At 71.1% G+C, this 223,986-nt stretch carries 228 protein-coding genes, 4 tRNA genes and 5 pseudogenes (1 of these 237 cut by a window edge); 149 read left to right on the top strand and 88 right to left on the bottom strand.

Features of this window, described 5'->3' with window-relative positions; translation table 11 throughout:
- Nucleotides 1–196: 196 nt before the first annotated feature.
- Both NQO67_RS21075 and NQO67_RS21070 read left to right on the top strand, forming a co-directional pair.
- Nucleotides 197–427 (top strand): hypothetical protein, encoded by a 231-nt coding sequence (locus tag NQO67_RS21075; protein ID WP_255951641.1) that lies wholly within the window; start codon nt 197–199, stop codon nt 425–427.
- Between the two features lie 64 nt (nt 428–491).
- The gene (locus tag NQO67_RS21070) at nt 492–1,235 is read left to right on the top strand and encodes a DUF1990 family protein (RefSeq protein WP_255951640.1); all 744 of its coding nucleotides are present in this window, start codon (nt 492–494) and stop codon (nt 1,233–1,235) included.
- A gap of 297 nt (nt 1,236–1,532) precedes the next feature.
- On the opposite strand, the gene NQO67_RS21065 is transcribed toward NQO67_RS21070, so the two are convergent.
- The 4 genes from NQO67_RS21065 to NQO67_RS21050 form a co-directional block, all read right to left on the bottom strand.
- On the bottom strand, nt 1,533–2,318 hold the full coding sequence (locus NQO67_RS21065; RefSeq protein WP_255951639.1) for a DUF1990 family protein: 786 nt from the start codon (nt 2,316–2,318) through the stop codon (nt 1,533–1,535).
- Nucleotides 2,315–3,712 (bottom strand): sensor histidine kinase, encoded by a 1,398-nt coding sequence (locus NQO67_RS21060; RefSeq protein WP_374119043.1) that lies wholly within the window; start codon nt 3,710–3,712, stop codon nt 2,315–2,317. Before NQO67_RS21060 ends, NQO67_RS21065 begins: the two co-directional genes overlap by 4 nt.
- Before the next feature lie 91 nt (nt 3,713–3,803).
- A complete protein-coding gene (locus NQO67_RS21055; RefSeq protein ID WP_255951637.1) occupies nt 3,804–4,523 on the bottom strand; it encodes an ABC transporter permease in 720 nt (239 codons plus the stop codon).
- Nucleotides 4,523–5,533 (bottom strand): ABC transporter ATP-binding protein, encoded by a 1,011-nt coding sequence (locus tag NQO67_RS21050; RefSeq protein ID WP_255951661.1) that lies wholly within the window; start codon nt 5,531–5,533, stop codon nt 4,523–4,525. The genes NQO67_RS21055 and NQO67_RS21050 overlap by 1 nt, the downstream gene beginning before the upstream one ends.
- Nucleotides 5,534–6,171: 638 nt before the next feature.
- Between NQO67_RS21050 and proP the strand changes: the two genes are divergently transcribed.
- Both proP and NQO67_RS21040 read left to right on the top strand, forming a co-directional pair.
- The gene (gene proP / locus NQO67_RS21045) at nt 6,172–7,560 is read left to right on the top strand and encodes a glycine betaine/L-proline transporter ProP (RefSeq protein WP_255951636.1); all 1,389 of its coding nucleotides are present in this window, start codon (nt 6,172–6,174) and stop codon (nt 7,558–7,560) included.
- 255 nt (nt 7,561–7,815) lie between these two features.
- Nucleotides 7,816–8,487 carry an O-methyltransferase gene (locus NQO67_RS21040; protein ID WP_255951635.1) on the top strand — a complete coding sequence of 224 codons (672 nt, stop codon included), beginning with the start codon at nt 7,816–7,818 and terminating at the stop codon, nt 8,485–8,487.
- A gap of 117 nt (nt 8,488–8,604) precedes the next feature.
- On the opposite strand, the gene NQO67_RS21035 is transcribed toward NQO67_RS21040, so the two are convergent.
- Entirely contained in the window at nt 8,605–8,997 is a 393-nt protein-coding gene (locus NQO67_RS21035; protein ID WP_255951634.1) for an FHA domain-containing protein, read from the bottom strand.
- A 254-nt stretch (nt 8,998–9,251) separates the two neighbouring features.
- Between NQO67_RS21035 and NQO67_RS21030 the strand changes: the two genes are divergently transcribed.
- A complete protein-coding gene (locus tag NQO67_RS21030; RefSeq protein WP_255951633.1) occupies nt 9,252–9,656 on the top strand; it encodes a DnaJ family domain-containing protein in 405 nt (134 codons plus the stop codon).
- Nucleotides 9,657–9,775: 119 nt separating this feature from the next.
- Entirely contained in the window at nt 9,776–10,402 is a 627-nt protein-coding gene (locus tag NQO67_RS21025; protein ID WP_255951632.1) for a dihydrofolate reductase family protein, read from the top strand.
- Nucleotides 10,403–10,483: 81 nt separating this feature from the next.
- On the opposite strand, the gene NQO67_RS21020 is transcribed toward NQO67_RS21025, so the two are convergent.
- Nucleotides 10,484–12,754 (bottom strand): MFS transporter, encoded by a 2,271-nt coding sequence (locus NQO67_RS21020; RefSeq protein WP_255951631.1) that lies wholly within the window; start codon nt 12,752–12,754, stop codon nt 10,484–10,486.
- A gap of 755 nt (nt 12,755–13,509) precedes the next feature.
- Between NQO67_RS21020 and NQO67_RS21015 the strand changes: the two genes are divergently transcribed.
- On the top strand, nt 13,510–15,018 hold the full coding sequence (locus NQO67_RS21015) for a peptidoglycan-binding domain-containing protein (protein ID WP_255951630.1): 1,509 nt from the start codon (nt 13,510–13,512) through the stop codon (nt 15,016–15,018).
- A 246-nt stretch (nt 15,019–15,264) separates the two neighbouring features.
- On the opposite strand, the gene NQO67_RS21010 is transcribed toward NQO67_RS21015, so the two are convergent.
- Nucleotides 15,265–15,930, bottom strand: a complete 666-nt coding sequence (locus NQO67_RS21010; RefSeq protein ID WP_255951629.1) for an HAD-IA family hydrolase — start codon at nt 15,928–15,930, stop codon at nt 15,265–15,267.
- Nucleotides 15,931–16,287: 357 nt separating this feature from the next.
- Nucleotides 16,288–16,875, bottom strand: coding sequence for a TMEM165/GDT1 family protein (locus NQO67_RS21005; RefSeq protein WP_255951628.1), 588 nt, complete (start codon nt 16,873–16,875; stop codon nt 16,288–16,290).
- 643 nt (nt 16,876–17,518) lie between these two features.
- Between NQO67_RS21005 and NQO67_RS21000 the strand changes: the two genes are divergently transcribed.
- Nucleotides 17,519–18,190, top strand: coding sequence for an HNH endonuclease family protein (locus NQO67_RS21000; protein WP_255951627.1), 672 nt, complete (start codon nt 17,519–17,521; stop codon nt 18,188–18,190).
- Nucleotides 18,191–18,343: 153 nt separating this feature from the next.
- On the opposite strand, the gene NQO67_RS20995 is transcribed toward NQO67_RS21000, so the two are convergent.
- Nucleotides 18,344–18,976, bottom strand: a complete 633-nt coding sequence (locus tag NQO67_RS20995) for a superoxide dismutase family protein (RefSeq protein ID WP_255951626.1) — start codon at nt 18,974–18,976, stop codon at nt 18,344–18,346.
- 481 nt (nt 18,977–19,457) lie between these two features.
- Between NQO67_RS20995 and NQO67_RS20990 the strand changes: the two genes are divergently transcribed.
- The gene (locus NQO67_RS20990; RefSeq protein ID WP_255951625.1) at nt 19,458–20,072 is read left to right on the top strand and encodes a DedA family protein; all 615 of its coding nucleotides are present in this window, start codon (nt 19,458–19,460) and stop codon (nt 20,070–20,072) included.
- A 161-nt stretch (nt 20,073–20,233) separates the two neighbouring features.
- Here NQO67_RS20990 and NQO67_RS20985 read toward each other — a convergent pair whose 3' ends face one another.
- Nucleotides 20,234–20,473 carry a DUF2277 domain-containing protein gene (locus NQO67_RS20985; protein ID WP_255951624.1) on the bottom strand — a complete coding sequence of 80 codons (240 nt, stop codon included), beginning with the start codon at nt 20,471–20,473 and terminating at the stop codon, nt 20,234–20,236.
- Nucleotides 20,474–20,709: 236 nt separating this feature from the next.
- Here NQO67_RS20985 and NQO67_RS20980 point away from each other — a divergent pair, with 236 nt between their 5' ends.
- The 5 genes from NQO67_RS20980 to NQO67_RS20960 all read left to right on the top strand — a co-directional run bounded on the left by NQO67_RS20980 (nt 20,710) and on the right by NQO67_RS20960 (nt 25,619).
- Nucleotides 20,710–21,069, top strand: coding sequence for a DUF8825 domain-containing protein (locus tag NQO67_RS20980; protein ID WP_255951623.1), 360 nt, complete (start codon nt 20,710–20,712; stop codon nt 21,067–21,069).
- Between the two features lie 497 nt (nt 21,070–21,566).
- The gene (locus NQO67_RS20975; RefSeq protein ID WP_255951622.1) at nt 21,567–22,232 is read left to right on the top strand and encodes a DUF4956 domain-containing protein; all 666 of its coding nucleotides are present in this window, start codon (nt 21,567–21,569) and stop codon (nt 22,230–22,232) included.
- Entirely contained in the window at nt 22,229–23,011 is a 783-nt protein-coding gene (locus NQO67_RS20970; RefSeq protein ID WP_255951621.1) for a polyphosphate polymerase domain-containing protein, read from the top strand. Before NQO67_RS20975 ends, NQO67_RS20970 begins: the two co-directional genes overlap by 4 nt.
- A gap of 300 nt (nt 23,012–23,311) precedes the next feature.
- Nucleotides 23,312–25,027, top strand: a complete 1,716-nt coding sequence (locus NQO67_RS20965) for a CotH kinase family protein (protein ID WP_255951620.1) — start codon at nt 23,312–23,314, stop codon at nt 25,025–25,027.
- Between the two features lie 202 nt (nt 25,028–25,229).
- Nucleotides 25,230–25,619 carry a M48 family metalloprotease gene (locus tag NQO67_RS20960; protein ID WP_255951619.1) on the top strand — a complete coding sequence of 130 codons (390 nt, stop codon included), beginning with the start codon at nt 25,230–25,232 and terminating at the stop codon, nt 25,617–25,619.
- Between the two features lie 79 nt (nt 25,620–25,698).
- Here NQO67_RS20960 and NQO67_RS20955 read toward each other — a convergent pair whose 3' ends face one another.
- The 4 genes from NQO67_RS20955 to NQO67_RS20940 form a co-directional block, all read right to left on the bottom strand.
- Nucleotides 25,699–25,872, bottom strand: coding sequence for a hypothetical protein (locus tag NQO67_RS20955; protein WP_255951618.1), 174 nt, complete (start codon nt 25,870–25,872; stop codon nt 25,699–25,701).
- 145 nt (nt 25,873–26,017) lie between these two features.
- On the bottom strand, nt 26,018–27,082 hold the full coding sequence (locus NQO67_RS20950; RefSeq protein WP_255951617.1) for an HNH endonuclease: 1,065 nt from the start codon (nt 27,080–27,082) through the stop codon (nt 26,018–26,020).
- A 376-nt stretch (nt 27,083–27,458) separates the two neighbouring features.
- Nucleotides 27,459–28,709, bottom strand: a complete 1,251-nt coding sequence (locus NQO67_RS20945; RefSeq protein WP_255951615.1) for a site-specific integrase — start codon at nt 28,707–28,709, stop codon at nt 27,459–27,461.
- A 333-nt stretch (nt 28,710–29,042) separates the two neighbouring features.
- On the bottom strand, nt 29,043–29,573 hold the full coding sequence (locus NQO67_RS20940; protein WP_255951614.1) for a helix-turn-helix domain-containing protein: 531 nt from the start codon (nt 29,571–29,573) through the stop codon (nt 29,043–29,045).
- Nucleotides 29,574–29,672: 99 nt separating this feature from the next.
- Here NQO67_RS20940 and NQO67_RS20935 point away from each other — a divergent pair, with 99 nt between their 5' ends.
- From NQO67_RS20935 to NQO67_RS20810, 26 genes are all read left to right on the top strand, one after another.
- Entirely contained in the window at nt 29,673–29,999 is a 327-nt protein-coding gene (locus tag NQO67_RS20935; RefSeq protein WP_255951613.1) for a helix-turn-helix domain-containing protein, read from the top strand.
- On the top strand, nt 29,996–30,283 hold the full coding sequence (locus NQO67_RS20930; protein ID WP_255951612.1) for a hypothetical protein: 288 nt from the start codon (nt 29,996–29,998) through the stop codon (nt 30,281–30,283). Before NQO67_RS20935 ends, NQO67_RS20930 begins: the two co-directional genes overlap by 4 nt.
- 91 nt (nt 30,284–30,374) lie before the next feature.
- Nucleotides 30,375–30,680: a hypothetical protein gene (locus NQO67_RS20925; RefSeq protein ID WP_255951611.1), complete on the top strand. Its 306-nt coding sequence runs from the start codon at nt 30,375–30,377 to the stop codon at nt 30,678–30,680.
- Nucleotides 30,677–31,264, top strand: a complete 588-nt coding sequence (locus NQO67_RS20920; RefSeq protein WP_255951610.1) for a hypothetical protein — start codon at nt 30,677–30,679, stop codon at nt 31,262–31,264. Before NQO67_RS20925 ends, NQO67_RS20920 begins: the two co-directional genes overlap by 4 nt.
- Nucleotides 31,261–31,473, top strand: coding sequence for a hypothetical protein (locus tag NQO67_RS20915; RefSeq protein WP_255951609.1), 213 nt, complete (start codon nt 31,261–31,263; stop codon nt 31,471–31,473). The genes NQO67_RS20920 and NQO67_RS20915 overlap by 4 nt, the downstream gene beginning before the upstream one ends.
- On the top strand, nt 31,470–32,084 hold the full coding sequence (locus tag NQO67_RS20910) for a hypothetical protein (protein WP_255951608.1): 615 nt from the start codon (nt 31,470–31,472) through the stop codon (nt 32,082–32,084). The genes NQO67_RS20915 and NQO67_RS20910 overlap by 4 nt, the downstream gene beginning before the upstream one ends.
- A complete protein-coding gene (locus NQO67_RS20905) occupies nt 32,081–32,317 on the top strand; it encodes a hypothetical protein (protein ID WP_255951607.1) in 237 nt (78 codons plus the stop codon). Before NQO67_RS20910 ends, NQO67_RS20905 begins: the two co-directional genes overlap by 4 nt.
- Complete coding sequence (locus NQO67_RS20900) at nt 32,314–32,841, top strand: hypothetical protein (RefSeq protein WP_255951604.1); 528 nt, start codon at nt 32,314–32,316, stop codon at nt 32,839–32,841. Before NQO67_RS20905 ends, NQO67_RS20900 begins: the two co-directional genes overlap by 4 nt.
- On the top strand, nt 32,834–33,115 hold the full coding sequence (locus NQO67_RS20895; RefSeq protein ID WP_255951603.1) for a hypothetical protein: 282 nt from the start codon (nt 32,834–32,836) through the stop codon (nt 33,113–33,115). Before NQO67_RS20900 ends, NQO67_RS20895 begins: the two co-directional genes overlap by 8 nt.
- 105 nt (nt 33,116–33,220) lie before the next feature.
- Nucleotides 33,221–33,439: a hypothetical protein gene (locus tag NQO67_RS20890; RefSeq protein WP_255951602.1), complete on the top strand. Its 219-nt coding sequence runs from the start codon at nt 33,221–33,223 to the stop codon at nt 33,437–33,439.
- Complete coding sequence (locus NQO67_RS20885; protein WP_255951601.1) at nt 33,439–34,356, top strand: PD-(D/E)XK nuclease-like domain-containing protein; 918 nt, start codon at nt 33,439–33,441, stop codon at nt 34,354–34,356. The genes NQO67_RS20890 and NQO67_RS20885 overlap by 1 nt, the downstream gene beginning before the upstream one ends.
- Nucleotides 34,353–35,024 (top strand): hypothetical protein, encoded by a 672-nt coding sequence (locus NQO67_RS20880; protein ID WP_255951600.1) that lies wholly within the window; start codon nt 34,353–34,355, stop codon nt 35,022–35,024. Before NQO67_RS20885 ends, NQO67_RS20880 begins: the two co-directional genes overlap by 4 nt.
- Nucleotides 35,021–35,371 carry a hypothetical protein gene (locus NQO67_RS20875; RefSeq protein WP_255951599.1) on the top strand — a complete coding sequence of 117 codons (351 nt, stop codon included), beginning with the start codon at nt 35,021–35,023 and terminating at the stop codon, nt 35,369–35,371. The genes NQO67_RS20880 and NQO67_RS20875 overlap by 4 nt, the downstream gene beginning before the upstream one ends.
- The gene (locus NQO67_RS20870) at nt 35,368–35,532 is read left to right on the top strand and encodes a hypothetical protein (RefSeq protein ID WP_255951598.1); all 165 of its coding nucleotides are present in this window, start codon (nt 35,368–35,370) and stop codon (nt 35,530–35,532) included. Before NQO67_RS20875 ends, NQO67_RS20870 begins: the two co-directional genes overlap by 4 nt.
- Complete coding sequence (locus tag NQO67_RS20865; protein WP_255951597.1) at nt 35,529–36,395, top strand: hypothetical protein; 867 nt, start codon at nt 35,529–35,531, stop codon at nt 36,393–36,395. Before NQO67_RS20870 ends, NQO67_RS20865 begins: the two co-directional genes overlap by 4 nt.
- Before the next feature lie 750 nt (nt 36,396–37,145).
- On the top strand, nt 37,146–37,424 hold the full coding sequence (locus NQO67_RS20860) for a hypothetical protein (protein ID WP_255951596.1): 279 nt from the start codon (nt 37,146–37,148) through the stop codon (nt 37,422–37,424).
- Nucleotides 37,424–38,755 carry a DnaB-like helicase N-terminal domain-containing protein gene (locus NQO67_RS20855; RefSeq protein WP_255951595.1) on the top strand — a complete coding sequence of 444 codons (1,332 nt, stop codon included), beginning with the start codon at nt 37,424–37,426 and terminating at the stop codon, nt 38,753–38,755. Before NQO67_RS20860 ends, NQO67_RS20855 begins: the two co-directional genes overlap by 1 nt.
- Nucleotides 38,752–39,507, top strand: coding sequence for a PDDEXK family nuclease (locus NQO67_RS20850; protein ID WP_255951594.1), 756 nt, complete (start codon nt 38,752–38,754; stop codon nt 39,505–39,507). Before NQO67_RS20855 ends, NQO67_RS20850 begins: the two co-directional genes overlap by 4 nt.
- A 10-nt stretch (nt 39,508–39,517) precedes the next feature.
- Entirely contained in the window at nt 39,518–39,985 is a 468-nt protein-coding gene (locus tag NQO67_RS20845) for a hypothetical protein (RefSeq protein ID WP_255951593.1), read from the top strand.
- Nucleotides 39,986–40,049: 64 nt separating this feature from the next.
- Nucleotides 40,050–40,457: a hypothetical protein gene (locus NQO67_RS20840; RefSeq protein ID WP_255951592.1), complete on the top strand. Its 408-nt coding sequence runs from the start codon at nt 40,050–40,052 to the stop codon at nt 40,455–40,457.
- Nucleotides 40,457–41,248 (top strand): DUF4326 domain-containing protein, encoded by a 792-nt coding sequence (locus NQO67_RS20835; RefSeq protein WP_255951591.1) that lies wholly within the window; start codon nt 40,457–40,459, stop codon nt 41,246–41,248. Before NQO67_RS20840 ends, NQO67_RS20835 begins: the two co-directional genes overlap by 1 nt.
- Entirely contained in the window at nt 41,245–41,895 is a 651-nt protein-coding gene (locus NQO67_RS20830) for a hypothetical protein (RefSeq protein WP_255951590.1), read from the top strand. The genes NQO67_RS20835 and NQO67_RS20830 overlap by 4 nt, the downstream gene beginning before the upstream one ends.
- Complete coding sequence (locus tag NQO67_RS20825; RefSeq protein WP_255951589.1) at nt 41,895–42,287, top strand: hypothetical protein; 393 nt, start codon at nt 41,895–41,897, stop codon at nt 42,285–42,287. The genes NQO67_RS20830 and NQO67_RS20825 overlap by 1 nt, the downstream gene beginning before the upstream one ends.
- Before the next feature lie 49 nt (nt 42,288–42,336).
- On the top strand, nt 42,337–42,525 hold the full coding sequence (locus NQO67_RS20820) for a hypothetical protein (protein ID WP_255951588.1): 189 nt from the start codon (nt 42,337–42,339) through the stop codon (nt 42,523–42,525).
- The gene (locus tag NQO67_RS20815) at nt 42,522–43,277 is read left to right on the top strand and encodes a helix-turn-helix domain-containing protein (RefSeq protein ID WP_255951587.1); all 756 of its coding nucleotides are present in this window, start codon (nt 42,522–42,524) and stop codon (nt 43,275–43,277) included. Before NQO67_RS20820 ends, NQO67_RS20815 begins: the two co-directional genes overlap by 4 nt.
- Nucleotides 43,278–43,342: 65 nt before the next feature.
- Nucleotides 43,343–43,978 (top strand): hypothetical protein, encoded by a 636-nt coding sequence (locus NQO67_RS20810; RefSeq protein WP_255951586.1) that lies wholly within the window; start codon nt 43,343–43,345, stop codon nt 43,976–43,978.
- 804 nt (nt 43,979–44,782) lie between these two features.
- On the opposite strand, the gene NQO67_RS20805 is transcribed toward NQO67_RS20810, so the two are convergent.
- From NQO67_RS20805 to NQO67_RS20795, 3 genes are all read right to left on the bottom strand, one after another.
- Nucleotides 44,783–45,016, bottom strand: coding sequence for a hypothetical protein (locus NQO67_RS20805; RefSeq protein WP_255951585.1), 234 nt, complete (start codon nt 45,014–45,016; stop codon nt 44,783–44,785).
- A 378-nt stretch (nt 45,017–45,394) separates the two neighbouring features.
- Nucleotides 45,395–45,787 (bottom strand): NUDIX hydrolase, encoded by a 393-nt coding sequence (locus NQO67_RS20800; protein WP_255951584.1) that lies wholly within the window; start codon nt 45,785–45,787, stop codon nt 45,395–45,397.
- Nucleotides 45,784–47,271: a peptide deformylase gene (locus NQO67_RS20795; protein ID WP_255951583.1), complete on the bottom strand. Its 1,488-nt coding sequence runs from the start codon at nt 47,269–47,271 to the stop codon at nt 45,784–45,786. The genes NQO67_RS20800 and NQO67_RS20795 overlap by 4 nt, the downstream gene beginning before the upstream one ends.
- A gap of 525 nt (nt 47,272–47,796) precedes the next feature.
- Between NQO67_RS20795 and NQO67_RS20790 the strand changes: the two genes are divergently transcribed.
- The 48 genes and pseudogenes from NQO67_RS20790 to NQO67_RS20555 all read left to right on the top strand — a co-directional run bounded on the left by NQO67_RS20790 (nt 47,797) and on the right by NQO67_RS20555 (nt 78,832).
- Nucleotides 47,797–48,111, top strand: coding sequence for a hypothetical protein (locus NQO67_RS20790; protein ID WP_255951582.1), 315 nt, complete (start codon nt 47,797–47,799; stop codon nt 48,109–48,111).
- Nucleotides 48,108–48,482, top strand: coding sequence for a hypothetical protein (locus NQO67_RS20785; protein WP_255951581.1), 375 nt, complete (start codon nt 48,108–48,110; stop codon nt 48,480–48,482). The genes NQO67_RS20790 and NQO67_RS20785 overlap by 4 nt, the downstream gene beginning before the upstream one ends.
- The gene (locus NQO67_RS20780) at nt 48,482–48,700 is read left to right on the top strand and encodes a hypothetical protein (RefSeq protein WP_255951580.1); all 219 of its coding nucleotides are present in this window, start codon (nt 48,482–48,484) and stop codon (nt 48,698–48,700) included. Before NQO67_RS20785 ends, NQO67_RS20780 begins: the two co-directional genes overlap by 1 nt.
- Complete coding sequence (locus tag NQO67_RS20775; RefSeq protein ID WP_255951579.1) at nt 48,700–48,954, top strand: hypothetical protein; 255 nt, start codon at nt 48,700–48,702, stop codon at nt 48,952–48,954. The genes NQO67_RS20780 and NQO67_RS20775 overlap by 1 nt, the downstream gene beginning before the upstream one ends.
- Nucleotides 48,951–49,118: a hypothetical protein gene (locus tag NQO67_RS20770; protein ID WP_255951578.1), complete on the top strand. Its 168-nt coding sequence runs from the start codon at nt 48,951–48,953 to the stop codon at nt 49,116–49,118. The genes NQO67_RS20775 and NQO67_RS20770 overlap by 4 nt, the downstream gene beginning before the upstream one ends.
- A gap of 94 nt (nt 49,119–49,212) precedes the next feature.
- Nucleotides 49,213–49,389, top strand: coding sequence for a hypothetical protein (locus NQO67_RS20765; RefSeq protein ID WP_255951577.1), 177 nt, complete (start codon nt 49,213–49,215; stop codon nt 49,387–49,389).
- A 75-nt stretch (nt 49,390–49,464) separates the two neighbouring features.
- Nucleotides 49,465–49,644 (top strand): hypothetical protein, encoded by a 180-nt coding sequence (locus NQO67_RS20760; RefSeq protein ID WP_255951576.1) that lies wholly within the window; start codon nt 49,465–49,467, stop codon nt 49,642–49,644.
- Between the two features lie 37 nt (nt 49,645–49,681).
- The gene (locus NQO67_RS20755; RefSeq protein ID WP_255951575.1) at nt 49,682–49,882 is read left to right on the top strand and encodes a hypothetical protein; all 201 of its coding nucleotides are present in this window, start codon (nt 49,682–49,684) and stop codon (nt 49,880–49,882) included.
- A gap of 96 nt (nt 49,883–49,978) precedes the next feature.
- The gene (locus tag NQO67_RS20750; RefSeq protein WP_255951574.1) at nt 49,979–51,286 is read left to right on the top strand and encodes a hypothetical protein; all 1,308 of its coding nucleotides are present in this window, start codon (nt 49,979–49,981) and stop codon (nt 51,284–51,286) included.
- Nucleotides 51,287–51,319: 33 nt separating this feature from the next.
- Nucleotides 51,320–51,898 (top strand): hypothetical protein, encoded by a 579-nt coding sequence (locus NQO67_RS20745; protein ID WP_255951573.1) that lies wholly within the window; start codon nt 51,320–51,322, stop codon nt 51,896–51,898.
- A 36-nt stretch (nt 51,899–51,934) separates the two neighbouring features.
- Nucleotides 51,935–54,199, top strand: coding sequence for a hypothetical protein (locus NQO67_RS20740; protein ID WP_255951572.1), 2,265 nt, complete (start codon nt 51,935–51,937; stop codon nt 54,197–54,199).
- A gap of 202 nt (nt 54,200–54,401) precedes the next feature.
- Complete coding sequence (locus NQO67_RS20735) at nt 54,402–54,641, top strand: hypothetical protein (protein ID WP_255951571.1); 240 nt, start codon at nt 54,402–54,404, stop codon at nt 54,639–54,641.
- A 19-nt stretch (nt 54,642–54,660) separates the two neighbouring features.
- Nucleotides 54,661–55,077, top strand: a complete 417-nt coding sequence (locus NQO67_RS20730) for a hypothetical protein (protein WP_255951570.1) — start codon at nt 54,661–54,663, stop codon at nt 55,075–55,077.
- The gene (locus NQO67_RS20725; protein WP_255951569.1) at nt 55,077–55,304 is read left to right on the top strand and encodes a hypothetical protein; all 228 of its coding nucleotides are present in this window, start codon (nt 55,077–55,079) and stop codon (nt 55,302–55,304) included. Before NQO67_RS20730 ends, NQO67_RS20725 begins: the two co-directional genes overlap by 1 nt.
- Before the next feature lie 17 nt (nt 55,305–55,321).
- Nucleotides 55,322–55,513 carry a hypothetical protein gene (locus NQO67_RS20720; protein ID WP_255951568.1) on the top strand — a complete coding sequence of 64 codons (192 nt, stop codon included), beginning with the start codon at nt 55,322–55,324 and terminating at the stop codon, nt 55,511–55,513.
- Between the two features lie 86 nt (nt 55,514–55,599).
- On the top strand, nt 55,600–56,088 hold the full coding sequence (locus tag NQO67_RS20715) for a hypothetical protein (protein ID WP_255951567.1): 489 nt from the start codon (nt 55,600–55,602) through the stop codon (nt 56,086–56,088).
- Nucleotides 56,085–56,552 (top strand): hypothetical protein, encoded by a 468-nt coding sequence (locus tag NQO67_RS20710; protein WP_255951566.1) that lies wholly within the window; start codon nt 56,085–56,087, stop codon nt 56,550–56,552. Before NQO67_RS20715 ends, NQO67_RS20710 begins: the two co-directional genes overlap by 4 nt.
- Nucleotides 56,549–56,917, top strand: a complete 369-nt coding sequence (locus tag NQO67_RS20705) for a ParB N-terminal domain-containing protein (RefSeq protein ID WP_255951565.1) — start codon at nt 56,549–56,551, stop codon at nt 56,915–56,917. Before NQO67_RS20710 ends, NQO67_RS20705 begins: the two co-directional genes overlap by 4 nt.
- Before the next feature lie 10 nt (nt 56,918–56,927).
- On the top strand, nt 56,928–57,170 hold the full coding sequence (locus NQO67_RS20700; protein WP_255951564.1) for a hypothetical protein: 243 nt from the start codon (nt 56,928–56,930) through the stop codon (nt 57,168–57,170).
- The gene (locus tag NQO67_RS20695) at nt 57,170–57,478 is read left to right on the top strand and encodes a DUF7739 domain-containing protein (protein ID WP_255951563.1); all 309 of its coding nucleotides are present in this window, start codon (nt 57,170–57,172) and stop codon (nt 57,476–57,478) included. The genes NQO67_RS20700 and NQO67_RS20695 overlap by 1 nt, the downstream gene beginning before the upstream one ends.
- A gap of 2 nt (nt 57,479–57,480) precedes the next feature.
- Entirely contained in the window at nt 57,481–57,693 is a 213-nt protein-coding gene (locus tag NQO67_RS20690; RefSeq protein ID WP_255951562.1) for a hypothetical protein, read from the top strand.
- Between the two features lie 2 nt (nt 57,694–57,695).
- Complete coding sequence (locus tag NQO67_RS20685; protein ID WP_255951559.1) at nt 57,696–57,893, top strand: hypothetical protein; 198 nt, start codon at nt 57,696–57,698, stop codon at nt 57,891–57,893.
- Nucleotides 57,894–58,047: 154 nt separating this feature from the next.
- Nucleotides 58,048–58,275: a DNA-binding protein gene (locus NQO67_RS20680; protein ID WP_255951558.1), complete on the top strand. Its 228-nt coding sequence runs from the start codon at nt 58,048–58,050 to the stop codon at nt 58,273–58,275.
- 26 nt (nt 58,276–58,301) lie between these two features.
- The gene (locus NQO67_RS20675; RefSeq protein ID WP_255951557.1) at nt 58,302–58,607 is read left to right on the top strand and encodes a hypothetical protein; all 306 of its coding nucleotides are present in this window, start codon (nt 58,302–58,304) and stop codon (nt 58,605–58,607) included.
- 66 nt (nt 58,608–58,673) lie between these two features.
- Nucleotides 58,674–58,898 (top strand): HNH endonuclease, encoded by a 225-nt coding sequence (locus tag NQO67_RS20670; RefSeq protein WP_255951660.1) that lies wholly within the window; start codon nt 58,674–58,676, stop codon nt 58,896–58,898.
- 33 nt (nt 58,899–58,931) lie between these two features.
- Complete coding sequence (locus NQO67_RS20665) at nt 58,932–59,207, top strand: DUF4873 domain-containing protein (RefSeq protein ID WP_255951556.1); 276 nt, start codon at nt 58,932–58,934, stop codon at nt 59,205–59,207.
- A gap of 32 nt (nt 59,208–59,239) precedes the next feature.
- A complete protein-coding gene (locus NQO67_RS20660; RefSeq protein ID WP_255951555.1) occupies nt 59,240–59,683 on the top strand; it encodes an ATP-binding protein in 444 nt (147 codons plus the stop codon).
- A 246-nt stretch (nt 59,684–59,929) separates the two neighbouring features.
- Entirely contained in the window at nt 59,930–60,217 is a 288-nt protein-coding gene (locus NQO67_RS20655) for a hypothetical protein (protein ID WP_255951554.1), read from the top strand.
- Entirely contained in the window at nt 60,153–61,739 is a 1,587-nt protein-coding gene (locus tag NQO67_RS20650; RefSeq protein WP_255951553.1) for a terminase large subunit domain-containing protein, read from the top strand. Before NQO67_RS20655 ends, NQO67_RS20650 begins: the two co-directional genes overlap by 65 nt.
- Entirely contained in the window at nt 61,736–61,909 is a 174-nt protein-coding gene (locus NQO67_RS20645) for a hypothetical protein (protein WP_255951552.1), read from the top strand. Before NQO67_RS20650 ends, NQO67_RS20645 begins: the two co-directional genes overlap by 4 nt.
- Complete coding sequence (locus NQO67_RS20640; RefSeq protein ID WP_255951551.1) at nt 61,906–63,297, top strand: phage portal protein; 1,392 nt, start codon at nt 61,906–61,908, stop codon at nt 63,295–63,297. The genes NQO67_RS20645 and NQO67_RS20640 overlap by 4 nt, the downstream gene beginning before the upstream one ends.
- On the top strand, nt 63,297–64,292 hold the full coding sequence (locus NQO67_RS20635) for an HK97 family phage prohead protease (protein ID WP_255951550.1): 996 nt from the start codon (nt 63,297–63,299) through the stop codon (nt 64,290–64,292). The genes NQO67_RS20640 and NQO67_RS20635 overlap by 1 nt, the downstream gene beginning before the upstream one ends.
- Nucleotides 64,292–65,788 carry a phage major capsid protein gene (locus tag NQO67_RS20630; RefSeq protein ID WP_255951549.1) on the top strand — a complete coding sequence of 499 codons (1,497 nt, stop codon included), beginning with the start codon at nt 64,292–64,294 and terminating at the stop codon, nt 65,786–65,788. Before NQO67_RS20635 ends, NQO67_RS20630 begins: the two co-directional genes overlap by 1 nt.
- A 71-nt stretch (nt 65,789–65,859) precedes the next feature.
- The gene (locus NQO67_RS20625) at nt 65,860–66,141 is read left to right on the top strand and encodes a hypothetical protein (RefSeq protein ID WP_255951548.1); all 282 of its coding nucleotides are present in this window, start codon (nt 65,860–65,862) and stop codon (nt 66,139–66,141) included.
- A 9-nt stretch (nt 66,142–66,150) separates the two neighbouring features.
- On the top strand, nt 66,151–66,966 hold the full coding sequence (locus tag NQO67_RS20620) for a head-tail connector protein (RefSeq protein ID WP_255951547.1): 816 nt from the start codon (nt 66,151–66,153) through the stop codon (nt 66,964–66,966).
- A gap of 11 nt (nt 66,967–66,977) precedes the next feature.
- Nucleotides 66,978–67,418: a hypothetical protein gene (locus NQO67_RS20615; RefSeq protein ID WP_255951546.1), complete on the top strand. Its 441-nt coding sequence runs from the start codon at nt 66,978–66,980 to the stop codon at nt 67,416–67,418.
- 174 nt (nt 67,419–67,592) lie between these two features.
- Nucleotides 67,593–68,084, top strand: coding sequence for a phage tail tube protein (locus NQO67_RS20610; protein ID WP_255951545.1), 492 nt, complete (start codon nt 67,593–67,595; stop codon nt 68,082–68,084).
- A 3-nt stretch (nt 68,085–68,087) separates the two neighbouring features.
- Nucleotides 68,088–68,594, top strand: coding sequence for a hypothetical protein (locus tag NQO67_RS20605; RefSeq protein WP_255951544.1), 507 nt, complete (start codon nt 68,088–68,090; stop codon nt 68,592–68,594).
- A 7-nt stretch (nt 68,595–68,601) separates the two neighbouring features.
- A complete protein-coding gene (locus NQO67_RS20600) occupies nt 68,602–69,045 on the top strand; it encodes a hypothetical protein (RefSeq protein WP_255951543.1) in 444 nt (147 codons plus the stop codon).
- A gap of 135 nt (nt 69,046–69,180) precedes the next feature.
- On the top strand, nt 69,181–72,006 hold the full coding sequence (locus tag NQO67_RS20595; protein ID WP_255951542.1) for a hypothetical protein: 2,826 nt from the start codon (nt 69,181–69,183) through the stop codon (nt 72,004–72,006).
- Nucleotides 72,007–72,981, top strand: a complete 975-nt coding sequence (locus NQO67_RS20590; protein ID WP_255951541.1) for a phage tail family protein — start codon at nt 72,007–72,009, stop codon at nt 72,979–72,981. It abuts the gene before it with no gap.
- On the top strand, nt 72,978–74,162 hold the full coding sequence (locus tag NQO67_RS20585; RefSeq protein ID WP_255951540.1) for a siphovirus ReqiPepy6 Gp37-like family protein: 1,185 nt from the start codon (nt 72,978–72,980) through the stop codon (nt 74,160–74,162). The genes NQO67_RS20590 and NQO67_RS20585 overlap by 4 nt, the downstream gene beginning before the upstream one ends.
- Nucleotides 74,162–75,100 (top strand): hypothetical protein, encoded by a 939-nt coding sequence (locus NQO67_RS20580; RefSeq protein ID WP_255951539.1) that lies wholly within the window; start codon nt 74,162–74,164, stop codon nt 75,098–75,100. The genes NQO67_RS20585 and NQO67_RS20580 overlap by 1 nt, the downstream gene beginning before the upstream one ends.
- Complete coding sequence (locus NQO67_RS20575) at nt 75,100–76,710, top strand: SGNH/GDSL hydrolase family protein (RefSeq protein ID WP_255951538.1); 1,611 nt, start codon at nt 75,100–75,102, stop codon at nt 76,708–76,710. The genes NQO67_RS20580 and NQO67_RS20575 overlap by 1 nt, the downstream gene beginning before the upstream one ends.
- Before the next feature lie 57 nt (nt 76,711–76,767).
- A pseudogene (locus tag NQO67_RS20570) lies at nt 76,768–77,322 on the top strand (GH25 family lysozyme); the annotation flags it as partial.
- 365 nt (nt 77,323–77,687) lie between these two features.
- On the top strand, nt 77,688–77,897 hold the full coding sequence (locus tag NQO67_RS20565; RefSeq protein ID WP_255951537.1) for a holin: 210 nt from the start codon (nt 77,688–77,690) through the stop codon (nt 77,895–77,897).
- Between the two features lie 3 nt (nt 77,898–77,900).
- Entirely contained in the window at nt 77,901–78,215 is a 315-nt protein-coding gene (locus NQO67_RS20560; protein ID WP_255951536.1) for a hypothetical protein, read from the top strand.
- Nucleotides 78,212–78,832, top strand: a complete 621-nt coding sequence (locus NQO67_RS20555) for a collagen-like domain-containing protein (RefSeq protein ID WP_255951535.1) — start codon at nt 78,212–78,214, stop codon at nt 78,830–78,832. The genes NQO67_RS20560 and NQO67_RS20555 overlap by 4 nt, the downstream gene beginning before the upstream one ends.
- A gap of 61 nt (nt 78,833–78,893) precedes the next feature.
- Here the strand turns inward: NQO67_RS20555 and NQO67_RS20550 are convergent, their stop codons facing one another.
- Entirely contained in the window at nt 78,894–79,253 is a 360-nt protein-coding gene (locus NQO67_RS20550) for a hypothetical protein (protein ID WP_255951534.1), read from the bottom strand.
- Between the two features lie 300 nt (nt 79,254–79,553).
- Here NQO67_RS20550 and NQO67_RS20545 point away from each other — a divergent pair, with 300 nt between their 5' ends.
- Complete coding sequence (locus NQO67_RS20545; protein ID WP_255951533.1) at nt 79,554–80,366, top strand: recombinase family protein; 813 nt, start codon at nt 79,554–79,556, stop codon at nt 80,364–80,366.
- 251 nt (nt 80,367–80,617) lie between these two features.
- Entirely contained in the window at nt 80,618–80,785 is a 168-nt protein-coding gene (locus NQO67_RS20540; protein ID WP_255951532.1) for a hypothetical protein, read from the top strand.
- 60 nt (nt 80,786–80,845) lie between these two features.
- On the opposite strand, the gene NQO67_RS20535 is transcribed toward NQO67_RS20540, so the two are convergent.
- The 6 genes from NQO67_RS20535 to NQO67_RS20510 all read right to left on the bottom strand — a co-directional run bounded on the left by NQO67_RS20535 (nt 80,846) and on the right by NQO67_RS20510 (nt 83,094).
- The gene (locus NQO67_RS20535) at nt 80,846–81,175 is read right to left on the bottom strand and encodes a DUF6233 domain-containing protein (protein ID WP_255951531.1); all 330 of its coding nucleotides are present in this window, start codon (nt 81,173–81,175) and stop codon (nt 80,846–80,848) included.
- A 133-nt stretch (nt 81,176–81,308) separates the two neighbouring features.
- Nucleotides 81,309–81,512 carry a hypothetical protein gene (locus NQO67_RS20530; protein ID WP_255951530.1) on the bottom strand — a complete coding sequence of 68 codons (204 nt, stop codon included), beginning with the start codon at nt 81,510–81,512 and terminating at the stop codon, nt 81,309–81,311.
- 9 nt (nt 81,513–81,521) lie between these two features.
- Nucleotides 81,522–81,692, bottom strand: a complete 171-nt coding sequence (locus tag NQO67_RS20525; protein ID WP_255951529.1) for a hypothetical protein — start codon at nt 81,690–81,692, stop codon at nt 81,522–81,524.
- 40 nt (nt 81,693–81,732) lie between these two features.
- A complete protein-coding gene (locus tag NQO67_RS20520) occupies nt 81,733–81,972 on the bottom strand; it encodes a winged helix-turn-helix domain-containing protein (RefSeq protein ID WP_255951528.1) in 240 nt (79 codons plus the stop codon).
- Nucleotides 81,973–82,353: 381 nt separating this feature from the next.
- Nucleotides 82,354–82,605 carry a helix-turn-helix domain-containing protein gene (locus tag NQO67_RS20515; RefSeq protein WP_255951527.1) on the bottom strand — a complete coding sequence of 84 codons (252 nt, stop codon included), beginning with the start codon at nt 82,603–82,605 and terminating at the stop codon, nt 82,354–82,356.
- 417 nt (nt 82,606–83,022) lie between these two features.
- Nucleotides 83,023–83,094: transfer RNA gene (locus NQO67_RS20510), tRNA-Val, on the bottom strand.
- 277 nt (nt 83,095–83,371) lie between these two features.
- Here NQO67_RS20510 and NQO67_RS20505 point away from each other — a divergent pair.
- The 6 genes from NQO67_RS20505 to NQO67_RS20480 all read left to right on the top strand — a co-directional run bounded on the left by NQO67_RS20505 (nt 83,372) and on the right by NQO67_RS20480 (nt 89,888).
- A complete protein-coding gene (locus tag NQO67_RS20505) occupies nt 83,372–84,130 on the top strand; it encodes a DUF4097 family beta strand repeat-containing protein (protein ID WP_255951526.1) in 759 nt (252 codons plus the stop codon).
- 82 nt (nt 84,131–84,212) lie between these two features.
- Nucleotides 84,213–85,754 carry a coiled-coil domain-containing protein gene (locus tag NQO67_RS20500; protein WP_374119038.1) on the top strand — a complete coding sequence of 514 codons (1,542 nt, stop codon included), beginning with the start codon at nt 84,213–84,215 and terminating at the stop codon, nt 85,752–85,754.
- Between the two features lie 704 nt (nt 85,755–86,458).
- A complete protein-coding gene (gene dgoD / locus NQO67_RS20495; RefSeq protein WP_255951525.1) occupies nt 86,459–87,604 on the top strand; it encodes a galactonate dehydratase in 1,146 nt (381 codons plus the stop codon).
- Nucleotides 87,605–87,837: 233 nt separating this feature from the next.
- The gene (locus tag NQO67_RS20490) at nt 87,838–88,458 is read left to right on the top strand and encodes a bifunctional 4-hydroxy-2-oxoglutarate aldolase/2-dehydro-3-deoxy-phosphogluconate aldolase (protein ID WP_255951524.1); all 621 of its coding nucleotides are present in this window, start codon (nt 87,838–87,840) and stop codon (nt 88,456–88,458) included.
- Complete coding sequence (locus NQO67_RS20485) at nt 88,455–89,537, top strand: sugar kinase (protein ID WP_255951523.1); 1,083 nt, start codon at nt 88,455–88,457, stop codon at nt 89,535–89,537. Before NQO67_RS20490 ends, NQO67_RS20485 begins: the two co-directional genes overlap by 4 nt.
- Before the next feature lie 135 nt (nt 89,538–89,672).
- Nucleotides 89,673–89,888: an FmdB family zinc ribbon protein gene (locus NQO67_RS20480; protein ID WP_255951521.1), complete on the top strand. Its 216-nt coding sequence runs from the start codon at nt 89,673–89,675 to the stop codon at nt 89,886–89,888.
- 66 nt (nt 89,889–89,954) lie between these two features.
- Here NQO67_RS20480 and NQO67_RS20475 read toward each other — a convergent pair whose 3' ends face one another.
- From NQO67_RS20475 to NQO67_RS20460, 4 genes are all read right to left on the bottom strand, one after another.
- Nucleotides 89,955–90,641: an O-methyltransferase gene (locus NQO67_RS20475; protein ID WP_255951520.1), complete on the bottom strand. Its 687-nt coding sequence runs from the start codon at nt 90,639–90,641 to the stop codon at nt 89,955–89,957.
- An 86-nt stretch (nt 90,642–90,727) separates the two neighbouring features.
- A complete protein-coding gene (locus NQO67_RS20470) occupies nt 90,728–91,663 on the bottom strand; it encodes an HAD family hydrolase (protein WP_255951519.1) in 936 nt (311 codons plus the stop codon).
- A complete protein-coding gene (locus NQO67_RS20465) occupies nt 91,660–94,464 on the bottom strand; it encodes a phosphoribosyltransferase (RefSeq protein ID WP_255951518.1) in 2,805 nt (934 codons plus the stop codon). The genes NQO67_RS20470 and NQO67_RS20465 overlap by 4 nt, the downstream gene beginning before the upstream one ends.
- Nucleotides 94,465–94,504: 40 nt before the next feature.
- Nucleotides 94,505–95,686, bottom strand: coding sequence for an HpcH/HpaI aldolase/citrate lyase family protein (locus NQO67_RS20460; protein ID WP_255951517.1), 1,182 nt, complete (start codon nt 95,684–95,686; stop codon nt 94,505–94,507).
- Nucleotides 95,687–95,949: 263 nt separating this feature from the next.
- Here NQO67_RS20460 and NQO67_RS20455 point away from each other — a divergent pair, with 263 nt between their 5' ends.
- Nucleotides 95,950–96,834, top strand: a complete 885-nt coding sequence (locus NQO67_RS20455; RefSeq protein WP_255951515.1) for a TerD family protein — start codon at nt 95,950–95,952, stop codon at nt 96,832–96,834.
- Nucleotides 96,835–96,837: 3 nt separating this feature from the next.
- Here NQO67_RS20455 and NQO67_RS20450 read toward each other — a convergent pair whose 3' ends face one another.
- The 7 genes from NQO67_RS20450 to NQO67_RS20420 all read right to left on the bottom strand — a co-directional run bounded on the left by NQO67_RS20450 (nt 96,838) and on the right by NQO67_RS20420 (nt 101,800).
- Nucleotides 96,838–97,575, bottom strand: coding sequence for a TerD family protein (locus NQO67_RS20450; protein WP_255951514.1), 738 nt, complete (start codon nt 97,573–97,575; stop codon nt 96,838–96,840).
- 208 nt (nt 97,576–97,783) lie between these two features.
- Complete coding sequence (locus NQO67_RS20445) at nt 97,784–98,932, bottom strand: DUF475 domain-containing protein (RefSeq protein WP_255951513.1); 1,149 nt, start codon at nt 98,930–98,932, stop codon at nt 97,784–97,786.
- A gap of 70 nt (nt 98,933–99,002) precedes the next feature.
- On the bottom strand, nt 99,003–99,578 hold the full coding sequence (locus NQO67_RS20440; RefSeq protein ID WP_255951512.1) for a TerD family protein: 576 nt from the start codon (nt 99,576–99,578) through the stop codon (nt 99,003–99,005).
- A gap of 255 nt (nt 99,579–99,833) precedes the next feature.
- Nucleotides 99,834–100,409 carry a TerD family protein gene (locus NQO67_RS20435; RefSeq protein ID WP_255951511.1) on the bottom strand — a complete coding sequence of 192 codons (576 nt, stop codon included), beginning with the start codon at nt 100,407–100,409 and terminating at the stop codon, nt 99,834–99,836.
- A gap of 114 nt (nt 100,410–100,523) precedes the next feature.
- Nucleotides 100,524–100,982, bottom strand: coding sequence for a peroxiredoxin (locus NQO67_RS20430; RefSeq protein WP_255951510.1), 459 nt, complete (start codon nt 100,980–100,982; stop codon nt 100,524–100,526).
- Between the two features lie 42 nt (nt 100,983–101,024).
- Entirely contained in the window at nt 101,025–101,222 is a 198-nt protein-coding gene (locus NQO67_RS20425; protein ID WP_255951509.1) for a hypothetical protein, read from the bottom strand.
- Nucleotides 101,223–101,362: 140 nt separating this feature from the next.
- Nucleotides 101,363–101,800 carry a DUF3052 domain-containing protein gene (locus tag NQO67_RS20420; protein WP_255951508.1) on the bottom strand — a complete coding sequence of 146 codons (438 nt, stop codon included), beginning with the start codon at nt 101,798–101,800 and terminating at the stop codon, nt 101,363–101,365.
- An 868-nt stretch (nt 101,801–102,668) separates the two neighbouring features.
- Between NQO67_RS20420 and aceE the strand changes: the two genes are divergently transcribed.
- Nucleotides 102,669–105,416 carry a pyruvate dehydrogenase (acetyl-transferring), homodimeric type gene (gene aceE / locus NQO67_RS20415; protein WP_255951507.1) on the top strand — a complete coding sequence of 916 codons (2,748 nt, stop codon included), beginning with the start codon at nt 102,669–102,671 and terminating at the stop codon, nt 105,414–105,416.
- 368 nt (nt 105,417–105,784) lie between these two features.
- On the opposite strand, the gene NQO67_RS20410 is transcribed toward aceE, so the two are convergent.
- Both NQO67_RS20410 and NQO67_RS20405 read right to left on the bottom strand, forming a co-directional pair.
- Nucleotides 105,785–106,156 (bottom strand): peptidase inhibitor family I36 protein, encoded by a 372-nt coding sequence (locus NQO67_RS20410; RefSeq protein ID WP_308295682.1) that lies wholly within the window; start codon nt 106,154–106,156, stop codon nt 105,785–105,787.
- A gap of 365 nt (nt 106,157–106,521) precedes the next feature.
- Nucleotides 106,522–108,150, bottom strand: a complete 1,629-nt coding sequence (locus NQO67_RS20405) for an MFS transporter (RefSeq protein WP_255951506.1) — start codon at nt 108,148–108,150, stop codon at nt 106,522–106,524.
- 259 nt (nt 108,151–108,409) lie between these two features.
- On the opposite strand from NQO67_RS20405, the gene NQO67_RS20400 reads away from it, so the two are divergent.
- The 3 genes from NQO67_RS20400 (at nt 108,410) to NQO67_RS20390 (ending at nt 111,508) form a co-directional block, all read left to right on the top strand.
- A complete protein-coding gene (locus NQO67_RS20400) occupies nt 108,410–109,093 on the top strand; it encodes a TetR family transcriptional regulator (RefSeq protein ID WP_255951657.1) in 684 nt (227 codons plus the stop codon).
- A 251-nt stretch (nt 109,094–109,344) separates the two neighbouring features.
- Nucleotides 109,345–110,556, top strand: coding sequence for an alpha/beta hydrolase (locus tag NQO67_RS20395; protein ID WP_255951505.1), 1,212 nt, complete (start codon nt 109,345–109,347; stop codon nt 110,554–110,556).
- Nucleotides 110,557–110,632: 76 nt separating this feature from the next.
- Nucleotides 110,633–111,508, top strand: coding sequence for a DUF4429 domain-containing protein (locus NQO67_RS20390; RefSeq protein ID WP_255951504.1), 876 nt, complete (start codon nt 110,633–110,635; stop codon nt 111,506–111,508).
- Nucleotides 111,509–111,550: 42 nt separating this feature from the next.
- Here NQO67_RS20390 and NQO67_RS20385 read toward each other — a convergent pair whose 3' ends face one another.
- Nucleotides 111,551–112,576, bottom strand: coding sequence for an aldo/keto reductase (locus NQO67_RS20385; protein WP_255951503.1), 1,026 nt, complete (start codon nt 112,574–112,576; stop codon nt 111,551–111,553).
- 6 nt (nt 112,577–112,582) lie between these two features.
- Complete coding sequence (locus tag NQO67_RS20380; protein WP_255951502.1) at nt 112,583–113,065, bottom strand: MerR family transcriptional regulator; 483 nt, start codon at nt 113,063–113,065, stop codon at nt 112,583–112,585.
- A 101-nt stretch (nt 113,066–113,166) separates the two neighbouring features.
- Here NQO67_RS20380 and NQO67_RS20375 point away from each other — a divergent pair, with 101 nt between their 5' ends.
- Together NQO67_RS20375 and NQO67_RS20370 are read left to right on the top strand one after the other, a co-directional pair.
- Nucleotides 113,167–113,685, top strand: a complete 519-nt coding sequence (locus NQO67_RS20375; protein ID WP_255951501.1) for a GNAT family N-acetyltransferase — start codon at nt 113,167–113,169, stop codon at nt 113,683–113,685.
- Nucleotides 113,686–114,299: 614 nt separating this feature from the next.
- Nucleotides 114,300–115,124: a serine hydrolase domain-containing protein gene (locus NQO67_RS20370; RefSeq protein ID WP_255951500.1), complete on the top strand. Its 825-nt coding sequence runs from the start codon at nt 114,300–114,302 to the stop codon at nt 115,122–115,124.
- 94 nt (nt 115,125–115,218) lie between these two features.
- Here the strand turns inward: NQO67_RS20370 and NQO67_RS20365 are convergent, their stop codons facing one another.
- A complete protein-coding gene (locus NQO67_RS20365) occupies nt 115,219–115,875 on the bottom strand; it encodes a pirin family protein (RefSeq protein ID WP_255951656.1) in 657 nt (218 codons plus the stop codon).
- A gap of 62 nt (nt 115,876–115,937) precedes the next feature.
- On the opposite strand from NQO67_RS20365, the gene NQO67_RS20360 reads away from it, so the two are divergent.
- From NQO67_RS20360 to NQO67_RS20340, 5 genes are all read left to right on the top strand, one after another.
- A complete protein-coding gene (locus tag NQO67_RS20360; RefSeq protein WP_255951499.1) occupies nt 115,938–117,188 on the top strand; it encodes a PucR family transcriptional regulator in 1,251 nt (416 codons plus the stop codon).
- Between the two features lie 89 nt (nt 117,189–117,277).
- Nucleotides 117,278–118,303 (top strand): ACP S-malonyltransferase, encoded by a 1,026-nt coding sequence (locus NQO67_RS20355; protein ID WP_255951498.1) that lies wholly within the window; start codon nt 117,278–117,280, stop codon nt 118,301–118,303.
- A 16-nt stretch (nt 118,304–118,319) separates the two neighbouring features.
- Nucleotides 118,320–119,327, top strand: coding sequence for a ketoacyl-ACP synthase III (locus NQO67_RS20350; protein ID WP_255951497.1), 1,008 nt, complete (start codon nt 118,320–118,322; stop codon nt 119,325–119,327).
- A gap of 120 nt (nt 119,328–119,447) precedes the next feature.
- On the top strand, nt 119,448–119,696 hold the full coding sequence (locus tag NQO67_RS20345) for an acyl carrier protein (RefSeq protein WP_255951496.1): 249 nt from the start codon (nt 119,448–119,450) through the stop codon (nt 119,694–119,696).
- Nucleotides 119,697–119,783: 87 nt separating this feature from the next.
- Complete coding sequence (locus NQO67_RS20340; protein ID WP_255951495.1) at nt 119,784–121,055, top strand: beta-ketoacyl-[acyl-carrier-protein] synthase family protein; 1,272 nt, start codon at nt 119,784–119,786, stop codon at nt 121,053–121,055.
- Nucleotides 121,056–121,315: 260 nt separating this feature from the next.
- On the opposite strand, the gene NQO67_RS20335 is transcribed toward NQO67_RS20340, so the two are convergent.
- A complete protein-coding gene (locus NQO67_RS20335) occupies nt 121,316–121,810 on the bottom strand; it encodes a DUF3145 domain-containing protein (protein WP_255951494.1) in 495 nt (164 codons plus the stop codon).
- Nucleotides 121,811–122,339: 529 nt separating this feature from the next.
- Here NQO67_RS20335 and NQO67_RS20330 point away from each other — a divergent pair.
- Complete coding sequence (locus NQO67_RS20330; RefSeq protein ID WP_255951493.1) at nt 122,340–123,236, top strand: SGNH/GDSL hydrolase family protein; 897 nt, start codon at nt 122,340–122,342, stop codon at nt 123,234–123,236.
- Between the two features lie 42 nt (nt 123,237–123,278).
- Nucleotides 123,279–124,262 (top strand): aldose epimerase family protein, encoded by a 984-nt coding sequence (locus NQO67_RS20325; protein WP_255951492.1) that lies wholly within the window; start codon nt 123,279–123,281, stop codon nt 124,260–124,262.
- 13 nt (nt 124,263–124,275) lie between these two features.
- On the opposite strand, the gene NQO67_RS20320 is transcribed toward NQO67_RS20325, so the two are convergent.
- Entirely contained in the window at nt 124,276–125,253 is a 978-nt protein-coding gene (locus NQO67_RS20320) for a hypothetical protein (protein ID WP_255951491.1), read from the bottom strand.
- A 205-nt stretch (nt 125,254–125,458) separates the two neighbouring features.
- Complete coding sequence (locus NQO67_RS20315; RefSeq protein WP_255951490.1) at nt 125,459–128,263, bottom strand: beta-glucosidase; 2,805 nt, start codon at nt 128,261–128,263, stop codon at nt 125,459–125,461.
- Nucleotides 128,264–128,478: 215 nt separating this feature from the next.
- On the opposite strand from NQO67_RS20315, the gene NQO67_RS20310 reads away from it, so the two are divergent.
- Nucleotides 128,479–129,111, top strand: coding sequence for a TetR/AcrR family transcriptional regulator (locus tag NQO67_RS20310; RefSeq protein WP_255951489.1), 633 nt, complete (start codon nt 128,479–128,481; stop codon nt 129,109–129,111).
- Nucleotides 129,112–129,186: 75 nt separating this feature from the next.
- Here the strand turns inward: NQO67_RS20310 and NQO67_RS20305 are convergent, their stop codons facing one another.
- The 5 genes from NQO67_RS20305 to NQO67_RS20285 all read right to left on the bottom strand — a co-directional run bounded on the left by NQO67_RS20305 (nt 129,187) and on the right by NQO67_RS20285 (nt 136,243).
- Entirely contained in the window at nt 129,187–130,002 is an 816-nt protein-coding gene (locus NQO67_RS20305; RefSeq protein ID WP_255951488.1) for an NAD(P)-dependent oxidoreductase, read from the bottom strand.
- Between the two features lie 75 nt (nt 130,003–130,077).
- Nucleotides 130,078–131,442: a protein kinase domain-containing protein gene (locus NQO67_RS20300; protein ID WP_255951487.1), complete on the bottom strand. Its 1,365-nt coding sequence runs from the start codon at nt 131,440–131,442 to the stop codon at nt 130,078–130,080.
- Complete coding sequence (locus tag NQO67_RS20295; RefSeq protein ID WP_255951486.1) at nt 131,439–132,314, bottom strand: tetratricopeptide repeat protein; 876 nt, start codon at nt 132,312–132,314, stop codon at nt 131,439–131,441. The genes NQO67_RS20300 and NQO67_RS20295 overlap by 4 nt, the downstream gene beginning before the upstream one ends.
- Nucleotides 132,298–135,636 carry a WD40 repeat domain-containing serine/threonine-protein kinase gene (locus NQO67_RS20290; RefSeq protein WP_255951485.1) on the bottom strand — a complete coding sequence of 1,113 codons (3,339 nt, stop codon included), beginning with the start codon at nt 135,634–135,636 and terminating at the stop codon, nt 132,298–132,300. The genes NQO67_RS20295 and NQO67_RS20290 overlap by 17 nt, the downstream gene beginning before the upstream one ends.
- 1 nt (nt 135,637) lies before the next feature.
- A complete protein-coding gene (locus tag NQO67_RS20285) occupies nt 135,638–136,243 on the bottom strand; it encodes a hypothetical protein (protein WP_255951484.1) in 606 nt (201 codons plus the stop codon).
- Nucleotides 136,244–136,932: 689 nt separating this feature from the next.
- Here NQO67_RS20285 and NQO67_RS20280 point away from each other — a divergent pair.
- From NQO67_RS20280 to NQO67_RS20270, 3 genes are all read left to right on the top strand, one after another.
- Nucleotides 136,933–137,910 carry a TauD/TfdA dioxygenase family protein gene (locus NQO67_RS20280; protein WP_255951483.1) on the top strand — a complete coding sequence of 326 codons (978 nt, stop codon included), beginning with the start codon at nt 136,933–136,935 and terminating at the stop codon, nt 137,908–137,910.
- A gap of 115 nt (nt 137,911–138,025) precedes the next feature.
- A complete protein-coding gene (locus tag NQO67_RS20275) occupies nt 138,026–139,090 on the top strand; it encodes a hypothetical protein (protein ID WP_255951482.1) in 1,065 nt (354 codons plus the stop codon).
- A gap of 42 nt (nt 139,091–139,132) precedes the next feature.
- A complete protein-coding gene (locus NQO67_RS20270) occupies nt 139,133–139,783 on the top strand; it encodes a peptide deformylase (RefSeq protein WP_255951481.1) in 651 nt (216 codons plus the stop codon).
- Here the strand turns inward: NQO67_RS20270 and NQO67_RS20265 are convergent.
- The gene (locus tag NQO67_RS20265; protein WP_255951480.1) at nt 139,761–140,588 is read right to left on the bottom strand and encodes an EI24 domain-containing protein; all 828 of its coding nucleotides are present in this window, start codon (nt 140,586–140,588) and stop codon (nt 139,761–139,763) included. The two genes, NQO67_RS20270 and NQO67_RS20265, sit on opposite strands and share 23 nt — an antisense overlap.
- Nucleotides 140,589–140,763: 175 nt before the next feature.
- Here NQO67_RS20265 and NQO67_RS20260 point away from each other — a divergent pair, with 175 nt between their 5' ends.
- Nucleotides 140,764–141,927: a serine hydrolase domain-containing protein gene (locus tag NQO67_RS20260; protein ID WP_255951479.1), complete on the top strand. Its 1,164-nt coding sequence runs from the start codon at nt 140,764–140,766 to the stop codon at nt 141,925–141,927.
- Nucleotides 141,928–142,013: 86 nt separating this feature from the next.
- Here NQO67_RS20260 and NQO67_RS20255 read toward each other — a convergent pair whose 3' ends face one another.
- Nucleotides 142,014–143,084, bottom strand: a complete 1,071-nt coding sequence (locus NQO67_RS20255; protein ID WP_255951478.1) for an NADP-dependent oxidoreductase — start codon at nt 143,082–143,084, stop codon at nt 142,014–142,016.
- 159 nt (nt 143,085–143,243) lie between these two features.
- Between NQO67_RS20255 and NQO67_RS20250 the strand changes: the two genes are divergently transcribed.
- Nucleotides 143,244–143,744 (top strand): MarR family winged helix-turn-helix transcriptional regulator, encoded by a 501-nt coding sequence (locus NQO67_RS20250; protein WP_255951477.1) that lies wholly within the window; start codon nt 143,244–143,246, stop codon nt 143,742–143,744.
- Between the two features lie 93 nt (nt 143,745–143,837).
- Here NQO67_RS20250 and NQO67_RS20245 read toward each other — a convergent pair whose 3' ends face one another.
- The gene (locus NQO67_RS20245; RefSeq protein WP_255951476.1) at nt 143,838–144,515 is read right to left on the bottom strand and encodes an SCO2400 family protein; all 678 of its coding nucleotides are present in this window, start codon (nt 144,513–144,515) and stop codon (nt 143,838–143,840) included.
- Nucleotides 144,516–144,926: 411 nt separating this feature from the next.
- Here NQO67_RS20245 and NQO67_RS20240 point away from each other — a divergent pair, with 411 nt between their 5' ends.
- The 8 genes from NQO67_RS20240 to arfA all read left to right on the top strand — a co-directional run bounded on the left by NQO67_RS20240 (nt 144,927) and on the right by arfA (nt 155,482).
- Nucleotides 144,927–146,120 (top strand): mandelate racemase/muconate lactonizing enzyme family protein, encoded by a 1,194-nt coding sequence (locus NQO67_RS20240; RefSeq protein ID WP_255951475.1) that lies wholly within the window; start codon nt 144,927–144,929, stop codon nt 146,118–146,120.
- Complete coding sequence (locus NQO67_RS20235) at nt 146,117–147,238, top strand: zinc-dependent alcohol dehydrogenase (RefSeq protein ID WP_255951474.1); 1,122 nt, start codon at nt 146,117–146,119, stop codon at nt 147,236–147,238. Before NQO67_RS20240 ends, NQO67_RS20235 begins: the two co-directional genes overlap by 4 nt.
- Nucleotides 147,239–147,392: 154 nt before the next feature.
- Complete coding sequence (locus tag NQO67_RS20230; RefSeq protein WP_255951473.1) at nt 147,393–148,373, top strand: hypothetical protein; 981 nt, start codon at nt 147,393–147,395, stop codon at nt 148,371–148,373.
- Between the two features lie 54 nt (nt 148,374–148,427).
- A complete protein-coding gene (gene chvE / locus NQO67_RS20225) occupies nt 148,428–149,537 on the top strand; it encodes a multiple monosaccharide ABC transporter substrate-binding protein (protein WP_255951472.1) in 1,110 nt (369 codons plus the stop codon).
- A 156-nt stretch (nt 149,538–149,693) separates the two neighbouring features.
- Complete coding sequence (gene mmsA, locus NQO67_RS20220) at nt 149,694–151,244, top strand: multiple monosaccharide ABC transporter ATP-binding protein (RefSeq protein WP_255951471.1); 1,551 nt, start codon at nt 149,694–149,696, stop codon at nt 151,242–151,244.
- Nucleotides 151,241–152,497: a multiple monosaccharide ABC transporter permease gene (gene mmsB, locus NQO67_RS20215; RefSeq protein ID WP_255951470.1), complete on the top strand. Its 1,257-nt coding sequence runs from the start codon at nt 151,241–151,243 to the stop codon at nt 152,495–152,497. Before mmsA ends, mmsB begins: the two co-directional genes overlap by 4 nt.
- Before the next feature lie 242 nt (nt 152,498–152,739).
- Nucleotides 152,740–153,948, top strand: coding sequence for an aldose epimerase family protein (locus NQO67_RS20210; protein ID WP_255951469.1), 1,209 nt, complete (start codon nt 152,740–152,742; stop codon nt 153,946–153,948).
- Entirely contained in the window at nt 153,941–155,482 is a 1,542-nt protein-coding gene (gene arfA / locus NQO67_RS20205; RefSeq protein WP_255951468.1) for an arabinosylfuranosidase ArfA, read from the top strand. Before NQO67_RS20210 ends, arfA begins: the two co-directional genes overlap by 8 nt.
- Nucleotides 155,483–155,833: 351 nt before the next feature.
- On the opposite strand, the gene NQO67_RS20200 is transcribed toward arfA, so the two are convergent.
- Nucleotides 155,834–156,733 (bottom strand): SMP-30/gluconolactonase/LRE family protein, encoded by a 900-nt coding sequence (locus NQO67_RS20200; RefSeq protein ID WP_255951467.1) that lies wholly within the window; start codon nt 156,731–156,733, stop codon nt 155,834–155,836.
- A gap of 4 nt (nt 156,734–156,737) precedes the next feature.
- Nucleotides 156,738–157,508: an IclR family transcriptional regulator gene (locus NQO67_RS20195; protein ID WP_255951466.1), complete on the bottom strand. Its 771-nt coding sequence runs from the start codon at nt 157,506–157,508 to the stop codon at nt 156,738–156,740.
- Between the two features lie 139 nt (nt 157,509–157,647).
- Here NQO67_RS20195 and NQO67_RS20190 point away from each other — a divergent pair, with 139 nt between their 5' ends.
- Both NQO67_RS20190 and NQO67_RS20185 read left to right on the top strand, forming a co-directional pair.
- Entirely contained in the window at nt 157,648–158,244 is a 597-nt protein-coding gene (locus NQO67_RS20190) for a hypothetical protein (protein WP_255951465.1), read from the top strand.
- A gap of 105 nt (nt 158,245–158,349) precedes the next feature.
- The gene (locus NQO67_RS20185) at nt 158,350–158,799 is read left to right on the top strand and encodes a hypothetical protein (RefSeq protein ID WP_255951464.1); all 450 of its coding nucleotides are present in this window, start codon (nt 158,350–158,352) and stop codon (nt 158,797–158,799) included.
- A gap of 19 nt (nt 158,800–158,818) precedes the next feature.
- On the opposite strand, the gene NQO67_RS44300 is transcribed toward NQO67_RS20185, so the two are convergent.
- The 3 genes from NQO67_RS44300 to NQO67_RS20170 form a co-directional block, all read right to left on the bottom strand.
- The gene (locus NQO67_RS44300; protein WP_255951463.1) at nt 158,819–160,396 is read right to left on the bottom strand and encodes a substrate-binding domain-containing protein; all 1,578 of its coding nucleotides are present in this window, start codon (nt 160,394–160,396) and stop codon (nt 158,819–158,821) included.
- A complete protein-coding gene (locus NQO67_RS20175; RefSeq protein ID WP_255951462.1) occupies nt 160,393–160,860 on the bottom strand; it encodes a hypothetical protein in 468 nt (155 codons plus the stop codon). Before NQO67_RS20175 ends, NQO67_RS44300 begins: the two co-directional genes overlap by 4 nt.
- Before the next feature lie 91 nt (nt 160,861–160,951).
- Nucleotides 160,952–161,902 carry an ATP-grasp domain-containing protein gene (locus NQO67_RS20170; RefSeq protein WP_255951461.1) on the bottom strand — a complete coding sequence of 317 codons (951 nt, stop codon included), beginning with the start codon at nt 161,900–161,902 and terminating at the stop codon, nt 160,952–160,954.
- A 471-nt stretch (nt 161,903–162,373) separates the two neighbouring features.
- Between NQO67_RS20170 and NQO67_RS20165 the strand changes: the two genes are divergently transcribed.
- On the top strand, nt 162,374–163,573 hold the full coding sequence (locus NQO67_RS20165; protein WP_255951655.1) for a MerR family transcriptional regulator: 1,200 nt from the start codon (nt 162,374–162,376) through the stop codon (nt 163,571–163,573).
- Between the two features lie 36 nt (nt 163,574–163,609).
- Here the strand turns inward: NQO67_RS20165 and NQO67_RS20160 are convergent, their stop codons facing one another.
- Together NQO67_RS20160 and NQO67_RS20155 are read right to left on the bottom strand one after the other, a co-directional pair.
- The gene (locus tag NQO67_RS20160) at nt 163,610–164,041 is read right to left on the bottom strand and encodes a cupin domain-containing protein (RefSeq protein ID WP_255951460.1); all 432 of its coding nucleotides are present in this window, start codon (nt 164,039–164,041) and stop codon (nt 163,610–163,612) included.
- 31 nt (nt 164,042–164,072) lie between these two features.
- Nucleotides 164,073–165,314: pseudogene (locus NQO67_RS20155) on the bottom strand (RNA-guided endonuclease InsQ/TnpB family protein); the annotation flags it as partial.
- Between the two features lie 27 nt (nt 165,315–165,341).
- Here NQO67_RS20155 and tnpA point away from each other — a divergent pair.
- From tnpA to NQO67_RS20140, 3 genes and pseudogenes are all read left to right on the top strand, one after another.
- Nucleotides 165,342–165,840, top strand: a pseudogene (gene tnpA, locus NQO67_RS20150) (IS200/IS605 family transposase).
- Between the two features lie 285 nt (nt 165,841–166,125).
- Complete coding sequence (locus NQO67_RS20145) at nt 166,126–167,625, top strand: acyl-CoA synthetase (RefSeq protein WP_255951459.1); 1,500 nt, start codon at nt 166,126–166,128, stop codon at nt 167,623–167,625.
- Between the two features lie 260 nt (nt 167,626–167,885).
- Nucleotides 167,886–169,121 carry a hypothetical protein gene (locus NQO67_RS20140; RefSeq protein ID WP_255951458.1) on the top strand — a complete coding sequence of 412 codons (1,236 nt, stop codon included), beginning with the start codon at nt 167,886–167,888 and terminating at the stop codon, nt 169,119–169,121.
- A 66-nt stretch (nt 169,122–169,187) separates the two neighbouring features.
- On the opposite strand, the gene NQO67_RS20135 is transcribed toward NQO67_RS20140, so the two are convergent.
- Nucleotides 169,188–170,477: an MFS transporter gene (locus NQO67_RS20135; protein WP_255951654.1), complete on the bottom strand. Its 1,290-nt coding sequence runs from the start codon at nt 170,475–170,477 to the stop codon at nt 169,188–169,190.
- 504 nt (nt 170,478–170,981) lie between these two features.
- Here NQO67_RS20135 and NQO67_RS20130 point away from each other — a divergent pair.
- Entirely contained in the window at nt 170,982–172,022 is a 1,041-nt protein-coding gene (locus NQO67_RS20130) for a rod shape-determining protein (RefSeq protein ID WP_255951653.1), read from the top strand.
- A 148-nt stretch (nt 172,023–172,170) separates the two neighbouring features.
- Entirely contained in the window at nt 172,171–173,241 is a 1,071-nt protein-coding gene (locus NQO67_RS20125; RefSeq protein WP_255951457.1) for an ArsR/SmtB family transcription factor, read from the top strand.
- Nucleotides 173,242–173,394: 153 nt separating this feature from the next.
- Here the strand turns inward: NQO67_RS20125 and NQO67_RS20120 are convergent.
- A pseudogene (locus tag NQO67_RS20120) lies at nt 173,395–174,002 on the bottom strand (aldo/keto reductase); the annotation flags it as partial.
- Between the two features lie 175 nt (nt 174,003–174,177).
- On the opposite strand from NQO67_RS20120, the gene qcrB reads away from it, so the two are divergent.
- A complete protein-coding gene (gene qcrB, locus NQO67_RS20115) occupies nt 174,178–175,845 on the top strand; it encodes a cytochrome bc1 complex cytochrome b subunit (RefSeq protein ID WP_255951456.1) in 1,668 nt (555 codons plus the stop codon).
- Between the two features lie 47 nt (nt 175,846–175,892).
- On the opposite strand, the gene ctaF is transcribed toward qcrB, so the two are convergent.
- Together ctaF and ctaD are read right to left on the bottom strand one after the other, a co-directional pair.
- Nucleotides 175,893–176,282, bottom strand: coding sequence for an aa3-type cytochrome oxidase subunit IV (ctaF, locus tag NQO67_RS20110; protein WP_255951455.1), 390 nt, complete (start codon nt 176,280–176,282; stop codon nt 175,893–175,895).
- On the bottom strand, nt 176,279–178,015 hold the full coding sequence (gene ctaD, locus NQO67_RS20105; protein WP_255951454.1) for an aa3-type cytochrome oxidase subunit I: 1,737 nt from the start codon (nt 178,013–178,015) through the stop codon (nt 176,279–176,281). The genes ctaF and ctaD overlap by 4 nt, the downstream gene beginning before the upstream one ends.
- A 330-nt stretch (nt 178,016–178,345) precedes the next feature.
- Here ctaD and NQO67_RS20100 point away from each other — a divergent pair, with 330 nt between their 5' ends.
- Nucleotides 178,346–178,558: a DUF5133 domain-containing protein gene (locus NQO67_RS20100; protein WP_255951652.1), complete on the top strand. Its 213-nt coding sequence runs from the start codon at nt 178,346–178,348 to the stop codon at nt 178,556–178,558.
- A 461-nt stretch (nt 178,559–179,019) separates the two neighbouring features.
- Here NQO67_RS20100 and NQO67_RS20095 read toward each other — a convergent pair whose 3' ends face one another.
- From NQO67_RS20095 to NQO67_RS20045, 11 genes and pseudogenes are all read right to left on the bottom strand, one after another.
- Nucleotides 179,020–181,221 carry a catalase gene (locus NQO67_RS20095; RefSeq protein ID WP_255951453.1) on the bottom strand — a complete coding sequence of 734 codons (2,202 nt, stop codon included), beginning with the start codon at nt 181,219–181,221 and terminating at the stop codon, nt 179,020–179,022.
- A 250-nt stretch (nt 181,222–181,471) separates the two neighbouring features.
- Nucleotides 181,472–181,750 (bottom strand): gas vesicle protein K, encoded by a 279-nt coding sequence (locus NQO67_RS20090; protein WP_255951452.1) that lies wholly within the window; start codon nt 181,748–181,750, stop codon nt 181,472–181,474.
- 131 nt (nt 181,751–181,881) lie between these two features.
- Nucleotides 181,882–182,079 (bottom strand): gas vesicle protein, encoded by a 198-nt coding sequence (locus NQO67_RS20085; RefSeq protein ID WP_255951451.1) that lies wholly within the window; start codon nt 182,077–182,079, stop codon nt 181,882–181,884.
- The gene (locus tag NQO67_RS20080) at nt 182,076–182,927 is read right to left on the bottom strand and encodes a GvpL/GvpF family gas vesicle protein (protein ID WP_255951450.1); all 852 of its coding nucleotides are present in this window, start codon (nt 182,925–182,927) and stop codon (nt 182,076–182,078) included. Before NQO67_RS20080 ends, NQO67_RS20085 begins: the two co-directional genes overlap by 4 nt.
- Entirely contained in the window at nt 182,924–183,346 is a 423-nt protein-coding gene (locus tag NQO67_RS20075; RefSeq protein ID WP_255951449.1) for a gas vesicle protein, read from the bottom strand. Before NQO67_RS20075 ends, NQO67_RS20080 begins: the two co-directional genes overlap by 4 nt.
- Nucleotides 183,343–184,647, bottom strand: a complete 1,305-nt coding sequence (locus NQO67_RS20070) for an SRPBCC family protein (RefSeq protein ID WP_374119042.1) — start codon at nt 184,645–184,647, stop codon at nt 183,343–183,345. The genes NQO67_RS20075 and NQO67_RS20070 overlap by 4 nt, the downstream gene beginning before the upstream one ends.
- Before the next feature lie 2 nt (nt 184,648–184,649).
- On the bottom strand, nt 184,650–185,354 hold the full coding sequence (locus NQO67_RS20065; RefSeq protein WP_255951447.1) for a DNA primase: 705 nt from the start codon (nt 185,352–185,354) through the stop codon (nt 184,650–184,652).
- 154 nt (nt 185,355–185,508) lie between these two features.
- Nucleotides 185,509–185,724: pseudogene (locus tag NQO67_RS20060) on the bottom strand (gas vesicle protein GvpG); the annotation flags it as partial.
- 3 nt (nt 185,725–185,727) lie between these two features.
- A complete protein-coding gene (locus NQO67_RS20055; protein WP_255951446.1) occupies nt 185,728–186,510 on the bottom strand; it encodes a GvpL/GvpF family gas vesicle protein in 783 nt (260 codons plus the stop codon).
- Nucleotides 186,511–186,517: 7 nt separating this feature from the next.
- Nucleotides 186,518–186,982, bottom strand: a complete 465-nt coding sequence (locus NQO67_RS20050) for a gas vesicle structural protein GvpA (protein WP_255951445.1) — start codon at nt 186,980–186,982, stop codon at nt 186,518–186,520.
- Nucleotides 186,983–187,354: 372 nt separating this feature from the next.
- Nucleotides 187,355–187,690, bottom strand: a complete 336-nt coding sequence (locus NQO67_RS20045; protein ID WP_255951444.1) for a gas vesicle protein GvpO — start codon at nt 187,688–187,690, stop codon at nt 187,355–187,357.
- Nucleotides 187,691–188,304: 614 nt separating this feature from the next.
- Between NQO67_RS20045 and NQO67_RS20040 the strand changes: the two genes are divergently transcribed.
- The 5 genes from NQO67_RS20040 to NQO67_RS20020 all read left to right on the top strand — a co-directional run bounded on the left by NQO67_RS20040 (nt 188,305) and on the right by NQO67_RS20020 (nt 194,797).
- Entirely contained in the window at nt 188,305–189,606 is a 1,302-nt protein-coding gene (locus NQO67_RS20040; RefSeq protein ID WP_255951443.1) for a hypothetical protein, read from the top strand.
- Nucleotides 189,603–190,199, top strand: a complete 597-nt coding sequence (locus NQO67_RS20035; RefSeq protein ID WP_255951442.1) for a nucleotide exchange factor GrpE — start codon at nt 189,603–189,605, stop codon at nt 190,197–190,199. The genes NQO67_RS20040 and NQO67_RS20035 overlap by 4 nt, the downstream gene beginning before the upstream one ends.
- A 55-nt stretch (nt 190,200–190,254) precedes the next feature.
- Entirely contained in the window at nt 190,255–192,750 is a 2,496-nt protein-coding gene (locus NQO67_RS20030; RefSeq protein ID WP_255951441.1) for an Hsp70 family protein, read from the top strand.
- Nucleotides 192,751–192,781: 31 nt separating this feature from the next.
- Nucleotides 192,782–193,849 carry a tetratricopeptide repeat protein gene (locus NQO67_RS20025; RefSeq protein WP_255951440.1) on the top strand — a complete coding sequence of 356 codons (1,068 nt, stop codon included), beginning with the start codon at nt 192,782–192,784 and terminating at the stop codon, nt 193,847–193,849.
- Between the two features lie 135 nt (nt 193,850–193,984).
- A complete protein-coding gene (locus tag NQO67_RS20020; RefSeq protein ID WP_255951439.1) occupies nt 193,985–194,797 on the top strand; it encodes an SAM-dependent methyltransferase in 813 nt (270 codons plus the stop codon).
- A gap of 290 nt (nt 194,798–195,087) precedes the next feature.
- Here the strand turns inward: NQO67_RS20020 and NQO67_RS20015 are convergent, their stop codons facing one another.
- From NQO67_RS20015 to NQO67_RS20000, 4 genes are all read right to left on the bottom strand, one after another.
- Nucleotides 195,088–196,107 (bottom strand): DnaJ C-terminal domain-containing protein, encoded by a 1,020-nt coding sequence (locus NQO67_RS20015; RefSeq protein ID WP_255951438.1) that lies wholly within the window; start codon nt 196,105–196,107, stop codon nt 195,088–195,090.
- Between the two features lie 200 nt (nt 196,108–196,307).
- Entirely contained in the window at nt 196,308–197,525 is a 1,218-nt protein-coding gene (locus NQO67_RS20010; protein WP_255951437.1) for a caspase family protein, read from the bottom strand.
- 2 nt (nt 197,526–197,527) lie between these two features.
- Nucleotides 197,528–197,665 (bottom strand): hypothetical protein, encoded by a 138-nt coding sequence (locus NQO67_RS20005; RefSeq protein WP_255951436.1) that lies wholly within the window; start codon nt 197,663–197,665, stop codon nt 197,528–197,530.
- A gap of 68 nt (nt 197,666–197,733) precedes the next feature.
- A complete protein-coding gene (locus NQO67_RS20000; RefSeq protein ID WP_255951435.1) occupies nt 197,734–198,636 on the bottom strand; it encodes a chlorinating enzyme in 903 nt (300 codons plus the stop codon).
- A gap of 182 nt (nt 198,637–198,818) precedes the next feature.
- On the opposite strand from NQO67_RS20000, the gene NQO67_RS19995 reads away from it, so the two are divergent.
- Entirely contained in the window at nt 198,819–200,252 is a 1,434-nt protein-coding gene (locus NQO67_RS19995) for a glutamine synthetase family protein (protein WP_255951434.1), read from the top strand.
- A gap of 161 nt (nt 200,253–200,413) precedes the next feature.
- Here the strand turns inward: NQO67_RS19995 and NQO67_RS19990 are convergent.
- The 3 genes from NQO67_RS19990 to NQO67_RS19980 form a co-directional block, all read right to left on the bottom strand.
- Nucleotides 200,414–200,490, bottom strand: a tRNA-Ile gene (locus NQO67_RS19990).
- Between the two features lie 166 nt (nt 200,491–200,656).
- Nucleotides 200,657–200,729 (bottom strand) — tRNA-Asn (locus NQO67_RS19985).
- 5 nt (nt 200,730–200,734) lie between these two features.
- Nucleotides 200,735–200,807 (bottom strand) — tRNA-Asn (locus NQO67_RS19980).
- Between the two features lie 144 nt (nt 200,808–200,951).
- Here NQO67_RS19980 and NQO67_RS19975 point away from each other — a divergent pair.
- From NQO67_RS19975 to NQO67_RS19960, 4 genes are all read left to right on the top strand, one after another.
- Nucleotides 200,952–201,257 carry a YtxH domain-containing protein gene (locus tag NQO67_RS19975; RefSeq protein ID WP_255951433.1) on the top strand — a complete coding sequence of 102 codons (306 nt, stop codon included), beginning with the start codon at nt 200,952–200,954 and terminating at the stop codon, nt 201,255–201,257.
- Between the two features lie 303 nt (nt 201,258–201,560).
- Nucleotides 201,561–203,024 carry a xylulokinase gene (locus NQO67_RS19970; protein WP_255951431.1) on the top strand — a complete coding sequence of 488 codons (1,464 nt, stop codon included), beginning with the start codon at nt 201,561–201,563 and terminating at the stop codon, nt 203,022–203,024.
- 406 nt (nt 203,025–203,430) lie between these two features.
- On the top strand, nt 203,431–205,167 hold the full coding sequence (locus NQO67_RS19965) for an ABC transporter ATP-binding protein (protein WP_255951430.1): 1,737 nt from the start codon (nt 203,431–203,433) through the stop codon (nt 205,165–205,167).
- Nucleotides 205,167–207,098: an ABC transporter ATP-binding protein gene (locus NQO67_RS19960; protein ID WP_255951429.1), complete on the top strand. Its 1,932-nt coding sequence runs from the start codon at nt 205,167–205,169 to the stop codon at nt 207,096–207,098. The genes NQO67_RS19965 and NQO67_RS19960 overlap by 1 nt, the downstream gene beginning before the upstream one ends.
- Before the next feature lie 92 nt (nt 207,099–207,190).
- Here NQO67_RS19960 and NQO67_RS19955 read toward each other — a convergent pair whose 3' ends face one another.
- Together NQO67_RS19955 and NQO67_RS19950 are read right to left on the bottom strand one after the other, a co-directional pair.
- On the bottom strand, nt 207,191–208,072 hold the full coding sequence (locus NQO67_RS19955; protein WP_255951428.1) for an ABC-2 transporter permease: 882 nt from the start codon (nt 208,070–208,072) through the stop codon (nt 207,191–207,193).
- The gene (locus NQO67_RS19950; RefSeq protein WP_255951427.1) at nt 208,069–208,998 is read right to left on the bottom strand and encodes an ABC transporter ATP-binding protein; all 930 of its coding nucleotides are present in this window, start codon (nt 208,996–208,998) and stop codon (nt 208,069–208,071) included. Before NQO67_RS19950 ends, NQO67_RS19955 begins: the two co-directional genes overlap by 4 nt.
- Before the next feature lie 134 nt (nt 208,999–209,132).
- Between NQO67_RS19950 and NQO67_RS19945 the strand changes: the two genes are divergently transcribed.
- Together NQO67_RS19945 and NQO67_RS19940 are read left to right on the top strand one after the other, a co-directional pair.
- Nucleotides 209,133–210,443: a sensor histidine kinase gene (locus NQO67_RS19945; RefSeq protein WP_255951426.1), complete on the top strand. Its 1,311-nt coding sequence runs from the start codon at nt 209,133–209,135 to the stop codon at nt 210,441–210,443.
- A 14-nt stretch (nt 210,444–210,457) separates the two neighbouring features.
- The gene (locus NQO67_RS19940; RefSeq protein WP_255951651.1) at nt 210,458–211,192 is read left to right on the top strand and encodes a response regulator; all 735 of its coding nucleotides are present in this window, start codon (nt 210,458–210,460) and stop codon (nt 211,190–211,192) included.
- Nucleotides 211,193–211,211: 19 nt separating this feature from the next.
- Here the strand turns inward: NQO67_RS19940 and NQO67_RS19935 are convergent, their stop codons facing one another.
- From NQO67_RS19935 to NQO67_RS19915, 5 genes are all read right to left on the bottom strand, one after another.
- Entirely contained in the window at nt 211,212–212,576 is a 1,365-nt protein-coding gene (locus NQO67_RS19935; protein WP_255951425.1) for an RNA polymerase sigma factor, read from the bottom strand.
- A 172-nt stretch (nt 212,577–212,748) separates the two neighbouring features.
- Nucleotides 212,749–214,653 (bottom strand): DNA primase, encoded by a 1,905-nt coding sequence (gene dnaG / locus NQO67_RS19930; protein ID WP_255951424.1) that lies wholly within the window; start codon nt 214,651–214,653, stop codon nt 212,749–212,751.
- A gap of 282 nt (nt 214,654–214,935) precedes the next feature.
- A complete protein-coding gene (locus NQO67_RS19925) occupies nt 214,936–216,195 on the bottom strand; it encodes an NAD(P)/FAD-dependent oxidoreductase (protein WP_255951423.1) in 1,260 nt (419 codons plus the stop codon).
- A 162-nt stretch (nt 216,196–216,357) separates the two neighbouring features.
- Nucleotides 216,358–217,797, bottom strand: a complete 1,440-nt coding sequence (locus NQO67_RS19920) for a deoxyguanosinetriphosphate triphosphohydrolase (protein ID WP_255951422.1) — start codon at nt 217,795–217,797, stop codon at nt 216,358–216,360.
- Nucleotides 217,798–217,893: 96 nt separating this feature from the next.
- On the bottom strand, nt 217,894–218,799 hold the full coding sequence (locus tag NQO67_RS19915; RefSeq protein ID WP_255951421.1) for a sirohydrochlorin chelatase: 906 nt from the start codon (nt 218,797–218,799) through the stop codon (nt 217,894–217,896).
- Nucleotides 218,800–219,382: 583 nt separating this feature from the next.
- Here NQO67_RS19915 and NQO67_RS19910 point away from each other — a divergent pair.
- Nucleotides 219,383–219,994 (top strand): SanA/YdcF family protein, encoded by a 612-nt coding sequence (locus tag NQO67_RS19910; RefSeq protein WP_255951420.1) that lies wholly within the window; start codon nt 219,383–219,385, stop codon nt 219,992–219,994.
- Between the two features lie 475 nt (nt 219,995–220,469).
- Nucleotides 220,470–222,566: a molybdopterin oxidoreductase family protein gene (locus NQO67_RS19905; protein WP_374119040.1), complete on the top strand. Its 2,097-nt coding sequence runs from the start codon at nt 220,470–220,472 to the stop codon at nt 222,564–222,566.
- Nucleotides 222,567–222,569: 3 nt separating this feature from the next.
- Here NQO67_RS19905 and cutA read toward each other — a convergent pair whose 3' ends face one another.
- Nucleotides 222,570–222,899 (bottom strand): divalent-cation tolerance protein CutA, encoded by a 330-nt coding sequence (gene cutA, locus NQO67_RS19900; RefSeq protein WP_255951650.1) that lies wholly within the window; start codon nt 222,897–222,899, stop codon nt 222,570–222,572.
- Nucleotides 222,900–223,198: 299 nt separating this feature from the next.
- On the opposite strand from cutA, the gene NQO67_RS19895 reads away from it, so the two are divergent.
- A protein-coding gene (locus tag NQO67_RS19895) for a M4 family metallopeptidase (RefSeq protein WP_255951418.1) crosses the window boundary here: on the top strand, nt 223,199–223,986 show its 5' end (the start). The gene runs 865 nt beyond the window's last position; 788 of the gene's 1,653 nt are visible here — the first part of the coding sequence; it begins with the start codon at nt 223,199–223,201; the stop codon falls past the right edge of the window.

Raw genomic sequence — 223,986 nt, 5'->3', positions numbered from 1 at the left:
GCCTGCGCCGGGAGGCGTGCGGCTCGGTGGGCGAGCCTGCGCGTCCTGTGGTCAACTGTCGGGAGATGCGGCGGTTTGACCATCGGAGACCATCGGGGAAGACCGGGTCTTGTGTCCTCGTCCTCGTCCTCGTTCTCCGGTCCGAGCGTGCGGGCCGGTCGGGCGTGACCGCCGGTCGGGCGCGAGAGGAGCAGTGATGCGGAACGTCGGCGTGCCGGTGACGCGGATGCTGCACCGGGCCGGGCTGCGCAGCGGCCACATGCAGGTGGCGTCCCTGGCGTCGGTCGCCCTGTGCCTCGCCTTCTGGGCCCGCGCCAAGGGCTTCGACCAGGACGAACGCGGTAATGCCGAGCGCCGGGCGCTCTTCGTCGGCCTGTGGCCCCCGATGTTCTGGCTCATCGGGCAGTCCCTCACGGAGTGGGAATGACCGCCGGGCGTGCCCGGCGGTCCTGGTGTGCGCGGCGCGGGACGGTGCTCTGAGAGGGGGCTGTGTGCTGCGTGAGCGCCGGCTGTTCCGGCCGGAGGCCGCCGCCGCCCTGCGTGCGCTGGCGAACCGTGACGTCAACTACCGTCCGGTGGCCGAACCGGTACCGTCCTGGACCGCGCGCTGGTCCCTGGACGCGCTGCGCTGCACGGTCGGCCGCGAGCCGCCGGGCGAGCCCGTCGCGGGCGGCGCCTGGGAGATCGCCTGCCGCCTGGTGCGCGAGTACCAGTTCGCCGACCCGCGGATCGTCCGCACCCTGTACCGCCCTGGTGACCGGCTGCTCGGCCGCGACATGCTCCTCGAAGGACGCTTCCTGGGACTCCGCTTCGACCTCGGCGTGCGAGTGACGTCGGTGATCGACGAGACCCGGCGCCGCGGTGCTGCGGCCGAGCGGGTGTGGGGCTGGGGCTACCAGACCCTGGACGGTCACCTCGAGGAGGGGGAACTCCGCTACGAGGTCATCAAGCAGCTGGAGACCGGAACCGTCGAGTTCGTCATACAGGGCTATTCGCGGCGCGCCCCCATCGCCGATCCGATCGTCCGGTTCGGCTTCCACGCGTTCGGACGGCCGACCCAGCACCGCTTCTACCGGCTGGGCGGGCGGCGGCTGTACCGGATGGTCCAGGCGGAGCTGCGCGGCGTTCCCGCGCCGCCACCGGAGACGGTGCCGGGCGGGGAGGGGCTGGTGGTGGCCCCGAGCCCGTGGAGCGAGCGCGCTGAACTCGGCGTTGAGCGGCGCTCTCGGGCGTGATCTGGTGCTCTCGGGCATGAGTGTCGCTCTCGGGCATGAGCGCCACTCTCGTTTGGGATTCGGCCCGCTCTCAGACATGAGCATCGCTCTCGTATGAGATCGAAGCTCTCGTACATGAGCGCCACTCACACATGCAAGCACCGCTCCCAGACACGAGCACGGCTCCCGGGCATGAGCACCGCTCCCAGACACGAGCACGGCTCCCGGGCATGAGCGTCGCTCTCAGACACGAGCGCCACTCTCACATCGGGGACGGAGACGTGACCCACAGGAGGTGCGCCCCGGGCAAGCGCAGTCTCAGCAACCCGGAACACCGCCGCAGACCTCCTCGGGGACGGCCCGGGTGTCGATGGTGACCCCGTCTCGGACCCGTCCGCCGGCGATCCGGGCGGCCTTCAGGCAGAAGTGCACCCACATGTTGAGCTGCATCTCCTTGGCCATCCGCAGCCTGCTGTACAGCAGGTCAGCCCACCGGTCGCCGCCCCGGGACCACGCCTCGACCTCGAAGCGCAGGGTGCCGTCGTCCGCGGGCGCGGAACGGAACTCGATCTGCCCGGCCTCCAGGTGGCCCCGCAACGTGGCGAAGCGCAGGGAGGTCGGGTCGCGGTGCACCACACGTACCGGGCCGTCCCAAGGGCCGGGCATCTGCACCCGGTACTCGTCCCGCACCTGCGCGATCCCGGCGGTCCCGACCGTCTTGTGGAACCGGGCGGCGGAGGACGGTGCCGCCCGGTTGAAGTCGGCTACGACGGCGTCCATCAGTTCCGGCGCGGTCAGGTCGGCGTCCTCGATGCGCACGGAGAACCGGCGGTGGAACATGGGGCCGGAGCCGTCCGCCAGGAACTGGCTGCACGCATCCGTCAGGTCGGGCGGGATCCGTGGCGGCAGATCACGGCTGTCGCCCTCGGCCTCGCTGCGGTGCAGCGCCGTGACCCGCCACAGATAGCGCCACGTCACCAGCGCCATCCCGGCGGGAAAACGGAGCACGGTCCCCATGCGCCGCCTCGCCGGCGGGCGCTGCGGGCGCTGCGGGCGCCGCGAACGCTGCGAACGCAGCGGCTGCACGGAGTGCGGTGTGCTCACTTTTTCAGCATGACACCGCCGGCGCCGTCCCGCCCGGCCGTGCCGGCGGCGGACGCCGACTGTGCCGGCACCGATGAGCCGGCCGCGGATCGTGATGCGGCCCGGGACACGGACGCCGCCGCCCCCGCCCCCGCCCCCGCATCCGCAGTGTCAGCGGCACCGTCGGCGGATTCCACCGGCAGCTCGGCCGTCACCAGGAAGCCGCCGGCTGCGGCCGGGCCCGCCACCAGGGAGCCGCCCGCCGCGGCGAGCCGCTCCGTGAGGCCCTTCAGACCGGTACCGCCGATCGCGCGCACCGCCGCCCCGACCACCCCTCCCCCGTTGTCCCCACCGGCCGACTCGCCCCCGTGGCCCGCCCCGTCCCCGCCCCCGCCCGCGCCCTTGCCGTTGTCGGCGATCTGGAGCCGGACGCGTTCCGTGTCGCCGGTCACGGTGATCACGCAGCGGTCGGCGGCGCTGTAGCGGACCGCGTTCGTCACCGCCTCGCGCACCACCCAGCCGAGCAACGCCTCGTACTGTGCCGTGAGCGGCGGCCCCGACCGGTGGACGGCGGGCTCGATGTCCGCGGCCCGTAGCGCGGAGCAGGCCCGGTCGAGCTCGGTGCTGAGGCTGCCCTCGCGGTAGCCGGTGACGGCCTCGCGGATCTCGGTGAGCGCCTGGCGGCCGACGGATTCGATGTCGGCGAGCTGCCCGAGCGCCGCGTCGAGGTTGCGCGACGCGATCCGGCGGGCCGCCTCCGACTTGACCACGATCACGGAGAGCGTGTGGCCCAGCAGGTCGTGCAGGTCACGGGAGAACCGCAGCCGCTCCCGTTCCACCGCCGTGCGGGCCAGCTCCTCGCGGGTGGCCCGCAGTTCCTTGACCGTTTCGTGCAGGGCCAGGATCGCCGCGGTCACCATGCCCGAGATGAACGTCCCGTAGGCGATGCCCACCGCGTCCCAGCCCTCCTTGGCGCCGGCCGTCAGCCCCGCGAGCGTGGTGAGCCCCATCATGACGTAGCCGAGGCTGCGCCCGCGCAGGACCGCGCCGATGGCCAGCCCGAGCAGCGGGTAGAACATCAGCCAGCTGCCGCCGTAGCCGACCGCGAGCCCGCACGTGACCAGGCCCATGGCCACCAGCAGCCAGCGGGTGGACGGCGCCTGGCGCCGCTCCTTGTGGAAGGCCCGGGTGACCACCGTGATGTAGAGGGAGTTGAAGGCCAGCAGGCCCACGCCACCGATCCAGGGGTTGGGGGTCTCGCCCTGGATCAGGTTGGAGACCGACCCCATGCCCATCAGCAGCCACGGCAGCAGGGTGACCGCGTTCGGGCCGCGCATCTGCGCCTCCGCCTTCTGCCCCGGTGCACGGCGCTGCCACCACTGCCAACCGCCCGTCGCCAGATCCGGCGCGTCCATGCAGCCGGTGGCCTCGGTGCCGTTCTTCCTGGCCATGGTCGGTTCTCCAGTCGTTGAGCGGGGCTCGGTGGGGACGTGGCGGGGGGGTGGGTCACACGGTGCGGGCCGAGGCGCGGTAGGCCAGCACAGCGTACGAGCCGAAGGCCAGCAGCCACACGGCCAGAACGGCGACGGTGGCCAGGGCGGGCGGACCGCCGTCCGCTGCCGACTGGGCGAGCCGGGCGAACCGGTTCGTCGGCGTGTACGAGGACACCGCGCGCAGCCAGCCGGGGAACGCCTCCGTCGGGAACCAGAGGCCGCCCAGGACGGAGAGACCCAGGTTGCAGACGAGGTTCACCACGCCCGTGGTCTGGGCGGTCAGACGGTAGCCGTTGCCGATGCCGAGCAGGGTGAACGGGAAGGCACCGAGCCAGAGCAGCACGGTCACCGCCCCCCACTGCCACAGCTCGAGGCGTACGCCGTTGAGGAGACCGCCCGCCACGAGGACGGCGACGATCGCGGGCAACACGATCACCGAACCGGTCAGTGCCCGCCCGATCACCACGCTGCGGGGCACCATCGGCGTGGCCCTGAGCTGCCGCAGCCAGCCGATCGACTTGTCCTCGGCGACCCCGGTGCCGGTGCTCAGCGCCGCTCCGAGCGCCCCGTAAGCGGCCATGCCGATCATCGACGCGGTCTTCCACGCGTTGTCGACGTCGTCGCCGATGTTGGTGAACAGCAGGTACATCATGACCGGCAGGCCGATGCCGAAGATCACGAAGGCGGGTTCGCGGAGCGTTCTGCGCACTTCGAGGACGACGTAGTCGCGCATCAGACCGTCTCCTTCGTGGGGTCGACGGCGCCCGTCTCCGGGTCGGCATCGAGGGCTGCGGGGTGCTCGCGGCCCGAGGGGGCTGCGGGGGTCGTGGGAGCTGTGGCGGCTGCGGGGTCCTCGGCTGGTGCCGTGCTGTCGGCTGCGGTCGAGGTCAGCGCCAGGAAGGCGCTCTCCAGCGAGGCGGCGGTGACCTCCAGGCCGCGTATCGCGCCGCGGGCGGCCAGTGCGACCACCGTTGCGTCCGAGTCCGTGCAGCGCAGCCGGGCCCGGTCGCCGTGCACCTCGGCGGAGGCGACACCGGGCAGCGCGGCCAGCTCCGCAGCGGGGAATCCGGCGAGGTCGAACGTGACCACGTTGCCGCCGGCGGCCCTCTTCAGCTGGTCGGCGGTGCCGTCGGCGACGATGCGGCCGTGGTCGATGACGACGATCCGGTCGGCGTTGGCGTCGGCCTCGTCCAGGTAGTGGGTGGAGAACAGCACGGTGTGGCCGCGCTCCGCGTAGTCGCGCATGGACGCCCAGAAGGCCCGCCGTGCCGCCACGTCCAGGGCGGCCGTCGGCTCGTCGAGCACGATCAGCGCGGGGTTCCCGGCTAGTGCCACGGCGAACCTGACCCGCTGGACCTGCCCGCCCGACAGCCGGTCCACGCGCCGCCCGGCGAGGTCGCCGATGCCGGCGAGCCGCAGCGCCTCCTCGACCGGCATGGGCGCCGGGTACCGACGTCCCACGAAGCCGACCAGTTCGCGCACCGTGACGCGGGACACCGCACGCCCCTCCTGGAGCATCGCCCCGACCAGGCCGGCCTGCACGGCGCGCACCGGTTCCCGTCCGAAGAGGCGGACGGTGCCCGCGTCGGGCTCGTTCAGGCCGAGCAGCAGCGAGACGCTGGTGGACTTGCCCGCGCCGTTGCGGCCCAGCAGCGCGACGGTCTCGCCGCGCGCGATCTCCAGGTCGATTCCGTCCACGGCGCGCACCGCGCCGAACGTCTTGACCGCCCCGGCGAAGGACACGGCGTGCGCTGCGGCCGCCCGCTCCCCCGCGTGGTCCTCCGCGCGTCCCCCCGCGGCAGCCCCTGATGGTGTTGTCATGGCTCGACTGTAGAAACGGTGCGGGCCGGCCTGGAAGGCGCACATGTACGGATTCTCGTAGGACAAATGTCCTGGGTGCCGGCCCGTGCGCCGGCCAGGGTGCGCTCCCCGGCGACACACGGGCCGGGGTAACGGTGTGCGAGACGGCGGTGACGGTACGGTGCCGTGGTGACCGACGGTGATGACCGTAGGGGCCCGACGGCGGCACGGAAGCGTCGTGACCGCAGCGAGATGGATCACAGCCGGCCGCGCCGCCGGTTCGCGAGATCCACAGCGTCTGCACAGGTCAGCAGGGGCATAAGCGCATGCAGCCAGGCCCCGAGCACCATCCGTAATGCCCTCTTGGCCCGTATGGTCGTTATAAGGCTGCTCGGGTTCGGGTGGCCTTCGCCATGGCGTCAGCGTCGCCGTCCGTGGCGGCCGTGCCGTGCGAGCGCGCGGTGCCCTGATGTCGCCGCTTCGGCGTGCGACACCGGTGTGCCGCGGTGAAGGCCCCGGCACTGTCGTTGTCGTCGACCGAAAGGCAGGCGGGCAGACCCTTGGCTCATGCCATCAGCGCCATGTCCCCCCATTCTCCCGCTCCCTCCCCCCGTATCGCCGTACACGATGTCACCGTGACCGATCCCGCGCTGGTCAGGCGCGCGGTCAAGGCGGCCGCGCTCGGCAACGCGATGGAGTGGTTCGACTTCGGTGTCTACAGCTACATCGCGGTGACGCTGGGCAAGGTCTTCTTCCCGTCCAGCAGCCCGACGGCGCAGCTGCTGTCCACCTTCGGTGCGTTCGCCGCGGCCTTCCTGGTCCGCCCGGTCGGCGGCATGGTCTTCGGGCCGCTCGGTGACCGCATCGGACGCCAGCGCGTGCTCGCCATCACCATGATCATGATGGCCATCGGCACCTTCGCGATCGGCCTCATCCCGTCGTACCAGGTACTCGGCATGGGCGCCCCGGCGCTGCTGCTGCTCGCCCGGCTGGTGCAGGGCTTCTCGACGGGCGGTGAGTACGCGGGCGCGTCCACGTTCATCGCCGAGTACGCCCCGGACCGCCGGCGCGGCTTCCTCGGCAGCTGGCTGGAGTTCGGCACGCTCGCCGGGTACATCGGCGGCGCCGGCCTGGTCACCGCCCTGACGGCACTGCTGTCCGACGCGGACCTGGTCGGCTGGGGCTGGCGGATTCCGTTCCTGGTCGCAGGCCCGATCGGCATCGTCGGTCTGTATCTGCGGATGCGCCTGGAGGAGACGCCGGCGTTCGCTGCCGAGGTGAAGAAGGCCGAGCAGCGCCGCCCCAAGGTGCGGCTGCGCGAGATGATCACGGGTCAGTGGAAGGCGATGTTGCTCTGCATCGGCCTGGTGCTCGTCTTCAACGTCGCGGACTACATGCTGCTGTCGTACATGCCGAGCTACCTCACCAGCCAGCTGAAGTACGACGCGACCAGCGGTCTGCTGGTGGTGCTCGGCGTGATGGCGCTGATGATGGTCGTCCAGCCCTTCATGGGGGCGCTCACCGACCGCGTCGGGCGCCGCCCGGTGATCGCCGCCGGTTGCGTGGGCTTCCTCGTGCTGTCCATTCCGGCGCTGCTGCTGATCCGGCAGGGCGGCCTGCTCGCGATCGGGCTCGGCATGGGCGCGCTCGGCCTGCTGCTGGTCTGCTTCACCGCGTCGATGCCGGCCACGCTGCCCGCGCTGTTCCCCACCCGGGTGCGCTACGGCTCGCTCTCCATCGGCTTCAACGTCTCCGTGTCGCTGTTCGGCGGGACCACGCCGCTGGCGGTGACCGCGCTGATCGGCGTCACCGGCAACGTGATGATGCCCGCCTACTACCTGATGGCGGCGGCCGTCGTCGGCGGCATCGCGGTCTGGTTCATGACCGAGTCCGCCCGCCGCCCGCTGCCCGGGTCGGCCCCCGCGGTGGGCACCGAACGCGAGGCCGGGGAGCTGCGCGCCGCGGCCTGACGCGCTTTTCAAAGGCTCGGTTCGGCGCCCTTTCCAAAGGCTCGGTTCGCCTCCGGGCGCCTCAGCCGGTGTCCGGGTCCACCCCGTGCTCGACCCTCCTTCGTCGGGCGCTCCGCGCGGGGCGGACCCGGACACCGGCGCGCCCTTCGGCTCACTCGCCGCCTGCCGTTACCGGCGGGCGTGAGGGGCGTCGTCCGCGTTAGACTCGGCGCACGAAGTACTTAGGGTGTCTAAGTAGATGGGCGAAGCACACGCATGAGCGATCAGCAGCTGTGGAACGACGTCGACGACTACTTCTCCTCCCAGCTCATCCCGGCCGATGACGCGCTCGACGCCGCCCTGCGGGACAGCGACGCAGCAGGCCTGCCGCACATCGCCGTCGCCCCCAACCAGGGCAAACTCCTGCACCTGCTGGCCGTGACCCAAGGCGCACGCCGCATCCTGGAGATCGGCACGCTCGGCGGCTACAGCACCATCTGGCTGGCCCGCGCGCTCCCGGCCGACGGCCGCCTCATCACGCTGGAGTACGAGCCGCGGCATGCCGAGGTGGCACGCGGCAACCTGGCCCGGGCCGGCCTCGACAAGATCACCGAGGTGCGGACGGGCCCCGCGCTGGACTCGCTCGCCCAGCTGGCCGACGAGGGCGTGGAGCCGTTCGACCTCGTCTTCATCGACGCCGACAAGCCGAACAACCCGCACTATCTGGACTGGGCGCTACGGCTGACCCGCCCGGGCAGCCTGATCATCGGCGACAACGTGGTCCGGTCCGGCGCGGTCGCCGACCCGCACAGCGACAACCCGACCGTCCAGGGCATCCAGCGCTTCCTCGAGCTCATGGGCGAGCACCCGAAACTCGACGCCACGGCCGTGCAGACCGTCGGGGCCAAGGGCCACGACGGCTTCTCGCTGGCCCGGGTGCTGCCCTGACCGCCCCGGGCCGGGCGGCGTCCTGAGGGTGCGGCGGCAGCCTGCGCCGAGGAGACCGGGCGGGTCGAGGGCGGCCGCCGGGCAGGCCTCGGCCGTCGGGCAGGCCTCGGCCGTCGCTCAGGGCTCGTGGTAGAAGCCGACGTTCACCGTGCGGGCCCCGACGCGGTCATGGATGACCACCTCGCCGGTGCCGCCCGCCGGTATGGTCCAGGACCCGCCGTACGGCATGGGCACGCTGGCCCCGTCCGCGACCACCTGGACGTCGGACGACGGCTCGGCCTGCGAGCCACGCAGCCAGGTGACCGTCCAGCGGCCGTCGGGTCCGCAGCGGAACTCCAGGTGGACGCGCGAGACGAAGAGCCAGCCCTCGGGCGGCGACAGCCGGCAGACGTTCCGGTCCCGGCCCACGCACAGCACCGCGCCGGGCTCGCTCGGCGCATCGGCCATCAGCATGCCCGCTGTCGCGCCCGACTCCGCCTCGGACACCGAGGCCATGGTGAGCTCCAGCACGTGTGCTCCTTATGTTTCGTTGTCTCGTCGTTTTCGTAGTTCGACGCGTTATCGCGCCGCCGAATGATAGGTCGCCGGCCCGCGCCCGCGCCCCCCGAACAGGCCTTCCCGCGCGAGCGTGACACACCCCACAGCGACAGGCCGGCCGCCCACGGTGACGGGAGACCGCCGGCTACGGGAACGGGGGCGGGTGCGCCGGCTCCCCGGCACGACAGAGCCTCCCCCGGCACGCCGCTCCCTGGAACAATGGACGCATGACGGAGCGCAAACCCCCGCGGCTCAGCTTCGAGTCATGGGTCGACCGACAGATCCGCGAAGCAGAGGAACGCGGCGACTTCGCCCGCCTGGCAGGCGCGGGCAAGCCGCTGCCCAGCGACGTGGACACCGGCTACGACGAGTTGTGGTGGATCAAGCGGAAGATGGCCCAGGAGGGCCTGTCCGCCCTGCCTCCGACGCTGGTCCTGCGCAAGGAGGCCGAGGACGCCCTCGCCGCCGCCCATGCCGCACCGACCGAGGCCGCGGCCCGTCGCATCATCACGGCCGTGAACGAACGGATCCGCGAGGCCATGCTCAAACCGCTGCCCGGCCCGCCGTTGGGCCGCAAGCCGTACGACGTCGAGGCCGTGGCCCGCGAGTGGCGCGCCCGGCACAGCGCCTGACGACGGCCCGGACCTCCGGCACGCCAGTATCCGCATCGACTCCAGTACAGGTACAGGTACAGGTACCGGAGTCAGCGTCGGCACTCGGTATCGGCCACCACGTGAGGGAAGTTGCAGCAATGGATCGTTTGATCGCGGACATCTCCATGTCGCTCGACGGCTATGTCACCGGGCCGGACGTGGGCCCCCTGCACCCGCTGGGCGTGGGCGGCGAGCAGCTGCACCAGTGGCTCTACGACCTGGCCGGCTGGCGGCGCGCGCACGGCCTGACCGGCGGCGACGAGGGCCCCGAGTCCGACAGCCTGGAGGAAGCCTTCCAGCAGGCCGGCGCGTACGTGATGGGCCACGGCATGTACCTGTCGGGCAGCGGTCCGTGGGGGGACACGCCACCGTTCCGCAAGCCGGTGTTCGTGCTCACGCACACCGCGAAGGAGCCGGACGTGCGCAGCGGCACCACGTTCACGTTCGTCACCGACGGTCTGGACGGCGCGCTCGCACGGGCCCGGGAGGCGGCGGAGAACGGCGACGTGGCGCTGGCGGGCGGCGCCCAGATCATCCAGCAGGCGGTGGTGGCCGGGGTGTTGGACGAGCTGCGACTGCACATCGTCCCGGTGCTGCTCGGCAGCGGCACCCGCCTCTTCAGCCGGATCGGTCACGAGCACATCGCCTGGCAGACCAGCCGCGTGAACGGCGCCTCCGGCGTCGTCCACCTGACCCTGCACCCCCCGAAGCGGGACTCGGCGTAGCCGGCCGCCGAGCCACCGGCACCTGGCAGGCGGGTGCGCCGGAGCGCTGGTACGCCGGGGCGCCGGAGCGCACCCGGGCGCTCACACCACCGACCGGCGCTCAGCGCCCGTGGGCATCGCGTCCCTGGGCCACTCCGCGTCCGATCCGCACATCTCGGCGCTCAGCTCGCGCACCAGCGGCCCCAGCTCGGTCGGCCGTTCCTTGCCCCACCAGTCCCCCAGCAGCTCGGCCAGGCACGCCTCACGGGCCTCGGCCAGCCGCAGCGCCACCTCCCGGCCGTGCGGCGTGAGCACCATCGGCATGCCCTTGCGGGTCGCAAGGCCGCGCCCCTCGATCTGCCGGGCCGCCGCGGTGATCGCCGGCAGCGGCACCGCATGGTGCTCGGGAAGGATCGCCGGGTCCACCGGCCCGTAGTGGTGGATGCGCAGCAGCAGCCAGCCCGACGCGGGCAGCAGGTCGCCGTAGCCCGCGTCCGTGGTGATCCGCCGGTAGATCTCGCGCCGGCCCTCGCGGGTGCCCAGCAGCGACAGCGACCGGACCGTCTCGTCGTAGGAGGAGCGCTGCACGGGGTTGCTGGCCAGCGTCTCGGTGGCGTCGGGTGCCGTCACGGTGTGCCGCAGCCGCTCCTCGTGCAGGAACCAGGCGAGGACGAAGGCGAGCAGCGCGACCGGGGCGGCGTAGAGGAAGACGTCGGTGATCGCGGTCGCGTAGGCGTGCAGCACGGGCGGGCGCAGCGCCGGCGGGAGCCGGGTGACGGCGCGCGGGTCGGCCTCGAGCGTGCCCGCGCTCAGGCCCGGCGGCAGCGTGCGCCCCGCGAGCGCCGAGGCCAGTTCGGAGCCGAGCCGGCTCGCGAAGAGGGCGCCGAAGACGGCGACGCCGAAGGACGCCCCGATGGAGCGGAAGAAGGTGGCGCCGGAGGTGGCGGCGCCCAGGTCCTCGTAGGAGACGGCGTTCTGCACGATCAGCACCAGCACCTGCATGACCAGGCCGAGGCCGAGGCCGAAGACGAAGAAGTAGACGCTGGTCAGCGCCGTGCCGGTGGACTCGTCGAGCTGGTGCAGGAGCAGCAGTCCGGCGGCGGTGACGCCGGTGCCGGCGACGGGGAAGACCTTCCAGCGCCCGGTGCGGCTGACGATCTGCCCGGAGACCGTGGACGACAGCAGCAGCCCGAACACCATCGGCAGCATGTGCACGCCCGACAGGGTCGGCGAGACGCCCCGTACCACCTGGAGGAACGTCGGCAGGTACGTCATCGCGCCGAACATCGCGAAGCCGATGACGAAGCTGATCACGGCGGCCAGGGTGAAGGTGCGCATTCGGAACAGCTTCAGTGGCAGCACCGGTTCGGCGGCCCGCCGCTCCACCGCCACGAACGCCGCCAGCAGCACCACGGCGGCCACCGCAAGAACGATGATCTGTGCGGAGCCCCAGGCCCACGTGGTGCCGCCGAGCGAGGCGAGCAGTACCAGGCAGGTGGCGACGGCGGCGATCAGGACGATGCCGGGATAGTCGACGGTGGGGCGCCTGACCCGGACGGGCAGATGCAGCATGGTGGCGATGACGGCGAGCGCGACGGCGCCGAAGGGCAGGTTGACGTAGAAGACCCAGCGCCAGCTGAGGTGCTGGGTGAACACCCCGCCGAGCAGGGGCCCGAGCACGCTGGTGGCGCCGAAGACGGCCCCGAAGAGGCCCTGGTAGCGGCCGCGTTCACGGGGTGGGACCAGGTCGCCCACGATCGCCATGGACAACACGATCAGCCCGCCGCCGCCCAGCCCCTGCACCGCACGGAACGTGATCAGCTCCGCCATGCTCTGGGCCACCCCGCACAGCGCGGAACCGATCAGGAAGATCAGGATCGCCAGCTGGTAGAGCCGTTTGCGGCCGTACTGGTCGCCGAGCTTGCCCCACAGCGGTGTGGCCGCGGTGGCCGCCAGCAGGTAGGCGGTCACCACCCAGGCGAGGTGGTCCAGGCCGCCGAGATCGCTGACGATGGTCGGCAGCGCGGTCGCCACGATGGTCTGGTCGAGCGCCGCGAGCAGGAGCCCCAGCAGCAGCGCGCTGATGGACGCGAGCAACTCGGTGCGGACCGGCCCGTGTCCCGGCTCCCTGGGCCGCTCCTCATGGCTGAGACCCGGCTCCCGCCCGGGCTCCCAGGGACCTTCGGCGGCGGAGACGGAGGTGTCACCGGCACCGGGTGGTGGGGCGCTCCGGCGGAACGAGGGCGCGTCGACACGGGTGGATCCGCCCGGCGCGCGCTCTGCATCGGGGACGCCCGGTGCACCCGGCGTACCCGAGACGCCGCGCCCCGCCTCGTCCCGGCGCCGGGGCACGCCGTCCTCGTCCTGAGCCATGGGTGCCACCTCCACCTCCTGAGGGCCCGGCGTGTCGCGGTCCCGCTCCCCGGGGCCCGCCGGCCCGGACCGCAAGCACGCTTCTTGCCTGAGTAACCCTTTGGCGGGCGGTGACTCCTCGCGCCTGTGCCGCATCGGCGCACCGGCTGACTGCCGAGGTCAGCGCGGAGTACGGCCGCCGCAGGCGGGCTCGCAAGGCCATGCGGGACAGGCCTCAGGAACCCCGTGCGAACCGTCCGAATCCTTGGTTACGGGCCGTCCCGACGGGATTACCACGGGGAGTACTACCGCCTATGCGGCCGGAGTTACGAGACCGTAGCCGCTACTCTCTGCATAATCTCTCGGGGCAGGTTTCAGGAGAGGGCCACATGGAGACCGGACAGCAGTGCCCGAAATGCGGCACGGAACGGACCCCCACGGGCACACTGGCGTGCTCATGTACCCGCCGACCGGCGAACCCGCCCTTCGGCATCCCCGGTCTCGAGTCGCGCGGCACGAGACCGCACACGACCGAGGACCGCGGCACGGGGGCACACAGGGAGCCGCACGGCGCGGACGTCCACGCGGACGTCACCGGCGCGGGCGCACGCGGCGGGCACGCGCCGGCTACGTCACGCGCGGCTGTTTCCGCCGTCGCAACCCGTACGCCTGGCGCATCGAGCGCCTCCGGCCGGGCGTCGGGCGTCTCCGTCACGTCCGCCTCGGTGGACGGTTCCGCCGCCCCGACCGACGCCACGAGATCTGGCATATCCGACGTGCTCGACACCTCCGACGCGTCGAACGACACGTCCGGCACGGCGGGCGCCACCGGCGCGCCGAACGAACGGGGCGGCTCGGGTGGCTCCGGCCGACGCGACTGGTTCGAAGCCAGGTCCGACCACCGGCAGGGCTCCGGCGCCTCCGGTGGGGCGGATGCCGATGCCCCGGACGACGACCGGCCGGACGCGGGTGGGCCGAGCAGGCCGAGCCGGCCGGGCGGGCCGGGCAGCTTCGAGGCGTCCGGTGAACCGGATGGCTCGGCCGGTGACACGGACGAGTTCGAGCCCCTCCATCTACGCCCCTACGTGTCCCTCCACGAGGCCGAGGCCCACGCGGAGCCGTCGCCGGGCCCGGACCCGTCGGCGTACGAATCCGGCGGGCTGCTGGGCCCGGACGGGCCGCTCAGCTGGAGCATCGACGACATCTGGGGACCTGACGAGTCCGCGGGGAAGAACGCGCACGACGACTCCCAGGACCCGTCCGGCGCCGGCGCGGACAGCACGTCCACCCCGGCGGGCCAGGGCGGGGCCGACGACGCCGGGACCGCCCCGTCGTCCGAGGCGGCACGGCCGACGGGGCCCGAGGCCGGGTCACGCCCCACCGCGCCCGAGGCCGCTGTGCCCAGCCCGGGCGGTGCGCACACCCGTCCCTTCGACCGGTTCGCGTTCGGCGCCGACGGCGGCGGCGAGGGCCTCAGCGCCCCCGCCAGGACCGGCGGGACCGGCGGAACCGACGAGACCGAGGCCATCAGCGGACTCGTGGGCCCGAGGGACGTGACGTTCACGCACGACGCGGAGGGCTACGACGACACGGCCGACGCCACCGACGCCGACACCGCCGACGCCGACGCCGACGCGAGGTCGAACCGGGCAGCCGCCGACGCTGACCCCCCGGAGGACGACCTCGAGACCTACGAGGAGTCGACGGCGCCACGCAGGCGACGGTTGGCCCTGCTGGTGGGTGCCGGGGTCGCGGTCGTCGCCGTGGTGACCCTGGCGGTCGGCGGCGTCTTCTCGCAGGACGAGCCGTCCCATGACGACGCCCTGCCCGGGACCGACGTCGGGACCAGCGCACCCGCCCAAGGGGAGGCGGCACCGTCGGAATCCGCCCCCGGCGACCGGGCACCGGCCACACCCGGAGCCCCCGCCGCCTCGGCCAACAGAACCGCGTCGGCGTCGCCCTCCGGCACCCCCAGCCACTCGGCGCCCCCGGCGGCCGAGGCCCCCACGGCCGGCGCCACCGGCACCGTGCAGCCGGCGCCCCCGGACGGCCCGGCCGGCCCGCCGGTGCTGCGCGTCGGCGACCAGGGCGCCGAGGTCAAGGAACTCCAGCTGCGGCTGCGGCAACTGCTGCTCTACCTGGGCTCGGCTGACGGGGTCTACGACTCCGGCATCGAGGACGTCATCAGCGGCTACCAACGCAACCGCGACATCAAGGGCGACGAGAAGGGCGTCTACGGCCCGGCGACCCGTCACCAGCTGGAGTCGGAGACGCGGGAGCCGTAGGCACGGGGCGTAGGGACCCGGGAGGCGTAGGTGCTGGGGGCGTAGGGACCCGGGAGGCGTGGGCGCTGGGGGCGCGTGAACCGTAAGGGCGCGCGCCGGGACGTCCTGCCGGCAGTGCGGAACGTCAGCCCGTCCGGGAAGCTCCGTCATCCCGGACGGAAAGCTCCGTCGCCCAGCCCGGCGCACGACCGCAACGCCCGCCACCGGACGCACGACCGCGACGCCCCGTCCGGGAGCGAAGCCGCGTCATCCCAGGTGAAGCCGGATCTCCCCGTCGGCGGCCGACTCGACCCGGAGTGCGGTGAGATCCGGCACCAGCGCCGTCGGCCGGTACGCGCCCGCCCGCGGCCCGACGCCGACCACCCGCATCCCGGCGGCGCGACCGGCCGCGACGCCCGCCTCCGAGTCCTCGAACACCACGCAGTCGGCCGGGTCGACACCCAGCTCGGCGGCGCCCTTGAGGAACCCCTCGGGGTCGGGCTTGCTCGCGCCCACGGACTCGGCGGTGATGCGCACCGGAGGCATCGTGAGACCGGCCGCGTCCATCCGCGTGGTGGACAGCGCCTCGTCGGCCGACGTCACCAGCGCGTGCGGCAACCCGGTCAGGGCCGCAAGGAACGCGGCGGCGCCCGGGATCTCCACCACTCCGTCGGTGTCGGCGACCTCCTCGGCGAGCAGCTGTGCGTTGTCCGCGACGTTCTGCTCCATCGGACGGTCGGGCAGCAGGATCGCCATGGACGCATGGCCCTGGCGACCGTGGACGACCTTCAGCACCTCGTCGGCGTCCATGCCGTGGCGCGCCGACCAGCGGCGCCAGCAGCGCTCGACGACGGCCTCCGAGTTGACGAGGGTGCCGTCCATGTCGAGCAGGATGGCGCGGGTGTTCAGGACGGTGGGCTGGGTGGCCGTCATCGTGCATGCTCCAGGGCTGGAGGGCAGGTGCGGGACGTGGGCCGAGGGCCGCGGAGAGGGCCCCGGGCCTCGGAGAACGTCCTAGGGGGTGCGTCCGGAGACACCCGGACGCACCCCGAGTCAAAGTGGTCCCGCCCGCCGGTCAGGGGAGACGGGCGCAACCACTTTGTTTGACAACGATACAAAACTCCCCGGGCTGCTTGCACCCCCCGGCCCGACACCCCCCCGCCCGACACCCCGCGCGCCGAGCGCCGGATGCCGCCCCCGGGTGCCGCGCACCGGACACCCGGCACCGCGCACCTGGCACCGGGCTCCGATGGACCCGGCGGTCCCCCGCCAAGGGCCGTTGCCCGATCGCTATCCGACCACCGCTTCGTACACGCTCCACGCACCCAGGACGCCCATCAGGGCCGCCGCGATCCTGGTGATGAGCCGGAGCGGTACCCGTTTCATCAGGGCCCGCCCGCCGACGATGCCGAGCCCCGCGACCGCCCACAACGCCAGCACGGCGCCGACGGCCACCGACAGGGGGGAGCCGTACCGGGCTGCGAGGTTCGCGGTCATGATCTGCGTCAGGTCACCGAACTCCGCGACCAGGATGAGCGTGAAGCCCGCCCCGGCCACCCTCCAGAAGCCCTGGTCACGCGGCTCACGAAGCCCTTCCTCCGCGTCGCCTTCGGCCTTTTGCAGGAGAAGCACGGCGGCCCCGATGAGAAACAGCGCACCGGTCACGGCGTGCACCACCCGGCCGGGCAGCAGGGTGAGCACGCTGCCCGCGGCCACGGCGAGCGCGACATGCACCGCGAAGGCGGCGGCCACGCCGACGAACACGTAGGAGGCCCGGTACCTGGTACCGAGCACGAGCCCTGCCAGCGCCGTCTTGTCGGGCAGCTCGGCGAGAAAGATGACGCCGAAGACAAGCGCCATCACACTGATGCTGATCACTGTTCCTCAATCGGTCGGGGCCACCCCGCCGAGAGTGTGGTGCGCGGTGCGAACAGCGACACTTCGGCTGGGCAGCGCGCTCGGCCGTAGCCGGCTATGGGTACGGCGCACTGCTTGCCGAAGGTCTCGCTGGCCGGCCGCGTGCTGCACGACCTGCCTCCGGGCGCCGGCTCAGACGAACTGAGCAGTGTGTCGACGGTCCCGGCGAAGAGCTACTCCCCTTCTGCACCGGCCATGCTACGTGACGCCTCCGACGGACCCGCGCAGGCCCGACGACCTGGCGCGCCTCCCGCCTCCGGATCGCATACGCACCGCGCGCAGACCGCGCGCAGACCGCAGCAGCAGACCGCACGGGACGGTGGGCGCGATCACCCCCGAACAGCAACGGTCGCCGCCTAACACCCCTTGCGCGTCAGGCAAATTGCACATCAGCGGATCTTCCGTCACCTTCCGCCCCATCGATGACTGATGTCGATCATTGTCGACCGTCAAAGATCACCAAACGATTGACGTGGATGTGACAGATGTCTTGATGTGACGTGCGCATGACGCAACTCTGTTACCTGGTGCCCGCCTTCCGGAAACCCCAGGGCGCCACCATGACCGGGCTCCAGGCCGCATCCCCCCACCCGAAGGAGTTCCCATGTCAGATGTCTACGCGCGTCGACGCCCTGCCGTCTCCCGCCGCCGACTGAGTGTGCTCGGCGCGCTCACCGCCTCGCTCACCGCCGTCACCCTGCTGAGCGGCCCGCCCGCCCAGGCCTCCCCGCCCGCCACCATCGCCGTCTCCACCGCCCACACGTACCTTTCCGAACTCACGGTCAAGACCGAGGGCTCCATGTCGGGCTACAGCCGCGACCTGTTCCCGCACTGGATCACCCAGTCGGGCACCTGCGACACCCGCGAGCAGGTGCTCAAGCGCGACGGCACCGGCGTCACGACGGGCTCCGACTGCTACCCCACCTCCGGCAGTTGGTACTCCGAGTACGACGGCGCGACCTGGACCTCACCCAGCGACGTCGACATCGACCACATCGTGCCGCTGGCCGAGGCCTGGACCTCCGGCGCCAGCAGCTGGACCACCGCCCAACGCCAGACCTTCGCCAACGACCTGACCCACCCCCAGCTGATCGCCGTCACCGACAACGTCAACCAGTCCAAGAGCGACCAGGACCCGGCCGAGTGGCTGCCGCCGCGCGCCGCCTACCACTGCCTGTACGCGCGCATGTGGATCCACATCAAGCACCTCTACAACCTCTCGATCGACTCCGCCGAGAAGACCGCGCTGGCGAACGTGCTCAACAGCGAGTGCTGAGCCGGACGACGAGCGACTGAGCGTGCCCTGGGCTGCCAATAGCCGGTGACCGGTAGCCGGTAGCCGGTAGCCGGTAGCCGGTAGCCGGTAGCCGGTAGCCCAGGGCACGGCAGCCGCCGGCAGCCGAGGAACCGGAGGACGGGCGGGGCGCCGTCAGCCTTTGCTCACCGCTCCGAACGGCACGGTGAAGCAGGCGACCGGTGCGCCCCCGGCGTCCGGCCGGTCCAGGATCACGACCGAGCCGGCCTGGCCGCTCCGGAAGTCCCAGGCGTGGTGGGCCTGCGCTTCCCCGGCACCCTGCGCATCAGCGGTGAAGTCCAGCCACACCTCGTTCTGCGCATTGACGTACGTGGGGTCGGTCGGTGACCGCAACGGATCGATCAGGTTCTGGTACGGGGCCCCGGCCGCCGCCGGGTCCGCACCGCACGGCTTGGTGTGCACACGGGCGCCGAAGTCGTGTCCGGGCCGCACCCCCGAGACGTGCAGCAGGACCGTCGTGCCCTGCCCGCTGTCGCTGCGCTGCTCCACCTCGATCCGCGCACCCGCCGGCACCGTGCTCGTGTCGTACGTCAGCGCGAGGGACGGCACGAAGGCCATCGGGGGCGAGAAGCGCGCGGCGGTGCGCACCTCGGAGTAGTTCACCTCGCCGGGCCCGCCCGTATCGCCCGCACCGACCGTTGCCGCGGTCGCCGCCGTTCCGCCGGCCGTACCGGCGCCGACCGCCGTCAACACGGCCACCGCCGCGACGCCGGCCAGCCGTCCTGCCACCCGTGCCACCATCGCCATCCCGTTCCTCGCCTCGGCCCGCGTTCCCGGGCTGCCCGCAACGTTGCGTGCTGTACCGGGTCGTGCGCGCGAGACTCGGTGCACCGCGTTCCCGTAGACGACCACGGAACTCCGACCCGGCGCGGCAGCCGCGCGGTCGTGTCCCGGCGACTCACGCGGATGCGTACCGGCGTGACGATGCACACAGGCGCGGTGCCGGATCCGGGCGTACAGCCGGCGCGACAAGCGGCGCACACGGAGCGCGTGGGGCGCGCGGAACAGCGCCATGCGCCAGGTGGCGAGCATGCCGCGCGACCGGCGCAAACGAGACTGAGCGCACGCGGAGGAACATGGGGTTCCGGTGTGGTTCTGGTGACATGATGATCACCTTGACCCCCTGGCCGCACCACACCGTTCCGAGCCGCGTACGCTGTAAAGCCGTCACTACGCCGCCTCGCTCCGCGCGACACAGCGGCACTGCCGCGGGGACGGGGGAAGTCGGGTGTTGGAGAGTCTCGGGTCATTGGCCGGGAGTCCATGGATCTATGCCGCGGTGGCCGTCTCCGTGCTCTTCGACGTGTTCCTGCCCGTCCTGCCGAGCGGCGTGCTGGTGGTCGCCGCTTCCACGGCCGCGGCCGGCGCCGGCGCCACCGCCGGCCAGGTACCGCACAGGGTGCCCGACATCCTGGTGCTGATCTGCTCCGCGGCCACCGCTTCCGTACTCGGCGATCTCGTCGCCTACCGCCTCGCCTGGCTGGGCGGGGAGCGCCTCGCTCGCACCATCGCACGGTCCCGGCGGCTCACCAGCGCCCAGGAGCAACTCGGCTCCGCGCTCTCCCGTGGCGGCGGCATCCTCGTGGTGATAGCGCGCTTCGCCCCGGCCGGCCGTTCGGTGGTCTCCCTCGGCGCCGGTGCGGCGCACCGCAAGGTGCGTGAGTTCCTGCCGTGGTCCGCAGTGGCGGGTGTGACGTGGGCGGCGTACAGCGTCGGCCTCGGCTACCTCGGCGGCCAGTGGCTCGGCACGTCCTGGCTCGCCGCGGGCGTGTCCGTACTGGCCCTCTTCGGCGCCGGCGCCGGCGCCGTGTACGTCGTACGCCGACCGTCACCCGTGGACTGATCCAGGGTCTCTCGTTCGGATCAAGCCGGCCTCGCGGGGTCCGGCACCCCATCCGTTCCCGTCGTCGTCGATCCCCCTGGGGCCCGGCGCGTTGCCGTCGGCCCCCCGGCGCCGTCAGCACCGGGGCCGTCAGCCCCCGGCGCTGTCAGCCCTTGATGCGGTCAGCTCCCGACACTCGACGCCGGCGCCTTCTGCCCCCGCACTTCCAGGTCGGCGAGCAGGTCCGCGGTGGCCTGGGCCACGGCGTCGACGGCGCGGTCGAACACCTCGCGATTGTGCGCGGCCGGGGCCCGGAAGCCGGACACCTTCCTGACGTACTGGAGCGCGGCGGCCCGTATCTCGTCCTCGGTGGCCTCTTCGGGCAGGACGGGCGGGCGGAGGGTCTTGATACTGCGGCACATGCTGCCAGTGTGACGCACGCCTCCCGGCACGTCACAAACGACCGCGCCCCGGGCAAGGACTCCGAGGAACCCCACACCCACACCCACACCCCCGCACCCGCACCCGCACCCGCACCCGCACCCGCACCCGCACCCGCAGCGTGTTCGCGGAAGCCGGCAGGGCGATCCGCAACATGCCCCGAGGACCCTCCGAAAGAAGCTCGCATCACAAAATCGAACAGGCGTAGCATTGCCGCGTGGCTGCGACTCATGACTTCCCGGGCGACCTCCTCGCAGGTCAGGAGGAGCTGCACCAGGTACGGGCCGAGTTGCTGGCCCTGCTGAAGCGGCTCCCGTGGTCGGTGGAGCCCGCCGACGGCTTCAGCGACGACAACGGTTGGCGCAAGGTGGAGCGCCCCGCCACCCCGGGCTGGACCCCGGACGAGCAGGCCCAGGTCGAGAAGCTACGCGAGCGGGAGCGCGAGCTCGCCGTGTTCGTCAGCTCCCACCGTTACTGGTTCGAGCTGCCCGCCGGGGACAGGGTCGACGCCCGGATGGCCCTCAAGCACACCCACGAGCCACCGCCGCGCTCCGCGTCCTCCACCACCAACACCTGAGGGCCGCTTTCCCGGATGCACCCCTGGAACCGGGGGTGGTTCGCGCACGCCTTCCGGGAGGCGACGCCGACCGCAACGAGGGCGATTTGCCGGCTACGCCCTATCAGTAGCCGCAAAACATCACTAACTGCCTTACATGCCGCCAACTGGTCAACTCTCCAGATGGCGCGATACCGCATCTCGACTTCCCGAACGGCTCACACACTCCGAAAAACTTTCGATACATGCAACTAAGGGAAGCTTCCAGACAGCACCCAATCTACGCGTGTGAGCTGGGAAGGTTCACCTTCAGCGGAGTCGACGCCGGCCAGCCTTCGAAGCGCTTCGCATCCATCTACCACGTAGTTTTCGAAAAATTACTGACGTCTTTTCGTGGCCAAAAATGGCAGGAAGCGAGTGGCGAACACTCAAGATCCATCTGTTCCATTTACCAAGGCGTTACCAGCAATCCACCCTCACTTCACTTACCACCCCCCACTTACCCGTAAGGAACTGAGATGTCCCGACTCGTGCTGTTTCTCAGCGATATCGCCGCGGTGAGTCTCCTGGTGTTCGGCCTCTACTTCCCGCGCCACCGCCGGCGGGACCTGGTCGTGGCCTATCTCGGGGTGAACGTGGGGGTGCTCGCGGTGGCCAGCTCGCTCAGCGGGAGTGGCGGCGGCGCGGGCATGGGGGTCGGGCTGGGGCTCTTCGGAGTGCTTTCCATCATCCGGCTGCGCTCGACCGAGCTGGACCAGCACGAGGTCGCCTACTACTTCTCGGCGCTGGCGCTCGGCCTCCTCGGCGCGCTGGACACCGGCGGTTTCTGGCGCTCGATCGGGCTCATGGCGCTGGTCCTGCTGGTTCTCGCGGTGGGCGACCACCCGCGGGTGCTGCGCAGTTACCGGCACCAGATCATGGTGCTGGACGAGGCGCTTCCCGATCACACCGCGCTGGTGGTCCACCTCGAACAGATCCTGGGCGCCCGGGTCCACTCGGTCATCGTCCAGCGGGTCGACCAGGTGAACGACACCACCGTGGTGGACGTCCGCTACCGCACCCTCCCCGGCGGCATCCGCGCCAAGGGCGGCGCGCCCTCCGCCTCCGACGCTCCGGACACCGACCCCACGAGCGCCGGCGCAAGAGGCGGCGCAGGCGCCGAAGCCGTGGCAGCGCGGCCGTGAAACTCCAGGAAGCGCCGGCCGGTGGGCCGGTCCACGACCTCGCGCCGATCTCCCTGGACGAACTCGTCTCCCTCGCACCGCTCCAGACCCGCGTCGACCGCAAGTACGTGCTCCCGCTCGACGCCGTGCGCACCCTGCTGACGCGGCTGCCGCACGACACCCGCGTCCTGGAGATCGACGGCGCCCGTGACTTCGCGTACCGGTCGCTGTACTTCGACACGCCCGACCTGGTCAGCTACCTGCTGACCGCCCGCAGAAGGCGGCGCAGGTTCAAGATCCGCACCCGGGTGTACGAGCAGTCGGGCGACTGCTGGTTGGAGGTGAAGACCCAAGGGGGACGCGGCAGCACCGTCAAGACGCGCCTCCCCTACGACCTCCGGGACCAGCGGACCCTCGCGCCGGCGCGCAGCTTCGTCGACGCCACGCTCGCCGAACAGGGCATCGGCGGAAGCGAGCGGTACGTCTTCGCCCCGACCCTCACCACCCGCTATCACCGCACCACCCTTCACCTGCCGGACACCAACAGCCGCGTCACCATCGACACCGGGCTGCTGTGGGACGACGGTGAACGCCGGTTGTCCCTGTCCGGCCTGGCGGTGGTGGAGACGAAGACCGGCTCCACGGCCTCGTACGCCGACCGGTTGCTCTGGCGCAGCCAGTACCGTCCGTGCCGTATCTCCAAGTACGCCACCGGTCTTGCCGCGCTCCGCCCCCACCTGCCCGCCACACCCTGGCGGCGCACCCTGCGCCGGGACTTCGCGTCCTCCCCCGGCGTCTGACGCCGGATCACAGGGCGGCAGGCCGGGCTGCGCCGGGGCCGCGGCGGCATGCGGCGTGCGGCGCCGCGCCATGACATGCGATGGCGTGCGTTGGCATGCGTTGGCATGCGTTGGCGTGCGATGGCGTCATGCGCATGAGTCCGATGCTCCGAAGCCCGGGCTCGGCGCCCCTGCTCAAGGCACCTGTCGCTCGGTACGAACCAGGACATGTCAGGGGCGGTCGGCGGTGTCGTGCCGGCGGCCGTCCGAATCTGCTCACGATTTGAGGTGCAAGCTGTTGTGCGCACACAACGCATACATGTGATCAGTCTGTTCGCCACGGTCGCCTTACTCCTTGCCGGCAGTACGGTCGCACAGGCGGCGAGCGACCAGCAGGCGACCACCGGCCACGCCCAAGCGGCGGGCTCCGGCCGGTCCGCGCAGGCCGGCGCCGCGACGCCGGTCGGCGTCTCGGACGCCGCCGCCAGACGCCAGCAGCAGCGGCTGGCGGACGACATGACCGGAGACATCACCTACTCGGTGCCGAGCGGCACCTTTCAGGGGTCGGTTTCGGTGTCCCTGAGCACCACGGTGAGCGGTGCGCAGATCCGGTACACCACCGACGGGCAGCCGCCGACCGCAAGTTCAACGGTGTACTCGTCGCCCCTGCAACTCACCGCCACCACACAGCTGCGCGCCCAGGCGTTCGTGGACGGCACCGCCTCCGGCGAGCCCGGCACGGCGCTGTACACGGCACGCTCCGTCGACGCCACCAGCGATCTGCCGCTGCTGGTGATGGACGCCTACGGCAAGGGCAAGCCCGACCGCGACTACGCCGATGTGTCCACCATGCTCATGGAACCGCAGGGCGGCTCCAGCTCGCTCGCCCAGACGCCGACGGTCGCGACCCGGGCCGGCTTCCACCTGCACGGGCAGTCCTCGGCGAACTTCGACAAGGCGCCGTACCGTCTGGAGCTGCGGGACAACGACGACGATGACGCCGACTATCCCCTGGCCGGGATGCCGGCCGACTCGGACTGGGTGCTGCGCGGGCCGTATCCGGACAAGACCCTGATCCGGGATGCCTTCGGCTACCAGCTCGGCCAGACCGTCGGCCTCAAGACTCCCCGGTACCGGTTCGTCGAGCTGTACCTGAACCTCGACGGCAGCCCCCTGAGCGCCGACGACTACCAGGGCGTGTACATGCTCGACGAGACGATCAAGAGGTCGTCGGACCGGCTCGACATCCAGAAGCTCAAGAAGACCGACCTCACCGAGCCGGCCATCACGGGCGGCTACATCATGAAGTTCAACGCGTACGCGGCCGAGGACCCGAAGCTGCCGTGCACCGGCGACCAGTCCACCTGCTGGAAGGACCTGGAGGTCGACGAGCCGGCGCCGGAGGACATCCAGTCGGCGCAGACCACCTGGCTGGCCCAGTACGTCCAGAAGTTCCACGACGCGCTGCACGGCTCCGACCCGTCCAACGCCAGCACCGGCTACCCCGCCTACATCGACGTCGACTCCTTCGTCGACATGATCATCGTCAACGAACTGAGCCGTGAGGGCGACGCCTACATCCGCAGCACGTACTTCTACAAGGACCGCGGCGGCAAGCTGGTGGCGGGCCCGCTGTGGGACTACGACCTGGGCTTCGACGCCGTCCCCGGCAGCAACTCGGTGAGTGGCTGGCAGTACAAGCCGTTCTTCCCCGGCTTCGCGACGACGGACTGGTTCCTGAAGCTCATGCAGGACCCGACGTTCAACCAACGGGTCGTCACCCGCTGGACCGAGCTACGCCAGGGCGCGTTGTCCGACACCCAGCTCAAGAACACGATCACCCAACTGTCCACGCCCCTGACCGCCGCCGCCCAGCGCAACTTCACGAAGTGGCCCATCCTCGACACCCAGATGGTGGGCGGGTTCCAGACCCAGACGACCGGGACCTGGGCGGAACAGATCCAGCTGATGCAGAACTGGATAACCCAGCGGGCGGCCTGGATCGACTCATCGGGCTGGCGGGTCGACGCCCAGTAGACCAGGCCCGATAGTCCCGTTTCCCCCCGTCCCCTCGTTCCCCCCGCTCACCCCGCTCACCCCGCTCACCCGTCAGCCCCGAGGCCCCCGACCGGACGCAGGAACCCGGCCGGGGGCCTCTGCGCTGGCGGCGCAGGCGGCGCTGGGGGCGCTGGCGAATTCCTGGTGTCAGACTGGGGTGCTGACCTAGGAGGTGGGCACGGTGGCCGACCGGGCCTTCGAGATCGTCATGGCGATCGTTTTCTGGTCCCTGTGCATCGGCGCGGCGTATGCGGCTTACCTGGTGTGGCGCGACGACGCACCCTTGTGGCTCACGCTGACACGTTCGTCGGACGAGGCGGTGCGACGCGGCCACCAGCGCGGCGTCGTTCCGTTCGCGGCCGCCTGGCTCCTGTTCGTCGGCTCGTTGACCGCGGAGCCCTTCGTGGGTCTGGGCGCCGGCGTCGCAGGCATCTTCGCCTTCATGGTGGGCCTGCTGTTGCACTTCCTCATCGTCTGGTTCAACCGCCCCCGATTCCTCGTTCCCCCGCACATGCGTGACGACGTCGGCGTACTCACGGCATGGTGGCGAGGGCGAGCGGGCCACGGCTGACGGCACTTCACCGAAAACGGCTCGGGCCACCGCGGACGTCTTCGCCGGCTCACGTCCGTGGTCTTCCTCCCGGCGGGTCCTAAGCCGCGACGACGAGATCCTCGCGGGTGGCCGCGGCCCAGTCCCGCAGCAGCGCCTGGTACTCGGCCCGTTGCTCATCGCTGAGGCGGCCACCCGAGCAGAGCAGGAGGCCACGGATCCGCTCGTTCAACTCAGTGGCGGACAGCGGGCGGGGCTCGAGTATCGGAGGCATGGGAGCAGACTAAGCCGAGACTCTGACAGACATCCTGAACGACGCGCCGATTCGCGGGTGGGGTACGTCACGATGATTCGGCACGTCGGCGACGAGCTGACGATCAACCACCGCCGTCACGCCGATGCAAGAAATAGATGTCAGTTCACGGGTTTGGGTCCCGCTCGTCAGCCGCGCCACGCGGTCGGGCCAGGGCCAGCGCTGCCCGCCTGTCCGCTGCGCGCTTCTGCTCTATCGAAGTCCGCAGCTCGCCGGGGGTCGGCCACGGCGCCCGCCGGTGGATCATGCGGTGGCAGTTGGCGCAAATGAGCGCGAGATCGCTGAGCTTGGTCCGTCCCTCGCCCGCTACATGGAGCGGAAGGACGTGATGGCATTCGATGTATCCGGCGCCGCGATCCCCGTAGACCGCTTCGAAGTCGAACCCACACGCCTCGCAAGCGAGCCGCCCGCCACGCTGGAGGACCGAAGTGATCTTCTTTGTACGCAGGCTCTTGTTCCGCTCGCGCGCCCGATGCCGGCGCATCAGGAGCCGCCCTTCAGGTGCGCTGAAGTCGTCGTCGAACTCCTCGTTCCCGCTCGGCGCGAGGTCCTGCAACTCGCCAGCGGCGATGCCCTGGCGGATGAGCCGTGCCACCTGTGCCATCTCGTCGGGACGGGCCAGGAACTCGTTCAGCACCTCGCGGTCGAGGGCCCCGCCGTTGGTGGGCTTGCCCTGGTAATCCGGGTGCCGGGTGGCGATGTCGTACGTCTTGCGAGCGACCCCGTTGGGGTTGCGGAACTTCTCATTGCGATCGGCTTCAGCATGGATGGGGAGCAACTGAAGCAGAGCCGACAGCTCAGTCACCCGGTTGTCCTCGGCGTCCAGGCCCTTCCAGCCGTTCTGCATCACGAGGTGGCAAGCCAGGATGATCTCGTCCCTGGCCCAATCTGGGTTCTTGATGGCCTTCACCTGGAACCCCGCTCGCTTCAACCAGGCTGCGGCGTGGTCCTTGCCTCCGCTGAACTCGTCCGCGCTGAGGGCTCGACCCTGGTCCCACTTATGCGCCACCCCGGCGATCGCCTTGGAGTCGTACTCCCGCCCCTCGTGCACCAGGACGTACGACCGCGCCTCTCCGAAGCGATACTTGGCCAGGAAGGCCTCCCGCCCCAACTCGTCATGCTCCACCAAGGCCTTGAGCACGGACGCGTGTGTGATGGCTCCTCTATGCATGGCGGAAGCGTATGGCTGACCGCTGTCACCCAAGCGACGGGAAGCGCTCAACTGATGCCGCAGAACGCCCCGTGGTAGAGGCCCTCAGATCTGGCGACGCCGCCGAGCGATCGGCTGCCGTCGCGAGGAGACGCCGTACGACCAGCGACGCGAAGTTGCTGAGCGCCGTGCGGCCGGTGCGGTGCGCCGAAGAAGTGGCAGCGATGCTTGGTCGACTCTGCCCCAAAGGCCCCCAGCCGTGCTCGGCTGGGGGCCTTTGCGCTGGTGGGCGCGGACGGTTTCGAACCGCCGACATCTGCCTTGTAAGGGCAGCGCTTTCGGTCCTCTGACCTGCGTGGGGGCGAAAATCCGAGGCTCTTAGGAGAGATTTAGGGGATCAGCCGGACGGCCAGATCGTCTCCCACCCGAGAGCCCCCATGGCGCCCTCGTACAGCTCCTGGAGCCCCTCCAAGCGTACCCGCCGCATCTCCGGAGTGGGGTGCTGATACACCGCCTTGATGCCCGGTCGTCGGTGTCCCGCCTGCTCGTACATCAGGGCCGGCTTCACCCCGATCTGATCCTGGTAGGTGTCATGCGTGTGCCGCAGGGCTCGCATCGTCAGCCCTGGCGCGATCGGCTCCCAAGCCTCCCGTGGCGCATGCCCCTTCGTCGCCGGCAGCGCCTTCCGACCGTCCGCGCACGGCCGCATAACCTGGCGCCCGAAGTTGTTCCGTCGCCAGTGCTTGGACACGCCACCGCGGGGCGTGAACAGGAACTCACGCTTGCAGTCTGCCGCGTACTTCTCCAGGAGTTCCGCCAGGAACACGGGCAGGTCGATGCGCCGCTTCGACTCCCGCGTCTTCACCGGCTCCAGGTCGAGCATCATGCCGAGCCGCTCCCCCGCTGGGCTCCGCTTCTGGTACTCGGCCACCTCCTCGACGACATCCAGGGTCGGGCAGGTGAAGTCCCGCTCGACACGGACGCCGAGCGACGACGGCCGCAGCGCGAGGCTCTCACCCCACCGCACGCCGGTGAAGGCGGTGGTGAGGATGTGCATGCCGTCGAGCGGCCCGGCGCGGCGGGCGAGGCGCAGCACGATCGCGGGGGGCGCCCACAGCTTCGTCTCATCCCGGTCATGCCGGGCCGCGCGCTGCTCGGAGGTCCGGGACCTGCGGCGCCCGAACAGAGGGTTCACCAGCAGCATCTGCTTGTCGACAGCGCCGGTGAGCATCTGCGACATGATCGTGAGGCACTGGGTGGCCGTCGAATCGTCGCACCCCAGGCTGCTGGCCCACTGCTCCGCATCGAACCAGGTGATCTGGTTGATCGGCACGTTCTCCCAGCGCGGCAGGATGTGAGCGTCCAGGCGGTTCCAGCGGGTGGTGACGGTGTAGCCGCGTGGCGACTTCGCCGCCATCCACTCCCGCGCCCACTGCCCGAACGGAGTACGCGCGAGCGCCGGGTCAGCCCACCGGCCGGCACGGATCGCCGCTTCCTGCTGCTCGCCGTAGTCCTCGGCGGTCTTCTTCGTGGGGAACCCAGGCTCGCTCCCCCACATCCCATCCGGCCGCTTGTAGCGGGCTCGCCACGTGAACTGCTTGGTCCGTTGGCCATTCCTGACCTTGTAGACCTTCTCCGCGTAGGCCATGGCGATCAGCCTGCCACGGCAAGCAGTGGTCTCGCGCAAGATTCCGCCGCGCCCAACCTCAGGGCGCCGACTCGTATCAGCGCGGTGTTCACGAGCTGCCGTCCGGGATCAGTTAACCGCCCGTTCTCGGTCAGAGCAGCGGAGACATAAGCCAGCGTGTGATGAGGTTGCCGGTCGACCCAGACCAGGACCGGAAGGCTCTCGGCGAGAAGTACATGGACACACATCGGCCACCCCCACTGTTCTCGGTGGCCCCCGTTGTCCAGCTCTGGTCATGCAACCACACATATGTGTCACATGTGGAGAGGTTGGCGCGAGTTACATAGCTCTGTGCTACATCTCGGCCGTTTTCGACGACTCAGCGTCAGTGGTCTCATCCAATTCCTGCAGCTGCGGCTGAGCCCGCCGCCACGCCTCCAGGCCCCGACGGATCTCTTCCGGGGTGGCCCCTGGGGTGCCCTTCACGACGACGACCATGCGCGCATCGCCTCCCAGCGGGATCACCGCGGTGTCGAGTAGCGAGCCCTCGGCAAGCTCGTCGGCGATGCGGAGCGGCAGGCCGGCGTCCGCGGCTACAGCCGGGATGTCGGCAGCCCGCGCAGGTTCGGCGGACGCCTGGGACGTCCGGAACGCCGGGTCTCCCCCGGCCAGCACACGGTCGACGCTGTCGTCCGTCCAGCCGACACGGCGGGCGTAGGCCCGGATCGTCTGGGACGGCTTCTTGCGCGAGTCGCCTCGCTCGATGGCCTGGACAGTCGAGCGGCTGGTGGCCAGCTCGGCAGCCAGCTCATCCTGCGGGAGTCCAAGGTGCTCAGTGCGGGCGGCCTGCAGTGCCATCCCGAGGCGCTTCCAGTCGCGGTCCATGGCTCACATCATGCCCTAGATATCTGCAACCCATAAGCCCGAATCTCGCGCTTTGACCTGCGCAAGAGGTCCAATTTCAAGCGTTCTGGGTTGCATCGGATGGCTGATATATGCCCTGAACACCCCTCTTGTCACTCAGTGCACGGCTTGAAAATCAAGCCTCAACGTAGTCGCACCGCTTGCCTTCGTAGCGAAACTGAGCTTAGATTTCGAGCTGTGAGACCGAACGGACCCGCAATACGGGCGATCCGCGAGGCTCGAAACATGAGCCTGCGCGCGCTTGAACAGCAGACCGGCTTGAACCGGGGCTACCTCTCCCGCCTGGAGAGGGGGCACATCCGCGAGCCGGACGACGGGCCGGTCCGGAAGGTCGCAACCGCACTCAGCGTCCCCACGGACGCAATCACCCACGAGGAGAAAACGTGACCGCCAAGGCCACGAAGGCGCCCCCCACCAAGGCGAAGGCCACGACTGGGGCGGCGACCAAGACCGGCAAGACCACCACGACCGACGAGGCAGAGCTGCGGCGCTACACCCCGGAGGAAGTCATCGAGCTCAAGCTCCTCCCCTACACGAGCGCCCGAGTCCTCAAGGAGAAGTGCTACCGGCGCCAGGTGATCCACCACCTCGACGGCCGCCGGATCACCTTCACCCTCGACGACATCCGTCGCGAGAACGCCCGGAACACCGTCGAGCCCATCGCCGCCTGAGCGGCGCGGGACCGCCCCGTAACCGCCAAGCCCGGGACGGCCCGCAGATCCACCCACACATCCACGATCACAGAGAGGTGGACCACCACCCATGATCTCATCCAGTCACCCGAACCCCCGCGAAGAGGCGAAGCGCCGAGTCCGCGCGAAGGTCGCCGCTGAGAAGGCGCTGCCCGCCAGCGAGCGCATCGCGAACGCCCTCCACGCCACCCACACGAACGCGGACGCTCAGGCACTCATCGCCGAGTTCCGTGCCGAGGTCGCGCAGGCCGTCCGCGAGGGCGCCGCCGGCATCGTCCGCTCCTACGCACCGCGCAACCCGACCGACGACGAGGGCAAGGCCGTCGCACACGCCCTGAACCTGGCCGCCAACGCGGTCGAGAGGGGGCACCGGTGACCGCCCCGCTGACGCCCGAGCGCGAGCAGGAGATCCGGACCCGCGCCGAGGCCGCCACCCCCGGCCCGTGGTGCACCGACCTTTGGGAGATCTACCAGGGCGCCGAGTACGAGCCCGGTCTCTCCTCTTGGGTCGGGGAGACCTGCCGAGCCGAGGACCCCGACGGTGCACGAGCAGACGCCGCGTTCATCGCCGGCGCCCGCGAGGATGTGCCCGCGCTGCTCGCCGAGATCGACCGGCTGCGAGCCCAGCGCCGCTACCTGATCGGCCAGCTCCAACGCAAGGACGCCAAGTCTGGCGAGGGAGACGCCGCGCTGAAGCGGTTCCTCGGCGGGCCGGACATCGAGGAGTCGCAGGGCCAGGCCGAGAACTATCCGCCCGCACTTCCGTGGGCCGTGCTGATGGACGACGAGGACCTGGCCGAATTCCTTGACGAGCTGAAGGACGCCGCCGACCGGTTCGGACCGCCCACGGAGACGCTCGCCGAGGTGGAAAAGGCGTGCGGCACGTGGCGGATGATCGCCGAGGCGCAGCACGCCCACAACACCGCGGTGGGCCCGGACACCGAGGAGGCGGCCCGATGACCTCCCCGACCCGCCCGGCGCCGGCCGTCACCCGGCAGGAACTGATCCGCCGCAAGCGTAGCTGCGACGTCCTCCTCGCCGCCCGAGAGGCCAGCCACAGCCCCTCCGACCGCATCGCCTACACGCTCGGCCTCGAACTCATCCGCCACCCCGAGCGCTGCTCCACCACCGACGACTACCCCGGCTGGACCCCCGGAGGGACGCGATGAACGACTACCCCGAGATCGCTGCCCGCTTCGCCCGCGACACCGCCAACCACGAGATGACCGTCCTGCACGACGAGGGCCTGTACCGGCACCTACGGTTCATGAACCCCCGGTCCAGCGAGTTCTGGTTCGAGCTGGTCACCTGGCCCGGCAGCCTCACCATCCGCGGCGACTACGGCGACCCGCACACGTTCAGCCGCCTGGACGACATGTTCAAGTTCTTCCGCGCGGACCGCCGGTGGGGCATCAACCCGCACTACTGGGCCGAGAAGCTGGGCCGGGACGGCGGACGCCGCTCGGTCAAGGAGTACTCGGAGAACCTGCTCCGCCAGCGCGTCATCGAGCAGTTCACCGAAGACGCCCGTTGGAACGGCGGCGTCCCGGCCGGCACCGGCAAGGCGCTCCGAACTTGGGTCCTTGACGAAGACCTCAGCGACGAACACCAGGCCCGCAACGTACTGGAGGCCTTTGCCCACCAGGGCTACGAGTTCAGCGACGTGTGGGAGTGGGACTTCCACGACTACAGGTCTGACTTCCTGTGGGCCTGCCACGCGATCCAGTGGGGCATCGGCCAGTACGACGCCGCGCGGAAGCCCGCGGAGGTCGCCGCGTGACTGCGATCCTCCCGGAGCAGCCCGCGGTCCTCGCGGACGTCCTCCGCGACCTCGCCGACGAGCCGCCGGAAACCCGGGCCGCCATAGGAGCCGGACTCATCCGCGCCCTGCGCCTGCCCCGCCACCAGGCCCCCGACGGGGCCACCGACGCCGACGACATCGCCTCCGTCGAAGCCGGGCTCACCGAGGGCTACGAGGCGTACTGCGCCCGCATCAGCAAGGAGACCAAGTGACCACCCTCCCGCACGCCCCGTACATCGAGGCCGTGATGGACGCTCTCACCACCGCCGGGCTGGAACCCGTCGAGTACTTCACCGACGACAGCGACACCCGCGGCAGTTACTGCTACCTCCGCGCCGTCCTCGAACTCGACCCCTCCGGCACCTACAGCCTCGACGACGATGAGATCCCGGCCGGCACCGCATGGCGGCACGGGCCGCTCCTCATCTGGGAGTGGCACACCGGCATCGAAGCCGAGGACGGTGAGCCGGACAAGGGCCCCTACTGGCAGTTCGCCAAGCGGCAGGCCGACGGCAGCAACGAGGTCCCGGTGGTCCTGCCGGTGTATGGATACGCGAGCCCCGCCGCCGTCGTCGAAGCCACGCGGCACGTCATCGACCGCCGCATCAAGGTCGACCCATTCGAGATCGGCGGGATCGACTGGAGCGGCGGAATCATCGGCGACTCGTGGGACCAGGCCGACGAACTCAACACCGCCTGCGAGGCCTGGGGCACCAAGGAGGCCAGCGATGCCTGAGCTGAAGGTCGAGATCGACGGCCAGCTGTACCCGCTGCGCGCCTGCTTCTGGGTCCTGTTCGACCCGGCCAACTGTGCGGTCGGATCCGAGCACGGCGACCTGGCTGTCGACTCCGAGCAGTCCCACCGCAACTTCACGCCCCGCCAGCGGGATCGCGACCGGCAGACCCGGCAGGGCTACCGCATCGAGCTCCTGACCAGGCAGCAGTGGGGCGAGCAGGCCAAGTCCTGCTTCTACGGCACCTGCACCCACCACAAGGCGCCCGCCGCCTGATCCCGCCGGGCCGGCGGTGACCCGCCCGCCGGCCCGGCGCACCACCCACCACCCCGACCGCGAACGCCGCGGCCACGGCACCCCCATGCCTGAAACGGAGCACCGATGCCCATCCGACTCGGCCGCTGGCACATCGAGGTCCACCGCCGCGGTCTGTGGATCACCCGAGAACCCGACCCGGACTGCCCGCACTGCCGGGGCGGACGACGGGCCTGGTGGATCGACAGCCCCTACGACGAGCCGTGCCCGTGCCTCAACCAACTCCGCACCTGGCGACTGCACCTCTGGCCACGCCGACCCATTCGAGAGGAGTACCCGTTCTGATGAGCCTCCTCGCCTGCGCCCGCTGCGGCGACACCGCCGGTCCGTTCACCCGAGACGGGCTGTGCGAGGACTGCGCCGACAAGCCGGTCATCCGCGACGGCATGTCGGCCGACGAGTACCACGCCGACCGCGGCTCGATCTCCTCGACCGGCCTGCGCGCGCTGCTGCCGCCTGGCTGTCCCGCCCAGTACCGGTACGACCGCGACCACCCGCGGCCGCCGAAGCGCGAGTTCGACCTTGGCAACGCCGCCCACGCCGAAGTCCTCGGCGAAGGCCACACGCTCGAAGTCGTCGACGCCGCGGACTGGAAAACACAGGCCGCCCGCGACAAGCGGGACGCCGCATACGCCGCCGGCCGGGTGCCGCTCCTCGCCCACGAGTACGAGCAGGTACAGGCGATGGCCGCCGCCATCCGCGGCCACCACCAGGCCGGGTCGCTGTTCGCAGGCGGCATCGCCGAGCGCTCCATCTTCTGGACCGACCCGGCCACCGGCGTCCGCTGCCGGTGCCGGCCCGACTACCTCAAGCAGCTGCCCAGACTGACCCTCTGCGTCGACTACAAGACCACCACCGACGCCAGCCCGGAAGCCGTCGCCAAGGCCATCCAGAAGTACGGCTACCACCAGCAAGACCCGCTCTACCTCGACGGCATCGAGGCCGCCGGCCTCGCGCCCCACGGCGCCCGGTTCGTCTTCGTGTTCCAGCAGAAGACCCCGCCCTACCTGGTCACCGTCCGCGAGCTCGACCAGCAGGAGCGCGACATCGGCCGCGCCAAGAACGAGCGCGCCCTGCGCATCTTCGCCGACTGCGTCGCGACCGACACGTGGCCCGACTGGACCGGGCCCGTCGACGACATCCCCTTCATCCACCTGCCCACCTGGGCAGCCATCCGCGAAGCGGAGGAGTATCTCCCGTGAACGAACTCGCCCTGCCCGACGAGCCCAACGACATCGCCACCACCGGTACCGAACCGGCCGCCCCGCCGATCCAGCAGCCCCAGGCCGGGCCGGAGTCCTCCGCACTGCTGCTGTGGGCGCAGGAAGCCCGCCAGGCTGCCGCCGTCGCCCAGTCCATCGCCCGCACCTCCTTCGCCGGTGCCCTGAAAGGCAAGCCCGAAGAGGTCACCGCGGTCATCCTCGCCGGCAACGAGCTCGGCCTGAAGCCCATGGCCGCCCTGAAGTCCATCGACGTCATCCAGGGCACTCCCGCGCTCCGGGCGCACGCGATGCGCGGCCTCGTGCAGGCCGCCGGGCACGAGATCGAGCTCGTCGACTCCGGGCCCGAGCACTGCGTCATGCGAGGCCGCCGGAAGGGCGCCGAGAACTGGCAGACCGTGCAGTGGAGCGTCGAGCGCGCCGCGCAGCTCGGGCTCACTGGCAAGGACCAGTGGAAGAAGCAGCCGCAGACCATGCTCGTCGCCCGTGCCACCGGCGAGCTGTGCCGCCTCATCGCCGCCGACGTCCTCCACGGCATGCCCTACGCCGCCGAGGAGATCGAGGGCACCGCCCACGCCGAGATCGTGCCCGACCGGGCCCGGCTGTCCGTCGCCGAGATCACTGCGAGCGGCGAGGACGGTGCGGCATGACCATCACGCCCGACGAAGCCCGCGAGCAGGCCAACCAGACCCTCGCTGCCCTCTACGCCAACGTCACCGACTGGGACACCGCCGTCCTCAACCAGGCCATCGACGCCATCGGAGGCGACGGCCGCCCCTTCTCCATGAACGACGTCCGCAACGTCCTCCCCGACATAGCTCACGGCGCCGCTGGCCTGTTCTTCCACTCGCTGATCCGCCGCCGCAACCCGGTTCAGCTGATCGTTGTCGGCGAGGAGCCGTCCACCGCGCCGAGTACCCACGGCAAGCCGATCAAGGTCTACAAGCTCGCGCCCAACCGGCTCGCCGCTGCGCGAGCAGAGCGGAGGGCCGCATGAGCGCCGGCACCGCGTACCTCGCCACCGCCATCACTGCCTCCGGCATCTGGGCCATACGCGCCGCCATCCGCGGCCACCACCGGCCCGGCGGCTGGGATCGCGACCGCGCCTACCCCACCGGACCCCGCACCGACACCGCCAGGAAGGAGAACCGAACGTGACCACCACCGCCCACACCCGGCCCGCCCACGGGACCACGGCACGCGGCTACGGCAGCCCCGGGCGTCACCCCCGATGCCACTGCACCCCGTGCCGCAAAGCCCGCAACCGGCACCAGAAGCAGCTCCGACTCAACCACGAACTCGGACGCAGCCCCTTCACCGACCCGGCGAAAGCACAGGCACATCTGCGGGAGCTCCACCAGACCATGGGTTGGGACACCCTCGCCGCCGCCACTGGAATCTGGTTCAGCAACCTCGTTCAGATCTACAACGGACAGCGCACGAAGATCCGGCACGAGACCGAGGCGAAGATCCTCGCCGTCGCCATTCCCACCAAGGGCGACCCCGGCCAGTACATCGACGCCACCGGCTCCACCAGGCGCCTCCAAGCCCTGGCATGCGCCGGGCACTCCTACGCCGCCATCTGCCAGGCCGCAGGCACCTGCACGAACCGCGTCATTTCCATCGCCAACGGCCGGCAGCCGACCATCCGCCGAGACCTCGCCGACCGCATCGCCGCCGCCTACGAGCGTCTCGCGTTCAATCCGGCGCCGAAGAACAAGCACACGACGCGCACCCGAAACGTGGCGCGCGCCAAGGGCTGGCGGGACCCCCAGTGGTGGGAGGACTACGGCCACATCGACGACCCGGCTTTCGACCCGGAGGCCGCGGACCGCGTCCTCAACTTCCACGAGCGGGCCAAGCTCCGACGCGAGGAGATCGAGCACCTCGCCTGGTGCGGCGACAGCCCGGAGCAGATCTTCACTCGCCTCGGAGGCGAGGTGTCCATCTCGACCGTGCGTCAGATCGTCCAGGAGTGGCGCACCGGCGTAAAGCGCGACCGGAAACAGGCCGCCGCATGACCGCCCCCGAGCCGCCGCGCCGGCCCGTCCCGCCCGTGCTGGAGCCCATCGTCCCAGGCGAAAGCGACGCCGGCCGGCCGCGGTGCCGGAAGAAGGCCCGGCTGTTTCCGGCCGGGTGGCGCTGCCCAGCCTGCGCGCCCCGCCAGCCGTCCCGCACCAGCACGCCAGCCACCCACTGACCACCAGCTGAGCAGGAAGAAGACAGCCGTGACCTTGGACGCCATGCACTGGGTGTGGAAGCACTCCCAGTCGAAGGGGAACCCGCGTATCGCCCTGCTCGCGGTGGCGGACGCGGTCCGTACCCCAGCGTGCGAAGTGCGGCTCAGCTACGCCGACTTCGTGGAGGCGCTGAATGCCTCTCGGTCGGTGGCGAAGGAAGCAGTCCGCAAGGCACTGGACTCAGGAGAGCTGGAACTGATGGAGGTCGGCAAGGGCACCCGCGCGTCCCTGTACCGGCTCCCAAAGGCCGTCGGGTACCTCCGCCCGGCGAAATCTAGTGGGCCGGAATCAGGCCCACTAGACCCCTCCATCCCCACCCCTAGTGGGCCGGAATCAGGCCCACTACCGGAAATCCATGATCACGCTAGTGGGCCGGAATCAGGCCCAGAGTGGGCCGGAATCCGGCCCTCTAGTGGGCCGGAATCCGGCCCACACTCCCCATTCCCAGTACCCAGCCAGCTAGAGAGGGTCGAAGAGCAAGCCAGCAGCGACAGCCGCTACCCGGACGAAGTCCTCCCCCTCGTCCACACCATGACCGCCAGCGGCCTCTCAGTCCGCTGGCCCTGGGAAGGCGACAGCTGGTTCCAGATCATCGCGATCATCCGCCGCAGCGGCATCGACGCCATGGTCGACCACGCCCACCGCGCAGCCGCCAACGCCCGCACCCCGGTCACCTCCGCGAAGTACTTCCTGCCCGGCTGGCGAGAGCTCCCGCCCAAGCCGCCCGAGGGGACCCCAGCGCGCAAGCCCACACCCCACCTGCGCGCAGTCGGCTCCTACCAGACCCCCGAAGACCGAGGGATCTTCTGATGACCATCGAACTCGACCCTGTACCCGACTACCCACCCGACAGCTTCGAGCGCACGCCACCCCAGGACGTCGGCGCCGAACAGTCCGTCCTCGGCGCGTGCATCCTCTCCGCCCGCGCCCGCACCGAGATCTTCGACATCCTCGACCCGGCCGCCTTCTACCAGCCCCGGCACGCCACGATCTACAACGCCATCGCCCGCATGCAGGCCGCCGGCGAAGCCATCGACCCGATCACCCTCAATAAGCACCTCGCCGACTCAGGTGAACTCGTCCACGTCGGCGGAATGCCCTACGTCTCCAGCCTGCCGAGCATGGTGCCCACCGCCGCCAACGGCGAGTACTACGCGGAGATCGTCCAGGACCGGGCCCTGCGTCGCGGCCTCATCGAGTTGGGCACCAGCGTCGCCCAGATGGGCTACAGCACCGACTGGGAGACCAGCGAACTCATCGAGCGCACCGTCACCATGGCGCGCGACCTGCGCGACCGCGGCATGGCCGCCGAGGACCTGCCCACCGAGGACATCCTCGACTTCGTCCAGCACGAGGACGTCTACGACTGGATCGTGCCCGGCCTCATTGAGCGTGGCGACCGGCTGATCCTCACTGCCTCCGAGGGCGGCGGCAAGTCGACCCTGCTGCGGCAGATGGCCGTCACGCTCACTGCAGGCCTGCACCCGTTCCGCACCTGGGAGTACATCGACCCTGTCCGTGTCCTCGTCCTCGACTGCGAGAACTCGGCGTCCTCGTCCCGCCGCAAGTATCGACCGCTCCTCGACTCCGCTGCTGCCGTCGAGCAGCCCGTGCGGCGCGGCATGTTCCACATCGAGTGCGAACCGTCTGGGCTGGACCTGACGAAGCCGAAGGACCGGGCGTGGATGATGCGCCGCGTCGAGAAGATCAAACCCGACGTGCTGATCATCGGGCCCGTGTACCGGCTCCACGCCGGCGACCCGAACAGCGAGGAACTGGCCCGCAAGGTCAGTGTGGTCATCGACGAGGCCCGCGCCACCGCCGGCTGTGCGGTCCTCATGGAAGCCCACAGCCCGCACCAGAACAGCTTCTCCACTCACCGGCCGCTGCGCCCGCTCGGCTCCAGCCTGTGGCTGCGCTGGCCCGAGTTCGGCTTCGGACTCCGCCCCGTCGAAGACGAGAAATCCGCCTCGAACGCCGACGGCTGCCGCGGCCGGCGCGTCGTCCCTTGGCGTGGGCAGCGCGACGAACGCGAGTGGCCCCACTTCCTCAAGGCCGGCGACAAGTGGCCCTGGGTGATCTACAAGCCCATCGACACCGACGACATCACCGGCTACTCGCAGACAGGAGCGATCTGGTGACCGAGTCGAACGACTGGCTGAGCTGGGTTGCCCAGTTCACGCAGGACTGCGCCGACCGCGAAGCGACCGTGAACCTGCGTGCAGCCCGCACCTCGGACGTGGAGCGCGACGACCAGACCACCATCGAAGCCCTGCCGACCGTCTACCGCGACACCCAGTTCAGGTCTCTCCTCGAAGCCTGCTGGGCAGCCACCCTGGACTCGCTGCACATCACCTGGGAGTACGAGCCTGAGACCTTCACCCTGCCGTCTGGCGTGAAGTACCTGCCGGACTTTCACCTGACCGAGATAGGCGTGTGGCTGGAGGTCAAAGGCCCCGGCATCCCGCGCGTCGAGAAGGCCTACGAGCTCGGCGAGATGCTCGCCTGCGACTGCCCGGCCCTGGCCTGCACGTGTCGGTGGCCCGGCGGCGAGATGGTCATCGTCGGTCACCCGCCGATGCCCATCAACCCGTGGCTCGACGAGGCCTATGGCCATTGGCCGAACAGGGCGAAGTCGAAGCTCGTCCGGAACCACGGCGGCTTCATCCGCTGGACGTCGACCCGGCGCCACAACTCGTGGATGACCCGTTGCTCCGGCTGCGGGCGCGCGACCTGGGTCGAAGGCCCGAGGCTCCGCCGCTGCCCGGCCTGCGGCGGCAACCCCGAGTCCCAGCTCTACCGCGCCTTCGAGAACCACTTCGAGTTCGTGCGGCTGCCCTGGCTATCCGGCAACGCCACGCAGCCCGACGACGAAGACGAAGCCGCCGCCTGAAAGGACCGTCATGTTGACCACCGCCACCGTCCGAGACCACGGCCACATCGACGAGGCCACCGCGACCCGCATCGCCGAACTGTGGAACGCGACCTACCCCACCATGCGGGCCGTCGCCACCGCCCGGATCAGCGCCTACCGCACCCAGGTCGCGGAGAAAGCCTGGGAGGTCGACCCTAACCATCCGCACGCCGACGATCTCCGCGCCTTTCTCCCCACCGAAGCCAAGACCCGGCGCCGCCTCAAGAACGCCGAAACCTTGCGCCGCGAACTCGGCCAGCTCGACCGGGGGACTCACCGCGCCTGCACCTTCAGCCCCGGAGGGTTCAGCGTCTTCTCCGCCTACGCCGCCGTCCGTCGCCTGCTGGCTGCCACGAGTCTCAATGACCACGGATTGGCAGCCGTGTACGGCCTGGCCGCGGCCCTCGCGGACGCCTCTGACGAGCTGATGGCCGCGCGGACCCAGCCCGCCGCATGAGTTGCCCCGGCGCCATGCACCCATCACCGCGGCACCACCGCCGCCTGAACCCGAAGGAGAACCCATGTCCTACCCCCAGCTGCTCACGCCCGAGGAGAAGCTCGCCGACGCGAAGGAGCGGCTCAACATCCCGACGATCGTCTGCATCTGCGGCTCGACGCGGTTCATGGCCGAGATGGCGGAAGCCGACCTTCGGGAGACCGCGGTGGGCCGGATCGTCGTCAAGCCCGGCTGCAACCTCAAGGACCCGCACCCGCTGTGGGACACCGAAGCGAAGGCCGACGCGCTGAAGGAGATGCTCGACCCGCTCCACAAGGCGAAGATCCGCATGGCCGACGAGGTGCTCGTCGTCGGCGACTACATCGGCACCTCGACCCGCTCCGAGATCGAGTACGCCCGCAGCCTCGGAATTCCGGTGCGGTTCACGCACTCCGAGGTCGACCCGGCGCTCACCGCAGGGGAGGCAGCGTGATGTCCACCCGTATCCAGCGCCGCCGCACCCGCGGCTGGCAGGCCCCGCTCGACGCCGAAGGCCGGAAGCCCAGGTACGTCGGCCGTGGCACGCCCTGGGGCAACTCTTGGGTCGTCGCCCGCACCACCGACGAAACCGGCTGGGCCGTCAACTGGGCCGGCACCACCACCGTCCCCGACGGACTCCGCGAGAGCATCCCCGCACGCGACCAGCGAGACGCTCACGCCCTCGCCGTCGAGCTGTACCAAACCTGGCTGTACGCCCAACCGCAGCACTTCCTCGACCAGGCGAAGCGCGAGTTGGCCGGTCGTGACCTCATGTGCTGGTGCCCCGAGGCACTGCCCTGCCACGCGGACGCCTTGCTGTGCCTGATCCAGCTTCACGGGAAGCGCGCAGCGACCGCCGACCCCTTCGAGGGGGACCCGTGGTCCAACGGACTCGGCGGATGCCGGCCGGGCACCTCCGAAGCCGACCCTGACCCGTTCGTTCCTCGCCAGCCCACGTCGGATGACTGGTTCGACAGCTTCTACGGCGTGGGCATCATCGACAACGAGGACGACGGGCCAATCGCCTTGACGGACGATCCGCGGCGGGCTATCGCCGCACTGCGTGCCTGCGGCCGTTTCTACGACTCCAGCCGGCTCGACTCGTGGTGGAAGAACTTCAACCCCGAGTTCAGCGTGCAACGGGTCTGGCTCCACATGGAGGACCGGTCCGACGGCGCCTGGCACTTCTATCACGACACCCGTGAGCACGACGCTGACGTGCCCGCCATCTGGATCAGCCTGTGACCAACAGCCCGGCCGTCCTGCACGGCTACACCCTCCGCGACCTTGATCAGCTCGTTCGCACCGGACTCCAGCGGAACCCCTGGTACGCGGCCTGTGACGCCGACGAGCGTTACGCCGCCGGCTGGCACGCCGCCGTCGAACTCCTCTACAGCGCCGAAGGACCGCCTGCTCCGCGCGACATCGTCCAGGCTGCGTGGCGGGCCGCCGACGATTGCACCCGCCGTGACATGCAGCACCGCGGCATCCCCCGTGCCCGCGGCGACAACTACACCGGCCGCGACGACGTGCCGCACTTCCACGCCTACTGGAACACGATCGCCAGACACACGGCCTCCCCCGAAGAGCCGGTAGTCGAGCGGCTCGCGCTCTCGCAGATCTGGCCCCGTCTCGCGCCTCGCTTCCAAGCTGCCCTGCTTGCGCTCGCCGCCCACGACGACTACCAGGCTGCCGCAGACGATCTCGGTCTGAGTCGGGCCACGTTCTACGCGCAGGTGCGGCACGCACGGAACGCAATTCTGGCCTTGTGGTGGGAGGGCGAAACCCCGCGCCGCGGCTGGCGCGACCGGCGCCGCACCACCGAACCGACCCAACAGCACACGATCTCCGCGCACCTGCGGAAGCGGCAGCGGGCGGGGGTGGCAGCGTGATGGACGAGGCGGCGGACATACAGCGGTTCGTGCTGCTGGAGACGCTGCGACTGGCCGTGCCCATGCACATGGTCGAGATGCGGCACTGGAGTCCAGCGGCCCTCAGCGCAGTCGCTGGCGACTCGGCCGAGACCGTCGGCTCCCATGGCGACGCGCTCCAGTTCGGCGGCAAGCACTGCGCGGAGGCCTTCAACGCGCTCGCCCGCGGCTTGGCCTCCACCGCGCTCACGGCCTGGGGCGGAGTGACATGGCAGGGCCTGCACTGGTGCACCGTCCCCGACTGCGTCGGCCCAGACGGCGACCATCCGAACCCGTTCCCGGAGCTGGTCAAACCCGCGCCCGCCCCGCGGCCGATCTTCGACCTGCATCTACCCGACCCCGAAGCCGCCTGACCCTCGACCGCCCCGGGGCGCGCCCAACCACCCACCGAATGGAGAAGCCATGACCGAGACCCCCGCGCCCGTGCTGCCCCGCCCGATGCGGGTGCTGCTGGCCCCGCAGACCGTCGTCCTGCTGCGCCTGTACCCGGGCGAGCGCTACGAGGACGTGTTGGCCCGGGCCATGCGGATGCTCGCCACCGCCGACGGGCTCGTCGACACGACCGGCAGGCCGAAGCGGAGGCAGTCGTGAGACACCGCATCCTCGAGGGCCCGCTGGCCCCGGAGCAGTTGGCTGCGCTGCGGCTGGCGGCGTCGGGCTACTCCAGCCGCCAGATCGCGGCCCGGCTCGGCGCGACAGAGTCCGCGATCCACCAGAGGCTCAACCAGATGGCCCGCACGGTCGGGGCCCGCTCCCGCGCGCACCTGGTCGCGATCGCCCTGTGCCGGGGGCTGATTCGGGCGGCCGACGTCGACTTGCCCGCGATAGGCGATATCGCCGCATTCGAGAGGCAGGGTGTTGTCGCTGCATCTGGCGACATCGCGCGACAGGGCTCACAAAGATGCTCACGTTCGCCTCTGAGCGCCTTTGAGGCGTCGCGAGTCCCCCAGGAGCATCAGGCGCCTGAACGGGCCTCAGGGGCCCGCGTAGCGCCTCTCGATGGCCCGGACGCTCCCGGCGCTGAGTCGGCCGCGCTCCGGCGGCGCGTCACCCAGGCCATCCGTGACACCCCAGCCCGATACCCCGACGACATCGCCGACGCCGTGGTGCGCGCCATCGGGCCGGAGCTCGCTGGCACCGCGGTGGCCCTCATCCGGCACCTGGAGGCCACGCTCGCCGCGATCCGCGAGTACGCCGAGACCACCGACGACGACGGCATCCGCACCCGCGAAACCGTCCTCCGCCTCCTCGACAGGCCAGCGCCCGCCGACGAGACCCCGGCCGAGACGGCCGCCGCCGACCGGCGCTACTGGACCACCCGCTACGACACCCCCACGGCCTGACCCCGGCGGCCCGCCCCGCCCGGGCCGCCACCCCAGCACCCGCACGCACCAGCAAGGAGCACGCCGTGACCGACGCCCTGACGCCCGCCTGCACCATCTGCCACCGCGCGCTGTGGCAGGACGAACTCGCCGCCTACGCCTGCCGCCTGTGCACCGAACGCATCGACCGCGACCTGCGGACGCTCGCCGGGCCCGAGGGTCTGTACGCCCGCCTGAGCCTCGTTCTCGCTCCCGGCCGGGGCGCCGACGGCCCGGCTGTCTCCGGGAGCCGCACCGCGCCGCTCCCGGTCCGGCTGGAGCCGCTGAGCCTCCAGGCCCGCGGGGGCGTCGTCACCGTGCTCCAGACATGGCTGATCGACTTCCATGAGCGGCTGGCCTACCGGCACCCGCGGTGGGAGGGCACCCTGCAGGGCCAGCTCGACCAGGCCGTCGCACGGCTGCGGGTTCTTCTGCCGTGGGCCGCCGAGCAGCACGAGGCCGTGGACGAGTTCGCTCGAGAGGTCGCCACGCTGCGGCGCCAGTGCGAGGGGCAGCTGTCCGGCGAGCCGGCGCCCCGCCGCGTCCCGGTGCAGTGCGGGTGCGGCCACGTCCTGCGGATCACCCTCGACACCACCGGGGCTCGCTGTCCGGGGTGCGAGACCCAATACGGGCATGCCGAGCTGCTCGAACTGCCACTCGCTGAAAGGCGCGCCGCGGCGTAGGCCCCCCGGGCAGGCCCGCGACGAATTCGATCGCGCCATCCTCGCCGCCTGCGAAGACCCCTACGGCGCCACCGAGCCCTACGGCATCGACGACGCTGTCACCCGCAGCCTCGCCGTCGCGCAGACTGTCGCAGTGCTCCTGATCAGCCAGGCACCACGCACCTCGGGTAGGATCCTCCATCACGCCCCGCATACGCGGGGGTAGCGCGGAGGTGCCGGCGGCATCGCCAAGTGCGCCGAGGCCGCCCCGCACACGCGGGGATTCTCAGACCGCAGGCATCCGAGACTGCGGCAGCGACGCGGCACGACTAAGTCCCCCGCACCGGACGACGGTGCGGGGGCGTGCGGCCAGCTCAAACGACCAGCGCAGCATCCGGCGGGAAGTCCTGATCGCATACCTGGCAGTAGCGCGCCTCCCTCCACGCTTGCAGCTTGGCTTGGGCGGACGAGTAGGACTGGTAGGCATGGAAACTGACTACTCCGGTAGCCACCAAGGCGAGCAGTCCAAAAAGGATCGATCCGTTTACCAGCAGTAGTAGTGCGACCGCCGCACACGCCACGGCTGGGATCCAATTCAGCGTTCCTTCCGGTGGCGGTGCCCATCTCGCCTTCGATTCCGAACCCGGAGCCAAGTTTTCCCAGTACCTACGAAGCGGCTGCGAAAGCTCCTTACATCGAGGGCATGCTTGCCCCATCTCCCACCCCCTCGGTAGACCGGACATCCTCCCGACGACAGTGGCCCGCCCGCACGGTGAACGCCACGAACCGGCCGGGAACATGCGGATCCCGGCCGGTTCGTGACAACTACAGTTCGGTGATCTCCAACTCGGCCGGCAGCGGCGGCAGGGTGATGTCGAGGAGGCGCGCGATGAGGTAGCGGGCGATCGTGTCCCGCGCGGCCTCGTCCCATCCGCTGGCCAGCCAGATCATGGTCTCGCTGGCCTCCCGTTTCAGCATGCCGATCACGCCTTCTCCGGGAGGCGCGATTCGGATCGTCACTCCCACCTTGGCCAGCAACTCCGGGAGCGGGGCGGACATGAGTATCGCGGCAGAGATCCGCGGAGGCCGTAATACGGGATGGCTACACTGCATACAGAGTCCTATTTCATCAGGGGGCTCAACTGGTTGCGAGCTGGTACCTCGCGGCCAAAGCGGCCGGGCAGCAGTAGTTGCCCGGCCGTTCTGTTGACCAGTGCAAACGACAGTGTAGATCACCCTTGGATCAGATGCCCGACACCCAAAAGACGGAACAGGATGCTGATCCTACAAACTGAACGACTACGGATAGGGAACCTCTAGCCGTTAATTGCTTAATCGGATTTACTGGCGTGAACAATTTGCTTGATGCGGCGTCAGAGTGCCGTGACATGACAGCGCCCCTGCACCCGACCGTCGGGGTGCAGGGGCGCTGTCATGTCACGCCAAGGTGTTGTCCAGGTACTCCTGCACCGGCCCGAACAGACCGTAGGGCACCTTCTCCGAGATCTCGGCGAGCGTGACCCAGGCGACGGCATCCACTTCGTCGGCGGCAGCGGCGTGCGCCTTGCCATCGATGACTCGACAGGCCGTGTAGTGCATCTCGCGGCCGGTCTTCGGGTGCACGCGTTGGCCGATCAGCGACACGGCCTCGACCTTGAGCCCGGTCTCTTCGCGTGTCTCCCGGACAGCTGCCTCCGCGACCGCCTCGCCGGGCTCCACCTTGCCCGCCGGGAATTGCCAGATCAGGTCACCCTCAGCGCGGGCGCGACGGATCAGTAGGACGCGGCCGGCGCGAACGATGACGGCTGCAGAGACTGCCGGCAACTTCACGAACGTCGGCTCTCGTAGCTCCACTGACTACCGGTGCCGCGGTACTCGGACACGGGGATCGGCTCGACGCCAGGCCGCATCTTGGCCCGGTACAGCAACCCATGCAGGTGGTCGACCTCGTGGGCGACGAGCCGTGCATGGCCGCGCTCGAAGATCGTGATCTGCTGGTGGCCGTCGATGTCGGTGTGCTCGACGCTGATGGCCAGCGGGCGCGGCACCATCCCGCGGACGTCGAAGAAAGACAGGCAGCCCTCATACTGCTCGTCGAAGTCGCCGGACTCCTCGATGATGCGCGGGTTGAACAGCGTGATGGCCTCACCCTCCGGTGTTCGGACGATGGCGGCGGCGCGGTTGATGCCGATCTGCGGGGCCGCGATGCCCATGCCCTTACCGAACGGGTGCTGGGTGGCGGCACGGTCCGCCGCGGAGTGGAGCTCGGCGACGACGCGGCGCGCGTCCTCGGCCTCGTCCGGGAGCGAGAACAAACGGGCCGGCGAAGTGAGAATCGGGTCGCCCTCCTGGACGATGCCGACGCTCTGCATTCTGGCGCTGGCCGTGTCAGCGGTAGGGGTCAGCGTGGTCTCCTTGGTCGATTGATGGCGGAATTTCCATTCGAGCCTATATCGGGCGTGAAGGGGTGGATCGTCCGTACTCCAGGAGAACACCCGGCGGTCGCCGGTCGTCGTCGCCTGGATCGGGTTCCGGAACGGGCCGCCCATGGCCGTCATCGTGGTCTCGGTGCCCCACACGGTCGGCGCGAGCTCGGCAGGGAAGTCGAGCGCGACGCTGAGCCGCTTCGTCGGCAGGCGGACCGCCCGCTGGAACCAGGTCCCCCACTTCTCGTCGCTGACGGTGTAGCTGTACTCCAGCCACGCCGACTCGCCGGGATACAGCGGGTACCGACCCTCGTCGTTCTCGAACAGCAACCAGAGTTCCTTGAACGCGTCGCGGTCGTAGCGCACCTGCCAGGTGATCGGCTCGTCGCCGACGCTGGCGCTCAGGTCGATCTCTTCCCACGTGAGCGGGTTGGCCCGGTAGAGCTGGTTCGACCGCTCCGGGTCGCCGGGGTGGCGGTCGACCGAAATCCGGATCAGGTACTGGGTGATCGGGTCGGCGCTGTCGTTGTAGATCCGCCGCCGCTGCGTCGCGCGGTACACGTGACCGTCGTAGTGCAGCGAGGTGTCCTCGTGCTCGACGATCAGGCTCGTCGTGTGCTGGTCCGCGGGTACGGAAGGCCGCGAGGGTGAGGCCTCCTGCCCCTCGGCCATCAGCTCTCGGAACGCTCGCCGGATGGCGCCGCCGGCCTGGAGTTGCGTGTCGGCTTCGGCGGCGAACTCCATGGAGGGGCGCTGCTGCCCGCTCTCGACCTTGGAGACGTAGGAGGGCGTGTATCCGACCGCCTTGGCCAGCGCCGTCTGCGAGAAGCCGCGCACGTCGCGCCAGCGTTTCAGCTCGGCGATGAACGCCGCCGCTGCGTCGGACATCGGGTTCCCCCTGTGATTGTGAGTGAGCTGTGAGTGACCACTGATCAGCCTGCCGTCACACCCAGGCCCCGCGGTCTCGTGGTCTCAGCGGCGGGAAGGGCCCGCCGCTGAGCGAGAGGGGGTGCCGGTGTCTACCTTCGCTGTTGACGCTGATTCCGATCTGAAGGACTTGGGGGGGCGTGTCGGGAGCTCGTCAGTCTCGTGTGTGAGCCACCGAAGGAACGCCAAGATGTGGCCGTTCATGTCGACGCCCAACACCTTGACGGCACGCTTTGCCAGCTCGTCCAGTTCCGGGTCGGGTCTGTACGTGCGGTTCGGGTTTCGGTGGACTCCATGGGGCATGGCGAAATACTCGCATGGTGGGTTGCCACCAGTCCATAGGCATGGCTATGGTGGTGGACGTCCACCAGGGAGTTGCCTTCCACCAGCTCTTTTGTGGGCTCAAGCAAAAGACCTCGCCTCGGGCTTCCACACACCGAGACGAGGCCTATTCACCGACCGCCTTGATGCGACCAAGGAGCCGGCATGAGTAATGCTGTCATGCGCGCCGTCGAGCGCGCCAACCATCACCCTTCTCCCGCCCGTCTGCTGTCGGCTCCGCTTCCGGAGCTCCTCGACGAGACCGGCGTCATCCTCTTCGACTCGTCGATCACCGACGCCGAGTTTTTCGGCGCGGTCGTGAAGGCGTCGGACGGGCAGATCGTCCTGTCGATGCCATCCGGTCGCGACGAGGTCGAGCGCGACACCGTGGCCCGCGCCCTGCTGGGTCAGGTCTTCGACGTGAATCTGCCGGCTCTGCCGGACAGCTTCGCCATGACGGAGCTGGCGGTGGCGGCATGACCGACACCATCTCCGCCGCGGACGTCGCCGCCCACGCCTCCGCGTCGCACGTCCGCCAGTCTGGCGACTTCCTGGTCGACTACGACCGCGGGCTCGGCGCTGGTGACCCGGTGCCGCTGGCCAAGGTGCCGGTCGACGCACGGGTCGACGTCACCGCCACGGTGACCGGCCTGAAGCGGTTCCCGGGCCGAGTCCGCATGGTCCTGTCGGACCGGAACGGCGCCACGGTGAGCGTCGTCGTCCCTGCCGACCACGTCGCCGGCCGGCATCCCGAGATCGGATCCCGGATCCGGCTCCGAGGTCACGTCACCCAGCAGACGCCGCAGATGCCGAAGGGCGTCGCCGGCTACGCGCTGAGGGTGGTGGCGTGATGGGGATCCGCAACGTATTGGCCCGGCACCTGACGCTCGCCGCTGAGATCACGGGCCGCCACGAGCTCACGGTCGACGTGGTTGAGGAAGCGGACGGCTACACCTTCGCTCGCTGTCACGGCTGCCAGGCGGCCGAGTCCAAGTGGCCGACCTGCAAGACGTGGGCTGCCGAGCACGCGGCTTCCTGCCGGGCACTGCCCGGGTCGGGGGGTGCGTGATGGCCACCCCGACCCCGTACCAGGGTGACAGTGACCCGTTCATGGACGTGGCTCTCGGCTGGGTCCGATCCCGTACCCGTATGGGATTCGCGCGGCAGGAGCAGCGCCGTGGTGAGCGGGCGGTGCGCTACCTGATGGAGGTCGCGCCGATGCGCTCGACCGACTTCAACGGCGAGTACCGGCGGACCGCTCGGCACGCGTTCGAGTCGGCAGCCGCGAAGACCCGCCAGCCGCGACTGCCGGAGGGGTGGTGACCGTGGACATCTTCCAGTGGTCGAAGCCCGCTCCCGTGGAGCCGGACCTGAAGCCGCGGCAGTCGGCGGTCATGGCTGAGCCGGCCACCGTCAAGGCCTGCCGCCTCGACTACGAGGACGCCCCCGACGTGCGGGCCCGCCTCGACAAGCAGCTCCACCACTAACCCCCGTTCCGCCGCGGTCGCGGCACCACCATCCCCCGCCACGCCGTGGCCGCGGCACCCCACGCCCACTTCACCCCTGAGAGGGGACCCCGTCATGCGCGAACAGACCCGTATCGCCTTCCTGAACGAATACCGGGCGGCCCGCAGCAGCGGCGATGCCCAGCGCGTCACCGACGTGCTGCTCGGCGCGGTCGAGTACGACGCCGCCCACACCGACGGGCCGCGGCTCATGGACGAGCTGCGCGGACTCGACACCCCCGCCGCGGCCTGACGGCTGCCCGCGGCGTCCGGCCCGGCCGGACGCCAAGGGGAGCCGGGACAGACCCGAACCAGAAAGGAACACCACATGGCCCGTCAGAGGCCCGAGGACATGTCGCGCCGGGAGTACGTGTGCCGGCGCATGCAGCAGGCCGGCAGGACGGTCGCTGGCGAGCGTGGCGGTCGGATCGCGAACCGGGTGTCCGGGGCGCTGGGGATCGGCCGGATCGAGACCTGCGACAACCCCGACTGCCCCGCATGCAACTGACCAGCACACCACCAGCAGAGATCGAGAGGAGGCCCTGATGGGCCAGTTCAAGGCAGGAGACCGAGTCGTCGTGGTCGACGGCGGCGACTTCCCCGGGACGGAGGGTCGCACCGGCACGGTCGTCGATGACGGCGCCCTGTCCGGCGGGCTGATGCCCGTGAAGGGCATCTTCGGCCGGGTCAAGGAGATCGTCCTTGGCTACCCCGGCTACTACGCCGAGCAGCTGCGGAAGGCCTGACCGGTAGCCCTCGGCGCGCGTCCCGCACGTGCGCCCTGGAGATCCGGCCAGCACCACCCCCACCCACCACCACCCACGCCAGGAAGGAGATAGTCCGTGACCACCACCTCCGTCGAGAAGGTCAACGGAACGCCGATGACCTCGCCCGAGCCCCGGTTCGACCCGGTGGCGCTGGCCGAGGCGGAGGCGATCCGCGAGCGCGCCGCCGCCGAGGCTCGTGCGCTGGAGCTCGAGGCGCAGGGCAAGGCAGACGCCGCGAAGATCACGGCCACCGAGGAGGCTGAGCGGCTGCGCATCGCCAACGTGCGCGCCCGCATGAAACTGGAGAAGGACCGCGTCTCCCACGACCGGTACGTGGCCGAGCAGAACCGGAAGACCGCCGAGGAGAACGCCGCCGCACGGAAAGCCGAGAAGGCGGAAGCCGAGGAGGCCGAGCAGGAAGCCGCAGCCGCCGCCGAGCAGCAGCGCAGCGAGAACCTCTGGAAGTGGGGCGCCCGAGGCATTTACATCGTCGGCCTGATCATCGCCGCCCCGGTGCAGTTCCTGCACTTTTGGGACAAGGCACGTCCGTTCCTCATTGCAGCGCCGGCGCTCCTCGAAGGCCTCGCCCTGGTCCTCGCGGCTGGCGCCGCCTGGGCTGTGGCCCACCGGCGAGACGTCCTGCCCTACCGGATCGGCATCATGTTCGGCGCCCTCATCGCCGCCGGCATCAACATGTACGGAGGCCTGTCCGACGAGCGGATCGGCTTCAACGCCGGCCTGATCGGCACCATCGCCTCCCTCGGCGGTCCGATCGTTCTCATGGCCTACGAGCACGGCATCGCCCAGAAGGCCGACGGTGTCCCCTCCTTCAGAGAGCGGCGGGCGGAGGAGAAGAAGCGGAAAGCCGAGGAGGCCCAGCAGGCGAAGGATGCGGCCGACAAGGCAGCTGCCGCAGCGAAGAAGAAGGCCGACGAGGACACGGCACGACTCCGGGCCGCGGAGGAGCAGGCACGCAAGGATGCGGACCGGAAGCAGGACCACCCGGAGGTGTGGGCGGTCGCCGATTCACTCCGTTCCGCGCGCGGCTCGCAGTACGTCACCGAGCAGATCTGGGCGGAAGCCTGGTACCGAGTCACCGGCTCCAAGGTGGTCGGCGTCGACCCCGCGCTGGAGTCCACGAGTCGCGCCGCACAGGCCCGCATGAAGGTCGCCACAGACGTTCCGATAATCGGTGACTTCTCGCTGGTCGAATCCCAAAAGGCCCCCCGCCCGAAGAGGGACCCGAACGCGGTCGACAAGCGCCGCTTCAACGGGGGGACGCCGCCCCGCCGCACCCCCGGCGACACCCCGCCATACAGCGCCGCTGCGAAGAAGCAGGCCGCCTTGGAGCAGGCCGCTTCCCCCGCCACGAACGAAGTCTGACCCACCCCACCTGCCCCCTCCTGGAGGACCCTCATGAACACGTCCAGCACTCGCCGTATCATCCAGCGGATCGCCCTCTCCGGCAGTGCCGCCATCGCTCTCCTCGGTGGCGCCGCCACGCTCGGCACCATCTCCGCGGAGCCCGCGCAAGCCGCCGAGGTCCAGGCCGCCGTCGACCGTGCGGCCGGCGCGACCGTCACCCTGCCCGACGGACGCACGATGCACATCCGCGGCATGGAGAACGCCAGCTATCGGGCCGACGCCAGCCAGCGCACCACCGTTGAGAATCTCGCCGCCGGCGGCAACGACAACCTGAACCTCGGTCCGGGCGCCGTCCCCGACTACAGCGGCGCCGGCCAGCAGATGGGCACCAACCCGCAGCAGTACCAGAACCAGGCCGGCGCTGGCGCGATCAGCATCACCGTCGCCATCGGCATCGGGCTGGCCGTCATCGCCGTCGCGTGGATCAGGAAGGGCACCGTGCGCGCCCTCAACGCGGTCGTCCTCATCGCACTCGGCGTCTACCTGGCTCCCACCGTCTTCGGCCCCATGATCACCAATCTGGGGGGCTCTCTCGGCAGCAGCCTCGGCAACATCTGGACCGGCCTCTAAGCCTCCACCCCAATTACGGAAGGAAGGACCCGGCCAGTGGCCACCGACCTGCACAAGCCTGACGCCTGCGACAACACCGAAGACGCGGCCGACAAGGGCACGACGAAGAGCACGGACGCCGGCAGTGAGCGGCTCGGCAAGGCGCGGGCCGCCTTCGCCCAGCAGCGCGAGAATGCCGGCGCCCGGGCCCGTGAATGGTTCGACACCAAAGACCTCCACGAGGGCGACATCCTTGACGAGGTCACCAAGACCCGGGCCCGGCAGCAGGCCACGCGCGAGACCGAGCTGGAGCGCGAGATCGCACGCCTCCACGCCCGCTTCTCCACCGCCAAGGCTCAGGCGAAGCACGCCGCCGAAGGCGAAGGTCCGGTCGACACCGGCCACCTCGCAGGTCTGGCCGGGCAGATCGCGGCGAAGGAAACGGAGCTCGGGCACCTGCGCGCACAGGCCGAGCGGCCCATCACTAACCGGGACCTGGTCAAGGCCCGAAACATGAAACGCGCCACCCGAGCCGGCATCGCCGCCGCTGGAAGCCTCGGAACGTTCGTCGCCGGCAGCCACGCCCTGACGATGGCCCTTCACGGCAACGTCACCATCCTCGGAGGCCTTGGGGTGGCCGCCGGCTACGGCTGGTATCTGATCTCCCGCCCTTTCGCGCCCGGCCAGCCTGTCCCCACACCTGCTCCCGCGCTGCCGGGGCAGCCCCTGGCCGCTCCGGTGAACATGGCGAAGACGACCGCGACGAGCGAGACCTCCGCTCCGGAGCCGCAGGTGCCGGTGCAGAGGGCGTTCGACGCGCCGCCCCCGCCAGCGCTCACAGCTGAGGAACTCGACCAGGCGCTGCGAAACATCGGCGAGGTCAAGCCGCACGAGCAGATCCAGATCCTCGCCGTCCCCCAGCGGGACGGGGACGGCAACACCACCGTCGTGTTCGACCTGCCTCCCCGCACTACCGTCGCCGAGCTGAAGAAGAAACTGCCCAAGCTCGCCGGCGCGCTCGGCCGCGACGTGTCCATGGTCGACATTGAGAAGGCAGGAACCGAGGTCCGCACGTCTCTGTGGCTCACCGACCGCGACCCGTTCGAGGACACCCGACCGTCCCCGCTCATCAAGACGCCCGCCCAGCTCGACGCTTGGAAGGATGGCGTCCCGGTTGCGTGGAACAAGCGCGGCGTCGCCATTCGCTTGGCCATCAACAACCAGTCCTACGTGATCGCTGGCATGACCCGCTCCGGGAAGGGGGTCGGAGCTTCCAATCTGGTGGTCGGCGCCGCGTTCGACCCGCGGATCAACCTTCGCATCGTGGCCGGCAAGAACAACGGCGAGTGGGACCCCTACGCCAAGGCGGGCGTGGCCAGCACGTACTTCAAGCCCAGTCCCGAGCGGCTCCTTGCCTTGCTGAAGTCGCTTCTGGCCGACAAGGACCGCCGGGAGCGCGATCTTGGGAAGCTCGGCAAGAGCAAGCTCGTGCCGGTCGCGATCGAGCAGATCGGCGGGGTGGAGGTGCTCGTCATCGACGAGTTGGCGACCTACACCCGCCCCGGGAAACCGCTGCGGGACGACATCCTCGAAGCGCTGATCGAGCTGTCCGCGGTCGCGGCTGGCGCGGGAATCCTGCTGGTGCTGATCACGCAGTACCCGGAGGTCGACGTCATCCCGCAGGCGCTCGCGATGAACTGCGGAGCCCGGTGGGCCATGCGTGTCGAGAACGCCACCCAGTCCAACGCCATCCTCGGTGCCGGGCAGTCCGGCGCCGGCCGGGACGCATCCAAGTTCGACCCGCCGCGGCCCGGCTTCGGCTGGTTGGTCAACCCGTTCGCTGGCGTCACTGACTTGGCCCGCTCCTTCGACCTCGACGAGGACGAGCGGGGTGAGATCACCATGCTGCTGGAGAAGGCCGCCAAGATCCGCGAGCGGGCGGGACGTCTCGCCTGGCAGTGGGAGGACCCGATCGAGAAGCACCTCCTCAACGCCACCGGCCTGTCGTCGGCCGCCGGCGGCCCGAAGCGGGACGGGGTGCCGGGACGGAACGTACTGCACCACACGAAGGAGCAGCAGTTTCAGATCGGCTGCTGTCGGCAGGCGTTGGTCGCCATGGATCGGCTTGGCCGCGATGTGGCGCAGCTCGATGAGATGGCGCGGATCATCGGCGCAATCACTGGCGAGGAGCTGGGCGAGCAGCTGCGTGCGGCAGGCGCCGGTGGCACTGTCAAGGTCACGATCCCGGGTCAGACGAACCGCGTGAACGGCTACCGCCGCACGGACATTGCCGACGCGCTCAGCCTCCTCGAAGGCAACTAACCATCTGCGTTTTGCACCCTTTGCCCCGGACAGCCACCCGGACAGAGTCCCTTTTACCCCGGACTGTCGCCCGGACGACACCCGGACGCGACCCGGGTCGCGTCCACCCCTCCCGTCCACCTGTCCGGGGTGCAGTCCGGGGCAAACCGCTACATGTCCATCCGAACAAACCGTCACAAAACAGGTTCAGAGGAGATCCCTCATGGCGAAGATCACCGCCCGCTACACGACCCCCGGAGGCGGCACTGTCACCCTCCACACGGGCGGCTTGCTGTCCGCACTGGCCGGACGTGGCGCCTGGTACGAGTGCACCGGCTGCCAGGCCCGGAACAACATCACCCGCTGGTCCAACAGGGCCCAGGCCGACCTCGTCGACTACGACGCCACCGAGCGCGCTGCCTCTGATCACGCGAACGTCTGCCGCCGCCACCCCACCACCTGACACCGAAAGGACGATCACCATGAGCCAGACCTGGCAGCCGAAGGACAGCAGGAAGTTCCAGAAGTGGGTTAAGCAGCAGACCCGCGGAGGCCGTCCGCTCACCGTGTACACGATCGAGCACCCCGACCGGCGCCTGGCCCCCTACGAGGACGCCCGGCTCTACACCAGCCATACCTTCGACTGGTCCAGCCCGATCACCGGCAACCCGATGACCGGGCACATGTCGGCCGAGTCCCTCTGCGCCGGCTTCGGGCCCGTCTACGAGGAAGCACCGGCGGGCGTCCGTCACATGGCTACCCCTGGCCCCCAGGTCGCCGGACCCGTCGATTCGCACGAGATCCACGACCTCGACGAGGCGGGGATCCGCGGCCTGGAGAAGTGGTCCAGGGACGCCGGCCGCGACCGGCGACGCCGCGGCTTCAGCCGCTTCCACTGATGGCTGCCGCCTTCAGTGGGACTGAGGACCCGCTGTACGACACCGAGCTGACCGTGCGCCACCTCGACGCCGACGCCGAGGAGACGTTCCGTCGCCGCCGCCTCTGGCCGCAGGGCCTCACGAAGTGGGACCTGCTCCAGGACGAATACGAGATCCGAACCATCAAGGGCCAGATCGTCCAGGGCGATCCCGTCACCGCCTGGACGCTCACACCCGTCACCCACTGATCAAGAAAGAGAAGGTCATGGAGACCAAGCACCAGTCCGTCCGCGACTACATCGCCGCCCGCGAGCGCGGCGACGACGAGATGTGCGAGCGCATCCAGCGCGAGGTCATCGCCCGCTACGAGACCCGCACCGCCGACAACAGCGAGCTCGTCGACCTCGGCCGGGCGATGGGGCAGTGGGACATGCCGGACGTCCTCGGCATCGCCTGACCAACCGGGGCGCCCCCTCCGCCTGGCAGCTCCAGGGGCGCCCCGGCCCTCCCTGCACGCCCGAAGACGCACGAGAGGACCCCTACGTGACCACGACCACCCTGCCTGCCGCAAGACGACGGCGGGCCACCCCAGCGCCGGACCTGGCCGCCCGACTCGCGGCCCGGGACGCCGACATGACCGTCCGGCTCCAGACCGCCGGACTCCAGCACGACGTCAACAGCCGCCACGCGGAGACGATCGTCGACTACGCCAACGTCGTCCGCCTCACCCCGACCGACCAGTCGACCACCCCCGTCGCGACCCTTCTCCAGCGGGCCCAACGCCGGATCATGCAGCCGGGCGGCTGGAGCCGCGACACCGTCACCGACGGCCGCGGCGGCATGTGCCCCATCGCCGCCATCCAGGCCGAGGCCCGCAGCCACCGCGAGGAAGGCGAAGCACGGCGCCTTCTTCGTCAGGCCCTCGGCGGCAGCCACAGCATCCCCGAGGCGAACCGGCGCCTCCGCGGACCCCAGCACGCCGCGCTCGTCCTCGGCCAGGCCGCCCAGCTCGCCGCCCGGGAGGGGCTGTGACCGACGTCCCCGCTCTCCGGGTCGAGTACCGCGGCGACGGCTGGCATGCCGTGCGGCCCGACGGGGCATCCAAACGGCTCGGCGGACTCCTCTTCGACGGCCCGTTCGAGTTCACCGGGAACCTGGTCCCCAGCCGCTGGATAGCGACAAGGAGGTGCAGCGGGCGCATCCACCTGCGCATCCTCCGCCACGGGGCTACGTGGCGGCCGGACCTGCCCTGCTGCGACTGCCGGACCGCGACCGCCCGGACCGAGTACTACATGGTCAACGACACCGTTTGGGCCGCCGCAGGCATGCCCGTCGGCGCCGGAATCCTCTGCATCGGCTGCCTGGAGCAGCGCCTCGGCCGCCAGCTCATCGCCACGGACTTCACCAACTGCCCCGCAAACGACCTGGCCGACCCGCGCAGGCCCCGCAGCAACCGCTTCATCGACCGGCTCAGCCGCACCGCGGTGGCGGCATGAGCAAATACCGCGGCGAGATGCCGGTGACGCTCCTCAACGACCAGCAGATCCGGCCCACCGAATACCGGCGTTGGCGCGACGCCCACCACCGATTCGCCGGACGGCAGCAGGACCGCGAGACCGTCGAGCAGTACAAGGCTGAGATCCAGGACGGCGGGCTCACGATCCCGATCACCCTCGGCATCGACGACCGTCACCACGACGTGTACGTCGGCGACGGGCACCACCGGGCGGTCGCCCTCATGCAGCTCGGCGCCGAGACGTTCCCTTTCCACTGGTACTGGATCCGCTCCTTCGGGGTGCGCATCGAGCACGAGCCCTTCCCCTACCACCTCCTCGGGCTGCCCCAGCCCACAACCCGCTGAAAGGAACACCATGTCCGACTACGCCAACCCCAAGACCCCGCTCACCGCCAGCGGGTACGCGTGGAGCGCCACCGCCGTCCGCCCGACAGGACACGGATCTAACCTCTCCCAGCAGATCGACGGCAGCTACACCCCGCCGCCCGGAGCCACCGTAGGCGTCCTGCTCACCGCGATCCGCGGTGTGTTCGCGAAGGAGTGGGGCATGCCCGCTACGTCCGTCACCATCGCCAAGTACTCGCTGCGGGAGAAGTGATGGGCTGGACCATCTCTCATCTCCCGGTCGGACAGGAACAGCGCTCCGGTAGCACCATCACCAACCTCGCGCAGCAGCTCGCCCACGTCCTTCCGGGGCGCGACTGGGCCGAGCTGGCGCCCGTTATCAACCGGCCCTTTGGTGATCCGTTCACCGTGCAGCCGGGTCAGGCCGGGCGCATCGCCGACCTCCTCGACCGCGCCGCCAGTCACCGGCTCATGCGCGGCGACTGGGCCAACCTCGCCCGCGCCCTCGCCGCCGCGGCCCGGAGCGCCAGCAGCGCCGGCCAGGCGTGGAGGTGGAGCTGACCATGGGAAAGGAACTCAGGCACGAGCCCTCGCGTCGGAGTCAGATCTGCGGCTACCAGATCCAAATTGGCGGCTGGGAGAACAGCGGCAACGTGTTCTGTGGCGAGCGCAAGGCCCCCGGCCTGTACTTCTGCCAGGAGCATCACGACTGGCTTGCCCTCGACGAGCCCGACGGCATCATCCGCATGGCCCCCGGCAACGTGAAGGGGCGGTAGCTGTGGCGAAGACGACCCGAACCGAGCCCGACCCGGCCGGGCAGATCTGCGGCGACCAGGTCGCCTACGGGATGCCCTGGAACGAGTACTGCGCCGAACCCAAAGCGCCTGGCAAGTACTTCTGCGCCGAACACGATCTGGAATCCCTGGAGGAATACGGCCGCCCAATCCGGCCACCCGGCGCCGCGAAAGGAGGGTGACCTACGCACCCGCTGCGAACCGAGCTGGGAGTAATCGCCTAAGTCGGACTTGACACGGACCACCGCCGAAGCGATGATCTGCTCAGATCAACGTACTGCGCTCTGAGGGCCACCCCGCCGGGTGGCCCTTCCGCATTCCACGGGGGAGGTGACCATGTCTCCTGCGCTCGCCACCGCGGCAGACGCCGCCTACTGGGCCGGTCGGCCCGTCGGCACCATCTGGCGGTGGGCCAGCGAAGGGCGCATCAGCCGGTACGGCCGCGGGAAGGGCGCCCGGTACGACGTGCGGCAGATACCCAAAGCGCGGCGCGACGAGGTGACGCGCGAACTCCTCGAAGCCGGGGCCGTGCCGCCGCTGCCCAACGGGGTGCGAGCCGCGTAGTCACAAGCTCATCACGCTGCTTACACATGACCTCCATGCGCGGGATGATGGCCGCCAACTGCGACGGAGGGGGAAACGTGGCCAGCTACAGCGACATACAGAAGGCTGTGCGAGTCGAGAAGCTCCGCATCTGGTTCGCCTGGATCTGCGGCAACGTCATCCTGCTGATCATCGCGCTCGCCACCCAGCACATCCACATCGTCAGCGTCATCACCCAGGTGCTGCTCGTCGCCGGGTTTCTCGCGCTCACCGTCGCGCTGTTCCGCATGACCGGTGCCCTCAACCGCAAGGCGCTCGCCGCCCGCCGCGAAGTCCTCGGCGACGACCTGTAGTCGGAGGTGGCGCCCGTGGCCGGCAACCCGCGCAACGGACGCCCGTACCGCAGGCTCTGCACTGCCATGCGCGCCTGCGGTGACCCGTGCTGGATCTGCGGCCACGACATCGACGCCACGCTCGATGCGCGGCATCCGTTGTCGTGGACTCTCGACCACGCCGTACCCATCAGCCGCGGCGGCAGCCTCCTTGACCCCGCCAACGCACGGTCGGCACACCGAGCGTGCAACAGCCGTAGGGGAAATCGCAGCACCACCGCGGTCCCGCAACGGACATCACGCAGATGGTGACCCGCCGCCCCGTATGTAGGCCAAGATGACGCTATGACGACATACGACGGGCCAGCCACGGCAATTGTCAGCGGGACCGAATACCCGGTCACAGCATCGCTCACCGTCACTACCGACGGCAGTCTCAAAGAATGGCACGGGACCATCACGGCACGAGACGAAGCAGCAGCCTGGGAGATCTACAACGACGACCACACCAAGCTGCGCATAGGCGATCACCGCGAGGGTGTGTTCCTCGCGGGCACTTTCAACGCCGATACCGCTGAGCTGCGCGTTCAAGGAAGTGGACCCGCACCCTTCGAGGCTTGACCACCTGACAGCCGCGAGGACGGTGACGCAACGTGCTCTACGTCGTCACCGGCCCGCCGGCCTCTGGGAAGTCATCGTGGATCGAGGCCCGGGCGAAGCCGCGGGACATCATCATCGACCTGGACCGGATCGCCCTCGCCCTCGCTGGGCCGGGCGCCCCGCAGTGGCACCACGGCGAGACCCTGCTCAAGGTCGCGCACCGCGCACGGTTCGCCGCCCTCGACGAAGCGCTCAAGCACCGTGACCAGGTCGACATCTACCTCATCCACACCCAGCCCAGCCCCAAGGCCCTGGCCAGGTACCAGCGGCACAAGGCACAGATCGTCACCGTCGACCCAGGACGAGAGATCGTCATGCAGCGCGTAGCGGACATGAGAGATCCCGGCATGGCGGCCGTGGCCACCCGGTGGTACCGGGCACGGGCCCGGCACGGGCAGGGCCACGCCTCGGCTGTCCAGTCGTCCCGTCGCTGGTGACCGAGCGACTCACGCGATCATCGATCCAACTTTGATCAACAATGCGAGCGAACACGCAGGTCACCGGCAGTCCCACCTCAGGAGGGGAGGGGGCACGAGGTCATCGAGAACGCCGACGAGTGGGCGACCCAAAAGCCCTTGTCGCCCGATTTTTTGCGCGGCCGATTTTGAAGAGCTATTCCAGCGAACTCGGTTCGACGACATTAGGGTCCGTCACTCTGCGTGGCATCACTCTGTGTAAGGGGCGTGGTGATCTTGGGCGCGGTCACCGGCGCGATCAACGCGGAGATCAATCAGCTTGGTGTCGAGTCCGTCTCGCCCGGCCTGGCCGAACTTGCTTCCAGTCTCGCCCGATCCGTTGACGAGGCCGACGCTCCGACCGCGCGCGCGGTCGCCGCTCGAGAACTGCGTGCCGTCATGGCTGACCTTCGCAAGCTCGCGCCTGTCCAGTCGAAGGGGGACGCGGTCGATGACATTGCTGAGCAGCGAGCGAAGCGCCGGGCCGCCGCCCGACAGCAGGCCGCTGGTGGCTGACGGTGACCATGTGTACGGCTGGCAGACGCCACCGATCCAGACCGCGCCGCCGTCGGTGTCCAGCGCCGGGCAGGAGGCCATCGACCTCGCCGCCAAAGCAGGGCTGACGCTGGACCCATGGCAGCAGCACGTGCTGCGTGTCGGCATGGGCGAGAAACCAGACGGCTCGTGGTCGTCGTTCGAGGTCGCCGTCAACGTGCCGAGACAGAACGGCAAGGGCGGCATCATCGAGGCTCGCGAGCTGTGGGGTCTGTTCATCGGCGGTGAGGAACTGATCCTCCACAGTGCGCACGAATTCAAGACGGCGAAAAACGCCTTCCGCCGGATCGAACGCCTCATCCGTGGATGCCCTGACCTGCATAAACGTGTCAAGCGGTACTGGCAGACCACAGGCGAGGAAAGCATCGAGCTGCACGACGGCCGCATGCTCCGATTCATCGCCCGCTCGAAGGGCTCCGGCCGTGGCTTCAGCGGACACTGCAACGTGATGGACGAGGACATGATCCTCGGCGACAACGAGATGGACGCGCTACTGCCCACGATGGCGGCCATCGATGACCCACAGATCTGGTACCTGGGGAGCGCCGGTATCGGCCCCCCGTCCGTGCAACTGGGGCGCTTGCGTCGACGGGCCCTTGCCGCGATCGAGGCGGGCACGCCTGACCTCTCACTGGCGTACTTCGAGTGGTCTGCCGCCCTGCACGTCAAGGAGTGCCCGATGGACTGCGACAGACACGACGATCCGGCTTCCGACGAGGCAGTGCTGAAGGCGAACCCAGCGGTCGGCTTCCGGCTGACCCTGGCGAAGGTCGCCAACGAGCGGGCCACGCTGAGCAAGGAGGGATACGCGCGGGAGCGGCTCGGCGTGGGTGAATACCCCTCCGACGAGGCTGACACGTGGCAGGTCATCGGCAGAGAAGCCTGGGAGGTGCTGGCGGACGGCGGTAGCCAGCCTGCGGACCCGGTGGCGTTCGCCATCGATGTCACGCCAGAGCGGAGTCACGCGAGCATCTGCGTGGCCGGGCAGTGCGGCGACGCGGTCCACGTGGAGGTCGTGGACAACCGGCCGGGCACGGACTGGGTGGTCAAGCGCGCCAGGGACCTGACGGAGAAGTGGGGTCCGCGCTGCTGGGTGGTCGACCCGGGGAGCCCGGCCGGTTCGCTGATCCGGGACCTGACGAAGGGCTTGCAGGTCGACCCGGAGGAAGAGGCCGACGAGGACGAGGAGCCGCGTCTCCTGGCGCCGATCGCGCAGATGAAGACGCGGGACGTCGTGCAGGCCGTCGGCCAGTTCTATGACGCGGTCGCAGCCGGGCAGGTCGTGCACTTGAACCAGGCGCCGCTCGCCACCGCGCTGGCTGGCGCGCGGAAGCGAGAGCTGGGGGACGCGTGGGCATGGGCTCGGCGCGGCGTCGGGGTGGACATCACGCCGCTGGTCGCGGCGACGAACGCCTGCTGGGGCCTCTCGGCGGAGGTCGAGGAGCCGGAGGAAGAAGTGGAACCGTGGGCCGAATTCGGATGACGCGTGCTGCTCGGGCGCGGGCGGGTGTCCTGACCGGCGGGGCGATGGCCGCGGTGGGCGCCGGCCTTGGCCTTGGCCTTGCGGTAGGGCTGGCCGTGGGCGGGGTGCTGCTGGTGGCGTACTGCCTGCTTCTGATGGACGTGAAGCTCGCTGACGGGGGTGGCCCGTGACGAGCCTGTGGCGGGCCATGCGCGGCCGTGCGCCGGCGGTGCGGGACATCAGCACTCTGGATGACTACGCGGCAGCGCTGCAGCAGTCGCTTGGGTACGGCGGTTTCTCCGCGCTGGGGATCACGCAGACGCAGCCGGGCCAGGCCTCGGAGAAGGCGCCTGGGAACTTGCCGGGGTACGCGCAGTTGTTCGCGATGAACCCGGTGATCTGGGCGTGCATGGTGGCCCGGCAGATGGTGTTTTCGGCGCCTCGGTTCATCTGGCAGCGCCTGAACAGCGGCACCCCGTCGGAGATGTTCGGGACGGCTGATCTGCGGCTTCTTGAGGTGCCATGGACGGGCGGGACGACGCAGGATCTGCTGTCGCGGGTGATCCAGGACGCCGACCTCGCAGGCAACAGCTACTGGACGCGGGACGGCGACGAGTTGGTGCGGTTGCGGCCGGACTGGGTGTCCATCGTGACGGAGCGCCGTTCGTTCCGAGGCGGGCACCTGGGGTGGCGGCGGCTGGGCTACGTCTACCAGGAGCCTGGCGAGGAGCCGGTGCCGCTGCTGGCGGATGAGGTGGCGCACTTCGCACCGGTGCCGGATCCGCTGGCGACGTACCGGGGCATGTCGTGGCTAACGCCGGTGGTCCGTGAGGCCCAGAACGACAACCTCATGGCGAGCCACAAGCGCCGGTTCTTCGAGAACGCGGCCACGCCGAACATGGTGGTCCGTCTCGCCCGCGAGGTGAGCCCGGAGGCGTTCGCCAAGTTCAAGGCCAAGATGGAGTCGGCGCACATGGGCGTGGAGAACGCCTACAAGACGCTGTACCTCGGCGGCGGCGCGGACGTCACGGTGACCGGGACCAACTTCCAGCAGATGGACTTCAGCGCAGTGCAGGGCGCCGGGGAAACGCGGATCGCCGCGGCGGCCGGCGTGCCGCCGGTCATCGTTGGTCTCAGCGAGGGGCTGAAGGCCGCGACGTACAGCAACTACGGGCAAGCCAGAAGGCGCTTCGCGGACGGCACCGTCCACCCGCTGTGGCAGAACGCCGCCGGCAGCTTCGGGCACCTGATCCGGCCGCCGGGCGGCGGCGTGTCAGGGGCGGTGCGGCTCTGGTACGACGCCCGGGATGTCCCGTTCCTTCGGGAAGACGCCAAGGATGCGGCGGAGATTCAGGGTGTGCAGTCCCGCACGATCCGCACGCTGGTGGATGCCGGGTACACGCCGGAGTCGGTGATGGCCGCGGTGACGGCCAGCGACTGGACGCTCCTTGTCCATACGGGTCTCTTCAGCGTTCAGCTTCAGGCGCCGGGCACCTCGGCGCCTCCGTCAGACGCCCGCGTGCGTGCGCTCGCCGCAGCGCTGGAGTCCGCGATCCGACCCATCGAGGGAGGGGCCTGATGCCCACCATGACCGCCGTGGCGCGGGACCTGGAGAGGTCCGCGCCGTTCCAGCTCCGGGCCGCCGAGGACGGTGGCGAGGGCGACGGCCGCACGCTGTCCGGTTACGCCGCCGTGTTCGGTCAGCCCACCGAGATCGATTCGTGGGAGGGGACGTTCACGGAGACGATCCGTAAGGGCGCGTTCCGAAAGACGATCCGTGAGAGTCAGCCGGTCATGCAGTTCGACCATGGCCGGCACCCGCTCATCGGCTCCATCCCCATTGGCTCGATCGTGGATCTCCGTGAGGACGACGAGGGCCTCTATATCGAGGGCCGGATCACGGACAACTGGCTGATGCAGCCGGTTCGGGACGCCATCGCCGAGAAGTCGATCACGGGTATGAGCTTCCGGTTCGAGGTCGTCCGCGAGCAGTGGACCGACGTCAACGGCAAGGTACTCAAGCCGGAGGAGATCGGCGAGCTGCTGTGGATGCCGGGCGACCGCGGGCCGCTCCAGCGCGAGTTGATCGAGCTGAAGTGCCGCGAGTTGGGGCCCGTGGTGTTCCCGGCATACGCGGGCACGAGCGTGTCCGTGCGGGCCCGTGAACAGGCCGCCGAGTTGGTCCGCGACGACGGGTTCACCCGCCGCATCCGGGCCTCCCTGGCCCGGTCCGCGGCGATGATGGCGCCGCAGGTGCCCGCTGATGAGGAGGAGCGCCGCGAGGTCGCCGCCGCGCTGCTCTACCCGACCGCGACCACCCCCGAGCCTGCCCCGGCCACTGCGCCGAGGCCGTCCGCGCCGCCCGCTACCGGGCACCCGGACACCGAACGCACGACCGGCGCGCCGCCCGAGCAGGGGCACCCGCCTACCCCGAGTACGACCGACGCGCCGCCCGCCGATGGGCACCCGTCGCCATCCCCGCGCACAGCCGCCCTCCGGGACCAGATCCGCGAGATCACCGGGCTCATGGGCGAGCGCCTGGCGCTCATCGACGAACAGAAGGAGAAGAGCTGATGCAGCTCTCCCACCAGCAGGCGGTGATCCGTCTCGAAGACATCAAGGCCGAACTGGAACGGCTCGGCGAGAAGCCGGAACTGGACGAAGCCGACGAGCAGCAGTTCGACGAGCTGACCCGCGAGTTCGCTGACGTTGACGCCCACCGGCGCCAGCTGGAGCGCACGGCCGCGCTGGCCCGGGTGCGCTCGGCCGTGAAGACCACCGAGCGCGGACCCGCAGCGACCCAGGTGCGTGGCGAGCGGGGCGTCTCCTACGGGTCGGACTCGTCCTACGACGCCGACCCGATTCTGAACCCGGACAGCGTGGAGGACCGCCGGTTCCGCAACCCGTGGGACCTCGGCGAGATGCGCACGTTCGACCGGTCGCCGGAGCAGGTCGGGAGCGAGCTGCGGTCCCGGGCGCTGTGCGCCGTTGAGAAAATGGCCGCTGCGACCGACGGCATCCGTAGCGCTGCGACGGACATCATCGAGCGCTGGGACGACAAGAAGGGCAGCATCAGCCGCCTGTGCCTGGCCACCTCCAGCCCCGAGTACCTGCGCGCGTGGTCGAAGCTGGCGGCCGGCAAGGGGCACATGGTCAGCCCGGAGGAACAGCGGGCCCTGGAGCGGGCCATGAGTCTCACGGACTCGGCCGGCGGCTACCTGGTGCCGTTCCAGCTCGACCCGACGGTCATCATCAGCTCGGACGGGTCCCGGAACCAGATCCGGCAGGTCGCCCGGTCGGTCGTGGCCACAGGTGATGTGTGGCACGGGGTGTCCGCTGGTGCGGTGTCGTGGCGGTGGGCCGCGGAGGGCACCGAGGCTGGGGACAACTCGCCGACGTTCGACCAGCCGACCGTGCCGGTCTACAAGGCCGACGGGTTCGTTCCGATCTCCATAGAAGCGATGGACGACGCCGAGAACGTCACCATGGAGGTCGGCCGGCTCCTCGCGTTCGGCAAGGACAGCCTGGAGGCGGAGGCGTTCATCAGCGGGACCGGCAGCGGTCAGCCCACGGGCATCGTCACCGCGCTCGCCGGCACCTCTTCCGAGATGTCGCCGGGCGCCGCGGAGACCTTCGCCGCCGGGGACGTGTACGCCATGGACGGCGACCTGCCGGCGCGGCACCGAGCGAACGCGTCGTGGCTGGCGAACCGGAGCATCTACAACCTGATCCGCCAGTTCGACACCAACGGTGGTGCGGATCTGTGGGAGCGGATCGGTGCGGACGTGCCGCCGAACCTCATCGGCCGGCCGGCGCTGGAGGCCGAGGCGATGGCGTCCGGGTTCAATGCCTCTGCGGATGGCGATGCCCGGGTGCTGGTGTACGGCGACTTCCAGAACTACGTGATCGCCGACCGGATCGGGATGACCGTCGAGTTCATCCCTCACCTCGTCGGTACCAACCGCAGGCCCACCGGTCAGCGTGGCTGGTACGCCTGGTACCGCGTCGGCGCCGACTCGGTGCTGGACGGCGCGTTCCGGATGCTCAACATCCACACGTCCGCCGTCTGATCACAGGCGCTGTACGAGGGCTCCGAGCCGTGATGCCGGGGCCCTCGGCATGCCCGGAGAGGAGAGATCTCATGGCACTGCGGTGCATCAAGGCGTTCAGCGCCTACGAAGGCGGGCGGCCGCGGGTGGTGCGCGACGGCCAACTGGTTGAGGAATCAGACCCGATCGTGGCAGGCCGGGAGGCCCACTTCGAGACGGTCGACGCGCACCTCGCACGCCGGCCGCGCGCCGTGGAGCAGGCGACGGCGGACCCGGGCGAGCCGCGGACCGTCACCTCGCCGGCCGAGCCCGACGAACCGGCCAGCGCTTCGGCGAAGGCGGCCGCGCGGCGCCCCCGCCGCAACAGCAAGTAGGGGTGAGCGGTGCCGTTCGATCTCGGCGCAACAGCGCGGCTTACGGCGACGTGCAAGGACCCCGACGGCGTCCTGACGACCGCGGACGCGGTCACCGTGACGGTGACGTTGCCGGACGGCACGACCGCCACCCCGGCCGCCAGCGAGACCAGTACGGGCCAGTACCAGGCCGACTACGTCACCACGGTGGCTGGCCGGCACACAGTCCGCTGGGTGTTCACGGGCCCGGCCGCCGCGTACACGGACGCCCTCGACGTCCGGGACGCCGCGGCGGCCGGCATCCTTTCGCTGGCCGACGCCAAGGCCCACTTGAACATCACGGCGAGCCGAGACAACGACGAGATCAAGTTCTGGCTCGGCGCGTCCACGCGGGCGGTGGAGTACTTCGTCGGCCCGGTCACCGTCCGGCCGGTCACCGAGGTACACCCAGTCCGGGAGGCTCGCGCGCTGGTGCTGCTCCAAGTCCCGGCCATCGAGCTGACGGCCGTGAACGCGGTGCAGGTCGGCGGCACCGGGTATGACATCCAGGCGCTGACGCTGGACGGATCCACAGGCCTGGTGGCCCGGGCTGATGGCGGCCCGCTCCGCGGACCGCTGCGCATCGCTTACACCGCGGGCCGGACCACGGTCCCGGAGAACATCACCGCGGCGGCACGGGTCATCCTTCAGCACTTGTGGCGAACGCAGCTCGCCGGCCGTGGCGGGCTCGCCGGTGGCGGCGACGACTTCAGCGTGACCGAGCCGATCCCGGGCTTGGGCTATGCGATCCCGAACCGTGCGGTGCAGCTGCTGGAGCCGGATCGACTTCCCCCGGGGGTGGCGTGATGGGGTCCCGTGTGCCCGAGGTGATCGATGCCCTGGTGGCGCTCGGCCAGCAGGACGTCGAGCTTGTGGACGTGGTCGTGACGGACGGCCCGGAGATCGGTGAGACGGGCGCTCAGGACTGGCTGCTCGTCGGCTTCGACGGCGACCCGGCCGGTGACTTCCTGGCGGCGCAGAGCGCCGGCGGCTGGTCTGACCTGAGCACCGGACGCGAGGAGCAGTTCCAGGTGACGATCGCCGCGATCGCCAGTCGTGGGGACGGCGACGTGCGCACTGCCCGGGTGCGGGCCTACGAGATCGGAGCGCGAGTCGAGAACTGGCTGCGTGCGGACCCGAGCATTGGCCTGCGGTCGCTGGAGGCCGCGATCGAGACGACCGCACTGGTGCAGGACCAGACGAACCAGGGCGTGCAGGCCCGGCTGCTGCTGACGGTGGCCGGCCGCGCATTCACGTGAGGGGGCTACTGCGGTGGTGCGGATGAGGCATGACGGGATTGAACAGGCGATCGAGGTTGAGGAGATTTCGGTGCCTGCCTACGAGCGAATGGGCTGGAAGGTCGCAGGCGACCAGCCAGCCGGTAGCGAGACGGCCGCGGCGAAGGGCCGTCGGCGGGTGAAGGGAGAGAACTGATGGCAACACCGATCCCGGCGTCGACGCGGTACTACCGCCGTGGCGTGACGAAGGTGCTGTGGGTGCCGACGATTGCGAACAAGCTGTCGCCGACCCGGACGGAGCTGGACGCTGGCACGGCGCTGGAGGGCGAGACCGGCGCCATGGCGGGCTGGCAGACGACCTCGGAGACGGTGGCCACACCCGCGCTCGGTTCGCGGTTCACGCCGGTGGTGGGCGGCGCCATCACCGCCGCGGACTCCAGCCTCACGTTCTGGGCGTCGAAGGACGCTGACGACGTGCGCACCGTGTTGGTGCGGGAGGCCGCGGGATTCGTGGTGTGGATGGATGAGGGTGACGTGGCAACCCAGACCATGGACGTCTACCCGGTGACGGTCACCTCCCAGGCCAAGGTCAGGGAGTTGGACTCCGCCGCGCAGATCATGGCGCAGTTCGCCATCACCAGCGAGCCGGCGGAGAACGTGACTATCCCGGCCGCGGCTGGGGGCTGAGCCGTGCCGCAGAGCGTGCAGATCCTGGGCACCGGCCAGCTGCTCACGCTCGCCGGGCGTCTCCGCGCCGCCGGCGGTGCGCGGCTGCGGGCGAACATGGCGCGCCGGGTGAGGAGGGCGGCTGAACCGCTCCAGCGCGATCTCCAGGAGGCGATCCGCAGCGTGGACCTGCCCGGCTCCGGCCGCCGGGTGCGAGGCGGCCCGTCGCCCACCGAGCGGCCGCTGCGGGCGACGCTCGCCGGAGGCATCCGCATCTCGGTGCGCACGACGAGCCCACCGGGTGCCCGGGTGTGGATGGACAAGAGCCGACTGCCAGCGGACCTGCGGAACATGCCCTGGGTGATCGAGAACGGCCGCGTCAGGCACCCGGTGTTCGGTAATCGGCGCCGCTGGGCGACGCAGTGGGCGCGGCCGGCGGGCTGGTGGTCGCGCACGGTGCAGGCCGGCATGCCGCGGATGAGAGCAGAGGTCGCACGCGTCCTCGACGATGTGCGCAGAGACCTGGAATGAGGAAGCAGTGATCGTTTCGTACCGCCGCGACGACGGCGAGGTGGAGCAGGTCTCCACCGAGGAGTTGTCGGCCATTGAGTCCGCGGACATCGAGCAGGCCCTGGGCGGGATGCTGTGGCGTGAGGTGGAGGACCGGCTGCGCGGCCAGGACCCCACCGCCATGCGCGCCGTGCTGTGGGCCGCCCGCCGCCGCGTCGACAAGAACCTCACGTTCGCCGACTTCGACCTGCCCGGGTGGCGGCGCCGGCTGACGTGCCGCATCGAGCGGGCAGAGATCGACGACATCCTGGACACTATCGTCGTCGAGGCACTCGGCAAGAGCGAGGACGCGGCCATCGAGTCGATGCTGCCGCACCTGCGCAAGCTCGCCAACGACCAGGCCGACGTCGACGCCGCCCTCGACGCCCTGGGAAAAGGCCACCTGGCCAAGCCGCGGGCCTCCGCGGCCTGATCCTCGAATACCGCTGGCTCCTGGCCCACTACCTGCACATCCGCCCGTGGGAGATCCAGCACATGACCGCGGCCGACCTCGAATCCGCCATCACGTGGATCACACGCCACGTGGCCGCACAGCAAGGAGGATGAGATGGCCGGCCGCGACACGCTGAACTTCGTGCTCCAGGGCCGCGATGCTCTGTCACGCGCTCTGGACTCTGCGGGGGACGCGGCGGAGCGGCTGCGGCGCCGCCTGAACGACTCTGCGAACGATTCGTCGCGCGCCCTGGCCGGATTCACCCGGGACGCCGACGGCCGGCTCAGGGATCTCCGTGGCCGGTTCGTGTCTGCGGAGGAGGCGGCCCGCCGGCTGCGCGAGGGCCTCGCCGACCTGCCGAGCCCTTTCGCGGAGGCCTCGGACAAGGCAAGAATTCTCGGTGAACGGCTGCGAGGATCGCTGATCTCCCTGGCTCCCGCTGCCATCCCTGCGGCGGCGGGCCTAGCCGGTGCCGCGCTTCAGGTTTCCGCGCAGCTCGGCGCCGCTGCGGTCGCGGCCGGCGCGTACAGTGCTGCTCTGGCTCCGCAGGTCGTCGCCATCAAGGCCGTGACCGACGCGCAGACGAAGTATCAGGATGCCGTTACCACGTCGGGGAAGACGTCGCAGGAGACGGCGCAAGCACAGTTGGCGGTGCAGCAGCAGCTTGCCGCACTGCCGCCCGCGACGCAGCGCGCGGCCGTCGCGGTGGGGCTGCTGCGGGACAACTTCAAGGGCTGGTCCGACAGCCTGAGCGGCGATGTGATGGGCCCGTTCACCAAGGGCGTCGGTATCGCCAACGCGCTGCTGCCGAGGACGACCACGCTGGCCAAGGGCGCGTCCGTACAGGTCGATCGGCTGGTGACGATGCTCGGCGGCGCCGTGCAAACACCCGGCTTCGATCGAGCCGCGGACAAGCTCAACGCATTCGCTGAGAAGTCCCTGCGGGGGGCAGTCGACGAGGTCGGGCGGTTCTTCGCCCGCCTGGACGCCGGCAAGGTCGGCGGCGGCCTCCAGCAGTTCCTCGACTACTGCCGGCAGAACGGGCCGGTCGTCGGGGAGACCCTGCGGCACGTCGGCGACGCGCTCCTCAACGTCCTCCAGGCCGGGTCCGATGTTGGGGTCGGCATGCTCCAGGTCATCAACGCCCTCAGCGGGGTTGTGGCCGCGGTCCCGCCGGACGCCATCGCGACCCTGTTGCAGCTGGCCGTCGCCATCAAGGCTGTGCGCCTGGCCGCTGTGGGCGGCTCGGCAGCGAAGGCAGCCCTGGCCGGGATCGCCACCCAGATTGCCGCCATGCGAGCGGCGTCGGTCGCTGCGCCTGGTGCTATCAGCAGCGTGACCGCAGCAATCGGTGGCCTGTCTCGGGGGGTCAAGGTGGCCGTGGCGGGCACGGGCATCGGACTGCTGCTGATTGCGCTGGGCGAGCTGTCCCAGCACAGCCGGAAGGCACCGCCGGACGTCGACAAGCTGACGACCTCGCTGGCTTCGTTCGCGAAGACCGGCAAGGCCTCGGGTGAGGCGGCCCGGGCTTTCGGCTCGAACCTCGACGACCTGTACGGCAAGGTGCGGTCCCTGACCGACCCGTCGACAGTCGACCAGGTGCAGCAGTTCCTCGTTGGCTGGACCGGGTGGGACTCCACGCCGGTGAAGGATGCCAAGGAGAACATCGATGCGATCGACAAGTCCTTGGCACAGCTGGTCTCCCAGGGCAAGGCCGACCTCGCCGCGGAGGCGCTGAAGAAGCTGACGGCCGAGTACGGCAAGGGCGGCCGGGACACCAAGGAGTTCACCAAACAGCTCAACGACTACCAGGACGCTCTTCAAGGCCAGGCCCTCGAGCAGCGCCTGGCCGCCGAGTCGATGGGCCTGTTCGGGGACCAGGCACAGAGGGTGCAGACGAAGCTCGACGCGCAGAAGAAGTCCGCGGACGGACTGCGACAGAGCATCCAGGCGCTGAACGACGTGAACCGCTCCGCACTGGGAGGGCAGATCGGTTTCGAGGCGGCGATCGACGCCGCAGGGAAGGCGGCTCGAGACAACGCGGGCGCGCTGAAGATGCACAACGGGCAGCTTGTACTCAACTCGGAGAAGTCCCGCAATGCGGCCAGCGCGCTCAACGACCTGGCAGGTAAGACTGATGAGGCGGCGGCAGCTGCACGGGACTCAGGCGCTTCGTGGTCGCGCGTGAACGGCATCTACGAGCGTGGAAGGCAGAAGCTGGTCGAGACCGCGCAGCAGATGGGGCTGACGCGGGCGCAGGCTAAGCGACTGGCGGACCAGATCCTCAGCACGCCGGACAAGACCGCGAAGCTGAAGGGTGACATTGCGGACCTGAAGGCGAAGATCAGCGACGCGAAGAAGCGGCTGGCGAACGCCCCATCCAGCAAGACGGCACACATCCGGGGCGAGATCGCCGACCTGGAACGCAAGCTGCGCACCGCACAGGCCAAGCTCGCCGCCATCAAGTCCAAAACCGTGACCATCACGGCCCAGATGATCTACACCGGGCCGAAGCACGGACCCTACGCGTCCGGCTACGAGTTCGGGCGTGCGTCCGGTGGGCCGGTCCTGCGGCGTGCCGCGGGCGGGTCACTGCCGGGGTTCCCCGGTGGCGGCATGCTGTACGGGCCGGGCACGGAGACCTCGGACAGCATCCCCCTGTTCGCGTCGGCGGGCGAGTACGTCGTCAAGGCCTCCTCGGTGCGCAAGTACGGGCTCAAGTTCATGGACTCCCTGAACGCCGGGAAGCTCCCGGTGGGCCGCTCCGCACCGGCTGCTGGCCGCCCGGCGGCGGTCGTGCAGCACGCCGGCGGCGCGGGTCAGTCGCAACCGCCGGTCACGTACAACGTGTACCCGCGCGCGTCCGTGATCAGCGTGGAGGATTTGCGGCTGATCCAGCGGCAGGAGGAAGCGCGGCAGCGCGTGGGGAGGGCACGATAGATGCCTCTGGTCACAACCGCGGTCACTCCACCCGAGCAGTCGGTCCCGCCTCCGATACTGGTGCCGGATCTCGGTGGCTATGCGGCGATCACCTATGTGGACCCGACCGGGCGCCGGTGGCCGATGACGGACACCTCAGCGCAGTGGTACGCGCTCGCCGAAGGCGTCTCCGGGCTCGGTGCGGCGCCGTACACGCTGACCTCGGACCCGCACCCGCGGGGCGGGTCCCGGCTGCGACACGTACAGCCGCAGGCCCGCTCGATCGTGTGGCCCGTGCTGGTCAAGGGCGACAACCACCAGCGGTTCACGAACAACTGGCGGTCGCTGGCGAGGGCATTCACCCGCACCCTTCGGCGCAGCCCGGACGGTGCGTTTCAGCCCGGGACGCTGGAGGTGGCCCGGCCGGACGGCGGTGTGCGCACGATCGCCGTCTACTACTCGGATGGCTGGGACGGCCGCGGCCAAGTCGCGACCGGCATCACCTGGGACTTCGCCGTCGTCACCCTGTGGGCCGAGGACCCGTACTGGGTGGATGCCGTCCCGGTGCGTGTGCACCGCGAGTCCGCGCAGCTCGTCGACTACCTGGTGCCCTACCCGTCGGTGTCCTCGTCGCAGGTGCTCGGCGACACCACGGTCACCAACCCGGGCGACGTCGACGTCTGGCCGACGTGGCAGATCACCGGACCCGCCAGCGCGATCACGTTCACCCGCAACGACACTGGCGAGTCCTTCACGCTCACCATGGCCGACACCCCGCACGGCGCCCTGCTCGCCGGAGAGACCGTCACCGTCAGCACGGACCCGCCGCGGGTGTTGTCCGGCACCGACGAGAACCTCATCGGCGGACTCGACTGGCCCAACGCCGTGCTGTGGCCCCTGCCGCCGGGTGAGACTCCGGTGACGTTTCAACTCGACGGCGCCGCGGCGGGATCGGCGGTCGACCTTACGTTCTACCCGAGGTACGAGACGGCATGACGATCCAGCTCCTCATCACCGACCGAAACCTGAACGTGCTCGGTGCGCCGCTCGACGCCTGGACCAAGGTGTCGTGCGACCTGAACTTCAACGCCCCTGCGTCCGGCTCCGTGACGCTGCCAGCGAGGCCGGAGTACATGGAGCTGCTCCAGCCCGGGAATCGACTGATGCTGATCCGCGACGGCTCCATCTGGTGCGCCGGCCCGCTGGAGGCACCGCAGTCCTACGCGTGGGACCTGGACAACAACACCGAACCGGGCACCATCACCGCGACATGGAGCGATGACCTCGCCCGCATCGCCGGATACCTCACCTACCCCGATCCCGCAGTCGACTTCGCATCGCAGACCACGAGTACGGACGTGAAGTGGCAGCGGGTGAGCACCAACGCAGAGACGATCATCCGCGAGCTGGTTGACGCGAACTGCGGTCCGTCAGCACTCGCCGCCCGGCAGATCGAGCGCCTGGTCCTCGATGACGTCGCTGGTGTCGGCACAGACCGCACTGTCAGCACGCGGCTCGAGCCGCTGCTCGATGCCTGCCGCACAGCAGCCTCTTGGAACCGGCTCGGTTTCAGGACCCGGCAGGTCGGTGACGAGATCCGGTTCGGGGTGTACGCACCCGCCGACCGCACAACGACCGCACGATTCTCTGCCGGGCTCGGGAACCTCCGCTCGGTGACGTTCGAGCTGTCAGCCCCGCTCGCCACCAGCGAGCTCGTACAGGGCGGCAACGATCCGTCCGAGCAGGCCGCCGAGGGAGACCCACCCAACGTGCGCGCCTACGTCGAGGTCGACTCCGGCGCCGCCGCGGACTGGTACCGCGTGGAGAAACTCCAAGACAAGACCGGCACCGCGGACGACTCCGACGGCGAACTCACCCAGGCCGGAACGCTCGCCCTCGGCGACGACAACCCGCAGGCGTCCCTCAGCACGGTGACCGTAGACACCCCCGACCTGCGCGCCGGCCGCGACTACAACCTCGGCGACCGCGTCACCGTGCAGCTGCCCACGGGACTGGAGATCGCCGACCTCGTGCAGACCATACGGCTCGAAGCCACCCCCGACACAGGCGAACTGGTCACCACCGTCGTCGGCAGCAGCGACCAGACCACCACCACAGCCACCGTCCGCGCAGTGCGTGACCTGGCCCGACGACTAGGACGACTGGAGGCGAGATAGTGGCACAGGACTCGTGGCCGAGCCCGACCCACAACGACCGCGCGGTCACCGACAGCGAATACGAGCGTGTCGCCGCCCGCTTCTCCGACGACGGCGCGTGGGGCGACCCGACCGACACGGCCATCGTCTCCGCCGGTACCGGCCTTCAGGTCGTCGTCCGTTCGGATGCCTGGGCCAACGTGCGCGGCCACGCATGGACCTCCGGCACCAGCGACGTCACCCTCACGATCGCCGAGAACGCTTCCGGTTCTGCGCGCACGGACTGGGTAGCCCTGCGCCTGGACCGCTCCACCTGGGACGTGGCCGCGGTCGTGAAGCAAGGCACCCCCGGATCCGGAGCCCCCTCGCTCACGCGGGAGGCCGGCGACACCGGAGTATGGGAAATCCCCCTCGCCCTAGTCGACATCACCTCGGGCGCGTCCACGGTCACGGTGCGGCCATACACGCAGTACATCGGCTCCCGGATCCGGCCATGCACATCAACCACCCGACCCGGGCCGCGCCTCGGCGAGGTCGACTTTGAGACCAACACCGGCCGCTGGGTCGGCTGGAACGGCAGCGCCTGGAAGACGCTCTGCGAGGACAGTGGCGAGATCGTTCTCACCGGATCTGCGGCGCCGTGGACCGTACAGACCGATTCCGTGCTGCACGTCCGCTCTGGTGTGGCTCACCTGCGCCTCGGCTCATTCACGCGCACCTCAGGCGGCACCCTCGACGGCTCTGACGACTCCCGGCTACCGATCAACGTGCCGACTGCCTACGTGCACCCGGACCGCGACCAGTACGCGATGGTCTACGTCACCGGCGTGCGCATCGGCCGCGTCACCATCCACCCCGCCAACGGCTCCCAGGCCGGACAGGTGTGGCTGACCCAACACCCCGACATCAGTGTCGGTCAGACCGTGAGCGGCTCCAACATCTCCTGGGTGGTGAGCTGATGGCCAGGCACCGGTTCGGCGGCGTCGCCGACTATGTCATCAGCCTCGGTACGGACAATGCGGCCACGCTCCAGCCCGGCGCGAGCGTCACCTGCTGGAACCTGCCGGTAGGTGGCACCCAGTACACGGACCTGACGCAGTCCGACGGGGCCACTGCCATCGAGGGCGGCATCCTCACCGCGGACAGCACCGGCGCGGTGCCCGAGTTCTACGGGCCCGACGGAATCCGCTCCCTCTACCTCGACGCCAATGACGGCTCCGGGCCGCGGCGCGCGACGGCCGCCATGGACCTGGACGCCGACCTGACCGCCATCCAGAACGCGGCCATCGCCAAGAGCGCGGTGACGACCGCGGGGGACCTGCTCGTCGCCACCGGAAGTGCTGCGGTGACCCGGCTCGCCGTCGGGACCGTGGGGCAGGTGCTCGCCCCAGACCCGGTGGCCGCCGGCGGCGTCAGGTGGGGCGCCGGCTGGCGCCGGCGAGACCTGCCGGACCCGCTGCTCGCCGAGACGCTCTCCAGCGAGGCGCCGACCATCACCCTGACCGGGCCGCAGGCCACCTCGAGCATCCCTTCGGCCCAGTCCCTCCTCGCGCCCGACACGGGCCCGTTCTTGTACCTCGGGGCCGGCGGCTTCCAGTACGGCTCGACCTTCCCCGACACGACGCTGTACCTGCCGACCAGCCGCTATCCGAACACCTACGCCTCCGGGCAGTCGAACTGGGCCGTCGAGTTTGCCACGGACGCGAGCCAGTTCGAGATCATGTTCAAGTACATCAGCACGGCGACCCGATACCGGTGCACCATCGACGGGCGGGCGCTGACCGACGTACCGCAGTCCACCGGCGCGGCGTCGGCCGGCAGCCGGTATGTGCTCAAGTTCGCGTTCGCCTCGGCCATGCCGCGGCGGATCCGCTTCGACTTCACCACGATGCCGTTCGGCGGCCTCTTCCTGCCACCGGGCGCGACGGCATGGAAGTCGACGGGCCGCGGCGGGCGACTCGCCGTCCTCGGCGACAGCATCACCGACGGCTCCGGGCAGAACACGGGCGCTGGCGTGGGCACGTGGCTGTATCGGGCCGCCCGGCTCCTCGGCTGCACGGACGCCTGGGATCAGGCCCGCGGTGGCACCGGCTACATCACCCCCGGCAGCTACGCCGTGCTCGGCGACCGGGTGGCCCTCGACGTCGTCCCGTACTCGATCGATCGGCTGATCGTGTGGGCCGGCTACAACGACTCCGGTGGTGACCAGGGCGCCATCGGCGCCGCCGCGGACAGCCTGTACGCCGCCGCGAAGACCGCGGTCGCGGTCGGCGGCGACATCTACGTCATCGGCTGCTGGGACCCCACCGGCGCCCCGACGAGCACCATCACCGCGACCAACACCACCATCAAGGCGTCCGCGCAGGCTGCCCGGCTGCCGTTCCTCGACCCTCTCTCCGGCGAGGTGTACACCGCGGACGGCACGCTCGTCGCCACACAAGGCGCCTGGATCACCAGCCAGAACAAGACCGGCTACATCGGCGCCGATGCGGTGCACCCGACGGACGCCGGACACGCCTACCTGGCCCGGCGCATCGTCGAGGCACTCAAGGCCCTGATGCCCGCGTGAGCCCCCTCTTCTCCTGCCCCGTGCCGCCCGGCCGGGGCCTTTCTCATCTGGAGCACCATGACCGTCAAGGGCATCGACGTCAGCGACTACCAGGGGAGCAGCTTCTCCACGAGCGGCCTGGGGTTCGTCATCGTCAAGGCCACCGAGGGCAGGACCTACATCAACCCGAAGCAGGCCGCGCAGCCCAGGCGGGCCCGGGACGCTGGTTGCGTGGTCGGCTTCTACCACTTCCTGTGGCCCGGCAACATCCAGGAGCAGGCCGAGTACTTCGTGGCGAAGTGCGCGTCGGCCAAGGGTGATCTGCTCGCGGTCGACTGGGAGAACACCTCGTCCGGCACCCGGGCGTCCGGCGCCGAGAAGGACGCGTTCATCCGCGCGGTGAAGGCCCTGCGGTCGGACCACCGCATGCTGCTGTACTGCAACCGCGACTTCTGGCTCAACCATGACACCACGAGCTACGCCGGCGACGGCCTGTGGATCGCCGACTACAACGGCCACCCCGGCCGGCCCGGCGTCCGCGCCGACTGGCTCATCCACCAGTACACCAGCGACCCAGTGGACACCAACACGGCCGAGTTCGTCTCTGCAACGGCCATGCACACGTGGGCGCGCGGACTCCTCAAGGACACCGAGCCGCCAGCGAAGGACAAGCCCACGGCTCCGGCCCGGCCGACAGTGGACCTCTCGAAGCTCGTGGTCGCGGCGAAGGCGGACCCCCGCGGCCGGCAGGGCCACCAGACCTACGCCGCTGGCGTCCGGCTCGTCGAGACCGCGCTCGTCGCTGAGGGCGTTCTCGGCAAGACGTACTCCTCAGACGGCTCGTTCGGCTCCGTCACCGTCGCCGCCTACGCGGCCTGGCAGCGGCGCCTCGGCTACAGCGGCCACGACGCCGATGGCATCCCCGGCAAGACCTCGCTCACCAAGCTCGGCGCGAAGCACGGCTTCACCGTCGTCGCCTGAACGGATCGGAGAACCCCATGGCTGTCATCGAGACCAAGGTGAAAGCGGCCACCGCGGCGTCGGCCGCCGTCGGCGTCGTCGTCGCCGTCCTGAACGCGGTCACGGCCGACGGGTCGCTGCTCGGGCCGCTGCCGACCTGGCTGCAGTCCGTCATCCTCGCCGTCGCCCCCGCGGTGCTCACGTTCCTCAGCGGCTGGCAGGCGAAGCACACCGTGCGAGGGGTCTGACCGATGTCTGACGAGCCGACCCTCGGCGAGCTGGCGAGGCGGTTCGAGGATCGGCTCGCAGACGTCCGTGAGGACATCCAGAACCTCGGCCTCCGCCTCGACTCCCGCGTCTCCCTGGAGCGCTACCAGCTGGAGCGGGAGGCCATGGGGAAAGAAGTCGCAACGCTCACTGAGCGCGTGAAAGGCCTCGAGGAGACCGCGCGCGAGAAAGAGCGGCTCCGCCAGGCCGACCGCCGGCTCATCTTCTCCGCGCTCATCGTGCCCGTGCTCATGGTCCTGCTCACCGTGTACCTCGAGGCGAAGGGAGCCTCATCGTGAGTTCCCCACGCCTCAACTCGGCTCGTCGAAGCGGCGACCTCGCGTTCGTCCTCGGCGTGCTGGCGGCGCTCGCGCTGCTCGCCTGGGTCGTCATCACGCTGCAGCAGCAAGCTGCGGACCTCCGCGACGCCAACGCCGCCCGGGACGCACTCGCACGCCAGGTGCAGCAGCTCGGCGGCAAGCCAGTCGCCGGGCCGCCAGGCTCCCGCGGCGAGCCGGGAAAGACCGTGACCGGGCCGCAGGGACCCGCTGGGCCGAAGGGCGACCAAGGTGAACCCGGGCCCGCCGGACCGACCGGGAAGCCGGGCAAGGCCGGCACGAACGGAAGCGACGGAGACGCCGGCTCGCCGGGCGCCGACGGGTCAGCTGGCCAACAGGGAGCCCAAGGCGAGCCCGGACCGGCCGGGCCACAGGGCGAGCAGGGCCCGAAGGGCGACACCGGCGATCGGGGGCCCGTCGGACCGGCCGGTCCGTCCTGCCCTGACGGCTACAGCCTCCAGGCGCCTGTGTGGGATCCGGACGCGCTCGTGTGCCGCCGCGGCGGCGCGCCGAGCAACAGCGGCAGCGGGAACACCCCGCAGGCGCTCGGACTCGATCCTCGCCGCCAGTACCCGTGACCGCACGACGAAGCCCCGCCCCCTGCTTCGGCAGGCGGGCGGGGCTCTTCGCTGTGTTCGGCTACTTCCCGAGCCACTTCCGCACGGTCATGCGGTCGACACCGGCCTGCCGGGCGAACCCGGCCTCCGTGGCGTCGCCTCGGCCGATGAGGGTGATGGCGGCCTGGCGCAGCCCGGCGAGAGCATTCGCCTCGGCGACGCTGGCGGCCAGTCGCTTGTCGGAGAGTTCGGCAACGACGCTGTCGGCGTCTTCCATCGCGAGGCGGTAGGCAGTGACGAGTTCCTCGCGCATCTCGTCCTGGTCGCCGTCACAGCGCTCCTCGATCTCGTCTGCCTGCTGGAGCAGTTCGTTGATCTGCTCGTCGGTGAGACCGTGGTCATCGCCGAGCCAGGCTTCGAGTTCGTAGCGCTGCATGCTCATGGTGGTCCCCTCCGAAGCGACCCTCGCTCCATCTGTAGAACACTCTACAGGTCTAATGTAGAGCTGTCTACAGGGGGGAGTCTCGGGCCTCCCGCCCCTTCGGGGCGAGGCCGACAGCCCCCCGACCCCCGATAACCCACACGTAGCGCAGGCGGGTTGGGCGGCGCGACCCTGGATAACATGCCGTATCTGGGGCGGTCGCCGCCCGCCTGGAAGGCCTCATCTCCCGACTGTGGAGGTGAGGCCTTCGTCTTGACCTGCACTGTCCCATCTATATCTATAACTGGGTACAATCGGGCTATGCAGAAGCCCAACTCACGTCTGCGACTGGTCATCTGCCGTCGCGTCTCCACCGCCGGTCAGGCCACCGACGGCTACGGTCTCGACGCTCAGGAACGGGACTGCCGCCGCTGGAACCGGGAGTCGCCCGAGGGGGGCTGCCGCATCGTCCACGTCGTCACCGACGAGGCCCTCACCGGCAAGTCCACGATCGACGAACGCGAAGGCCTCATGGAGGCCATGGAGTGGATCCGCGAGGGCCGAGCCGACGGCATCCTCTCCCCGAACCTCGATCGGCTCGCCCGCGAACTCACCGTCCAGGAAGCCGTCCTCTCCTACGTGTGGGCTCTCGGTGGTCGCGCTTTCACGGCCGACCACGGGGAGCACCTCGAAGACGACGAGACCGACCCCATGCGTACCGCCATGCGCCAGATGCGCGGCGTCTTCGCTCAGCTCGACCGCGGGCTCATCAGGAAGCGCCTCAGGGAAGGCCGTGAGACGAAGGGCGAGCTGGGCGGCTACGCCTACGGCGCCCCGCGGTACGGTCAGCGCGCAGAGGGCAAGGCCCTCGTTGCCGATGGCATCGAGGCGCGGAACCTGGAGCTGATGAAGCACTGGCGAGCCGAGGGTCTTGGAGTACGGGCCATCGCTCGGCGCGCGAATGAACAGGGGATCCCCTCGAAGCGGGGCGGCCTCTGGCATCCAAGCACCGTCGCGCGCCTACTCAACGACGAAGATCGCCTCAAGAACAACGAGAGCTCGGCTCGGCGCCGAGCCTGGAAGAAGGAACAGGACCGCCGGGCCCGCGCTGCGCGGATCCTCGGCCACCGTTGACCAGCGCACCAGGGAACGTTATGCGCTACGCCCGCCCCTTCGGGGGCGGGCTTTCGTGTGTCTGCGGCGCGGGCACAGCGGGCCGCTGCGCACTGCGCGCGAAGCCCTGACCATGGCTTGTCGGCTCGGCGGCTACGCGCCGTAGGATCACGCTCACGTCTTGACATATGTCAGACGCATATTCACGCCGGGCCCGGCGCCGTGGAAAGTGCGGGCCCGGCGACCCATCGAGAGGACAGATCGTGCTCAGTATGCAGGCCGCAGTTGCAGGCGGCCACGACCCAACGCCACGCCGCATCCTGTACGCCCTCGCCGCCGGCTACATCGCTGGGTACTGCGCCGCCGCCGACTCGGCGCAGTTAGTCCTCGCGGAGGCTGTCGCGGGCGCGCTCGCCTGGATGCTGCGGCCCAGGGCGTAGGGGGCGTCGGCGGGAGGTTGTCACGCGGCGGCCTCCCGCCGACCTTCAGCCGGCCGGGCGCTACCTCCCATGGAGACCCGTCTGTGGCTGGCACACCCCGCACGGCTCGATGTCCGGCTCCGCCAGTGCGATACGCGCTTCCTCGCGGCCGATGTAGCCGACCTGCGTTTCGAAGGTGTTGCAGCCGCCTCGATGCAGCAGCGCCGGCCGATCGCCGTGCTGGGGCTCCAGCTTCCATCGCCGCTCGGCGTGGGCCCGGTCTCGGCGCCGCTGCTCCTCGGCTTCCCGCGCCTCCTCCTGCTCGATCCACCGGTCAATCTGCCTTACCTGCTGGATTGCGACGCGGCGGGCGAAGTGCAGCATCTCCAGACGGCTCGGCGAATCGGTCATGTGTTCGAGTCTACGGCCGCAGCTCGCCGCTGGCAGCTCGCGTTGTCAGTGCCCCCGCGTACCGTGGACGTCATCTATCCGCGCATGCTGGCTGCTGCGCTCGCCCCGCCCGGAGCTTGGGCGGGGCACCCTTCTATGCGGGCTCCGGCTCCGGGTGCCGCACGGCGCGCTTCAGGGCCTGCTCCACGTCGTACCGGTTCTCCCCGAGTTCAGCCGCCACCACGGTGACGCGGGCCTGTACCGCCGCGGCGGTCTCCAGCGTGAGGGTGCCGGCCTGGATCTCCGTCCAGGCGGAACGTTCCAGCTCGATCAGGTCGTCAGGGAGTTCGATTGCCACGCCCGGATCTTAAGCGGCGGCGGCGACGTCCGCGCGCACGGCTGCGGCCCACTCCAGCAGCAGCGCCTGGTACTCGGCCCGCTGCTCACCGGACAGCCGGCCGCTGGACAGCAGCATCAGCGCACGGATCCGCTCGTTCAGCTCGGCGGCGGGCGGCCGGGACTCGGACATGGAGGACATGCCGGCAGCCTAGGGCCAGGGTCTGACAAACGCCTACGAGTTACCGGCCGTCAGTGGGCAGCGTCACGAAGGTGCCCTTGTTCGGCAGCGTCACCACGAGACCTCGATCCCGCAGTTCCCGCACGGCCCGGCGTGCGGTGCCCGCGGCCACCCCGTGTTGCGCACCGAGGTCTCGCTCGTTCGGCAGGCGCGTCCCGTGCGGCAGCCGACCCGAGCGGATCTCCTGCTCGATCTCGTCGGCGACCCGCACATACACGTAGCCGATGGGCGTTTCGTCCATGTTCCGGAACGTAGGGCGGCACTCTACACCCGGCACCCGTAGGTAGTCCCATAGGGCGATGTGGGGCGGCATAGGGCGGTATGGAGCGGTACCGTTTGAGCAGGGAAAACCCCCGCGGCCGTGCGACCGGCCCGGGGGCATGGACGACTGGGTGGAGTCGACATGACACAGGCTACGGAGCCCAGCGCTGTCGAGCCACAGCGCTGCTGCCGCTGCGGACACATCACCAGGGCGCCGATCCTCGTCGACGAGGTACACACGGCGGCCGGCGCCGGCGGCGGCGTATACGCCTGCCCCTCCTGCGCTCCGCAGTTCCTTCCGCGGCCGGGCCCGGCCGCTCTCAGCGCCCCGCCCGCCGATCAGGCGTACATCCCCCAGCGCTCAGCGGTGGGCGGGGCCTTCACCGACCAACTGCGCGAGGGGGACTCCGCAGGCGTCGGCGATGAGGATCAGGTCGTCGACGGTCGCCACTGAGGTGCCGTACTCGTACCGGTGGATGGTCTTGTGGTCGCGGCCGATGCGTTCGCCCAAGGCGACCTGAGACAGGTTCGCGTGGAGGCGGGCGGCGCGGATGCGGTCCCCGATGGCCCGGCGGCGGGCGAGCACCCAGTCGGGCAGCGGGTCGAGTGGCACCCGAGCACGCTGTAACGATCATGGCCGAGAGTCTTTACCCACCCAGGTAAACTTGCCGATCTTGGGGCAATCAAAATGCGGACTACACGATTGTGTGACGGGCGCTCATGACCGGGCGCTGGAAGGGTAGGGAGGTCTATACCCCCCACCAGAGCCGCCGAGGCGCGCACGCGGTTGGCCCCCGTGCGTCTCGGCGAAGCGTGGCCCCCTCCTGCAGTGAGGGGGCCACGCGCTTTCGCACCGCGACCTGCACTTTCGCAGGGATCTCGTAGGAGAGATTTAGGGGACAGGCTTCTGTAGCGGCAGTGTTTTTCCGCGTAGCGAGACCGTATCGAGCATGTAGCCCATCAGGGAAGCAGAAAGCCCCGGAAGCTCCCTGACCTGGGGCTTCCGGGGCTCCGTCACTGGTCAACCCGGTGGGCGCGGACGGTTTCGAACCGCCGACATCTGCCTTGTAAGGGCAGCGCTCTACCGCTGAGCTACGCGCCCGGGTGAGTCGACAGCCTACCGTGCCTTCGGGCCTGCCCGGCAATCCCGTATTGAGCCGCCGGGCGGGGGTTATCCCCCGTATGGATCCGGTAGCGGCCCGGATCCCGTGGCGGACCTGGGCTCCGTACGGTCTGAAGTGCCGGGTTCCGCGTCAGGACCGGACCCGTTTGTCTGACCTCACAGGGGGATCGTCATGACCGTTCACACCCGCCGTACGCGCCTGAGGCCCACCCGCGGTAGCCGTCTTCGTGGCGGCGTTCGTCCGCGCCTCCGTGCGGTGGCCGTGGCCGGTGCCGTGGCGGCCGTTGTCGCTCTGGCGGGCGGGTGCGGTGGGCGGGCGCAGGACGACGAGCATCCGGATCACCGGACCTTCGAGCTGCACGGCAAGACGCTGACCATCGACTCCAACGACTCCGCGCTGGAGCTGGTGCCGGTGGACGGGGACAAGGTGCAGGTCACCCGGTGGTTCACGGCGCGAGTGACGCTCGGTGACGACCCGACGACCACGTGGAGCTGGCAGGACGATCAGCTCACGCTGCGCGTGCACTGCTCCGGCCTGGTCACCTCGTGCTCGGCCAAGCACCGGGTGGAGGTACCGCGCGATGTCGCGGTGACCGTGCGCAATCAGGACGGTTCGGTGACGGCCAGCGGATTCCGCACGGCGCTGCGGCTCCATTCCGACGACGGCTCCCTCCACGTCGAGAACGCTTCCGGCCCTCTGGAGCTCACCAGCAAGGACGGCTCGATACACGCTGTCGGCCTCACCTCGCGACAGGTGCGTGCGGCCACGGACGACGGCTCGCTCGAGCTGGAGCTGAAGGAGGTGCCCGACCGGGTGGACACCCGGACCAAGGACGGCTCGACCACCATCACGCTCCCCCGGTCCAGCTCCGGCGGTGCCGCTGCCGCGTACCACGTCACCGCCGCGTCCGACGACGGCCACGTCACCGTCGACGTACCGCGTGACGCACACAGCCCGCACGTCGTCTCCGCCCACGCCGACGACGGCAAAGTAACGGTGCGGAATGCGAACTAACCTACCTGTGTGTTCGTCCTAACCGGTGGGACAATGGCACGGAGCCGACCGGTCAGGGCGCACGACAGCACGGGAGAGGGACGTGACGGCGACATCTTCGGAGCCGCATCCACCGCATGTGCCGGATGCACCGCGCGATCGTCGTCGTGTTCCGCGTCCCCCTGATCCTGTCGATCCGGGTGTCCCCGGCCGCCGCCTTCCGGAGGGTTCGCCCCGGGGGAGCGGTTCCGTCGGCCGTGGTCGGTCCGTCGCGCCCGGCAGGTCGGCTGCCGCGCAACGGTCCGGGCGCTCGCTCCGTGCCGCCGCTCGCGATGTGCTGACGCTGGTGGTGCTGCCCCTGCCGCTGATGGTGGCCGCGCTGCCCGCCGCCTTTGCCGGGGGCGGGACCAGGCGCTGGTTCGGCGGGCGGGCCGAGAGCCAGCGTGCCGAGGCGCAGGTCGCGAAGGACGCTGCGGCGGAAGCTTTCTACGAACTGGACACCGCCCAGCGCGACCTGCGGATCTCCATCGAAACGATCATTGCCGTGGATGACTCTCCGGAGGCGCGGCGGGTGGTGTCGGAGTTCGACGAGCTGGGCCGACGTATCGACGAGGCCAGCCACCGGTACATCACCGCGGTCGATGCGCACGATCTCGATCGGGACGACCTGGAGGCCTCGGCCGCGATGCGGGCGAGGACCGAGCTGACCCAGGCCCGTGACGAGCTGAGCCGTACCAAGCAGGACCTGGACCGGTTCGCGCAGCGGCTCGGGCCGCTGCTCGGCAAGGCCGAGACCCAGCTGGCACGGGTCGCCCCGAGCGTCGAGCGGGCCCGGCAGGCCCTGCTGGCGGCGAGCAACGCGCTCGACACGGCCCGGGCGTCCGGTCTGCGGGCTGACGAGCTCGCCACCCGGCTCGCCGCACTCGGACCCGAGCTGACCAAGCTGAACGAAGGCGCAGGGCGGCACGGCGTGCCGGAGACGCTGGAGCGCGCCGAGCGGGTGGCGCGTGACGCCGAATCCGTCCGCGCCCAGGCCGAGCGGCTGCCGCAGCAGGCGGCCGAGATCGATCACCGGCTGGTGTCGATGCGGACCCGTGCACAGGCACTGATGACGCGGACCGGGCAGGTCGACCCGGTGCTCAGCGAGCTGCGCAGGCGCTTCTCGGCGGCCTGCTGGCAGGACCTCCAGCATGTCCCGGAGAACGCCGCGCAGAGTGTGCGCCAGGCCGAGCAGAAGCTGAAGGAGGCCCAGGCGGCCCGTGACGCGCAGCGTTGGGCGGATGCCACGTCCCAGCTCGCCACGGCGCGTGCCCTGCTGAACACCACGGACGATGCCGTGTCCGCCGCCGGTGACCGGCTACGGCGTCTCAATGCGGTGGCGAAGGACCCGCAGGATGAGATCGACCGTACGCGGTTTGCGATCCGGGACGCGCAGCGGCTGGCCATGGCCGGGCGGCAGACCCCCGATCCCCGGCACGCCCGGCCGCTCGACGATTCGGTGGTCCGCCTGGATCAGGTGGTCGCCATGCTGGAGGAGGGCCGCCATCCCGATTACTGGCGCTTTCTGACGGAGACCGAGGCCATACGGGAGACGGTGGCCCAGGTCGTGGCGCAGATCCGGGAGGACCGCGGCGGGGGCACGTGACGCGGTGACGGTGCGCGCGGCAGGCCCGGCGCCGAGATGAGCAGCCGGTGCCTGGAGCTGCCTCGCCCCGGCCGGTCTTTCCGCCTTATTCGTGTATCGGTGTCGGTATCCGTGTGTCGGTGCCGGTGTCCGTGTGTCGGTGCCGGTGTCCGTGTGTCGGTGCCGGTGTCCGTGTGTCGGTGCCGGTGTCCGTGTTACCTGCTTATCGGCGTTACCTGCTATTTACCTGCTATCCGGGTATCGGGTGTTATCGGCGCTACCTGCTTGTCTAGGTATCGGTGTCACTTGGCTTTCGGGCCGTCGTGTCCCACCGCGGCCATACGGGCTGCCCCTCCGGCACGGCGCCCCGGCACCTACACCCTCCCCTGGCCTCCAGCTCCCGACTTCCGACTTCCGACTCCCGGCTCCCGGGCTCCGACCTCCGGCACCCGGGCACCCTTTCCGCCGGGCACGCACCATTCCGGAGTCGCCAGGTGCCGGCCTCCCCTCGTCTACGACACCCTCCATGTGATTAATTGGTAAATAACCAGAACATGAGCGAGCCTGGAACGGAACCGCATCCCACCTCCGACCCACTGGCATGCCCGGTACCGCCGCACCCGAGGCCGGGCACGGTGGCTGGCCGCGTCCGACCAGCCGAGGTGGGGCGCCGTCGATCTCCGATCAGTCGCCCGGTCCGTGTCCGTCAGGAAGGATCCCTTCAAGTGAAGATCACCCGCATCGAGACCTTCCTGGCCCCGCCCCGCTGGCTGTTCGCGCGTGTCGAGACGGATGACGGGGTCGTGGGCTGGGGCGAGCCCGTCGTCGAGGGCCGTGCGGAGCCGGTGCGGGCCGCGACGGAGGTGCTTGCCGAGTATCTCGTCGGGCAGGATCCGCTGCGGATCGAGGATCACTGGCAGGTGATGACCAAGGGCGGCTTCTATCGCGGCGGTCCTGTCCTGTCGTCTGCCGTCGCCGGTCTGGATCAGGCGCTGTGGGACATCAAGGGCAAGGTGTACGGGCAGCCGGTGTATCAGCTACTCGGTGGTCCGGTCCGGGACAGCATCCGCGCCTATGCCTGGGTCGGCGGTGACCAGCCGACGGAGATCCGTGAGGCGGTGGCCGCTCAGGTCGAGGCCGGGTTCACCGCCGTGAAGATGAACGGCAGTGGGCGGATGGCTCCGCTCGCCACGCGCGCCGATGTCCGTGAATGTCTCCTGCGTGCGGAAGCCGCCCGTGAGGTGCTGGGCGACACGCGGGACTTCGCGCTCGATTTCCACGGGCGCGTCTCTCCCGCCAATGCCCGCCGGATCCTGCCGCTGCTCGCCGACTACGCTCCTCTCTTCGTCGAGGAACCCGTCCTCTCCGACCATCTGCACTGCCTGCCTGATCTGGTCACCGCTTCGAACATTCCCCTCGCTCTCGGTGAACGCCTCTTCAGCCGGCGGGAGTTCCTCGCTCCGCTCCAGGCCGGGATCGCGGTGGTGCAACCGGATATCTCGCACGCCGGCGGGATCTCGGAGCTACGGCGCATCGCGGCGCTCGCCGAGGTGTACGGGGCGCAGATCGCGCCACACTGTCCGCTGGGTCCGGTCGCTCTGGCGGCCAGTCTGCAAGTGGCCTTCACCACTCCGAACTTCCTGATCCAGGAGCAGTCGATCGGGATCCACTACAACAAGGAAGCGGACCTGCTCGACTACGTCGCCGACGCCGAGCCGTTCCGCTTCGTGGCCGGTTCGCTGGTCCGCACCGAGCGGCCCGGTCTGGGCGTCGAGGTCGACGAGGCTGCGATCCGCGCGGCGGCCAGCAGGGGCCACACCTGGCGCAATCCGGTGTGGCGCCATGACGACGGCTCCTTCGCGGAGTGGTGATCGCCCACTCCCCCGCGACCCGCCGCCGGCCTTCCGGTCTTCCGGCCTCCCCGCCTCCCGGCCTCCCCCTTCCGTCCTCCCCGCCTCCCCCCTTCCGTCCTCCCCGCCTCCCGGCATCCCGGCCTCCTGGTCTCCTGGTCTCCTGGCTCTCGCGGCCGGATGTCCGGGTCCGCCACGTCCGTTTACCGGACCGACCCGTCCCTCGAAACTCACCCCAAGGAAGATGAAAGATCATGGACCTCATCACTGACCTGCGGCGCCTGCGGTTGGTCGGCATCGTCCGCGGCTCGGACCGGGATGCGTCCCTGCGGACCGTGCTGGCCCTGGTCGAAGCGGGAATCCCCCTGGTGGAGGTCTCCCTCAGCGGTGCCGACGCGCTGGACGTGATCCGACGCGCACGGATCGAGCTGGGCGACGACGTCTGGCTCGGCGCGGGCACCGTGCTCACCGCGGCGGACGCACGGCGGGCGGCGGAGGCCGGCGCCAACCTGATCGTGACGCCGGGCCTCGGCCCCGGGGTCGACGAAGCCGTGCGCCTCGGACTTCCGGTGCTGGCCGGAGCGCTGACGCCCACCGAGGTGATTGCCGCGGTCACGGCCGGGGCGGTGGGCGTGAAGATCTTCCCCGCGGCCACCGCGGGTGGGCCGTCCTACCTCAAGGCGCTCCAGGGGCCGTTTCCCGATGTGCCGTTCGTACCGGTCGGAGGAGTGGACGCGTCGGCCGCACGGGAGTACCTCTCCCTGGGGGCGACGGCCGTCGGTGTGGGCTCTCCGCTGGTCGGTGACGCCGCGGACGGTGGGGACCTCGACGCCCTACGTCGGCGCGCCGCGGAGTTCCTGGCGGTGTGCGGATGAGCGGGCGGCAGGCACCGGAGGCCGGCGCCGCCCCGGTCGCGGCGGGTGATGTCCTCACCTTCGGCGAGACCATGGTCGCCCTGCGCGGCAGCGGTCCGCTCAAACTCGGCGGAGCGATGCAGGTCTCCATCGCCGGGGCCGAGTCGAACGTGGCCATCGGCCTGGCCCGGCTCGGCCATGCCGTCCGCTGGGCCGGCGCGGTCGGCGACGACGAGGCCGGCGAACTGGTGCTGCGGACGCTGCGCGCCGAAGGCGTCGACGTGTCCGGTGCGTTGCACGATCCGCAGGCCCCGACCGGGCTGATCCTCTTCGAGCCCCGGCTGCCCGAGGTGACGCGGGTGCATTACTACCGCGCGGGTTCCGCGGGTTCCCGGCTCGCTCCGGACACCATCGAGCAGGCCTTCGCGCAGCGCGCCCCACGGGTGCTCCATCTGACCGGCATCACCCCGGCACTCAGCCCCTCCGCCCTGGCCGCGACCCGGCGCGCCCTGGAACTCGCGCGCGCCCATCGCTCCCTGATCTGCCTGGATGTCAATTTCCGCGCCCGGCTGTGGAGCGCCGAGGCGGCCGGTGCGGTGCTGCGCTCGTTCGTTCCCCATGTCGATGTGCTCATCGCCTCGGAGGACGAGCTGCCGTTGTGTCTGCCACCGGACGCACGTCACGCGCCTACGGAACCGGCAGCCGCCGGTGCGACGGCGGACAGCTCCGGCACCGGTCCGGGGAGCGGCACCCCCGGTGGGCTCGGCGAAGCCGCCGAACAGGCCGAGTTCCTTCTCGCTCAGGGGATCGACCAGGTCGTGGTCAAGCTGGGCGCCGACGGGGCGGTCTGCCACACCTCCCACGGCGCTGTCCGTCTCCCGGCCCGTTCGGTACGGGCGGTGGACACGGTCGGTGCCGGTGATGCCTTTGTCGCGGGCTATCTCTCCGGTCTCCTGGACGGCGAGGACACCACCGCGTGTCTCGACCGCGCCGTGACCACGGGCGCCTTCGCCGTCGCCTCCGCCGGCGACTGGGAGGGTGCCCCCACCCGCGCGGAACTGGGTCTCCTCGGCAGCACCCCGGGCACGGTCATCCGGTGACCGTGGACTCGCACGGCCCCGGTCACCGGCCCCCGTCGCCAGTCCCCGGTCACAAGTCCCCAGTCACCAGTCCCCGGTCCCCGGTCCCGCAAGTGGCCCTGCCCTGACCATGGCCCTGCCCGCTACCCTGGGCCCATGCCTCGCTACGAGTACCGGTGCCGCAGCTGCGGCGACACGTTTGAGTTGAGCCGTCCGATGGCCGAGTCCTCGGCCCCCGCCACCTGCCCGGCCGGTCATGACGACACCGTGAAGCTGCTGTCGACCGTGGCCGTCGGCGGTACCGCTGCTCCGGCGCCGAGCAGCGGGGGCGGTGCGGGCGGCGGCTGCTGCGGTGGGGGCTGCTGCGGCTGATCGACGGCCGTCCCGTCGCCGCCGGTGAATCGCCTACGAGGGGTGCCACCCTCCGGCGGCGGGTGCTTACTCCTTGCGGGCCAGCGTCAGCCCGGCCGCCAGCCCCAGCACCACCGCATCGACCCGCTCGTCGTCCACCACGGGCTCGTCGCCCGGCCTGTCCGGCTCACCGGTCCCGTTGAGTCCGTCCGGCGCGTCGGGTCCATCGGGTCCGTCGGGTCCGTCGGACTCGTGGAGGAACGCGTGGTCGACCACGAGCAGGCCACCCTGGCGGATGCGGGGCACCAGCGCTTCCCAGCACGCGGTGGTGCCGGCCCGGTCGGCGGCTATGTACGCCAGGTCGTAGAGGGGTGTGTCCGGTAGGTCGCGCAGTGTTTCCGCGACGGGACCGGTGCGCAGCTCGATGCGGTCCGCTACCCCGGCCTGCTGCCCGGCGACGCGGGCGCGTTCCGCACGCTCCTCTGAAACGTCGCAGGTCAGCAGGGTCCCGTCGGGTGGCAGTGCCGCTGCCATGGGCAGGATGGCCGCTTCCGTGATCGTCTCCGCCGCCACGATCCTGCGTGCCCCGGTCAGGCGCACCAGGAAGCCGAGCAACGGGCCGACTCCCTGAGCCGTCTCTCGGAGGGCGACCAGGGGAAGCGGTGTGTGCGTGACCTCGTCGAGCATGCGCTGCACCGGGTCGGGAGGCAGGCCTCGTCCCAGCGTGGGGCCTTGGAACCCATGGGGCGGCGAGGTCTTGTCGTCCTGGGTCATGGCCTTCCTCCTCACCCTCGTCCGAGACAGCGCAGGACCGTTGCCACTCTTGGTGAATACCCGGCACCTCCGCCAGCGATCCCGTGTCAGCGATCCGAGCCAGTAATCCGACGCCAGCGATCCGGCGTCAGCGATCCGACATCTGTCATCTGTGATCCGGCCGCACGCCGAGCCGGTGCAGCCGCGGCTGAGAAGCTCCTCAGGATCGCCTCGCCCGCAGTGACGCCGCGCTCGGGAAGCACGGTGAGCTGTGGCGCGTTCCAGCCGGTCTCCGCCAGCTCGCCGTGGCTCGGCCGCCAGGCCTGGTCCGCGGCGAGCAGCAGGTCGGAGTCGAGCAGGGAGTCACCGGCCGCGAGGAGCAGCTCGGCGCCGGTGCGCCGGGCGACCTCCCGCACGGCGGCGCTCTTCGTCAGGGGCTTCGGTACGGCGTAGACCTTGCGGCCCTGCAACGAGACCGTCCAGCCCCGCGGGTCCGCCCAGGCGGCGAGTTCCTTGATCCAATCCTGCGGAAGCCGTGCCCGTTCGACGACGAGATAGGCGAACAGGTCGTCGGCAACGCGTTCCTTGAGCAGCCAGGCGGGTTCGGCGACGCGCAGCAGGTGGGCACGGATCTCGTCGAGCGGTGCGGACTCCTCGGCGATCCTGGCGTCGACCTGCCGCCGCCAGACTTGGTCCGCGACCCCGTCGACGAGCAGCTGTCCCCCGTTGGCGCAGATCGCGAACCGTGGAGCGGGGCCGGGGAGGTGGATGCGGGCGTACTGCTGACATGTGCGGGTCGTGGTGGGCACGAAGACGGCGGCGGTACCGAGCTCCGCGAGCAGGGCGGCCGCGTCCTCGGTCATGTACGACAGCGGCGCGCCCTCGTACACCTCGACGCAGAGCAGTCGCGGCGCATCGACGTCGGGCATGCGCAGGTCCAGGGCGGCGGCCGAGTAGATCAGGGTGCGGTCGAGGTCGCTGGCGACGAGGGTGGTGCGGCCAGCGGGCACGACGGGTCCGGTGTGCCGCGCGGGAGACGTCATGAGCCGGCCACCGTCCGGCCGTCGGCACCGGTGGCGCCGCGAGTGAAACGGGGGTGGATCAGACCGACGCAGTTGTAAGGGAGGTCGTCGACGTCCTCGACCGGGACGCCTCGTTGCTCCGCGAGCAGCCGCACATGATCGAGGTCGGCGCCGGCCCCGGTACGGGCCAGGACCTTCCAGGGCACGCGGCGCAGCAGGACCCGAGTGGCCTCACCCACGCCCGGCTTGACGAGGTTCACGTCATGGATGCCGTACGTTTCGCTGATCCGCTCGACGGCGGCCCAGCCGTCCCAGGTGGGGGCTCGTTCGGTGGACAGCACCTCCTTGACCTGGGCGTCCACCGCGTCGGCGGCGTCGTCGAAGTGCGCGGATACGGTGTCCAGAAAGGCCTGGGACACATCCGCGTCCGCCAGCTCCCGGTAGTACTTGGCGCCGTGGAAGTCCCCCGGTCCGACCAGGTCGGCGCGGAGCACGGTGCGCGAGACAAGGCCGGAGACGGTCGAGTTCAGGCAGGCCGAGGGGATGAGGAAGTCCTCCCTGGTGCCATAGGTACGCACGCAGGAACCGGGATCCGCGAGGACCGCGATGTCCGGCTCGAACCTGATCCCTTCGGCCCGCTCGAACTCCGCCAGGGCCTGGGCGAGTTCGCGGGTGATGGCGCCCTTGCCGGTCCAGCCGTCGACGAAGACGACATCGGCCGGATCATGGTGGGCCGCCAGCCAGCGCAGCGCGTTGGTGTCGATACCGCGACCGCGCACGATGGAGACGGCATAGTGCGGCAGTTCCAGGCCGTGCCGTTGCTGGGCCCACCGGCGCATGAGAATGCCGACGGGCGTGCCGGCGCGCGCCAGGGATACCAGTACGGGCCGCCCGCCCCCTTGCCCTCGGGGATGCCGGAGCGGGGCTTGTGCGAGCACGAGATCGGTGACGGTCCCCACGGCCCGGGCGATGCGCGACGCAGACGTCTCCAGCGCCTGGTGGAACAGCGCCTGATAGGTGTCGCTCGGCTGGTACTCCACGGGCAGCGACTCGGCGTAGTGGGCACCGCCGTGCTGGATGGCCTCCTCGCGCTCCTCCGTCGGGGCCTCGAGCGCCACGTCGGACAGGTCCTGGAGCAGCCAGCCCACCTCGTCCGGCGGGTACGACGAGAAGTGCGGGCCGCGCAGCGGTTCGGGCAGTGGCACGGGCCTTGCGGAAGCAGGACGGGGCTCCGCGGCCGGCGCCGGGCCGGGCTCGGACGCCCGTCCGGGGGTGGGCTTCCGGTCGGGGACGTAGGACGGGACGACGGCGAGCAGGGCGTGCGGGGTGTGCCGGGCGAGCTGGGCCAGCAGTCCGTCGGGGGTGTGCAGGGCGGGGGTGTCCGCCATCGAGTCGACCACGGCCACGACCGCGTCGAAGCCGGCTCCCGCGACGTTGTAGGCATAGCGCTCGCCGGGCCCGTCGTCCGGATCGTCGTGTGCGGGGAAGACGAGACGGCTGCGGATGGCGTATCCGGGGTCGTCCACGGCGAGCACGGGGGACCGTGTGGTGGTCGAGAAGCGCACCTCGGCATGGGTGAGCTCCTGCAAGGCGACGGCCAGCCGGAGCGGGGCGTACATCAGCTCCTCGAAGCCGAGGACGAGGACGCGGGGCGTCCCACCCCGGGTGCGTCTGGCGCGCCGCTCGTCCGTGCCGACCGACGCGCTGCCGGCCGGCGTGGAGTCGCCCAAAGCGGCGTGCAGGGCGTGGCTCAGGCGTTCGGCCATGCCGGGCAGTGCGGCGTCCAGTGCGGTGCGGTGCGCGGGGGTGAAGCCGTGCCGCCCGCCGTCCGGTATGCGACACGGCCATCCCAGCTCGACCCTGGTCACGCGGCACGCGGGAGCCGTCGCCCGCCCCGGGTCCGGGTCGGCAACGTGTGCCTGCACGGAGTCGGGTTCCCGCACGGAGCTGGGTTCCCCCACGGACTCGGGTCCCCGCACGGACTCGTACCGGGCCACCAGAGCGCGCCCGGCCTCCAGGACGTCCTCGGGGAGGCGCACGGTCCCGGAGGCCGCGGCGATCAGGTCGACCCGGGTGCCGAGCTCGGCCGCGAACCCGTCGAGCCGGTCCCGGTCCTCCGGGGAGCGCATGTCGACCAGGGCCACGATCACGTACCGGGCCCGGGGGTGGCTCTGGTGCAGGGCGCGGATGGTGTTGAGCACGGTGTTGCCGGTGGAGAACTCGTCGTCGACGAGTACCAGCGGCCCGTCACCGGCAAGGAGTGCCGGGTCCTCGGGCAGCAGCAGATGCGAGGTGGCGTGCGAATGCGCCTCCTCGAAGCCGCCGGCGCCGGCCACACCGGGAACCGTGCGACGGGTGGAGTGGAGGTACGGGGCGAGCCCCACGCCGTCGGCGACGCAGTGGCCGAGCCCCGTGGCGGTCTCGGCGTAGCCGAGGACGACCGAGCGGCGCGCCTCGTCGTCGCCGAGCAGCGCGCGGACGCGCAGCCCGAGCGCGTACCCGTACTGCCGGACGACACGAGGGTCCTGCGGCACATGCTTGCCCAGCACGTTGGAGACGAGCAGGTGGGCACGCTTCGGGTTGCGTCGCACGGCGAGCCCGAGCAGTTCCTTCAGCCTGTCGCCGCCGCCGTCGTCGTGCCGCACCGCACCGCCGGGGTCGGCCGCGCCCCCCTCCGCAACGCCTGCCGCACCGGCTCCTCCGGCACCTCGGGCCCCATGCGCGTGCGTGCCTTCCGCCGATCCGCTCTCGTCGCGCCCGGTTTCCCGGCCGACGAGTTCGATTCCCAGTCGCTCGGCGACCCAGGTTCCCGACCACACCATCGTCTCCACCGTCCTCGTGCGTCCTTGTGTTCAGCCGTGTTCAGCCGGGGAGTCCGGCGGCGAGCAGCTCCACGAAACCGACGTTCTCCCGGGCGACGCCGAAGACCTCGGCGCGCCGCAGGACCCGCTCGGCCCAGGCTCGGTGGGGTTTCACCTCGTTCATCTTGTTGGTGTACGTGGAGCGCAGGACCCCGCCGCCGTCGCGGTCCGGGCGCAGGATGTCACGGGCGTCGCTGAACTCCTCGTGGCTGACGACGGACAGCGCATGGACGGGGAGCACGTGCGAGGGATGGATGCAGGTCTTGCCGAGCAGGCCGTTGGCGCGGTCCAGTTCGATCTCGCGGAGCAGCCCGTCCAGGTCATGCTCGATGAGGGCGGTACGCAGGTGCTCCGCGCGCCCGGAGAACGGGCTCTGCCGCAGCTGCGGCTTGAAGATGCGTTCCTGCAAACGGAAGTACTCCCAGACGGGCCCGGTGACGATGAAGCCGGTGCCGTCGGCGCGCCCCAGCACATTGACGACGTCACCGATCGCGCCGGCCACGATCTGCACGTCATAGGCGGTCATCTCGGGGGACCGGCGCAGTCCGTACGCCGAGCAGAAGTCGGTGACACCGAGCCGCAGGGCCAGTACCCGGTCGCGGTACTTGTCGACCGTGCGGACGATGCCGGCCAGGGTCTCCGCACGGGTCTCCAGATGCAGCAGTTCCGGTGACTCCAGGACCGGCATGGCGAACAGCCGGCGGCCGCAGTCCGCCTCTGCGCCGGTCAGGGCCTCCAGGAAGACGACGCCGCGTTCCTCGGTGAACTTGGGCAGCACGAAACCGGAGAGCAGCCGGACGGCGGGACCGAGGCGGCGCACCAGGTCGGGTATCTGTTCCGGGGCCCGCACCCGGATGAAGAGCAGCGGAAGATCGACGTCCGCGTCCCATGCGGGCGTCCCGCGCGCGGAGAGCGCGGTGAGGTGGTGGACCAGGTTCTTCTCGGCGGTCTCGACGTCGGCGTCGTCGATCGAGTCCTCCAGGCAGAGCACCATGGAGACCACGCCGTGCCGGGCCTGCTTGACGATGTCGTGGGCCAGCGCGGGCCGTGTCGCGGGGCTGTAGAGCGTGGCGCCCAGCGCCACGGACAGCAGGGCAGCGGGGGCGTCAGCGCTGAACCGGCAGGGTTGCCGGTGAAAAAGATGCTCACGCACCTCCGGCGCAAGGTGTCCGAAGTGCCGCATAAGAGTCCCCCGTCTCGTCAAGCAGGCCGACACGATATGGCCGGTAATAGTACGGAGGCGTACCTGTCTGGGACGGCGACGGGGCATGAAAATCGGGTAACTCTGCCGCATCAGGCTTTACCGCCGTACCCGTTCAGCGAGTTCCGCCCCTTCCATGCCGTCGATTCCGGCCATGCCTCATGCAAGTCACGGAGCCTCCTGGTCGTCGCCGGACTCGGGACCCCACATTGTCCCCACCCGAATCGAACAGGCAGGATGACCGTATGACAGAAGCGATGCTGAAGGGGTCGAACGTCCCGGTCGAGGCCTCGGCGGTGCGCGCCGTGCTGCGCTGGACGCCTGGCCACCACACACCGGATGTCGATGCCTCTGCATTGCTGCTGGGTTCCGACGGCAGGGTCGGCTCCGACGAGGACTTCGTCTTCTACAACCAGCCCCGCCATCCGTCGGGCGCGGTCTGGCGGCTCGGGAAGAAGCGGGACGCCGAAGGCCTCACCGACACCGTCCAGACGGACCTGACGGCGCTGGCACCGGAGGTGAGCCGGGTACTGCTGGTGGCGTCGGCGGACGACGCGCCTTTCGAGCAGGTGCAGACCCTGCGCATCGCGTTGTACGACGCCGGTTCGTATGGCGGCGAGCCGTTCGCGTACTTCGACGTGTCGCCGGAGACGGGCACCGAGACGGCGCTGATCTGCGGTGAGCTCTACCGTCGCGGGGACGCCTGGAAGTTCCGGGCGCTCGGGGAGGGCTACTCGAACGGGCTGGTCGGGCTGGCCACGGACTTCGGAATCTCCGTGGACGACATGGAGGCCGCGGCGGAGGCCGACCAGGAGACGGCGGCACCTGCGCAGCGGGAACCCCAACCCGCCGCCGCAGCTCAGTCCACCACCGATCAACCCACCTCGGCGGCCGCGGCCACCGCCGCTGCCCAGCCCGCCTACGCCTATCCGCCCTCCGCGGTCACCGAGCGCGCCGTGCCCCAGCCCGCCTACGGCTATCCGCAGCCGGCGGCCACGCAGGCCGCACCGACCCAGGCGGCGCCCGCGGGTCCGGGACCGGCCTACGGGTATCCGCAGCCGGTGGGCGCGCCGGTGGGCGATCAGGAGTTCACCCTGCCGCCCCAGGGGCCGCAGTTCCTCCGCCGCTGACGTTCAGCGCCCGGTCTTGGACTTGTACCCGCGCCCCCACTGGAGGCCCCAGCCGTAGAGCCGGTCGAGCTCGGCCTGGAAGCCGTAGACGAACTTCACCTCGCGGCGCACGGTCAGTTCGCCCTTGATGTTCTCGATGGAGAAGACGGCACATGATCGGGCCTGCGGGGCGCGTTCGTCGAGGCTGATCTCGATCCGGGGGCCGTTGCTGGGGTAGAGCGTGACGACGGCGTGGGTGCGGTCGAAGGCCGGGGTCTGGTCGTAGATGTAGACGAACACCAGCAGGCGCTTGATGTCCTCGCGGTGGTCGAGGTTGATGAAGATGGTCTCGCCGGAGCCGGAGCCGAACCGGTCGTCGCCGCTGAGCTTCACGTAGGGCGGTGCGTTCAGCTCGCCGAAGAAGTCGCCGAGGGGTTGGACGACGCCCTTGGTGCCGTCCGCCAGCTCGTACAGGCAGCCGAGGTCGAGGTCGACGTTGACCATGCTCTGGGTGTGCGCCTGGACCACGTCGGGCTTGAAGATCTTGGACGGGTGCCGCAGCACGCTGACGCGCTCGGGGGCGCCGATGTCCGAGGTGCGCATCCGCCAGGAGAGGTTGACCCGGAGATTGCCGGTGGCTGCGCCCTGTTTGGTGAGCGAGACCACGGAACGGCGTTTGGTCAGTGAGATGGAGTTGCTCGCCGCGCTGCCCGAGTCGAACTGTTCCGAGCGCCCGCGCCAGATATCGTCCCAGAAGGACATGCCACCCCCTGTGTCCTGTAATGCCACCGATGCGAATCCGTAAGGACCGCTGAGACCGCTGAGACCGCCGAGACTGCTGAGACCGTGTTGCGGGGCGGTCGCGAGGCCTGCGCCTCAGAACCGCCCCGCACTGAGCGTTCCTCATTGCGGCCGGCATCACACCGCCGGAGCGTGCAAAGCCGCCGCGACCGCCGGGAACCGGCCGAGTTCAGACCCCGGAAGACACTTCCGCTCTGTCGCCCGAGGTCTCAGCTTTTCCCTCCGCCTCCGCGAGGGCGCGGTTACGGCGCACGGAGGACCAGAAGGACCAGCCGATCAGGATGACGCCGACCAGGCCCGTGATGACCTCGTTGATCTGGTACTGGATCGTGACGAGGAGGAGTACGGCCAGCGCGCCGATGGCGTAGTGCGCGCCGTGCTCCAGGTAGACATAGTCGTCGAGGGTGCCCTGGCGGACCAGGTAGACGGTGAGGGAGCGGACGTACATGGCGCCGATGCCGAGGCCGAGCGCCATGAGCACGATGTCGTTGGTGATGGCGAAGGCACCGATGACGCCGTCGAACGAGAACGAGGCGTCCAGGACCTCCAGGTAGAGGAACATGAAGAAGGCGGCCTTACCGGCCAGACGCACCGCGTCGACCTTCTTGCCGGACTTCCTGGCTTCTTCCTCGGCTTCGTGCTCGCGCTCTTCTTCTTCCTCCAGCCGGTCCTCGAAGAACCCGGAGAGACCGCCGACGATCATGTAGGTGACCAGCCCCAGTATCCCGGAGATGAGCACCGTCTCGCCCTTGTCGGCGTGGCCGCCGCCGTGCTGGTGGGCATGGGCGGCGAAGGTCATGGAGGCGCCCAGCAGCACCAGCAGGGAGATGCAGACCGACAGCATGTCGACCTTGCCGAGCTTGGCCAGGGGGCGCTCGATCCAGCGCAGCCACTGGATGTCCCGGTCCTCGAATATGAAGTCGAGGAAGATCATCAGCAGGAACATACCGCCGAAGGCGGCGATCGCCGGGTGGGCGTCGGTCACCAGTTCCTGGTAGCGGCTCTTGTCGGTCAGGGCCAGGTTCACCGCGTCGACCGGGCTGAGTTTCGCGGTGACGGCCACGATCACTACAGGGAAGAGCAGCCGCATTCCGAAGACGGCGATCAGCACACCGACGGTGAGGAAGATCTTCTGCCAGAAGGCATTCATCTTCTTCAGGATTCCGGCGTTGACCACCGCATTGTCGAAGGACAGCGAGATCTCGAGGACGGACAGGATCGCCACGATCCCGAAGGCGGTCATGCCTCCGTAGAGCACCGCCAGGCCCAGGCCCAGCGCGGTGATCACGAAGGACCAGCCGAAGGTTTTCAGAAGCACGTGCTACCCAATCGTGTGGAGCCCCCCGGACGGAGTCTGGGGGATCTTCTCCCCCGCGCCGAACCCGGCTTTACGAAACATTGACCCCGAAGTCTAGAGCGATGCCCCGCAATCCGGATGCATACCCTTGGCCGACGGCTCGGAACTTCCACTCGTTTCCATAGCGGTACACCTCGCCGAAGATCATCGCGGTCTCCGATGAGGCGTCTTCGGAGAGGTCGTAGCGGGCGAGTTCCTGGCCGTCGGTCTGGTTGACGACGCGGATGAACGCGTTATTCACCTGGCCGAAGGTTTGGCCGCGTGCGTCCGCTTCGTGGATGGAGACCGGGAAGACGATCTTGTCGCAGGATTCCGGGACCTTGGAGAGGTCCAGCAGGATCGACTCGTCGTCGCCTTCGCCTTCGCCCGTGAGGTTGTCGCCGGTGTGCTCCACGGAGCCGTCGGGGCTCTTGAGGTTGTTGTAGAAGACGAACCACTCGTCGCCGAGGACGCGGCCGCTGCTGCACAGCAGGGCGCTGGCGTCCAGGTCGAAGGGGGCTCCGGTGGTGGAGCGTGCGTCCCAGCCGAGCCCGACCATCACCTGTGTGAGGTTGGGTGCGGCTTTGGAGAGGGAGACGTTGCCTCCCTTGGCGAGCGTGACGCCCATGTTCGTGGTCCTCCCCGAGTGACGGAACTGTCGTGTGAGCCAAGAGCCGGTCCGGCGCCGCACTCGTGGGTGCGGCGCCGGACCGTTGAGCTGACCTGTCCCTTGCCTGCTGCTCCGGCCGCCAAACGCAGCGCCGCCCCGCCCGGGCCGTCTCTTCGCCGGCTCGGGCATCCCCGGCCGGCCCGGTGCGCGAACCGGCCTCGGGAGCCGCGTCCCGGCCTTGGTGCAGCGGCCGGCTCTGGCGCTGCCGGTCGGTCAGACGTTGACGCCGAAGTCCTGCGCGATGCCACGCAGGCCGGAGGCGTAGCCCTGGCCGATGGCGCGGAACTTCCACTCGCCGTTGTGGCGGTAGAGCTCGCCGAAGACCATGGCGGTCTCGGTCGAGGCGTCCTCGGAGAGGTCGTACCGCGCGATCTCCTGCTCGTTGGCCTGGTTCACGACGCGGATGAACGCGTTGCGCACCTGGCCGAAGGATTGCTGGCGGTTTTCGGCGTCGTAGATCGAGACCGGGAAGACGATCTTCTCGACGTCGGTCGGGACGGCGCTGAGGTTGACCTTGATCTGCTCGTCGTCGCCTTCGCCCTCACCCGTGAGGTTGTCACCGGTGTGCTCGACCGAGCCGTCCGGGCTCTTCAGGTTGTTGAAAAACACGAAGTTCTGGTCGTTGCTGACCTTGCCCTCCGCGTTGGTGAGGATGGCGGTGGCGTCCAGGTCGAAGTCCGCGCCCGTGGTGGTACGCACGTCCCACCCCAGACCGACCGTGACCGCTGTCAGGCCGGGCGCCTCCTTGGTGAGCGATACGTTGCCGCCCTTGCTGAGGCTGACTCCCACGAGTCCTCCCATTGGTTTCTGGGGCGGGGAGCCCCGTAATGCACTGGCTGTCGGATCAACGAATGGATCCTAGTGACGGGTTCCCGGAGTGCAGCAGACCTTGCGCCGGATGCATCAGAGTGTGTCGAGGGCCGCGGCGTACTCGTTGAGGTCACGGGCGTCCGGCAGTGCGTTCACCACCGTCCAGCGCACCACGCCCTCCTTGTCGATGATGAAGGTGCCGCGCACCGCGCAGCCCTTCTCCTCGTCGAAGATCCCGTAGCTGCGCGAGATCTCACCGTGCGGCCAGAAGTCGGAGAGCAGCGGGTAGTCGAGGCCCTCCTTCTCGGCGAAGACGCGCAGGGTGAAGGGCGAGTCGTTGGAGACGGCGAGCAGCTGCACGTCGTCGTTGACGAACTTCGGCAGCTCGTCGCGCAGGGCGCACAGCTCGCCGGTGCACACACCGGTGAAAGCGAACGGGTAGAAGAGCAGCACCACGTTCTTCTTGCCGCGGAAGTCCGAGAGCCGCACGATCTCGCCGTGCTGGTTCTTCAGCTCAAAGTCCGGGGCCTTGGTGCCTGCCTCGATCGCCATGGTCAGCTTTCCTTCCTGGGGCCGTTACGTGGCGCGTCCACCCTACGCAGAGATCGCGCCGACCGACGCCCACTCCCCCTGAAGGCTTCCGCTGGCCTCGGCACGGCCCACGGCCACGACACCCAGAGCGACCATCCCGGCACGCTGCACGTCCGGGGGCAAGGCGCGCTCGGGGCAGCCGTCGCGCCCGACGGTCCAGGCGGCCCTGCGGGCCCGCTCCGGGGCAAGGGGGCGGGCCATCGCTCGACCGGCTACACGTGCCCGTACGCCGGATCCTCCCCACTGCCTCAAGGACGTCTCCCAAGGACGTGCCCTATGGGCGTGTCCTCAGGGCGTGCGTCAAGGCAGTGGAGCGGACCGGATCGTGGGCCGAGCCGGGCTCACCGCTTCTTGGCGGCCGCCTTCGGCGTCACCAGGCGGCTACCGCTCCAGTCCTTCCCCGCAGCGATGCTCTTGGTCTGGGACAACCCCGCGGTCTGCGCCGCTTCATTGATGTCGCTCGGCTCGACGTAGCCGTCACGCCCGGTCTTCGGCGTCATCAACCAGACCGGGGAGCCCTCGTCGATCAGCGTGGTCGCGTCGACCAGCGCGTCCGTCAGGTCCCCGTCGTCCTCGCGGAACCACAGCACCACGGCGTCGGCCACGTCGTCGAACTCCTCGTCGACCAGCTCGCTGCCGATGATTTTCTGAATGGCCTCGCGGAGCTCCTGGTCGACGTCGTCGTCGTAGCCGATCTCCTGGACCACCTGCTCGGGCTGGAACCCCAGCCTCACGGCAGGGCTCGTCTGCTCCTCCGCGTGGTCCGCGGTCGCGCTCACGGGTTGCCTCCTGATCATGTTCGGACGTTGTGTTCAGCCACGCGCGTGCGCGAAGCGTTGGCCGTAGTCCACACGGGCGGGACCGATCGCGCAAGTACCCGGCCGTGGAGACCGCCGAAACGGTGACGTTCCAGGTGGTGTCGGCGCAACTCCACGCACGTCACCACCGTAGTGGCTGACACGCTCACATCGATACACCCGATATGCCGGCCATCAGCCTCCACACCCGGGGTGTAGCAAGTCGAACGATTTTACGAGGAAGGAGGCGCACGCGGACGCATCGTGGCGGCAGGACCGGGGCAGAAGCCCCGAGAGGCGGGACCCGGGCCGCCAGGCTCACACGCCCGCCCCCGCGGCGCACCCGGCACGCCCCGACGCGCGGGCCGAGCGCGGCGGGCATCCGGCGGAACGCCGCGGTGCGGTCCGCGCGCCGGCGGTCGCCCTCCGGAGGCGCACAACCACGCGGACTACCCGTCGGTAGAGATGACGGACCCGCCCCCGAGGTACACGATTGAGAGCGGCGCCGAGCAGTGAGGAACGGTGGACGGAAGGCGACCACCAGCGAAGCGGCCACCCGACCGGCAGCCGGACCGGGCGGCCCCGGCTGGTTCGCACCCGGTGACCGGACGACGCCCCGCAGCGACACGCGCCGTACCGGCACCCCACGAACCATCCTCACGAACCGCTCCCCCGAACGCCCCTCCGACATCGCCGGCGCCGCCCCCGCCACCGTTCCTCCGGCCCCGGACCCCCGCCCCGTCGGCGCCGTGGGAACACCATCCGGAACAACGCCGACACCACAGGAACCGACAGCCAGAACAGTCAGCCCGATCAAAGTGAATCAACACCTCGAACAGTGAGGAACAGCGTGGCTTCCCGATCCGATCGCAATCCGATCATCATCGGCGGTCTCCCGAGCCAGGTCCCCGACTTCGACCCGGAGGAGACCCAGGAGTGGCTGGACTCCCTGGACGCTGCCGTCGACGAACGCGGCCGTGAACGGGCCCGTTACCTGATGCTGCGCCTGGTGGAGCGGGCCCGCGAGCGGCACGTGGCCGTACCCGAGATGCGCAGCTCGGACTACGTGAACACGATCGCCACCAAGGACGAGCCGTTCTTCCCCGGCAACGAGGAGATCGAGCGCAAGGTCCTCAACGCGACCCGCTGGAACGCGGCGGTCATGGTCTCCCGGGCCCAGCGCCCCGGCATCGGCGTCGGCGGCCACATCGCCACCTTCGCGTCCTCCGCGTCCCTGTACGACGTGGGGTTCAACCACTTCTTCCGCGGCAAAGACGACGGCAGGGGCGGTGACCAGGTCTTCTTCCAGGGGCATGCGTCGCCCGGCATCTATGCACGCGCCTACCTGCTGGACCGGCTCAGCGAGGCGCAGCTCGACGGGTTCCGGCAGGAGAAGTCGAAGGCCCCGAACGGCCTGCCCAGCTATCCGCACCCGCGGCTGATGCCGGACTTCTGGGAGTTCCCGACGGTCTCCATGGGGCTCGGCCCGCTCGGCGCCATCTACCAGGCGCGCACCAACCGCTACATGCACGCACGCGGCATCGCCGACACGTCCGACTCCCATGTGTGGGCCTTCCTCGGCGACGGTGAGATGGACGAGCCGGAGTCGCTCGGCCAGCTGTCCATCGCGGCCCGCGAGGGCCTGGACAACCTGACCTTCGTGGTCAACTGCAACCTCCAGCGCCTGGACGGTCCGGTGCGCGGCAACGGAAAGATCATCCAGGAGCTGGAGTCGCAGTTCCGCGGCGCCGGCTGGAACGTGATCAAGCTGGTCTGGGACCGCTCCTGGGACCCGCTGCTCGCCCAGGACCGGGACGGCATCCTGGTCAACCGGCTGAACAACACGCCCGACGGGCAGTTCCAGACGTACGCGACGGAGTCCGGCGCCTACATCCGGGAGCACTTCTTCGGCGACGACCACCGGCTGCGGGCCATGGTCGAGAACATGACCGACGACCAGATCCTGCACCTGGGCCGTGGCGGGCACGACCACCGCAAGATCTTCGCGGCCTTCTCGGCGGCCCTGGCGCACAAGGGCCAGCCGACGGTGATCCTGGCGCAGACGGTGAAGGGGTGGACGCTCGGTCCGAACTTCGAGGGCCGCAACGCCACCCACCAGATGAAGAAGCTCACCGTCGACGACCTGAAGCGGTTCCGCGACCGGCTGCACCTGCCGATCAGCGACCAGCGGCTGGAGGAGGGCCCGCCGCCCTACTACCACCCGGGCCGCGACTCGGAGGAGATCCAGTACATGCACGACCGCCGGCTGGCGCTGGGCGGCTATGTGCCGACCCGGGTGGTGCGGGCGAAGCCGCTGGAGCTGCCTGGTGACAAGGCCTACGCGAGCGTGAAGAAGGGCTCGGGCAACCAGTCGGTGGCCACCACCATGGCCTTCGTCCGGCTGCTGAAGGACCTCATGCGGGACAAGGAGATCGGCAAGCGGTTCATGCTGATCGCCCCCGACGAGTACCGCACCTTCGGCATGGACAGCTTCTTCCCGAGTGCGAAGATCTACAACCCGCAGGGCCAGCAGTACGAGTCCGTGGACCGCGAGCTGCTGCTCGCCTACAAGGAGTCGCCGACCGGCCAGCTGCTCCACGACGGCATCACGGAGGCCGGCTGCAGCGCCTCGCTGATCGCCGCCGGGTCGGCCTACGCCACCCATGGCGAGCCGCTGATCCCGGTGTACGTCTTCTACTCGATGTTCGGTTTCCAGCGCACCGGCGACCAGTTCTGGCAGATGGGCGACCAGATGGCGCGCGGCTTCGTACTGGGTGCGACAGCGGGGCGTACGACGCTGACGGGCGAGGGCTTGCAGCACGCGGACGGCCACTCGCAGCTGCTCGCCTCGACCAATCCGGCCTGTGTCGCCTACGACCCGGCGTACGGATATGAGATCGCGCACATCGTCCGGGACGGCCTGCGGCGGATGTACGGCGCGTCGCCGGAGCACCCGCACGGCGAGGACGTCTTCTACTACCTGACCGTCTACAACGAACCGATCAAGCACCCGGCGGAGCCCGAGAACGTCGATGTCGACGGCATCCTCAAGGGTGTGTACCGGCTCAGCGCAGGCACCCGGGGCAGTGTCCCGGCGCAGATCTTGGCGTCGGGGGTGGCGGTGCCGTGGGCCCTTCAGGCCCAGCGGATCCTGGCCGCGGAGTGGGACGTCCGGGCGGACGTCTGGTCGGCGACGTCCTGGAACGAGCTGCGCCGCGAGGCGGTCGAGGTGGAGCGGCACAACCTGCTGCATCCGGAGGAGGAGCAGCGGGTGCCGTACGTGACCCGGAAGCTGGCGGACGCGGAGGGCCCGTTCGTCGCCGTCTCCGACTGGATGCGGTCGGTCCCCGACCAGATCGCCCGGTGGGTGCCGGGGCGTTACCAGTCGCTGGGCGCGGACGACTTCGGCTTCGCCGACACCCGTGGGGCGGCCCGGCGCTTCTTCCACATCGACACGGAGTCGATCGTGGTCGCGGTGCTCACCGAGCTGGCCGCGGAGGGCAAGGTCGACCGCTCGGTGCTCAAACAGGCGATCGACCACTACCAGCTGCTGGACGCGTCCGCCGCCCACCCGGGCACGGAGGGCGGCGACGCCTGAGGCTGCTGGGGCCACAGCGGCAGGCCCCCGTCGAGGCGTACCGGATTCGACGGGGGCGCGGCCGGTGGCCGTGGTGGCTGTCCTGGCAGAGGCCGGCCGAGGAGGGGGCGCCCCGCCAGGGGCACCCTTCCGCCCTCAGGGATGGTTACGGGCTCCGCACGGTCCGGCCCGGCCCGCGACCTCGTCCGGCCACGTGAGCGGGGGTGCCGCGCGCGGCAATTAGCCCGTCACCATCGCTACCTCGCCCGGGCCGGGCGGCGCGGCAGGATCTGCTGGACCAGCCCGCCGATCGGGTCGGCGGGCTGGTCGCCCGCCGGTACCGATGACCGACCGTCCCGGCTCGGGTATGCCCATGCGGGTACCCCGTCTCAGTGCTCCCAGACCTTGAAGGCCCGAACTTGGTAGGGCGTCTGCGGGACCCACGTACCGTCGCCCGGGTAGGTCTCGAACTCGCCGGTCTCCGCGCACTCCCCGGACTGGTAGGCGGTGACGGGTCGGCCCATGCGGTTGGCGAGCGCCTCGGCGGTGGTGCCGTGGGGCAGGGGAACGCAGCTCTGGATGCCGGTGTCGGTCAGCTCGTAGGTGTGCCGGGCGCCCTTGAAGTCGGGCTGCTGCCACAGGCAGAGCCGGCCCGCTTCGCACCGGCCGCCCGCCGGATCGGCCGCGGCGTCGGCCGGTGCCGCCGGCACCAGCGCGAGGGCGGCGAGCGCCGTGCACACCGCGCGGAGGGCGCCCGGCACCCGACCCCGAGCGCCCTCGCGCCACCGGCCGCGCAAGCCCGCCCGGCGCCTGTCCCGCACCCCGGGCCGCCGGCTGCGCGACCCGGCCGTCTTACGCGTCGGGGGTGCCCCGTTGCAGAGCATCCCGCGCTCCCCCGGCGTCCTTCGCTGGAGCATGTTCATCTTCATCAACCCCCGTGTGCAAGCGATCACTTGACGCACTGTGACCGGCCCGGGTGACACGGTGGAAGGGAACCCGGCGGACGCCACCCGGATAGGGGAAACGTGCGGCCGGGACGGTGTCCGGCGGCCCGAAAGCCCGGCGCGTACCGGGTTCCAGCGGTGCCGGACCGGGTCCCGCACCGCTCGGCCGAAGCCCTCGGGCTCTAGATGTGTCCGGCCCCCGCGCCCTCGGGCGTGTGCGCGCCGCGCTTGGTGAACACGGCGACCGCGGCGGCGAACACGGCGACGACTCCGGCGACCGTGAAGGCCAGGCCCATGCCGGTCAGGAAGGTGTCGTGCACGACTCCGGTGATCTTGCCGAGTACCTGCGGGGTCATCCCCGGGGCACTGGCCACCTGCTTGGGGACCAGGCCGACCGCGACGGCCTGGTCCAGGCCGGCCGGCGGGGCAGCGGGCAGGCCGGCTGCCGTCCAGCTCGTGGGCAGCTCGGAGCTGACCTTGTTCGACATCACGGCGCCGAGAACGGCGGTGCCGAGGCTGCCGCCGACCTGCATCGCCGCCTGCTGGATGCCGCCCGCGACGCCCGACAGCTCCAGCGGGGCGTTGCCGACGATGACCTCGGTGGCCCCGACCATCACCGGGGCGAGGCCCAGGCCGAGCAGCGCGAACCAGAGCGACATCGTGAGCGAGCCGGTGCCGGTGTCGAGCGTCGTCATGCCGAACATGGTCACGGCCGTCAGCGCCATGCCGGTGACCAGCGGGATGCGCGGGCCCACCTTGGTGATCAGGGCGCCGGCCAGCGGCGAGGAGACGATCATCATGCCCGTCAGCGGCAGCAGACGCAGACCGCAGTCGACGGGCGACATGTTGTGCACGTTCTGAAGGTAGAAGGTGACGAAGAACAGGCCGCCCATGAAGGCGAAGCCCATCAGCACCATCAGGACGGTGCCGGCGGACAGCGGCACCGAGCGGAACATGCTCAGCGGGAGCAGCGGCTCGCCGACCCGGTTCTCCCAGAGGGCGAACAGCGCGAAGCAGACCACCGCGGCACCGAGGAACCCGAGGGTCCGCCCGCTGCCCCACCCCCAGTCACCGGCCTTGATGAGCGCCCACACCAGGGCGAACATCGCGGCCGACAGCAGGACGATGCCCGGCACGTCGAAGGAGCGCGGGGCGTTCTTCGCGCGATGGTCGAGCAGGATGACCAGGCCGAGGACGAGGGCGACCACGCCCACCGGCACGTTGATGAAGAAGACCGACTGCCAGCTGACGTGCTCCACGAGCACACCACCGAGGATCGGGCCGCCTGCGGTGGAGGCACCGATGACCATGCCCCAGATGCCGATCGCCATGTTCAGCTTCTCGGCGGGGAAGCAGGCGCGCAGCAGGCCGAGGGCGGCCGGCATCAGCAGCGCGCCGAAGAGGCCCTGGAGCACCCGGAAGGCAATCACGAGGGCGACGCTGTGGGAGAGCCCGATGGCTCCGGAGGAGGCCGCGAAACCGGCCACGCCTATGAGGTAGGTCTGTCGGTGGCCGAAGCGGTCACCGAGCTTGCCTGCGGTGACGAGCGCGACGGCGAGGGCGAGGAGGTAGCCGTTGGTGATCCACTGGACGTCGGCGAGCGAGGCGTCGAGGTCCGACTGGATCGCCGGGTTGGCTATCGCCACGATGGTGCCGTCCAGGGCCACCATCATGACGCCGATGGCGACGGCGAAGAGCGTGAGCCAGGGGTGGCCACGCATGCCCTTGACCGGGGGCACTGCGAGCCCGGCGGGCGCTCCCCCGGAGGAGGAACCAGGTCCCGTCGTCTCGACGGTGGTCTGACTAGTCATGCCCGGAGGCTAATGTCAGGCGCTGACAATTGACAAAGCCTGTCTTTACGGGCCCGCGCGGGCGCCGGCATACGAGTATCGTCGCGCCCGCCCACGCGTCAGGCTCTGCCCCGCGCGCGGGCCGGGGGGATCCGGGCTGCGGCGCACCACAGCGGAGTGCGGCGGCACACGCAAGCGGAACCAGGCAGGACGGCACACGGATTTGACGGACGCACCCGACCTCACACCCGCGCGGGCAGGCAGCGAGGCCCACCACGCCGTGTCATCCCGCGCGGCACCGCCCCGCCCGGGGCTGCGCGAGCGCAAGAAGCAGCGCACCCGTGACGCGCTGCTGCACGCCGCGCTCGAACTGTTCGTCTCGCAGGGGTACGAGCAGACCACCGTCGACGAGATCGCCGGCGCGGTCGACGTCTCGCAGCGCACCTTCTTCCGCTACTTCGCGGGCAAGGAGGAGACCGTGTTCGCCGTGCCGGACATGGTGGAGTCGCAGTTCGTGGCCGCGTTGCGGGAGCGACCCGCGGGCGAACCGCCGCTGGAGGCGCTGCGCCGCGCCGTGCTCGACTCGTGGGACACCATCGGCGAGGCCATCGAGGCCACCGTGCCGATCGACCTGTACATGCGCACCTACCAGCTGATCGAGTCGACGCCCGCGCTGCTCGCCGTCCATCTGCGTCGCTCATGCGACCTGGAGGAGGTCGTCGCCCAGGTGATCGCGGAGCGGGAGGGCCTGGACGTGGACGCCGATCCGCGCCCACGGGTCGTGGTGGCCGCCTTCAGCGGCGTGATGCGGATGGTGGGGCGGCTGTGGGGGGCGGGCGACGACATCAGCGTCGCGTCGATCCGCGCCCTGACGGAGTCGTACCTCGACCGCCTCGGCCCGGCCCTGATCGGCGACCCGGACGCGACATGCAGCACACCCTCAGGCGAACCCTTTACGCCCTAATAGGACAAATAGCCATTAGAACGACGCAGCATCATCAAGCGCCCCCATCTATATGATGAAGGATCATTTCTGAGCACCCCTCACCCTCCACCCTCCCCACCCGACCCCGCACCCGCCGCCCCCAAAGAGGTACACAGAGAGTCACCAAACGACAGCAGTTGTGTCGCTTTTGGCCTAATTAGCGTACTGAAAACGTGATGTACCTCACCCGTTGCACGGCTTTCGGCTCGTGTCTCCTAGGGTGTCCCGCAGTGACTTCCTTCGACACCTCTCCCCAACTCAACGCGTGGCGCGCACTGCTTGCGCTGGCCGTCGTGTTCATCATGCTGGCCACCACCGGGTGGACCGCGGTCCACCACCGCCAGGGAGCGGCGTCGCCGGTCGACGCGGCGCGAGAGGCCTGGAGTCACGGCCACATCGCCGGCCACCGGCTGCCCGACCCGACCGGATCGCCGGCCGCGCTGTCACGTTTCTTCGCCTCGCTCACACCCCATCAGAGCGCCGTGCTCACCGCCCGCTACCCGCTCGCGGTCGGCAACATGAACGGCGCGCCGGTGAAGCTGCGCTACCGGGCCAACCACCACGCCCTCGACGCCGCGCGCAAGGTGGAGCAGCGACGCATGCACGACGCCCGGCTGACCCCCGACGGCCAGCACGACGCGGGGCGGCTAATGCACCGCTACGAGCAGCTGCTGGCCCCGGGCCGCCATGTGCTCGCCTTCGACCCGATGGGCCCCGGGCGCATCGCCGAGGTGATGGGCGATCTCACCAGGGCCCAGCGGGTCTCCGTCGTGGTGCCCGGCGTGGACACCGATCTGCTGACGTTCCAGCGCACCGACCGCCAGTACACCGCACCCGTCGGCATGGCCACCGCGCTGTACCGCGCCGAGCGGAAAGCGGACCCCCATACCCGTACCGCCGTGATCGCCTGGGCCGACTACACCGCGCCGAGCGGCATCGGCGTGGACGCCGCCACGGCCAAGCGCGCCGAGGACGGCGCCGTCCGGCTCAACGCGCTGCTCGCCGGGCTGCCCGGGCACTCGTCCGTCGCGCTGTACTGCCACAGCTACGGGTCCGTGCTCTGCGGGGTCGCGGCCCACCACATGCCCGGGCGGGTCAGCGACATCGCAGTCGCCGCCAGCCCCGGCATGCGCGCCTCGCGCGCCTCGCAGCTGGGCACCCGCGCCCGTATCTGGGCGATGCGGGACAGCAGCGACTGGATCCAGGACGTGCCCAATCTGGAGTTCGGCGGGCTCGGACACGGCGCCGACCCGGTCTCCGCCGGCTTCGGCGCACGGGTGCTCTCGGCGCAGGGCGCCAAGGGGCACGCCGGCTACTTCGAACCGGGCACCGAGAGCCTCGCCAATTTCGCGAGTATCGGTGTTGGCGCATATCGCGCGGTCAGCTGTGCCTCACAGGTGATGACCTGCCACAGCGGTCTGCCTGGTACGACAGCAGCCTGACGCGCGTAGAAGCAACGAAACACAGGCTCGTCTAGGGAGGGGACGAAAGAAGCGTGTGCCGCATACGATGAGCAGCATGGGTGATGTACTGGCCGGATTTCACGCCGCCTGGGAGTTCGAGTCGGACTCTGTGCACATCCGCTTCGAACGGGGGATACGCACGCCGAAGCTGTTCCAGGCGCTCGGCGAGCGCCGCATCCCCCATGAGGCGATCGCGGCGGTGAGCGTGACCCCGGGCAAGCGTGGGACGGTGGCGCTCCTCCTCGAGCCGAGACCGGGCGCCGACCCCTTGATGGAGGTCGCCGCCGGCCAGCTCAAGGAGAGTCACGACCCCTACCGTCTGGTGCTGCCGGCAGAACGCGAGACGCTCGCCGCGTACTACGCCGACGAGCTGCGCCCGCTGGTCTTCGGCACGGCGGGCGACGCCCCCGACCGCTATCTGGTGGCGGCCCCCGAGGCACCGATGCAGTTCAAGGCCTACGACGGCAAGGCCGCCTTCGACGGGAAGACGGTCTCGTTCCGCTGGTTCTGGACCGGCGCGTCGTCCGCGAAGTGGAAGGCGGGCGACCAGAGTTTCCTCATCTCGGACCTGGCCGGGGTCGAGTGGCGCTCCCCCGAACTCTTCGAGGGCTATCTGCGGCTGCTGCACCGCGACCCCTCCGGCGCCCCGCGCAGCCGTCCCGAGGGTGCCGACCAGGATCCGTCCTCCGTCGTCTTCGGCCTGGGCTACGGGCTGGTGCACGAGTCGCTGCCGTTCGCGGCGTCGGTGCTGGGGGCGCTCAAGGCGTCCCCCGGGCCGGACGACGCGCGGGTGACGGTCGGCGCCGCGGCCCACCGCGACCCGGCCGACATCGCCGACCGCATCCGTCACCTGGGCGAACTGCACAAGGCCGGACTGGTCACCGACGAGGAGTTCACCGCGAAGAAGACCCAGCTGCTGTCCGAGCTGTGACGTGCGCTCCGGCGCCCCCGCCCGGGAGCGCCGGAGCCGCCCTCACTCCCGGCCCGCCGAGGTGAACGCCATGTCGGCGTAACGGTCGCCCGCGACCTTCGAGGCGATCGGCTCCAGCGCCGCCAGCTCGTCGTCGGTGAGCCGGATACGGGTGGCCGCCGCGTTCTCCTCGACGCGGGTGCGCTTGCGGGTGCCGGGGATCGGCACGACCGCGAGCCCGCGGACCTCGGCCTGCTGCTGCACCCAGGCGAGCGCGACCTGTGCGGGGGTCGCGCCGCGCGCCTGCGCGATGCTGCGCACCGGCTCCAGGAGCGCCGCGTTGGCCGCGGCGTTGTCGCCGGTGAAACGTGGCTGGGTGCGGCGGAAGTCGTCCTGGGCGAGCTCCTTGTCGGCGCTGACGAAGGAGCCGGTGAGGAAGCCTCGGCCGAGCGGCGAGTACGGCACCAGGGCCACGCCGAGATCCGCGGCGGCCGGCACCACACCGCCCTCGATGTCCCGGCTGAACAGCGACCACTCCGACTGGACGGCGGCGATCGGATGGACGCCGTGGGCGGTGCGCAGCTCCTCCCCGGTGACCTCGCTCAGGCCCAGGTGCCGCACCTTGCCCGCCTTGACCAGCTCGGCCATGGCGCCCACCGACTCCTCCAGGGGCACGCTCACATCGCGGCGGTGCATGTAGTAGAGGTCGATGGTGTCGATGCCGAGGCGTTGCAGGCTCCGCTCCACGGCGCCGCGTATGTAGTCCGGGTCGTTGCGGATGGTGCGCTTGTACGGGTCGTTCGGATCCATGGTCAGCGCGAACTTGGTGGCCACCACGATCTCGTCCCGGTGGGCGCCCACGAACGGGGCGATGAACTGCTCGTTCTCACCGGCGCTGGCGCCGTAGACGTCGGCGGTGTCGTAGAAAGTGATGCCCAGCTCCAGGGCGCGTTCCAGGGTGGCCCGCGCCTCGTCGGAGTCGGTGGGTCCGTAGGCCCAGCTCATGCCCATGCAGCCGAGGCCCTGGACGCTCACCTCGGGGCCGTCGGTGCCCAGCCGGGTACGGTCGATCGTGTCGATCGAAGTCATCGATGCTCAAGCCCTCTCGGACGCCGGTTCGGCGTCGGTATACGTGCTGATCTTGTAATCGAGGACGGTCAGCGTGTCCTGGAGTTCCGCGATCCGGGACAGCACGTCCACGCGGGTCGCTTCCAGCAGGTGTCTGCGCTCGGCGAAGGTGTGCTCGCCCTCCCGCACCAGTTCCGCGTAGCGCACCATGTCCGCCACCGGCATGCCGGTCAGCCGGAGCTTGCCCACCAGGTGGAGCCAGTCCAGATCGCGGTTGGAGTAGCGGCGCTGCCCGGTGTGCGAGCGGTCGACGTGCGGCATCAGGCCGATCCGCTCGTACCAGCGCAGGGTGTACGCGGTCAGTCCGGTGAGGGCGACGACCTCGCTGATGGTGTAGTGGTCCCGCCCGTCGGGCCGCGGGTGGACCGGCGCCGCGGCGCAATTGGCGACACCGCCGTCGGCCGGGGCGTCGGGCGGGTGAGGTGCGTAGGTGGTGTCCGTCACCGTCATGGTCCCCACGCTAGGACCTTGGAGTGCACTCGAAGCAAGCGGCTTCTGACGGGCACGGAAAAGAACACGACGGCTTCCGGACTGCTGGGTACCGTGCGGGCATGAGCACCACGAACGCCGTGCGCCGTGCCACCCCCGAGGACGCCGAGGAGCTCGTTCGGCTCCGCACGATCATGCTCGACTCGCTGCACCGCAGCGACGACCGCGGCTGGCAACCGCACGCGGTGGAGATCCTGCGCAAGCGGCTCGCGGAACCGGACGGCGACTTGGCGGTCTTCGTCGTGGACCGCCCCGGCGACGGTGGCGCGGGCGCGGGCTCGCCGCAGCCCGGTGGGGCACCGGCGCCGGCGCTGGCCGCGTGCGCCGCCGGCTCCGTGGAGCATCGGCTGCCGGGGCCCGGCAACCCGCTGGGGCACGTCGGGCACATCTTCAGCGTGGCCACCGACCCGGACCTGCGCCGCCGCGGTTACTCACGGGCCTGCATGACGGCGTTGCTCGCCTGGTACCGCGAGCGTGGGGTGCGCAAGATCGATCTGCATGCGTCGGAGGAGGGGGAGCCGTTGTACGCGTCGATGGGGTTCAGGCGGAACGCGGCGCCCGCGATGCGCCTGACTTACTGAGGCGCTCCGCGCGCCTCCAGCGCCCCTGCGGGGGGCCGATTGGCGTGCGTCCGTTTTGCGGGGTCCCGGGGTCTCCTTGCGGGGTGCGACCACCACCTGCCGGTGGTCCGGATACGACAGAGACAGCCCCCACGGACGGTGGCGAACTGACGGCTTCGTCTGGGCTTGTCGCGCCCACGCGGCGGAGCCGCACAATGTCACAGTCCCGCGCCCCTTTTTTGCGGGCGTCGTGCGTGCCCCTGGTCGCAGGGTCCCCCTCAAGGGGCGCGGGGAACTGCGCGAGCGACCCACCACCAGCAGGTGGTCCGAACACGACAGAAACACCCCGCTACGGAACGGTGGGCGAACCGACGGCCTCGTCGGGGCTGGTCGCGCCCACGCGGCGGAGCCGCACAATGTCACAGTCCCGCGCCCCTTTGCTTACGGGCGTCGTGCCCGCCCCGATCACACGGATGCCCCTCAAGGGGCGCGGGGAACTGCGCGAGCGACCCACCACCAGCAGGTGGTCCGGACACGACAGAAACACCCCCCTACGGACGGTGGCGAACCGACGGCCGCGTCGGGGCGGCTGGCCCGGAACGGGTCGCCGTGTGGGGGGTCGTTACCCTCGGGGCATGCAGAGCTTGGCGTTGATCGAGACATGGCCGGTTTCGGCCGCCGCCGCGGCCGTCGTCCGGGGGGACGGGACGGTTGTCGGAACGTACGGTCCGGTTGACCGTACGTTTCCGCTGGCCTCGGTCACGAAGCCGCTCGCCGCGTACGCCGTGCTCGTGGCGTACGAGGAGGGGGCGATCGACCTCGACGAGGCGGCCGGGCCCGCGGGCTCGACGGTGCGGCATCTGCTGGCGCACACCAGCGGGCTCGCGTTCGACGAGCACCGTGTGACGGCCGAGCCCGGCGTCCGGCGGCTCTACTCCAACGCGGGCTTCGAGGTGCTGGGCGACCACGTCGCCAAGGCCACGGACATCCCGTTCGCCGAGTATCTGCGCCAGGCGGTGTGGGAGCCGCTCGGGATGACGGCGACGGCGCTGGAGGGCGGCGGCTCGCCCGCCAAGGACGGGGTGTCGAGCGTCACCGACCTGGCACGGTTCGCGGCCGAGCTCCAGGCACCCCGGCTGCTCGACCCGCGCACGGTGGCGGAGGCGATGACGGTGCAGTACCCGGGGACGAAGGGGGTGCTGCCGGGGTACGGCCACCAGAACCCGAACGACTGGGGACTCGGCTTCGAGATCAGGGACGGCAAGGCCCCGCACTGGACGGGGGCGAGCTCCTCATCGCGGACGTTCGGGCACTTCGGGCAGTCCGGCACCTTCCTCTGGGTGGACCCGGACGCGGAGCTGGCCTGCACGGTGCTGACGGACCGGGCGTTCGGGCCCTGGGCGGTGGAGGTCTGGCCGGGCTTCACGGATGCGGTGCTCCAGGAGTTCCGGCGTCCGTGACGTCCATGACGTCCATGACGCTGTCACGCGGGGCTAAGGCTGTTGACCGGAAGTACCGGAAGTAGCGGCCGCCCGGGGGCGAGGCGCGTGGCGGTCACGTCATTTCCCACACCAGCAGTTCCGCCCCCTCGCCCCGCGGTGCCTGTGCCACCAGATCCTCCGCCGCGGTGATGCGGGCCGCGTCACCGGGGGTGAGCACGGTGCCCGCGACGCGTATCCGGCCGCTCACCACATGGGCGTAGACGTGCGGGGCGTCGGGGAGGGCGGTGCGCTCGCTGGGGTGGAGCCGGCGTACGTGGAGCAGGGCGCCGGCCGCGGGGAGCGCGTAGGGCGTGGCGTCCGCGATGCCGCGCACCACGTGGTAGGCGGGGTCACCGCCGGGGTCCAGCGGGGCGAGCCACATCTGGAGGAAGACCAGCGGGTCCGGGCCCTCGTTGCACTCCACGTGCCGTATGCCGCCGCCCGCGCTGAGGTGCTGTACGTCACCGGGGCCGACGACACAGGTGTTGCCCGCCGAGTCGCGGTGGGTCAGCTCGCCCTCGATGACCCAGGTCACGATCTCCGTGTGGCTGTGCGGGTGCTCGTCGAAGCCCGCGCCGGGCGCCAGACGCTCCTCGTTGCAGGCGATGACCGCGCCGAAGCGGAGGTTGTCCGGGTCGTAGTGGGACCCGAAGGAGAACGCGTGCAGGGACTCGATTCCGGCGGCGCTGTCTCCCCCACGCCGCCGCGCGGCGGACCGCCTCACATCCATCACGGCATCCACGGTAGACCCGGCACCGGACAGGGCCGTACCGATAAGGCAGTCTTGTCCCTGTGCCAGAACCCGAAGCCAGCAAGAGTGACACCGCAGCACACCGTGCGTCGACGCCGGACCCGCAGGCAGCGCACGAGGGTGCGCAGCCGGGCCACGCACACGCCCGGACGCTGAAGCGGCTGGAGAAGTCGTCCGGCAATCTCGCCGCGCAGGCCATCGCGCGCATGGACGAGACGCTCCCCTGGTACCGGGCGATGCCCCCGGAGAACCGCTCCTGGATCGGGCTGGTCGCACAGGCGGGCATCGCCGCGTTCACGGAGTGGTTCCGGCACCCCGACGCCCCGCAGGCGATCTCCACGGACGTCTTCGGCACCGCACCGCGCGAGCTGACCCGGGCGATCACGCTACGGCAGACCGTGGAGATGGTGCGCACCACGATCGAGGTGATGGAGTCCGCGATAGAGGAGGTCGCGGCACCCGGCGACGAGTCCGCCCTGCGTGAGGCGCTGCTCGTCTACGCCCGGGAGATCGCCTTCGCGACCGCCCAGGTGTACGCGCAGGCGGCGGAGGCGCGCGGCGCCTGGGACGCCCGCCTCGAATCGCTGGTCGTCAACGCCGTGCTGTCCGGCGAGGCCGACGAGGGCACCGTCTCACGGGCCGCCGCGCTCGGCTGGAACTCCCCCGACCATGTGTGCGTGGTGTTGGGCACCGCGCCGGACGGTGACAGCGAGCTCACCGTGGAGGCCATCCGGCGGGCCGGCCGGCACGCCAAGCTCCAGGTCCTGACGGGGGTGCTGGGTGACCGGCTGGTGGTCATCGCGGGCGGCAGCGACGACCCGCTGAAGGTGGCCAAGGGCCTGATCGGGCCGTTCGCGGCGGGCCCGGTGGTGGCCGGTCCGGTACTGCCCGACCTGCTCGCCGCGACCCGGTCGGCGAAGGCCGCGGCCGCCGGACTCAAGGCATGTTCGGCGTGGCAGGACGCGCCGCGGCCGGTCCTGGCGGATGATCTGCTTCCAGAGCGCGCGATCGCGGGCGACCCCTCCGCCAGGGAACAGTTGGTGGAGGAGATCTACAGACCGCTGGAGGAAGCGGGCTCGGCACTGCTGGAGACGCTGAGTGTCTATCTGGAACAAGCGAGCAGCCTGGAAGGCGCCGCCCGGATGCTCTTCGTGCATCCGAATACCGTCCGCTACCGGCTTCGACGTGTGACTGACGTCACCGGCTGGTCGCCCTCCGACGTCCGCTCCGCATTCACCCTGCGGATCGCACTGATCTTGGGACGCTTGGTCGAAGCAGATGGACAGCTCTAGGGTTTTGTGGGGGAACTACAATTCCCCCTACGGTTCTTCGTCCCTGTCCCCACGGGCGGGTCAGGCCGCCAACAGGAGAGAGTGGGACAGTGCTCGTACTCGTCGCTCCCGGTCAAGGCGCCCAGGCGCCTGGTTTTCTGACTCCCTGGCTCGATCTTCCCGGCGCCGCCGACCGGCTCGCCGCATGGTCGGATGCGATCGAACTCGACCTCGTCCACTACGGGACGAAGGCCGACGCCGACGCCATCCGGGACACCGCCGTGGCACAGCCGCTGCTGGTGGCCGCGGGCCTGCTGTCGGTGTCCGCGCTGGCGCAGGCGCCGCTCGGCTCATGGCCGGCCGCCGCTGAACCGGCCGCCGACGGCTCGTCCGGCCTGCCCGCGCCCGGCATCCTGGCCGGCCACAGCGTCGGCGAGATCACGGCGGCCGCGCTCGCCGGGGTGCTGGACGAGACCGCGGCGCTCGCCTTCGTACGGGAACGCGGCCTGGCCATGGCGGAGGCTGCCGCGGTCACCGAGACCGGCATGGCGGCCCTGCTCGGGGGCGACCCCGAGGTCGCCGTACCGCACCTGGAGCGCCTCGGCCTGACCCCGGCGAACGTGAACGGCGCGGGCCAGATCGTGGCCGCCGGCACCGCCGAGCAGCTCGCCGCGCTCGCCGCCGACAAGCCCGAGGGCGTGCGCAAGGTGGTGCCGCTGAAGGTCGCCGGCGCCTTCCACACGCACCACATGGCGCCCGCGGTCGACCGCCTCAGGCGCGCCGCCGAGACGCTCACCCCGGCCGACCCGGCGCTCACCTACGTCTCCAACCGGGACGGCCACGTGGTCACCTCCGGTGGCGAGGTCATCGAGCGCCTGGTGGGCCAGGTCGCCAATCCGGTGCGCTGGGACCTGTGCATGGAGACCTTCGCCGAACGAGGCGCCACCGCGGTCGTGGAGGTGTGCCCGGGCGGCACCCTGATCGGCCTCGCCAAGCGTGCCCTGAAGGGCGTGCGGACGCTGGCGCTGAAGACACCGGACGACCTCGACGCGGCCCGCGAGCTGCTGCGGGAGTCCGCCCCTGCCACCGACGCAGCCCGGCCCGCCCACACCACGGTCGCCCACACCACGGCCTGACAAGGAGCCCGAGAGCATGTCGAAGATCAAGCCGAGCAAAGGCGCCCCGCATGCGCGCATCCTGGGCGTGGGAGGCTACCGACCGGTCCGTGTGGTCCCCAACGAGGTGATCCTGGAGACGATCGACTCGTCCGACGAGTGGATCCGCTCCCGCTCCGGCATCGTGACCCGGCACTGGGCGAACGACGAGGAGACCGTCGCTGCGATGGCCCTGGAGGCCTCCGGCAAGGCGATCGCCGACGCCGGAATAGCCCCGGAGCAGATCGGCGCCGTCATCGTCTCGACCGTCTCCAACTTCCGGCAGACGCCGGCGGTGGCGACGCTGATCGCGGACCAGCTCGGTACGGACAAGGCCGCCGCCTTCGACATCTCGGCGGGCTGTGCCGGCTTCGGCTACGGCCTCACCCTCGCCAAGGGGCTCGTGGTGGATGGCACGGCCGAGTACGCGCTGGTCATCGGCGTGGAACGGCTGTCGGACCTGACCGACCTCACCGACCGCAAGACCGCCTTCCTGTTCGGTGACGGGGCGGGCGCCGCGGTCGTCGGACCCTCGAAGGAGCCGGCGATCGGGCCCACGGTCTGGGGGTCCGAAGGCGACAAGTCGGAGACCATCAAGCAGACGGTGTGGTGGTCGGACTACCGCGACGACGCGCACCGGCCCGAGAGATTTCCCGCGATCACGCAGGAGGGCCAGGCGGTGTTCCGCTGGGCCGTGTTCGAGATGGCGAAGGTCGCCCAGCAGGCGCTGGACGCGGCCGGGATCAGCCCGAGCGACCTGGATGTCTTCATTCCGCACCAGGCCAACATGCGGATCATCGACTCGATGGTGAAGACGTTGAAGCTGCCGGAGTCGGTCACGGTCGCCCGTGACGTGGAGACCACCGGCAACACCTCGGCCGCCTCGATCCCGCTCGCAATGGAGCGGCTCCTGGCGACCGGCGAGGCGAAGAGCGGAGACACCGCGCTCGTCATCGGCTTCGGGGCGGGCCTCGCATACGCGGCCACGGTCGTTACCCTCCCCTGAGCAACAAAAGGATCTTTCGCGGCGACATCGTCTGCGAAGCGGTCCGAACCTCCCGCGTGGAGCGAGCTTTCCTGCGGGAGTCGCACCCCCTTTTGGATACACATCGAAGGAGCGCCGAACATGGCCGCCACTCAGGAAGAGATCGTCTCCGGTCTTGCCGAGATCGTGAACGAGATCGCGGGCATCCCGGTCGAGGACGTCGAACTGGACAAGTCCTTCACCGATGACCTGGATGTCGACTCGCTGTCCATGGTCGAGGTCGTCGTCGCCGCGGAGGAGCGTTTCGACGTCAAGATCCCGGACGACGACGTCAAGAACCTCAAGACCGTCGGCGACGCCACCGAGTACATCCTCAAGCACCAGTCCTGAATCGGGCTTGACGCCTGTGCCTGCCGCCACCCGGCGGTGGCGCCGCCATATCCCTCGCATCCCTCGAATCGCGAAGAGAGAATTCCTGTGAACTCGACCAAGCGCACCGTGGTCGTCACCGGTATCGGCGCAACCACACCGCTGGGTGGCGACGCGGCTTCCACCTGGGAAGGCCTCATCGCCGGCCGGTCCGGCGTCAGCCACCTCCAGCAGGAGTGGGCCACCGACATGCCGGTCCGCATCGCTGCTCAGATCGCCGTGGAGCCCGGGGAGATCATTCCCCGCACGCAGGCACGCCGGCTGGACCGCTCGGCGCAGTTCGCGCTGGTCGCGGCCCAGCAGGCCTGGTCGGACGCCGGTTTCACCGGCAAGGCGGGCGAGGACGGAACGGTCGACCCGGATCGGGTCGGCACGGTCATCGCCTCCGGCATCGGCGGGGTGACGACCCTGCTCGGCCAGTACGACATCCTGCGCGAGAAGGGCGTGCGCCGGGTCTCCCCGCACACCGTCCCGATGCTGATGCCGAACGGCCCGTCCGCCAACGTCGGCCTGTCCGTGAACGCCAGGGCCGGTGTGCACACCCCGGTCTCGGCGTGTGCGTCCGGTGCGGAGGCGATCGGCTACGGCATCGAGATGATCCGCACCGGACGTGCCGAGGTGGTCGTCGCCGGCGGCACCGAGGCGGCCATCCACCCGCTGCCGATCGCCGCGTTCGGCAACATGATGGCGATGTCCAAGAACAACGACGACCCGCAGGGTGCGTCACGCCCCTTCGACGTGAACCGCAACGGGTTCGTGCTCGGCGAGGGCGCGGGCGTGGTGATCCTGGAGTCCGAGGAGCACGCCAAGGCGCGCGGGGCGCGGGTCTACGCGGAGGCGCTCGGCCAGGGCATCTCCGCCGACAGCCATGACATCGTGCAGCCCGACCCGAGCGGCAACGGAATCGCGCACGCGCTACAGAACCTGGTCCAGAACACCGGCCTCGACCTCGCCGAGATCGTGCACGTCAATGCGCATGCCACGTCGACGCCGGCCGGCGACATCGCCGAGCTCAAGGCGCTGCGGAAGGTGTTCGGCGACCACGCCGACCACATGGCGGTCGCCTCGACGAAGTCGATGACCGGCCACCTGCTCGGCGGTGCGGGCGGCATCGAGTCGGTGGCGGCGATCCTCGCGCTGCGGAACCGGGTGGCTCCGCCGACCATCAACGTCACCGAGCTCGACCCGGAGGCGACGGTGGCGGACGTGGTCTGCAACGAGCCGCGGGAGCTGCCGCGACAGGGCTCGGTCGTCGCCCTGAACGACTCTTTCGGCTTCGGCGGCCACAACGTGGTCCTGGCGTTCCGCCACACCGCCTGACGCTGCGCGTCGACGGTGCGCACGGTGAGGGGCACGGCCCCTTGGCAGAGCGCCCCTGCGCCCACGTCACGCACGGCGTCCCTAAAGGGGCGCGGGGAACTGCGCGCGCAACCCACCACCGGCCGGTGGTCCGGACACGACGGAAACAGCCCCTTCGGGACGGTGACGACCCGACGGTCTCGTCGAGGCTGGTCGCGCAGTTCCCCGCGCCCCTTTAGGGACGCCGTGCGTGACCCCGCCGGGGAGCGCACCGGGGGCCCTCAGACCACTTGGTGCAACCAACGAACCGGCGCACCTTCACCCGCATAGCGGAAAGGTTCCAGTTCGTCGTCCCACGGCTTGCCGAGGAGCTTGGCGATCTCCGCCTGGAGGTCGGCCTCCTCGCGCTGCGCCCGGGCCAGCGCAGCGCGCAGGCGGTCCTCGGGGATCAGGATGTCGCCGTGGATGCCGGTGACGGCGTGGAAGATACCGAGGTCGGGCGTGGCGCTGTAGCGCTCGCCTTCGGCGGTGGCGCACGGCTCCGCGGTCACCTCGAAGCGCAGCAGATGCCAACCCCGCAGCGCCGACGCCAGCTTGGAGGCGGTGCCCACCTCGCCCTGCCAGGAGAATTCGCTGCGCCAGGTGCCGGGGGCCGCCGGCTGGCGGATCCAGTCGAGGTTGACGCGGGTACCGAGCACGCCCGCGACCGCCCATTCGACGTGCGGGCACAGCGCGCGTGGTGCCGAGTGCACGTACAGAACTCCACGAGTCGTCACCGGGACCTCCAGGGTGGGACGCGGGGTGCCTGTGCCGACGGCCTCGCGCCTGTGCCGAGCAATATTCCTCAAAAGGGACAGATGTGACGTGATGTAATTTAGCGGAACTGCACCAGCGGACTGCCACGGGTCGGCCGGCGGCCTGTCGCCGCCGTCCCATGGTGACCCGGCTGCCACGGGGCCGAGGCTACCGTGCGGCGGGGCAAGGAGTGTGACGTACTGTCCGTCCCGTGGGGCCAAAACGCCACCGTTTCACTCGCAGGGACGCCTTGCCTGTACGGAGCGGACGGTAGGGCACACGACATGACCTTCAAGGCACCCGAAAGAGGTCCGAAAGGCGCCCGGATGACACCCGGAAGAGACGCGGAAGAGACCCGTACCAGAACCAGACAGGACCATGACATCTCCCGTGCATGCTCGCGGACATGATGAACGGGGCGCGGCCGGCCACCGCAGCCGTCCGGCCGCCGGATCGACGATGGGCGTCCGCCGGCGCCCATGGACCGTGAGACCACAGGGGGACCCGGGGATGCGCACCTGCCGCCGCCAGACCGCCACCGTCACCGCCGTGGCGGCGGCGGTGCTCGGCGCCGTCACACTCACCGCCTGCGACGCCGCGGTGCACGGGGCCCCCGAGCCGCGCAACGCCTCGGCGTCGGGGAAGCCGGCGCCGAAGCCGACGGTGCGGTGGGACACCACCCCGCGCTCGGTGGCCGCCGTGGGCGACTCCATAACGCGGGGCTTCGACGCGTGCTCGGCCCTGGCCGACTGTCCCAAGGTGTCCTGGTCGACCGGTTCGGACAGCGACGTGCACAGCCTCGCCGTGCGGCTCCTGGGCCGGCGGGCCGCCGACCACAGCTGGAACGACGCCGTCACGGGCGCCCGTATCGAGGATCTGCCCGGTCAGCTCCGCAAGGCGGCCAAGCACCGCCCGGAGCTGGTGACGGTGATGATCGGCGCCAATGACGCCTGCCGTGACTCGACCAGCCAGATGACGTCGGTGGAGGAGTTCCGGGCGGGCTTCGAGAAGTCGCTGGACACGCTGCGCGAGACGCTGCCGAAGACGGAGGTGTACGTGGCGAGCGTGCCGAACCTGAAGCGGCTGTGGTCCCAGGGACGCACCAGCCCGCTCGGCAAGCAGATCTGGAAGCTGGGTGGCATCTGCCCGTCGATGCTGGCGGACGCCGACGCCAGGAACACCGCGGCGAACGAGCGGCGGGACAAGGTGCAGTCCCGGGTGGTGGCCTACAACAAGGTACTCAAGGAGGTCTGCGCGACGGACGCGCTGTGCCGGTTCGACGACGACGCGGTCTTCGACTACCGGTTCAGCACCGCGCAGTTGAGCCATTGGGACTGGTTCCACCCCAGCCGCGACGGCCAGTCCCGGCTGGCCGAAATCGCCTACCGCAAGGTGACCACCGACTAGGCGGTCTCCTGAGGCGCATCGTTTCCGCGTAAAGTTTCGATCATGGAGACTCAACCTTTCGGTGCGCTGCCCGACGGCACGCCCGTACACCGCTGGATCCTGCGGCGCGCCGGGGTGCAGGTGTGCGTCCTGACGTACGGCGGCATCGTGCAGTCGGTGCGTGTCCCGGGCCGGGAGGGTGACACCGCCGAGATCACGCTCGGCTTCGACACCCTCGACGACTATCTGGAGCACCCCTCACCGTATTTCGGCGCGCTGGTGGGCCGGTACGCCAACCGCATCGGGCAGGCCCGCTTCCCCCTGGACGACCGGGTCCACCACCTGACCCCCAACGAGGGGCGCAATCTCCTGCACGGCGGCGACGGCGGTTTCGACAAGCACGTCTGGGACGCCGAGCCGGTGCCGGACGGGGTGCGCCTGTCCCGGGTGAGCCCGCACGGCGAGGAGGGCTTCCCGGGCCGCGTGGAGATCTCGGCGACCTTCACGCTCGACGCGTCGGGGGCGCTGTCCCTCGCCTACGAAGCCGTCACCGACGCCCCGACCGTGCTGAACCCGACCAACCACTCGTACTGGAACCTGAGCGGCGCCGACTCCGGCACCGCGAGCGGCCACGAGCTGCGGATCGCCGCTTCGCGCATCACCCCGGTCGACGCCGAGCGCATTCCCACCGGCGCCTTCACCCCCGTCGCCGACACCCGTTTCGACTTCCGCGAACCACGCAAGACCGGCACCGGGTACGACCACAACTACGTGTTGGACAAGGGCCGCACCGCGGATGCGGAGGAAGTGGCGGAGCTGCACGATCCGACGTCCGGCCGGGTGCTGACGGTGGCCACCACCGAGCCGGGCCTCCAGCTGTACACCGGCGACTACCTGGGGGACGGCCCGTACGGACCGTGCGCGGGCACCGCCCTGGAGACCCAGCACTTCCCCGACTCGCCGAACCACCCGCAGTTCCCGAGCACCGTCCTGCGCCCGGGCGAGGTGTTCTCCTCGCGCACGGTGTACGGCTTCTCGGTGCGGTAGGCGCGGCCGGAGGTCAGCTCGTCTCGCCGCGCATCTGCTTGACGAACTTGCCGAGCAGGGTCACGGCGCCCAGGCACAGCACGCCGACCACGGCGCCGACCACCTGGGGTGTCCCGTCGCCCTTGATGGCGATGGTCGCTCCCAGGGCCATGATCACCGAGTACAGCGCCTGGCCGACCCGGGCGCCCGCCGGGACGACCTTGAGCAGCTGCGGGATGGTGGAGCCGGCGGCGAGCGCCATGGACAGCGGGATGCCGGCGGCGGTCACCAGCGCGGCGAAGCCGAAGGAGTTGCCGTACGCGCCCCAGTCCGCGCCCATGTACAGCAGATAGCCGGTGGCGCCGAGGGAGAGCAGGGTCAGCAGACCGTTCAGGTACGCGGCCCAGGTGGCGGCGCGGCGGGCGCTGAGCAGATGGGCCGCCGGTGACCGCCAGGCGTCCGGCATGACCTGCCGCAGCTGCTCCTTCAGGGCCCTGGCCTTCTTGTGGAAGAGGGTGCCGACGACCAGGCCGACCACGCCCACGGCGGCCGCCGCGAAGCCCTTCACGTTCTCGGTGATGCCGTAGTGGATGCCGCCCGCGGTGAGCATGACACCGAAGAAGTAGCCGATGACGTAGACCTTGACCCGTTTCTGGATCTCGATGACCAGGGTGCGCTGCTGCGCCGTCAGATTCGGGTCGAGCCGCATCTCCCCCTCGCCGACCCGGCCGATCGACTGCGGCTGCGGTTGCTGAGGCGGGTACTGCTGCGGGTACTGCTGCTGGGGCGGGTAGGGCGCACCGTGCGGCGAGTAGGGCCCGCCCTGCGGCGGGTAGGGGCCGGGCGCCCCGGGGCCCTGGTACGGCGGCGGGTAGGGCGCGCCCTGCTGGGGCGGGTACGGCTGCCCGCCCTGGTAGGGGCCCTGCGGATACGGACCCTGGTAGGGGCCCGGCTGCCCTTGTGGCCCCGGCTGTCCCTGTGGCCCCGGCTGCCCCTGCTGACCTGGATACATGGCCTTCCCCCGAACTCCCGGCCTGGTCTGCCTTGGGCCGGGAGTCTGCCACAAGGTGCCGGGGCGGGACGAGTTCGCGCAGGATCCGGCACGAAGCTGTTGCGGGCCGGTTTTCCCGGGTCCGCAACGGCTCCGTGCCGGGCGCGGTTTCGCCGCCCGCCGACGGCGTGGGCCGGTCGGCGGGCCGCGCCGCACCGGCCGCCCGTCAGCGCTCGGTGACGGTCCTCAGCCGCAGGTCGGCGGAGGAGCGGCCCGCTTCGATGGTGTAGGGGCCCGGTACCGGGGCCCATGTGGTGGCGCTCTCGTCCCAGACCTGGAAGACCCGGGGGTGCAGCGCGACGACCACCTCGACGCACTCCCCCGGCTGGGCCGTCACCCCGGCGAATCCGGCCAGCACACGGGCCGGACGCTCGGCGTCCACGCCCCCCGCGGCACCGGGAAGGCCACCCGGACCGCCCTGCCCGTCCTGCCCGTCCTGCCCGGTCCGGTCAGCCGGGCCCGCGTAGACCTGTACGACCTCGCGACCGGTACGCGTGCCGGTGTTGCGCAGCCGTACCGTCGCCGCGGTGTCCGTGACGTCGAGCGACTCGTACGTCCAGTCGGTGTACCCGAGGCCGTGTCCGAAGGGGTAGACGGGGGTGCGTCCGGCACGCTGCCAGGCGCGGTAGCCGATGAACACGCCCTCGGAGTAGTGCAACGTGCCGTCGGTGGGCGTCACCTCCGTCACCGGTGCGTCGCGCAGCGCGCCCCAGGTGGTGGGCAGCCGGCCGCCCGGTTCCGCGGCGCCGAGCAGCACGTCGGCCAGGGCCGCGCCGCCCTCCTGGCCGGGGAACCAGCTGAGCAGGACCGCGGCGACCTCGTCGCGCCAGGGCAGCTCCACGGGGGAGCCGGCGTTGACGACGACGATGGTGCGCGGGTTGGCGGCGGCGACCGCGCGTACCAGTTCGTCCTGCCGGCCGGGCAGCGCCAGGTCGGGGCGGTCGAAGCCCTCGGACTCGACGCGCTCCGTGGTGGCGACGACCACCACGGCGGCGTCCGCGTCGCGCGCCGCCGCGGCGGCCTCGGCGATCAGCTCGTCGGGGTCGTGCCGCGGCGGCAGGTGCACCAGGGAGAAGACGACGCCGGGCAGCGGCGGGGCGTACTGCGGGTCGAGCGTGTTCAGCAGGGAGACCTGCACCGGCTCGCCGGCGGTGAGCGTGACGCCGGCCCGCTCCAGCGGCTCGCCGAAGAACGCCTCGAACGGGTCCGACACCTCGCCCATCTCCTGCGCGCCCCGGTAGACGGCCGCGCCGCCGACGCTCAGCACGAAGTCGCCGAGGCCGCGGGTGCCCAGGGCGTGCGCGCCGCTCTCGCGCGGGGTGAAGGTGCCGGTGATCTCGATGCTGTGCAGGGTCTCGTGGGTGACGCCGTCGGGCAGGTCGTCACCGATCCACTGGATCTGGCCGGTGGGCAGCGGTGCGGTGCCGAGTACCGTGCCGGACGCGTCACGGCAGACGGCACGCAGCTCGAAGCCCTGGTCGGCGGGCGAGAGTTCCTCGCTGAGGTCGGCGCCCAGCGCCCAGGTGACGGTGGACTCGGGCAGCGCGTCGGTGAGGCCGTCGAGCGGCGAGACGACATGGTCGGGGAAGACGGTGGCGGAGCCGCCGCCGAGCACCCGGGCGTCGCGCGCCGCGGCACCGATCAGCGCGAGGGTGCCGATGCGGGCCGGGTCGAGCGGCAGCACCGGGCGCGCCCCGGGCTCCCGCGAGGCCCCCTCCTGCCCCGCGGAAGCCCCCGGTCCGGCACCGTCGCCCATGTCGCCCGCGGTCCAGCCGGGCACGGGCCACGCGCCCGCGGGCTCGGCCTCGGCGTCCGCGGTCCCGGAATCCGCCGCGCCACGCGCCGGAGCGTCGCCCACCGACCCGCCCGGCACCGGCTCGTTGCGTACCAGGACGAAGCCGCAGCGGGCGATCTCGCGGGCCAGTGCCGGGCCGTCGACCTCGGCGGGCAGGGCGGCGGCGGGCACCACCGGCTCGGCGCCCCGGAGGATGCCGACGCGCGCGGCGAGCATCAGCACCCGGCGCACCGCGCGGTCCACGGTGGCCTCTTCGACCTGCCCGGAGCGCACCGCGGCGGCGAGCGCCGCCCCGAAGACGGTCGTGGGTCCGGGCATGGCGAGGTCGAGGCCGCCGTTGATGGTGCCGACGGTCGAGCGGGCCGCCGTCCAGTCCGAGACGTTGATGCCGTCGAAGCCCCACTCGCCGCGCAGCACGCCCTCCACGAGGGGGGCGTGCTCGGTCATGGTGATGCCGTTGACGGTGTTGTAGGCGGTCATCACGCCCCAGGGGCTGGCGTCCTTGACGATCGCCTCGAACGGGGCCAGGTACAGCTCGCGCAGGGTGCGTGGCGAGACGATGTTGTCGACGGTGAAGCGGTCGGTCTCGGCGTCGTTGGCCACGAAGTGCTTGACCGTGGTGCCGACGCCGCCGGACTGCACGCCTCGCACGTAGCCCGTGCCGATCGCGCCCGTCAGGTACGGGTCCTCGCTGTAGGTCTCGAAGTGCCGGCCGCCGCGCGGCGAGCGGTGCAGGTTGACGGTCGGCGCGAGCAGGACGTGCACGCCCTTGCGGCGGGCCTCCTGGGCGAGCAGGGTGCCGGCGCGGCGGGCCAGGTCCGGGTCGAAGGAGGCGGCGAGCGCGGTCGGCGAGGGCAGGGCGACGGACGGGTCGGCCGCGGTCCACCGCACGCCCCGCACACCGATCGGGCCGTCCGACATCACCAGCGAACCGAGGCCGATCTCGGGGAGCGCGGGCAGCGACCACATGTTCTGCCCGGCGAGCAGCCGGGTCTTGGCGTCGAGTCCGAGCGTGCCGAGCGCCGCCTCGACGACCGCGGCACGCTGCCGTTCGGCCGCCGCACCGTCCGGGTCGGCCGCCCCGTGTGCCGGCTCGGCCGTCCGGCCGGCCGGGCCGGTCGTCCCACCGGGCCGGACGTCGGTCCGCGCCGCCTGGTCGGCTCGGGCATCCGCCATGGAGAACCTCCTGCTGGTCGCCGCTCGTGGTCCCGCTCGCCAACGGCCCGGCGGTGCCGCCGGTGGACCGGCGGTTTCCGGCCCGGTCCCTGCCGTTCGGTCCATCCTGCCCCCGCAACCTGTAAATCGGTAGATTTAGTTATCTCGCCGTTATTGAAGGATGCCGTACGGTCCTGACACGACGGCAGTTCGGGCGAAGGGCGGGCACGGGTGGCATGGCGGCCAGGGCGAGGAAGTCGACGCGGGGGGACGAACGTCGGGCGGAGATCCTCCGGGCGGCCTTCGAGGTGATCGGCGAGCGCGGCTACCGGGGCGCGACCCTGAGCGCGGTCGCCGAGCGCGTCGGCCTCACCCAGCAGGGCCTGCTGCACTACTTCCCCACGAAGGAGGCGCTGCTGGTCGCCGTCCTGGAGAAGCGCGACGAGTGGGACGCGGTGCCGGAGGCCCAGTGGCGCCTGGACCTGCTCGCCTCGCTCGTCGAGTACAACACGATGCGCTCCGGCATCGTGCAGACCTTCTCGGCGTTGCTCGGCGAGAGCGTCACGGAGGACCACCCGGCGCGCGGCTTCTTCACCCAGCGGTACGCGCGGCTGCGGGCGAGCATGGCGCAGGTGCTGCGCGCCGAGTTCGGCGACGTGCTGCCCGGCGGGCTGACTCCGGAGCGCGCCGTGCCGCTCCTGGTGGCGGTGATGGACGGCTTGCAGTACCAGTGGCTGCTCGACCCGGAGGCGGTGGACATGCCGGGGGCGTTCCGCGACTTCCTGATGCTGCTGGCGGGCAGCCACGACGTCGGGGGCGCGGGCGCCGGGGGCAGGGGTGCCGGGAGCGAGGGCGCGGGAGGCCGGTAGGCCCCGACGCGCGACCGGCTCACCGGCGGCCGGCCGGACGGTCCGTGCGCACCGTCCGGCCCGGGCGGGTTGGGTTCAGGCCTTCCGGCCGCGGATGTGCGGGACGACACCGGCGACGTCGACGTGGGCCAGCTCGGGGTCGGCTGCGGCCGACTCGTAGTGCCCGCGTACCGCCTCCAGCAGGGGCAGCGACACGGCGTCCGTCGCCAGGCCGGTGTCCTTGACGGCGAGCGACATGTCGAAGTGCACCCCTTCGGCGAAGGCACGCGGCACCGCGCCCGCCAGCGGCCCCGACGCCAGCGTCCGCCGCACGGTCTCCTCGTCCAGGCCCAGCGCGTCACCGAGCGCCAGTGCCTCAGCGACCAGGGCGACGCCGCCCAGCAGCGCCACGTTGACGATGAGTTTGCGCGCGGCGGCCGAGCCGAGCGGGCCGGTGCGGGTGACGGTGCCGAAGTGCGCCAGCACCGGTTCGGCGGCGGCCGCGTCGCCGCCCGCCAGGATGCCGAGCTGTCCGGCCTCGGCCTTGTCGGTGCTGCCGACCACGGGGGCGTCCACCAGCGTCACGCCGTCCGGCACCCGGCGCGCCAGCTCCTGCACCGCCTCGGGTCCGATGGTGGACATCTCGATCCAGACGGTGCCGGGACGCAGCCGGGGAACGAGGGCTTCGGCGACGGTGTGCACCGCCTGGGAGTCGGTGAGCATGGTGATGACGACGTCGGCGTCCCGGACCGCGTCGCCGGGATCGGCGGCCACCCGCGCACCGCGGGCGGCGAACGGCTCCGCCCGGGCCGCGGTGCGGTTCCAGACCGTCAGCTCGTAGTCGGAGTCCAGCAGGTGACGGGCCATCGCCGCGCCCATGTGGCCAAGGCCGAGAAAAGCGATCTTCTCCATGGTGGCGACCCTAGGGCCTGTGCGGCAGGCTGCAAGGACCGCGGCGGCCGGCGGTGCCGGTCAGCCGAGGACGGCTCATCCCTTCCAGGCCGACCGGAGCGCGTCGGCGAAGGCGGTGGCGTCCGTGAAGCCGATCTCCGGCTGCTCCCGCAGGGCCTGGTCGAGGACCGCGGCGAGGCGACCCGGCAGGTCGGGTGCGACCTTGCGGATCGGGGTCGCCTCGGTCTGGAGCACCACGTGCCAGGGGTCCCTGCCGCGCGGGAACGGGCGGGGCAGCCGGCCGGTCAGCATCTGGTAGAGGCATGCGGCGAGCGCCCACACGTCGACCGCCGCGGTGGCATAGCGGAAGTTGACGACCTGCTGGCGCGGCAGGTACCAGGGCTTGCCCGCCGCGGCGCCGGTCCGGGTCAACCCGCTCAGGCCGGCCTGGTCGAAGGACTTGGCCAGGCCGAAGTCCGACACCTTGGCCGTGGTGGCACCGTCGGGTGCGGTGTCGAGGAGGATGTTGCCGGGGCTGAGGTCGCGGTGCACCACGCCCTGGTCGTGCGCGTGGGCCAGCCCCGCCAACGCCTGGAGCGCCAGCGGTACGGCCTCGTCCACGGGCAGCCGTCCGCCCTTGCGCCGCAGCAGCTTGTCGAGGCTGCCGCCCCGGCAGTACTCGATGGTGAAGAAGAACGTGCCGTCGGCGAATCCGGAGTCGTGCAGCGCGGCGATGTTGGTGTGCCGCAGGGAGCGGGTGAGGGCCACCTCGCGCAGGAACCGGGCCCGTGCCTCGGCGCGCGCCGCGACCTTCGGCAGCATCACCTTCAGCGCCACCTGCCGGCGCGTGTCGCGGTGCCGCGCCAGGTACACCGCGCCCATGCCGCCGCGCCCCAGTTCCCGCAGCAGCTCGTAGTCGGCGAGCGTGGACAGCTCCTCGCGTCCCTCGCGTGCCGCCGCCAGCAGCAGCTTCAGCACCTCGGAGGGTTCGTCCCGGCACACCGCGCAGACGTACGCCCCGTCCGCGTCCCTCGTGTCACCCGGTCCCTCCCGGCCGCAGGCGGCGCACCGGGCGGGCTCAGCCCGCAGCGTGGGCCGCAGCACCTCGACGCGGAACACCGTGGAGCCGATCCGGAACTCGTCGCCGTCCGCCAGGTCGTGCTCGGGCCAGGCCTGGGACGCGGCCTCCTCGGGTGTCTGGTGGGGTGCGCGCTGGCCGATCTTCGCGCCGTTGACGAAGGTGCCGTTGCGGCTGCCGAAGTCGCGGATGCGCAGGTCGGGCGGGTTGATGTCCAGCAGGCAGTGGTGCCGCGAGACGGTCCGGTGCTGTGCGTCGTCCGGCAGCCGCACCGTGCATTCGGCGGCCCGGCCCAGTACGCAGGTGGTGCGTTCGGCGAAGTCGTAGGTGCGGGGCGCGAGGGGGCCCTTCACCAGGTGCAACGTGACCGTGGGAGCGGTCACGCCGAGGGTCCCCTGCCGCCCGACCGCATCCGGCGCAGGTGCTGCTCGGCCTTGGCGGAGCCCGCCGCGGCGGCCTGCCGGTACCACTGCTCGGCCTCCCGCGGACGGGAACGCTCCAGCACCTCCCCCAGGTTGAGCATGCCCATCGGCTCGCCGGCCTCGGCGGAGCGGCGGAACCACTGCTCGGCCTCCGCTGCGCGTTCGGTGTCCCGCAGGATGTTGCCGAGGTTGTTCATGGCCTGGGGTTCGCCCAGGTCGGCGGCGCGCCGGTACCACTGCTCGGCCTCCGCCTCGCGCCCCGCGGCCTGCACCAGGTGGGCCAGCGAGTACATGGCCCCCGCGTCCCCCTTGTCGGCCGCTCCGCGCAGCCACCGCTCGGCCTCCTGGTTGCTGCCCCGGTCCCGCAGGAGCATGCCCAGCGCCAGCATGCCCATCATCTCGTCCTGTTCCGCCGCGCCGCGCATCCACCGTTCCGCGTCGGCAAGGCGGCCGTCGGCGATGGCGCGGAAGCCCTCCTCGATCTGGGCGGGGCCGTAGCCGAGCTCGGCGGCGCGCTGCTGCCACGGCTGGACCTCGTCCTCCCTGCCGAGCTTGCGCAGCGCCACCGTCAGGTTGTGCATCCCCATCGCGCTGCCCAGGTCGGCGGCCCGCCGGAACTGCTCGAGCGCCTCCTGCGTGCGGCCCTGCTCGAACAGCGAGGCCGCCAGCCGGTTGATGGCGTCGACATCGCCGGACTGCGCCTCGTGACGCCTGCGGGCGAGGCTGGTGTCCAGCTGTGGGGCGCCGGTGATCTGCACGATCTCCCGGAGCAACGGCTCCAGACCTCCGGCACCCTCGGTGCCGTGCCCACCCCGCTTACGGCCGAACAACACGGCGGCCTCCCTCGTCGTCTCGGTCTTCGTCGTCGGTGCACGGCCCGGCTGCCGGGCGAACGGCCAACGTCCAGTCCAGTTGCCAGAGTTCCAGGCTCCCGTCGGCCGCGGCGAACAGCGCCGAGCAGCCGTCGGGACGCAGCACGGCGTCCCTGAAGCCGCCCTGCCGGCCGTCCAGCACCCGCAGGCACCGCCCGGTCGCGACCTCCCACACCCGCAGCGTCGCGTCGCTTCCGCGCGACAGCGCGAAGCGCCCGTCCGCGGTCGGCTCCACCGCCCTGGCGTCGCACGGCTGCTCGTCGAAGACGCGCAGGCAGCTGCCGGTCGCGGTGTCCCACGCCCGGATGGTGCGGTCATGGGGCCCGCCGCAGGAGAGCAGCAGCCGCCGTCCGACGTCCGCGTGGATCGTCCCGACCGACCCGGCGCCGCCGCGCAGTTCCGTCAGGCAGCGGCCGTCGTCGAGGTCCCAGAGCCGGACGGTGTGGCCGGGTGCGGAGGTCGCCGCGGTACGGCCGTCCGGTGCGAGCCACAGCTCGGGTTGCCGGCCGTGGTCCGCGTCGAGGGTCCGCAGGCACGCCCCGCTCGCCATCTCCCACAGGCCGACGCGATCGTCGGCCCCGCGCACCAGGGCAAGCCGCCCGTCGGCGCTGAACCGGGCCGCACCGGCGCCCAGGGTGAGCCGGAGCGACGCCTCACGCTCCCCGGTCGCCGTCGACCAGGCGTCCAGCGAGCCGTCCCGGGTCGCGGTGAGCACCGTGCGTCCGTCGGCGCTGAACCGGACGACCTTCCCCCAGGCGGCGGGCAGGTCCTCGATCACCGGGCCGCGTTCGCCGGAGGCCACGTCCACCAGGTGCAGGGTGCCGGCGAGCCGGACCGCTGCGGTGCGGCCGTCCGGCGAGACGGCGAGGGCGTCAGCGGCGGTGTCGAACCGTGCCACGACCCGCGCCGGCCAGGCGGCGCCAAGACCCGTACGGGTCACGCGCCGGTCGCCGGCCAGCGCCCGCCAGACGGCCAGTGCCGCCGGGGCACGCTCGTGTCCCGGGGTGGCGCGTGCCCGGGTGAGCAGCGTGAGCGCGTCGGCGCAGCGACCGTCCCGCAGTGCCCGCTCCGCCTCGGCGACCAGCGCGGCGGCCCTGCTGTGCAGGCTGTTCAGTTCGGCGTGCCGGCGGGGCCGGCTGAGGTGGGCGGTGGCCGTGTACGGCTCGGGCAGCCGCCATCTGCGTGCGGTGCCGTCCCTCGCCCCCGTCAGCAGGTGTTGCCCGTCGTCGAGGAAGAGCACGGACTCCACCCGGCCCCGGTGGCCACGGAAGGTACGCAGGGTGCGGCCGGTGGCCCGCTCCCAGAGCCGTACGGCGCCGTCGTGGTCCCCGCCGGCCACGAACCGCCCGTCGGGGCTCAGGTCCAGGCAGTCGGCGTGGCCGTGGACGGTGCCGAGTCGGGCGCAGGTCTCCGGGTCCCACAGCCGGACGCCCTGGCCGTGCGGGGCGGCGGCGACGACGCGTCCGTCGCGCCGCAGGGCGAGGGGGACGGGCAGGGTGTCCCGTGCGGGCAGGACGGCACGGGTGCGTGCGTGGTCAGGGTCGCGCAGGCACACCAGGCCGTCGGCGCAGGGGAACACCAGCAGCCGACCGTCCGCTGACGCCTCCAGCGGACCGCGACCGTAGCCCTCCAGGGCGTAGCGGACCCGCCCGGTCGCCAGGTCCCAGCCCAGTACCGTGCCGTCGCTGGTGCCCGCGACCACCAGGCACGCGCTGGGCAGCAGCCGCAGCGTGTGCACGGCGGTGTCGCCGGAGCGGTAGTACGGGGTGAAGGTCCGCAGGCAGCTGCCGTCGGTGAGGTCCCAGAGCCGCACCAGGCCGTCCGAGCCGACACCGGCGGCCTGCCGCCCGTCCGGCGCGAGGTCGACGGCGTGGTGCATGCCGTCGAGTGCGCGCAGCGGGTGTCCGGTGTCCAGGTCCCAGAGCCGGACGGTGCCGTCACAGGCCGTCAGTGCCCGCCGCCCGTCGCGGGTGGCGCGGATCTCGAGGTCCGGCTCGGCCCGTCGGGCCCTGCCGAGTACCGGGTCGTCGTCCCACTCCTCGTAGCCGTACCAGGGCACCGGCCGCACGTCGGACGCGGCGCCGGGGCCGAGCGCGCCGCGCTCCCGGTGGACCTCGTCCAGCAGCGGGCGTACCCGCCGGACGTCCGGCGCGTCGGCTCGGGCGGCCTCCAGCGCCGAGAGCACGTCCTCGTCCGTGGCCGCGCCCTGCCGCCAGCGCTCCAGGCCGGCGTTGTAGGTGGCCTCCGGGTGGCGCGGATCGACGTCGAGGGCGGCCGAGAAGGCGTCACGGGCTTCCGCCGTGCGGCCCAGGTCCAGCAGGGACAGGGCCCGGTTGTTGAGTTCGTCGGCGCGCAGGTGTGCGGCGCGCGGCTGGGGCCTGGCGAACCGCTCTCCGGTCACCTGCCCGTACCCGGCGACGAGTTCGTCCGCCACCTCGGCCATCGTGCCCGGCCTTGCCTCCGGCTCCTCGGCGAGGCAGCGGGCGAGCAGGTCGGCGACCGTGTCGGGCATCGCCGGCAGCTCGTCCGCGTACGACCCGGGGCCCGCCGCCTGCGTCCGGTAGGCCGCGAGCGCCTCGCCCGCGACCGGGCCCAGCAGCCAGGTCACCTCGCCCGTGAACATCTCCAGCACCGACACCGCGAAGCTGTAGATGTCGGTGTGGTGGCTCACCCGGGAGTGCGCCGTCTGCTCGGGCGAGGCGTACGCCGGGGTCATCCCGCACGTGGGCACCGGTGCGCCGCTGCCGGCCGTACGGGCCCTGGCCAGGCCGAAGTCGGTGACCTTGGCGGTGCCGTCGCTGTCCAGCAGCACGTTGGCCGGTTTGACGTCCTGGTGCACCAGGCCGCGTTCGTGGGCGTGCGTGAGGCCCCAGGCGGTCTGGATCGACAGGTCCAGGACGCGGGCCAGTGCCTTGGCGGGTCCGCCCGCGTACAGGCTTCGGTCGTCGATCGCGTCCCGCAGGCTGCCGCCCGGCACGTACTCCGCGAACACCCGCGGGATGCCGTCCAGGACACGCACGTAGTGGCAGCCGCACACGTTCGGGTGCAGGCCGAGCGAGACCCAGGTCTCGGCTTCCCGGACGAAGGTCCGCTTCTGTTCCTCGCTGCGGAACAGTTCGGCCCGGGGGCACTTCACGGCCAGGTCCACGTCCCACTGGCGGTGCCACACCCGGTAGACCAGGCCCATGCCGCCGTGCGTGTGGATCCCCGTCACCACGTACTGGCCGGCCACGAGGTCACCGATCGCCCAGGGGGCCGGCCCCGGCTGCCCCCCGAACGGCACGTCAGCCGGCCCGGTAGCCCGGCAGGGCGGCGAACGAGGCGTCCACCACGGCGCTCTCGCGCACCGTTCGCGCCCAGGCGCGCGCCTTCGTCAGCGGGTGCTGGGGGAACTGCGGGTCCCAGGCGGCGTCGTCACTCAGCTCGTACTCCAGCTTCGGGTCGTACGGGTGCGGGCTCCGCCCCGCGGTGGGCGTGCCCAGCTTGACCCTGGCCGTGACCTCGCGGACGCCACTGATGTCCCACTCCTCGAACTGCCCGGTCAGCACGGCGGTGCGGTTCGCCTTGGCGAGCACGAAGGAGGCCCTGAAGCGGCGCCCGGTGCGGGCCTTGGGGATCGATTCGGCCACCAGCGTGTACAGCGCCGTGGTGCCGTCCAGCGCGACGGCGTCGGCTTCGAGGAGGATCCCGGTGGCGGAGTGCATCCGCGCGAGCTCGCGGCGCAGCGTGCCGATCTCCTCCACCCACAGGGGGCTGCGCGGCAGGGCCTGCCGCGTGCTCAAGACGACCACGTCGCGGGTCTGCGGGTCGAACCAGCTGTGTGCGTCGAGCCGTTCGAATCCGGCGGCGTCGAAGGCTATGGGCTCTGAATTCGAGGACACATGGGCCACAGCCGCAAGCTAGCACGCCCCTACGGCCCGCCACCGCCGTCATGTCCGCTACGGCGCACCCGAGTTCACGCCCTCACCGCACACAGCACACGCACACGCACACGCACACCATCGAAGTCCCCCGACACCCCGTCCGCCATGCGGACGTCGACGCCGCGCATGTTGCCGCAGCATGAAATCGGGGCCGCGCCCCCGGCGCCCGCGCCGCACCCGCGGCCGAGCACCACACCACCCTGAACAGGACGCGAGAAACACCAGGTCAGATCCGTCGCACCGGCTGTTGAACGGGGTCCGTGGCAGCACGGCGCAGACGTGGTTGTCGCACGTCGTGAACAAACTCCGTGGCGGTTGCACCTTCTTGACGCGCATCAGGAGCGTTGCGACGCTCCGGGACATGTCCGCGATGACCGTGACGACTCCGCGACGCCGCCACCGTGCCGGGCGCCCCGCGCGGCCGGCCTGTACCGGCTGCTGTACCGCGTAGCCGGTCCCCGCCGAACCCGCGTTCTCCTCGCCCCGTCCCGTTCGCCCCTTTCGCTTCCGGCTCGGGCCCGCCGTCAGGCCTGCTCCCCTGCCGTCCGCCTCCCCCGGGTGCCCGGGCCCGCCGAGCCCTGCGCACACGCCGTGCCACACACCCGTGCCCCACACCCGTGCCACACACCGACCACCCGTTCCCGAAAGGAACCTCCATGAGCCTCACCGCGCCCGTCGCCGACTCCTCCTCCCCCGCCGTCCCGCTCACCGTGCAGAAGATCGGCGGGCGGCTCGGTGCCGTCCTCTCGGGTGTGCGGCTGGGTGGGGATCTGGCCCCGGAGACGGTGGCCGCCGTCCGTGCCGCGTTGCTGGCGCACAAGGTGGTGTTCTTCCGTGGCCAGGAGCATCTCGACGAGCAGAGCCACGAGGCCTTCGGGCGGTCGCTCGGTGCGCCTGTCGCGCATCCCACCGTGCCTTCCTCCGACGGGCGTTACGCGTTGGGCATCGACTCCGAGCACGGTGGCCGTGCCAACCAGTGGCACACCGACGTGACCTTCGTGCCGGCCTACCCGGCCTTCTCGATCCTGCGCGCGATCGTCATCCCGCCGTACGGCGGCGACACCCTGTGGGCCAACACCGCGACCGCGTACGGCAACCTCCCCGAGCCGCTGCGTGCGCTCGCCGACGGGCTGCGGGCCGAGCACACCAACGACTACGACTACGCCGCGGTGCGACCCGAGGCGCTGCCGGAGACCCTGCGCCACCACCGGGAGGTCTTCACGTCGACGAAGTACCGCACCGAGCACCCGGTGGTCCGCATCCACCCCGAGACGGGCGAACGGACGCTGCTGCTCGGCAACTTCGTGCAGAAGATCGTCGGTCTGGACGGCCGGGACACCCGCACCCTGCTCGGGCTCTTCCAGTCCCACATCGAGCGCCCGGAGAACACGGTGCGCTGGCAGTGGCGGGTGGGCGACGTGGCGATCTGGGACAACCGCGCCACCCAGCACTACGGCGTGGACGACTCCGACGACCACGAGCGCAGGCTGCGCCGGGTGACCGTCGACGGTGACGTGCCGGTCGGCGTGGACGGGCGCGCGTCGGTGCTGCTGGCGCCCGAGGCCCTGCCGGAGCCGCCGTTCGGGGCGCCGTCCGGCACGGCCGCCGCGCGGGAGGCCGTCACGGCGGCCTGACCGTCGCCCCGCACGCGGCGGGCCCCGGGCCCCGAAGGGCTGGACACCGGTCGGCGCGCCGGCGCCGGCATCGGGCATGATGTCGGCGCTGTCCAGCCGGAGGGGGTGGGGTGCCGTGACGTCGTACGCGGTCAGGAGGCTGCTCGACGCGTACGGCGGGGAGCCGGGCGCGGTGTCCGCGAGGAGTCTGGCCAGGAGCGTGGACGCGGTGGTGCGCCACGGGTCCGGTGCGGACGCCGATGCGCTGCTCGCGGTGTTCCTGGACGATCCCGCGGAGCGTGCGGAACTGCTGCCCGTCTTCGCCCGGCACGGCGATCAGGACCTGGCGGGGCGGCTGGCTGCGGCGACCGTCGGGCCTGCCGGTCTGCGTGACGGGATGCCGGCCGGGGTGCTGCACGCCCTGGGGTGCCTGGGCCACGAGCCCGTCGAGCGGCTGCTGTGGGAGCACGTTGACGGGTCCGCGGGCTCGTGGGACGAGGCGCAGCAGGCCTGCCTGGGCCTTGCGCACCTGCCGTGCACCGGGTTGCGGGGCGAGATCGCGGCCGCCCTGGAGCGGCATCGGGGCGCCAACTTCTTCCCCGAGTTCCTGCCGGTGCTGGCCGTGCAGACCGGCGACCCCGGGTGGCTCGACCGGCTCGTGGAGTGGGGTGAGGGCGCGGCGTCGACCGACTGCAACGGCGGTCTCGTGCTGGGCATCGCACGGTACGGCGCCGCCGGCCGCGGCCACTTCACCGACCTGCTGTGGAACCCCTGGTGGGAGGCGCAGGGCGGGGGCACGGGCACGGACCGCTGGGCCTACGCCGGCACCCGCGTGCTCGGCATCGGCATGGCCGAGCTGTACGCCGACCTGAAGGCGCGGTTGGACGCCGACACGGACGCCGCGACCAAACGGCACTGCCTCGCCACGTTCACGGCGATCCTGCGGCTGTGGGTGGACCGGCCCTGGCTCGGCCTGCGCAGTGCGCCGGACCCGGCGGAGACCGGGGAGGAGCTGCACGCGTTGCTGTTCGAGTGGTCCACGCCGCTCGGCGACGACGAGCTGGTCGGCCTCGCCCACGCCACCCTCGACGACCACCGGGACCGCATCATCGACGACCTGTACACGCTGCGCCGGCTGCTGGAGGTCCGCACCCGGTTCGAGCTGGCGGCCGAGGCCCCGGCGCGGCACGCGGACGCCTGACCTCGGCCGTCGTCCGTGCCGGCACCGTGGCATGCTGGGCCGATGTCGACTCCCGCGGCGCTCGCCGACCGCGTCGAGGAACTCCTCGCCGCTCCCCTGCCGTTGCCCATCGTCACCGCGGGCGACCCCGTGCTGCGTCGGCCCGCGGAGCGTTACGACGGCCAGCTCACCGCCGCGCAACTGGCCCGGTTGATCGCGGCGATGCGGGACACCATGCACGCCGCCCCCGGTGTGGGCCTGGCCGCGCCGCAGATCGGGGTACCGCTGCGGATCGCGCTGCTGGAGGATCCGGCTCAGGTGCCGGACGCGGTGCGCACCGCGCGGGGGCGTGTGCCGCTGCCGTTCCGGGTGCTGGTGAACCCGTCGTACGAGCCGGTGTCCGCCGACCCGCGGCGGGTCGGCTTCTTCGAGGGGTGTCTGAGCGTGCCGGGCTGGCAGGCCGTCGTGGCCCGGTACGCGCGGGTGCGGCTACGGGCGCTGGACGAGCAGGGGTCGCCGGTGGACGAGGAGGTGGCGGGGTGGCCCGCACGGATCGTCCAGCACGAGACCGACCACCTCGACGGCACGCTCTACCTGGACCGGGCGGAACCGCGGTCGCTGACCTCGCAGGAGGCCCTGGTCGAGCGCTGGTCGCAGCCGACCCCGCACACCGCGGCCGGTGAGCTGGGCTTCAGTCTTCCCGTGGACGGCTGAAAGCGACGCCGTCCCGCGGCATGGCTTCCTCGGGCTCGGGCGCACCGCCGTCCGGAACCGTCTCCTCCGCCAGCAGCTCGCGTGCCATCAGCGTGGCCCCCGCGACCGCGCCGGGCATCAGGAAGACCGCGACCAGCGGCACGACGAACGCCGCGGCCAGCGGTGCGCCGAAGCCCCAGACGAGCGACTTGCGGGCGCGCAGCAGCGTGAGCCGGTCGCGCAGCTCGACCTCGCGACGCTGGAGTGCCACCGCGGTCAGCTCCTCCACCAGGAAGAACCCCGTCACGAAGAACCCGAGCACCGGCACCACCGTCTGCCCCACCACCGGCAGGAACCCGAGCGCGAACAGCAGGACGCCCCACACGGCGGCCCGCACCAGCACGCGCAGGCTGTCGCGTGCCGAGATCCACAGCTCGCGCCAGAGCGGAAGCCCGGACTCCGGGGCGGTGCCGTCGGGCGACACGGACCGGTCGACGCGCTCGGACAGCGCCTCGTAGAAGGGCTGGCCCACCAGCAGCGTGACGGCCGTGAAGGTGAGCACCGCGATCAGCAGGGCCAGCGCGAAGAGCACGACGGTGAGCAGGCCGCGGAAGAGGCCCAGCCAGGGCGACGGCCAGCCGTCGGCGAACGGCGTGGCCCACGTGACCAGGTCGTCGCCCCACACCGCGAGGCACACCAGCAGCCCCAGGTAGAGCAGCAGGGTGATCAGCCCGGGCAGCAGCCCGAACCCGTACTGCCGCCCGTGCCGGGCGACCCACCGCTGCCCCTTCACCAGGTAACCGAAACCCACCCCGAGATCGCGCATGCCGCGCACCCTACCGGGCGGGTCCGCGCCCACCACCGCGCGCCGGTACCGGACGCCGCCGGACGGCACCGCCTACCGGACGCACCGCCGGGCCCCACCCGCCGGGGAATGCCCGCGCCGCCAGCCGGGTTGGTGACCTGCGGACCGTGTCAGGGTGCAGGGAGGGAACGTCCGGATGGCGCAGCAGGGTGGACGGCAGGGTGTGGTGCACGGCACCGTGGCGGCGGGGTACGAGGCGGTGCGGGGCGAGTTCGAGGCGGCCGTGGCCAGCGAGCCGGCGGATCACTCGGCGCAGCTCGCCGCGTACGTGCACGGCGAGCGGGTGGTGGACCTGTGGACGGGGCCCGACACCGACGGCGACACGCTGTTCGCGGTGTACTCGTCCACCAAGGGTGCCGCGTTCCTGGCGACGGCGCTGCTCCTCCAGGACGGTGTGCTGGACCCGGACCGTGCCGTGGCCGACTACTGGCCCGAGTTCGGCGCCGCGGGCAAGGCGGCCGTGACCCTGCGGCAGCTGCTGTCCCACCAGGCGGGGGTGATCGGCCTCGCGGACGGCAGGTTCAGCACCGCCGAGCTGGCCGACGACGCGGTGCTCGCCGCCCGGTTGGCCGGCCAGCCACCGTTCTGGCAGCCCGGCGCGGCGTTCGGCTACCACGCCCTCGTGATAGGCGCGCTGGTCGGCGAGGTGGTGCGGCGTGCCACCGGGCAGCGCCTGGCGGAGGTGTACGAGGAGCGGATCCGCGCCCCGTACGAGATCGATCTCTTCCTGGGGCTCCCCGAGGAGCACGAGCACCGCTTCCGCACCTCGCTGCCGATGCAGCCGACACCCCGCCAGCAGGCCGCGCTCGACGCTCTCCCGCGTGGCCCCCACTCGCTGGCCTCCATCGCCTTCAACAGGCCGTCCGACCTGGTGGAGTGGCCCAACCACCGCAAGGTGCGCGCGCTGGGTCAGGCGTCCGGCGGCGGGGTGGGCTCGGCACGCGGCCTGGCCCGGATGTACGCGGCGGCCGGCAGCGACGTCGACGGCCTGCCACCGCTACTGAAGCCGGAGACGCTCGCCGAGGTCGCCCGGGCGCACAGCGTGGGCAGGGACCTGGTGACCGGCATCCACCAGGCGTTCGCCCTGGGTTTCCAGGCGATCTGCCACACCCAGTACCCGTACCTGGGCGCCGGCACCTTCGGCCATGACGGGGCGGCCGGCTCGCAGGCCTTCGCCGACCCGCGCGACGGCTTCAGCTACGCGTACACCCGCCGCCGGCACGCCTTCCCCGGCGGCCCCGCACCGGAGAACGAGCGCCTGGTGCGGGCGGTGCACCGGGCGGTGACCGGGGCGGTGTGAGGCGCCGGTGTGAGGCGCCGGTGCGACGGGGCCGGACCCGAGCCGGCACCCCTCACACCCCTGTCACACCCGCACCGCGCCCGCGATCAGTCGGCCACGCTCACGACCATCTTCCCGACGTTCTGCCCGCGCAGCATGCCCAGGAACGCGTCGACGCCGTGCTCGATGCCGTCGACGACCGTCTCGTGGTACTTCAGCTCGCCGGAGCGGATCCAGGGGGCGACCTCCTCGACGAAGCGCGGCTGGAGGTGGGCGTGGTCCATGACGATCATGCCCTGGAGGCGGAGGCGCTTGCCGATGGCGAGGGCGAGGTTGCGCGGCGCGGCGGGCGGGTCGACCTCGTTGTACTGGGCGATCATGCCGCACAGGGTCACCCGGCCGTGCAGTTTCAGGCGGCCGATCGCGGCCTCCAGGTGGTCACCGCCCACGTTGTCGAAGTAGACGTCGATGCCCTCCGGCGCCGCCTCCTTGAGCTGCTCGGCGACCGGGGCCTTCTTGTAGTTGAACGCCGCGTCGAAGCCGTACTCCTCGCGGAGCAGCTTCACCTTGTCGTCGGAGCCCGCGGAGCCGATCACCCGGGCGGCACCCTTGAGGCGGGCGAGCTGCCCGGCCACGCTGCCGACGGCGCCGGCCGCACCCGAGACGAAGACGGTGTCGCCCTCCTTGAAGGACGCGACCTCCAGCAGGCCGGCGTAGGCGGTGAGGCCGGGCATGCCGAGGACACCGAGGTAGGCGGGGAGCGGGGCGAGGGCGGGGTCGACGCGGGTGGCGTGCCGGGCGTCGAAATCGGCGTACTCCCGCCAGCCCAGGGAGTGCACGACGAGATCGCCGGGCGCGAAGCCGTCCGCCGCCGAGGCGACGACCTCGCCCACCGCAGCGCCGTCCATGGGTGCGTCGAGCCGGAAGGGCGGGACGTAGGACTTCACGTCGTTCATCCGGCCGCGCATGTACGGGTCCACGGAGAAGTAGCGGTTGCGCACCAGGATGCGGCCTTCCGCGGGCGCCGCCACCGGGGTCTCGCGCAGCGCGAAGTCCTCGGGGACGGGCCAGCCCTGCGGGCGACGCACCAGGTGCCAGGCGCGGCCGGTGGTGGGGAGCCGCGTGGAGCCGTGCGCGCCGCCGGGGTGCTGCGCGGGCTGGGGGGTGGTGCCGGGCATGGGGTCGGCCTCCTGTGATCGTGCGCTGCCGCGGTACGCCTGTCGTCGCCGCACGCGTCCCGCGTGCCGCGTCCGTACCGCCGCAAATTGTTTCAGTACCTGAAACAACCATGCGCAACGATATTTCAGTGTGTCAAGTAAATGGGTAGCCTGGAGGGCATGGCCTCCCGCTCCACCGCAGACACCCCCCACGCCACGGATGCCGCGCAGCGCTCCCCCGCCGGCCGCAGCGATCCGCTCACCCGTGAGGTCGTCGACCTCATCGGCAGCGTGGTGGCGCGCTACTACCAGGAGTACGAGCAGGCGGCGGCGCGCCATGCGCTGACCGGTGCGCAGGCGCGGATACTGGCGCTGCTGTCCGCGGCGCCGCTGCCCATGCGGGGCATCGCGCGCCAGCTGAAGTGCGAGCCGTCCAACGTGACGGGGATCATCGACCGCCTGGAGGCACGGGGTCTCGTCGAGCGCCGCCCCGATCCGGCCGACCGCCGGGTGAAACTGGCGGCGGCCACCCAGGAGGGTGCCCGGATCGCGCAGCACCTGAGCGACTCCCTCGACTTCGCCCGAGAGCCCCTGGCCGGCCTCTCCCACCAGGAACGACTTGTCCTGCGGGACCTGCTGCGCCGCATGCTGGGCGGGGTGCCGGACGCCGCCGGGGACTGACCCGGGCGGCGGGGCTCGTCGGCCCGGCGCAGCGAGTCACGTGAGCCTCGTCACCGCAGCGCAGCGCAGCGAGTCACGCGAGCGCGGCAGACCCTACGAACACCACCACACGACCACCCAGGTGCACGACTGCGTCGGCTCCGGGTCGGGATCGCCGGTGCTGGGTGGCGGCTGGGTGCTGGCGGGGGGTGGGTCGTTCGAGGTGGGCGGGTGCGTGGTGTGGGAGGTCGAGGAGCCCGAGTGGCCCGACCCTCCGGAGTGCTGGGTACCGCCGTCGCCGTCGCCCTTGCCGTCCTTCGCCTCGTCGTCCTGGCCCGCACCGTCGGACGTGCCGGCGGACGCGGAGGGGGAACCGGCGTCGTCCGGGTCGTCGGTGGAGGCGGACGGGCTGGCGGAGGGATCGGTCGATGATGTGTCGGGGTCGGAAGTGGCGTCGTCGTCGAGGGCCGCGGCCCCGTCGGGGCCGTGGAAGGGCGACTCGATGCTGACCTGAGCCAGGCTCAGCGCGCCGGAGGCGAGTACCAGACCCGCGCCGACGAGCAGCAGCTTGCGACGCTTGCGGCGGTGCGTCCTGCGGGCCCGGACCCTGCGGGCACGCCTGCCCCTTGGCTCACTCTCGTCCGTGTCGTCCCACTCGTCACCGGGCAGAGGAGCAGTGTCCTCGGTATCGAGAGGGCTCGCGTGGGCACGGCAGGCTTCCGCGGGCGTCCCGCAACCGGGACAGGCCAGGGCGCCATTGAGGTGCCTGCGGCACGAGTGGCAGTAATCCATGACGCTCGCAGGCTAGAGGTCACGCAGGGTACGGAGATAGTGACAGCCGTGAAAGTTGTGTGTAGGCGCGTCGGCTCGGGCGTGTCGCTCCCGACGATCCGCGGTGACACGTCTCCCACTTCGCCATATGTCCCCGCGGGGCGGTTCCCCGGCCACCCCGCGCGAGGCGTCGGACTCCGGGCGCCTCCCTACTCGTCCACGCCACCCACGGCTTGGCCGGATTTCACCGCCGACATACCGGAAAGAGCGGGCACATACCGCCCAGCCCATTGACACCCCAGGGGTCACGTCCTTAGTGTCTCGCCAGCATTTCGAACGTATGACGAAATACCGAACGCGGCGACGATAACGATACACGGCCAGCGGCGACACCAGTCGACGACGTGTCAGCGAGCAGCACTGGGAGCTACCGTGCGGATCACGGGAATCAGTACGCATGTGGTGGGGACACCCTGGCGGAACCTCACCTACGTCCAGGTGCACACCGACGAGGGCCTCACCGGCGTCGGAGAGACCCGGATGCTCGGGCACACCGACGCGCTGATCGGTTATCTGCGCGAGGCGGAGGCCAACCACATCGCCGGCTCCGACCCGTTCGCGGTCGAGGACCTGGTGCGCCGCATGAAGTACGGCGACTACGGGCGCGCCGGGGAGATCGTGATGTCCGGCATCGCGGTCGTGGAGATGGCCTGCTGGGACATCAAGGGCAAGGCGCTCGGGGTGCCGGTGTGGCAGCTGCTGGGCGGCAAGGTCACCGACCGGGTGAAGGCGTACGCGAACGGCTGGTACACCACCGAGCGCACCCCGGAGGCGTACCACAAGGCGGCGCGTGCGGTCGTCGAGCGCGGCTACCGCGCCCTGAAGATCGACCCCTTTGGAACCGGCCACTTCGAACTCGACCACGCACAGAGCCGGTATGCGGTCTCGCTGATCGAGGCGGTGCGGGACGCGATCGGTCCCGAGGCCGAGCTGATGCTGGAGATGCACGGCCGGTTCTCGCCCTCCACGGCGGTGCGCATGGCCCGTGAGATGGCGCCGTTCCACCCGGCCTGGCTGGAGGAGCCGGTGCCGCCGGAGAACCTCAAGGCGCTGTCGAAGGTGGCCGAGAAGGTGGACCTGCCGGTCGCGACGGGCGAGCGGATCCATGACCGGATCGAGTTCCGGGAGCTGTTCGAGTCGCAGGCGGCGGACATCATCCAGCCGGACGTCGGCCACATCGGCGGCATCCTGGAGACCCGGAAACTGGCGGCCACCGCCGAGACGCACTACGTGCTGGTGGCCCCGCACAACGTCGGCGGCTCCGTGCTCACCGCCGCCTCGCTGCACGTCGGGTTCTGCACCCCGAACTTCAAGATCCTCGAGCACTTCAACGACTTCGCGGACGCCGACATCAAGAAGGTGGTCAAGGGCGCCCCGCAGGTCGACCCGGAGACCGGCTGCTTCGAGCTGCCGACGGCACCGGGGCTCGGAGTGGAGCTGGACACCGACGCCGCCGCGGAGTTCCCGCAGCAGCAGGCGCGGTTCGACCTGTGGGCCGAGGGCTGGGAGAAGCGGGCCCCGAAGGGCACGGCGGCCGGCGCGACCGGGGCGCAGGAGTCGCAGTGAACACCGCAGCAGCGCGCCCCGCGGGGCCGTCGGGCACCCCGGAAGGACCCGTCGCCGTGCGCGTCGACGGGCCGGGTCGGCACCGTCTCGTCCCGCACGAGGTGGCCGAGCCGGGGCCCGGCGAGGCGCTGGTGCGGGTGCACGCGTGCGGGATCTGCGGCAGCGACCGCGAGGTGCTGGCGGGCACCCGGCCGGAGGGCTATGTGCGCTATCCGCTGGTGCCGGGTCACGAGTGGTCCGGCACCGTCGAGGCGGTGGGCGCCGGTGTGCCCGCGAGCCTGGTCGGACGCAGGACCGTGGGCGAGGGCTTTCGCAACTGCCAGGTGTGCACGCGCTGCCACACCGGTGAGACGACGCTGTGCACGGCCGGGTACGAGGAGACCGGCTTCACGCAGCCCGGTGCCATGGCGACCACCCTCACCCTGCCCGCCCGGCTGCTGCACCCGCTGCCCGACGACGCCGACCTGTCCGCCGCCGCCCTGCTGGAGCCCGCCGCCTGTGTCGCGGCGGCCGCGCTGAAGGCGGACGTGCACCCCGGGGAGCGGGTCGCCGTGGTCGGCACCGGCACCCTCGGCATGCTGGCCGTGCAGTTCCTCGCCGCATCCTCACCGGCCGCGCTGCTGGTCGTCGGCCTGACGGACGACCGCAGGAAGCTCGCGCAGCAGTTCGGCGCGACGGACTTCCGCACCCGTGACGAGTTGCACGGCGGCGGCACCGGCACGGGCTCCGGCGCCGGTGCCGGCGCGTCGAGCGGTGCCTCGCCGGAGCTGCTGGGAGAGTTCGACGTCGTCGTGGAGACCGCGGGTTCCGCGACGGCCGCCCGCGAGTCGCTGGCGCTGCTGCGCCGCGGCGGGCGTCTGGTGCTCACCGGCATCCCCGCGCCGGGCGCGGTCGGGCTCGACCCGACCGAGCTGGTGGTGCGGCAGGCGGAGGTGCGCACGGTGTTCGGCGCGCCGCCCACCGCCTGGGCGCACGCCGTACGGGCCTTCGGCGCCGGGCTCCTCACGCCCGCCCCGCTGATCGGCCGTGAACTACCGCTGGCGGACTTCGGCCACGCCATCGACCTGCTCGGCGCCAGCGGCCCGAAGGAGACCGGAAAGATCCTGCTCAGACCGTAAGGCCCGGCCCCGTTGTGCACGTCGGCCAGCCCGCACCACCGCGCCTGCCCCACCCCGTCCCACCCGTCGGCCACCCCCCGCCCCATCCACCGGATCCCACCCTCGCGGACCCCCACCGTCCTGACGAACCACCACCGATCTCGAAGGACCATCTGTGACCGACATGTCCCCAGCGGCACCCCGACGGCCCGGCGAGCGCGCGCTCGCCGCCCTCGGTCATGTGCCGCCCCCGCTCAGCGACGCCGACGCCTCGCCGCACGCCTTCCCGGACGGTGGCACCTGGCGCACCGAGATCCCGTCCGTGGAGGGACCCGAGGCGCTCGCCACCGTGTTGAAGGAGTCCGCCCGCCTCGATGTGCCGATCCACCGGATCAGCCAGGGCAGCGGCGTGTGGATGCTCACCGACGCCGAGATCACCGAGATGGTCGACGCCTGCGCCGAGCGGGACATCGAACTGTGCCTGTTCACCGGGCCACGCGGCACCTGGGACACCGGCGCGTCCACCCGCACCGACTCCGGCGGCGGCGGCCTGCGGGCGCGCGGCCATGACGCGCTGGCGGGCTGCGTGGAGGACGCGCTGCGCGCCACCGAACTGGGCGTGAAGTGCGTGCTCGTCGCCGACGAGGGTGTGCTGTGGACGCTGCACCGGCTGCGGGCGAGCGGCGTGCTGCCGGCCGACACCACGTTCAAGGTCTCCGCGCTGGTCGGCCCGGTGAACCCGGCCGCCTACGCGGTGTGGGAGGGCCTCGGCGCGGACTCCATCAACATCCCGTCGGACCTGACCCTGGCCCACTTCAGCGAGATCCGCCGGGCCGCGCGCGCCCCGATGGACCTGTACGTGGAGGCTCCGGACGACCTCGGCGGATACGTGCGGATGTACGACGCGGCGGAGCTGATCCGGCGCGGTGCGCCGGTCTACCTCAAGTTCGGCCTGTCAAAGTCGCCCGGGATCTATCCCTACGGGGCCCATCTGAGGGATCTTACGTTGGCGACTGCCCGCGAACGGGTCCGTCGCGGCCGGCTCGTCCTCGATCTGCTGGCCCGGCATGGCGCGGACGGTGGCATGTCGCCCCTCGGATCGCGACTGCCGGGTGAGCTCACCCGCTTCCCCGTGCCGGCCGCCCCCGATGCATAGCCGCCCTCGACTGCCCAGCCGCCCCGACGCCGAGAACGACAAGGATTGATGACGATGCCCAGTCGCCGAGCCGCAATAGCCGCGATAGCCGGTGCCACCACCCTCGCCCTGACCCTGACCGCATGCGGGCAGAGCGGTGAGGGCGGCAGCAAGGAGTCCAAGAACAAGAAGGACCTCACCGTCGGCATCGCGATGCCCACGAAGTCGTCCGAGCGCTGGATCCTCGACGGCCAGAACATGGTCTCGACCCTGAAGTCCGCCGGGTACAAGACCACGCTCCAGTACGGCGAGGACGACGTGGACCAGCAGGTCCAGCAGATCGAGGGCATGATCACGCAGGGCGTCGACGCCCTCGTCATCGCGGCCATCAACGGCGACGCGCTGTCCAACGTCCTCAAGGAGGCCCATGACGCGGACATCCCCGTCATCTCCTACGACCGGCTGCTGCTCAACTCGCCCTATGTCGACTACTACGCGTCCTTCGACAACGAGAAGGTCGGCCACCTCCAGGGCTCGTACATCGTCGACAAGCTGGGGCTGAAGGACGGCTCGAAGAAGGGCCCCTTCAACATCGAGCTGTTCGCCGGCTCCAACGACGACAACAACACGCAGTACTTCTTCAAAGGCGCGATGAAGGAGCTCCAGCCCTACATCGACAAGAAGCAGCTCGTGGTGAAGTCGGGCCAGACCAAGATGACCCAGTGCACCACCCTGCGCTGGGACGGCGGCACCGCCCAGAAGCGCATGGACGACATCCTCACCTCGACGTACTCGCACGCCAGGGTGGACGCCGTCCTCTCGCCCTACGACGGCATCTCCATCGGCATCCTGTCCGCCCTGAAGTCCGACGACTACGGCTCGGCGAGCAAGCCGCTGCCGATCGTGACCGGTCAGGACGCCGAGGTGGCCTCGATCAAGTCGATCAGGGCGGGCCAGCAGACACAGACCGTCTTCAAGGACACCCGCAAGCTCGCCAAGGTGGCCTCCAGCATGGTCGACGCCGTACTGAAGGACAAGAAGCCGCAGGTCAACGACACCAAGACCTACAACAACGGCAAGAAGGTCGTGCCGTCCTACCTGCTCCAGCCGGTGAGCGTCGACAAGACCAACTACCAGAAGGTGGTCATCGACAGCGGTTACCACAAGGCGAGCGACCTGAAGTGACCCCGGGCCGCCGCGGCCCCGTGCCCTCCCCGCACCGCCGTGCGGCACCGCGGGAGCGCGCCCACCGGGCCGCGGCGGCAGGGCAGTCATGCCCAGGACGACGGCCTGGCGAAGAACTACGGAAGAACGACAAGACAGTGAGCAGAAGGGCATGCCATGGCGGGACCCGTCCTGGAAATGCGTTCGATCGGTAAGTCCTTTCCCGGCGTCAGGGCCCTCTCGGACGTGTCCCTGAAGGTCGCACAGGGCGAGGTCCATGCCATCTGCGGGGAGAACGGCGCCGGCAAGTCGACGCTGATGAAGGTCCTGAGCGGCGTTCACCCGCACGGCAGTTACGAGGGCGAGATCCTCTTCGAAGGGGAGCCCTGCCGGTTCAAGGACATCGCGGCGAGCGAGCAGCGCGGCATCGTGATCATCCACCAGGAGTTCGCCCTGGTGCCGTACCTGTCCATCGGGGAGAACATCTTCCTGGGCAACGAGCACGCCAAGCGCGGCGTGATCAGCTGGGGCGAGACGCTCAAGCACGCCACGGCGCTGCTGCGCCGGGTGGGCCTCCACGAGCACCCGGGGACCCGCGTCGCCGACATCGGCGTGGGCAAGCAGCAGCTGGTGGAGATCGCGAAGGCGCTGTCGAAGGAGGTGCGGCTGCTCATCCTCGACGAGCCGACGTCGGCCCTGAACGACGAGGACAGCGGCAAGCTCCTCGACCTGATCCTGGAGCTGAAGAACCAGGGCGTCACCTCGATCATCATCTCGCACAAGCTGAACGAGATAGCGCGGGTCGCCGACTCGGTCACCATCCTGCGGGACGGCCACTCCATCGAGACGCTGGACGTGAAGGCCGCGGAGACCACCGAGGAGCGGATCATCCGCGGAATGGTCGGCCGCGACCTCGACAGCCGCTTCCCCGACCGTACCCCGCACCAGGCCGAGGAGGGCGTGGCGCCGGCCCTCGAGATCCGTGACTGGACCGTGCGGCACCCCATCGACCAGCAACGCAAGGTCGTCGACGGGGTGTCGCTGAACGTCCGGCGCGGCGAGATCGTCGGCATCGCCGGGCTCATCGGCGCCGGCCGCACCGAACTCGCCATGAGCGTCTTCGGACACACCTACGGCAAGTACGCGGGCGGCACGGTCCTCAAGGACGGCAAGGAGATCCGCACCCGTACCGTTCCCGAGGCGATCGACCACGGCATCGCGTACGTCACCGAGGACCGCAAGTACTACGGCCTCAACCTCATCGACTCCGTCAACCGCAACATCTCGCTCAGTGCCCTGCACAAGGTCGCCCGCCACGGTGTCGTCGACGAGCACGAGGAGCGCCGGGTCTCGGAGGGCTTCCGCAGATCCATGAACATCAAGGCGCCGAACGTCGCGGAGCCCGTCGGCCGCCTCTCCGGCGGCAACCAGCAGAAGGTCGTCCTCAGCAAGTGGATCTTCGCCGGGCCCGATGTGCTGATCCTCGACGAGCCGACCCGCGGTATCGACGTCGGTGCCAAGTACGAGATCTACACGGTGATCGACCAGCTGGCCGCCGAAGGCAAGGCGGTGATCTTCATCTCCTCCGAGCTTCCCGAGCTGCTCGGCATGTGCGACCGCATCTACACCATGGCGGCCGGACGGCTCACGGGTGAGGTCACGCGGGCCGACGCCACCCAGGAAGTGCTGATGCGTCACATGACCAAGGACCAGAGGAAGGACCGATGAGCACGAACGCGACGGCGGGAACCACGGCCGAGCCGGCCGGCAACCCCGCCCCGAAGCCGTCCGGAGACGGCCGCGGTCCCGGTCTGGGGCAACTGATCATCAACGGCCTGCGCAGCAACATGCGGCAGTACGGGATGCTCTTCGCCCTCGGCCTGATCGTGGTCCTGTTCGAGATATGGACCGGCGGCGACCTGCTGCTGCCACGCAACGTCTCGAACCTGGTGCTACAGAACAGCTACATCCTGATCCTGGCGATCGGCATGATGATCGTCATCATCGGGGGCCACATCGACCTGTCCGTGGGCTCGATCACCGCCTTCACCGGGGCGCTCGCGGCCGTCCTCATGGTCTCGCACCACTGGTCCTGGCCGGTGGCCTCGATCGTGGTGCTGCTGATCGGGGCACTGGCCGGCGTGTGGCAGGGCTTCTTCATCGCCTACCTCGGGATCCCGTCCTTCATCGTGACGCTCGCGGGCATGCTGCTGTTCCGCGGTCTGACGGAGATCTTCCTCAAGGGCCAGACGCTCGGCCCGTTCCCCGACGGGTTGCAGAAAATCGCCAACGGCTTCCTGCCGGAGGTCGGCCCGAAGACCAACTACCACAACCTCACCCTGCTGCTGGGCCTCGCGCTGATCGCCATCGTCGTCTGGCAGGAGATCCGGGACCGCGCGCGCCAGCGGGAGTACTCCCTCGACGTGCTGCCCGCGGGCATGTTCGCGCTGAAGCTGATCGCCCTGATCGCCGCCGTGCTCGTCTTCACCATGCTGCTCGCCAGCTACAAGGGCGTGCCCGTGGTGCTGCTGATCCTTGCGGTGCTGGTGATGGGCTACGGCTTCGTCATGCGCAACGCCGTCGTCGGCCGCCACGTGTACGCGATGGGCGGCAACCTGCCGGCGGCCAAGCTGTCCGGTGTCGCGGACAAGAAGGTGACCTTCGCGGTCTTCCTCAACATGGGCATCCTCGCGGCGCTGGCCGGCCTCGTCTTCGCCGCCCGGTTCAACGCCGCCTCCCCGAAGGCCGGCGTCAACTTCGAACTGGAGGCGATCGCGGCGTCGTTCATCGGTGGCGCGTCGATGAGCGGCGGCGTCGGCACGGTGCTGGGCGCGATCATCGGCGGCACGGTGCTCGGCGTGCTCAACAACGGCATGAACCTCGTCGGGGTCGGCACGGACTGGCAGCAGGTCATCAAGGGGCTGGTGCTGCTCGCTGCGGTCGGTTTCGACGTGTGGAACAAGCGGCGGGCCGGCCGCTAGTACCGCCGGCCCACGGTCACCACGGCGCCCCTCAGGGGCGCGGGGAACTGCGCGACCAGCCACGACGAGACCGTCAGGTCGTCACTGTCGGAATGGGGCTGTTTCCGTCGAAGCCCGACCACCTACCGGTGGGTGGTTGCTCACGCAGTTCCCCGCGCCCCTTTCATCGGTCCGGGTGGGCCGAAAAGTGTACGTACGCACCACAGAACAGTCGGCGGGGCAGACCAAGACAGGAGCGCAGCATGAGTACGAGCAGACGAAACATCCTGGCCGGAGTGGCCGGCACCGTCGCCGCCACGGCGACGGTGGGCGGTACCGCGCACGCCGCGGACCGGACCGGTACCGGATCCGCCGCCACCGGAGCCGCGGACGCCGGGCGACCGGCCGCCGGGGGGCGGACCCCCACGAAGGAGCCGTTCGGGAAGCTCCCGGACGGCACCGGGGTGGACCGCTGGAGCCTGGAGAACGGCGGCATCCGGATGAAGGTGCTCAGCTACGGCGGCACCATCCAGTCGCTGGAGATCCCGGACCGCTTCGGCCGGTACGCGAACGTGTCGCTGGGCTACGACACCATCGAGGAGTACCTCGCCGGCACCACCTACTTCGGCGCGCTGATCGGCCGGTACGGCAACCGCATCGCCAAGGGCCAGTTCACCCTGGACGGCACGACGTACCAGCTGCCGGTCAACGACGGCCCGAACAGCCTGCACGGTGGCACCCAGGGCTTCGACAAGCGGATCTGGGACATCACCCCGTTCGTCGACAGGAGCGGCGTCGGCCTGGTGCTGGAGTACGTCAGCGCGGACGGCGAGATGGGCTACCCGGGCACCCTCACGGTGCGCGTCACCTACACCCTGACCGCGGACCGTACCTGGCGCATCGAGTACGAGGCGACCACCGACAAGCCCACCGTGGTCAACCTGACCAACCACACGTACTTCAACCTGGCCGGCGAGGGCAGCGGTGACATCTACGGGCACGAGCTGACCCTGGACGCCGCCCGCTACACCCCCATCGACGCCACTTTGATACCGACCGGTGAACTCGCGCAGGTCAGGGGCACCCCGTTCGACTTCCGCGCGGGAAAGCCGGTGGGCCGCGACATCCGCACCGGCAACGACCAGCTCCACAAGGCGCAGGGCTACGACCACAACTGGGTGTTCGACAAGGGCAGCACGGACGAGCCCAAGCTGGTCGCCGCGCTGCGTGACCCGGAGTCCGGGCGGGCGCTGCGGATCGCCACCACCGAACCCGGGGTGCAGTTCTACTCGGGCAACTTCCTGGACGGCACCCTGACCGGCACCTCCGGCCGTATCTACCGGCAGGGTGACGGTCTCGCCCTGGAGACCCAGCACTTCCCCGACTCGCCGAACCAGCCGTCGTTCCCGTCGACGGTGCTGCGCCCCGGTGAGACCTACCGCACTACCACGGAGTACCTCTTCCATGCCTGACCCCGCTCAGTCCCCCGCCCCCGTCGGCCGTTTCACCCTCGATCCCGCGTTCGCCGTCGGTGATGTCGACCCACGGTTGTTCGGCTCGTTCGTGGAGCACCTGGGCCGTTGCGTCTACACCGGCGTCTTCGAACCCGGGCACCCCACGGCCGACGGGGCGGGGTTGCGTACCGACGTCCTGGAGCTGATCCGTGAGCTGGGTGTGACGACGGTGCGCTACCCGGGCGGAAACTTCGTTTCCGGCTACCGCTGGGAGGATTCCGTCGGCCCGGCCGAGGACCGCCCGCGCCGGCTCGACCTGGCCTGGCACTCGACGGAGACGAACCGTTTCGGGTTGAGCGAGTTCATCTCCTTCGTGCGGGAGATCGGCCCGCAGGCGGAGCCCATGCTCGCCGTCAACCTCGGCACCCGCGGGGTCGCCGAGGCCCTCCGGCTCCAGGAGTACGCCAACCACCCGGCCGGCACCGAACTGTCCGAGCTGCGCAGGTCGCACGGCGACAAGGACCCGTTCGGGATCCGGCTGTGGTGCCTGGGCAACGAGATGGACGGGCCCTGGCAGACGGGGGCGAAGACGGCGCACGAGTACGGGCGGCTGGCCGCCGAGACGGCCCGTGCGATGCGTCAGATGGACCCCTCGGTGGAGCTGGTGGCGTGCGGCAGCTCGCACCAGTCGATGCCGACCTTCGGCGCCTGGGAGGCGACCGTCCTCGAAGAGGCCTACGACCTCGTGGACTACATCTCCCTGCACGCCTACTACGAGGAGAAGGACGGCGACCGCGACTCGTTCGTGGCGTCCGCCGTCGACATGGAGTCGTTCATCGAGAACGTGGTCGCCACCTGCGATCACATCGGTGCGCGGCTGAAGTCGTCGAAGCGGATCCAGCTCTCGTTCGACGAGTGGAACGTCTGGTACCAGTCACGTTCCCGCGAGGCCTCCGAGGCCGCGGCACCGGACGAGTGGCCCGAGGCGCCCCGGCTGCTGGAGGACCACTACACGGTCACCGACGCGGTCGTGGTCGGCTCGCTGCTGATCGCGCTGCTGCGGCACGCCGACCGGGTGCGGGTGGCGTGCCTGGCGCAGCTGGTGAACGTGATCGCGCCGATCTTCACCGAGCCCGGCGGCCCGGCGTGGCGGCAGACCACCTTCCATCCCTTCGCGCAGGCCGCCCGGTACGGCCGGGGCCGGGTGCTCGACGTGCGGGTGCAGGCACCCACGCACCACACGGCGAAGTACGGCGAGGTACCGCTGCTGCACGCCACGGCGGTCCAGGACCCGGCTTCGGGCGCCGTGACCGTGTTCGCGGTCAACCGCAGCCAGGACGCTGCGCTGCCGCTCGACGTCACGCTGCACGGCCTCGACGTGACCGGCGTGGCCGAGCACAGCGTCCTTGCGGACGCGGATCCGGACGCGGTCAACACCGCGGACGCGCCTGACCGGGTCACACCGCGTCCGGTCACCGGGACCACGCTGGTCGACGGCACGCTGCGGGCGGAGTTGCCGCCGCTGTCGTGGAACGTGATCCGGTTGGCCTGACCGATGCGCACTGCGGCTCCCGCCGAGGGGCGCCGAAGGCGCATTCAAAGGGGCGCGGGGCTGTGTTTGATGTGCGGCTCCACCGCGTGGGCGCGCAGCGCCAACAAGGGGCGCGGGGAACTGCGCGATCGGCCACGACGAGACCGTCAGGTCGTCACCCCGACCCGGTGGGGCGGTCTCTGTCGTGTCCGGACCGCCGGGCCGGTGGGGGCTGGTCGCGCAGTTCCCCGCGCCCCTTGTTGGCGCCTTCGGCGCCACTCGCGGCGGAGCCGCACATCAAACACAGCCCCGCGCCCCTTAATCGCGCCTTCGGCGCCCCGGAGGGCACCGGGGTGGCCGGAGGCCGCGGGGTCAGCCGGCGAACGCCGGCTGCGCGACGCCCTGGCCGGCGTCCGGGACGACCAGCACGGAACCGTCCAACGGATGCGGCGCGTCGAGCCCGACGCGGGCGGTGGTGATGTACAGGTCGGTGAGACGGGGGCCACCGAAGGCGCACGCGGTGGTGAGGCTGGTCGGCACCGCCACCACGCGGTCGAGGGCGCCGGAGGGCGCATAGCGACGCACCGCCGCACCGCCCCACAGGGCGACCCACACGCAACCGTCGGCGTCGACGGTGAGCCCGTCGGGCGAGCCGGCGCCGGCTTCGACGGCGGCGAACTCGCGGCGGCCCGTGACCTGCGCGCCGTCCGCCGTCACGTCGAAGACGTCGATGCGCCCGGTGACCGTGTCCACGTAGTACATGAGCCGGCCGTCGGGGCTCCAGCCGGTGCCGTTGCTGATGGTGACGTCGTCCAGGACGGAGGTGACGGTGCCGTCGGGGGCGACGCGGGCGAGGGTGCCGCCGCCGGGCTTCTCGTCGTAGTACATGGTGCCGGCCCACAGGGCGCCGTCCGGGGCCACGGCGGCGTCGTTGGCACGGCGTCCCGGCACCGGCTCGTGGTGCAGCCAGCGGAACCCGCCCGCGCCCGTGCCGTCCGCGCTGTCCGTGCCGTCGTAAAGACCTATGCCGTCCCGGAGGTTGACGACGAGGCCGCCGCCGGTGCGCGGCTTGGCGGCGCCGACATGCTGTTCGGTGGTCATGACGGTGCGGTGCCCGGTCGCCGGATCGAAGGTGTGGACGCGGGAGCCGACGATGTCGACCCAGATCAGCCGCCCGGTGGCCGCGTCCCAGGTGGGCCCCTCGCCCAACGCGGCCTGCGCGCGTACGGCCACGTCGAAACGTCCGGCGCCGGCCGTCCTGCTGCTGCTCATGCGGTCACACCCCTCGGTATCCCAGGCGTTCGGACAGATCCGCGGCGCCCTTGGCGGCGAGCCGGGACAGCTCGGTGCGGCGCTCCTCGCTCCAGCGGATCATCGGTACGGAGATCGAGAGCGCGGCGACGACCCGTCCTGAGCGGTCGCGTACCGGGGCGGCGACACAGCTCACGTCCGGGTTGGACTCACGGCTCTCGATGGCGGTGCCGCGCTCGCGGATGTCGGTCAGCTCGGTGCGCAGGGCCGCCGGGTCGGTGATGCTGTTCGGCGTCATCGCGGTCAACTGGGCGTCGTCCGGGATCCGGGCGGCCAGTTCGACCTCGGGCAGCGAGGCCAGCAGCATCTTGCCGACGGAGGTGCAGTGCGCGGGCAGCCGGCGGCCCGCGGCGGAGACCATCCGGACCGCGTGCGTGGAGTCCACCTTGGCGATGTAGATCACGTCGGTGTGCTCGAGGATGGCGACGTGCACCGTCTCGTCGCAGGTCTCGGCGACCAGCCGGGCCACCTGCTGGCCCTCGGCGGCGAGATCGAGCTGCTCCGCGTACCGGCTGCCGAGCTGGTACGAACGGACCCCGAGGCGGTAGCGGCCCGGCGCGGACGGCACCGGCGTCAGGTAGGACCGGGCGACGAGCGTGGTGACCAGCTCGTGCACGGTGGTGCGCGGCAGCTGGAGCCTGCGCACGATCTCGGGGGCGGACAGGGTGCCGTCACCGTCCAGGAACAGCTCCAGAATGTCCAGAGCACGGGTGACAGCGGGTACGAGGCGTCCCACGGGCCGGCCCCCTCCCTTACGTTCGATATTTCAACGGACGGCCGGAATGACGAACAATCGCCACCAACATAGGGGGTGAGCTGCGCCGAGGCAATGGGCGGGTGCCGCTCGGGCCGGGAGTGGGGTGGATGATGGCGACATGCCCGGCACCCCCTTCACCTCCCTTCACTTCCAGCTCGTACTGCTCCGTCGGATGGCCGACTTCCACCCCGAGCTGGTGGACGAGGCCCGCCACACCCTGGGGGTCTCGCTCGCCGAGATGCGGGAGGCCAACCGCCGCTGGCAGGCCATGGCCCGTGCACCACGCGCCCGGGGTGCCGCCGCACGGTACCGCTCCGTGCTCGGTGAGCCCGAATCCCGCACGAAGCGGCGGATCGGCGACCTGGAGTGCGAAGCGCTGCTGTGGCCCGTACCGCTGTGGCCCACCCTCCGCTTCGAGGCCCTGCTGGCACCGAACGGCGCGGTGTGGAACGAGTGGCTGGTCCGGGCGCCCGGCGTGCCAGGACCCCGCCTGCACACCGTCGAGGACCTGCGCCCCTGGTCGTGCACCGTCGACGAGGTGGCCCGCGCCTTCGCCCCGGCCCGCCCGAAGGAGGGCACGGCACCGACCCGCTGGCGCCTGGAGTTCACCGCACCGGCCCCCGCCGGCGCCGTCCCCGACCCGACCGGCCAAAGGCGCCGGTGGCTGGCCGACTTCACCTGGGGGCTGTTGCAACGGGTGGACGAGGTGGGGTGAGCAGGGGGTGAGGTGCGCAGGGGGATGGGATGAGCCGGCCGCGCGCCCGGTCCTCGCTAGCATGGGGCGCCACTGTTCCAACTGTTCCAGCGGGGGGCGAGGACGATGGCAGGTGAACAGGCCGGAGCCGCCGGCGCACCGGACGGCGCCCGCTTCACCCCTCGTGCGTGGCACCTCGTCGCGATCGGCTGGACGCTGGGGGCGCTCGCCCTCTGGGAACGACTGCGGGCGCCGCAGGGAACGCGGCAGTACGTGCTGTGCCACCACTCCGCGCACCTGGACCACCTCACGCTGATCGCCCTGGTGCTGGTCGGTGCCGTCTTCGTCGTGTCCCTGGCCGGCGCGATCGTGGCGGACCACCAAGGTGCCGCGTCCCGCGGGCTCGTCATCGGCTGCCTGTCCGCCGTCCTCGTCCTCGTCGTGGCCGCCGACACGGTGGACGCCTCCGGCGAACGCCAGGCGGAACGCCTCGCCGCGGCCCGGCCGTTCGATGCGGGCGTGTGCGACTACGCGCCGCAGGAGTACTCGGCAACCCCTGGCTGGTTCACCTGGTGAACGCAGGACCGGGGCTAGCTCACCCCCTGGCGCAGATCCTCTCCAGGACGCCGGTGCAGGGCAGGTAGCCGAGCGCCCGGAGGATCCGGGGAGCGTCCGGCGAGGTGAGGTAGGCCAGGAAGGATTCCGCCATGCTGTCGTGCGATGGCGTGCCCTTGGTGTACGCGTGCTGCACCGCCCAGAACGGGTAGTGGCCTTCGGTGATCGCCGTGGTCGTCGGCGTGGCCTGGTGGAGCGACACCATCCGTACGTGGGCGTACTTCTTGCCGTTCTCGTCCACGAACGGGCCCTGCGTGCTCCCGTCGGGCCTGACCTGCACATAGCCGATGGCGCCCGGCTGCTCGTCGACGGCTTTCAGCACCGCGGCGGCGCCGGAGCGTTCACACCGGACCGGGCTGCCCGCCTTCGTCGCCGAACGGCAGTCGGAGGACGAGGTCGGGGGCTCGGCGCCGCCGTCCAGGACCGTCTGCTCGAACGTCCGGCGGATCGGCGAGGACTCCTCCTCCCCCACGAGCCGCACCGGCACGTCCCCTCCCCCGACCGCCTCCCACGACGTGGCGTCCCCGCTGTAGAGGGCGCGGAGCTGCGGGAGGGTGAGGTCGGTCACCCCGCTGTCCTGATTGACCACGACCGCGTACGCCGCCGCCCCCACGGGCGTCCCGACGAGTCCGGCGCCCTTGGCGTCCTCCAGCGGCCGTGCCGTGAACGCCGCCAGCCGCCCGGACGCACCGCCGTGTGCCAGCGCCTGCTCTGCCGACTGAGCGCCCTCCAGCGCGAGCTGGATGTGCGCGTCGTGGCATTGGTCCTGGTAGTCCTCGGCCGCCGTGTGCAGGACCTTCTGGAGTTCCGGCGAGCCGACGAGCGTGAGGGCGCCCGTGGCGCACCCGGTCGGGGGGACGTGTCCCTCAGGTCCGGTGCCGTTGCCGACGCGGACCAGGCTTGCCGTCACCACCGCGACTGCCAGGAGCACGGCGACGGCCCCGATCCAGAGGATTCGGCGGTCACGGGCCATCGTCACGGGCCCGAGCGCCACCCAGTCGTGCCCGGGGCGGGACCACGTGCCATACGTCCCTGCCTGCGCGGGACTCACGGAGGGCGCCGTGTTCCGGTTGTCGCCCGCGGGCGCCCCATGGTGGCTCGGCTCGGAACGGCCCAGCGTCACGATGGGCCTGAGGCCGTGCGGCATGCGGCGCCTCAGCCGCCGAACGTCCCTCGCGCAGCGGATCCGGCGCGCCCACGTTCCCACCCGGTCGATCGGCCACCGCACGGCGTACACCAGCGTCCATCCCACCACCGCCAGCCCCGCCCGGAGGCCCCGGGAAGGGGAAGGGGACGGCTCGGCGGCGGCCACCCGGCCCGCCGCGCCGAACCGTTCTCCGCCGAGCGGCAACCGCACGCCCAGCATCGCGGCGAGGATGCGACGGCCGAGGGGATAGGTGTGCCGCAGGTCCGCACGACGGGCCTCTGCCGGGGTGCGTCGTCGGCCGAACACGGCGGAGACGGACCTGCGGGCGGTGGTGGTCCCGCCGCCGGGGGTGGGCGCCCCGCCGCCGGGGGTGGCGGTCCCGCGGTCGCCGGACGGGGGCGGTGTCGTCACGGGGTCGACTCCCGGGTCTGGGTCGCCTCGACCGGGCCCGGCGCGGGCTGCGCGGGCTGTGGCGTTCCTGCGACCCCCTCGCCGACCGCGGGGATCTGGCCCACCTGCACCAGCAGCGCCGGCGCCGAGATGCCCACCGCGATCGCGGCGTAGCCGCCGTTGATCTGGCCGGCCAGGCCGAACACCACGGCGGTGGCGGCGCCGAGCCCCATGTGGAAGAGTCCGGCGACCAGCTCGGGTACCGGATCGAAGAACTCGCTCAGCGCGGGTGGCACGGGCGCCGGCTGAGCGCCCGTCACCGGGCCGCCTCCGCCGTCGGACGGCACCGTGCCGCTGCCGCCGGCCGTCGTCCTGCGGTGCGTCCGGCGGGCCGCACGCCATGCCATCGTCTGGCCGTAGGCGTCGACCACGGCACGCAGCGACCCGCCCACGGCACCCAGCAGGGCCAGTGCCATTGCATCCATGGACGCGCCCTCGTCTCCCTCCCGCGCCGGTGCCGTCGAGCCTACCTGCGGTCGGGGCGGCGTCACAGGGGGCGCCCCGCGGGCCGGGGCCTCAACCCGCCGCGCTGGCCGCCGCCTTGAGGAGGGCGTCCACGACCGTCGGCAGGGACTGCGGGTGGACGTGGAGGAAGAGGTTGGGCTCCACCAGTTCGAGTTCCATCACGCACGGCTGCCCGTCCTCGTCGTCGACGACGTCCACGCGCGCGTACAGCAGGTCGGTGCCGCCCGGTACCGCCTTCAGGGCGAGCTCGGCGACGGCCGTCTCGGCCGCCGTCGGCTCCCAGGCGCGTACGCCGGGGTGGGCGGTCTTGCGTGCGTCATGGGCGGCGTCCGGTGCCAGTACCGGGCCCTTGCGTATGGCGTGCACCAGCTCCCCGCCGTAGTAGACCAGCGCACGCTCGCCGGTGGTGTCGACGCGCCGCATGTACGGCTGCACCATCGCCGTCAGGCCCCGGGCGTGTATCTGCGCGAGGTGTGCTCGTGCGGCCTCGGCGGCGGCCGGGTCACCGAGCCGGTAGCGCGCGGCGAACCGTCCGCCGGCGCCCGTGGTCGGCTTGATCACGTACTCCCGGCCGTCCTGGTCGGGACCGTGACCGTGGGTTCCGCCGGCGCCGGAGCCGGGCAGCCCGGCCGCCGTGCCGTGCCCCGGCGCCAGGTACCGGGTCTCCACCGCGGGTACGCCGGCTGCCGCGAGGTCGCCGAGGTAGTGCTTGTCGGTGTTCCAGCGGATCACGTCGGGCGGGTTGGCGAGGGTGGTGAGCGCGGCACACCGCTCGGCCCAGGCCACGAAGGCGTCGGCCCGCCAGGTGTAGTCCCAGGTGGAACGGATCACCGCGAGGTCGTACGACGTCCAGTCGACGTCCGGATCGTCCCAGCACACGGCGTCGGCCTCGGCGCCCGCTTCCGTCAACGCGCCGTACAGCGCCGGCAGATCGGGGTCCAGGCGGACCCGCGGCTGCGGACGGCAGGTGACCAGCGCGATCCTGGGGCGCGCGTGCGGCACGGCTTCCTCCTGATGATGACGTGGGTGACCGGCTCCGGCGAGGGCTCAGCCGACGCTCCGGTACGGGGGGGTCGCGGCGACTCTGCCGACGATGCGGTGGCGGTTCCGGCAACGGCGTTCGAGGTTCGACCACGCCCGCACGCGAACACGCCTGCGCAGGCTAACAAGCGTGCGGGCGGCAACGGCGGGGGACCGTTGCCGCCCGGCCGGTGGCACCGCGGCCGGTGCGCCGCCCTCCCCCCGCCGCCCGCCCCTCGGCCCCTTGACCTTCACCCTTGGTGAAGCCGCAGCATCGGGGCACGCCCGGCGCGCGGAAGCGGGGTCCCGCAGAGAATGGCGAGGCAGGCGACCGCGTCCGGCGGAAGGGGGAGACAGGTGAGCAGAAACACATCGCCCGGCAGCCCCAAGGGGAGGGCACCCGGGACCACGGGGCAGCCGAGTGCCCCGGGTCTCCCGGGAGACCCGGCGTCGCTGACGATCGGCGCCTTCGCGAGGGCGGCGCGTCTCTCCCCGAAGGCGCTCCGCCTCTACGACGAGCTGGACCTGCTCCGCCCGGCGCACGTCGACCCGGCCACCGGTTACCGCTACTACGCCCGCGGCCAGCTGGAGCAGGCCCGTCTCGTCGCGTGGCTGCGCCGCCTGGGCATGCCGCTGGCCCGCATCCGTGAGGTGTGCACGCGGGACGCGCAGGGTGCCGCCCGGCAGGTCCGGGAGTACTGGGCCGAGGTCGAGGCGACTACCGCGGCCCGCCGCGAGCTGGCCGCCTTCCTCGTGGACCACCTGTCACAGCTGTCGCACACCTCAGGGAAGGACGGTCCGGCCATGAGCGACGGCTCCCGCAAGTGCGACGTCCGCCTGCGGCTGCACTATGCGGCGCTCACCGACACCGGCCTGGTCAGGCCGGCCAACCAGGACGCGGTGCACGCGGGTTCGCGGGTGCTCGCGGTGGCCGACGGCTTCGGCCCGTGCGGCGGGCCGGCCAGTGCCGCCGCCGTGGCCGCGCTGCGGGCCCTGGAGGACGCGCCGGCAGCCACCACGGGCCCGGGAACCGCGGGGTCCGAGGACACCGCTGACCCTGCTTCGGTGCGCCCTCCGATCCCGGCCGGCGAGATCCTGAACGCGCTCGACGACGCCGTGCGGGAGGCCGTCCGAGGGGTCCGGGACGCGGCCCACGGCCACCCCGCGCCTCAGGAGAGCGGCAGCACCCTCACCGCCCTGGTGTGGAACGCCACCGGCTCCCAGTTGGCGTTGGTGCACATCGGGGACTCCCGCGCCTATCTGCTGCGCTCGGGCGAGCTGTACCAGATCACGCACGACCACACCGTCGTCCAGTCGATGATCGACGACGGCCGCCTCACGCCGGCCGAGGCGGCGGCGCACCCGCAGCGGTCGTTCCTGCTGAAGGCCCTGGGGGGCGATGCGCCGTGGACCCCCGAGATACGGCTGCGGGAGGCGCGGGAGGGTGACCGGTACGTGCTGTGCTCCGACGGCCTGTCGACGGTGCTGCCGCCGGAACGGCTCCGGCAGGCGGTGACGGCGGCCGCGACACCACAGGACGCCGTGCACGAACTGGTCGGCCTGGTGCGTGCGGCGGGGGCGCCGGACAACGTCAGCTGCGTGGTCGCGGACGTGACCCGGGCCCCGGTGCCCGCCGAGTCCCCCGCCGGGTAGCCGGAGCCGTCCGGACCGAAGACGCCCGGCCGGCGCTCACCCCGGCAGCGTCTCCTGGCCCGGCGTCGCCTCGGCGAACGTCGCGTCGGCGGGGTTCGCGTAGCCGGGCACGGACGGCCAGCGGACCGTCATGACCACCGACTCCTCCTCGGCGCGGTAGGAGTGGTCGACGCCCGGGCCCCAGATCACGTAGTCGCCCTGCTCGGACAGCAGCACGGAACGGTGCCGCAGCTCGACCCGGAAGCGGCCGCTGACGAGCACCAGCAGCGCGGTGCGCTGCTCGCCGGTGACCCACGTGGCGCGCTCGTCTCCCACCGGGTGGGTGGACCACTTGATCTCCACGTCCGTGCTGTGGCGCAGGTCTCCGGGCGACTTGAAATGCCCGAGCAGCCAACCGCGGTCTCCGGAACCGTCGGTGTGCGCGTTCCCGACGTACACACCCTGTTCCTTGTCCAGGCATCGTTCCATAGCCCGGCACGTTGACATGCTCCCTGGCCTGAAGTCCAGGAATTCCGGCCTGGGTCGTCCGACCCTTCCGGGGGCTTCCTGCTTCAACGCGCTGTGCGAGCACGCGTGCCCGTCTTACCGGCACTCCACAGGCGTTTGGCGTCTCCACCCGTCCGGTGGCGACGATTCGGCGTCCTTCGAAGAGGATGTTACGGCTCGCGTTGTGGTCGCGGTCGTGCACGGTGGCGCACTCGCCGCACGTCCATTGCCTGACGTGCAGTGGCTTGGGGCCGTCCCGGAATCCGCAGACCGAACAGACCTGAGACGACGGGAAGGCTCGGTCCACCTTGGCGAAGGTGCGGCCGTGCAGAGCCGCCTTGTACTCCAGCATGCCGACGAACGCGGACCACCCCGCGTCGTGCACGGACTTGGCGAGCCGGGTGCGCCCGAGGCCGGACACCGCAAGGTCTTCCACATACACCGCTTGGTTGTCGCGAATGATCTGCGTGGAGGCCTTGTGGTGCCAGTCCCGGCGCCGGTCCGCCACCTTGGCGTGCTGGCGTGCGACCTTGATGCGGGCTTTGGCGCGGTTCTTCGATCCCTTGGCTTTGCGGGACAGCTCCCGCTGAAGGCGTTTGAGTTTCTTCTCGGCCCGACGCAGGAAGCGAGGGCTGTCGATCTTGCTGCCATCGGACAGGACGGCGAAGGCGGACAGGCCGAGATCGAGACCGGCATCGGTCTGAAGGTCGGGCAGGATGTCCGGTTCGGTGTCCACGACGAAGCTGAGGAAGTACCGGCCAGAGCTGTCTTTGGTGACGGTCAGGGACGTGGGTGCACCCGGAAGCCGGCGGGACCACTTGACCTTGAGGTTGCCGACCTTGGCCACGTATACCGTGCCGTTGTCCTGGAGCGAGAAGGCGTTGGTGTTGGGGCGGATCGACTGCCGGGTGTCTTTCTTCGATTTGTAGCGGGGAGGGCTTACCTTGCGGCCCTCTCGCTTGCCCTTGACCGAGTCGAAGAAGTTCTTGTAGGCGGTGTCCAGGTCGCGCAGGGACTGTTGCAGGACGACTGCTGACACATCGGCGAGCCAAACGCGTTCCCCGGTGCGCTTGGCCTGGGTGATACGGAGACGGGACAGCTCGGCTGATGTCACGTACGGCAGTCCTGCCGCGTGTGCTGCCTTCCGGTCGCGCAGGCAATCGTTCCACACCACGCGGGCGCATCCGAACGCGCTCGCCAACTTACGGCGCTGGGAGGCGTTCGGGTAGGCCCGGTAGTTGTAGCGGAGTTGCACACCCAAGATCCTATGACATGTGATGTCATGAGTGGGCAGAACGACTATAGGCGTGGCAGACACATCATTTCGGCGATGCATGTGCACTTGGTCTTTGTGACGAAGTACCGGCGCGGGGCGTTCAACAACGAGATGCTGACGCACTGCGAAGAGATCACGCGCAAGATCTGCGAGGACTTCGAGGCGGAGCTGAAGGAGTTCAACGGCGAACGCGATCACATCCACCTTCTGGTGCTTGCCCAAGCTCTCGGCTCCGTTCGAGCAGGGGAGACCCCATCCCGCCCAAGGCCGCCATCTCGAAGCTGGTCAACAGCTTCAGGGGCGTCTCCGCTCGTCCAATTCGGCAGGCGTTCACCGGCCGGATCAAGCGCGCCATCATGCCCGGGCACCTCTGGTCGCCCTCGTACTTCTCCGCATCATGCGGCGGGCACCGTTGGCGATCGTCCGGCGGTACATCGAGCAGCAAAAGCGTCCGCTCCAAGGTGCATGTCAGGGCAGCCTTGAAATGCGATCTTCCCCAGCGTGAGCCCGGGACCACTCTGCAAGCGTCCCGGTAACACCCCCACCCGCGCCGCTGAGCTGCGGGAATCCGGCACGGCACCGGGGTGGTCCCCAGCCGGCTCCGGACACCGCGTACCTTGTCCACCGCCAGGGAACCACCACGGCAGCACACCGCCACGCAGGCACAGCCACACGAACACAGCCGGACAGGCACAGCCCCGAAAAGCACCGCCACAGAACCTCCGCACCCCACAGCGGCACGGCACCGTCGCCGACGACACCACGGGCGCCGTGCGGCGGAAAGGCACCCGTGAGCCCACTCCTCCCCGCCGTGGCGGGCGGCGCACCCGACCGCCCCGCACTCCGCTTCGGCACCCGGTCCCTGACGTACGCCGCCCTGCGGGCGAATGCCGCGGGCGTCGGCGCACGGCTCGCGGTGGCCGAGAGGGTCGCCGTCTGGGCCACCCCGACGCTGGAGACCGCGGTCGCCGTGGTGGGCGCGCTGCTGGCGGGCGCTGCCGTGGTGCCGCTGAACCCGAAGTCGGGCGCCGGCGAGTTGGAGCACATCGTGTCCGACAGCGCGCCGACGCTGCTGCTCGCCGCGCCCGACGACCGGTTGCCGGAGGTGCTGGGCGGTGTGCCGCGCGCCGACGTCGAGGTGGCCGTGGACGGTGCGGCCGGCGGTGCAGCGGCACCCGACGCCGGCGGCCCGCCGTTCCCGCCTCCCGAGCCCGACGGCGAGAGCACCGCGTTCATCGTCTACACCTCCGGCACCACCGGACGGCCCAAGGGCGTGCTCATCCCGCGCCGTGCGGTCGCGGCGACCCTGGACGCGCTGGCCGAGGTCTGGCAGTGGACCGCGGACGACGTGCTGGTGCACGGGCTGCCGCTGTTCCATGTGCACGGGCTGATCCTCGGCGTGCTGGGGCCGCTGCGGCACGGCGGTTCGGTGCGGCACCTGGGTCGGTTCAGCACGGCCGGCGTGGCACGCGAACTGGCCGACGGCGCGACCATGTTGTTCGGGGTGCCCACCATGTACCACCGCATCGCCGAGGCCCTGCCCGACGATCCGGAGCTGGCCGCGGCGCTGCGCCGGGCCCGGCTGCTGGTGTCCGGTTCGGCGGCGCTGCCGGTGCACGACCACGAGCGGATCACCGCGGCGACCGGGCGTGCCGTCGTCGAGCGGTACGGCATGACGGAGACGCTGATGAACACCAGCGTCGTGCCGGGCGGGAAGCCACGGCCCGGCACGGTGGGCCTCCCGCTCCCGGGGGTCGAGCTACGGCTCGTCGACGACGAGGGGAAACCCTTGCAGGGCGCGGACGGCCCGGACGGCACCGCCGGTGACGAGGTCGGTGAGATCCAGGTGCGCGGCACGAACCTGTTCACCGGCTACCTCAACCGTGCCGACGCCACGGCCGACGCGTTCACCGAGGACGGCTGGTTCCGCACCGGCGACATGGCGGTGCGGGAACCGGACGGGTGGGTACGGATCGTGGGGCGCAAGGCCACCGACCTCATCAAGAGCGGCGGCTTCAAGATCGGCGCGGGTGAGATCGAGAACGCCCTGCTGGAACACCCCGGTGTCCGGGAGGCCGCGGTGACCGGTGAGCCGGACGACGATCTCGGGGAGCGCGTGGTGGCCTGGGTGGTGCCGGAGGATCCGGCCGCGCCGCCCTCGGGCGACGACCTCGCCGACCACGTCAGCGCACGGCTTGCGCCGCACAAGCGACCGCGGGAGGTGCGCTACCTCGACGCGCTGCCGCGCAACGACATGGGGAAGATCATGAAGCGGGCGCTCCCGTCCTGACTCCCCGTAGATCGCAGATCGCAGATCGCAGATCGCCAGAGGAACGCCCTAGGAACGCCCCGGAACGCCAAAGGACTGAACAGGACCCAACAGAATCCCCCTTACGGCACCCTTATGCGAACCCCGTTCGATGGCTACCATCGACGGCTATTGGGAGCGCTCCCATATTCATCCGATCGCGGGTGGGCCCCGGCAACGCCGGCCCGTCCCGTCGCTACCTCACCGTGCGCCGACACTCGCGGTGAGCCGAAGGAGCCCCCATGACGTCAAAGGGCAACACCCGTTCGCGGCTGCGCGGTGGCGTCGTCGCCGCCGTGCTGGCGCTCGGCGCGGCGATGATCACGGTCGCGGCCCCGGCCGACGCCGTCGTGAGCCACCCGCGCACCGCCCCGGCCGCCGGTGACGCCGGCCTGACGACCAGAGCCGCGGCGCAGACCACCGCTTCCTGCGGAAGCCTGTCCTACAACGCCGAGGTGGTGCAGAGCGGCAGCACCTGGACGGCGAAGAACGGCAGCAGCACCGTCTACACGGGCAGCGACATGCTGGCCGCCATGCAGGCCGGCGTGAACAGCCTGTCGTCCGGGCGCACCTCGAAGCAGAACGTGGTCGTCCGGGGCTCCGGCAACGTCAGCGCCGGGTCGCGGCTCTCGCTGCCCAGCTACACGTTGCTGGACGTCTGCGGCACCATCAATGTGACCGGCTCGGGCTCGGGCGACATGGCTCCCATCTACTCACGCGGCACGCATGACGTCGAGGTCCCGCACGTCAACATCACCGGTACGCCGGTGTACGGGATCTTCATGAGGAGCGTCGACAACCTCACCCTCGGGCAGATCGACATCCGGGTGTCGTCCGGTCTCGGGGTCCGGATCGACAACTACGGCGACACCAGCGTGTTCGCGAAGAACGTCAAGATCGACAGCGTCTACGTCTCCGGGACGAGCACCCACGGCGTGGAGACCTACGGCGTCGACGGCATCACCATCGGCACCGTCACCGCCCGCAACGTGCACGACTCCGGGCTGCTCCTCAACGAGACGATCAACGCCACGGTCGGCACCGTCGACGCCGACGGGGCGGGCGCCGGCACCGGCTACGCCGCGTTCCGCATGGCGAACCGCAACGGGCGGATCGGCAACAGCTACTCCACCAACATCCACGTGGGGACCGTCAAGGCACGCGGTGGCGGGCGCGGCATCTTCTGCGTCTCGGAGAGCGGCGGCGCCGTGATCGACAAGGTGGACATCGCCGACACCGGGAACAACTCGATCCTGCTGGAGAACTGCTACAACGTCACCATCGCCAGCCAGTCCGGCACGATCAGCGGCGGCGGCGAGGTCCGGATCGCGGCACGCGACGAGTTCGCCCCGTCGTCGGACATCCACCTCCAGAACATGACGGTCTCCAACACCAACATCACCTGGAGTCCGTGCGTGGGCAGCAACATCACCATCAGCAACGTCACGCGGCAGAACTCGACGCTCAGCTGGTGCTGACGCCCGGCCGACGCCGACCTCCCGCACTGCCTGCCCCGGGTCGGACCCGCGCTCCGGAGGTGCCGCTCACGCCTCCGGGGCCCGGGCGTCGTACCGGATGAAGCCGCGCCACACCAGGCCCAGCACCGCCACCGCCGCCACGCACAGGATCCCGCCCCCGGTGACCGCGACCGTCGGAGTAGCCAGATCGCCGACCGAACCGGCCAGGAAGTCCCCCAGCCGCGGCCCGCCCGCGACCACGATGATGAAGACGCCCTGCAACCGGCCGCGCAGTTCGTCCGGTGTGGCCGCCTGGAGCATCGTGGACCGCAGCACCATGGAGACCTGGTCGGCGCATCCCGCGAGGGCCAGGAAGAACAGCCCCAGGGGCAGGCTTCTGGTCAGCCCGAAGACGGCGGTGGCGACGCCCCATCCGGCGACGGCGAGCAGGATCACCAACCCGTGCCGGTGCAGTCGCCCCAGCCATCCCGAGAACACCGATCCGACCAGCGCACCCACCGCGGGCGCCGCGACGAGCAGGCCCGTGGTCCGTGCGTCGCCGGCGTACCAGAGGACGGCGATGGCGGGGAACAGCGCCTTGGGGCTCGCGAGGATCATCGCGCACATGTCGGAGAAGAACGTCATCCGGATGTTCGGCCGGGTGGCCAGGAAGCGCAGCCCGTCCACCACGGACGCCCGGCCGCGCCGCCCGCCGCCGTCCGGCGTCATGGCCGGCAGCCGCCACATCGCGTAGAGCGCGGCCGTGAAGGTGACCGCGTCGATGACGTACGCGGACTGGTAGCCCCACAGGCCGACCACGACCCCGCCCAGCATGGGCCCGAACGTGGTGCCCGAGGTCTGGGTGAGGGAGGAGAGCGCGTTGGCGGCGGTGAGCTGCTCGGGCGGCACGAGCCGGGGCACCATCGCCGACCTGGCCGGCGAGTTGAGCGCCCCGCAGACCGCCTGGAGCGCCACGATCCCGTACAGGAACCACACCTCGTGGAAGCCGGCGACGGCGGCCACGGCCAGCGCGATGGACAGGGCGCACAGGCCCCAGGCCGAGTAGAGGCCGAGCTTGCGGCGGTCCACGGTGTCCGCGATGGCACCCCCGTAGAGCCCGAAGGCGACGAGCGGCACGAGGGCGAAGAGGCCGACGAGGCCCACGGAGAAGTTGGAGTGGGTGATGTCGTAGACCTGGAGCGAGATCGCCAGGGCGGTCATCGCCTGGCCGAGCCGTGAGACGGTGTCGCCCATCCACAGCCGGCGGTAGGCGGCCGAGGTGCGCAGCGGGGTGAGATCGGCGAGGATGCGCCGGCGTGCCGGGGCGGGTGCGCCGGGGGGCGGCGGCTGCGTGGGGCGTTGCTGCCCGCCCGGTATGTCCGCCGTGACCGACCGGGCCGCTTCGGGGACGGAGCCGGCGGATGTGGCGGCGGCGGGGGACGCGGGAGAGGTCGGGTGGGGGGCTGCGGGTATCGGACCGGCGTCGCGCCGGTCACTCCCGTCTCGATCTTCAGGGGTAGTGCTGGTCACAGGCGATGCTAACAACGCGGCGGCCCGCGGCCGGGGCGCGGTCCCGGCGGGTGGCACGGGCCGGGTCGACCGACGGCCGGCCGGCTTGCGGGCCGGCTGGTCCAGCGCCGGGGACCGGGGCTGGGGCCGGCCGCCCGGCCGGCCGTGCGACGGCCGCCCGTTCGGCGTATTCGGGGCGAGGATCACCCGGCCGGTGGCGCGCCACTCGGCTCATCCCATGGTGCGACTTTCGCCGGTTTTGCACATGATGCGATGCAGGGGCTCCTCGCCTCAGGCCCGTGGCCCCCGCCCCTTTCGTTCCTGCCCCTCCGTCCCACGGTATGTGCGCTCCCGGGAGGATCCGCCGTGACCATCAGTGCCGGTCTTGAGCAGTTGCACCGCTGCCATGTCGCCGTCGACCTCGGTGCCGCCCGGACCCGCGTCTACCTGAAGGGCGCGGGCCTCATCGTCGACCAGCCGAGCGCGGCCGCCGTCAACACCAAGAGCGGGGCCCTGATCGCGGTCGGGCAGCTCGCGGAGCAGATGACCGGCAAGACCCCGGCTTACATCCGCGTGGTGCGGCCGGTCTCGAACGGCATCGTGGTCGACATCGAGGTGGCCCAGCGCATGCTGCGGCACCTGCTGGGCGAGAAGGTGCGCCGTGCGCTGCGGCGCAAGCCCCGGCTGCGGGCCGCGGTCCTGGTGCCGCATCAGGCGGACCCGCTGGCGCGGCGGGCGGCGACCGAGACGCTGCTGGGCCTCGGTGTCCGCCGGGTGGAGCTGGTGGACACGCTGATCGCGGCGGCGGTCGGCTGCGGGCTGCCCGTGGAACGGGCCGAGGCGACGATGATCCTGCTGTGCGGCGCGGCCACCACCCAGATCGCGGTGCTGTCCATGGGCGCGGTGGTCACGGCGAAGCGGGTCCAGGTCGGCGGGGAATCCATCGACCAGGCGATCCGCCAGCACCTGCGCCAGCGGTACAAGCTGCTGCCCGCCTCCCAGTCGGTGCGTCCGCTGCGCCTCGCGCTGGCCGGCACCGAGTCGGCGGGGCAGGAAGAGGAGGAGTTCACGGAGGTCCAGGGCCGGGATGTGCTCACCGGCCTGGTGCGTACCGTGCGGGTGGTGACGGCCGGGGTGCGTGATGCGATCCACAACCCGCTGACGGTGGTGCTCGACGGCATCGGTGCCGTGCTCCGCGACTGCCCGCCCGACCTGGTGGCCGACCTCGGTGAGCAGGGCATGATGATGGTCGGCGGCAGCGCCCTGCTGCCTGGCCTGGATCGGGTGCTCCGGGACGCCACCGGCATGCCGGTACGCATCGCGGAACGGCCGGACGTGTGCGCGGTGCTGGGGCTCGGCGCGCTGGTGGAGGGCAAGATCCAGCCGATGGTGCTGAACCCGTTGGCGAGTTGAGGCCGATGGAACGGCTCGATCTCCCCGTCGGGAACTGGCCATCGGCTGTTCTGCGTCTCCACGGGTGGACCGATCGTTGCCGCCCCACGGGGCAGGTCTGCAATAACCGGTTAAACCAAGTGACTTAAACGGCAACACGCGAGGCACTATGTTGCGCATCCACTTCACCGATGCCGACCTGGCACGGATACAGGTCGCCACCGCGCCGGACCCGCTCTGGGAGACCGTGCTCGGCGTGCACCAGCTCTCCGCGCCCAAGGCCACCCATGCCTTCACCTCCTGGCGGCGCCGGGCACGTACGGAGGTGGCCGGACGCCGACTCGGCGGGGTCGTGCGGTTGTTGAACTCGCTCGCCCCGGCGGACGTGCCGTACTTCCCGGACTTCCTCACCCCGGAGGAGGCGAGCAAGGGCCTGGCGTCCGGGCTCGACGCGGTGCGGGCCACTCCGCTGGCCCGGCTGCGCCACGAGCTCGGGATGCTGGACGCCACGACGTCGTCCGCCCGACGTCGGGCCGGCCGTCCCGGGCCGTCCGGCGACGAGGAGCGCAAGCTGTACCTGGTCGCCGACGCCCTCCACCGGGTCTACGAAACGATCATCGAGCCGGACTGGACCCGGATGGCGGCCCATGTGGAGGCCGACCGCTCCCTGCGGCTGCGGGCGTTACGCGACGGCGGCACGAAGGGGCTGCTGGAATCGCTGCGTCCGGTGGCCACCTGGCGGGCTCCCGTGTTGTACATGTCCTATCCCGTCGACCGCGACATCCATCTGGACGGACGCGGCCTGCGCCTGGTGCCCTCGCGGTTCTGCTGGCGCAGGCCGGTGTCCCTGTGCGATGACCGCCTGCCGCCGGTGCTCGTCTATCCGGTCGCCTCCGAGGAGCCGCACCCGGCGAGCTCGGCACGCCCGACCGGCACGGACGACGGGCCGCACGCCGCCGCCCTCACGGCGCTGTTGGGCACCACCCGCGCCCGCGTGCTGGAGGCGCTGGCGGCCGCCGCCACCACCGGGGAGCTGGCGGTGCGGCTCGGCATCTCCCCCGCGTCGGCGAGCAAGCACACCCGAGCCCTGCGTGAGGCGCGGCTGGTGGTCAGCCGCCGCGACGGGGGCATGGTGGTGCACACGCTGACGCCGCTGGGCGCGGCGCTGCTCGACGGGGAGCTGCCGTCGCGACCCGCCAGGAACCCGTTACGAGCGGCGTACGAGCTCGCCGAGCGGTAGCGGAGGTAGCGGAGGCCAGCCGGCGGGCGCGGCCGGTGGCGACCGTAGTCGGCTGGCGCGGCAGGTGGCGAAGGTCAGCCGGCCGGTGCGGCGGGCCGGTGGGCGGCGTCCAGGCGGGCCACCTCGTCCGCCGACAGCTGGGGGTACCTCCCACATGTCGTCGGAGTCGGAGCGGCGCGAGTCGAGGGCGTAGCGGTTCTGGACGCACACCACCGGCGTGATCGTCTGCGCCTCGGCGAGCTGCTCGGGCCCCACGTTGGACAGGCCCAGATGCCGGATCAGCCCGGCGTCGCGCAGTTCGGCCAGCGCACCGACGTGCTCGGCGAGCGACGGGGCGCCGAACGAGCGGAGGTTCACCACGTCGAGGTGGTCACGGCCGAGGGTGCGCAGGTTCTCCTCGACCTGGCCGCGCAGTTGTTCGGGGCGCGCCCAGGGCAGCCACGCACCGGACGGGTCGCGGCCGGGACCGACCTTGGTGACGATGACAGGTCGTCCGGGTACGGAGCCAGCGCGGTGTTGATCAGCTCGTTGGCGGAGCGCAGCGCCGAGAAGTAGAACGCGGCGGTGTCGATGTGGTTGACGCCCAGCTCCACCGCGCGCCGCAGCACGTCGATCATCCGCCCACGGTCGGTGGGCGAGCCCAGCTCGAAGGCGCCGGCGGTGCTGGTCAGCCGCATGGCGCCATATCCCGTCCGACGGATGGTCAGGTCGCCCAGTCGCCAGGTGCCCGCGGCAGCCGCGGTGATCTTCTCGGAGGCCATGGGCGGGTTGTCGCACACGCGTGCGGACGGTCTGTCAGGTGCCTCCGTTCCGCCTAAGAGGGGGTTGGGCCGAACGCGCGCAGGTTAACCATGAGCACGCGTGCGGCAGGTGCACGCGACCCACGGGAGACGGCCACGACCAGGGCAGCTCGGCGCACGGGAAGGAGGGCGACGCATGCCGATCCGGCAACCGGGCAAGCAGCTGACGGAGCGCACCCGCGGCGCGGCGGTGACCGGCTTCGAGGTGCTGGACCGCCGGCTGCCGGTGTCCGAGGCCGGGGCGCTGCTGCGCAAGGCGTTCCCGGACCACTGGAGCTTCCTGCTGGGTGAGCTGGCGCTGTACAGCTTCGTGGTGCTGGTGCTGACCGGCTCGTTCCTGACGCTGTTCTTCGACCCCGGCATGACCGAGACCGTCTACCACGGCAGCTACACGCCGCTGAACGGCCAGCTGATGACGCAGGCGTACACCTCCACGCTGCACATCTCCTTCGATGTGCGCGGCGGGCTGCTGGTACGTCAGATGCACCACTGGGCGGCCCTGGTGTTCGTCTCCGCGATCGGCGTGCACATGCTGCGGATCTTCTTCACGGGTGCCTTCCGCCGGCCCCGTGAGGCCAACTGGACGATCGGCGTGACGCTGTTCCTGCTCGCCCTCCTCGAGGGTTTCGCGGGCTACTCGCTCCCCGACGACCTGCTGTCCGGCACCGGTCTGCGCACCGCGTACACCATCGTCACGTCGATCCCGGTGGTCGGCACCTACCTGGGGTTCTTCATCTGGGGCGGGGAGTTTCCCGGGCACATCCTCATTCCCCGGCTGTACATCGTGCACGTGCTGTTCGTGCCGGGGCTGCTGATCGCGCTGATCACGGTCCATCTGTTCCTGGTGGTGTACCTGAAGCACACCCACTGGGCGGGGCGCGGCAGGACCAACCGGAACGCGGTGGGCAGCCCGATGTTCCCGCAGTTCGCCGCGCGCTCGTCGGGTCTGGCGCTGGTGCTCTCCGGGGTGCTGGCGCTGCTCGCCGGGCTGGCCCAGATCAACCCGATCTGGGCCTACGGGCCCTACCGCGCCGACCAGATCGCCACGGGCTCCCAGCCCGACTGGTACGTGGGTTTCCTGGAGGGCGCGCTGCGCCTGATGCCACCGTGGGAGAACACCGTCGTCGGGCACACCCTCATGTGGAACGTGCTGCTGCCTGCGGTGGTGCTGCCGGGTCTGGTGTTCGGGTTGCTGTTCCTCTACCCGCTCTTCGAGAAGTGGGTGACCGGGGACCGTACGGAGCACCATCTGTGCGACCGGCCGCGGGACCGGCCCACCAGGACCGCGTTCGGGACGGCGGCCGTGGTGGGCTACGCGGTCCTGCTCGCGGCGGGCGGCAACGACATCGCCGCGTACTCCTTCCGGGTCTCCGTCAACGCGCTCACCTGGATCTTCCGGGTCGCCCTCGTGGTAGGTCCGGTGCTGGCCTTCCTCGTCACCAAGCGGCTCTGCCTCGCCTTGCAGGCCCATGAGCGGCGGGTGCTGACGGAGGGCGAGGAGACCGGCCGGATCAGCCAGAGCGTGTACGGCGGCATCAGCGAGGAGCACCGGCGGGCGTCCGGGACGCGGCTCTACCGCTTCCTGGTGCGCGAGCTCCCCCGGCCGCTGCCCGCCCCCGACCCGCACGCCCCGCGCCGTACGAGACTGCGGGCCGCCCTGAGCACCTGGTACTACCGCGACCGCGTCGAGCTCCCGACCACGCCCGAGCAACGCCGCCGGGTGCGGGAGGTACTGGCGGCGCCGGAGGAGGAGCAGGCGGAGAACGGGAGAGGGAGGGAGCGGGAGTCGTCGAAGCCGCGGTGACGGACCGGCCGTCACGGACCGGGGGTGCCGCCCCGCCCCCGGCGGCGTCAGTCGCCCCGCTGCACGTACTCGAAGACCATCCCGCCGACCCCGCACGTCAGCACCCCCATGCCGATCAGGGACAGCCACAGGCCGTGCACCACGCCGAGGGCGGCCAGGGCGACGCCGAACGCGGTGGCCACCGGGTACGGGCTGCGGGGCGGGAAGAAGTCCAGCGGGCCGGCGCGCTCGGCCACCTCGGAGGTCTTGTGGTCCTCGGGCCGGCTGCCCAGCCGCTGGTAGCTGCGGGTGAAGAAGAACGAGATGACGGACGCCATCAGGAACGACACCGTCAGCGCCGCGGTCCCCGCCGGCTCCCTGGACCAGAAGGCGTAGATGGCGTCGGTGACCAGGAAGAAGCCGGCCACACCGGCGAACAGATACGCCTCGGCCTTCATCGGGAGCCCTCCGGCCGGCGGGTCGCCGGGGCGGCCCGCCCGCCCGCCGGCGCGTTCCGTCCCGGCCCGGCGCCGATCTCCGGATACCGCAGGTCGAACGCGGGCGAGTCGGAGCGGATACGGGGCAGCGCATGGAAGTTGTGCCGTGGCGGCGGGCAGGACGTGGCCCATTCCAGCGAACGGCCGTAGCCCCAGGGATCGTCTGCCGCCACCTTGGGCGCGTGCCGGGTCGTCGTCACCACGTTGTAGAGGAACGGCAACGTGGACAGGCCCAGCAGGAAGGCGCCGATCGACGAGACGGTGTTGAGGAGCGTGAACCCGTCCGCCGTCAGATAGTCGGCGTACCGGCGCGGCATGCCCATCTCGCCGAGCCAGTGCTGGACGAGGAAGGTGGTCTGGAACCCGACGAAGAGCGTCCAGAAGTGGATCTTCCCGAGCCGTTCGTCGAGCAGCTTGCCGGTGAGCTTCGGCCACCAGAAGTAGAAGCCCCCGAACATCGCGAAGACGACGGTGCCGAACAGCACGTAGTGCAGATGGGCCACCACGAAATAGCTGTCGGTGACATGGAGGTCCAGCGGTGGCGAGGCGACCAGGATTCCGCTGAGCCCGCCGAGCAGAAAGGTGACGAGGAACCCGAACGCCCAGAGCATCGGCGTCTCGAACGACAGCGAGCCGTGCCACATGGTGCCGATCCAGTTGAAGAACTTCACCCCGGTCGGCACCGCGATCAGGAACGACATCAACGAGAAGAACGGCAGCAGCACCGCACCCGTGGCGAACATGTGGTGCGCCCAGACGCTCGCCGAGAGCATGGTGATGGCGATGGTCGCCCCCACCATGCCCGTATAGCCGAAGATCGGCTTGCGGCTGAAGACCGGAATGATCTCGGTGATCACCCCGAAGAAGGGCAGGGCGACGATGTACACCTCGGGATGCCCGAAGAACCAGAACAGGTGCTGCCACAGGACCGCCCCGCCATTGGCCGCGTCGAACACATGCGCACCGAACTTCCGATCCGCCTCCAGCGCCAGCAGCGCGGCCGTCAACACGGGAAAGGCGAGCAGCGCGAGAATGGCGGTGAACAGCACGTTCCAGGTGAAGATCGGCATCCGGAACATGGTCATGCCCGGAGCCCGCAGACACACGATGGTGGCGATGAAGTTCACCGACCCGAGCGTGGTGCTCAGGCCGGAGAGCACCAGACCCATCGCCCACAGGTCGCCGCCCTGCCCCGGTGAGCGCAGCGCACTGTTGAGCGGCGCGTACGCGAACCAGCCGAACGGTGCCGCGCCGCCCGGCACCACGAACCCGGACACCACGATCAGTCCCCCGAACAGGAAGAGCCAGTACGTCAGCGCGTTCAACCGCGGAAAGGCCACGTCGGGGGCGCCGATCTGCAACGGCATCACCGCGTTCGCGAATCCGGCGAACATCGGTGTGGCGAAGAGCAGCATCATGATCGTGCCGTGGATGGTGAACAGCTGGTTGTACTGGTCCGCACTGACCACCTGGAGCCCGGGCCTGGCCAGCTCGGCCCGCATCAGCATGGCGAGCCCCCCGGCCAGCAGGAAGAAGCCGAACGCGGTCGCCATGTACAGGTTGCCGATGACCTTGTGGTCGGTGGTGGTGAGGTAGTCGAGCAGCCGCTCTCCCGCGCTGACCGTGCGCCGCTCCCCGCCCGGCGCTGCCGGCTTCGCCCCGCTCGCCGCCTCCCCCACCTCGACCTGCGACATCCCGCCTCCCGCGCCACGTCCATGCCGCTTCGCTCAGGGCCCGTCCGACGATTTCCGCCGGTCCGGCGACGCGAAGGGTCAGACAGGCCCTAGCCGGGAGCGTCGCGCGGCAAACGCCCACTGGTCCGTTCGGCCCACCCGAAGTTGCCACCGCCCACCACGTCCGACCCCCCGCCCACCCTCATCTGGTTGAACCGACAACAGGAAACATGCGGCAACTGGCGTAAAAATGTCGGAAGGGGGACGATGGCCGCACGGGGAGCACGCTAACGCGCGCACGGCTCAGCGGCGCACAGCCTTGGATCAGCCCGTCGTCTGGAGGGCCGCGTGATGCTTCTGCCTGACAAACCCCAGGTCATCCGTCTGCTCCACCGCTACCACGCCTGGGAGCGTCGGCTGCTCACCGCGCCGTCCAACCCGGTGGTCCGCCGACGGTTCGAGGACACCGCGTACACCCTCTGCATCCTCATGGGCCGCCGCACGGCACGCGAGGCGGTCCTGGCGGCCGAACGCTACGTAAGTTCAGGCACCGGGGGCCCCTGAACACCACTCACCCGACTTGGCCTCAGCCGCGGCGGCGCCCCCTGGTCGGGGCGCATTTTTGGGCATGCGAAGCCCATGTATGCGGCTGTATCCGGCTGCGTGCGGCTCTGCCGCGGCCGGTGACGAACCGACGGTTTCGTCGTGGCTGGTCGCGCAGTTCCCCGCGCCCCTTTCAAGCGCCGGACGCCCCCTGACGGCGCCGCAGGCGCCCACCAAGGGGCGCGGGGAACTGCGCGACCAGCCCACCACCCGCCGGCGGTCCGGACACGACCGAAACGGCCCCGCGCCCCTACCGGGGCGCCGAAGGCCCCGAAAAGGGGCGCGGGTAACTGCGCGACCGGCCCACCACCGACCGGTGGCCGGACACGGCAGAAACAGCCCCGCCCCTACGGGCGCGCCCCGCCAGGGGCCCTGCCGCGCGGGGGAACGCGCCCGGGGACGACGGGGCGGGGGCCCCGGTGTCAGGTCGTCGCGGGGAAGCGTTCCCAGACGCGGTGCTTGCCGAGGAGGGTGGCGATCCGGTCGAGGATCCCGTCGGGAACCTCGCCGATGACCACCCCGGCGGCACCGTCGGGCACGCCGGCCTCCTGGAGCACCCGCGCGGCACCGTTCCACCCCCCGATCGCCTTGCCGTGCCGATACGCCTCGGACACCAGCAGCAGCACCCGCGGATCGGTGGGCCCGTCCTGCGCCCCGGTCGCGTCGGCGCCCGGTCCCGGCACCCCGGCCAGCAGCACCGCGTCGTACTCGACCGAGCGCGCGGTGGCGTAGGTGCGCTGCACGGTCACCGGTTCCGTGCTGCCGTTCTGTAGCGACCCGCCGGCCGGCGAGATCACCAGCGGCACCATGCCCTGGTCCAGCACGGCCCGCCGCATCGACCGCAGCGCCGCCAGGTCGCACCGTTCGTCCGCGACGATGCCGATGACCCGCCCGTCCAGCGGCCAGGTCCCGCCCAGTTGCGACAGCGCCGGGCTGGGCTCGACGTCGGCCAGCGGCTGGTCGGGGCCCGGTGCGGCGAGGCCGAGGCCCTTGGCGACGCCCTGGCACAGCTCCGGGTCGATGTCGGCCAGCACTTGCAGGGCGCGTTGCTTGATCGCGGTCTCGTAGCACTTGTTCAGCTCGAAGGTGTACGCGGCGATGGTGTGCGCCCGCTCCACCGGCGACAGGCTCAACCAGAACCGCCGCGGTTGGCTGAAGTGGTCGTCGAAGGTGGCCGGCTGCTCGCGTTCCTTCTTCGCGGCGGGCAGGTCGAGCGGCACCTCGATGTACGCGGCCTCCTCCTTGCCGGCGAGGAAGGGGCAGCCGCCGTCCAGCGAGTTCGGCCGGTACGGCGCCACGCCGCGGTGCACGGCGGTCTGGTGCATGCCGTCCCGCAGCATGTCGTTGACCTCGGCGTGCGGGCGGTTGATGGGAAGCTGTGCGAAGTTGGGCCCGCCCAGCCGGGTGATCTGGGTGTCGATGTAGGAGAACAGGCGCCCGGCGAGCAGCGGGTCGTCGGTGACGTCGATGCCGGGCACGAGGTGTCCCGGGTGGAAGGCGACCTGCTCGGTCTCCTCGAAGAAGTTCGACGGGTTGCGGTTCAGGGTGAGCCGGCCGATCGGCTGCACGGGGGCGAGTTCCTCCGGGACGATGTTGGTCGGGTCGAGCAGGTCGATGCCCTCGAACATCTGCTCCTCGTTGTCCGGGAAGGTCTGCACCCCCAGCTCCCACTCCGGGTACGCCCCGGACTCGATGGCGTCCGCCAGGTCGCGGCGGTGGAAGTCCGGGTCCATCCCGTTGATCATCAGGGCCTCTTCCCAGACCAACGAGTGCACGCCAAGGCGCGGCTTCCAGTGGAACTTCACCAGGGTGGTCTCACCCTCCGCGTTGACCAGCCGGAAGGTGTGGATGCCGAAGCCCTCCATCATCCGCAGCGAGCGGGAGATACCGCGGTCGGACATGTTCCACAGGGTGTGGTGGGTGGCCTCGGTGTGCAGGGTGACGAAGTCCCAGAACGTGTCGTGGGCGCTCTGCGCCTGCGGGATCTCCCGGTCCGGGTGCGGTTTGCCGGCGTGGATGACGTCAGGGAACTTGATGGCGTCCTGGATGAAGAACACCGGGATGTTGTTCCCGACCAGGTCGAAGACGCCCTCGCTGGTGTAGAACTTCGTGGCGAAGCCGCGGGTGTCGCGCACCGTGTCGGACGAGCCGCGGCTGCCCAGCACGGTGGAGAACCGCACGAAGACCGGTGTCTCGGCGCCCTTGCGCAGGAACGCCGCCTTGGAGATCTCCTCGGCGGTGCCGTAGCCCTGGAACAGGCCGTGTGCGCCGACGCCGCGCGCGTGCACCACCCGTTCCGGGATCCGCTCGTGGTCGAAGTGGGTGATCTTCTCCCGCAGGTGGTGGTCCTGGAGCAGCACGGGCCCGCGCCGTCCGGCCTTCAGGGAGTGGTCGGTCTCGTAGAGCCGGGTGCCCTGCGCATTGGTGAGGTAGGCACCGCCCTGCGCCACCCGGGCCTGGTCGACGCCGGTGGGCTGGCCGGTGGGGCTGTAGACGTCCGGGCCGCTCTGGTCCGGCTTGAGCGGCAGCGGCTCCCTGGGCGTGGTGGGCTCGGCTATCGGGGGCGACTCGGCGGACGGCTTGCCGGGGATCTCCGGGGCCTTCTTCGGCTTCTTGTCGGTCATCGTGCCTCCGTGCTGCGCGTGCGGCCGAACACGTCAGATCGAGTTCGTTCGGGTGCGAACGGACACGCGGCTGAGTACCCGGGAGGCAGGGAACGAAGCGGTGCATTTTCAGTTAAACCGACCGGCACGGAGAGGGTCCGGTCGTTCACAGGGTGTGATTCACTCCATCGGCTGCCTCCCCCACTGGGCGAATTCACTCACGGGGCAGCAGTGCACGCACGGGGCAGCAGTGCACGCATGGGGCAGCCGTTCACTCACGAGGCAGCAAGGGCCCGAGCGGTCCCAGGTCCAGGTTGAGGTCCTCCGGCCGTAGCCCGTACCGCTCACGCAGCTCGCCCATCCGCTCGTCGAGCAGCATGAGCGTGAGCCCGACCCGTTCCTCCTGGTCCTCGGTGAGGTCTCCGGCGTCGACCCGCCGCAGCGCCTGCCGCTCCATCAGCTGCCGCAGCAGCTCCACCACGGTCAGCACCAGCTTCACGAGGTCCCGCTCGACGGTGTCGGGATCGAACGCGACGGTGCTCCGGCGCACGTGACCGTTCCGCCGGGGTTCGGTCCCGTCCCCGTCCCCGCGCACGACGGCGTTCCGGCGCAGGGGAGCGTCCCGGCGCACGGGCCCTGGGCGGCGGTGGTACCGGTGCCCGGCGTACGGCACCCGGGCCGTCATGGGGCATCCCGCCCGGGCCATGGCGCGGGGACCTGCTCGTTCACGGCGCTGATCAGCGCGTTCAGATCGATGCGCACGAGATCGACGTCCGCGATGCGCAGGGTGAGGTCGCCCACGAGGACGACACCGCCGGCGAGCAGCCGGTCCAGCAGGTCGACGAGGGCGACTTCACGGTTCTCCACGGCGAGCGTCATCGTGCCTCCGCCCCGGCCCGCGCCGACCCTGTCCGCGCCGGTGCCCCGTCCTCGCGCGACGCGTCGGCGGGCGGATCGCCGAAGGAGTACGCCGCCCACGGTCCGGTCAGTTCGACGCGCAGGCCCCGGGCCTCGTCCCCGGCCTGCCGCACGGCCGTCGTGAACTCCTCGCTGCGATCCCGGTCCACGAGGTAAGCGGCATTGAGCACGTTGCGTCCGGGCGCACCGGAGAGCCGGGCGTCCTGCGGCCGGTGCACCCGCACGTCGGCCGCGTACCGGGCGAGCCCGTGCTGGAGCCGCGCGGCGAACTCCTCCGCGTGCTCCCAGACACGCTCCCGGCTCGCGCGCTCCATGCGACGCCGGCGCAGATAGTCCCGGCCGCCGGCCGCCCGGCCCGCCGTGGCCGCACCGCCGGCCGTCCCGTCCCCGTCCTCCTCGGCCCCGCCGGTCTGCGTGTACACCTTGACGCCCCATTCCACGCACCCGTCGAGCCGTGCGAGATGCCGCCGGAGCTCGTCGTGGCGAGCGGCCAGCATGGTCCGCACGCCGTCTGCGCCGCGGAAGACCGTGGCGAGCCGGAGTGGCAGAGGGCTGGTCACCCGGGTGAGCGCGGCGAGCACCTCGTCGTGGGCGCGGGCGGTGGCGGCGAGCCAGTCCAGGTCCTCCAGGCGGGCACGCAGCGCCCGTTCCGAGAAGTCCTGCTCGGGCACGGCACTGGTGACCGCCACCAGGTCGCCGTGGCGCAGCAGCGCGACCGGTGCACCGGCGACACCGGTGAGGCCGGTGGGCAGCGGCGTGTCGAAGGGCCGGCAGACGGCGTACCCGTACCGCAGGTCGTCCTCGCTCATTCCTCAGGTGCTCCTTCTCGGTGTGCTTCCTCAGGTACTCCTTCTCGGTGTGCGGCCGGGTCGCCGCCCGCGCTCCGCGCCGTCGCGCCGTCCGCAGCCAGCGCCGCTGGCCTGTCCCGGCGTTCCAGTTCCTCCAGCCGGGCCCGCAACTCGGCGTTCTCCGCGCTGAGTTCGCGATCACGCGCGCGGGAGGAGAGTTCCGGATCGTGTTCCCACCAGTCGATGCCCATCTCCTTGGCCTTGTCGACGGAGGCCACCACGAGGCGGAGCTTGATGGTGAGCAGCTCGATGTCGAGCAGGTTGATGCGGATGTCACCCGCGATCACGATGCCCGTGTCGAGCACGCGCTCCAGGATGTCGGCGAGATTGGTACCGCCGGGCGGTGCGTACGGCGACGGTAGGGACCCTGCTGTCGTCATCGCCGGCCTCGCCTCCGGTCCCCGGCACGGCCGGACCGGCGGGGCTCATCGGCCGCCTCCGTCTCATCGGCCGCCTCCGTCTCATCGGCCGCCTCCGTCTCGTCGGCCGCCTCCTCGGCTGCTCCGTCGTCCTCGTAGCCGGCCGGTTCCTTCCCGTCGTCCGCGTACGCCTCCTCGTCCTCGTACTCGTCCTCGGCTTCCTCGGGGTACTCGCCGTCCTCAGAGGTCTCCTCCGGGTACCCGCCCTCGTCGTACTCGTCCTCGTATCGGGGGCCGGCTTCCTCGTCGTCCTCGGGCACGGCTTCCTCGTAGCCGGCGTTCACCTCGTACTCGTACTCGTCGTGCGACTCCGGCTCGGCGGCGTCCTCCTCGCCCTCGGGGTCACCGTCCCCGGCCGCCCGGCCCCGCGGCTCCTCGTCCCCGGGCTCCTCTTCCTCCGCCAGGGCGTCCTCGTGGCTCTGGACCACTTCGCCGTCGCGGATCTCGCCGCGCCAGCTGTCGCTCGCCTCGCCGCGGACGGTGATGTACCGGGCGAAGTGCTTGAGGTCGAGCCGGGCCCGGCGGCCCTGGGCGCGCCAGATGTTGCCGGTCCGCTCGAAGAGACCCTGCGGGTAGTACTCCAGGACCAGCACCACGCGGGTCAGGTTCGGGGCGAGCTCGTGAAAGGAGACGACGCCCTTCGTGGTGCCCTTCGCGCCCTCGGACGTCCAGGCGATCCGGTCGTCCGGCACCTGCTCGGTGGTGGACGCCTTCCAGCTGCGGTTGGACAGGAAGACCTTCGCCTTCCAGTCGGACGTGGTGTCGTCCACCGCCTGGGCGCTCTTGACGCCCTTGGTGAAGCTGCTGAACTCCTGGTACTGGGTCCACTGGTCGTAGGCCGTGCGCAGCGGGACGCCGACGTCGACGGACTCCATGATGACGGTGGCCTTGGCGCCCGAGCGGCGCTTGCCGCCCTTCCCACCGCCGCCGAGGCCCTTGACGGCGTCCGTGACACGGTCCTTGAGGAGGCCCCCGCCCAGTTCGACGGCGGTGCGCATCGGGCTCTTGCCCTCGCTGATCTTCCGGCCGGCGTCCGTCGCGATCCGGGCCAGTCCTGAGGTGTCGCCCTCGGCCATCTCGTTGAGCAGCGCCGTGCCGCGGCCGAGCCGGCGCCCGAACTCGCCGAGCAGGTTCTGCGCCTGGGCGCTCAGGTAGTCCTGGACCTCCGACTTGAGCCGGTCGGCGGCCGGGCTGTGGGCGAGGTCACCGAGCGGGCCCGCCGCGGACGCCTTCTCCTTGGTGTCCCGTACGGCTTCGGTCACGGTCATCGCCTCCCCTCGTCCGAGCGCCCGCCGGTGCCCCGGCGCGTCGTGCCACGGTCCGAGCCACCGCCTGAGGCGGTCGTCTTCCCCGCCGACCGCTCCGCACCGGTCTGCCCGCCGCCGGCCGTCCCGCGTTCGGTGGTCCGCCGCGACGCCGCCTTCCGCGGGGCCCGCTTGGCGGGTGCCGCCTTGCGCGCCGGGTCGGTGGCTCGCGCGGCGCGCCCGGCGGAGGATCGCCGGGCCGCCTCGGCGGGCCGCGCGGCCCGTGCGGTCTTGCCCCGCGCGCCACGGCCGGTCCCCTCCTCGGCGTCCCCGGCCCCCTCACGCGCACCGGCACCTCCGGCTTCTTCAGCGGCCTCGTCGGGGGCGTCGTCGGGGGCCTCGTCCTGCGCGCCGGCCGTCCGGTCCCGCACCGCCCGGGTACGGTCGGCCAGCCGGTCCGCGAGGGACGACATCTGGCGCTCGACGAGGGCGCCCGACGCGGCCTTGCCCGCGTCACTCAGGTTGCCGCGCAGCTGGGTGCCCAGCTCCTTGAACGCGGGGTTGTTCTCCATCTGCTGGGTCAGGACATCCTTGAGCGCGCCCGGAGAGAGCGGCAGCTTCTTGCCCGCGGCCATGGCCCCGACGGCAAGCGCCAGCTTCATCTTCTTGGTTCGCCCGAGCAGATACCCAGCCCCGACCGCGAGGCCCAGAGCTGTGCGATTCATGCTGTGTTCACCCGTCTTCCACCTCTGAAGGGTCGGCCCGGCCCGGCTGCCGCGCCCCGTCGTCCGCTGTGCCGTGCGCCTGTGCCGCCCCGTCCGTGCCGGGCACGGCCCCGTGCGGGGTCGCACCCGGCACGAGCGGGGCGACGCCGCCCTGCTCCAGCCGGTCGAGGAGTTCGTCTTCGAGCCGGTCGAACTCCTCCTCGCTCAGTTCGCCGGCCGCCAGCCGTTGCTCCAGCTGGGCCAGCTCCGCCCGGATCACCTCCGGGTCGTGGTACCGCCGCTCCGCTTCCGCGACCACCTGCTGGATCACCCACGCGCTACCGCGCACCGGCGCGAACGGCAGGAGCAGCACCTCGCCGAGCAGTCCCACGGCTCATTCCTCCTGGATCGCCGAGTGCCGCAGCGCCGCGCCGCCCGGCGTGGCGGACTGCGCGGGGCCGGGCTCGACGAAGCTGTACGGGGGCAGCGGGCCGTTGGCACGCAGGTGCAGATGCGGAAGCTCCTGGCCCACCCGCTCGACGGCGGAGGTGAAGGCGTCCGTCTCCTCGTGGTCCACCAGGAACGAGACGTTCGTCAGCCAGGAGGTGGACTCCGGACCGGCCTGCACCGCGGCGGCCGTCGGCTCCAGCGCCTCGTACACCACCCGGGCGTCCTCGGCCTCCCGCTCCTGCACGGCGGCCACCACCATCTCGCCGAGCCGCAGCCGCTGCTCGTAGCTGCCGCCGCCGGCGGCGTTGTTGGCGTCGCTGAGCTCCCTGATCTCCGGGTGCATCGCCATGACGAGGCGCAGCACGGCCTCCTCGTCATGGGCGGCCTTCACGTTGTACTCGACCTTGCCGGCCAGCGCCTGGAGCCGCTCGTGGAAGTGCTCGGCACGCTCGGCGAGCACGCCGCGCACCGATGCGTCATCGGGCGCGACGCTGCCGAACCGCATCGGCAGCACGGGCCCCTGCGCCTCCACCCGGTCCAGCACGCTCTGGTGGGCGAGCAGGTCGCGGCGCTTGGGACGCAGGCCGTCGGGCGCGTCGCTGACGACGGCCGCGAGGCCGTGCTCGACGACGGTGCGCACCGGGAGCGCGGGGTTGCCCACGCCGGTCGTGCCGTCGGGTGGCGCCGGATGGGCGCGGTCGGCGATGCCGTAGACATAGGTGCTCATGTCGTGGTCACTCCTCGTCGTCCGTGGCCGTCCTGGACCGGGCGGAGGCCGCCGCCCTCCTGCGCGACGTCGGCCGGCGGGCCGGCCGCTCCTCGTCGGCCTCGTCGTGGTCGCCGTCCCGGCCCTGCCGGAAGGCGTCGGAGATGGTCTCCGCGGCCCCGCTCAGCGCGCCCTTGGTCTTGCCGCGCGCACCGTTCTCGGTGACCTGCCCCACCAGCTCGGGCAGCCCGGGGTCGCTCTTCGGCCCGGCCTCCAGGTCGAGCCGGTTGCACGCCTCGGCGAAGCGCAGATAGGTGTCGACGCTGGCGACGACGACCCGGACGTCGATCTTGAGGATCTCGATGCCGACCAGGGAGACCCGGACGAAGGCGTCGATCACCAGTCCCCGGTCAAGGATGAGTTCCAGGACGTCGTACAGGCCGCTGCTGCCGCCGCCTGAGCGGCCCTGCGGTGCGGGAGCCACGGTTGTCATATGGGGCGCCTCCTCCTTGTTGCATGCCTCGTTGTCGGTGCCTCGTTGTCGGTGCCTCGTGCCGTTTCTCGTGCTCTTTCTTGTGCCGTTCCTCGTGCCGTGCCGGTCATGACGTGCGGACGCCGTGAGGGCGGACGGCTGCGAGGGGGTGGATCGTGGTCATCGGGGATTCTGTATATGCAGGAAATCTCGGATATGTCCCATCGGTGGGATATGGAACGCCGAGGTCCGGAAGGCGTGGTCGGTACGGCCTCCGGAGCGGGGCCGGTCACCCGGGCCCGACTCCGGTGCGCTTGAACGTTTCTTCAACCCTGGATGGGCACCCGGGGAGCGCTCACGCCGCGTACGCCGTCGCCGTGCGGACGTCGGCGGTCAGCGGCGCTGCTCCGCCCGGCCCCGCTCGTAGCGGTGCAGGCGCCGGTAGCCCATCAGCTCGCCGTCGTGGTTCACCTGCACCCGGTAGCTGCCCATCAGGCTCATCGTGTCGGGGATCCGGGCCATCTCGACCACCTCGATCTCCAGCGTCCAGCCGTCCTCCGACTGCTCGAAGGACGACACGGACTCGGCGTCCCGGCCGAGGAGCTCGGCGAGCTGCGCGCGTGCCCGCTGATGGATGCGCATCGGACTGGCCGGCCTGCGCCGGCGCGGTTCGTCTGTCACGTCGTCGCTGTTCTCATGGTTCGTTTCGTGGTGCTTGCTGTTCGGCATTGCGCCACCTCGAAAGTTCGTGTGACCCGGTCGGGCCGGCGCAAACGCATATGCCTGCATGAGGCAGCGGTAGAGGTGGCGTGAACGATGGAACCGGCCGTTCACAGACAGTGCACGAGTCGGCCAAGGCACCTTTGCGTAAAGCTGCGTTGACCCTCGCGCCGGGAGCGCAGCGACGGATGCCGGTCCGGTCGAATGTGGCGTGCCCCACACGACGAGTCGCACCTGCCGGCAGTCACGCCGTCGCGCGGCCCCTTCCGCCGGCGTCCTCCGCTCGGGCCCGCTCCCCTGCTCCCGGGCCGGCCCTGCTCCCGGTGCGCGGCCGGTGGCGCGGGGTCCCCCGCCGCCGTCCGGGACCCGTCCCCGACCCGCCTCGGTACAACAGTCGCCGGGGTGGAAGGCACCGGTCGCCGCGGCCGGTGCTCACCGGGTGCCACCTGAGGTGGCGGGGAGGCTCGGTGGGCGGGCCCGGATCGGGGGATCGGGCCCGTCACCCTCCGGATGCCGTCGGCGTCGGGGCGCATCCCGACGCGTCGAGAGCATCGGCGGCGCCCCGGACGTCGTGCAACGGCACGAGGCCCGACCCAGGACCCGGCGCAGAGGGGGAAGAGCAGGTGAACGGTCCGGTGCGTGACGCGGCCGGCAGCAGGGGGACCGAGCTGACCCGCTTCGACGAGTTGGCCGGTTCCGGGCTGTACCGGGACAATATCTTCGCCATTACGGGTCTGTCCGCCACCGCACGGGGCGCCGCGGTGCGCACCGTGCGGCAACGCGCGGAGGCACGTCTCGCCGTCCAGCCGAGCTGGCCGGGAGACCCACGCTCGCCGGTGTCCGGAGAGTATGCGCGTGACGTCGTCCGGGCGGCCTTCGAGGGGTTCCAGGACCCGCGGCGGCGGCTGGTCGACGAGCTGTTCTGGCACTGGGGCGAGGAGACCGCCGGCTGCGGCTGCCCCGTGGAGCTGCACCGGGAACACGACACGGCGATCGACGCGCACGCCAGGGCGGTGGCGGCGGAGGACGGCCGGCTCGACCTGGCGGACACGGAACGCGACCGGTTGTGGACGTCGGCCGCCACGGCATGGGGCGGGCTGCTGGAGCGGCCGGAGCTGCGCGAGCACCTGCGCAGCCGGATCCGTGCGCTCGGCGATCCACGGCTCGGCGAGGAACTGGTGGACGCGTTCCTGTCCCGCGTCCCCGGGCTGCTCGTGTCGCCTTTCGGGGAGTTCGCCGGGCGTCCCGAGTTCACCGGCCGGGCCTGCGCTCCCTGGGCCGCCCTCACCCGCTTCGCCGGCCCGCTCTCCGCGCTGTACGACGAGCGGCTCGCCGAGACGGACCGCGTCATCACGAAGGAGCTGCTGGCGGCGGAGGAGCAGCGGAACGCCGGAAAGTACGCGGACGCCGTACTGATCATGCGGCGGAAGGTCGTCCCCGAATTCGAGCGGTTCGCCGCCTTCCGCGACTTCGTCTCACCGTGGCGGTTCGAGGAGATCGCGCACTCGGTCGCCGTCGGACTGAACAACCTCGCCGTCGAGCTGCACCGCCATCACCTCACCACACCGCCCACGGAGAAGCAGCGCAGGACGATGATCGAGCTGGCCGAGAAGGCCCACGACATCGCGCCGGAACGCGACGAGGCGCAGCTGATGGAGAACCGGCAACTCATCCAGTCGGCCTTCACGGGCGCGAGACGGTCTCGGGCGGCGACCCGGGGCACCGGGCAGGCCTCGTCGTCCCACCCGGTCTGGGACCGGGTGATGGGCGTCTCGTGCCTGCTGATCTGCGTGACCTTCATCGTCCTGTGGATCGTCGTGGGGATCCTTCCGGCGGTCGCCGTGACGGTCGGCGGGCTCGCGCTGCTGGGCTACGTCTCCGAACTCGTCGAGAGCTTCCAGGGCGGCAGCAGGAGGAATCGATGAGCCCGTTGCCGCTGCGCACCCTCCGAGCACGGCTCGGCCAGCTGTCCCAGCCACCGGAGTTCCGCATCCCGCGCCCGCTCCTGACCCCGGCGCAGTCCGAATGGCTCACGGCCGTGCTCGCCGAAGCGGAAGCCGAGGCCGAGACCGAGGCCGAGACCGAGGCCGGCATCGCAGCCGTCGCCACAGCGGACGCCGCCGCCACGGCACGGGCCCAAGGCGCTGCCGGCACCGGCACCCACGCCGACGGCCCGGGCGCCGACGTCCTGCTCCGTGCCGCCACCGGCATCTGGCGCGCCCTGCGCAAGCTGGAACAGCGCGGCGAGGCGCTGTCCGCGGCGGACGCGCGCCAGGTGCGCCGGCACATCGAGGCGAGCCGCCGGTCCCTCGCCGAGGACGGGTTGGAGATCCAGGAGCACGACGGTGCGCCGTTCGACCCCAACCAGTCGCTGGAGGCCCTGGTGTTCCAGGACAGCCCCGGCCTCACCCGCGAGACGGTGCTGGAGACCGTCCGGCCGACCGTCTACTTCCGGGGCCGGCGCATCCAGACGGGCCAGGTCATCGTCGGCAGGCCCGGATCCGACGACGACCGCTAGCCATCCACACCCCGCAACCACCCCGGACAACCGACCATTCAAGGAGGCACCGGCCATGCGCGAGACCATCGACTTCGGCATCGACCTCGGCACCACCAACAGCGCCATCGCCGTTGCCGAGGACGACGGCGTACGGATCATCAAGAACCTCGAAGGGTGGGACTACACCCCCTCCGCCGTCTGGATCCCGAAGCAGGGCATGATCAGGGTCGGACGCCCGGCCAAGGACCGGGCCGGGACCGACCCGAAGAACGCCTGCGCCGAGTTCAAGCAGCAGATGGGCACGGCGAGCGCCCGCCATGACTTCAAGCGTTCCGGGATGTCCCTCACCCCCGAGCAGCTCTCCGCCGAAGTGCTCAAATCGCTGCGCCAGGACGCCGCACACGACCTCGGGGAGCAGCCGGAGGCGGCGGTGATCACCGTCCCGGCCTCCTTCACGCTCAACCAGAACAACGCCACCAGCGCCGCCGCCGCGCTGGCGGGACTGGGCGAGCGCTGCCCGCTGGTGCAGGAGCCGACCGCCGCGGCGATCGCCTACGGCGTGCAGGACGTGTCGGACGCGGCCCACTGGATGGTGTTCGACCTGGGCGGCGGCACCTTCGACGCGGCGGTGATGAGCAAGCAGGACGGTGAGCTACAGCTGCTCCAGCACGCCGGTGACCCCGGGCTGGGCGGCAAGCTCATCGACTGGGCCATCGTGGAGGACCTGCTGGCGCCCGCGGCTGCCCGGGCCCTCGGTCTGAGCGACTTCACCCGCGCCAACCCCCGGTGGGAGGTGAACATGGCCAGGCTCAAGTCAGCCGCCGAAGAGGCCAAGATCGCGTTGTCCCGCCGGGCGTCCTTCGACATGACCCTGGACCTGGACGACGGCCGGGGCGGCACCGAGTCCTTCGAGTACGCCCTGACCCGTGGCGCCCTCGACGACCTCGCGCTGCCGTTCTACTCCCGCGCCATCGGACTCTGCCGGGCGGCACTGGCCGAGAGCGGGCTGCGGCCCGACCACGTCGACCGGCTGCTGCTGGTCGGCGGCGCCACCCTCGCACCGGGACTGCGCGAGCTGCTGGACGACCCGGTCGAGGGCCTCGGCATCGCCACGGACCACAGCCAGGACCCGACCACGGTGGTGGCACGCGGGGCCGCGGTGTTCGCACGGAACGTCCGGACGCCGGCGAAGCCGCGCAAGGCCGCACCCGGCGCGTTCACGGTGGAGCTGCACTACAAGCCGCAGGTCGTCGAGACCACCGACATCCCCGTCTCCGGCCGGCTGAGCAGCGGCAGCCCGATCGACGACTGGACGCAGTACGGGGTCACCCTCAGCAACCCGCAGGCCCGCCTGCCCTACCAGGGCCCGCGCACCGCGCTCAGCGCCGACGGTGCCTTCTACACGGAGGTGAGCATCGACGCGAACGCCACGTCCCGGTTCACCGTCGAGCTCACCGACGCGGCCGGCACCCGGCAGCAGTTGACCCCGGACAGCCTGTCCCTCACCCACGCCAAGCTGCTGCCCGGCGATGCGGTGCTGACCGGCACGCTCGGCCTGGGCAGGGCCGACGGCAGCTTCTCCCCCGTGCTCCGCAAGGGCACCGCCCTGCCCGCCACCGTCACCAGGACCTACCGGACCAGCATCGCGCTGCGCCGCTCGCAGCCGGACGCCGTCATCCGGATCCCCCTGCTGGAAGGCGAACGCAGGCGGGCCGAACGCAACACCCGGGTCGGCATGATCGAGATCCGGCCGAAGGACGTCCGCATCGACCTGCCCGCGCAGAGCGAGGTCGAGATGACCTTCGAGGTGCACCCCGACAGCCGGATCGTCACCGTCACCGCCGACATCCCGCTGGTGCAGGAGCAGTTCGAGGCGACGATCAACCGCACCGAACTGGTCGCGCCCGAGCACGGGGAGCTGGTGGACCGGCTGCACGAGCTGGAACAGCGGGTGCGGGAGCTGCGCGAGCGTGCCGACGAGGTGCACTCCGAGCAGGCCCTCGCCCGGCTGGACGAGCTCGACGGCCAGAAGGCGCTGCCCCAGCTCCGCAAGCAGGTCGACGCGGCGGCCGTCGACGCGGGCGAGGCCAGCACCGGCGACCGCCGCATCCGGGACCTGGAGGCGCAGCTCGACGACGTCGAGGAGGCCATCGAGGTGCCCCGGCTCCAGCACGAGCTGTGGGACCACCTCAACGCGTGCGAGGACCTGATAGCTGAGCACGGCAACGGCTCCAGCGAGCGACGGGAGCTGGAGAGCCTGCGGGCCCGGGCCGGCGCGGTCGCCGAGGAGGGCACCTCCGGGGACCTGCACGCGCTCGGCGAACGGGTGCAGGACTTCCGGGTCGAGCTGCTGCGCCGCAGCGACCAGTGGGACGTGCTGGTCTTCCACGCCCTGGTCGAGGTGCGGGACGACATGCTCTCGCCCGTCCAGGCCGACGCCGCGATCGCCGACGGCAGGCGTGCGATGGCCGCGGGCGACCGGCAGGCCCTGGCCGCCGTGAACCGGCGACTGCGCCGGCTGCTGCCGCCCGGTCTGGCGGACGAGAACCTGATCGGTGGGCTCCAGTAGGGGCGCGTGGCGACGCGAGCGAGGAGTGACCATGTCCGATATCCGCACCCGCGACCACGGCCAGGGCGTGCGGCGCTCGGCCGCCCCGGAACCATCCGGTGGGCCGGGTCCCGCCGGGGCGGGCGCCACGGCGGGAGACGGGTCCGGTGTGGCGCCGTCGGGGGCCGGCCTCCGGGCCGGGCTGCTGGTGTCCCGGGCCCGGGCCGCCGCCCGCGCAGGGGACCTGGACCAGGCCCTGGAGCTGCTGCGCGGCCCGACCGGTGCACCGGTCGCCGACCACCCTGACGTGCTGGACCTGCTCGCCCGGGTACACGGCCAGCGCGGTGAGTGGGACGACGCCGCGGGCTGCTGGCAACGCGTCCTGGAACGGCATCCGGAGGATCCGGCGGCCACGGCGGGGCTGACCCGGATCGCCCGGCTGCGGCGCCGGGGCCCGGTGGGCGCGCTCGCCCGGCACCGTACGGGCGTGGTCCTGGTGGCGACCGCATGCGTGGCGGCCGCCGTCGGCTACGGCGTGGTCGCCGTGCCGGGTGACGGGCACCGCGGCGCTCCACCACGGGCCGCCGCCCCCGCGCCCGACCGGGCCGCCGAGCGTGCTGCCGACCGGGCCCGGGAACAGGCGGTCGACGCGGCAGCCCGTGCCGTCGCGCTCGCCACGTTCGCCCGCGACCTGCGGACGCCGGGGCTGCGCCCGGAGGTGCACGGCGACTCGGTGGAGGTCGTCTTCGACGAGGGCCTCTTCTCCGAGGGCGCCCAACTCACCCCGGCCGGCGCCGATCTGCTCGCCCGGTTCGGGCACCGGCTGACCGGGCGGGCGGCGACCATCACGGTCTACGGCCAGGCCGCCACCGTGCCGGGCGCGCCGACGCAGGGCGGCTCGGTCACCTCCCTGTGGCGCGCCCTGGTGGCCGCACGGGAGTTGAGCGCGGCCAGCGGCAAGCCGCTCACCGCGTTCCACACGGCCAGCGCCGACCAGCGCGACGCCCCCTACGGCAGTGCGGCCCGAAACCGCACGGTCACCGTCGTCCTGACGCCGACCGGGCACCCGTCCGAGGGAGGGGGCGGCCCCGCACGGTCGACACGGCCAACTCGCCCTTAGGGGAACCGCCGTTGCTCATGTCTTCCTGGCATATGCAAAGCTGACCTGGGAAGGGGCTCCTCACCGCAGCACGCCACCGCCTGACCGGTCGCCGTGACCGCGGCGCCCGCACGGCCACCACGTCAGGAGGGATCCATGGACAACGGCGACGCCCCGGCCACGCCGGCGCCACCGAAGATCGACACGGGTAAGGCCCACTCCGCCCGGGTGTACAACTACATCCTCGGCGGCAAGGACCACTACCCCGTCGACGTGGAAGCCGCCCATGCCCTGCTGGAGGCCTGGCCCAAGCTCGCGACGAGCATGCGGATCAACCGTGCCACGATGCGGCGCATCGCGGGCTGGCTGGCGGCCGAGGCGGGCGTCCGCCAGTTCCTCGACATCGGCACGGGCCTGCCTGCGGCGCCGAACCTGCACGAGGTGGTCCAGGAGATCGCCCCGGAGAGCCGTGTCGTCTACGTCGACAACGACCCGATCGTGCTGGCGCACGCCCGCGCCCTGCTCACCAGCAGTCCCGAGGGCCGCACCGCCTACATAGACGCCGACATGGGCGTCCCGGAGAAGGTGCTCGGCGCCCCGGAACTGCGCGAGACGTTCGACCTGTCGCAGCCCATCGGCGTCACCGTGATCGCCATGCTCCAGTTCGTCGAGGACGCCCGCAGCCTCGTCCGGGAGCTGACCGCCGTCCTGCCGTCCGGCAGCTATCTGGCCCTCACCACCGCCACCGCCGACCTCACCCCGGACGAGGTCACCACCATGGCCGAGGAGTACACCCGGCGGGGCGTGCCCATGTATCTGCGCACGCGGGCCGAGGTCGAGGAACTCTTCACCGGCCTCGAGATGGTCGACCCCGGGGTGGTCCCCATGAACCGCTGGAGGCCCGAGCCCGACGACACCACCTCGGATGACGACGTCAACATGTACGCGGGGGTCGGCCGGGTCCCGTAGCGTCAAGGGCCCCCGGTACCGTCCGCGTTGCCGGTCCCTCCTCCCGCGGGGACACCGTTGGCGGTGTCCCTGGAGAGCGTCAGGTCGTCGGTCCACGCGACGCTGTCCGGCTCGCGTATGCCGGTGAAGGCGGACCGCGACGGGTGCACGCCCCGGAGGTGGTCGGTGACCGGTCCGACCAGCAGCAGGACCGCCTGGGCGCCGTCGGTCTCCGTCCGGTCGACGACGTTCCGCAGGCCACCGGCTGGTCCCCGGTCTCCCCGTACGGAACGCCTCCCGCGTCCGGCGGCTCAGGAGTCCCGCAGCGGGCCGGGGCCGTTCCGACGGGTCAGGTCGAGTACGAGCCGGCCGCCGCTGAGGCCCGCCACGCCGCCGGCCACCTCGGCCCACTGTCCGTCCGTGAACGCACGGGCGTCCACGACGTGTTGCCGGGGCCCGGCACCGCCGGCCGGGATCGCGTACAACGCCACCACCGAGTCATGGCTGCCGTAGTCGAACGCGAGGCCGCCGATGGCCTCCCACCGCATCTCGAACCGGATCTTCCAGCGCGCCGTGCCGCCGGGCATCGGCCACTTGTCGCGGACCCTGATGCCGGTGCGGTGCACGGCGATCTCGGTGTCCTCCCGGCCACCCAGCACGGTCACCGGGCCCCGCGGCGCCTTCGGCGGCACGCCTGGTTCGGCACGATCCGCCGGCTTGTGCGCACGACCCGGTCCGACGACGGTGACGAGGAACGCGTCGTCCTGCACGGAACGCTGCCGGGCTGGGCGGATCCTGGGGTCACGACCGTCGTCCGCGGCGTGGGCGTCCTGCGCCGCCCGGCCGCCCGCGATCCGCACCGAGAGCAGGAGGTCCCCGGCGGGGAACCCGCGCCCGCCCGGCGCCCCCATGCTGGCCAGGGTCACCTTGGTGCCGTGTACGACCCCTTCGGGGACCGTGACGGTCCGCTCGATCCGCCCGCGCTCGCCCAGACCGCTGCCCCGGCACTTCCGGCAGCGCCGCGCGCCGCTCCGCCCGCTCCCGTCGCACGCCGGGCAGCGCCGACGGGCGGTGAACGTGACGGTCTTGCGCGCCCCGTAGAAAGCCTCGTCCGGGGTGAGCTCGACCGACGCGGCGACCGTCCAGGGCCTGCCGTACCGGGCGCTGCGGACGTTCAGCGCGACGGCGCCGGAGAACAGGAGGGCGCATCCGCACATGACGACCACGCCCAGGATCCAGCGCGTGCCCGCCAGCATCGACAGCCCGGCGAAGAACCCCACGCACCCGACGGCGATCGCGGCGTAACGCCACCAGCTCGGCCCGTTCCCCATGCCCCGTCCCCTCCCGCCGGGACCGCCATGGCCCCACCGCTTGCCCGACGGCCGCCGTCGCCCCACGGCCGTACCCCAGGCTGCCGCCCGGGACCCCGGCACGAAAGACGCCCGATCGAACCGTTCCGGTTTCGACGGCGGTGCGGGTGGGCGGTCGCCGACGTTCTCTCAGCTTCCCCAGAGGCCTGCGTGCCGGCCGGTCAGCCCCGTTGGATTCCGGCGGTGTCCATGAGCAGCCCTTTGCGATCACCTTCGCCGACGACCACGAGCGCGTCCCCTTCCTGCCCGACGGCCAGGTACCAGGTGCCCGGCAGGAGCTCGCCCGCCGGGATCGACGCATCATCCCTGCTGACGAGCCGACGCGGCACCGGAACTGCCAACCAGAACGGCGCGAAGTCCGGAACCACCGTTGCGTTCAAGCCGTCGTCCGCCCGCTGGATCCTGTCGGTCCTCAACAGCAGTCCCTCGCACTGGCCTTCGCGGAAGACCACGAGCGCGTCCCCCTCTTGCTCGGCGGCCAGGTACCAGGTGCCCGGCAGGAGCTCGCCCACCGGAGTCGACGCATCATCCCTGCTGACGAGCCGACGCGGCACCGGCACGGCGAACCAGAACGGCGCGAAGTCCGTATCCGACGAGGGCGAACGGACCCTGCCGGCCCCCGGCGCCGAATCCCTGGGCGTCACGGCCCTGTTGCGCGCGATCGCGATGAGACCGCCCGTGTTGCGGTTGCGCTGCTGGGGCAGGGGGCGGCTCCTGCCGGCCAGCCGCGTGTGGAGATGCCGGTAGAGGGTGTCCATGTCGATCGGGTCGGGCTCGTTCGGGATGCCCTCGGTCAGGGCCGCGATCAGCTCTCCGGTGAACGCGGTGTAGGTCTCGCCGGGCGGCGACAGGGCGGGGCGGGTCTCGGCCGAGGCCGTGAGCAGGCAGGTTCCTTCGACGATGGCCTGGTCGGCGATCTGCGCGCTGGCGCTCATCCGGCCGAGCAGGGCGCGTCCGCTGTAGCAGCAGTCGAGGACGACCACGGTGCGCCGGGCGCGCGCTCGTACGTCCAGTACGGCACGGCGCAGGTACTCGTACCGCAGCGAGGTGTACTCGCGCTCGCGGTCCGAGTCGGGCAGGGCCAGGTACAGCTCGTCCGTGTACGGGTCCGTCAGGCCGTGCCCGGAGTAGTAGACGAGCAGCGTGTCCGTGGTCCGGCGGGCTCTGTCCCGGATCGGGTCCAGCACCTGCCCGGCGCTGCCCGGCTGCGAGATCACCGTGCACGCCTCGGCCGGCAGCCCCCACACCGCGGGATCCGTCAGCGCCCTTCGCAGCCCTTGCAGATTGCGGGCGACGGCCGGCAGGTCCGCCAGGTGGGTGTAGTCGTGGACGCCCACCAACACGGCCTCCGAGCCGGCCGGGTCCGACAGCACCGCCACGGCTACTCCGCGCCTTCCTCGGCCGGGGCGGGCAGCTCGGGTCCGGCCGCCAACCAGCGGTGGAGCGACGACGCGAACTCGCCGGCGTCGCCGCCCTCTTCCCCCGCCGCGCCGCCGCTGAACGTCAGACTGACCTCCACGCCCCGCCCCTCCCCCGCCACGCTGCTTCCCGGGGCTCAGGGTAAGTGAGCCACGCGACGGGCGCTGTTCAGCCGATCCGTCCGAATTCGAACCCGTTCAGGCTGCGCTGATGAAGTCGGTTGTACCCGTATTCGTCCTCACCCGAAACCAGCACGCAGCCGTGGTAACCGAGGTCGATCGAGTCCCCGAATTCCTCCAGCTTCGCGACGTTCTCGTAGACCTTGACCGAGGGCGGGACATACCGTGACGCGTATCCCATCCGGGTGGCGTCGCTGACATTGGGCAAGGAGCCGTGCACGCACTTCTCGGTGAAAAGGACGAACTGACCGGCTTTCATCTCCATGTTGACGACGTTCTCCTGATCAGGGTTCCATTCCTGGTCAAGCTTGAGTTCCGCGTAGTCGTACCCGAAGAAGTCCTTTGACGCACCCTCCTGGTTCAAGACCAGTTGCTTGTTCTCGTCGTAGTACCACCGCTTGTGACTGCCGGCGACGAAGCGCAGGCAGCCGTTTTCTGCCCGCACGTCCGACATGGCGGTCCAGGCCGTGAGCTCGTTCGCATGGAAACGCCCGTGTTCGGTGAACGTCAGAGAAGGCGTCGCGGACGTGGTGGTTTCCCCTACGATGAAGGTCTCCACCTGATGCCATCCCGTACCGGTGTCACCCGGGTCCTTCTTGAAGATGTTCGACTTCCAGCACAGGATGTCGTCGCCGATCAGGCTGCGGAGCTTCCAAATGATCTCGGGACGGCTGATATGCGCAGATAAGGTGTCGCAATCCAGGTGTCGGTCGTAGTTGATGACCGTCGAGTTGTGCGGCTTGTGCTGGGACACGACCATCTCGATCAGTGCCTGGTTCCACCGCAGGGGCGCCTCTTCCGGTGCATACAGGTCGAACGGCCCCACAAAACCGTTCGCATTAAAGAATTCAATCTCCTGGTCGGTCAGCCCCAGCATTGATCGCTCCGTCACGCTGTCCTCCTTCTGCTCTCCTTCAACCTGCTGCGTCTTCTGCCGCGCTTGCCGCCCATGCGATTCGACGGGATTCGAGAAGTAAGTCCGTATACGTGAAGTCGATGGGCAGGTAAATTTCGCCATGGATAAAGCGCGATCACCTCCTCCCCCGTCCTCTGTATCCTGCCCTGGAGAGCTCAATGGATTCTTGTTTCGTCAGCCGTCATGAGCTATGGACGGAGCAACAGCAGGGAGCGGCCGAGGAGCTGGCGTCGCGGATCCGCCGGCTCGACCTGTCCCAGGTGCGCCTGAGTTGGGCGGACCAACATGGCACTCTGCGCGGCAAGACCCTGGAAACTGCGCACTTCTTGAAGGCGCTTCGGCACGGCAAGGATTTCCAGACGGCGCCGTTGCTCTTCGACACCTCCGGCGACCTGGTGGTCCCGCTGTCCGGCGCATCCTCGCTGGGCGGCCCGAGGATCGCGGGACTTCCGAACGCGGTACTGGTGCCGGACCCGGCCACCTTCACACCGTTGCCGTGGCTACCGGCGACCGGCTGGATCCTGGGAGACCTGTACTTCCGATCCGGCGAGCGGGTGCCTTTCGACACGCGCGGCATTCTGCGTGCCCAGCTCGACGGGTTGGCCGGCGCGGGATACGAGTATGTCGCGGGCATCGAGTTGGAGTTCTACATCACCCGGACGCGACCATTACGACCATCCGGCCCGGGCCCCGACGGCGCCCTCTCCCCGTTCCCCGGCCCGCCCCGCCCCGCGCACGGCCCCGGCACGGCGGCGCTGAGCGAAGACGAGTTGGAGACCGTCGTGCACGCCCTTCGCGACGGCATCGTCTCGCTCGAACTGCCCTTGGCCACCGTGGAGGAGGAGTGGGGTCCGGGCCAGGTGGAACTCACCTTCGAGCCCCTCGCGGGTATGACCGCCGCGGACACGGTGATGCTCGTGCGCAGTACGGTCAGGCAACTCTGCCGCCGGCACGGCTACCACGCGACCTTCATGTCACGGCCCCAACTGGACGACGTCGTGCCCAGCGGCTGGCATCTGCACCAGTCCCTGCGCAACGGAACACAGGGAAACTGTTTCGCCGGGAAGGCCGGACAGCTGCTGTCGGACACCGGCTCCTGGTTCATGGGGGGCCTGCTGGAGCATGCCAACGCCTGCGCGGTACTGACCACGCCCACCCTCAACGGATACAAGCGATACAGATCCGGATCGTTCGCCCCCGACCGCATCGCCTGGGCCGAGGAGAACCGCGACGTCCTGATCAGGGTCGCGGGTGGCCACGAGGGACCCCACACCCGCCTGGAGAACCGCGTCGGCGACCCCGCCGCCAACCCCTACCTCTACCTGGCTTCCCAGATCATCAGCGGCAGGGACGGACTCCGCACCAGGAAGGACCCCGGCCCACCGGCCCGGACACCCCGCCCCCACGACGCCCGGCCACTGCCCAAGACTCTGGAAGAGGCCCTTCCGCACTTCGAGCAGAGCGCACTGTTGCGGGCCGAACTCGGTGACGCCTTCGTCGACTACCTGGCCACGATCAAGCGGCACGAGATCGACCGCTTCCACCGGGCGACCACCGACTGGGAACAGCGCGAGTACTTCGACGCGTACTGAAGCGGACCAGCGGGTGCGGCTGCCGGTGCTGGTGCGGGTGCGGGTGAAGCAGACCAGCACTCGATCTTGCTCTGAACGGATGAACGGCGGTCGCCACCCGGGTGTGGCGCCCGCCGTTCCTGCGTACCCGCAGATAGGAAGGGGGTAGTGCAGACTGCGCGTGGTGGGGCGGGTGGGACTCGAACCCACGGCCGACGGATTATGAGTCCGCTGCTCTAACCGGCTGAGCTACCGCCCCGTTACGGCGCGTCGCGCACACTTGTGCGCGCCGTCTGCCGCAGCATAGCTGCTCATACGATCTCCTGCCTCGGCTGGTCGGCATCGCACGACCAAGAGGACTTCTTGCTGGCCGAGGTGGTTCCACCAGGCACAAAAAAGGACCCCTGAGGGGTCCTTCCCGGCTGCTCCCCCGACTGGACTCGAACCAGTAACCTGCCGGTTAACAGCCGGCTGCTCTGCCAATTGAGCTACGGAGGATCGAGCTCCCCCGACTGGACTCGAACCAGTAACCTGCCGGTTAACAGCCGGCTGCTCTGCCAATTGAGCTACGGAGGATTGCCTCGGTGCATCGAACGCGTCTTCCGGGGTAGCTGCCCAGGCAGCGCGCGCTCTCCGCACCGCATACATTAGCGCAAGCAGGGGGGTGCTCCGCCAATCGGTTCTAGAGACCGTCTCGGACTCAACGGAAGGGTGGCCGCCATGCGCTACCGGCTCACATTCGCCGCGGGACTCGCCGTCGGTTACGTCCTGGGGACCCGCGCGGGGCGCGAGCAGTACGAGAAGATCAAGAAGTCCGCCCGGGAGCTGGCCCAGAACCCCGCCGTCCGTAACACCGCCGAGTCCGCCGCCCAGCAGAGCCGGGACCTGGCAGGTCGGGCGTACCACTCGGTGAGTGGCAAGGTCGGCGAGCGGGTGCCGGACTCGGTGGCGGACCGCATGCGGGCGGTACGGGCCCGCAGCAACGGCCGCACCGGCACCGACGACTGGGGCTCGGGCACGACCTGACGGCGCCCGGCACCCCGGCGCGCCGGGCGCGCACCGTTACGGCGGTGGCGTTCGGCGCAGGCTTCGGGGCCCTTTCGGAAGCAGTCCCTCCGGATTTTTTCCCTCGGGCGTGTCGCACCCTTTCGCCCCTGTCTCCAACCGTTGCGCAGTGGCGTACGTCACATCTATTCGTGTGCTGCCACGCAGCATCCGCACGGCCGGTGGCCGCAGTCGGCCGCGGTCGGACCGTCCGATGACCTCCATGGACCGCCCGACCTCCACCGCCGGCCACGGGACCCCTCCCCCATGCGGCAGAATCGCCGCATGGGGATAGTCGCCGGACTGGACAGCTCACCGGAATTCACGCGCATCGTCGTGTGCGACACGGACACCGGTGCCGTGCTCAGGGAGGGGTACGCGCCGCATCCGACCGAGGGCGGCGAGTCCGGGGCGGGCCGCGCCAGCGACATCGACCCGCAGGCCTGGCTGCTCTCCCTGGGCGACGCGGCCGCCGGCGGGCTGCTCGAAGGGGTACGCGCGATCGGGGTCTGCGCCCAGCAGAACGCACTCGTCCCGCTCGACGCGCAGGGCGGCACCGTGCGCCCCGCGCTGGTCGGCAACGACAAGCGGACCCAGGCCGCGGCGGCGGACCTGATCGACCGGCTCGGCGGCCGGGCGGCGTGGGCGGAGGCCGTCGGCTGCATCCCCCAGGCCGCGCAGCCGGTGACGAAGCTGCGCTGGCTGGCCCGGTCGGAACCGGAGGCCGCGGCCCGCACCGCCTGCCTCATGGGCGCCCACGACTGGCTGGTGTGGCAACTGCTGGGTCGCCCCGCGCGGCGCACCACCGACCGCGGCGCCGCGTCCAGTACCGGCTACTGGTCGACGGCCACCGGCGCATACCGTCCGGACCTGGTGGAGTTGGCGCTCGGTCACCCGGCGACCGTGCCCGACGTGCTGGGGCCCTCCGAGCCCGCGGGCACCACGCCGGAGGGGCTGCTGATCTCGGCGGGCACCGGGGAGACGATGGCCGCCGCTTTCGGGCTCGGCGTCGGACCCGGCGACGCGGTGGTCTCGCTCGGCGCCTCGGGGTCGGTGATGGCGGTGCACTCCGAGGCACTGACCGACTCCACCGGCATGATCACCTGCCTGGCCGACGCCAGCGGCATGCACCTGCCGGTCGTGCACACCCTCAACGCGGTACGCACCCTGCGGGGCGCCGCCGAGCTGCTCGGCGTGGACCTGGAGGGTCTGTCGGCGCTGGCGCTGAAGTCGACGCCCGGCGCGCACGGGCTCGTGCTGCTCCCCTATCTGGAAGGTGAGCGCACCCCCTACCTGCCGCACACCGCGGGCACGCTGGCGGGGCTGCGCCGCGAGTCGATGAAGCCCGAGCATCTGGCGCGCGCCGCGTTCGAGGGCATGCTGTGCGGGCTCGCCGACGCGCTGGACGTGCTGCGCGAGAGGGGCGTGGCGGTACGCCGGGTGTTCCTGCTGGGCGCGGCGGCCGACCTGCCCGCCGTGCAGGTCGCTGCGCCGAGCCTGCTGGGCGCCCCGGTCGCGGTGGTGCGGCCCGCGGACTACGCGGCGCTCGGCGCGGCCCGGCAGGCCGCCTGGGCGCTGGGTGCCGCCGAGGGCGAGCTGTCGCCGGCCACCCCGCCGGACTGGCAGGGCTCCTCGATGCAGATCTTCGAGCCGGGCGACGAGCACGCGGCCGGCCAGGCGGTCCGGCAGCAGTACACGGCCGTACGCGACCAGACCCATCCGGGAGCATTTCCGGCCGACGCCTCGTAGGCCGGCCGCAGGTCATGAGCAGGCCGTGCGTGGGGCGGCCGTAGATCGGTCGTAGGTCGTACGGGCCCCCAGCCCTGTTGCGCGGTGGCGTTCGGGGTGCTGGGCGGGTACGCGTGCCGCTTCGGGCGCCGTGCGCCGGGCACCCTCTGGTATGCGCCATGTGCCGGCCGGTTCCACAGTCTTGTGCCGTACCGTGCCGGAGCATCCCAAGTCGCCCCATCGAGCCGAGCCGGTGCAATCCGGCGTGTTTTCGGGCTGATCCGCGGCTGGCCGATTGAGGTAACGCGGGTGGAATGTCGGACGATAGGGGATACGGCACGCCACCCGGTGGCATGCCACTCAAGGCACTCGAACAACACCCAGATCTCGCGACCCCAGAATTACCCCCGACCCCGAGAGACGCAGCGTGCTCATACGACTCCTACGGACCTACCTGGGCCCGTACCAAAGACCCATCGCCGCTCTGGTGCTGCTGCAACTCATGCAGACCTGCGCCACTCTCTATCTGCCCACCCTCAACGCGGACATCATCGACAACGGTGTCGTGAAGGGCGACACGGGCTACATCCTGTCCTTCGGCGCACTCATGATCGGCATCACCGTCCTCCAGGCGGTGGGCAACATCGGCGCCGTCTTCTTCGGCGCCCGTACCGCGTCCGCGCTCGGCCGGGACCTGCGGTCCGCCGTCTTCGCGCGGGTGCAGTCCTTCTCCGCGCGCGAGGTGGGCCACTTCGGCGCGCCGACGCTGATCACCCGCACCACGAACGACGTGCAGCAGGTGCAGATGCTCACCCTGATGTCGTTCACCCTGATGGTCTCGGCGCCGATCATGTGCGTCGGCGGCGTCGTGATGGCGCTCGGCCAGGACGTGCCGCTCTCCGCCGTGCTGCTCGCCGTGCTGCCGGTGCTCGGCCTGAGCGTGAGCCTGATCGTGCGCCGGCTGCGCCCGCTGTTCCGGGGCATGCAGAAGCGCCTGGACACGGTGAACCGCATCCTGCGCGAGCAGATCACCGGCAACCGCGTCATTCGTGCCTTCGTCAGGGACGACTACGAGAAGGAGCGGTTCCGGGGTGCCAACGAGGAGCTGACCGGGATGTCGCTCGGCACCGGGCGGCTGCTGGCGCTGATGTTCCCCCTGGTGATGTCGGTGGTGAACCTGTCGTCGATCGCCGTGGTGTGGTTCGGCGCGCACCGTATCGACAGCGGCGGCATGCAGATCGGCGCGCTCACCGCGTTCCTCGCGTATCTGATGCAGATCGTGATGTCGGTGATGATGGCCACCTTCATGTTCATGATGGTGCCGCGCGCCGAGGTGTGCGCCGAGCGCATCCAGGAGGTGCTCGGCACCGAGAGCAGCGTGGTGCCGCCCAGCGCACCGGTACGGCAGCTGCAAAGGCACGGCCACCTGGAGATCCGGGACGCCGGCTTCCGCTACCCCGGCGCCGAGGAGCCCGTGCTGAAGGGCGTCAGCCTGGTGGCCAGGCCCGGCGAGACGACCGCGGTCATCGGCTCCACGGGCAGCGGCAAGTCGACCCTGCTCGGCCTCGTGCCGCGGCTCTTCGACGTGACCGACGGGGTGGTGCTCGTCGACGGCAACGACGTGCGCACCCTGGACGGGGCGCTGCTGGCGAAGACGGTCGGTCTGGTGCCGCAGAAGCCGTACCTGTTCGCGGGCACCGTCGCCAGCAACCTGCGCTACGGCAACCCGGACGCGACCGACGACGAGCTGTGGCACGCCCTGGAGGTGGCGCAGGCCCGCGACTTCGTCGAGAACGCGCTGGAGGGCGGCTTGGACGCGGAGATCGCGCAGGGCGGCACCAACGTCTCCGGCGGCCAGCGGCAGCGGCTCGCGATCGCCCGCACGCTGGTGCAGCGGCCGGAGATCTACCTCTTCGACGACTCGTTCTCGGCGCTCGACTACGCGACCGACGCCGCGCTGCGCGCCGCACTCGGCCGGGAGACCGCCGACGCGACCGTGCTGATCGTCGCCCAGCGGGTGGCCACCATCCGCGACGCCGACCGCATCATCGTGCTGGACGAGGGCCGGGTCGTGGGCACCGGGCGGCACCACGAGCTGATGGCTCGGAACGACACCTACCGGGAGATCGTGCTCTCCCAGCTGACGGAAGCGGAGGCGGCCTGATGGCGGGCCCGGGCGGGCGCATGATGATGGCCGGGCGGGGCCCCGACCAGCGTTCGATGGACTTCACCGGCTCCGGCAAGCGGCTGATCGCGCAGTTCCGGCCGCAGCGGCACCTGATGATCGTGATGCTGCTGGCGGGCGTGCTGAGCGTGGGGCTCTCGGTGATCGGCCCGAAGATCCTGGGCCGGGCGACCGACCTGGTCTTCGGCGGCATCGTGGGGCGGCAGATGCCGGCCGGCCTCACCAAGGCACAGGCCATCGAGGGGGTGCGGGAGCGCGGCGACGGCGGCATGGCCGACATGCTCTCCGGTCTGGACTTCACCCCGGGCAAGGGCATCGACTTCACCGCCGTCGGCTCGGTGCTGCTGCTGGCGACCTGCACCTTCCTCGGGGCGGGGCTGCTGATGGCGGTGTCGACCCGGTTGTCGAACCGCGCCATCAACCTCACCGTCGGCCGGCTGCGCGGCGAGGTGCAGGCGAAGCTGTCGCGGCTGCCGCTGTCGTACTTCGACAAGCAGCGCCGCGGCGAGGTGCTCAGCCGCGCCACCAACGACCTGGACAACCTCGGCCAGACCATGCAGCAGACCATGGGCCAGATCGTCAACTCCCTGCTGACCATCGTCGGTGTGCTGACGATGATGTTCTGGATCTCCTGGATCCTGGCGCTGGCGGCGCTGGTCACCGTGCCGCTGTCGTACGTCGTCGCGATGGCCGTGGGGCGGCGCTCGCAGCCGCACTTCGTGCGGCAGTGGGACGCCACCGGCACGCTCAACGCCCATGTCGAGGAGATGTACACCGGCCATACGCTGGTGAAGGTCTTCGGCCGCCAGAAGGAGTCGGCCCAGCAGTTCGCCGAGCAGAACGACGCGCTCTACGAGGCCGGGTTCCGGGCCCAGTTCACCAGCGGCATCATGCAGCCGCTGATGATGTTCGTCTCGAACCTGAACTACGTGCTGGTGGCGGTCGTCGGCGGGCTGCGGGTCGCGTCGGGCACCCTGTCCATCGGCGATGTGCAGGCCTTCATCCAGTACTCGCGGCAGTTCTCCATGCCGCTGACGCAGGTCGCCTCCATGGCGAACCTGGTGCAGTCCGGGGTCGCGTCGGCCGAGCGGATCTTCGACCTGCTGGACGCGCCGGAGCAGCGGCCCGACCCGGCGGTGGCCCAGCGGCCGGCCGAGGCGCGCGGCCGGGTCGAGCTGGAGCACGTGTCGTTCCGCTACGAGCTGGACAAGCCGCTCATCGAGGACCTGTCGCTCACCGTCGATCCTGGTCACACCGTCGCCATCGTCGGCCCGACGGGAGCGGGCAAGACCACCCTGGTCAACCTGCTGATGCGGTTCTACGACGTCACCGGCGGGCGGATCCTGCTCGACGGCGTCGACGTGGCGGCGATGGCACGGGACGAGCTGCGCTCCCGGATCGGCATGGTGCTCCAGGACACCTGGCTCTTCGGCGGCAGCATCGCGGACAACATCGCCTACGGCGCCAGGCGCCCGGTCACCCGCGACGAGGTCGAGGAGGCGGCGCGCGCCGCGTACGCCGACCGCTTCATCCGTACGCTGCCGGACGGCTACGACACGGTCATCGACGACGAGGGCGCGGGCGTCAGCTCCGGCGAGAAGCAGCTGATCACCATCGCGCGGGCGTTCCTGTCCGACCCGGTGATCCTGGTCCTGGACGAGGCGACCAGCTCGGTGGACACCCGCACCGAACTGCTCATCCAGAAGGGCATGGCGCAGCTCGCACACGGCCGGACGGCGTTCGTGATCGCCCACCGGCTCTCCACGATCCGGGACGCCGACACCATCCTCGTGATGGAGGACGGCTCCATCGTGGAGCAGGGCACCCACGACTCCCTGCTGCTCGCCGGGGGCGCCTACGCACGGCTGTACACGGCACAGTTCGCGCAGGCGGTGGCGGAGGTGGACTGAGGCGGTCCGTGGACGGGTCCCGGAGCGGCGGTCGGAGTGGTACCGGCCGTCGCCCCGGGGCGGTACCGGCCGTCGCCCCGGGCCCCGGGGCGTCACTGGTCCCGTCGCGGCACGACCGCCAGCGCCAGCAGCACCGCGACCGCCGTCCAGAGTGCGTAGACCGTCCAGGAACCGCCGGCCGTGGCCGGGTAGCGCATACCGTGCATGCCGTCCGGCAGGATCAGGCAGCTCCACGCCGGGAACGGCAGCGCGTGCGAGACGACCGCGCCCGCGTACGTGTCGTCGTGGACGAACGACGGCAGGACGAAGACCAGCACGAACAGCGTGACCATGGCCGTGACGGCGTGCCGGATCACCGCACCGAGCCCCAGCCCGACCAGCGCCCCGACCGGCGCGAGCAGCCCGGACGCCAGGACGAACCGCAGCGTCCCCGGATCCCCGATCCCGACCCCGCCGTACCTCCCGGCGAGGATCGCCTCGTCCAGCCAGAACGAGACGGTCACCACGAACGCGCCGAACCCGGTGGCGACCGCGCAGACCACCACCGTCTTGGCCGCCATCACCTCCCGGCGGGCCGGCACCGCGGCGAACGTCGTGCGCAGCAGGCCGGTGGTCTGCTCGCTGAGGATCGCTATCGCGCCCAGCGCGCCCATCGCCAGCAGCATCGACATGGCTGCTGGCCGGGTGAAGGCGTCGTCCAGCGCCCCGAACCTGGCGTAGTAGGCCTGCCGGGCCGCCGGCCACGCGGGCCAGTCGGCACGGGCGGACCGCGCGCCGTTCGCGTTCAGGCCGACGATCACCACCGTGCCGAACAGCACGAACCAGGGGATCGAGCGCAGCGACCGCAACTTGATCCACTCGGCGGCCAGCAGATCGGTGAACCGGGCCGGCGGGCCGGCGGGGACCTGGCGGGTCCGGGGCCCGGCGGGCGCGGTCCCGGGGGTCGAGGGCCCGGCGGTCATCGGGGTGCTCATGCGCGTTCTCCTGCCGATGCTCGTTCTCCTGCGGCGTATTCGACGCTGGCGCCGGTCAGTTCCATGAAGGCGCGTTCCAGCGAGCCGGTCCGGGTGGTCAGTTCGTGGAGGAGGACACCGTGTGCGGCGGCGATCTCGGCAACCCGGGACGCCGGCACGGACTCCACCGTCAGCAGGCCGTCGGGGGCCTGGGTCAGGCGCACGCCCTCGGCGGTGAGGGCGGCGGCGAGCGCCGCCGGATCGGCGCTGCGGACGTCGACGCGGCGGGGCGCGCCGCGGGTCGCGAACTCCTCGACGGTCTCGTCCGCGAGCAGCCGTCCGCGGCCGACGACGACGAGCCGGTCGGCGGTGTGCTCCATCTCGGCCATCAGATGGCTGCTCACGAACACCGTGCGCCCCTGTGCCGCCAGGCTCTTGAACAGGCCCCGGACGAACAGGACCCCCTCGGGGTCGAGTCCGTTGAGCGGCTCGTCGAACAGCAGGACCGGTGGATCGCCGAGCAGCGCCGCCGCGATGCCGAGGCGCTGGCGCATGCCGAGGGAGAAGCCGCCGATGCGCCGGTCGGCCGCGCCGCCGAGGCCGACCATGCGGAGCACCTCGGCCACCCGGCCGGTCGGGATCGCGTTGCTGCGGGCGAGGAAGCGCAGGTGGTCGCGTGCGGTGCGGCCGCCGTGCACGTCGCCGGCGTCGAGCAGCGCCCCGACCCGGCGCAGCGCCCGGCGCAGGGTGCGGCAGTCGTGGCCGTCCACGGTCGCCGTGCCGCTGGTCGGGGCGTGCAGGCCGAGGAGCATCCGCAAGGTGGTGCTCTTGCCGGCGCCGTTGGGACCGAGGAAGCCGGTGACATGGCCGGGGCGGACGGTGAAGGACAGCTCGTGAACGGCGGTCGTGCGGCCGTATCGCTTGGTGAGGTTGCTGACTTCGATCACGTCAGGAACGGTGCCGGTCGGGGGCCCGGGTGGGCATCGGCCCGGGGTCGGCACTCCGCCAGGGGCGGTGTCACCTCCGGGATGACGACCACGGATGACTGCGTCACGGCGGCCCGGCTCGCTACCCTCGCGGCATGAACCCAGCCCGGGTGCCGTCCGCACGCCCCTCGCCGGTGTCGCGCGCGGCGCCGGGCACCTGGATGGTGCTGATCTGGTGCGCCGTCACGGCGTACACGATCTTCTCGCAGACCCAGACCCGGGGCCACTCCGTCCTCGACCTGAGCTTCGGCAACAAGACGGACGCGGTGGTCGGCGCCCTGCTCGTGGTCGCCGCCGGACGGCGCGGCCGCCGGCCGCTGACGGCGCTGTGCCTGCTGCTCGGCGGAACCGTCCTGTCGGTCATGTCGATGGCCGTCGCGGACATCCCGCTGCTCCAGTTCCTCGCGGTCGACGTCGCGGTCTGCTACCTGGCGGCGACCCGGCCGCGGCGCACGTCGCTCGTGGCCGGCGCCATGGCGCTCGGCACGCTGCTCGGCTACTCGGGCTGCCGGGCGCTGCTCGGCTGGGACGCCTACCGCAGCACGACGCTGACGGCCGCGCTGGCCACGGCGATCGCCTGGCTGATCGGCCACTCGCTCTGGCAGGCCCAGGCGCACGCCGAGGCGCTGCGCGCGCAGGCGACCCGGCAGGCGATCACGTCGGAACGGCTGCGCATCGCCCGGGAGCTGCACGACATGGTCGCGCACAGCATCGGGATCGTGGCGCTCCAGGCCGGCGCCGCCCGCCGGGTCTTCGACACCCAGCCGGCCCGGGCCCGAGCCGCCCTCGGCGAGGTCGAGGCGGCGGGCCGGGAGACCCTGTCGGGCATGCGGCGGCTGCTGGGGGCGCTGCGCGAGACCGACCGGGACGACCCCGGCGAGACCCTGGGTCCGGCCCCTGCACCCGGCGTCGACGACGTGCCCCGGCTGGCCGCGACCACCACGGCGGCCGGCGTCCGGGTGGACGTGGACTGGTCCGGCGTGCGCCGCCGGCTGCCGTCGGAGATCGAGTCGGCGGCCTACCGGATCGTGCAGGAGGCGGTGGCGAACGTGGTGCGGCACTCCGGTGCGCCACGGTGCCGGGTGTCGCTCGCGTTCGGCGCGGCGGACCTCACCGTCGAGGTGCGCGACGCGGGCCCGGAGCCCGTCGGGCAGGGCGCGCGGGGGACGCACGGTGCCCGCGCCCACCCCCACGCCCACGCGCACGCCCACGGGTACGGCATCGTCGGGATGCGGGAGCGGGTCAGCCTGCTGCGGGGCACGTTCACGGCCGGGCCGCTGCCCGGTGGCGGCTTCCGCGTGGCGGCCCGGCTGCCGGTGGCTGACGAGCCGGTGGACGCCGGCCGGGCCGCCATCGACCGCCTCGCCCCGCCCGCCGAACCGCCCCTGGAGCAGGAGGCCCGATGACCACGCCGCCGGGGATGTCACCGGGGACACCACCAGCGGTACCGCCGGCGCTGGCCGCGCCCGTGCGCGTACTGCTCGCCGACGACCAGCCGCTGGTGCGTGCCTCGCTGGACATGATCATCACTGACGCCCCGGACCTCACGGTGGTCGGCGAGGCCGGCACCGGCGCCGAGGCCGTCCGGCTGGCCGGCGAGCTAAGCGCCGACGTGGTCGTCATGGACATCCGCATGCCCGGCATGGACGGCATCGAGGCCACCCGGATCATCGCCCAGGGCGCCTCGGCCCGTGCCGGCACCCCGCGCGTCCTCATCCTGACCACGTTCGACCAGGACGACCACGTCTACGGCGCGCTGCGCGCCGGCGCCTCCGGCTTCCTCGTCAAGGACATGGCGCTCGACGACATCCTCGCCGCGATCCGTGTGGTGGCCGCCGGCAACGCCCTCATCGCCCCGACGGTCACCCGGCGGCTGATCGCGCAGTTCGCCCGCCAGGCGCCGGCGACCGGGCCGGCCGTGGACGCCCGCGGACCGGCGCGGCTCGCCGCGATCACCGCCCGGGAACGGGAGATCCTCACCCTCGTCGGCCTGGGCCGCTCCAACGCCGAGATCGCGGCGGACCGCTGCATCTCCACCGCGACCGCGAAGACCTACGTCTCCCGGCTGCTCACCAAGCTGGACGCCCGGGACCGCGTGCAACTGGTGATCATCGCCTACGAGTCCGGGCTCGTCGGCGACCGCCGGGACCCCTGAGCGCCGGGCCGCCGATGCCTCAGTCCAGATAGCCCCTGAGCTGGTCGGCCAGGGCGTGGTCGCGGAGCTTGCCGAGCGTCTTGGACTCGATCTGGCGGATCCGCTCGCGGGTGACGCCGAAGATCCGGCCGATCTCCTCCAGGGTGCGGGGCCGTCCGTCCGCGAGCCCGTACCGCAACTGCACCACCTTGCGCTCCCGCTCCTTCAGGGTGGAGAGCACCGCCTCCAGGTGCTCGCGCAGCAGCAGGAACGCGGCCGACTCCACGGGCGAGGCGGCGTCGCCGTCCTCGATGAGGTCGCCGAGGGCGACGTCGTCCTCCTCGCCCACCGGGGCATGCAGCGACACCGGCTCCTGCGCGAGCCGCAGCACCTCGCTGACCCGCTCGGCCGTCAGGCCGAGTTGGCCGGCGACCTCGTCCGGTGTCGGCTCGTGGCCGCGCTCCTGGAGCATGCGGCGCTGCACGCGGACGACGCGGTTGATCAGCTCGACGACATGGACGGGGACACGGATGGTGCGGGCCTGGTCGGCGAGCGCCCGTGACATGGCCTGGCGTATCCACCAGGTCGCGTAGGTGGAGAACTTGTAGCCACGGGTGTAGTCGAACTTCTCGACGGCCCTGATCAGGCCGAGGTTTCCCTCCTGCACCAGATCGAGCATGGTCAGCCCGCGGCCCACGTACCGCTTGGCGACGGAGACCACGAGCCGCAGGTTCGCCTCGATCAGCCGCCGCTTGGCCATCCTGCCCCGCACCACCAGGCGGTCCAGGTCCAGGGCCAGTTGGGAGTCCAGGTCGGCGGCGCCGGTCAGCCGTTCCTCAGCGAAGAGACCGGCCTCCACGCGGCGGGCCAGCTCCACCTCGTCCACGGCGGTGAGCAACGGGATCCGGCCGATCTCGCGGAGATACTGGCGGAAGAGGTCGGATGACGGCCCCTGCGCGTCGGTACGCGTCCGGGCGCGGGAATCCGGCGCCGCGACCTGGCCGATTTCCATCGCATCGACCACGTCCGACACGGCCGGGTCCGCCGTCGTGGCGGATCTGCCGGTATCCGGTGGATCGTCGGAGCTCGCGGCTGACGCGGCTTCAGGATGCCCCGCCGGCTGGCTCTGTGCGGGGACGGCGGGGAGGACATCGGTCTCCCCCAGTCCCTCCAGGGCCTGCGCGGTGCCCCCGGCGCGGGTTTTCGTGGCGCTGTCGGTGTGGGTGAGGGTCCGGGTCTGCACGGGGGCGACCTCCAGGGTGATCGCTGCTGTGGCGTGCGACAGCCTTGTGACGGGCTCGGCGTCGGCGGCCGTGCCGCCATCCGGCCCGTATGCGATGAGCGAATTCGCGGGGGTGGGACGCCCGCCATGGACGGGCCGACCGCGCTTCGAGGACTCAGGCACCGCACCCAGTGTGCGCTACGACACATCCTTGCCACGAGGGGCGTGCGCCCATTTTTTGAGTCCGTTCCGTGACCGGTTGGTTACCGACGCACGGAAGGCGCACAGAAGCGTAGAAGCGAACGTTTCCGCCAAAAGATTCCGCCTCGCTCGCGTGCGGGCGCCGGAGCGGGAATCAGAGGGCGTCCGCGCCCCGCTCGCGCAGTGACTGCCCGTACTTCTGGAGCACCCAGAGCTCGTTCTGGACGGCGGCCAGTTGGGCCGGGTCGCCGCTGGTGGACAGGCGGGTCAGAGTGATCTGGATGTCGCGTACCCGGCGCTCGACGGCGCGCAGCCGGACGGTGACCAGGAGTTCGTTCACGTACACGGCGTCGACGGTCTTGCGCAGCACCGGTTCGACCGCCAGCTCGGTGACCATGGCGCGCACGGCGTCGTCCGGTGCGGCCTCGCGGACCCGGACCAGATACGCCTGCGGGTCCTGGCTGCCGTGTTCGGCGCCGCCGGCCTCCTCGATGGCGATGCGCACCGCCGTGTACGGCGGGGCGGTGAACTCGTCGGCCTCGTAGGCGTCGAACGCCGGGGAGACGAGCTCCGGGTATTGCAGGGCGAGTTTCAGCAGCTCGCGTTCGGTCTTGAAGACCGGGTTGCGCAGGGTCAGGGCGGGGCCCCGGGCACCTGTGCGCGCCCCTGACGGGTACGCCTGCTCCGGTGCCGCGGGCCGCTGGCCGGCCGCCCGGCCGCCGCCCCCGCCGCCCCGGCGGCTGAGGTAGCCGACCTTGTCGACCACGAACTCCGGGTCCAGGATGCCGACCAGGCCGGCCAGTTGCACCGCCACCTCGCGCCGGGTGCTGCGGTCCTTGATCCGGGCCACCACCGGCGCCGCCTCGTCCAGCGCGGCCGCCCGGCCCGCCGGGGTCTCCAGGTCGTAGCGTGCGACGATCTGCCGCAGCGCGAACTCGAAGAGCGGGGTGCGGGGCTGGACCAGGTCGCGCACCGTGTCGTCCCCCTTGGCGAGGCGCAGCTCGCAGGGGTCCATGCCGTCCGGCGCGATGGCGATGTAGGTCTCGGCCGCGAACTTCTGGTCGTCCTCGAAGGCCCGCAGCGCCGCCTTCTGCCCGGCGGCGTCACCGTCGAAGGTGAAGATCACACGGGCCGAGCCGTTGTCCATCAGCAGCCGGCGGAGGATCTTGATGTGCTCGCTGCCGAAGGCGGTGCCGCAGGTCGCGATGGCGGTGGGGACGCCGGCGAGGTGGCAGGCCATGACGTCCGTGTAGCCCTCGACGACGACGGCCCGGCTGGCCTTGGCGATCTCCTTCTTGGCGAGGTCGATGCCGTAGAGGACCTGGGACTTCTTGTAGATCGCGGTGTCGGGGGTGTTGAGGTACTTGGGGCCGGTGTCGTCGTCGCGCAGCCGGCGTGCGCCGAAGCCGACGACGTCGCCGGCGATGTCCCGGATCGGCCACATCAGACGGCCGCGGAAGCGGTCGATGGGGCCGCGGCGGCCCTCCTGGGAGAGCCCCGAGAGCAGCAGCTCCCGGTCGGTGAAGCCCTTGCCGCGCAGATAGCGGGTGAGGTGGTCCCAGCCCGCCGGGCTGTAGCCGACGCCGAAGTGCACCGCGGACGCCTGGTCGAAGCCGCGTTCGGCGAGGAAGAGGCGGCCCGCTTCGGCCTCGGGGCTGGAGTCGAGCTGCTCCGCGTAGTACTGGGCCGCGAACTTGTGCGCCTCCACCAGGCGGATGCGCTCGCCACGCTGGTGCGAAGGGTTGTAGCCGCCCTCCTCGTAGCGCAGCGTGATGCCGGCCTGGGCCGCGAGGCGCTCGACCGCCTCCGAGAAGGTGAGGTGGTCGACCTTCATCACGAACGTGATGGTGTCGCCGCCCTCCTGGCAGCCGAAGCAGTGGAAGAGGCCCTTGCTCGGGCTGATCTGGAAGGACGGGGACTTCTCGTCGTGGAAGGGGCACAGGCCCTTCAGGTTGCCGCCGCCGGCGGCGCGCAGTTGCAGGTACTCGGAGACCACGGCGTCGATCGGGACCGCGTCCCGTACCGCCTTCACGTCCTCGTCGTTGATCCTGCCTGCCACGGCGCCGATTCTACGGCGCCGTGGAGTGGGGGTGGTGGGGTGTGGGGTGGTGCCCTTTGTCGTGGGGCACCCCGCCCCCTCGGTGCCCCTGCGGGGTGCGGTCCCCAACGGGGGCGCGGGACTCTGCTGATGTGCGGCTCCGCCGCGTGGGCGCGCCCAGCCACGATGCGACCTTGCAGGTCGCCACCGGCCCGAAGGGGCTGTCTCTGTCGTGTCCGGACCACTGGCCGGTGGGGGCCGGTCGCGCAGTTCCCCGCGCCCCTTATCAGGCGCTGCACGCCATTACGGGACCAGGGAGTCCAGCGGGACCGTCGGGTCCGCCAGGGCCGTGGTGTCCACCTCGGTGCCGGAGCGGATCAGCTGTTGGATGGGGTCTGTGACATCCCACACGTTGACGTTCATACCGGCCAGCACGCGTCCCTCCTTCAGCCAGAACGCGATGAACTCGCGCTTGGGTGCGTCGCCGCGCAGCACCACCTGGTCGTACGAGCCGGGCGGTGCCCAGCCGGAGTACTCCAGGCCGACGTCGTACTGGTCGGAGAAGAAGTACGGCACCCGCTCGTAGGTGACGTCCTGGCCGAGCATGGCGCGGGCCGCGGCGGGGCCGCCGTTCAGGGCGTTCGCCCAGTGTTCGACGCGCAGGGTGCCGAAGAGCGGGTGCTGGGCGGCGGCCACGTCGCCGGCCGCGTAGATGTCCGGGTCCGAGGTGCGCAACGAGGAGTCCACGGCGATGCCGCCGCCGTGCGCCCGGTCGACCAGGTCGAGGCCGGCGGACTCGGCGAGCGCGGTACGGGGGGCGGCGCCGATCGCGGCGAGCACGTCGTGCGCCGGGTGCTCGTCGCCGTCGTCGGTGCGGGCCGCGAGCACCATGCCGTCCTGGCCGACGATCTCGGTGAGCCGGGCACCGAAGTGGAAGCGGACGCCGTGCTCGGCGTGCAGATCGGTGAAGATCTGGCCGACCTCGGGTCCGAGCACCCCGTACAGCGGGCTGGCCTGCGGTTCCACGATGGTGACCTCGGCGCCGTACTCACGGGCGGCGGCGGCCACCTCCAGGCCGATCCAGCCGCCGCCGGCGATGACGATGTGACCGTTGTCACGACCGAGGGAGGCGAGCACGCCGCGCAGTCGCTCGGCGTGGGCGAGCCGGCGCAGGTGGTGCACGCCGGCCAGGCCGGTGCCGGGGATGTCGAGCCGGCGGGGCTCCGCGCCGGTGGCCAGAAGCAGCTTGTCGTAGTGCACGAGGGTGCCGTCGCCGAGCCGGACCGCCTTGCCCGCCCGGTCGATGGCCACGGCCGTCTGGCCGAGGTGCAGCTCGATGTCGTTCTGTGCGTACCAGGCGGCGTCATGGACGAAGGCTTTGTCGCGTGCGTCCTTGCCCTGTAGGTAGCCCTTGGACAGCGGTGGCCGTTCGTAGGGATGGTCGCGCTCGTCGCAGATGAGGATCACCCGGCCGGTGAACCCCTCGGAACGCAACGCCTCGGCCGCCTTCGCGCCGGCCAGGCCGCCTCCGACGATGACGAACGTCTGATCCGCGTCGACCACTTGGTGCCTCCTCCTCGTAACCGTGGCGCACTAATGGCGCACTATGCGAGCCTCCCGCACCCTGCCTGTCGTCGGAAGGGGGAGTGGCCCGAACAGGCCAGTGAACATCACACCCGCCGCCTCGGGGCAAGCCCGCGCGGCCCGCCGGCCCAGCCGCCCATATCAGGACATGGTCATACCACCTGACGCGGTGAGACGAAGGTGCAGGGCGCGGGCCGAGGCATCCGTGAGCGAGGCGATCTGATCAACGATGACGCGTTTGCGTGCACGATCATCGGCTGCCCTGTCGAACATGGCGCGGAACTGCGGATCGAGGCCGTCCGGTGCCCGCGCGGTGAGCGCGTCGGCCAGTTCGGCGACGACGATGCGCTGGTCGGCACGGAGCCGGGCCTGCTCGTCGCGCTGCATCACGTACAGGTCGGCGACCGCCTTGAGGACGGCACATTCGTGGCGGGCGCCGGGCGGTACGACGAGTTCGGCGGCGTACCGGGTGAGGCCGACGGCCGAATCCTGCTGGCCGCCCTGCCGGACGTGCCGCCGGCCGCTGCCGGGGCCCGGACCCCACCGGGCGTGCGTGGCCTCCTCGGCGGCCAGGCAGAACCGGCCGATGAGTTGACTGGTCGCGTCCTTCAGACGGGCCTGCGCGACCGCCGAACCGTCGTATCCGTGCGGCCACCAGTCCTGCGCCATCAGGCGGTCGAGCGCCGCGGACAGCTCCTCGGGATCGGTGTCCACGGGCACGTAGCGGCCGATCGCGACGTCGAAGACGGCACGGCGCTCCGGCTCGGCGTGCAGCGCGCCCGGGTCGACGTGCCCGGCGTGCAGGCCGTCCTCGAAGTCGTGGACCGAGTAGGCCACGTCGTCCGACCAGTCCATGACCTGGGCCTCGAAGCAGGTGCGGTACGGCGGGGCGCCCCTGCGGATCCAGTCGAAGACGGGCCGGTCGTCGTCGTAGACGCCGAACTTCGGGGACGCCGGGTCGGTCGGGTGACCACCGCACGGCCAGGGGTACTTGGTGGCGGCGTCCAGGGCCGCACGGGTGAGGTTCAGGCCGACGCTGATCAGCTCGCCGTCCGGGGCGCCGTCGGGGCGGCTGCCGGGCGGCGCGAGTGCGCCGGCGTGCACGAACCGTTTGGGCTCCAGGCGGGTGAGCAGCCGCAGCGACTGGGCGTTGCCCTCGAAACCACCGCAGTCCTGCGCCACCTCGTTCAGCGCCTGCTCGCCGTTGTGCCCGAAGGGCGGGTGCCCCAGGTCGTGGGAGAGGCAGGCGGTCTCCACCAGGTCCGGATCGCAGCCCAGCGCGGCGCCCAGCTCGCGGCCCACCTGCGCGCACTCCAGGGAGTGCGTCAGACGGGTACGGGGGCTGGGGTCCCAGGCCTGCGGTCGGGTGCCCGGCGTGACGACCTGGGTCTTGCCGGCGAGCCTGCGCAGCGCGGCGGAGTGCAGCACCCGCGCGCGGTCGCGTTGGAAGGCGGTGCGTCCGGGGCGCTTGTCGGGTTCGGTGGCCCAGCGCTCCAAGGACGCGGCGTCATACGACGCGGAGTGCCGGGCGTTCACGGACGCGACCTCCGGCGTGCCCGGTGTGGTGCCTTTGCCTGCCATGACCCGACAGTAGACGGTCCGGGCCGGTCCCGGCGTCAGAGCACCCGGATCGGCCCGGCGCGGTGGGGCTTCTCGATGGGGAGGGCGGTCCGGGTGTCAGGCGGGGGTGAGCCGGCGTGGCCGCGGGCGGGGGCGTGCGCGCTGGCTCGGGGGCAGGGTGAGCGCCTCGTCGTAGCGGTGCCACAGGAGACGGGCCAACGCCGGGTGCGCTCCGAGCGGGGCGGCGGCGGGGCCGGCCGACGCCGCCGCGCACTGCATGGCGAACCGGCCCGGGGCGGTGAAGTACGAGGCGACCGCGGTCTGTCGCCAGCCGCCGAGCGCGAGCATCCGCAGCGCCTGCGGCACGGTGGGCTCGGCGGCGGAGGCGTAGGCCGTCACCACCGGCACGCCCAGGCGCCGGGCCAGCAGGGCGGCGGTGCGCCGGGCGTCCACGGCGGCGTTCGGATCCCGCGAGCCCGCGGCGGCCAGCACGACGGCCCGGTCGTGCGGGCGGGGGGCACGGCGGAGCGGGGCGTCGATCCCGGGGGCGATCGGGACGGTCGGGACGGTGGAGGAGTGCCGTGTGGCGGACGGTGCGCCGGCGGCCCAGCCCGCTTCGATCAGGCGGTCGTGCAGGACCTCGGCGAGCAACGGGTGGGGACCCAACGGAGCGGCGACACGGGCGTCCAGGTGCGGGGCGGCAGCGGCCTCGTACGGAATGTCGTGGGTGATGTGGTGGCCGCGGCTGAGCAGCAGCGGAACCAGTATCGCGGGACCGGGCGGCAGCGCGGCGAGGGTGTCGGCGAGCAGCGGCTCGTTCAGCTCGATGTGGCCCAGGTGCACCGGCACGCCGGGGCGCAGCTCGCGCACCCGGTCGAGCAGCGCCCGCACCGTCGTGAGGGCGGCCGGCTCCCGGCTGCCGTGCGCCACCGCGACCAGGGCGGGCCCGGGGCCGTCCGGATGACGCGTGGACACGCCGCCGTGGGAGGCGGTGCGGGAGCTCGGGGGCGGGAAGACCGTCATGCCGCTGATGGTGGCCGTGACACGTTGCCGTTGCGTTGCACGGCGGTGACGGGCGCTTTCCCCGTGGCTCACGGCGCGTGGCCGGCGGCGCGCGCCGTGGGGCGGGGGAGGCCGGGCGGGTGACGCGGCGGTGCGGGACGCGAGGCACATGACGGACGGTCTCCCGGCCCGCGGGCGTTGGCACGCCCGGCCGCGTGGGCGTTGTCAGTGCGATGTCTTACGGTGGGTCACGGCTGGTCGGTCTCCGGCGGATGCGGCGGCCGGCCCGGATCCGGTCGGCACAGGGCGGGCACGGCGCGTACGGACGGGTACGGGCGCGTACCCGCCGTTCGGGGGACGCAGGGGACCACGGGGGCACGGGGCACGGGGCACGGGGGCTGGTATGGCAGGTATCGAGGGCGCGCGAAGCGAACGGCAAGGGCGGCAGCCGACGCGGTGGTGGTCGCGGCTCACACGCCGGCGAGCACGGCCGCATGAGGAGGCGGACGGGCAGCGCCGGCCGCCGGCGGGCGGATCGCGGTGGTCGGCGTGGCTCCGGGTGCCGCGTACCCGGGCGGGCCGTCGGCATGCGGTGCAGGCGGTCATGGGGCTCTGCGTGCTGGCGCTGCTGCCGGCCACCTGGATGTTCGTCACCTCGGCCGATCGGCTGCGCACCCCGGCGGACGTGCCGCGCACCGAGGTCGCCCTGGTCTTCGGCGCCGGACTGTGGGCCGGCGAGCCGTCCCCGTACCTGGCCCACCGGCTGGACGCCGCGGCCGAGCTGTACCGCACCGGCCGGATCAAGGTCGTCCTGGTCACCGGCGACAACAGCCGCAAGGACTACGACGAGCCGAGCGCCATGCGTGCCTACCTGATCCGGCACGGCGTGCCCGACCGCCGCATCGTCAGCGACTACGCGGGCTTCGACACCTGGGACTCGTGCGTGCGCGCCAGAAAGGTCTTCGGGGTGCACCGCGCGGTCCTGATCAGTCAGGAGTTCCACATACGCCGCGCGGTGGCCCTGTGCCGTGCGGCCGGCGTCGCCCCGTACGGCATCGGCGTCACCGACGTCCGCGACACGACCTGGTACTACGGCGCCACGCGAGAGGTCTTCGCGGCCGGCAAGGCCGCCCTGGACGCGCTCTTCCAGCCCGACCCGCACTTCCTGGGTCCGCACGAGCAGGGGGTGACACGGGCACTCGCGTCGGACGGGTGACGACGGGCGGCCCACCACGCGGTCGGGCGGCACCCGTCCGCTCTCCCGGGTCCGTCGGCACCGGCCCGCTGACCCGGGTCCGTCAGCACCCGCCCGCTGACCAGGGTCCGGCGGCACCCGCCCGCTCACCCAGGTCCGTCGGCACCCGCGGCGCGCTCCAGGGACCGCACCGGGACGGGCCAGGACTTCCACCTCCGCGTCGCTCGTCGTCGACGGTGCCGTGGGCGCGGAGGCGTCCCGCACCCGCACCGGGGTCCCCCGCCCTCACCGCGCCGGGCGCCCGGAGAGGGAGCCCGGCGTACCGCGGGCGTAACGCCCGCGGGCGGGGCCCGTAACACGTTCGGGGGACCGTGCGGTTATGCAGTCGCCGACCTCCGCCGCACCGGCCCGTACCCCGGGCAGCCCCGCCGCGCCGCACCCGGCCGCGCCCGCCGTGACCGCCACCCACTGTCCGTACTGCGCCCTCCAGTGCGGCATGAACCTTTCCGCCGGATCTGGCGGTGTGCAGGTGCTGGAGCGCACCGAGTTCCCGGTGAACCGCGGCGCGCTCTGCGGCAAGGGCCGCACCGCCCCGGCCCTGCTCTCCCCCGCCACCCGGCTGACCGAGCCGCTGGTGCGCGGTGCCTCCGGGCAGCTGGAGCCGGCGAGCTGGCCGGACGCGCTGGACCGGGTGGCCGAGGGGCTGTCGCGGGTACGGACGGCACACGGACCGGACGCCTGCGGGGTGTTCGGCGGCGGCGGGCTGACGAACGAGAAGGCCTATGCGCTGGGGAAGTTCGCTCGGGTGGTGCTGGGCACCTCGCAGATCGACTACAACGGCAGGTTCTGCATGTCGTCGGCGGCGGCCGGCCAGCAACGGGCGTTCGGCCTGGACCGCGGGCTGCCGTTTCCGCTGGCGGACGTGGCCCGCACGGGCTGCGTGATCCTGGTCGGCGCCAACCCCGCCGAGACGATGCCGCCCGCGGTGCGGTACCTCACGGAGCTGAAGGAGAACGGCGGACGGCTGATCGTCGTCGACCCGCGCCGCACCAGGACCGCCGAGCAGGCCGACCTGCACCTGGCGCCACGCCCCGGCACCGACCTGGCGCTGGCCCTGGGGCTGCTGCACCTGGTGGTGGCCGAGGGTCACACGGACGAGGCGTTCATCGCGGCGCGCACCAGCGGTTGGGAGCAGGCCCGGGCCGTGGCGATGGCGCACTGGCCGGAGTACGTGGAGCGGATCACCGGTGTGCCGGTACCGCAGCTGCGGGAGGCCGTGCGGCTGTTCTGCACCGCACCGGAGTCGATGGTGCTCACGGCGCGCGGGCCCGAGCAGCAGTCCAAGGGCACCGACACCGTCGCGGCATGGATCAACCTGTGCCTCGCCACCGGCCGCGCCGGCCGTCCGCGATCCGGCTACGGCTGCCTCACCGGGCAGGGCAACGGGCAGGGCGGGCGCGAGCACGGCCAGAAGGCGGACCAGCTGCCCGGTTACCGCAAGCTGACCGACCCGGCCGCCCGCCGCCATGTGGCCGGGGTGTGGGGCGTCGACCCGGACCGCCTGCCCGGTCCCGGCCGTAGCGCCTACGAACTGCTGGACGCGCTGGGCGACGACGTGCGGGCGCTGCTGGTGATGGGTTCCAACCCGGTGGTGTCCGCGCCGCGCGCCGCACACGTGGAGGAGCGGATCCGGTCCCTGGACTTCCTGGCGGTGGCCGATGTGGTGCTCTCCGAGACGGCGGCGCTGGCCGACGTGGTGCTGCCGGTGACCCAGTGGGCCGAGGAGACCGGCACGGTCACCAACCTGGAGGGCCGGGTCCTGCTGCGGCGCCGGGCGGTGGCACCGCCGCCGGACGTCCGGTCCGACCTGTCCGTGCTCCGGGAGCTGGCCGCCCGGCTGGGTGTGTCGAAGGGTTTCCCCGAGGACCCGGAGGAGGTCTTCGCCGAACTCCGTCGGGCGTCCGCCGGCGGTCCTGCGGACTACTCCGGCATCAGCTACCGCCGCCTGACGGACGAGCAGGGCGTCTTCTGGCCCTGCCCGGAAACGCCGCCGGGCGCGGCCGCGGCTCCGCGCACCCGCACCGGGTCCGGCGGCGGCGAGGCACCCCCGCCGGACGCACACCCCGGCACCCCCCGCCTCTTCCTGGAGCGTTTCGCGACGGACGACGGGAGGGCCCGGTTCGTGCCGGTGGCGCATCGGCCGGCTGCGGAGGAGCCGGACGAGACGTACCCGGTGCTGCTCACCACCGGACGGGTACTGGCGCAGTACCAGTCGGGCGCGCAGACCCGGCGGGTCAAGGAGCTGAACGCGGCGGCGCCGGGCCCGTTCGTGCAGCTCCACCCGCGGTTGGCCGCGCGGATCGGGGTGGCCGAGGGCGACCGGGTGGCCGTCGTCTCCCGCCGCGGGCGGGCCGTCGCACCGGCCCGGCTCAGTTCCGGGATCCGGGCGGACACCGTCTTCATGCCGTTCCACTGGCCGGGCGAGGGCAGGGCCAACACGGTGACCAATCCGGTACTCGATCCGGTCTCCCGCATGCCGGAGTTCAAGGTGTGCGCGGTCCGGGTGGAGCGGGCGGAGCTAGCCGAGGAGTAGTCCTCACCCCGCCGTCTCCTGCTCCAACCAGGTGAGGTAGTCCGTGCTGCCGCGGACCACCGGCGTGGCGATGATCTCCGGGGTGTCGTAGTCGTGCTCGGCGATGAGCCAGTTCTCCAGCTCGGGGTAGCGGCCCTCGGTCGTCTTGAACAGGATCTGCCACTCCTGCGCGGTCTCGATCTCGCCCTTCCACCGGTAGACGGAGGTGACGGGCCCGTTGATCTGCGCGCAGGCCGCGATGCGCAGCTCCACGGCGCCGCGCGCCAGGCGCTCCGCCTTGTCCGCGGCGTCCGTGGTGGTCAGCACGGTCAACCAGAGCGACGGGTTGGTGATCGTGGTCATCGGGCGTGCTCCCCTCGTCGTGCGGTCCGCTCACGGATCCGTGCCGCACCGTCACCAGTCATGTGCCGCGCCATCTGCGGTCATGTCCGCACCATCACCGGTCATGTCCGCACCGTACGTGTCCGCCGCTCCGCCGGCTCGCCGAGATGGTGCCGCCCCCTTCAAGCCTGCACTGCGTCTCCACCGGGGCGGTATGGACAGTTAATGTCATGAACCTTTAAACCTACTGAAGACAGCACCGTGCCCCACCAGGCGCTCTCCACGCTCCTTCAGGAGGTCGACGCACACCGATGAGACCGACTCCAGCATCCCGCATCTCCTCGAGCCTCACGGTCGTCGGCACCCTGGCGGCGACCGCCACCCTGCTGGCCGCCGCGCTGGCGCCCACCGCGGACGCCGACACGCCTACCCACTGGAGCCGCGCCCAAGCCATCCGACACGCCGACACGGCGCTCGCCGCCCACCCCAGCGCGCTGGACCTCACCGCGGCCGAGAAGACCGAGGTCCGCGATGTCATCGTGGATCCGAACGGCAGCCAGCACGTACGGTACGACCGCACCTACCACGGCCTGCCCGTGCTGGGCGGCGACTTCGTCGTCCATCTGGCACCGGACGGCAGCTACCGCGGCGCCGACCGGGCCGTACACGGGGATGTGAGCGTGCCCAGCGTCACCCCGTTGCTCTCCGCACAGCGGGCCAAGGGCCTCGGCACCGACGCGCTGCGCAGCGCGCACCGCTCGCAGCGGCTCAGCGGCGTCACCGCACGCTCCGAGTTGGTGGTCGACGCGCTGCACGGCACGCCCAAGCTGGCCTGGCGCACCAACACGGCGGGCAAGGACGCGCTCGGGAACCCGGTCGCCCGGGTGGTGCTCACCGACGCCGGCACCGGCGCCCGGATCGACTCCTGGGACTCCCTGGAGAGCGCCACGGGCGACGGAAAATCGCTGTACAGCGGCACCGTGCCGCTGAACACGACGCAGGGCAGCTCGGGCTACGAGCTCTCCGACGCCTCGCGCGGCGGCACGTACACCGGCGACGCGAACAACGAGAGCGACGTGTGCGTGCTGAACATCTGCAT

The organism is Streptomyces odontomachi (assembly GCF_024435355.1).
Taxonomy (GTDB): Bacteria; Actinomycetota; Actinomycetes; order Streptomycetales; family Streptomycetaceae; genus Streptomyces; species Streptomyces odontomachi.
The sequence above is the reverse complement of the archived record's forward strand: the minus strand, read 5'-3'. Positions and strand labels throughout refer to the sequence as shown.

What these genes read in the sequence shown, in the direction of transcription:
- NQO67_RS21075 (WP_255951641.1), top strand. Translation starts at nt 197, where the DNA reads ATGCGGAACGTCGGCGTGCCGGTGACGCGGATGCTGCACCGGGCCGGG.
- NQO67_RS21060 (WP_374119043.1), bottom strand. Translation starts at nt 3,712, where the DNA reads ATGGACGCGCCGGATCTGGCGACGGGCGGTTGGCAGTGGTGGCAGCGC.
- NQO67_RS21055 (WP_255951637.1), bottom strand. Translation starts at nt 4,523, where the DNA reads ATGCGCGACTACGTCGTCCTCGAAGTGCGCAGAACGCTCCGCGAACCC.
- proP (WP_255951636.1), top strand. Translation starts at nt 6,172, where the DNA reads ATGTCCCCCCATTCTCCCGCTCCCTCCCCCCGTATCGCCGTACACGAT.
- NQO67_RS21040 (WP_255951635.1), top strand. Translation starts at nt 7,816, where the DNA reads ATGAGCGATCAGCAGCTGTGGAACGACGTCGACGACTACTTCTCCTCC.
- NQO67_RS21030 (WP_255951633.1), top strand. Translation starts at nt 9,252, where the DNA reads ATGACGGAGCGCAAACCCCCGCGGCTCAGCTTCGAGTCATGGGTCGAC.
- NQO67_RS21025 (WP_255951632.1), top strand. Translation starts at nt 9,776, where the DNA reads ATGGATCGTTTGATCGCGGACATCTCCATGTCGCTCGACGGCTATGTC.
- NQO67_RS21020 (WP_255951631.1), bottom strand. Translation starts at nt 12,754, where the DNA reads ATGGCTCAGGACGAGGACGGCGTGCCCCGGCGCCGGGACGAGGCGGGG.
- NQO67_RS21010 (WP_255951629.1), bottom strand. Translation starts at nt 15,930, where the DNA reads ATGACGGCCACCCAGCCCACCGTCCTGAACACCCGCGCCATCCTGCTC.
- NQO67_RS21000 (WP_255951627.1), top strand. Translation starts at nt 17,519, where the DNA reads ATGTCAGATGTCTACGCGCGTCGACGCCCTGCCGTCTCCCGCCGCCGA.
- NQO67_RS20995 (WP_255951626.1), bottom strand. Translation starts at nt 18,976, where the DNA reads ATGGCGATGGTGGCACGGGTGGCAGGACGGCTGGCCGGCGTCGCGGCG.
- NQO67_RS20985 (WP_255951624.1), bottom strand. Translation starts at nt 20,473, where the DNA reads ATGTGCCGCAGTATCAAGACCCTCCGCCCGCCCGTCCTGCCCGAAGAG.
- NQO67_RS20975 (WP_255951622.1), top strand. Translation starts at nt 21,567, where the DNA reads ATGTCCCGACTCGTGCTGTTTCTCAGCGATATCGCCGCGGTGAGTCTC.
- NQO67_RS20955 (WP_255951618.1), bottom strand. Translation starts at nt 25,872, where the DNA reads ATGCCTCCGATACTCGAGCCCCGCCCGCTGTCCGCCACTGAGTTGAAC.
- NQO67_RS20950 (WP_255951617.1), bottom strand. Translation starts at nt 27,082, where the DNA reads ATGCATAGAGGAGCCATCACACACGCGTCCGTGCTCAAGGCCTTGGTG.
- NQO67_RS20945 (WP_255951615.1), bottom strand. Translation starts at nt 28,709, where the DNA reads ATGGCCTACGCGGAGAAGGTCTACAAGGTCAGGAATGGCCAACGGACC.
- NQO67_RS20940 (WP_255951614.1), bottom strand. Translation starts at nt 29,573, where the DNA reads ATGGACCGCGACTGGAAGCGCCTCGGGATGGCACTGCAGGCCGCCCGC.
- NQO67_RS20935 (WP_255951613.1), top strand. Translation starts at nt 29,673, where the DNA reads ATGGCTGATATATGCCCTGAACACCCCTCTTGTCACTCAGTGCACGGC.
- NQO67_RS20925 (WP_255951611.1), top strand. Translation starts at nt 30,375, where the DNA reads ATGATCTCATCCAGTCACCCGAACCCCCGCGAAGAGGCGAAGCGCCGA.
- NQO67_RS20915 (WP_255951609.1), top strand. Translation starts at nt 31,261, where the DNA reads ATGACCTCCCCGACCCGCCCGGCGCCGGCCGTCACCCGGCAGGAACTG.
- NQO67_RS20910 (WP_255951608.1), top strand. Translation starts at nt 31,470, where the DNA reads ATGAACGACTACCCCGAGATCGCTGCCCGCTTCGCCCGCGACACCGCC.
- NQO67_RS20895 (WP_255951603.1), top strand. Translation starts at nt 32,834, where the DNA reads ATGCCTGAGCTGAAGGTCGAGATCGACGGCCAGCTGTACCCGCTGCGC.
- NQO67_RS20890 (WP_255951602.1), top strand. Translation starts at nt 33,221, where the DNA reads ATGCCCATCCGACTCGGCCGCTGGCACATCGAGGTCCACCGCCGCGGT.
- NQO67_RS20885 (WP_255951601.1), top strand. Translation starts at nt 33,439, where the DNA reads ATGAGCCTCCTCGCCTGCGCCCGCTGCGGCGACACCGCCGGTCCGTTC.
- NQO67_RS20875 (WP_255951599.1), top strand. Translation starts at nt 35,021, where the DNA reads ATGACCATCACGCCCGACGAAGCCCGCGAGCAGGCCAACCAGACCCTC.
- NQO67_RS20870 (WP_255951598.1), top strand. Translation starts at nt 35,368, where the DNA reads ATGAGCGCCGGCACCGCGTACCTCGCCACCGCCATCACTGCCTCCGGC.
- NQO67_RS20860 (WP_255951596.1), top strand. Translation starts at nt 37,146, where the DNA reads ATGACCGCCAGCGGCCTCTCAGTCCGCTGGCCCTGGGAAGGCGACAGC.
- NQO67_RS20855 (WP_255951595.1), top strand. Translation starts at nt 37,424, where the DNA reads ATGACCATCGAACTCGACCCTGTACCCGACTACCCACCCGACAGCTTC.
- NQO67_RS20845 (WP_255951593.1), top strand. Translation starts at nt 39,518, where the DNA reads ATGTTGACCACCGCCACCGTCCGAGACCACGGCCACATCGACGAGGCC.
- NQO67_RS20840 (WP_255951592.1), top strand. Translation starts at nt 40,050, where the DNA reads ATGTCCTACCCCCAGCTGCTCACGCCCGAGGAGAAGCTCGCCGACGCG.
- NQO67_RS20835 (WP_255951591.1), top strand. Translation starts at nt 40,457, where the DNA reads ATGTCCACCCGTATCCAGCGCCGCCGCACCCGCGGCTGGCAGGCCCCG.
- NQO67_RS20825 (WP_255951589.1), top strand. Translation starts at nt 41,895, where the DNA reads ATGGACGAGGCGGCGGACATACAGCGGTTCGTGCTGCTGGAGACGCTG.
- NQO67_RS20820 (WP_255951588.1), top strand. Translation starts at nt 42,337, where the DNA reads ATGACCGAGACCCCCGCGCCCGTGCTGCCCCGCCCGATGCGGGTGCTG.
- NQO67_RS20805 (WP_255951585.1), bottom strand. Translation starts at nt 45,016, where the DNA reads ATGTCCGCCCCGCTCCCGGAGTTGCTGGCCAAGGTGGGAGTGACGATC.
- NQO67_RS20795 (WP_255951583.1), bottom strand. Translation starts at nt 47,271, where the DNA reads ATGTCCGACGCAGCGGCGGCGTTCATCGCCGAGCTGAAACGCTGGCGC.
- NQO67_RS20790 (WP_255951582.1), top strand. Translation starts at nt 47,797, where the DNA reads ATGAGTAATGCTGTCATGCGCGCCGTCGAGCGCGCCAACCATCACCCT.
- NQO67_RS20785 (WP_255951581.1), top strand. Translation starts at nt 48,108, where the DNA reads ATGACCGACACCATCTCCGCCGCGGACGTCGCCGCCCACGCCTCCGCG.
- NQO67_RS20780 (WP_255951580.1), top strand. Translation starts at nt 48,482, where the DNA reads ATGGGGATCCGCAACGTATTGGCCCGGCACCTGACGCTCGCCGCTGAG.
- NQO67_RS20775 (WP_255951579.1), top strand. Translation starts at nt 48,700, where the DNA reads ATGGCCACCCCGACCCCGTACCAGGGTGACAGTGACCCGTTCATGGAC.
- NQO67_RS20765 (WP_255951577.1), top strand. Translation starts at nt 49,213, where the DNA reads ATGCGCGAACAGACCCGTATCGCCTTCCTGAACGAATACCGGGCGGCC.
- NQO67_RS20760 (WP_255951576.1), top strand. Translation starts at nt 49,465, where the DNA reads ATGGCCCGTCAGAGGCCCGAGGACATGTCGCGCCGGGAGTACGTGTGC.
- NQO67_RS20755 (WP_255951575.1), top strand. Translation starts at nt 49,682, where the DNA reads ATGGGCCAGTTCAAGGCAGGAGACCGAGTCGTCGTGGTCGACGGCGGC.
- NQO67_RS20745 (WP_255951573.1), top strand. Translation starts at nt 51,320, where the DNA reads ATGAACACGTCCAGCACTCGCCGTATCATCCAGCGGATCGCCCTCTCC.
- NQO67_RS20735 (WP_255951571.1), top strand. Translation starts at nt 54,402, where the DNA reads ATGGCGAAGATCACCGCCCGCTACACGACCCCCGGAGGCGGCACTGTC.
- NQO67_RS20730 (WP_255951570.1), top strand. Translation starts at nt 54,661, where the DNA reads ATGAGCCAGACCTGGCAGCCGAAGGACAGCAGGAAGTTCCAGAAGTGG.
- NQO67_RS20725 (WP_255951569.1), top strand. Translation starts at nt 55,077, where the DNA reads ATGGCTGCCGCCTTCAGTGGGACTGAGGACCCGCTGTACGACACCGAG.
- NQO67_RS20720 (WP_255951568.1), top strand. Translation starts at nt 55,322, where the DNA reads ATGGAGACCAAGCACCAGTCCGTCCGCGACTACATCGCCGCCCGCGAG.
- NQO67_RS20705 (WP_255951565.1), top strand. Translation starts at nt 56,549, where the DNA reads ATGAGCAAATACCGCGGCGAGATGCCGGTGACGCTCCTCAACGACCAG.
- NQO67_RS20700 (WP_255951564.1), top strand. Translation starts at nt 56,928, where the DNA reads ATGTCCGACTACGCCAACCCCAAGACCCCGCTCACCGCCAGCGGGTAC.
- NQO67_RS20695 (WP_255951563.1), top strand. Translation starts at nt 57,170, where the DNA reads ATGGGCTGGACCATCTCTCATCTCCCGGTCGGACAGGAACAGCGCTCC.
- NQO67_RS20690 (WP_255951562.1), top strand. Translation starts at nt 57,481, where the DNA reads ATGGGAAAGGAACTCAGGCACGAGCCCTCGCGTCGGAGTCAGATCTGC.
- NQO67_RS20680 (WP_255951558.1), top strand. Translation starts at nt 58,048, where the DNA reads ATGTCTCCTGCGCTCGCCACCGCGGCAGACGCCGCCTACTGGGCCGGT.
- NQO67_RS20675 (WP_255951557.1), top strand. Translation starts at nt 58,302, where the DNA reads ATGACCTCCATGCGCGGGATGATGGCCGCCAACTGCGACGGAGGGGGA.
- NQO67_RS20670 (WP_255951660.1), top strand. Translation starts at nt 58,674, where the DNA reads ATGCGCGCCTGCGGTGACCCGTGCTGGATCTGCGGCCACGACATCGAC.
- NQO67_RS20665 (WP_255951556.1), top strand. Translation starts at nt 58,932, where the DNA reads ATGACGACATACGACGGGCCAGCCACGGCAATTGTCAGCGGGACCGAA.
- NQO67_RS20650 (WP_255951553.1), top strand. Translation starts at nt 60,153, where the DNA reads ATGACATTGCTGAGCAGCGAGCGAAGCGCCGGGCCGCCGCCCGACAGC.
- NQO67_RS20645 (WP_255951552.1), top strand. Translation starts at nt 61,736, where the DNA reads ATGACGCGTGCTGCTCGGGCGCGGGCGGGTGTCCTGACCGGCGGGGCG.
- NQO67_RS20635 (WP_255951550.1), top strand. Translation starts at nt 63,297, where the DNA reads ATGCCCACCATGACCGCCGTGGCGCGGGACCTGGAGAGGTCCGCGCCG.
- NQO67_RS20630 (WP_255951549.1), top strand. Translation starts at nt 64,292, where the DNA reads ATGCAGCTCTCCCACCAGCAGGCGGTGATCCGTCTCGAAGACATCAAG.
- NQO67_RS20625 (WP_255951548.1), top strand. Translation starts at nt 65,860, where the DNA reads ATGGCACTGCGGTGCATCAAGGCGTTCAGCGCCTACGAAGGCGGGCGG.
- NQO67_RS20610 (WP_255951545.1), top strand. Translation starts at nt 67,593, where the DNA reads ATGGCAACACCGATCCCGGCGTCGACGCGGTACTACCGCCGTGGCGTG.
- NQO67_RS20595 (WP_255951542.1), top strand. Translation starts at nt 69,181, where the DNA reads ATGGCCGGCCGCGACACGCTGAACTTCGTGCTCCAGGGCCGCGATGCT.
- NQO67_RS20590 (WP_255951541.1), top strand. Translation starts at nt 72,007, where the DNA reads ATGCCTCTGGTCACAACCGCGGTCACTCCACCCGAGCAGTCGGTCCCG.
- NQO67_RS20585 (WP_255951540.1), top strand. Translation starts at nt 72,978, where the DNA reads ATGACGATCCAGCTCCTCATCACCGACCGAAACCTGAACGTGCTCGGT.
- NQO67_RS20575 (WP_255951538.1), top strand. Translation starts at nt 75,100, where the DNA reads ATGGCCAGGCACCGGTTCGGCGGCGTCGCCGACTATGTCATCAGCCTC.
- NQO67_RS20565 (WP_255951537.1), top strand. Translation starts at nt 77,688, where the DNA reads ATGGCTGTCATCGAGACCAAGGTGAAAGCGGCCACCGCGGCGTCGGCC.
- NQO67_RS20560 (WP_255951536.1), top strand. Translation starts at nt 77,901, where the DNA reads ATGTCTGACGAGCCGACCCTCGGCGAGCTGGCGAGGCGGTTCGAGGAT.
- NQO67_RS20550 (WP_255951534.1), bottom strand. Translation starts at nt 79,253, where the DNA reads ATGAGCATGCAGCGCTACGAACTCGAAGCCTGGCTCGGCGATGACCAC.
- NQO67_RS20545 (WP_255951533.1), top strand. Translation starts at nt 79,554, where the DNA reads ATGCAGAAGCCCAACTCACGTCTGCGACTGGTCATCTGCCGTCGCGTC.
- NQO67_RS20540 (WP_255951532.1), top strand. Translation starts at nt 80,618, where the DNA reads ATGCAGGCCGCAGTTGCAGGCGGCCACGACCCAACGCCACGCCGCATC.
- NQO67_RS20535 (WP_255951531.1), bottom strand. Translation starts at nt 81,175, where the DNA reads ATGACCGATTCGCCGAGCCGTCTGGAGATGCTGCACTTCGCCCGCCGC.
- NQO67_RS20525 (WP_255951529.1), bottom strand. Translation starts at nt 81,692, where the DNA reads ATGTCCTCCATGTCCGAGTCCCGGCCGCCCGCCGCCGAGCTGAACGAG.
- NQO67_RS20520 (WP_255951528.1), bottom strand. Translation starts at nt 81,972, where the DNA reads ATGGACGAAACGCCCATCGGCTACGTGTATGTGCGGGTCGCCGACGAG.
- NQO67_RS20490 (WP_255951524.1), top strand. Translation starts at nt 87,838, where the DNA reads ATGGACCTCATCACTGACCTGCGGCGCCTGCGGTTGGTCGGCATCGTC.
- NQO67_RS20485 (WP_255951523.1), top strand. Translation starts at nt 88,455, where the DNA reads ATGAGCGGGCGGCAGGCACCGGAGGCCGGCGCCGCCCCGGTCGCGGCG.
- NQO67_RS20480 (WP_255951521.1), top strand. Translation starts at nt 89,673, where the DNA reads ATGCCTCGCTACGAGTACCGGTGCCGCAGCTGCGGCGACACGTTTGAG.
- NQO67_RS20475 (WP_255951520.1), bottom strand. Translation starts at nt 90,641, where the DNA reads ATGACCCAGGACGACAAGACCTCGCCGCCCCATGGGTTCCAAGGCCCC.
- NQO67_RS20470 (WP_255951519.1), bottom strand. Translation starts at nt 91,663, where the DNA reads ATGACGTCTCCCGCGCGGCACACCGGACCCGTCGTGCCCGCTGGCCGC.
- NQO67_RS20465 (WP_255951518.1), bottom strand. Translation starts at nt 94,464, where the DNA reads ATGGTGTGGTCGGGAACCTGGGTCGCCGAGCGACTGGGAATCGAACTC.
- NQO67_RS20460 (WP_255951517.1), bottom strand. Translation starts at nt 95,686, where the DNA reads ATGCGGCACTTCGGACACCTTGCGCCGGAGGTGCGTGAGCATCTTTTT.
- NQO67_RS20455 (WP_255951515.1), top strand. Translation starts at nt 95,950, where the DNA reads ATGACAGAAGCGATGCTGAAGGGGTCGAACGTCCCGGTCGAGGCCTCG.
- NQO67_RS20450 (WP_255951514.1), bottom strand. Translation starts at nt 97,575, where the DNA reads ATGTCCTTCTGGGACGATATCTGGCGCGGGCGCTCGGAACAGTTCGAC.
- NQO67_RS20440 (WP_255951512.1), bottom strand. Translation starts at nt 99,578, where the DNA reads ATGGGCGTCACGCTCGCCAAGGGAGGCAACGTCTCCCTCTCCAAAGCC.
- NQO67_RS20430 (WP_255951510.1), bottom strand. Translation starts at nt 100,982, where the DNA reads ATGGCGATCGAGGCAGGCACCAAGGCCCCGGACTTTGAGCTGAAGAAC.
- NQO67_RS20425 (WP_255951509.1), bottom strand. Translation starts at nt 101,222, where the DNA reads ATGGCCCGCCCCCTTGCCCCGGAGCGGGCCCGCAGGGCCGCCTGGACC.
- NQO67_RS20405 (WP_255951506.1), bottom strand. Translation starts at nt 108,150, where the DNA reads ATGACTAGTCAGACCACCGTCGAGACGACGGGACCTGGTTCCTCCTCC.
- NQO67_RS20390 (WP_255951504.1), top strand. Translation starts at nt 110,633, where the DNA reads ATGGGTGATGTACTGGCCGGATTTCACGCCGCCTGGGAGTTCGAGTCG.
- NQO67_RS20385 (WP_255951503.1), bottom strand. Translation starts at nt 112,576, where the DNA reads ATGACTTCGATCGACACGATCGACCGTACCCGGCTGGGCACCGACGGC.
- NQO67_RS20380 (WP_255951502.1), bottom strand. Translation starts at nt 113,065, where the DNA reads ATGACGGTGACGGACACCACCTACGCACCTCACCCGCCCGACGCCCCG.
- NQO67_RS20375 (WP_255951501.1), top strand. Translation starts at nt 113,167, where the DNA reads ATGAGCACCACGAACGCCGTGCGCCGTGCCACCCCCGAGGACGCCGAG.
- NQO67_RS20370 (WP_255951500.1), top strand. Translation starts at nt 114,300, where the DNA reads ATGCAGAGCTTGGCGTTGATCGAGACATGGCCGGTTTCGGCCGCCGCC.
- NQO67_RS20365 (WP_255951656.1), bottom strand. Translation starts at nt 115,875, where the DNA reads ATGGATGTGAGGCGGTCCGCCGCGCGGCGGCGTGGGGGAGACAGCGCC.
- NQO67_RS20350 (WP_255951497.1), top strand. Translation starts at nt 118,320, where the DNA reads ATGTCGAAGATCAAGCCGAGCAAAGGCGCCCCGCATGCGCGCATCCTG.
- NQO67_RS20345 (WP_255951496.1), top strand. Translation starts at nt 119,448, where the DNA reads ATGGCCGCCACTCAGGAAGAGATCGTCTCCGGTCTTGCCGAGATCGTG.
- NQO67_RS20330 (WP_255951493.1), top strand. Translation starts at nt 122,340, where the DNA reads ATGCGCACCTGCCGCCGCCAGACCGCCACCGTCACCGCCGTGGCGGCG.
- NQO67_RS20325 (WP_255951492.1), top strand. Translation starts at nt 123,279, where the DNA reads ATGGAGACTCAACCTTTCGGTGCGCTGCCCGACGGCACGCCCGTACAC.
- NQO67_RS20320 (WP_255951491.1), bottom strand. Translation starts at nt 125,253, where the DNA reads ATGTATCCAGGTCAGCAGGGGCAGCCGGGGCCACAGGGACAGCCGGGG.
- NQO67_RS20315 (WP_255951490.1), bottom strand. Translation starts at nt 128,263, where the DNA reads ATGGCGGATGCCCGAGCCGACCAGGCGGCGCGGACCGACGTCCGGCCC.
- NQO67_RS20310 (WP_255951489.1), top strand. Translation starts at nt 128,479, where the DNA reads ATGGCGGCCAGGGCGAGGAAGTCGACGCGGGGGGACGAACGTCGGGCG.
- NQO67_RS20305 (WP_255951488.1), bottom strand. Translation starts at nt 130,002, where the DNA reads ATGGAGAAGATCGCTTTTCTCGGCCTTGGCCACATGGGCGCGGCGATG.
- NQO67_RS20280 (WP_255951483.1), top strand. Translation starts at nt 136,933, where the DNA reads ATGAGCCTCACCGCGCCCGTCGCCGACTCCTCCTCCCCCGCCGTCCCG.
- NQO67_RS20270 (WP_255951481.1), top strand. Translation starts at nt 139,133, where the DNA reads ATGTCGACTCCCGCGGCGCTCGCCGACCGCGTCGAGGAACTCCTCGCC.
- NQO67_RS20265 (WP_255951480.1), bottom strand. Translation starts at nt 140,588, where the DNA reads ATGCGCGATCTCGGGGTGGGTTTCGGTTACCTGGTGAAGGGGCAGCGG.
- NQO67_RS20260 (WP_255951479.1), top strand. Translation starts at nt 140,764, where the DNA reads ATGGCGCAGCAGGGTGGACGGCAGGGTGTGGTGCACGGCACCGTGGCG.
- NQO67_RS20255 (WP_255951478.1), bottom strand. Translation starts at nt 143,084, where the DNA reads ATGCCCGGCACCACCCCCCAGCCCGCGCAGCACCCCGGCGGCGCGCAC.
- NQO67_RS20250 (WP_255951477.1), top strand. Translation starts at nt 143,244, where the DNA reads ATGGCCTCCCGCTCCACCGCAGACACCCCCCACGCCACGGATGCCGCG.
- NQO67_RS20245 (WP_255951476.1), bottom strand. Translation starts at nt 144,515, where the DNA reads ATGGATTACTGCCACTCGTGCCGCAGGCACCTCAATGGCGCCCTGGCC.
- chvE (WP_255951472.1), top strand. Translation starts at nt 148,428, where the DNA reads ATGCCCAGTCGCCGAGCCGCAATAGCCGCGATAGCCGGTGCCACCACC.
- mmsA (WP_255951471.1), top strand. Translation starts at nt 149,694, where the DNA reads ATGGCGGGACCCGTCCTGGAAATGCGTTCGATCGGTAAGTCCTTTCCC.
- mmsB (WP_255951470.1), top strand. Translation starts at nt 151,241, where the DNA reads ATGAGCACGAACGCGACGGCGGGAACCACGGCCGAGCCGGCCGGCAAC.
- NQO67_RS20210 (WP_255951469.1), top strand. Translation starts at nt 152,740, where the DNA reads ATGAGTACGAGCAGACGAAACATCCTGGCCGGAGTGGCCGGCACCGTC.
- arfA (WP_255951468.1), top strand. Translation starts at nt 153,941, where the DNA reads ATGCCTGACCCCGCTCAGTCCCCCGCCCCCGTCGGCCGTTTCACCCTC.
- NQO67_RS20200 (WP_255951467.1), bottom strand. Translation starts at nt 156,733, where the DNA reads ATGAGCAGCAGCAGGACGGCCGGCGCCGGACGTTTCGACGTGGCCGTA.
- NQO67_RS20190 (WP_255951465.1), top strand. Translation starts at nt 157,648, where the DNA reads ATGCCCGGCACCCCCTTCACCTCCCTTCACTTCCAGCTCGTACTGCTC.
- NQO67_RS20185 (WP_255951464.1), top strand. Translation starts at nt 158,350, where the DNA reads ATGGCAGGTGAACAGGCCGGAGCCGCCGGCGCACCGGACGGCGCCCGC.
- NQO67_RS20175 (WP_255951462.1), bottom strand. Translation starts at nt 160,860, where the DNA reads ATGGATGCAATGGCACTGGCCCTGCTGGGTGCCGTGGGCGGGTCGCTG.
- NQO67_RS20160 (WP_255951460.1), bottom strand. Translation starts at nt 164,041, where the DNA reads ATGGAACGATGCCTGGACAAGGAACAGGGTGTGTACGTCGGGAACGCG.
- NQO67_RS20140 (WP_255951458.1), top strand. Translation starts at nt 167,886, where the DNA reads ATGACGTCAAAGGGCAACACCCGTTCGCGGCTGCGCGGTGGCGTCGTC.
- NQO67_RS20125 (WP_255951457.1), top strand. Translation starts at nt 172,171, where the DNA reads ATGTTGCGCATCCACTTCACCGATGCCGACCTGGCACGGATACAGGTC.
- qcrB (WP_255951456.1), top strand. Translation starts at nt 174,178, where the DNA reads ATGCCGATCCGGCAACCGGGCAAGCAGCTGACGGAGCGCACCCGCGGC.
- ctaF (WP_255951455.1), bottom strand. Translation starts at nt 176,282, where the DNA reads ATGAAGGCCGAGGCGTATCTGTTCGCCGGTGTGGCCGGCTTCTTCCTG.
- ctaD (WP_255951454.1), bottom strand. Translation starts at nt 178,015, where the DNA reads ATGTCGCAGGTCGAGGTGGGGGAGGCGGCGAGCGGGGCGAAGCCGGCA.
- NQO67_RS20100 (WP_255951652.1), top strand. Translation starts at nt 178,346, where the DNA reads ATGCTTCTGCCTGACAAACCCCAGGTCATCCGTCTGCTCCACCGCTAC.
- NQO67_RS20095 (WP_255951453.1), bottom strand. Translation starts at nt 181,221, where the DNA reads ATGACCGACAAGAAGCCGAAGAAGGCCCCGGAGATCCCCGGCAAGCCG.
- NQO67_RS20085 (WP_255951451.1), bottom strand. Translation starts at nt 182,079, where the DNA reads ATGACGCTCGCCGTGGAGAACCGTGAAGTCGCCCTCGTCGACCTGCTG.
- NQO67_RS20080 (WP_255951450.1), bottom strand. Translation starts at nt 182,927, where the DNA reads ATGAGCGAGGACGACCTGCGGTACGGGTACGCCGTCTGCCGGCCCTTC.
- NQO67_RS20075 (WP_255951449.1), bottom strand. Translation starts at nt 183,346, where the DNA reads ATGACGACAGCAGGGTCCCTACCGTCGCCGTACGCACCGCCCGGCGGT.
- NQO67_RS20065 (WP_255951447.1), bottom strand. Translation starts at nt 185,354, where the DNA reads ATGAATCGCACAGCTCTGGGCCTCGCGGTCGGGGCTGGGTATCTGCTC.
- NQO67_RS20055 (WP_255951446.1), bottom strand. Translation starts at nt 186,510, where the DNA reads ATGAGCACCTATGTCTACGGCATCGCCGACCGCGCCCATCCGGCGCCA.
- NQO67_RS20050 (WP_255951445.1), bottom strand. Translation starts at nt 186,982, where the DNA reads ATGACAACCGTGGCTCCCGCACCGCAGGGCCGCTCAGGCGGCGGCAGC.
- NQO67_RS20045 (WP_255951444.1), bottom strand. Translation starts at nt 187,690, where the DNA reads ATGCCGAACAGCAAGCACCACGAAACGAACCATGAGAACAGCGACGAC.
- NQO67_RS20035 (WP_255951442.1), top strand. Translation starts at nt 189,603, where the DNA reads ATGAGCCCGTTGCCGCTGCGCACCCTCCGAGCACGGCTCGGCCAGCTG.
- NQO67_RS20030 (WP_255951441.1), top strand. Translation starts at nt 190,255, where the DNA reads ATGCGCGAGACCATCGACTTCGGCATCGACCTCGGCACCACCAACAGC.
- NQO67_RS20025 (WP_255951440.1), top strand. Translation starts at nt 192,782, where the DNA reads ATGTCCGATATCCGCACCCGCGACCACGGCCAGGGCGTGCGGCGCTCG.
- NQO67_RS20020 (WP_255951439.1), top strand. Translation starts at nt 193,985, where the DNA reads ATGGACAACGGCGACGCCCCGGCCACGCCGGCGCCACCGAAGATCGAC.
- NQO67_RS20015 (WP_255951438.1), bottom strand. Translation starts at nt 196,107, where the DNA reads ATGGGGAACGGGCCGAGCTGGTGGCGTTACGCCGCGATCGCCGTCGGG.
- NQO67_RS19995 (WP_255951434.1), top strand. Translation starts at nt 198,819, where the DNA reads ATGGATTCTTGTTTCGTCAGCCGTCATGAGCTATGGACGGAGCAACAG.
- NQO67_RS19975 (WP_255951433.1), top strand. Translation starts at nt 200,952, where the DNA reads ATGCGCTACCGGCTCACATTCGCCGCGGGACTCGCCGTCGGTTACGTC.
- NQO67_RS19970 (WP_255951431.1), top strand. Translation starts at nt 201,561, where the DNA reads ATGGGGATAGTCGCCGGACTGGACAGCTCACCGGAATTCACGCGCATC.
- NQO67_RS19960 (WP_255951429.1), top strand. Translation starts at nt 205,167, where the DNA reads ATGGCGGGCCCGGGCGGGCGCATGATGATGGCCGGGCGGGGCCCCGAC.
- NQO67_RS19955 (WP_255951428.1), bottom strand. Translation starts at nt 208,072, where the DNA reads ATGAGCACCCCGATGACCGCCGGGCCCTCGACCCCCGGGACCGCGCCC.
- NQO67_RS19945 (WP_255951426.1), top strand. Translation starts at nt 209,133, where the DNA reads ATGAACCCAGCCCGGGTGCCGTCCGCACGCCCCTCGCCGGTGTCGCGC.
- NQO67_RS19940 (WP_255951651.1), top strand. Translation starts at nt 210,458, where the DNA reads ATGTCACCGGGGACACCACCAGCGGTACCGCCGGCGCTGGCCGCGCCC.
- NQO67_RS19920 (WP_255951422.1), bottom strand. Translation starts at nt 217,797, where the DNA reads ATGGCAGGCAAAGGCACCACACCGGGCACGCCGGAGGTCGCGTCCGTG.
- NQO67_RS19915 (WP_255951421.1), bottom strand. Translation starts at nt 218,799, where the DNA reads ATGACGGTCTTCCCGCCCCCGAGCTCCCGCACCGCCTCCCACGGCGGC.
- NQO67_RS19910 (WP_255951420.1), top strand. Translation starts at nt 219,383, where the DNA reads ATGGGGCTCTGCGTGCTGGCGCTGCTGCCGGCCACCTGGATGTTCGTC.
- NQO67_RS19905 (WP_374119040.1), top strand. Translation starts at nt 220,470, where the DNA reads ATGAACCTTTCCGCCGGATCTGGCGGTGTGCAGGTGCTGGAGCGCACC.